194 protein-coding genes, 2 tRNA genes, 2 pseudogenes and 1 riboswitch are annotated in these 223,556 nt (G+C 70.6%); of the genes and pseudogenes, 114 read left to right on the plus strand and 84 right to left on the minus strand.

What is annotated here, in order from left to right:
- The 6 genes from ACTWQI_RS16180 to ACTWQI_RS16205 all read right to left on the minus strand — a co-directional run.
- The coding region (locus ACTWQI_RS16180) for a peroxiredoxin (RefSeq protein WP_443271051.1) at positions 1-530 on the minus strand (530 nt) is incomplete at its 3' end.
- Positions 531-587: 57 nt separating this feature from the next.
- Positions 588-1,283, minus strand: coding sequence for an aquaporin (locus tag ACTWQI_RS16185; RefSeq protein WP_443271053.1), 696 nt, complete (start codon positions 1,281-1,283; stop codon positions 588-590).
- A gap of 371 nt (positions 1,284-1,654) precedes the next feature.
- Positions 1,655-3,907 (minus strand): SpoIIE family protein phosphatase, encoded by a 2,253-nt coding sequence (locus tag ACTWQI_RS16190; protein ID WP_443271332.1) that lies wholly within the window; start codon positions 3,905-3,907, stop codon positions 1,655-1,657.
- A gap of 480 nt (positions 3,908-4,387) precedes the next feature.
- On the minus strand, positions 4,388-5,065 hold the full coding sequence (locus ACTWQI_RS16195) for a class I SAM-dependent DNA methyltransferase (protein ID WP_443271054.1): 678 nt from the start codon (positions 5,063-5,065) through the stop codon (positions 4,388-4,390).
- 215 nt (positions 5,066-5,280) lie between these two features.
- A complete protein-coding gene (gene fomD, locus ACTWQI_RS16200; RefSeq protein ID WP_443271055.1) occupies positions 5,281-5,982 on the minus strand; it encodes a cytidylyl-2-hydroxypropylphosphonate hydrolase in 702 nt (233 codons plus the stop codon).
- 44 nt (positions 5,983-6,026) lie between these two features.
- Positions 6,027-7,427, minus strand: coding sequence for a class II fumarate hydratase (locus ACTWQI_RS16205; protein WP_443271057.1), 1,401 nt, complete (start codon positions 7,425-7,427; stop codon positions 6,027-6,029).
- A gap of 277 nt (positions 7,428-7,704) precedes the next feature.
- On the opposite strand from ACTWQI_RS16205, the gene ACTWQI_RS16210 reads away from it, so the two are divergent.
- Positions 7,705-8,826, plus strand: a complete 1,122-nt coding sequence (locus ACTWQI_RS16210; RefSeq protein WP_443271059.1) for a cation diffusion facilitator family transporter — start codon at positions 7,705-7,707, stop codon at positions 8,824-8,826.
- 444 nt (positions 8,827-9,270) lie between these two features.
- Here the strand turns inward: ACTWQI_RS16210 and ACTWQI_RS16215 are convergent, their stop codons facing one another.
- Positions 9,271-10,971, minus strand: a complete 1,701-nt coding sequence (locus ACTWQI_RS16215; protein ID WP_443271060.1) for a fumarate hydratase — start codon at positions 10,969-10,971, stop codon at positions 9,271-9,273.
- A gap of 327 nt (positions 10,972-11,298) precedes the next feature.
- Between ACTWQI_RS16215 and ACTWQI_RS16220 the strand changes: the two genes are divergently transcribed.
- Positions 11,299-11,673, plus strand: a complete 375-nt coding sequence (locus ACTWQI_RS16220) for a WhiB family transcriptional regulator (RefSeq protein ID WP_443271062.1) — start codon at positions 11,299-11,301, stop codon at positions 11,671-11,673.
- A 110-nt stretch (positions 11,674-11,783) separates the two neighbouring features.
- Here ACTWQI_RS16220 and glpX read toward each other — a convergent pair whose 3' ends face one another.
- Positions 11,784-12,815, minus strand: coding sequence for a class II fructose-bisphosphatase (gene glpX / locus ACTWQI_RS16225; RefSeq protein WP_443271064.1), 1,032 nt, complete (start codon positions 12,813-12,815; stop codon positions 11,784-11,786).
- A gap of 223 nt (positions 12,816-13,038) precedes the next feature.
- On the opposite strand from glpX, the gene ACTWQI_RS16230 reads away from it, so the two are divergent.
- Positions 13,039-13,554, plus strand: a complete 516-nt coding sequence (locus tag ACTWQI_RS16230) for a DUF4245 domain-containing protein (protein WP_443271333.1) — start codon at positions 13,039-13,041, stop codon at positions 13,552-13,554.
- Between the two features lie 52 nt (positions 13,555-13,606).
- Here the strand turns inward: ACTWQI_RS16230 and ACTWQI_RS16235 are convergent, their stop codons facing one another.
- From ACTWQI_RS16235 to xseA, 3 genes are all read right to left on the minus strand, one after another.
- Positions 13,607-14,200 (minus strand): malonic semialdehyde reductase, encoded by a 594-nt coding sequence (locus ACTWQI_RS16235; RefSeq protein WP_443271065.1) that lies wholly within the window; start codon positions 14,198-14,200, stop codon positions 13,607-13,609.
- Positions 14,201-14,408: 208 nt separating this feature from the next.
- On the minus strand, positions 14,409-14,705 hold the full coding sequence (locus tag ACTWQI_RS16240) for an exodeoxyribonuclease VII small subunit (protein WP_443271066.1): 297 nt from the start codon (positions 14,703-14,705) through the stop codon (positions 14,409-14,411).
- 54 nt (positions 14,706-14,759) lie between these two features.
- Entirely contained in the window at positions 14,760-15,968 is a 1,209-nt protein-coding gene (gene xseA, locus ACTWQI_RS16245) for an exodeoxyribonuclease VII large subunit (RefSeq protein ID WP_443271068.1), read from the minus strand.
- A gap of 124 nt (positions 15,969-16,092) precedes the next feature.
- Here xseA and ACTWQI_RS16250 point away from each other — a divergent pair, with 124 nt between their 5' ends.
- Positions 16,093-17,094 carry a 4-hydroxy-3-methylbut-2-enyl diphosphate reductase gene (locus tag ACTWQI_RS16250; protein ID WP_443271069.1) on the plus strand — a complete coding sequence of 334 codons (1,002 nt, stop codon included), beginning with the start codon at positions 16,093-16,095 and terminating at the stop codon, positions 17,092-17,094.
- A gap of 80 nt (positions 17,095-17,174) precedes the next feature.
- Positions 17,175-17,924 carry a polyphosphate--glucose phosphotransferase gene (gene ppgK, locus ACTWQI_RS16255; protein ID WP_443271070.1) on the plus strand — a complete coding sequence of 250 codons (750 nt, stop codon included), beginning with the start codon at positions 17,175-17,177 and terminating at the stop codon, positions 17,922-17,924.
- A gap of 67 nt (positions 17,925-17,991) precedes the next feature.
- Here ppgK and ACTWQI_RS16260 read toward each other — a convergent pair whose 3' ends face one another.
- Positions 17,992-18,546, minus strand: a complete 555-nt coding sequence (locus ACTWQI_RS16260) for a DUF6542 domain-containing protein (RefSeq protein ID WP_443271071.1) — start codon at positions 18,544-18,546, stop codon at positions 17,992-17,994.
- A 236-nt stretch (positions 18,547-18,782) separates the two neighbouring features.
- On the opposite strand from ACTWQI_RS16260, the gene ychF reads away from it, so the two are divergent.
- The 3 genes from ychF (at position 18,783) to ACTWQI_RS16275 (ending at position 20,617) form a co-directional block, all read left to right on the plus strand.
- The gene (gene ychF, locus ACTWQI_RS16265; RefSeq protein ID WP_443271073.1) at positions 18,783-19,871 is read left to right on the plus strand and encodes a redox-regulated ATPase YchF; all 1,089 of its coding nucleotides are present in this window, start codon (positions 18,783-18,785) and stop codon (positions 19,869-19,871) included.
- 210 nt (positions 19,872-20,081) lie between these two features.
- Positions 20,082-20,366: a type II toxin-antitoxin system Phd/YefM family antitoxin gene (locus tag ACTWQI_RS16270; RefSeq protein ID WP_443271075.1), complete on the plus strand. Its 285-nt coding sequence runs from the start codon at positions 20,082-20,084 to the stop codon at positions 20,364-20,366.
- Positions 20,363-20,617 carry a Txe/YoeB family addiction module toxin gene (locus tag ACTWQI_RS16275; RefSeq protein ID WP_443271077.1) on the plus strand — a complete coding sequence of 85 codons (255 nt, stop codon included), beginning with the start codon at positions 20,363-20,365 and terminating at the stop codon, positions 20,615-20,617. The genes ACTWQI_RS16270 and ACTWQI_RS16275 overlap by 4 nt, the downstream gene beginning before the upstream one ends.
- A 140-nt stretch (positions 20,618-20,757) precedes the next feature.
- On the opposite strand, the gene ACTWQI_RS16280 is transcribed toward ACTWQI_RS16275, so the two are convergent.
- From ACTWQI_RS16280 to ACTWQI_RS16300, 5 genes are all read right to left on the minus strand, one after another.
- On the minus strand, positions 20,758-21,690 hold the full coding sequence (locus tag ACTWQI_RS16280) for an alpha/beta hydrolase fold domain-containing protein (RefSeq protein WP_443271079.1): 933 nt from the start codon (positions 21,688-21,690) through the stop codon (positions 20,758-20,760).
- Between the two features lie 58 nt (positions 21,691-21,748).
- A complete protein-coding gene (locus ACTWQI_RS16285) occupies positions 21,749-23,245 on the minus strand; it encodes a flavin-containing monooxygenase (RefSeq protein ID WP_443271080.1) in 1,497 nt (498 codons plus the stop codon).
- A 28-nt stretch (positions 23,246-23,273) separates the two neighbouring features.
- Positions 23,274-25,103: a hydroxysqualene dehydroxylase gene (locus ACTWQI_RS16290; protein ID WP_443271082.1), complete on the minus strand. Its 1,830-nt coding sequence runs from the start codon at positions 25,101-25,103 to the stop codon at positions 23,274-23,276.
- A 218-nt stretch (positions 25,104-25,321) separates the two neighbouring features.
- Complete coding sequence (locus ACTWQI_RS16295; RefSeq protein WP_443271083.1) at positions 25,322-25,999, minus strand: TetR/AcrR family transcriptional regulator; 678 nt, start codon at positions 25,997-25,999, stop codon at positions 25,322-25,324.
- Between the two features lie 100 nt (positions 26,000-26,099).
- Complete coding sequence (locus ACTWQI_RS16300) at positions 26,100-26,663, minus strand: TetR/AcrR family transcriptional regulator (RefSeq protein WP_443271085.1); 564 nt, start codon at positions 26,661-26,663, stop codon at positions 26,100-26,102.
- A 320-nt stretch (positions 26,664-26,983) separates the two neighbouring features.
- Between ACTWQI_RS16300 and ACTWQI_RS16305 the strand changes: the two genes are divergently transcribed.
- Positions 26,984-28,090 carry an oxygenase MpaB family protein gene (locus tag ACTWQI_RS16305; protein ID WP_443271087.1) on the plus strand — a complete coding sequence of 369 codons (1,107 nt, stop codon included), beginning with the start codon at positions 26,984-26,986 and terminating at the stop codon, positions 28,088-28,090.
- A gap of 58 nt (positions 28,091-28,148) precedes the next feature.
- On the opposite strand, the gene ACTWQI_RS16310 is transcribed toward ACTWQI_RS16305, so the two are convergent.
- Complete coding sequence (locus ACTWQI_RS16310) at positions 28,149-29,330, minus strand: TetR/AcrR family transcriptional regulator (RefSeq protein ID WP_443271088.1); 1,182 nt, start codon at positions 29,328-29,330, stop codon at positions 28,149-28,151.
- 179 nt (positions 29,331-29,509) lie between these two features.
- Between ACTWQI_RS16310 and ACTWQI_RS16315 the strand changes: the two genes are divergently transcribed.
- From ACTWQI_RS16315 to ACTWQI_RS16370, 12 genes are all read left to right on the plus strand, one after another.
- Entirely contained in the window at positions 29,510-31,342 is a 1,833-nt protein-coding gene (locus tag ACTWQI_RS16315; RefSeq protein ID WP_443271090.1) for an AMP-dependent synthetase/ligase, read from the plus strand.
- A gap of 76 nt (positions 31,343-31,418) precedes the next feature.
- A complete protein-coding gene (locus ACTWQI_RS16320) occupies positions 31,419-32,561 on the plus strand; it encodes an acyl-CoA dehydrogenase family protein (RefSeq protein WP_443271093.1) in 1,143 nt (380 codons plus the stop codon).
- A complete protein-coding gene (locus ACTWQI_RS16325; RefSeq protein WP_443271094.1) occupies positions 32,558-34,069 on the plus strand; it encodes an aldehyde dehydrogenase family protein in 1,512 nt (503 codons plus the stop codon). The genes ACTWQI_RS16320 and ACTWQI_RS16325 overlap by 4 nt, the downstream gene beginning before the upstream one ends.
- Before the next feature lie 46 nt (positions 34,070-34,115).
- Entirely contained in the window at positions 34,116-35,135 is a 1,020-nt protein-coding gene (locus ACTWQI_RS16330; RefSeq protein ID WP_443271095.1) for an NAD(P)H-dependent flavin oxidoreductase, read from the plus strand.
- Positions 35,132-35,950, plus strand: a complete 819-nt coding sequence (locus ACTWQI_RS16335) for an enoyl-CoA hydratase-related protein (RefSeq protein WP_443271096.1) — start codon at positions 35,132-35,134, stop codon at positions 35,948-35,950. The genes ACTWQI_RS16330 and ACTWQI_RS16335 overlap by 4 nt, the downstream gene beginning before the upstream one ends.
- Positions 35,951-36,012: 62 nt before the next feature.
- Positions 36,013-36,942 carry an oxygenase MpaB family protein gene (locus ACTWQI_RS16340; RefSeq protein WP_443271097.1) on the plus strand — a complete coding sequence of 310 codons (930 nt, stop codon included), beginning with the start codon at positions 36,013-36,015 and terminating at the stop codon, positions 36,940-36,942.
- A 181-nt stretch (positions 36,943-37,123) separates the two neighbouring features.
- On the plus strand, positions 37,124-37,630 hold the full coding sequence (locus ACTWQI_RS16345; RefSeq protein ID WP_443271098.1) for a DUF6230 family protein: 507 nt from the start codon (positions 37,124-37,126) through the stop codon (positions 37,628-37,630).
- Positions 37,621-39,072, plus strand: a complete 1,452-nt coding sequence (locus ACTWQI_RS16350) for a DUF6114 domain-containing protein (protein ID WP_443271099.1) — start codon at positions 37,621-37,623, stop codon at positions 39,070-39,072. Before ACTWQI_RS16345 ends, ACTWQI_RS16350 begins: the two co-directional genes overlap by 10 nt.
- 424 nt (positions 39,073-39,496) lie before the next feature.
- Positions 39,497-40,108 (plus strand): ArsR family transcriptional regulator, encoded by a 612-nt coding sequence (locus ACTWQI_RS16355; protein ID WP_443271100.1) that lies wholly within the window; start codon positions 39,497-39,499, stop codon positions 40,106-40,108.
- Positions 40,105-40,572 (plus strand): hypothetical protein, encoded by a 468-nt coding sequence (locus ACTWQI_RS16360; RefSeq protein WP_443271102.1) that lies wholly within the window; start codon positions 40,105-40,107, stop codon positions 40,570-40,572. The genes ACTWQI_RS16355 and ACTWQI_RS16360 overlap by 4 nt, the downstream gene beginning before the upstream one ends.
- A 354-nt stretch (positions 40,573-40,926) precedes the next feature.
- On the plus strand, positions 40,927-42,507 hold the full coding sequence (locus tag ACTWQI_RS16365; RefSeq protein WP_443271104.1) for a S8 family serine peptidase: 1,581 nt from the start codon (positions 40,927-40,929) through the stop codon (positions 42,505-42,507).
- Between the two features lie 189 nt (positions 42,508-42,696).
- Positions 42,697-45,273, plus strand: coding sequence for a SpoIIE family protein phosphatase (locus tag ACTWQI_RS16370; RefSeq protein ID WP_443271106.1), 2,577 nt, complete (start codon positions 42,697-42,699; stop codon positions 45,271-45,273).
- 87 nt (positions 45,274-45,360) lie between these two features.
- On the opposite strand, the gene ACTWQI_RS16375 is transcribed toward ACTWQI_RS16370, so the two are convergent.
- Positions 45,361-45,660 carry a hypothetical protein gene (locus ACTWQI_RS16375; RefSeq protein ID WP_443271108.1) on the minus strand — a complete coding sequence of 100 codons (300 nt, stop codon included), beginning with the start codon at positions 45,658-45,660 and terminating at the stop codon, positions 45,361-45,363.
- A gap of 265 nt (positions 45,661-45,925) precedes the next feature.
- Here ACTWQI_RS16375 and ACTWQI_RS16380 point away from each other — a divergent pair, with 265 nt between their 5' ends.
- The 5 genes from ACTWQI_RS16380 to ACTWQI_RS16400 all read left to right on the plus strand — a co-directional run bounded on the left by ACTWQI_RS16380 (position 45,926) and on the right by ACTWQI_RS16400 (position 51,204).
- Positions 45,926-46,678 carry a GntR family transcriptional regulator gene (locus ACTWQI_RS16380; RefSeq protein WP_443271110.1) on the plus strand — a complete coding sequence of 251 codons (753 nt, stop codon included), beginning with the start codon at positions 45,926-45,928 and terminating at the stop codon, positions 46,676-46,678.
- Positions 46,679-46,971: 293 nt separating this feature from the next.
- A complete protein-coding gene (locus tag ACTWQI_RS16385) occupies positions 46,972-47,157 on the plus strand; it encodes an SPOR domain-containing protein (protein WP_443271111.1) in 186 nt (61 codons plus the stop codon).
- A 28-nt stretch (positions 47,158-47,185) separates the two neighbouring features.
- Positions 47,186-47,605, plus strand: a complete 420-nt coding sequence (locus ACTWQI_RS16390) for a (deoxy)nucleoside triphosphate pyrophosphohydrolase (protein WP_443271113.1) — start codon at positions 47,186-47,188, stop codon at positions 47,603-47,605.
- A 131-nt stretch (positions 47,606-47,736) separates the two neighbouring features.
- Positions 47,737-48,168, plus strand: a complete 432-nt coding sequence (locus ACTWQI_RS16395) for an ATP-binding protein (protein ID WP_443271335.1) — start codon at positions 47,737-47,739, stop codon at positions 48,166-48,168.
- A gap of 366 nt (positions 48,169-48,534) precedes the next feature.
- A complete protein-coding gene (locus tag ACTWQI_RS16400; RefSeq protein ID WP_443271337.1) occupies positions 48,535-51,204 on the plus strand; it encodes a SpoIIE family protein phosphatase in 2,670 nt (889 codons plus the stop codon).
- A gap of 192 nt (positions 51,205-51,396) precedes the next feature.
- Here the strand turns inward: ACTWQI_RS16400 and ACTWQI_RS16405 are convergent, their stop codons facing one another.
- The 4 genes from ACTWQI_RS16405 to ACTWQI_RS16420 all read right to left on the minus strand — a co-directional run bounded on the left by ACTWQI_RS16405 (position 51,397) and on the right by ACTWQI_RS16420 (position 55,409).
- On the minus strand, positions 51,397-52,179 hold the full coding sequence (locus tag ACTWQI_RS16405) for a succinate dehydrogenase/fumarate reductase iron-sulfur subunit (protein ID WP_443271115.1): 783 nt from the start codon (positions 52,177-52,179) through the stop codon (positions 51,397-51,399).
- Complete coding sequence (locus tag ACTWQI_RS16410) at positions 52,176-54,122, minus strand: fumarate reductase/succinate dehydrogenase flavoprotein subunit (RefSeq protein WP_443271116.1); 1,947 nt, start codon at positions 54,120-54,122, stop codon at positions 52,176-52,178. Before ACTWQI_RS16410 ends, ACTWQI_RS16405 begins: the two co-directional genes overlap by 4 nt.
- Positions 54,123-54,179: 57 nt before the next feature.
- Positions 54,180-55,022 (minus strand): hypothetical protein, encoded by an 843-nt coding sequence (locus tag ACTWQI_RS16415; RefSeq protein ID WP_443271117.1) that lies wholly within the window; start codon positions 55,020-55,022, stop codon positions 54,180-54,182.
- A gap of 87 nt (positions 55,023-55,109) precedes the next feature.
- Complete coding sequence (locus ACTWQI_RS16420; RefSeq protein ID WP_443271119.1) at positions 55,110-55,409, minus strand: hypothetical protein; 300 nt, start codon at positions 55,407-55,409, stop codon at positions 55,110-55,112.
- Positions 55,410-55,730: 321 nt separating this feature from the next.
- Between ACTWQI_RS16420 and ACTWQI_RS16425 the strand changes: the two genes are divergently transcribed.
- Together ACTWQI_RS16425 and typA are read left to right on the plus strand one after the other, a co-directional pair.
- Entirely contained in the window at positions 55,731-57,746 is a 2,016-nt protein-coding gene (locus ACTWQI_RS16425) for an ABC transporter substrate-binding protein (protein ID WP_443271120.1), read from the plus strand.
- A gap of 257 nt (positions 57,747-58,003) precedes the next feature.
- Entirely contained in the window at positions 58,004-59,905 is a 1,902-nt protein-coding gene (gene typA, locus ACTWQI_RS16430) for a translational GTPase TypA (protein WP_443271122.1), read from the plus strand.
- 100 nt (positions 59,906-60,005) lie between these two features.
- On the opposite strand, the gene ACTWQI_RS16435 is transcribed toward typA, so the two are convergent.
- Positions 60,006-61,166: a hypothetical protein gene (locus ACTWQI_RS16435; RefSeq protein WP_443271123.1), complete on the minus strand. Its 1,161-nt coding sequence runs from the start codon at positions 61,164-61,166 to the stop codon at positions 60,006-60,008.
- A 204-nt stretch (positions 61,167-61,370) separates the two neighbouring features.
- Here ACTWQI_RS16435 and ACTWQI_RS16440 point away from each other — a divergent pair, with 204 nt between their 5' ends.
- From ACTWQI_RS16440 to ACTWQI_RS16460, 5 genes are read left to right on the plus strand one after another with little or no spacing between them, the layout of a single operon-like run.
- Positions 61,371-62,984, plus strand: a complete 1,614-nt coding sequence (locus ACTWQI_RS16440) for a peptide ABC transporter substrate-binding protein (RefSeq protein WP_443271125.1) — start codon at positions 61,371-61,373, stop codon at positions 62,982-62,984.
- Between the two features lie 52 nt (positions 62,985-63,036).
- Positions 63,037-63,960: an ABC transporter permease gene (locus tag ACTWQI_RS16445; RefSeq protein WP_443271126.1), complete on the plus strand. Its 924-nt coding sequence runs from the start codon at positions 63,037-63,039 to the stop codon at positions 63,958-63,960.
- Entirely contained in the window at positions 63,953-65,047 is a 1,095-nt protein-coding gene (locus ACTWQI_RS16450) for an ABC transporter permease (RefSeq protein ID WP_443271127.1), read from the plus strand. The genes ACTWQI_RS16445 and ACTWQI_RS16450 overlap by 8 nt, the downstream gene beginning before the upstream one ends.
- 24 nt (positions 65,048-65,071) lie before the next feature.
- Entirely contained in the window at positions 65,072-66,088 is a 1,017-nt protein-coding gene (locus ACTWQI_RS16455; protein ID WP_443271339.1) for an ABC transporter ATP-binding protein, read from the plus strand.
- Complete coding sequence (locus ACTWQI_RS16460; protein ID WP_443271129.1) at positions 66,081-67,127, plus strand: ABC transporter ATP-binding protein; 1,047 nt, start codon at positions 66,081-66,083, stop codon at positions 67,125-67,127. The genes ACTWQI_RS16455 and ACTWQI_RS16460 overlap by 8 nt, the downstream gene beginning before the upstream one ends.
- A 127-nt stretch (positions 67,128-67,254) precedes the next feature.
- Here the strand turns inward: ACTWQI_RS16460 and ACTWQI_RS16465 are convergent, their stop codons facing one another.
- The 8 genes from ACTWQI_RS16465 to ACTWQI_RS16500 form a co-directional block, all read right to left on the minus strand.
- Complete coding sequence (locus ACTWQI_RS16465) at positions 67,255-67,773, minus strand: hypothetical protein (RefSeq protein ID WP_443271130.1); 519 nt, start codon at positions 67,771-67,773, stop codon at positions 67,255-67,257.
- A gap of 102 nt (positions 67,774-67,875) precedes the next feature.
- Positions 67,876-71,337: a S8 family serine peptidase gene (locus ACTWQI_RS16470; protein ID WP_443271132.1), complete on the minus strand. Its 3,462-nt coding sequence runs from the start codon at positions 71,335-71,337 to the stop codon at positions 67,876-67,878.
- A 292-nt stretch (positions 71,338-71,629) separates the two neighbouring features.
- On the minus strand, positions 71,630-72,751 hold the full coding sequence (locus ACTWQI_RS16475; protein WP_443271134.1) for an ABC transporter ATP-binding protein: 1,122 nt from the start codon (positions 72,749-72,751) through the stop codon (positions 71,630-71,632).
- 14 nt (positions 72,752-72,765) lie between these two features.
- Positions 72,766-73,827 (minus strand): ABC transporter ATP-binding protein, encoded by a 1,062-nt coding sequence (locus ACTWQI_RS16480; protein WP_443271136.1) that lies wholly within the window; start codon positions 73,825-73,827, stop codon positions 72,766-72,768.
- A gap of 10 nt (positions 73,828-73,837) precedes the next feature.
- Positions 73,838-74,815, minus strand: coding sequence for an ABC transporter permease (locus ACTWQI_RS16485; RefSeq protein WP_443271138.1), 978 nt, complete (start codon positions 74,813-74,815; stop codon positions 73,838-73,840).
- Positions 74,816-74,919: 104 nt separating this feature from the next.
- The gene (locus tag ACTWQI_RS16490) at positions 74,920-76,707 is read right to left on the minus strand and encodes an ABC transporter substrate-binding protein (protein ID WP_443271139.1); all 1,788 of its coding nucleotides are present in this window, start codon (positions 76,705-76,707) and stop codon (positions 74,920-74,922) included.
- Positions 76,708-76,809: 102 nt separating this feature from the next.
- On the minus strand, positions 76,810-77,874 hold the full coding sequence (locus tag ACTWQI_RS16495) for an ABC transporter permease (RefSeq protein ID WP_443271140.1): 1,065 nt from the start codon (positions 77,872-77,874) through the stop codon (positions 76,810-76,812).
- Between the two features lie 365 nt (positions 77,875-78,239).
- Positions 78,240-80,360, minus strand: a complete 2,121-nt coding sequence (locus ACTWQI_RS16500) for a prolyl oligopeptidase family serine peptidase (RefSeq protein ID WP_443271141.1) — start codon at positions 80,358-80,360, stop codon at positions 78,240-78,242.
- A 1,004-nt stretch (positions 80,361-81,364) separates the two neighbouring features.
- Here ACTWQI_RS16500 and ACTWQI_RS16505 point away from each other — a divergent pair.
- From ACTWQI_RS16505 to ACTWQI_RS16520, 4 genes are all read left to right on the plus strand, one after another.
- Positions 81,365-81,559: a hypothetical protein gene (locus ACTWQI_RS16505; RefSeq protein ID WP_443271142.1), complete on the plus strand. Its 195-nt coding sequence runs from the start codon at positions 81,365-81,367 to the stop codon at positions 81,557-81,559.
- Between the two features lie 187 nt (positions 81,560-81,746).
- Positions 81,747-82,631, plus strand: a complete 885-nt coding sequence (gene mshB / locus ACTWQI_RS16510) for an N-acetyl-1-D-myo-inositol-2-amino-2-deoxy-alpha-D-glucopyranoside deacetylase (RefSeq protein WP_443271144.1) — start codon at positions 81,747-81,749, stop codon at positions 82,629-82,631.
- Positions 82,628-82,996: a DUF6113 family protein gene (locus ACTWQI_RS16515; protein ID WP_443271146.1), complete on the plus strand. Its 369-nt coding sequence runs from the start codon at positions 82,628-82,630 to the stop codon at positions 82,994-82,996. The genes mshB and ACTWQI_RS16515 overlap by 4 nt, the downstream gene beginning before the upstream one ends.
- Positions 82,997-83,205: 209 nt before the next feature.
- Positions 83,206-85,395, plus strand: a complete 2,190-nt coding sequence (locus ACTWQI_RS16520; RefSeq protein WP_443271147.1) for a hypothetical protein — start codon at positions 83,206-83,208, stop codon at positions 85,393-85,395.
- An 80-nt stretch (positions 85,396-85,475) separates the two neighbouring features.
- Here ACTWQI_RS16520 and ACTWQI_RS16525 read toward each other — a convergent pair whose 3' ends face one another.
- Both ACTWQI_RS16525 and ACTWQI_RS16530 read right to left on the minus strand, forming a co-directional pair.
- Complete coding sequence (locus tag ACTWQI_RS16525; RefSeq protein WP_443271148.1) at positions 85,476-86,312, minus strand: transglutaminase-like domain-containing protein; 837 nt, start codon at positions 86,310-86,312, stop codon at positions 85,476-85,478.
- Between the two features lie 17 nt (positions 86,313-86,329).
- Positions 86,330-87,378 (minus strand): annotated as a pseudogene (locus ACTWQI_RS16530) (GNAT family N-acetyltransferase).
- A 114-nt stretch (positions 87,379-87,492) separates the two neighbouring features.
- On the opposite strand from ACTWQI_RS16530, the gene fdxA reads away from it, so the two are divergent.
- A complete protein-coding gene (fdxA, locus tag ACTWQI_RS16535; RefSeq protein ID WP_443271150.1) occupies positions 87,493-87,819 on the plus strand; it encodes a ferredoxin in 327 nt (108 codons plus the stop codon).
- 189 nt (positions 87,820-88,008) lie between these two features.
- Entirely contained in the window at positions 88,009-89,127 is a 1,119-nt protein-coding gene (gene dapC, locus ACTWQI_RS16540) for a succinyldiaminopimelate transaminase (protein WP_443271152.1), read from the plus strand.
- A 144-nt stretch (positions 89,128-89,271) separates the two neighbouring features.
- On the opposite strand, the gene ACTWQI_RS16545 is transcribed toward dapC, so the two are convergent.
- On the minus strand, positions 89,272-89,709 hold the full coding sequence (locus ACTWQI_RS16545; RefSeq protein ID WP_443271154.1) for an ATP-binding protein: 438 nt from the start codon (positions 89,707-89,709) through the stop codon (positions 89,272-89,274).
- Positions 89,710-90,012: 303 nt separating this feature from the next.
- Entirely contained in the window at positions 90,013-90,993 is a 981-nt protein-coding gene (locus ACTWQI_RS16550) for a hypothetical protein (RefSeq protein WP_443271156.1), read from the minus strand.
- Between the two features lie 55 nt (positions 90,994-91,048).
- Here ACTWQI_RS16550 and dapE point away from each other — a divergent pair, with 55 nt between their 5' ends.
- Entirely contained in the window at positions 91,049-92,119 is a 1,071-nt protein-coding gene (gene dapE, locus ACTWQI_RS16555) for a succinyl-diaminopimelate desuccinylase (protein ID WP_443271157.1), read from the plus strand.
- Between the two features lie 94 nt (positions 92,120-92,213).
- A complete protein-coding gene (locus tag ACTWQI_RS16560; RefSeq protein WP_443271159.1) occupies positions 92,214-93,059 on the plus strand; it encodes a TIGR00730 family Rossman fold protein in 846 nt (281 codons plus the stop codon).
- A 103-nt stretch (positions 93,060-93,162) separates the two neighbouring features.
- On the opposite strand, the gene folP is transcribed toward ACTWQI_RS16560, so the two are convergent.
- Positions 93,163-94,023, minus strand: coding sequence for a dihydropteroate synthase (gene folP / locus ACTWQI_RS16565; protein WP_443271341.1), 861 nt, complete (start codon positions 94,021-94,023; stop codon positions 93,163-93,165).
- Positions 94,024-94,542: 519 nt separating this feature from the next.
- On the opposite strand from folP, the gene ACTWQI_RS16570 reads away from it, so the two are divergent.
- Positions 94,543-94,950, plus strand: a complete 408-nt coding sequence (locus tag ACTWQI_RS16570) for a DivIVA domain-containing protein (RefSeq protein ID WP_443271343.1) — start codon at positions 94,543-94,545, stop codon at positions 94,948-94,950.
- A complete protein-coding gene (locus tag ACTWQI_RS16575; protein WP_443271344.1) occupies positions 94,947-95,567 on the plus strand; it encodes a DNA-3-methyladenine glycosylase I in 621 nt (206 codons plus the stop codon). The genes ACTWQI_RS16570 and ACTWQI_RS16575 overlap by 4 nt, the downstream gene beginning before the upstream one ends.
- Here the strand turns inward: ACTWQI_RS16575 and ACTWQI_RS16580 are convergent.
- Positions 95,554-96,354 (minus strand): enoyl-CoA hydratase-related protein, encoded by an 801-nt coding sequence (locus ACTWQI_RS16580; RefSeq protein WP_443271161.1) that lies wholly within the window; start codon positions 96,352-96,354, stop codon positions 95,554-95,556. The two genes, ACTWQI_RS16575 and ACTWQI_RS16580, sit on opposite strands and share 14 nt — an antisense overlap.
- Positions 96,355-96,684: 330 nt before the next feature.
- On the opposite strand from ACTWQI_RS16580, the gene ACTWQI_RS16585 reads away from it, so the two are divergent.
- The gene (locus ACTWQI_RS16585; RefSeq protein ID WP_003966491.1) at positions 96,685-96,852 is read left to right on the plus strand and encodes a DUF3117 domain-containing protein; all 168 of its coding nucleotides are present in this window, start codon (positions 96,685-96,687) and stop codon (positions 96,850-96,852) included.
- A gap of 117 nt (positions 96,853-96,969) precedes the next feature.
- Here ACTWQI_RS16585 and ACTWQI_RS16590 read toward each other — a convergent pair whose 3' ends face one another.
- Positions 96,970-97,635, minus strand: a complete 666-nt coding sequence (locus tag ACTWQI_RS16590) for an O-methyltransferase (protein WP_443271164.1) — start codon at positions 97,633-97,635, stop codon at positions 96,970-96,972.
- 140 nt (positions 97,636-97,775) lie between these two features.
- Here ACTWQI_RS16590 and sigE point away from each other — a divergent pair, with 140 nt between their 5' ends.
- The 5 genes from sigE to ACTWQI_RS16615 all read left to right on the plus strand — a co-directional run bounded on the left by sigE (position 97,776) and on the right by ACTWQI_RS16615 (position 103,368).
- Entirely contained in the window at positions 97,776-98,573 is a 798-nt protein-coding gene (gene sigE, locus ACTWQI_RS16595; RefSeq protein ID WP_443271165.1) for an RNA polymerase sigma factor SigE, read from the plus strand.
- Positions 98,570-99,463, plus strand: coding sequence for a zf-HC2 domain-containing protein (locus ACTWQI_RS16600; RefSeq protein WP_443271167.1), 894 nt, complete (start codon positions 98,570-98,572; stop codon positions 99,461-99,463). The genes sigE and ACTWQI_RS16600 overlap by 4 nt, the downstream gene beginning before the upstream one ends.
- A gap of 500 nt (positions 99,464-99,963) precedes the next feature.
- A complete protein-coding gene (locus tag ACTWQI_RS16605; protein ID WP_443271346.1) occupies positions 99,964-101,757 on the plus strand; it encodes a trypsin-like peptidase domain-containing protein in 1,794 nt (597 codons plus the stop codon).
- A 275-nt stretch (positions 101,758-102,032) separates the two neighbouring features.
- Entirely contained in the window at positions 102,033-102,515 is a 483-nt protein-coding gene (locus ACTWQI_RS16610; RefSeq protein WP_443271169.1) for a sec-independent translocase, read from the plus strand.
- Positions 102,516-102,633: 118 nt separating this feature from the next.
- The gene (locus tag ACTWQI_RS16615) at positions 102,634-103,368 is read left to right on the plus strand and encodes a hypothetical protein (RefSeq protein WP_443271170.1); all 735 of its coding nucleotides are present in this window, start codon (positions 102,634-102,636) and stop codon (positions 103,366-103,368) included.
- Between the two features lie 79 nt (positions 103,369-103,447).
- Here the strand turns inward: ACTWQI_RS16615 and ACTWQI_RS16620 are convergent, their stop codons facing one another.
- From ACTWQI_RS16620 to ACTWQI_RS16630, 3 genes are all read right to left on the minus strand, one after another.
- On the minus strand, positions 103,448-104,608 hold the full coding sequence (locus tag ACTWQI_RS16620; protein ID WP_443271171.1) for an Mrp/NBP35 family ATP-binding protein: 1,161 nt from the start codon (positions 104,606-104,608) through the stop codon (positions 103,448-103,450).
- Between the two features lie 89 nt (positions 104,609-104,697).
- Positions 104,698-105,222 (minus strand): DUF1003 domain-containing protein, encoded by a 525-nt coding sequence (locus ACTWQI_RS16625; protein ID WP_443271173.1) that lies wholly within the window; start codon positions 105,220-105,222, stop codon positions 104,698-104,700.
- A complete protein-coding gene (locus ACTWQI_RS16630) occupies positions 105,212-106,486 on the minus strand; it encodes a magnesium transporter MgtE N-terminal domain-containing protein (protein ID WP_443271174.1) in 1,275 nt (424 codons plus the stop codon). Before ACTWQI_RS16630 ends, ACTWQI_RS16625 begins: the two co-directional genes overlap by 11 nt.
- Positions 106,487-106,719: 233 nt before the next feature.
- On the opposite strand from ACTWQI_RS16630, the gene ACTWQI_RS16635 reads away from it, so the two are divergent.
- Positions 106,720-107,424: a hypothetical protein gene (locus ACTWQI_RS16635; protein ID WP_443271348.1), complete on the plus strand. Its 705-nt coding sequence runs from the start codon at positions 106,720-106,722 to the stop codon at positions 107,422-107,424.
- On the opposite strand, the gene ACTWQI_RS16640 is transcribed toward ACTWQI_RS16635, so the two are convergent.
- Positions 107,421-107,939, minus strand: a complete 519-nt coding sequence (locus ACTWQI_RS16640) for a hypothetical protein (protein ID WP_443271175.1) — start codon at positions 107,937-107,939, stop codon at positions 107,421-107,423. The genes ACTWQI_RS16635 and ACTWQI_RS16640 overlap by 4 nt on opposite strands.
- Positions 107,940-108,209: 270 nt before the next feature.
- Here ACTWQI_RS16640 and ACTWQI_RS16645 point away from each other — a divergent pair, with 270 nt between their 5' ends.
- The gene (locus tag ACTWQI_RS16645; protein WP_443271177.1) at positions 108,210-109,148 is read left to right on the plus strand and encodes a DMT family transporter; all 939 of its coding nucleotides are present in this window, start codon (positions 108,210-108,212) and stop codon (positions 109,146-109,148) included.
- Here the strand turns inward: ACTWQI_RS16645 and ACTWQI_RS16650 are convergent.
- On the minus strand, positions 109,145-110,254 hold the full coding sequence (locus ACTWQI_RS16650) for a magnesium and cobalt transport protein CorA (RefSeq protein ID WP_443271178.1): 1,110 nt from the start codon (positions 110,252-110,254) through the stop codon (positions 109,145-109,147). The two genes, ACTWQI_RS16645 and ACTWQI_RS16650, sit on opposite strands and share 4 nt — an antisense overlap.
- 452 nt (positions 110,255-110,706) lie before the next feature.
- On the opposite strand from ACTWQI_RS16650, the gene ACTWQI_RS16655 reads away from it, so the two are divergent.
- From ACTWQI_RS16655 to ACTWQI_RS16675, 5 genes are all read left to right on the plus strand, one after another.
- Positions 110,707-111,345, plus strand: a complete 639-nt coding sequence (locus ACTWQI_RS16655; protein ID WP_443271179.1) for a suppressor of fused domain protein — start codon at positions 110,707-110,709, stop codon at positions 111,343-111,345.
- An 82-nt stretch (positions 111,346-111,427) separates the two neighbouring features.
- The gene (locus ACTWQI_RS16660) at positions 111,428-112,066 is read left to right on the plus strand and encodes a DUF6758 family protein (protein ID WP_443271181.1); all 639 of its coding nucleotides are present in this window, start codon (positions 111,428-111,430) and stop codon (positions 112,064-112,066) included.
- A gap of 89 nt (positions 112,067-112,155) precedes the next feature.
- Entirely contained in the window at positions 112,156-113,073 is a 918-nt protein-coding gene (locus ACTWQI_RS16665) for a PHP domain-containing protein (RefSeq protein WP_443271182.1), read from the plus strand.
- A gap of 84 nt (positions 113,074-113,157) precedes the next feature.
- The gene (locus tag ACTWQI_RS16670) at positions 113,158-113,763 is read left to right on the plus strand and encodes a MarC family protein (RefSeq protein WP_443271183.1); all 606 of its coding nucleotides are present in this window, start codon (positions 113,158-113,160) and stop codon (positions 113,761-113,763) included.
- A 264-nt stretch (positions 113,764-114,027) separates the two neighbouring features.
- Positions 114,028-114,897: an alpha/beta fold hydrolase gene (locus tag ACTWQI_RS16675; RefSeq protein ID WP_443271185.1), complete on the plus strand. Its 870-nt coding sequence runs from the start codon at positions 114,028-114,030 to the stop codon at positions 114,895-114,897.
- A 348-nt stretch (positions 114,898-115,245) separates the two neighbouring features.
- Here ACTWQI_RS16675 and ACTWQI_RS16680 read toward each other — a convergent pair.
- Positions 115,246-117,027 (minus strand): annotated as a pseudogene (locus ACTWQI_RS16680) (DEAD/DEAH box helicase); the annotation flags it as partial.
- Between the two features lie 261 nt (positions 117,028-117,288).
- Between ACTWQI_RS16680 and ACTWQI_RS16685 the strand changes: the two are divergent.
- Positions 117,289-118,035, plus strand: coding sequence for a ferritin-like fold-containing protein (locus ACTWQI_RS16685; RefSeq protein ID WP_443271187.1), 747 nt, complete (start codon positions 117,289-117,291; stop codon positions 118,033-118,035).
- Positions 118,036-118,106: 71 nt separating this feature from the next.
- On the opposite strand, the gene ACTWQI_RS16690 is transcribed toward ACTWQI_RS16685, so the two are convergent.
- The 4 genes from ACTWQI_RS16690 to ACTWQI_RS16705 all read right to left on the minus strand — a co-directional run bounded on the left by ACTWQI_RS16690 (position 118,107) and on the right by ACTWQI_RS16705 (position 120,158).
- The gene (locus ACTWQI_RS16690) at positions 118,107-118,376 is read right to left on the minus strand and encodes a hypothetical protein (protein WP_443271189.1); all 270 of its coding nucleotides are present in this window, start codon (positions 118,374-118,376) and stop codon (positions 118,107-118,109) included.
- Between the two features lie 361 nt (positions 118,377-118,737).
- On the minus strand, positions 118,738-118,965 hold the full coding sequence (locus ACTWQI_RS16695) for a DUF3107 domain-containing protein (protein ID WP_443271190.1): 228 nt from the start codon (positions 118,963-118,965) through the stop codon (positions 118,738-118,740).
- Positions 118,966-119,137: 172 nt separating this feature from the next.
- Positions 119,138-119,791: a TetR/AcrR family transcriptional regulator gene (locus tag ACTWQI_RS16700; protein WP_443271192.1), complete on the minus strand. Its 654-nt coding sequence runs from the start codon at positions 119,789-119,791 to the stop codon at positions 119,138-119,140.
- Between the two features lie 154 nt (positions 119,792-119,945).
- Complete coding sequence (locus ACTWQI_RS16705; protein ID WP_443271194.1) at positions 119,946-120,158, minus strand: hypothetical protein; 213 nt, start codon at positions 120,156-120,158, stop codon at positions 119,946-119,948.
- 125 nt (positions 120,159-120,283) lie between these two features.
- Here ACTWQI_RS16705 and ACTWQI_RS16710 point away from each other — a divergent pair, with 125 nt between their 5' ends.
- The 7 genes from ACTWQI_RS16710 to moeZ all read left to right on the plus strand — a co-directional run bounded on the left by ACTWQI_RS16710 (position 120,284) and on the right by moeZ (position 129,529).
- On the plus strand, positions 120,284-121,291 hold the full coding sequence (locus ACTWQI_RS16710) for an alpha/beta fold hydrolase (protein ID WP_443271196.1): 1,008 nt from the start codon (positions 120,284-120,286) through the stop codon (positions 121,289-121,291).
- 227 nt (positions 121,292-121,518) lie between these two features.
- On the plus strand, positions 121,519-122,793 hold the full coding sequence (locus ACTWQI_RS16715) for a DUF3152 domain-containing protein (RefSeq protein WP_443271198.1): 1,275 nt from the start codon (positions 121,519-121,521) through the stop codon (positions 122,791-122,793).
- A gap of 242 nt (positions 122,794-123,035) precedes the next feature.
- Positions 123,036-124,925 carry a DUF3492 domain-containing protein gene (locus ACTWQI_RS16720; RefSeq protein ID WP_443271200.1) on the plus strand — a complete coding sequence of 630 codons (1,890 nt, stop codon included), beginning with the start codon at positions 123,036-123,038 and terminating at the stop codon, positions 124,923-124,925.
- Entirely contained in the window at positions 124,922-126,370 is a 1,449-nt protein-coding gene (locus ACTWQI_RS16725) for a hypothetical protein (RefSeq protein WP_443271202.1), read from the plus strand. The genes ACTWQI_RS16720 and ACTWQI_RS16725 overlap by 4 nt, the downstream gene beginning before the upstream one ends.
- Positions 126,371-126,577: 207 nt before the next feature.
- On the plus strand, positions 126,578-127,525 hold the full coding sequence (locus tag ACTWQI_RS16730; RefSeq protein ID WP_443271205.1) for an NAD-dependent epimerase/dehydratase family protein: 948 nt from the start codon (positions 126,578-126,580) through the stop codon (positions 127,523-127,525).
- The gene (locus ACTWQI_RS16735) at positions 127,513-128,268 is read left to right on the plus strand and encodes a spherulation-specific family 4 protein (protein ID WP_443271207.1); all 756 of its coding nucleotides are present in this window, start codon (positions 127,513-127,515) and stop codon (positions 128,266-128,268) included. The genes ACTWQI_RS16730 and ACTWQI_RS16735 overlap by 13 nt, the downstream gene beginning before the upstream one ends.
- Before the next feature lie 82 nt (positions 128,269-128,350).
- Positions 128,351-129,529: an adenylyltransferase/sulfurtransferase MoeZ gene (gene moeZ / locus ACTWQI_RS16740; protein ID WP_443271209.1), complete on the plus strand. Its 1,179-nt coding sequence runs from the start codon at positions 128,351-128,353 to the stop codon at positions 129,527-129,529.
- Between the two features lie 285 nt (positions 129,530-129,814).
- Here moeZ and ACTWQI_RS16745 read toward each other — a convergent pair whose 3' ends face one another.
- The 3 genes from ACTWQI_RS16745 to ACTWQI_RS16755 form a co-directional block, all read right to left on the minus strand.
- The gene (locus ACTWQI_RS16745) at positions 129,815-131,422 is read right to left on the minus strand and encodes an alpha/beta hydrolase (protein WP_443271211.1); all 1,608 of its coding nucleotides are present in this window, start codon (positions 131,420-131,422) and stop codon (positions 129,815-129,817) included.
- Positions 131,423-131,534: 112 nt separating this feature from the next.
- Complete coding sequence (locus ACTWQI_RS16750) at positions 131,535-133,142, minus strand: alpha/beta hydrolase (protein WP_443271212.1); 1,608 nt, start codon at positions 133,140-133,142, stop codon at positions 131,535-131,537.
- A gap of 144 nt (positions 133,143-133,286) precedes the next feature.
- A complete protein-coding gene (locus ACTWQI_RS16755; RefSeq protein ID WP_443271214.1) occupies positions 133,287-136,112 on the minus strand; it encodes a flippase-like domain-containing protein in 2,826 nt (941 codons plus the stop codon).
- A 158-nt stretch (positions 136,113-136,270) separates the two neighbouring features.
- Here ACTWQI_RS16755 and ACTWQI_RS16760 point away from each other — a divergent pair, with 158 nt between their 5' ends.
- The 4 genes from ACTWQI_RS16760 (at position 136,271) to nudC (ending at position 145,009) form a co-directional block, all read left to right on the plus strand.
- Entirely contained in the window at positions 136,271-136,708 is a 438-nt protein-coding gene (locus ACTWQI_RS16760) for an MGMT family protein (protein WP_443271215.1), read from the plus strand.
- Between the two features lie 233 nt (positions 136,709-136,941).
- Complete coding sequence (locus tag ACTWQI_RS16765) at positions 136,942-140,445, plus strand: ATP-dependent helicase (RefSeq protein ID WP_443271217.1); 3,504 nt, start codon at positions 136,942-136,944, stop codon at positions 140,443-140,445.
- A 55-nt stretch (positions 140,446-140,500) separates the two neighbouring features.
- Entirely contained in the window at positions 140,501-143,878 is a 3,378-nt protein-coding gene (locus ACTWQI_RS16770) for a UvrD-helicase domain-containing protein (protein ID WP_443271219.1), read from the plus strand.
- 189 nt (positions 143,879-144,067) lie between these two features.
- On the plus strand, positions 144,068-145,009 hold the full coding sequence (nudC, locus tag ACTWQI_RS16775) for an NAD(+) diphosphatase (protein WP_443271220.1): 942 nt from the start codon (positions 144,068-144,070) through the stop codon (positions 145,007-145,009).
- A gap of 153 nt (positions 145,010-145,162) precedes the next feature.
- On the opposite strand, the gene ACTWQI_RS16780 is transcribed toward nudC, so the two are convergent.
- Positions 145,163-145,405, minus strand: a complete 243-nt coding sequence (locus ACTWQI_RS16780) for a mycoredoxin (protein WP_443271350.1) — start codon at positions 145,403-145,405, stop codon at positions 145,163-145,165.
- Between the two features lie 264 nt (positions 145,406-145,669).
- Here ACTWQI_RS16780 and ACTWQI_RS16785 point away from each other — a divergent pair, with 264 nt between their 5' ends.
- The 5 genes from ACTWQI_RS16785 to ACTWQI_RS16805 all read left to right on the plus strand — a co-directional run bounded on the left by ACTWQI_RS16785 (position 145,670) and on the right by ACTWQI_RS16805 (position 149,637).
- Positions 145,670-147,916 carry an ATP-dependent DNA helicase UvrD2 gene (locus tag ACTWQI_RS16785; RefSeq protein WP_443271221.1) on the plus strand — a complete coding sequence of 749 codons (2,247 nt, stop codon included), beginning with the start codon at positions 145,670-145,672 and terminating at the stop codon, positions 147,914-147,916.
- Positions 147,917-148,154: 238 nt separating this feature from the next.
- The gene (locus ACTWQI_RS16790; protein WP_443271223.1) at positions 148,155-148,478 is read left to right on the plus strand and encodes a hypothetical protein; all 324 of its coding nucleotides are present in this window, start codon (positions 148,155-148,157) and stop codon (positions 148,476-148,478) included.
- Between the two features lie 168 nt (positions 148,479-148,646).
- Positions 148,647-149,000, plus strand: coding sequence for a WhiB family transcriptional regulator (locus ACTWQI_RS16795; protein WP_443271352.1), 354 nt, complete (start codon positions 148,647-148,649; stop codon positions 148,998-149,000).
- Positions 148,997-149,320, plus strand: coding sequence for a hypothetical protein (locus ACTWQI_RS16800; protein ID WP_443271224.1), 324 nt, complete (start codon positions 148,997-148,999; stop codon positions 149,318-149,320). Before ACTWQI_RS16795 ends, ACTWQI_RS16800 begins: the two co-directional genes overlap by 4 nt.
- Positions 149,321-149,427: 107 nt before the next feature.
- Positions 149,428-149,637, plus strand: coding sequence for a hypothetical protein (locus tag ACTWQI_RS16805; RefSeq protein WP_443271226.1), 210 nt, complete (start codon positions 149,428-149,430; stop codon positions 149,635-149,637).
- A gap of 19 nt (positions 149,638-149,656) precedes the next feature.
- Here ACTWQI_RS16805 and ACTWQI_RS16810 read toward each other — a convergent pair whose 3' ends face one another.
- Both ACTWQI_RS16810 and ACTWQI_RS16815 read right to left on the minus strand, forming a co-directional pair.
- The gene (locus ACTWQI_RS16810; RefSeq protein WP_443271228.1) at positions 149,657-151,042 is read right to left on the minus strand and encodes an ABC1 kinase family protein; all 1,386 of its coding nucleotides are present in this window, start codon (positions 151,040-151,042) and stop codon (positions 149,657-149,659) included.
- A 65-nt stretch (positions 151,043-151,107) separates the two neighbouring features.
- On the minus strand, positions 151,108-152,304 hold the full coding sequence (locus tag ACTWQI_RS16815; RefSeq protein ID WP_443271229.1) for a ThiF family adenylyltransferase: 1,197 nt from the start codon (positions 152,302-152,304) through the stop codon (positions 151,108-151,110).
- A gap of 189 nt (positions 152,305-152,493) precedes the next feature.
- On the opposite strand from ACTWQI_RS16815, the gene ACTWQI_RS16820 reads away from it, so the two are divergent.
- From ACTWQI_RS16820 to ACTWQI_RS16835, 4 genes are all read left to right on the plus strand, one after another.
- Positions 152,494-153,090: a M48 metallopeptidase family protein gene (locus ACTWQI_RS16820; protein ID WP_443271231.1), complete on the plus strand. Its 597-nt coding sequence runs from the start codon at positions 152,494-152,496 to the stop codon at positions 153,088-153,090.
- Positions 153,091-153,210: 120 nt separating this feature from the next.
- A complete protein-coding gene (locus tag ACTWQI_RS16825) occupies positions 153,211-154,947 on the plus strand; it encodes a TerD family protein (protein WP_443271233.1) in 1,737 nt (578 codons plus the stop codon).
- An 11-nt stretch (positions 154,948-154,958) separates the two neighbouring features.
- Positions 154,959-155,642: an AIM24 family protein gene (locus ACTWQI_RS16830; RefSeq protein ID WP_443271235.1), complete on the plus strand. Its 684-nt coding sequence runs from the start codon at positions 154,959-154,961 to the stop codon at positions 155,640-155,642.
- A 17-nt stretch (positions 155,643-155,659) separates the two neighbouring features.
- Positions 155,660-156,421: an AIM24 family protein gene (locus ACTWQI_RS16835; protein ID WP_443271236.1), complete on the plus strand. Its 762-nt coding sequence runs from the start codon at positions 155,660-155,662 to the stop codon at positions 156,419-156,421.
- A 51-nt stretch (positions 156,422-156,472) separates the two neighbouring features.
- On the opposite strand, the gene ACTWQI_RS16840 is transcribed toward ACTWQI_RS16835, so the two are convergent.
- Both ACTWQI_RS16840 and ACTWQI_RS16845 read right to left on the minus strand, forming a co-directional pair.
- Positions 156,473-157,000, minus strand: a complete 528-nt coding sequence (locus tag ACTWQI_RS16840) for an NUDIX hydrolase (RefSeq protein WP_443271238.1) — start codon at positions 156,998-157,000, stop codon at positions 156,473-156,475.
- A complete protein-coding gene (locus ACTWQI_RS16845) occupies positions 156,997-158,487 on the minus strand; it encodes a zinc-dependent metalloprotease (protein ID WP_443271240.1) in 1,491 nt (496 codons plus the stop codon). The genes ACTWQI_RS16840 and ACTWQI_RS16845 overlap by 4 nt, the downstream gene beginning before the upstream one ends.
- A gap of 191 nt (positions 158,488-158,678) precedes the next feature.
- Here ACTWQI_RS16845 and ACTWQI_RS16850 point away from each other — a divergent pair, with 191 nt between their 5' ends.
- The 4 genes from ACTWQI_RS16850 (at position 158,679) to ACTWQI_RS16865 (ending at position 161,872) form a co-directional block, all read left to right on the plus strand.
- Complete coding sequence (locus ACTWQI_RS16850; protein ID WP_443271243.1) at positions 158,679-159,788, plus strand: SDR family oxidoreductase; 1,110 nt, start codon at positions 158,679-158,681, stop codon at positions 159,786-159,788.
- A gap of 84 nt (positions 159,789-159,872) precedes the next feature.
- Entirely contained in the window at positions 159,873-160,331 is a 459-nt protein-coding gene (locus ACTWQI_RS16855) for a molybdenum cofactor biosynthesis protein MoaE (RefSeq protein ID WP_443271245.1), read from the plus strand.
- Between the two features lie 134 nt (positions 160,332-160,465).
- Positions 160,466-160,666 (plus strand): hypothetical protein, encoded by a 201-nt coding sequence (locus ACTWQI_RS16860; RefSeq protein WP_443271247.1) that lies wholly within the window; start codon positions 160,466-160,468, stop codon positions 160,664-160,666.
- Positions 160,667-160,780: 114 nt separating this feature from the next.
- Positions 160,781-161,872 carry a YlbL family protein gene (locus ACTWQI_RS16865; RefSeq protein WP_443271248.1) on the plus strand — a complete coding sequence of 364 codons (1,092 nt, stop codon included), beginning with the start codon at positions 160,781-160,783 and terminating at the stop codon, positions 161,870-161,872.
- Between the two features lie 187 nt (positions 161,873-162,059).
- Here the strand turns inward: ACTWQI_RS16865 and ACTWQI_RS16870 are convergent, their stop codons facing one another.
- The gene (locus ACTWQI_RS16870) at positions 162,060-162,614 is read right to left on the minus strand and encodes a PPA1309 family protein (protein WP_443271250.1); all 555 of its coding nucleotides are present in this window, start codon (positions 162,612-162,614) and stop codon (positions 162,060-162,062) included.
- A gap of 136 nt (positions 162,615-162,750) precedes the next feature.
- On the opposite strand from ACTWQI_RS16870, the gene ACTWQI_RS16875 reads away from it, so the two are divergent.
- From ACTWQI_RS16875 to ACTWQI_RS16890, 4 genes are all read left to right on the plus strand, one after another.
- A complete protein-coding gene (locus tag ACTWQI_RS16875; RefSeq protein ID WP_443271353.1) occupies positions 162,751-165,642 on the plus strand; it encodes a UPF0182 family membrane protein in 2,892 nt (963 codons plus the stop codon).
- Between the two features lie 44 nt (positions 165,643-165,686).
- Positions 165,687-165,760: transfer RNA gene (locus ACTWQI_RS16880), tRNA-Met, on the plus strand.
- A 165-nt stretch (positions 165,761-165,925) separates the two neighbouring features.
- Entirely contained in the window at positions 165,926-167,764 is a 1,839-nt protein-coding gene (locus ACTWQI_RS16885; protein WP_443271251.1) for a tetratricopeptide repeat protein, read from the plus strand.
- A 115-nt stretch (positions 167,765-167,879) separates the two neighbouring features.
- Positions 167,880-167,956: transfer RNA gene (locus ACTWQI_RS16890), tRNA-Met, on the plus strand.
- 49 nt (positions 167,957-168,005) lie between these two features.
- Here ACTWQI_RS16890 and ACTWQI_RS16895 read toward each other — a convergent pair.
- Positions 168,006-168,422 (minus strand): Fur family transcriptional regulator, encoded by a 417-nt coding sequence (locus ACTWQI_RS16895; protein WP_443271252.1) that lies wholly within the window; start codon positions 168,420-168,422, stop codon positions 168,006-168,008.
- Positions 168,423-168,559: 137 nt separating this feature from the next.
- Here ACTWQI_RS16895 and ACTWQI_RS16900 point away from each other — a divergent pair, with 137 nt between their 5' ends.
- Complete coding sequence (locus ACTWQI_RS16900) at positions 168,560-170,017, plus strand: catalase (RefSeq protein ID WP_443271254.1); 1,458 nt, start codon at positions 168,560-168,562, stop codon at positions 170,015-170,017.
- 59 nt (positions 170,018-170,076) lie between these two features.
- Here the strand turns inward: ACTWQI_RS16900 and ACTWQI_RS16905 are convergent, their stop codons facing one another.
- Together ACTWQI_RS16905 and hisN are read right to left on the minus strand one after the other, a co-directional pair.
- Positions 170,077-170,478, minus strand: a complete 402-nt coding sequence (locus tag ACTWQI_RS16905) for a CBS domain-containing protein (protein WP_443271255.1) — start codon at positions 170,476-170,478, stop codon at positions 170,077-170,079.
- A gap of 147 nt (positions 170,479-170,625) precedes the next feature.
- Positions 170,626-171,426, minus strand: a complete 801-nt coding sequence (gene hisN / locus ACTWQI_RS16910) for a histidinol-phosphatase (protein ID WP_443271256.1) — start codon at positions 171,424-171,426, stop codon at positions 170,626-170,628.
- 152 nt (positions 171,427-171,578) lie between these two features.
- Here hisN and ACTWQI_RS16915 point away from each other — a divergent pair, with 152 nt between their 5' ends.
- On the plus strand, positions 171,579-172,178 hold the full coding sequence (locus ACTWQI_RS16915) for a TetR/AcrR family transcriptional regulator (protein WP_443271257.1): 600 nt from the start codon (positions 171,579-171,581) through the stop codon (positions 172,176-172,178).
- A gap of 22 nt (positions 172,179-172,200) precedes the next feature.
- On the opposite strand, the gene ACTWQI_RS16920 is transcribed toward ACTWQI_RS16915, so the two are convergent.
- The 4 genes from ACTWQI_RS16920 to ACTWQI_RS16935 all read right to left on the minus strand — a co-directional run bounded on the left by ACTWQI_RS16920 (position 172,201) and on the right by ACTWQI_RS16935 (position 175,929).
- Positions 172,201-172,524, minus strand: coding sequence for a DMT family transporter (locus tag ACTWQI_RS16920; protein WP_443271258.1), 324 nt, complete (start codon positions 172,522-172,524; stop codon positions 172,201-172,203).
- A 110-nt stretch (positions 172,525-172,634) separates the two neighbouring features.
- Complete coding sequence (gene rsgA, locus ACTWQI_RS16925) at positions 172,635-173,750, minus strand: ribosome small subunit-dependent GTPase A (RefSeq protein ID WP_443271260.1); 1,116 nt, start codon at positions 173,748-173,750, stop codon at positions 172,635-172,637.
- A gap of 12 nt (positions 173,751-173,762) precedes the next feature.
- Entirely contained in the window at positions 173,763-175,130 is a 1,368-nt protein-coding gene (gene aroA / locus ACTWQI_RS16930) for a 3-phosphoshikimate 1-carboxyvinyltransferase (RefSeq protein ID WP_443271262.1), read from the minus strand.
- Between the two features lie 85 nt (positions 175,131-175,215).
- Positions 175,216-175,929: a M50 family metallopeptidase gene (locus tag ACTWQI_RS16935; protein ID WP_443271265.1), complete on the minus strand. Its 714-nt coding sequence runs from the start codon at positions 175,927-175,929 to the stop codon at positions 175,216-175,218.
- Between the two features lie 72 nt (positions 175,930-176,001).
- Between ACTWQI_RS16935 and ACTWQI_RS16940 the strand changes: the two genes are divergently transcribed.
- The 15 genes from ACTWQI_RS16940 to ACTWQI_RS17010 all read left to right on the plus strand — a co-directional run bounded on the left by ACTWQI_RS16940 (position 176,002) and on the right by ACTWQI_RS17010 (position 189,202).
- Complete coding sequence (locus ACTWQI_RS16940) at positions 176,002-176,823, plus strand: SOS response-associated peptidase (RefSeq protein WP_443271267.1); 822 nt, start codon at positions 176,002-176,004, stop codon at positions 176,821-176,823.
- Positions 176,824-176,940: 117 nt separating this feature from the next.
- Entirely contained in the window at positions 176,941-177,567 is a 627-nt protein-coding gene (locus tag ACTWQI_RS16945) for an alpha/beta hydrolase family protein (protein ID WP_443271355.1), read from the plus strand.
- A 301-nt stretch (positions 177,568-177,868) separates the two neighbouring features.
- Complete coding sequence (locus ACTWQI_RS16950) at positions 177,869-178,600, plus strand: sigma-70 family RNA polymerase sigma factor (RefSeq protein ID WP_443271268.1); 732 nt, start codon at positions 177,869-177,871, stop codon at positions 178,598-178,600.
- Positions 178,597-179,013 (plus strand): mycothiol system anti-sigma-R factor, encoded by a 417-nt coding sequence (gene rsrA, locus ACTWQI_RS16955; protein WP_443271269.1) that lies wholly within the window; start codon positions 178,597-178,599, stop codon positions 179,011-179,013. The genes ACTWQI_RS16950 and rsrA overlap by 4 nt, the downstream gene beginning before the upstream one ends.
- A 216-nt stretch (positions 179,014-179,229) precedes the next feature.
- Positions 179,230-180,762, plus strand: a complete 1,533-nt coding sequence (locus ACTWQI_RS16960; protein WP_443271271.1) for an HD-GYP domain-containing protein — start codon at positions 179,230-179,232, stop codon at positions 180,760-180,762.
- A complete protein-coding gene (locus tag ACTWQI_RS16965) occupies positions 180,759-182,207 on the plus strand; it encodes an HD-GYP domain-containing protein (protein ID WP_443271273.1) in 1,449 nt (482 codons plus the stop codon). Before ACTWQI_RS16960 ends, ACTWQI_RS16965 begins: the two co-directional genes overlap by 4 nt.
- 292 nt (positions 182,208-182,499) lie before the next feature.
- Positions 182,500-183,480, plus strand: a complete 981-nt coding sequence (locus ACTWQI_RS16970) for a tetratricopeptide repeat protein (protein ID WP_443271275.1) — start codon at positions 182,500-182,502, stop codon at positions 183,478-183,480.
- A gap of 102 nt (positions 183,481-183,582) precedes the next feature.
- The gene (gene def, locus ACTWQI_RS16975; protein ID WP_443271276.1) at positions 183,583-184,239 is read left to right on the plus strand and encodes a peptide deformylase; all 657 of its coding nucleotides are present in this window, start codon (positions 183,583-183,585) and stop codon (positions 184,237-184,239) included.
- A gap of 335 nt (positions 184,240-184,574) precedes the next feature.
- The gene (locus ACTWQI_RS16980) at positions 184,575-185,315 is read left to right on the plus strand and encodes a hypothetical protein (RefSeq protein WP_443271278.1); all 741 of its coding nucleotides are present in this window, start codon (positions 184,575-184,577) and stop codon (positions 185,313-185,315) included.
- A 217-nt stretch (positions 185,316-185,532) separates the two neighbouring features.
- Complete coding sequence (locus ACTWQI_RS16985) at positions 185,533-185,829, plus strand: hypothetical protein (RefSeq protein ID WP_443271279.1); 297 nt, start codon at positions 185,533-185,535, stop codon at positions 185,827-185,829.
- 536 nt (positions 185,830-186,365) lie between these two features.
- On the plus strand, positions 186,366-186,641 hold the full coding sequence (locus ACTWQI_RS16990) for a hypothetical protein (RefSeq protein WP_443271280.1): 276 nt from the start codon (positions 186,366-186,368) through the stop codon (positions 186,639-186,641).
- 532 nt (positions 186,642-187,173) lie between these two features.
- A complete protein-coding gene (locus ACTWQI_RS16995) occupies positions 187,174-187,446 on the plus strand; it encodes a hypothetical protein (RefSeq protein WP_443271281.1) in 273 nt (90 codons plus the stop codon).
- Between the two features lie 299 nt (positions 187,447-187,745).
- A complete protein-coding gene (locus ACTWQI_RS17000; protein ID WP_443271282.1) occupies positions 187,746-188,030 on the plus strand; it encodes a hypothetical protein in 285 nt (94 codons plus the stop codon).
- Positions 188,031-188,239: 209 nt separating this feature from the next.
- Positions 188,240-188,596 carry a hypothetical protein gene (locus tag ACTWQI_RS17005; RefSeq protein ID WP_443271283.1) on the plus strand — a complete coding sequence of 119 codons (357 nt, stop codon included), beginning with the start codon at positions 188,240-188,242 and terminating at the stop codon, positions 188,594-188,596.
- 234 nt (positions 188,597-188,830) lie between these two features.
- The gene (locus ACTWQI_RS17010; RefSeq protein ID WP_443271284.1) at positions 188,831-189,202 is read left to right on the plus strand and encodes a hypothetical protein; all 372 of its coding nucleotides are present in this window, start codon (positions 188,831-188,833) and stop codon (positions 189,200-189,202) included.
- A 90-nt stretch (positions 189,203-189,292) separates the two neighbouring features.
- Here ACTWQI_RS17010 and ACTWQI_RS17015 read toward each other — a convergent pair whose 3' ends face one another.
- The 6 genes from ACTWQI_RS17015 to ACTWQI_RS17040 form a co-directional block, all read right to left on the minus strand.
- Positions 189,293-190,267, minus strand: a complete 975-nt coding sequence (locus ACTWQI_RS17015) for an alpha/beta fold hydrolase (protein WP_443271286.1) — start codon at positions 190,265-190,267, stop codon at positions 189,293-189,295.
- A 181-nt stretch (positions 190,268-190,448) separates the two neighbouring features.
- On the minus strand, positions 190,449-191,510 hold the full coding sequence (locus ACTWQI_RS17020) for a ribonucleotide-diphosphate reductase subunit beta (RefSeq protein ID WP_443271357.1): 1,062 nt from the start codon (positions 191,508-191,510) through the stop codon (positions 190,449-190,451).
- 29 nt (positions 191,511-191,539) lie between these two features.
- The gene (locus ACTWQI_RS17025; protein ID WP_443271288.1) at positions 191,540-194,014 is read right to left on the minus strand and encodes a ribonucleoside-diphosphate reductase subunit alpha; all 2,475 of its coding nucleotides are present in this window, start codon (positions 194,012-194,014) and stop codon (positions 191,540-191,542) included.
- Between the two features lie 154 nt (positions 194,015-194,168).
- Positions 194,169-194,291: riboswitch (cobalamin riboswitch) on the minus strand.
- Positions 194,292-194,469: 178 nt separating this feature from the next.
- Positions 194,470-194,676, minus strand: a complete 207-nt coding sequence (locus ACTWQI_RS17030) for a CstA-like transporter-associated (seleno)protein (protein ID WP_443271290.1) — start codon at positions 194,674-194,676, stop codon at positions 194,470-194,472.
- Positions 194,673-196,892 (minus strand): carbon starvation CstA family protein, encoded by a 2,220-nt coding sequence (locus tag ACTWQI_RS17035; RefSeq protein ID WP_443271292.1) that lies wholly within the window; start codon positions 196,890-196,892, stop codon positions 194,673-194,675. Before ACTWQI_RS17035 ends, ACTWQI_RS17030 begins: the two co-directional genes overlap by 4 nt.
- 154 nt (positions 196,893-197,046) lie before the next feature.
- Positions 197,047-197,814: a GntR family transcriptional regulator gene (locus ACTWQI_RS17040; RefSeq protein ID WP_443271358.1), complete on the minus strand. Its 768-nt coding sequence runs from the start codon at positions 197,812-197,814 to the stop codon at positions 197,047-197,049.
- 310 nt (positions 197,815-198,124) lie between these two features.
- Here ACTWQI_RS17040 and ACTWQI_RS17045 point away from each other — a divergent pair, with 310 nt between their 5' ends.
- From ACTWQI_RS17045 to ACTWQI_RS17070, 6 genes are all read left to right on the plus strand, one after another.
- The gene (locus ACTWQI_RS17045) at positions 198,125-199,414 is read left to right on the plus strand and encodes an extracellular solute-binding protein (RefSeq protein WP_443271294.1); all 1,290 of its coding nucleotides are present in this window, start codon (positions 198,125-198,127) and stop codon (positions 199,412-199,414) included.
- Positions 199,415-199,584: 170 nt separating this feature from the next.
- On the plus strand, positions 199,585-200,568 hold the full coding sequence (locus ACTWQI_RS17050; RefSeq protein ID WP_443271295.1) for a carbohydrate ABC transporter permease: 984 nt from the start codon (positions 199,585-199,587) through the stop codon (positions 200,566-200,568).
- Positions 200,565-201,413, plus strand: coding sequence for a carbohydrate ABC transporter permease (locus ACTWQI_RS17055; RefSeq protein WP_443271297.1), 849 nt, complete (start codon positions 200,565-200,567; stop codon positions 201,411-201,413). Before ACTWQI_RS17050 ends, ACTWQI_RS17055 begins: the two co-directional genes overlap by 4 nt.
- A 60-nt stretch (positions 201,414-201,473) precedes the next feature.
- Positions 201,474-202,991 (plus strand): glycoside hydrolase family 3 protein, encoded by a 1,518-nt coding sequence (locus ACTWQI_RS17060; protein ID WP_443271359.1) that lies wholly within the window; start codon positions 201,474-201,476, stop codon positions 202,989-202,991.
- A gap of 44 nt (positions 202,992-203,035) precedes the next feature.
- A complete protein-coding gene (locus tag ACTWQI_RS17065; RefSeq protein WP_443271299.1) occupies positions 203,036-204,106 on the plus strand; it encodes an SIS domain-containing protein in 1,071 nt (356 codons plus the stop codon).
- Positions 204,107-204,638: 532 nt separating this feature from the next.
- Complete coding sequence (locus tag ACTWQI_RS17070) at positions 204,639-206,120, plus strand: sensor histidine kinase (protein WP_443271300.1); 1,482 nt, start codon at positions 204,639-204,641, stop codon at positions 206,118-206,120.
- Positions 206,121-206,355: 235 nt separating this feature from the next.
- Here ACTWQI_RS17070 and ACTWQI_RS17075 read toward each other — a convergent pair whose 3' ends face one another.
- Both ACTWQI_RS17075 and ACTWQI_RS17080 read right to left on the minus strand, forming a co-directional pair.
- Positions 206,356-206,613: a WhiB family transcriptional regulator gene (locus ACTWQI_RS17075; protein ID WP_003983230.1), complete on the minus strand. Its 258-nt coding sequence runs from the start codon at positions 206,611-206,613 to the stop codon at positions 206,356-206,358.
- Positions 206,614-206,932: 319 nt separating this feature from the next.
- Positions 206,933-207,901 carry a diacylglycerol/lipid kinase family protein gene (locus tag ACTWQI_RS17080; RefSeq protein ID WP_443271302.1) on the minus strand — a complete coding sequence of 323 codons (969 nt, stop codon included), beginning with the start codon at positions 207,899-207,901 and terminating at the stop codon, positions 206,933-206,935.
- A gap of 125 nt (positions 207,902-208,026) precedes the next feature.
- Between ACTWQI_RS17080 and ACTWQI_RS17085 the strand changes: the two genes are divergently transcribed.
- A complete protein-coding gene (locus ACTWQI_RS17085; protein ID WP_443271304.1) occupies positions 208,027-208,524 on the plus strand; it encodes a hypothetical protein in 498 nt (165 codons plus the stop codon).
- A gap of 46 nt (positions 208,525-208,570) precedes the next feature.
- Here ACTWQI_RS17085 and ACTWQI_RS17090 read toward each other — a convergent pair whose 3' ends face one another.
- The 3 genes from ACTWQI_RS17090 to ACTWQI_RS17100 all read right to left on the minus strand — a co-directional run bounded on the left by ACTWQI_RS17090 (position 208,571) and on the right by ACTWQI_RS17100 (position 210,488).
- The gene (locus ACTWQI_RS17090) at positions 208,571-209,461 is read right to left on the minus strand and encodes an RNA polymerase sigma factor SigF (protein WP_443271360.1); all 891 of its coding nucleotides are present in this window, start codon (positions 209,459-209,461) and stop codon (positions 208,571-208,573) included.
- 101 nt (positions 209,462-209,562) lie between these two features.
- A complete protein-coding gene (locus tag ACTWQI_RS17095; protein ID WP_443271306.1) occupies positions 209,563-209,976 on the minus strand; it encodes an anti-sigma regulatory factor in 414 nt (137 codons plus the stop codon).
- Positions 209,977-210,227: 251 nt separating this feature from the next.
- A complete protein-coding gene (locus ACTWQI_RS17100; RefSeq protein ID WP_443271309.1) occupies positions 210,228-210,488 on the minus strand; it encodes a UBP-type zinc finger domain-containing protein in 261 nt (86 codons plus the stop codon).
- Between the two features lie 80 nt (positions 210,489-210,568).
- On the opposite strand from ACTWQI_RS17100, the gene ACTWQI_RS17105 reads away from it, so the two are divergent.
- A complete protein-coding gene (locus tag ACTWQI_RS17105) occupies positions 210,569-212,158 on the plus strand; it encodes a Na+/H+ antiporter (RefSeq protein ID WP_443271310.1) in 1,590 nt (529 codons plus the stop codon).
- Positions 212,159-212,360: 202 nt separating this feature from the next.
- On the opposite strand, the gene ACTWQI_RS17110 is transcribed toward ACTWQI_RS17105, so the two are convergent.
- A complete protein-coding gene (locus ACTWQI_RS17110) occupies positions 212,361-212,594 on the minus strand; it encodes a hypothetical protein (protein ID WP_443271312.1) in 234 nt (77 codons plus the stop codon).
- A gap of 316 nt (positions 212,595-212,910) precedes the next feature.
- Here ACTWQI_RS17110 and ACTWQI_RS17115 point away from each other — a divergent pair, with 316 nt between their 5' ends.
- A complete protein-coding gene (locus tag ACTWQI_RS17115; RefSeq protein ID WP_443271313.1) occupies positions 212,911-213,960 on the plus strand; it encodes a family 2 encapsulin nanocompartment cargo protein polyprenyl transferase in 1,050 nt (349 codons plus the stop codon).
- A gap of 102 nt (positions 213,961-214,062) precedes the next feature.
- Here the strand turns inward: ACTWQI_RS17115 and ACTWQI_RS17120 are convergent, their stop codons facing one another.
- Both ACTWQI_RS17120 and ACTWQI_RS17125 read right to left on the minus strand, forming a co-directional pair.
- A complete protein-coding gene (locus ACTWQI_RS17120; RefSeq protein WP_443271315.1) occupies positions 214,063-215,004 on the minus strand; it encodes a beta-ketoacyl-ACP synthase III in 942 nt (313 codons plus the stop codon).
- 228 nt (positions 215,005-215,232) lie between these two features.
- Positions 215,233-216,477 (minus strand): putative glycolipid-binding domain-containing protein, encoded by a 1,245-nt coding sequence (locus ACTWQI_RS17125; RefSeq protein WP_443271317.1) that lies wholly within the window; start codon positions 216,475-216,477, stop codon positions 215,233-215,235.
- Between the two features lie 194 nt (positions 216,478-216,671).
- Here ACTWQI_RS17125 and ACTWQI_RS17130 point away from each other — a divergent pair, with 194 nt between their 5' ends.
- Positions 216,672-217,085, plus strand: a complete 414-nt coding sequence (locus tag ACTWQI_RS17130) for a YciI family protein (RefSeq protein WP_443271318.1) — start codon at positions 216,672-216,674, stop codon at positions 217,083-217,085.
- Between the two features lie 184 nt (positions 217,086-217,269).
- Here the strand turns inward: ACTWQI_RS17130 and sodN are convergent, their stop codons facing one another.
- Positions 217,270-217,665: a superoxide dismutase, Ni gene (sodN, locus tag ACTWQI_RS17135; protein ID WP_443271320.1), complete on the minus strand. Its 396-nt coding sequence runs from the start codon at positions 217,663-217,665 to the stop codon at positions 217,270-217,272.
- Between the two features lie 143 nt (positions 217,666-217,808).
- Here sodN and sodX point away from each other — a divergent pair, with 143 nt between their 5' ends.
- The gene (gene sodX, locus ACTWQI_RS17140; RefSeq protein WP_443271361.1) at positions 217,809-218,300 is read left to right on the plus strand and encodes a nickel-type superoxide dismutase maturation protease; all 492 of its coding nucleotides are present in this window, start codon (positions 217,809-217,811) and stop codon (positions 218,298-218,300) included.
- Here sodX and ACTWQI_RS17145 read toward each other — a convergent pair.
- The 4 genes from ACTWQI_RS17145 to ACTWQI_RS17160 form a co-directional block, all read right to left on the minus strand.
- Positions 218,192-218,833 carry a CGNR zinc finger domain-containing protein gene (locus ACTWQI_RS17145; protein ID WP_443271322.1) on the minus strand — a complete coding sequence of 214 codons (642 nt, stop codon included), beginning with the start codon at positions 218,831-218,833 and terminating at the stop codon, positions 218,192-218,194. The genes sodX and ACTWQI_RS17145 overlap by 109 nt on opposite strands.
- 196 nt (positions 218,834-219,029) lie before the next feature.
- Positions 219,030-219,794 (minus strand): amino acid ABC transporter ATP-binding protein, encoded by a 765-nt coding sequence (locus ACTWQI_RS17150; protein ID WP_443271324.1) that lies wholly within the window; start codon positions 219,792-219,794, stop codon positions 219,030-219,032.
- Positions 219,791-220,753, minus strand: coding sequence for an amino acid ABC transporter permease (locus ACTWQI_RS17155; RefSeq protein ID WP_443271326.1), 963 nt, complete (start codon positions 220,751-220,753; stop codon positions 219,791-219,793). Before ACTWQI_RS17155 ends, ACTWQI_RS17150 begins: the two co-directional genes overlap by 4 nt.
- Positions 220,754-220,782: 29 nt before the next feature.
- The gene (locus ACTWQI_RS17160; protein WP_443271328.1) at positions 220,783-221,739 is read right to left on the minus strand and encodes an ABC transporter substrate-binding protein; all 957 of its coding nucleotides are present in this window, start codon (positions 221,737-221,739) and stop codon (positions 220,783-220,785) included.
- 526 nt (positions 221,740-222,265) lie between these two features.
- Here ACTWQI_RS17160 and ACTWQI_RS17165 point away from each other — a divergent pair.
- On the plus strand, positions 222,266-223,474 hold the full coding sequence (locus ACTWQI_RS17165; RefSeq protein ID WP_443271330.1) for an NAD(P)-dependent malic enzyme: 1,209 nt from the start codon (positions 222,266-222,268) through the stop codon (positions 223,472-223,474).
- Positions 223,475-223,556 lie beyond the last annotated feature (82 nt).

Raw genomic sequence — 223,556 nt, forward strand, 5'->3', positions numbered from 1 at the left:
GGGTCGAGGGTGGCCTCGCCCTTCTTCCAGTTGCACGGGCACAGCTCGTCGGTCTGGAGCGCGTCGAGCACCCGCAGCACCTCATGCGGGTTGCGGCCGACCGAACCGGCGGTCACCATCACGAACTGGATCTCGTTGTCGGGGTCGACGATGAAGGTCGCGCGCTGCGCCACGCCGTCCTCGCCGAGCACGCCGCAGGCGCCGGCCAGCTCCCGACGGAGGTCCGAGAGCATGGGGAAGGACAGATCGCGCAGCTCGGAGTGTTGCTCCCGCCAGGCCAGATGGACGAACTCGGAGTCGACCGAGACGCCGAGCACCTGCGCGTCACGGTCGGCGAAGTCCTCGTTGAGGCGGCCGAACGCGGCGATCTCGGTCGGACAGACGAAGGTGAAGTCCTTCGGCCAGAAGAAGATCACACGCCATTGGCCGACGTGCGTCGCGGGAGTGATCTGGGTGAACGCCTTCTCCGGGTCGCGGGAGACGACTGCGGTGAGGTCGTACGACGGAAAGTGATCGCCGACAGTGAGCACGGAACCTCCTGGGAAGAACCCGGGCCGCGGGCCCGAGGGGGGTTGGGTTGCGCGCGCCTAGCCGGCACGCAGGGCGGATTCCCCGGCGGCCGGGTCCGCCGCTCCCTCCGGGAGCGGTTCGGTGCCACGGTCGTCGGGGTTGAGAGCGAGGAACGCGGCTGCCGCGATGGCGGCGCCGGCGAGCTCGGCGAGCAGGTGGACCCAGATGGCCGACCATGAGAACAGGCCCATCAGCGCGCCTGCGAACGCCACGGCGGGATTGAACGCCCCACCCGAGATCCCACCGACCGCCGTCGCTCCGGCCATGACGGTGAAGCCGATCGCCAGCCCGTAGAAGGAGTTGTCCGGGTGGCTCTTGCTGGTGGCCACGTTGAGCACCACATAGGCCAGGGCGAGAGTGAAGAGCAGCTCCGACAGCAGTGCCGCGCCGAGCTCCTGCCCGGAGAAGGACAGCGCTGTGATCTTGCCCGGATCAATGATCCACCGGACGCCCAGTGCGCCGAGCGCCCCGCCCAGCAGCTGTGCGCCAAGGTAGCCCGCCGCGTCCCCCGCGGTGATCCGGCCGCGGATGAACACCGCCAGCGTGACGGCCGGGTTGTAGTGGGCACCGGATATATGACCGCCCGCATAGACCATCACCATGAGGACCCCGCCGATGGCGAGAGGTGCCAGCGGCGCCTGCCCCAGCACCGTGGTGCCGATGGTCAGGACGAGGAAGAACGTACCGATGAGCTCGCACAGCCGTTGTCGCATGATGTCTCCTGGGTCGTGGGGAGCCGACGGCACGATCCGACGGCGGCAGTACAGGGACAGCTGCCAGCCGGAATGGCCATGGCCCGCGCACACCGAACCACGGGTGTCGACCAGGTCATTCCGTCATGTGCTCGTCAATAGTTGCCGGGCCTGACACCGAGCCAAAGGGCCCCAGCCCTTACGAAACCCTGACGGAGAAGACAGCGGCACAACGAGGCCCCGTTGTGCGCGACGTCCTGCGCACCAACGGGGCCATGAGTGAAGGGCGGTTCAGCCGCCGCCCACCTCCTGGGAGACTCGGTCGCCGAGCCGGTCGCCCCTTCTCCTCCCGGGGAAGTGCCGTCAGCGGGCGCCACCCGGGACGCGGGGAACTACCTCTGGGTGGAGGCCGCAGGGGGGACCAGCTCGAACCACACCACCTTGCCCGTGCTCAGCCGGGTCGCCCCCCAACGCCGCGTCAGTTTGTTGACCAGGTACAGCCCGCGCCCACCCTCGTCCGACGGCCGCGCCTGCCGCAGCCTGGGCAGCTGCGGCACATCGTCCCCCACCTCGCAGCGGAGCACGTCCGTACGGAGCAGCCGTAGCGTGATCGGGCGCTCGGCGTACCGGACCGCGTTCGTCACCACCTCGCTGATCAGCAGCTCGACCGAGTCGGTCAACTCCTCCAGATCCCAGCGGGCCAGCGCCCGCCGCGCCAGCCGGCGGGCCTTCCCCGGCGCCTGCTCATGGGGGTCGAGGAACCAGTACGCGACATCGCTCGGCGCGATCCCGTCGAAGCGGGCGGCGAGCAGCGCGATGTCGTCGTCCCGGTCGCCCGGGCCGACGATGTCGAGCACCTCGTCGCACAGCGGCTCCAGCGGCGGCGGGTGGTCCAGGCCGGTCAGCCGGGCCGTCGCCACCAGCTTCTCCCGCAGCTGCTCTATGCCGGTCCAGACGTCGCGCAGCCGGGACTCGACAAGACCGTCGGTGTAGAGGAGCAGCGTGGCCCCGGCCGGGGCGTCCAGCTCCACGGCCTCGAAGTCGACCCCGCCGACGCCGATCGGTGCGCCCGGCGGCACCCGCAGCACCTCGGCCCGCCCGCCCAGGTGCAGCAGTACGGGCGGCGGGTGGCCCGCGTTGGCCACCACGATCCGGTGCGCCACCGGGTCGTACACCGCGTACAGGCAGGTGGCCATCCGGTCGCTGCCGAGCCGCTGGGCCTGCTCGTCCAGGTGGTGCAGCACCTCCTGCGGCGGCAGGTCGAGCCCGGCGAGGGTCTGGGCCGTGGTGCGCAGCTGGCCCATGATCGCGGCAGAGGTCATCGAGTGACCCATGACGTCCCCGACCACCAGCGCGACGCGGCTTCCCGGGAGCGGGATCGCGTCGTACCAGTCGCCGCCGACCCGGGCGGTCTCGGCGGCCGGCAAGTAGCGGCTGGCCAGCCGTACGCCCGTGGGCTGCGGCAGGGTCTCCGGGAGCATGGTGCGCTGCAGCGCGTCGGCGATGTACGCCTCGCGGCCGTACAGCACCGCCTTGTCGACGCCCAGCGCGGTGTGCGTGGCGAGTTGGGCCGCGACGAGGAGGTCGTCGGTCTCGAAGGCCGGCCGGTCCACGCCGCGGAAGAAGACCGCTGCGCCGATCACCCGGCGGCGGCCGCGCAGCGGGGCGAGGACCGCCCGCTGTCCGCCCGGCACCGCATGCGTCTGACCCAGCAGCTCCGGGAGCGCCGCCCGGGCGGCCGCGGAGTCGCCGAACACCGGCCGTACGCCCCGCAGTACCTCCGCGAGCGGACCGCCCGGCCGCACCTCGGCCAGCTCGGCGGCCTGCGCGAGGTCGGGCTGCAGATGCAGCATCGGAATGCGGCCGCCGCTGCCCGTCTCGGAGTCCGGCTCTTCGGGGATCCGGTCGGTGCGGCGCAGCCGCAGGACGACCGGGCCGACGGGCCGCTCGTCACCGACGGGCAGCGGGTCGCGGAGGTAGACGAGGATGACGTCGGCGAAGGTGGGGACGGTGGCCCGGCAGAGCCCGAGCACGATCTCGTCGAGGTCGATCCCGCGCGCGATCCGCCGCGTGGCGGCCCCCACGAACCGCAGCCGGTCCCCGTCCCGGGAGGCCGCCGCGGCCTCCGCCCCGCGGGTCTCGCCGAGCGGATCGGAGCCGTCGCCGCCGGCGACGGACTCCCGCAGCGCGTCGGGTGCGGTCCGCTGATGCCCGATCGACGGCGTCCCGCCGTGCTCGGCGCCCGCGCCGGAGGAGCCGCCCGGCGAGCGTGAGCGCCTGGCCGCTCCGGTGGCGGCGTTGCGGTCCGAGGTCCGTGGTTCGTCGTGCGCCTCGCGGCGCTTCGGCCCGCTGCCGGAGCCCTCTCGCTGGCCGGGTGGAGCGCCTACGGCGCCGGCGTTCGCTCCTGGCTCGGCGTCTCCCACAGCTGCCTCTCCCTGGCGGCGACGCGGGGTGCGAGTCCTCCCGTCGCAGGCAGGGGAAGTGCGCCCCCCGCCGTCGTTGCGCCCGTCAGTACCTCCGGCACGGCCCTCGTGTCCTTCGGCTCGCGAGGGGGTGTCGGGCTCCGGCTCGTCCGGGTGCGGCGCACCCGACGCGGGGTCGGCGGGGGACGCCGAGGCGGCGGGGCGGCCGCGGTGGTCGGCCACGGCCGCACCGGTGCCGTGCTCCGGGCCCGAGCCGCGGGCGTCGCCCTTGGGCCGAGGCCGCCGGGGCGCGGCGCGGCTCTCCGGCTGAACGGGGTGTGGTGCCCCCGCCGGGGCATCGGCCGGGGCATCGGCCGGGGCCTCGGTCGCCGCGCCGGCCCGGTTGCGCCCGTCGGCCGCCGCGGTCGCGGCGGAGATGCCATCGGCCATCGACCGGGGCCGTCCGGCTGCCCCGTCGTGTTCCACGGGCCGTCGGCCCGATCGGGGCCGGCCCGTGGGGTCCTGGCCGGGCGAGGCGGGCGCGGCCTGCTGGATCGCATGGCGCGGATCCTGCGCGGCGCCGTGCGTGTCTTCGCGGGCCCGCTTGGGCTGAGCCGCTGCGGGCGCGGCAGAAGAGGCGGCCTGCCGGCCGCCGTGTGAGGTCGGGTACTCCGTCACGCGTAGGGTTCCATCCGTCCGGGGCTGCGCGCCGGGGGCGCGGGGTCAGGCGCCTCGTCGGCAGTTGAGGAAGAGCTGGATCTCGGGTGGCACATCCGTACTGGCCGGGGCGTACGCGTACGAGTCCTCCCCGGTGACCTCGAAGCCCGCATCGCTCACGACCTGGCGCAGTTCGTCCCGCAGGTAGCCCGATACCCGGATCGTGCTGCCCAGGAACGGAATCGCGAAGTCGTCGACGTCCGCTTCGACCATCGACAGCGCGAGCAGCCCGTCAGGGCGCAGCAGTCCGTGCAGCGTGCGCAAAGCGTGCGGGATCTCCGCGCGCGGCAGCATCAGCAGCGAGAAGAAGGCCACCACACCGTCGAACCGGCCCAGTCCTTCCGGCCCTTCGACGGCCAGATCCGCGAGGTCCCGCTGGATGAACTCCGCACCCGGCACCCGGTCGCGGGCCAGTTTGACCATCCCGGGCGAGAAGTCGACACCGACGACTTGGTGCCCGTCCTCGACGAGCTGTGCCGCGGTCGGCATCCCCGTACCACAGCCGACGTCGAGGATGCGCGAGCCCGCGGGGAGCGACTGCGACAGCCAGCGGCCGATGGCGAGCTGCCCTTCCTTGTGCGGGAACGCCTCGTCGTAACGCTCGCCGATCGCGTCGAACGCCTCGGCCTGCCCGGTCCGGTCGATCTGTAAGCGGTCGTACCCGTCGTAGCCTTCTCCGCTCAAGACTCCAACCCTCCAGCCCTCCAGTGACGGTGACCTGCAGTCAACCGTGCCAGTGTGAGGTAACTCTGCCTAATCGTTCGGGAGTTGTGCCTACTTTCGCAGTGTGTTGTGGTCCGGAGGACGATCCTACGTTTGGTGTACAGGTCCACATCAAGGGTCCTCTGCCCACGAATCCTGCACCCACGCCTCACCTGGCTCCGCCGCCGGGCCGGAGCTCAGGATGCCAGTGGGGCGGCCGGTGCGGTGTCCCAATCCGGGGGCAGCCCGGGAATCGGCCATGCGGGGTCGGGCCGCCAGCCCTCCCAGCCGTCGCGGAAGGGCGCGCCCCAGGCCTCGATGAGTTCCACGGCGGCCCGCCCCGCGGCCCGGACGGACTCGGCCTGAGGGGCACTCATCAGCCCGGCGCGCTGTGCCTGGCCGAACTCGTCCTCGTCCTTCCACTCCCAGCTGCGGTCCGGATGCACCGCGATGTCCAGGAAGTGGTCCTCGGAGTCCACCCCGCGCGCCCAGCGGTGCCGCGGCTCCTCCAGGTTCACGTACCAGTTCTTGAACCGCCAGCCCGGTTCCCAGAACAGCCAGACCGACCAGGGGTCGCCGGGCCTGGCCAGCTTCAGCACACCGGTGCCGAACCAGCGCGAGAGGGTGACGGAGCGCGGCTTGGTGTAGCGGGTGGCCAGCGGCTCGCGGTGCACCGGAGTCCCGTCGCTCAGCACCGGTTTGACGCACAGTGTGCCGGGCGCCATCCACACCGCGAGCAGCTCCGGCGAGTCCTGGACGACGGTGACCGGGCGGCAGATGTGGAAGCGGTCGGTCGCATTGCCCCGATAGCGCCAGAGGATGTGCTCCCCCGGAGCCCAGCCGCCTTCTGCGCGGTCGCCTTCACCGCCTGCCCGAGTGCTCGTCGTCTCCGCTGTCATGAGCAGATCTTAGGGGCGAGCACCGCGCTCCGCTGTGGCCTGGACTACGGGCGCGTCATACGGAGGACGTCCAGCGCCTCGTCCAGTTGCTCGAGCGTGAGATCGCCCCGCTCCACGTAGCCCGACTCGAGGACCACCTCGCGGATCGTCTTCCGCTCGGCCAGCGACTTCTTGGCGACCTTCGCCGCCTCCTCGTAGCCGAGGTACTTGTTGAGCGGGGTGACGACGGACGGCGAGGACTCGGCGTACTGCCGCGCCCGGTCCGCGTTGGCCGTGATGCCGTCGACCGTACGGTCTGCCAGCAGGCGGGAGGCGGCCGCGACCAGCCTGATCGACTCCAGCAGGTTCTTGCCCATCACCGGCAGCATCACATTGAGTTCGAAGTTGCCGCTCGCGCCCGCCGTGGTGACCGTCACATCGTTGCCGATGACCTGGGCGGCGACCATCAGCACCGCTTCGGGGATCACCGGGTTCACCTTGCCCGGCATGATCGAGGAACCCGGCTGGAGGTCGGGGAGATTGATCTCGGCGAGGCCGGTGCGCGGGCCCGAGGCCATCCAGCGCAGATCGTTCGAGATCTTGGTGAGGCCGACCGCGATGGTCCTGAGCTGGCCCGAGGTCTCCACCACCGCGTCCCGGGCGCCCTGCGCCTCGAAGTGGTTGCGGGCTTCGGTCAGCGGCAGCCCGGTGCTGCGGGCCAGTTCGGCGATGACCGCGGCCGGGAAGCCGGGCGGGGTGTTGATGCCGGTCCCCACGGCCGTGCCACCGAGGGGGAGTTCGGCGAGCCGGGGGAGAGCGGCCCGCAGGCGCTCGACGCCGTACCGGATCTGCGCCGCATAGCCGCCAAACTCCTGACCCAGCGTCACCGGGGTGGCGTCCATCAGATGCGTCCGGCCGGACTTGACGACCTCGGCGAACTCGGCGGATTTGCGCTCGAGAGCGGTCGCCAGATGCTCGAGTGCGGGGATCAGATCACGGATCACGGCCGACGTCGCGGCGATGTGGATCGAGGAGGGGAAGACGTCGTTCGACGACTGACTGGCGTTCACATGGTCGTTCGGATGGACGGGAGTGCCGAGCCGCTCGCTCGCCAGCGTCGCCACGACCTCGTTCGTGTTCATGTTGGACGACGTGCCGGAACCCGTCTGGAAGACATCCACCGGGAAGTGGTCGTCCCAGCGGCCTTCGGCGACCTCGGCCGCGGCCTCCTGGATCGCGGCCGCCATGGCCTCCTCGAGCACTCCCAGCCGGGCGTTGACCTTAGCCGCCGCTGCCTTGATACGGGCCAGCGCCTCGATGTGGGTCCGCTCCAGACGCTGCCCGGAGATGGGGAAGTTCTGCACCGCCCGCTGGGTCTGCGCCCGCCACTTCGCATGCGCCGGGACCCGGACCTCGCCCATCGAGTCGCGCTCGATCCGGTAGCTCTCGCTGCCTTCGTCGGTCATCGTCAGGTACCTCCTGGGGTCTACAGCATGTGCCCGGTTCGCGGTGTTCCCGTCCGCCTTACTTGGCGGTACATACCGCGAGCAACGACCGAAGAACCGGGGCGGCGCAGGCACGCGGCTTCCGTGTCCTGCCTGACCCGGCTGTCGCGTCGGGGTGGCGCGGGCATGTTGTGCGGGCCGTCCGTACGGCGCAGGCGGGTCGTAAGGCTGAGCCGCACCTGCGGCGAGTGCGCAGGTGAGAGGTGAAAGCCGGAGCGTAACCGTTCATAATCGCGCTGTGAGCGAGCCCAACAGGACCCATCCCTCCCACGGCTACGGACAGCGCGACGACCAGTACGGCCACGAGCACGGCCATTCATGCGCCCGTCACGAGCACACCCCCGGGCACGAGCAGGCCCATGACGGTCCCGGCCGGTGGTCCCGGCTGTGGCACCGAGCAGCCCATCTGATCACCCCGCACCGCCACGAGGCCGTGGACAAGATCGACTCCGCCCTGGAAACCTCAGCAGCGGGCATGCGGACGCTGTGGATCTCTCTCGGAGTGCTGGCCGTGACCGCAACGTTTCAGGCGGTGGTGGTGGTCCTGTCAGGGTCGGTCGCGCTGCTGGGCGACACCGTCCACAACGCCGCCGACGCGCTGACCGCCGTGCCACTCGGCGTCGCGTTCATCCTGGGCAGGCGCGCCGCCACCCGCCGCTTCACCTACGGATACGGCAGAGCGGAGGACCTGGCCGGGATCGCCATCGTGGCGACCATCGCGGCATCTGCGGCGCTGGCCGGGTGGGCGGCGGTCGACCGGCTGCTCGACCCGCAGCGGATCTCGCACCTGCCGGCGGTCGCCGCGGCGGCACTCGTCGGCTTCGTCGGCAACGAGTGGGTCGCCCGCTACCGGATCCGGACCGGCCGCCGGATCGGCTCTGCCGCACTCGTCGCCGACGGGCTGCACGCCCGAACGGACGGCTTCACCTCACTCGCCGTCCTGCTCGGGGCAGGCGGGGCGGCGCTCGGCTGGCGACTGGCGGACCCGATCGTCGGCCTGCTCATCACCGCCGCCATCGCCCTGGTGCTGAAGGACGCGGCGCGGGAGGTCTTCCGCCGCCTGATGGACGCGGTCGACCCCGCGCTGGTCGACGCGGCCGCGGCCGCGCTCCGCGAGGTGACCGGCGTAACGGAGGTCGGCGAGCTGCGGATGCGGTGGATCGGTCACCGGCTGCGCGCCGAGGTGGCGATCGTCGTCGACGGCGACCTGAGCATAAGGGCCGCCCACCAGGTCGCCGTGGAGGCCGAGCACGCTCTGCTGCACGCCGTGCCGCGGCTGACCGCTGCCCTGGTGCACGCGGACCCGCCCGCCGTGACCGGCGAGCCGGACCCCCACGCCCGCTTGGCGCACCACGCGTAGCGCCTCCGGGGGGTTGCCCACCAGTGGCTCGGGCTGGTGGTCACCGCCGGTCCGCGCCGTGGGGCCTCTCGCCGTTGCGGCGGAAAGATCTCCCGCCGCTGCGGCGGGAAGAGTTCTCCGCGGCAGCGGCGAGTAACCGCGGGAGTGCTGTCCGGCGGTGCCGATCAAACTGGAGCCCCCAAGCGCGCCTGGCGCACCGGCCGAAGCCTCTGGCGGGGGTTCGCCGACCAGTGGCTCGGGCTGGTGGTCACCGCCGGTCCGCGCCGTGGGGCCTCTCGCCGTTGCGGCAGGAGGAATCCCCGGCCGTCTCGGCAGGAAGAATCTGCCGCCTTGGGCGGGGAGCGTGTTCCGCACCGGGCCGTTGGGCCCAGGGGACTACCTCTGGGTGCCCCCGGGGCGCCCCAACCGCAGCCCGGTGCGAAGTCGTCGCCCGGACGTCCCGGCTCAGTTGCCCGGCCGGACCGGGATGGTCCGGACGAACGGCTGGGCGGGGGACGGATCTTGGAAGAAGTCGTTGCCCTTGTCGTCGACCACGATGAAGGCCGGGAAGTCCTCGACCTCGATCTTCCAGACCGCCTCCATGCCCAGCTCCTCGTACTCCAGCACCTCCACCTTCTTGATGCAGTCCTGGGCGAGGCGCGCGGCCGGGCCGCCGATCGAGCCGAGGTAGAAGCCGCCGTGCGCGGCACAGGCGTTGGTGACCTGCTGGGAGCGGTTGCCCTTGGCGAGCATGATCTTCGAGCCGCCCACCGCCTGGAACTGCTCGACGTACGCGTCCATCCGGCCCGCAGTCGTCGGGCCGAACGAGCCGGAGGCGTAGCCCTCGGGCGTCTTGGCCGGGCCCGCGTAGTACACCGGGTGGTTCTTCAAGTACTCCGGCATCTCCTCGCCCGCGTCCAGCCGCTCCTTGATCTTCGCGTGCGCGATGTCCCGGGCGACGACCAGCGTGCCGGTCAGCGACAGCCGGGTCTTGACCGGGTGCTTCGTCAGCTCCGCCAGGATGTCGTCCATCGGCTGGTTGAGGTCGATGCGCACCGCGTCCAGATCGGCGCCGGCGCCCTCGGTCAGCTGCTCGTCCGTGGTCTCCGGCAGGTACTTCGCCGGGTCGGTCTCCAACTGCTCCAGGAAGACGCCCTCGGCCGTGATCTTCGCGACCGCCTGGCGGTCGGCGGAGCAGGAGACGGCGATGGCGACCGGGCAGGACGCGCCGTGTCGCGGCAGCCGCACCACGCGCACGTCGTGGCAGAAGTACTTGCCGCCGAACTGCGCACCGATGCCGATCCGCTGCGTCAGCTCGAAGACCTTCTCCTCCAGCTCCTTGTCACGGAAGCCGTGGCCGGTCGGGGAGCCCTCGCCCGGCAGCGCGTCGAGGTAGTGCGCCGAGGCGTACTTCGCGGTCTTGAGCGCGTACTCGGCGGACGTGCCGCCCACGACGATCGCCAGGTGGTACGGCGGGCAGGCGGCCGTGCCCAGCGAACGGATCTTCTCCTCCAGGAACTTCATCATGGAGGCCTCGTTCAGAACGGCCTTCGTCTCCTGGTAGAGGAAGGACTTGTTGGCCGAGCCGCCGCCCTTGGCCATGAAGAGGAACTTGTACGCGCCGCCGTCGGTCGCGTACAGCTCGATCTGCGCGGGCAGGTTCGAGCCGGTGTTCTTCTCGTCCCACATGGTCAGCGGGGCCATCTGCGAGTAGCGCAGGTTCAGCTCGGTGTACGCGTCGTAGATGCCGCGCGAGAGCGCCTCCTCGTCACCGCCCGACGTCAGGACGTTCTGGCCGCGCTTGCCCATCACGATCGCGGTGCCGGTGTCCTGGCACATGGGGAGGACGCCCGCGGCCGCGATGTTCGCGTTCTTCAGCAGGTCGAGGGCGACGAAGCGGTCGTTGGGGGAGGCTTCGAGGTCGTCCAGGATGCGCCGCAACTGGGCGAGGTGGGCGGGCCGCAGGTAGTGCGAGATGTCGTGCATCGCCTCGGCTGCCAGCTTGCGCAGCGCCTCCGGCTCGACCTTGAGGAACGTGCGTCCGTCGGCCTCGAAGGTGCTCACGCCCTCGGAGGTCACCAGGCGGTACGGCGTGGTGTCCTCGCCCAGGGGCAGGAGATCCGTGTAGGCGAACTCCGGATGGTTCGGGCGGGGGGCAGGGGACATGGGGGCCATTCCTCACTCGGCAGACGACTGGCGACCGGCATCGTCGACGGCGCGGCACAAGCGTAGAACGCGGTCGGGGCACGTCGGCTGTGAGGTAAGGCTCAGTAGCCGCCCGCCGGGGCCGAGGGACGGGGGCCGCCCCGGACCGGCTCCACGGCCGTGATCGCGCGTAAGTCGCGAGCAAACTGCCACGGTATGCATAGGCGCACGCACAGCGGGTAGGGCTGCTGCATCGTCTTCTCGTACGGCATGAGGGTGGCAACGGCCGTGTGCAGGGGAGACGGGCAAGGGTGACTCTTTCGCGAATGCCGTCGTCAGGAGTAGACCGTGCTGCAACCGCCGCATCAGCCCCTGCAGGCCGCCGCCGTGCCTCCGCAGCGCACTCCCGCTCGGGATCAGGAGGGCCCCTGGCACGCGGAGGCGGTGTGCCGCCGCGACGAAGCGGGACTGTTCTTCGCACCTTCGAAGGAGCCGACAGCCGCGCGGCTGTCCCGTGAGGAGGCCGCCAAGCGGGTCTGCTCCCGGTGCCCGGTCATGGTCGAGTGCAGGGAGCACGCGCTGATGCAGCCTGAGCCGTACGGCGTATGGGGCGGGCTGACGGCGGCCGAGCGCCGGGTCGTGCTGGCCCGCCGTCGGCGCCGGGAAGTTGAGCTGCAGAAGGCGGCCCGCTCGGCCGTCACGCAGATCGCTGCGGCGGGATGAGACGCACGTCCGGGGGCGCCCCTGCTCGGGAGCGCCCCCGGACGGTTCGTATTGCCTGGCCGTAGGAATTCCGGCTGCGGGATCCGGCCCCTCGGCTCAGCGCGCGCGGCTCAGCGTGCGCGGTCGAAGTCGATGGCGCTGTAGGCGCGGAGCTTCGACAGCCGGTGTGTGGAGTCGATCTGCCGGATGGTGCCGGACTTGGAGCGCATCACCAGCGACTGGGTGGTGGCCGTCTCCGCGCGGTACCGCACCCCGCGCAGCAGCTCGCCGTCGGTGATCCCGGTGGCGACGAAGAACACGTTCTCGCCGCTGACCAGGTCGTCGGTGCTCAGGACGCGGTCGAGATCGTGACCCGCGTCGAGTGCGCGCTGCTTCTCCTCGTCGTCCTTGGGCCACAACTTGCCCTGGATCGTGCCGCCGAGGCACTTGATCGCACAGGCCGCGATGATGCCCTCGGGCGTCCCGCCGACGCCCATCAGCAGGTCGACGCCAGTGCCCTCCCGTACGGCCATGATCGCGCCCGCGACATCGCCGTCCGAGATGAACTTGATCCGGGCCCCGGTTTCGCGGATCTCCCGGACCAGCGAGTCGTGGCGCGGCCGGTCCAGGATGACGACCGTCACGTCCTCCGGCGCGCTGTGCTTGGCCTTGGCGACCCTGCGGATGTTGACCGACGGCGGGGCGGTGATGTCGACGAAGTCGGCGGCCTCGGGGCCGGTGACCAGCTTGTCCATGTAGAACACGGCGGACGGGTCGAACATGGTGCCGCGGTCGGCCACCGCGAGGACCGACACGGCGTTGCCCATGCCCTTGGCGGTGAGCGTGGTCCCGTCGACCGGGTCCACGGCGACGTCGCACTCCGCACCGGTGCCGTCGCCCACCCGCTCGCCGTTGAACAGCATCGGCGCCTCGTCCTTCTCGCCCTCGCCGATGACGACGACGCCGTTCATCGAGACGGTGTGGACGAGGGTGCGCATGGCCTTCACGGCCGCGCCGTCGGCACCGTTCTTGTCACCGCGGCCGACCCACCGGCCGGCCGCCATCGCGGCGGCCTCGGTGACCCGTACGAGCTCCAGGGCGAGGTTGCGGTCTGGTGCCTCCGGGCTCACCTCGAGCTGGGACGGCAGATGATTTTCGGTCATCGGAGCGCACCTTTCTGTACGACGACGGCCGGAACGAGGGTGACCATGCCGGGGGTGTGGGGGTGTCCCCCCACAAAGCACAGTATCGGCTCGCCGCGAATGTGAGCAGTGCGCCCCACGCATGAGCGCCGCCGCAGCGCGGCCAAGCGCCGTGGCCCCCGGGTGGTGCGGGGGTGCCCGAATCGCCGGGTCGGCGATGGGAGACCATAGGGGCGTGGCAGGTATGCGCGGTAACCAGACGGTGCGGGACATGGTGCTGTCGATGGCAGTGATCGGCGTCGTCGTGGCAGGCATCTACTTCTTCGTGCCGCACGACGACTCGCTCGACCCGGTCAAGCCGGTCGACTACACGGTGGAGCTGGATACGGCCCGCCGCGCCGCGCCGTATCCGCTGGCCGCTCCCGAGGGCCTGCCCAGCACGTGGCGGGCGACTTCGGTGTCGTACAAGGGCGACTCCCCGGACGGGGCGGCCTGGCATCTGGGCTTTCTGGACCCGCGGGACGAGTACGTGGCTGTGGAGCAGAGCGACGGCACGCCGTCGAAGTTCGTCACGAGAGTGAGCCACGGAGCGGAGAAGACGGGCGGCACGCAGCGGGTCGGCGACGAGACCTGGGACCGCTACGAGGGCCCGAAGTACGACGCGCTGGTCCGGGAGGAGCGTGGCGTGACCACGGTCGTCACGGGCACGGCTGCCTACCCGCAGCTGGCGAAGATGGCCGCCGCGCTCACCACCTCGTAGGAGGCGGAAGCGGGGCGGCCATCGGGCGGACCCCCAGGCCCGGGGCCATACGTCAGATCGTCGTGACGACCTCGTCGTACTCCAGGCGCGGGCTCCTCGGGAACCATGCGTTCTCGCCGGGCTTGCCGATGTTCACCACGGCCAGCGCCGAGTGGTCTCCGTCGGGGAAGAACTCCTTGTTGATCGCATCGGCGTTGAAACCGGTCATCGGGCCGGCGGCCAGACCGGCGGCGCGGACGCCGATGACGAAGTAGCCGACCTGCAGTGCGGCGTTGAAGGATCCGGCCTGCTCGCGGACCGGACGCTCGCTGAAGAACATGTCCTTGGCCTGCGGGAAGTGCGGGAAGAGCCGGGGCAGCTCCTCGTGGAACTCGTGGTCCGTGGCGAGGATCGCGACCAGGGGAGCGGCGGCCGTCTTCTGCTGGTTGCCTTCTGCCATGTGCTGGACCAGGCGCTCGCGTGCCTCGGGGGAGCGGACCAGGACGATGCGCAGCGGCGACTGGTTGAACGCGGTGGGCGCGTACTTCACCAGGTCGTAGATCGCCTGCAGCTGTTCGTCCGTCACCGGCTCGTCGGTGAAGGTGTTGGCGGTCCGGGCCTCGCGGAACAGCAGGTCCTGGGCGGCGGCGTCGAGGGCGAGAGTCATGCGGGGAACCCTTCCTGAGGTCACCTCCCTGGGGGCACCTCCTTGGGGGCACCTCCCAGCGGTAGCTGAGGGAGGTAGCTGGGGGAGGTAGCCGGGGGAGGACGGCTTGTGACGCCAAGGAGAACCCGCCAGATTTGGTTTCTATTTCAACCAACCTCGGGATGTGACCCACTTCACAGGAGTCGTCACTCGGTGGCGTGGGATCCCCTCAGTCCGGTGCGCCGCCCTCGTCGCCCGCTGCGTCTCCCTCGGCGCCTTCATCCACGGTCTCGGCCCGGGCATCGCCCTCTCCCGACTCCGCCAGCGCTGCGTCCAGCCGGGCCCGCGCCCCCTCCAGCCACCGACGGCAGACCTTCGCCAGCTCCTCGCCCCGCTCCCACAGCGCGAGGGATTCCTCGAGCGTCGTGCCGCCCGCCTCCAGCCGCCGCACGACCTCGATCAGCTCGTCACGCGCCTGCTCGTACCCGAGCGTCGAGTCGGTGGACGGCTCGTCCGTAGTGGTCATGAGTCCAGCCTAGAGGTGAGCGGTGACACGACCGGGCCTTCCGGAGCCGGCGCCTCAGGGGGAGACCCGTACGGTGAACTCCCCGTCCGCGACCCGGGCCCGCAGCTTCTCCTCCGCGGCGACCTCCTCCGCCGAGCGGACCACCCTTCCGTCGGACCGTTGCAGCACGGCGTACCCCCGTTCCAGGGTCGCCGCCGGGGACAGCGCGACGACCCGTGCCCGGGTGTGCGCCAGCTCGGAGTCGGCCCGGTCCAGCAGATGGCCGAGCGTCCGGCGGCCCCGGTCGAGCAGCGCACACACCTGCTCCTCGCGCTCCTCCACCATGCGCTGCGGCCGTTCCATGGACGGCCGGTGGCAGGCCGCCGCGAGCCCGCGCTCCTCCCGCTCGAGCAGACCGGTGACCGACCGCAGCGCCCGCTGGCGCAGCTGGCGGATACGGGTCAGCTCCTCGCCGACGTCCGGCACGACCTTCTTCGCCGCGTCGGTGGGGGTGGAGGCGCGCAGATCGGCGACCAGGTCGAGCAGCGGCGTATCCGGCTCGTGCCCGATGGCCGACACGACGGCGGTGCGGCACGCGGCCACGGCCCGTACGAGCCGCTCGTCGGAGAACGGCAACAGATCCTCGACGCTGCCGCCGCCCCGCGCCACGATGATCACGTCCACGTCCGGCAGCGCGTCCAGCTCCTTGACCGCCTTGACGACCTGCGGCACGGCGTGCACACCCTGCACGGGCACATTGCGGACCTCGAAGCGGACGGCGGGCCAGCGGTGCCGGGCGTTCTCCAGCACGTCTCGCTCAGCTGCCGAGGCGCGGCCGCAGACCAGCCCGATGAGCTGCGGGAGGAACGGCAGCGGCCGCTTGCGGTCGAGCGCGAAGAGGCCCTCGGCCGCGAGGGTCTTCTTCAGCTGCTCAAGCCGGGCCAGGAGCTCGCCCACGCCCACCGGCCGGATCTCGGCCGCGCGCAACGAGAGCTGACCGCGGGGGGCGTACCACTCCGGCTTAGCGTGCACGACCACCCGCGCGCCCTCGGAGACGAGGTCCGCGACCCGGTCGAACACCATGCGGTAGCAGGTGACTGAGAGCGAGATGTCGTGCGAGGGGTCGCGCAGGGTCAGGAACACGACGCCGGCCCCGGGCCGCCGGGACAGCTGCGTGATCTGCCCCTCGACCCACACCGACCCCAGCCGGTCGATCCACCCCCCGATGAGCCGGGAGACCTGGCCGACGGGGATCGGAGCGTCCGGGGACGTCTTGAGAGCCATACGGGCAGGCTAGTCGTCCCGGCTGACATCGCACCGCCTCGGCGCCCGGGCCGCAGAGGCGAGCGTGTCCTGCAGCGCTCGGGGCGCTGGACGCGATCATTCCGCCAGCGCCGCGACCCCTACGATGGTGGGCATGACTGCTACTTCCCGTCGCGTCCTGCTCGCCGCCCCCCGGGGTTACTGCGCGGGCGTCGACCGAGCCGTGATCGCCGTGGAGAAGGCCCTCGAGCAGTACGGCGCACCGATCTATGTGCGCCATGAAATCGTCCACAACAAGTACGTCGTGAAGACCCTCGAGAAGAAGGGCGCGATCTTCGTCGACGAGACGGAGGAAGTGCCGGAGGGCAACATCGTGGTCTTCTCGGCGCACGGCGTCGCGCCGGTCGTCCACGAAGAGGCCGAGCGCGGCAGGCTCGCCAGCATCGACGCGACCTGCCCGCTGGTCACCAAGGTCCACAAGGAAGCCGTCCGCTTCGCCAAGGAGGACTACGACATCCTCCTCATCGGCCACGAGGGCCACGAAGAGGTCATCGGCACGAGCGGCGAGGCCCCGGAGCACATCCAGCTGGTCGACGGCCCGGGCGATGTGGAGAATGTCGAGGTCCGTGACCCGGACAAGGTCGTCTGGCTCTCCCAGACCACCCTGTCGGTCGACGAGACGATGGAGACGGTCGACGCGCTCAAGGGCCGCTTCCCCAACCTTCTCTCCCCGCCCAGTGACGACATCTGCTACGCCACGCAGAACCGCCAGACCGCGGTGAAGCAGATGGGCGCCCAGGCCGAACTCGTCATCGTCGTCGGCTCCAAGAACTCCTCCAACTCCGTCCGGCTCGTCGAGGTCGCGCTCGGCGCGGGCGCGAAGGACGCGCACCTGGTCGACTTCGCCGATGAGATCGACGAGGCCTGGCTGGAGGGCGTGACCACGGTCGGTGTCACCTCCGGTGCCTCGGTCCCGGAGATCCTGGTGGAGGGCGTGCTGGACTGGCTCGCCGAGCGCGGCTACGAGGACGTCGAGACCGTGACGGCCGCGGAGGAGAGCATCACCTTCTCGCTGCCGAAGGAGCTGCGACGCGATCTGCGCGCGGAGGCCGCCGAGGCCGCCGAGGCCTCCTCCTCCGGTACGTGACCGAGGTCTTGCCCGGCGGTACGTGACCGAGGGGCTGCCCGGCGCTACTACGGGTGGCCACTGCCCGTAGCGTGGTCCTCATGGACGTATTCGGCGTTGACATCGGCGGATCGGGCGTCAAGGGAGCCCCGGTCGATCTGGACCGGGGTGCTCTGACCGAACAGCGGCACAAGGTCCTCACTCCGCACCCGGCGACTCCGGACGCGGTGGCGGATCGCGTCCGGGAGGTGGTGGGCCACTTCGGCTGGTCGGGTCCCGTGGGCGTGACCTTCCCCGGGGTCGTCACGCGCGGTACGACCCGTACGGCGGCGAACGTGGACTCCGGATGGGTGGGCCTGGACGCCCGCGGGCTGCTCGGCGAGCGGCTCGGCGGTCTTCCGGTGACCGTGGTGAACGACGCGGACGCCGCAGGCATGGCGGAGATGTCCTTCGGGGCCGGCCGGGGCCGCGGTGGCACGGTGATCCTGCTGACCCTCGGCACCGGCATCGGCAGCGCGGTCTTCACGGACGGACGGCTGGTCCCCAACACCGAGCTCGGTCACCTGGAGCTGGACGGCCACGACGCCGAGAAGCGCGCCTCCACCAAGGCGCGGGACGACGAGGAGCTGAGCTGGCCCCACTGGGCTCGGCGGCTGCAGAAGTACCTGGCCCATGTGGAGATGCTCTTCTCGCCCGAACTGTTCATCGTCGGGGGCGGGGTCAGCCGCAAAGCGGAGAAGTTCCTGCCGTTGATCGAGGGGATCAGGGCGGAGCTGGTACCGGCGGAGCTGCAGAACAACGCGGGGATCGTCGGAGCGGCCATGGCGGCTCGCGAGCAGGTCGTCGGCTAGACCAGGGACCGGCCGGGCGAGGGGCAGGTGCGTTCGGCGGGGTGCCGTCCTCGCCGCCAGGCCGGGGTCAGGCCCGCTCGGCCGCGGGGCCTGACGGAGTCTGCGGGCCACTGCGGATGCGCTCCGCCCGCCGGGCGGCTCGGTTCCCCAGCAGGAGCAGCTTGCGTACGACGACCACCAGCGCCGCCGTCAGCGTTCCGCTGTACAGCCAGCCCGCCTGCAGCGCCAGCTGGGTGAACGCGGCCACCACCTGACCCCCCACCCCGCTCTCCCCGCCGCTGATGGGCACCAGCCCGGCCATGAACGCGATGGGCACGCTGATCGGCGCCGTGATCAGATCCGCGGACCGTACCCAGAGTCCGCAAGCCGCGGACAGCAGCACGAACATCACCCCATAGGCGAAGGAGGAGCCGTCCAGCATCAGTTCGTCCAGCGCGCCGACCACCACCATGGCGGTCGTGGCAACCAGTCCGCAGCCGAGGCCCGTGAAGCGTGGGCCGGGCACCTGGTGCAGCCGGCGGAGCAGCCGGAGCGCGGCGAGCACACGGGGAGCGGAGCGCGGAGGTGCGGCGCGGTAGACGGTGGCCGAGTCCTGGGACGTGGGGGTGCTGGGTTGCTCCACCCGACCAAAGTAGGTCGCGGAGGCCGCGGAGTCCGGCGTTGGACACGCCGTTCGTCCAGGCGTGTTGCGGTGTTCGACGGCCGGTCCTCCTGGCGCAGGCCGCGGCGCCGGCGTCCGCGGGGCGGTTCGCTCGGACTCCGCGGGCGTGGGCCGCGGCGGAGCGCCCGTAGACTGGTTGATCGGCCCGTCCTCCCGGGCCGTCCCCCTCCAACGGTCTCGCTACGGGAAGTCGCCACGTGTCGCTCACGATCGGAATCGTCGGCCTGCCGAATGTCGGCAAGTCGACCCTGTTCAACGCCCTGACCAAGAACGACGTGCTGGCGGCCAACTACCCGTTCGCCACCATCGAGCCCCACGTGGGTGTCGTCGGCCTCCCCGACCCGCGCCTGAGCAAGCTGGCCGAGGTCTTCGGCTCGGAGCGCATCGTCCCCGCCAACGTCGACTTCGTCGACATCGCCGGCCTCGTGCGCGGTGCCTCCGAGGGCGAGGGCCTGGGCAACAAGTTCCTGGCGAACATCCGTGAGGCAGACGCGATCTGCCAGGTCATCCGGGCCTTCAGGGACCCGAACGTCGTGCATGTCGCCGGCGAGGTCTCGCCCAAGGAGGACATCGAGACCATCAACACCGAGCTGATCCTCGCCGACCTCCAGTCCATCGAGAAGGCGCTTCCCCGCCTGTCGAAGGAGGTTCGCATCCGGAAGGACAGGGCCCCGGTCCTCGCCGCTGTCGAAGCAGCCAAGGAGATCATCGAGGAGGGCCGCACGCTCTTCTCGGCCGGCATCACCAAGGACACCGAGCAGGGCCGGCTGCTGCACGAGCTCTTCCTGCTGACCACCAAGCCCTTCCTCTACGTCTTCAACGTCGACGAGGAGGAGCTGACCGACGAGACATTCAAGCGGGAGCAGCGCGCCCTCGTCGCCCCGGCCGAGGCGATCTTCCTCAATGCGAAGATCGAGTCCGAGCTGATCGAGCTGGAGGGCGACGAGGCACTGGAGCTGCTCCAGGCCATGGGTCAGGAGGAGCCCGGCCTGTCCACCCTCGCCCGGGTCGGCTTCGAGACACTCGGCCTCCAGACGTACCTCACGGCCGGTCCGAAGGAGGCCCGCGCCTGGACGATCAAGAAGGGCGCTACGGCCCCGGAGGCGGCCGGTGTCATCCACACCGACTTCCAGAAGGGCTTCATCAAGGCCGAGATCGTGCATTACGAGGACCTGATCGAGTGCGGCTCCGTCCCGGAGGCCCGCGCGAAGGGCAAGGCGCGCATGGAGGGCAAGGACTACGTGATGCAGGACGGCGACGTGGTGGAGTTCCGCTTCAACGTGTGACGAGTGAAATAACACCACGTTGGCAGCCTGGCAACCTTGCAGATCAGATGGGGTCGGCTCGTCCGGGAGTCGGCCCCTTGCTGTTTCCCGTGCTGGGTTGATGCTGGGTTGGTGCTGGGTTTTCTGATGAGTTCGTCACGTAATTGGTTCTGATGTAGGCGGCCGAGAGTGGTACGTTATTCGGTACCACTTGATGTAGGGAGTCAGCCCATGTCGATAACCGCGAGCGAGGCCCGCAAGGCTCTCTTTCCGTTGATCAAGAAGGTCAACGACGATCACGAGGCCATCGAGATCGTCTCCAAGCACGGCAATGCCGTCCTTGTCTCGGCCGAGGACTATGCGGCGCTGCGCGAAGGCTCCTACCTGCTGCGCTCTCCGGCGAACGCTCGCCGACTGCTCAAGGCGTACGAGAACGCCCTGGCCAACATCAACGTGTCGGAGCGCGAGCTGATCGACCCCGACTCGCCGGACGCGGCCGGCGAGGGTACTCCGTGAGGCTCGTCTTCGAGGATCAGGGCCGGGAGGACTACACGTCCTGGCTCAAGAACGACCGCAAGATGCTCGCGCGGATCAACAAGCTCATCGAGGACATCAAGCGTTACCCCTGCACGGGGATCGGCAAGCCCGAACCGCTCAAGTACCACTTGCCCGGGGCGTGGTCGAGGCGGATCGACGACGAGCACCGCCTCGTCTACCTGGTCACGGACAAGGAGATCGTGATCCTCGCAGCTCGTTATCACTACTGACCGCCGGGTCATCTATATCGGATTGCCGGGGCGGTGTCGGGAGGGTACCGGCCGAGGGGCTGAGGTGTCGCGGTTGCGGTTTTCTCAGGCCCGGATTGCAGTTCGCGCGTCCTGGCACCTCACCAACCGAAACTCGACCCTCAGCCTGACGCGTCGGGTTCTGGGCGCGGCGTGGTGGCCAGGAAGCGGCCGACCTCGCGCACGGCCGCGGTCGACTCGGTCATGAGCCCGGCGTGCAGGTGCGCCGCGTGCCAGAGGCCGTCGAGGCGGCGATGGCTGACAGGGGTGCCTGCCTGCTCGGCGCGCGTGACGAGGCGTTCGGTGTCGGAGCGGAGGACTTCGTCGCTGCCTACGTGGACGAGTATCGGCGGCAGACACGCCAGATCACCGAAGAGCGGGGAGAGTTCCGGTGCGGCGGGGTCGGCGTTCGCCGCGTAACCGGTGGCGCACCAGCGCAGCCAGGCCAGGCGCAACAGCGGGTCCCGGCGCGGATCGCCGGGTGCGCTCAGGGTGAGGTCCAGCCAGGGGGACAGCAAGGCCAGGGCGCCGGGTGGGGGCAGGCCCCGGGCTCGTAAGCGTAGGGCGAGGGCCAGGGCGAGGCCGCCGCCGGCGGAGTCGCCGACAAGGGACAGATTCTGTGGGCCATGGCCCTGGGCGAGCAGTGCCTGGTAGGCGTCGGTCGCGTCGTCGAGGGCTGCGGGGTAGGGGTGTTCGGGGGCCAGGCGGTAGTCGAGGACGTACACGGGGGCGCAGGTGGCGGCGGCAAGGTGGGCGGCCAGCGCCCGGTGGGTGCGCGGCGAGCCGGTGACGTACCCGCCGCCGTGCAGGCACAGGACCGCGCGCGCCGTGTCCGCCCCGGGGAGGCCGACCCGTTCGGCGGGGAGGCCGCCCAGCCGGACCCGGGACACCCGGGTGCCGGCCGGGAGCCGGGGGACGCCGCTGAGCAGGTCGAGGCCGCGCCGCTGGACGGCGACCGGTACCCGGGGGCCGAGCAGCGGGCGGACGCCGGAGCGCAGCGCGGCCCGGACCACCGGTCTGGGGACGACTCCGGGTTTGCGGGCGGCCGCAGTCACGGGTTCCTCCTTCGTATGTCGTCGGGGCGTGGTCGGGGCTACTGCTGGAGCGCGGGCCTCAGAGCGGTCCGGTGTGGTCCTCGGGCGTGAGTGCGTCCCGGTTGTCCGCCGCGGCGGGGAAGTGTGCCGGGGCGGGCCGGCGGGTGAGTTTGCGGTAACGGGCGGCGCGATGGGGCCAGTTGTTGGTGACCTTGCCGGTGTCCGTCTTGTACCAGCTGCTGCAGCCCGCCTCCCAGACCGTCGCGCGCAGGGCGTCGTCGAGATGGCGCTGGAAGGACGCGAAGGCGTGCGGGGACACCTCCATCTCCCTGCGGCCGTCGCGGTCCATCGTGTCCAGGCACGAGAGGATGTAACGCACCTGGGATTCGATCATGAGGATCACGGAGTTGTTGCCGAGGTTGGTGTTCGGCCCGTAGAGCAGGAACAGGTTGGGGAACTCGGGGACCGTCATGCCGAGGAAGGCGGCGGCGCCGTCGGCCCAGGCGTGTTCGCGCAGCTGACGGCCGTCGCGGCCGGTGATGGTCATGGGGGCGAGGAAATCGGTCGCTGTGAATCCGGTGCCGTGGATCAGGGTGTCCAGGGTGTGCTCGGTGCCGTCGGCGGTCTGGATGCCGTGCGGTGTGATCCGGGTGATCTTCTCGGTGATCACCTCGACGTTGTCCCGCGCGAGCGCCGGGTAGTAGTCGTCGGAGATGAGGATGCGCTTGCACCCGAGCGGGAAGTCGGGGGTCAGCTTGGCCCGGAGGGCCGGATCGGGTATCTGGGTGCGCAGTTGGCGGCGGCACAGGTACTCGACGAGTTTGCCGAGGCGTCCGCCGCGTACGGCCGAGTGCAGGACAGTGTCGCCGAAGGCGAACCAGCCGCCGCGGAAGGCAAGTCGGCCGGCGGCGGTGGTGAACAGGGCCCGGTGGACCGGCCCGTAGCGGTAGTCCCACTTGGGCATGACCCAGTTCGCGGAGCGTTGGAACACCCGCAGGGTGCGCACCTTGGGTGCGATCTGCGGGATGAACTGGACGGCGCTGGGGCCTGTGCCGATCACCCCGACCACCTCGTCGGTGAGGTCGTGGTGGTGGTTCCAGCGCGCCGAGTGGAAGGCGGTGCCGGCGAAGTCGTCCAAGCCGGGGTAGTCGGGGTACTTGGGCCGGTTGAGCTGGCCGACCGCGGTCACCAGGACCTGGGCGTGGTGGGTGCGGCCGTCGGCGGTGCGCAGTTCCCACCGCTGGGCTCTCTCGTCGTAGGCGGCGGAGGTGATTTCGGTGTGGAACCGGATCCGGGGGCGGATTCCATGGGTGTCGGCGCAGTCGTGCAGGTAGCGCAGCAGCTCGGGCTGCAGAGGGTAGGCGCGGCTCCAGTCCGCGCGGGGCGCGAAGGAGTACGAGTAGAGGTGCGACGGCACGTCGCAGCCCGCGCCCGGATAGGTGTTGTCCCGCCACACCCCGCCGAGGTCCTCTGCCTTCTCGTACACCGTGAACGAGGTGACACCGGCCTGTGCCAGGCGGATGGCCATGCACAGGCCGGCGAACCCTGCGCCGATGATGGCGACGCGATCAGTCATCCCGCTTCCTTCTCCCGGCCGACGCGCATCAGGGCCGGATGGGATCGATGATGTCGAACTGATTGGGCAGGCCGAGGGCGTAGTCGATGTCGTCCTTGGCCCAGAACGGTCGCATCTCGGGCGGTTCGTAGAGCTTCTTGATGGTGGCCTTCTCCGCCGAGGAGCCGGAGGCGGTCAGGATGCCGTTGGCCGCGGCCCGTCCGGCCTCGTTGGCGCCTTCCATGGTGGCCAGGTTGATGTGGGAGCGGACATAGTCCGCGGCGAGGAAGAGGTTGGGGATTGCCGTTTTCGCCTCGGGCCGGTAGCTCCAGGACTTGGGTGTGTTGACGAGCAGCGGTTCGTCGTTGGCGACGTCGGGGGTGCCTTCGCCGGTGATCGCGGGGTCGACGAACCAGGAGTGGATGATCGAATCCGGTAGTACGTTGTCGGCGTCGGGCAGGGCGGCGCGGATCTGGGCGAGGACCTCGTTGACGATCTGCTGGCGGCTGCACTCGCGTGCGGTCTTGCCGTAGAGGATGCCGGGGGCGTCCCAGTTGGACACGTCCACGGACAGGCAATCCACGGCGGTGCCGTCGCCGTAGCGGGCGGCGAAGTCGGCTTTCCAGAACTGCGCCTGGCTGATTGACGTGACTGCCCATGGCTGGCCGACGTAGGCGACATGGCCCTTGGCGATCGGCACCGGCTCGGTGGTGTAGATCATGACGCCGTTCATCCAGTCCGTCTCGAGTGACCGCAGCTTCCGCAGCTGCGGATCGGCGATCAGGATCTGGGTGTTGAGCAGCGGGACGGCCCGCTCGACCGGGACGGCGAGCACATACCAGTCCGCCTGGATGGTGGCCGACGACCCGGTCGGGCCGGTCGCACTGGCCTCGGTGATCGTGCCGCCGTTCAAGGTGAGGCCGGTGACGGTCCAGCCGACTTTGAAGGTCACGCCGAGGCCCTTGAGATACGTCACCCAGGGGTCGATGAACACCTCATTGGTGGGCCCGTTGAGCAACTGGTCCGGGTTGGTGTAGCCGCCGCGCTGGAAGGTGGCGTTGAGCCAGCCCTCTGCCATCAGGCCCATGGTGCGGGCGTTGGCCTTCTCCGGTTTGGCAGCCACCAGGGTGGACGTGAACAGGTCCACAAGGATCTCCCGCCCGGCGGGCGACATCTTGTCCATGCCGACGAAGTCGGCGTACCCGGTGTTCTCCCACTGGCCCATGCGCCGCTTCGGTCCGCTCGCCAGGAAGGCGACCACCTTGCTGGCGAACAGCGCGATGTCCTGGGCCGGGACGTTCCGCAGGCCCTGGAGGATCGTTCTGAAGTAGTCCTGCAGAGCCTGTGGCGTGAAGTTCTCCGGTGCGGTGGCCGAGGTCGGCAGATAGTAGGCTTCGCCATTCCAGCAGGCCATGATGCGCTCACCGGCCACCAGGTTGTCGGCCGTGCCCTGGCTGTTGCCCGGGTAGGGAATCCGGCTCATCGTCTCCGGGATGTTCTGGTAGAAGCCCGGGAAGAACCGGAATCCGTGCTCGCCGGGCAGATCCGACCGCCCCCCGCCACCGGTTCCGGGGACCGGGATGCTGCGTGCCTTGCCGCCCAGTTCCTTGCGTTCGTAGACGGTGACCTCGAAGCCCCGCTCGGCAAGCTCGTGGGCGGCGGTGAGACCTCCGATGCCGCCGCCGAGCACGGCCACCCGCCGTCCGCCGGCCGCCCTCCCTGCATTCTTGACCCGGCTCGCTTCCGGAACGGGCATCGCGCCGGCCACGCCCGTGGTCGCCGCGCCCGCGGCCGTGGCCGCGATGCCGGTGACCAGCGTTCGACGGTTGATGGTGCGCCGTCCGCTGTCCTTGTCGTCCGATCTCGAGTGCGTGTTCATCACGGCTCCCAACTTCCGACAGCAGTGTCGGTTATGGGGGCTCACTATGGGCGCGGACATGGCAACGGTCAAGCCCCTGGGTGCAGTTGACGGCTCGCCAGCGGTGGCCCGGGTACGTGAATGAGCCGTCGGGGCACACGAAAGAGCGGCAGCCCTCGGGGGGCTGCCGTACGGCTCGACTCGGCGCGGACGTGGAGGAGAGGGGCCGGCCGCAGGTCCTACGAGAGTTGGTCCGACGGTTCGTCGAAGCGCGCCATGCCCTTCCACAGCAGGCGTTCGGCGGTGCTCACCAGCGTGGCGCGACTGGTCCCCGGGTGCCTCAGCCACCAGCGGGCGAGACCGTTGAGCCCGTTGGTCAGCAGCTCCACCGTCAGCTCGGCCTCCACGGAACCGGGATCCACCCCGACGCGCTTCAGGTCCTCGCCCAGCATCGAGGTCACGACCTTGATCCGGGTGTCCCAGTAGCCGCGCCGGACGGCCTCGATCTCCGGGTCGCCCTCGTCGGTGTGGTCGTAGAGCACCGTGCGCGCCGCCGGATGCTGCTCGGCGAAGGTGAAGAACGCCTCGATGGTGGCCCGCATCCGCCGCCTCGGGCCACCGCTGCCCTGGATGCCGGCGCCCACCTGGGCGATCAGTGCCGCGTTCTGCTCCGCGAGCACATTCAGGTACAGCACCTGCTTGGAGGCGAAGTGGTCGTAGAGCACGGGTCGGGCCACCTCGGCGGCCTCGCCTATGTCGCCCATCGAGGCGGCGCTGTACCCCTTGGCGGCGAACACTTCCACCGCCGCGACCAGGATCTGGCCGCGGCGGGCGGGGCCGCGCATCCGCTTCTTCGGGCCGTCCGGTTTCTTCGGGTCGGTCGTCTTCTTTGGTCCTGTCGCCGCGGTCCCCGTCACCGTGTCCCCCGCCCTCGCTGTGCCTGCTGACTGAAGAACCTACCCGATCCATCCGACAGCCATGTCGGTTGGGAGGGGGATCGCTCGCGTACGGCTCGCATTATGACGCCGGCTTCAGGTAGTTGAGGGCGAGCCGGCTGAGTTCGTCAAGGAACTGCTCGCGAGTGATGGGCGGTTGCTCGAGCAGGTAGCGCACGGTGAGGTGTTCGACCGTGCGCACCAGCATCCACACCGCCGCATCGAGTGGGGTGTCCGGCCGCAGGCTCGTGCGCTGTGTCATCAGGTAGGCGAGGACCAGTTCTGCGATGCGGTGCTCGAAGGCGCGCAGGGTGCGGCCGTCGTCGAGGCGGGAGCCGTGTACGACCGCGGCGCGCAGGAATGCCGGCTCCACGTCGAGCCCGTCGAGGAGCGCGGCGAGCGTGGTCCGGGTGACCACGGGCGCGGGCTGGTCGAACTGGCCGGTCAGGTGGGCGGTGACGCGGGAGACGAGCGCGTCGCTGTAGCGCTCGAGGACGGCCGACACGATGGCGTCCTTGTGGGGAAAGTACTGGTACAGCGAGCCGGGGCTGATCCCGGCCGTCGCCGCGATCCGATTGGTCGACGCACCCTCGTATCCGTACTCGGCCAGGGCCTGCCGTCCGGCGTCGAGGATGCGTTCCACCATCGCCCGGGAGCGTTCCTGGCGCGGCAACTTCCGCGGCGAAACGCGAGCGGGCGTGGTGCGCGGAGTGCTGCGACGGGGCGGCGGCATGGCGGTCAGAACACGAATTGAACGCGAGTGCGAGCGGCTGTCAGCATCGGCTCATGGTCGCACACAAGCCACCCTCGCGTGATGCCCAGGCCCGGCCAACCGACGTGCGGACACCAGCTGTTGCGCCTCCGTCTCCGTATCCTCGGCGTTTTCGCGAGACCGAGGCTGTCAACCGCCGCCTCGGCCGACCGCTGCAGATGCTGATCGGTCAACGCACCCCTGATCAAGAGGTATTGGACACCATCGGGCAGCGCCTGATGGCGCGCGACGAGCTGGGAGCAGCGTTGGCCCGCGCTCTGCGGATCACCGACACGACGGACCCGGACCGGGTCACCATGCGGCAGTTCAAGCATGCGCTCGCCGAGGGGATCGACGCGGTGCCGGATGCCCCGCGGCCGCTGCGGGACTTCTTCGCCGTGATCGAGAAGGTGCCGGACTGGGTGGACTTCGACATGGTCAACGAGGGCGGCCGGGTGGCTCGGCGGTTCGGCCGCAATTCCGCAGATGTACTGCTGCAGTTGGCGCTGATCGGCTCCTACCGGTTCGGCGGCCCGCCGGACCTGCTGGTCGAAACCGGCGGCCTGACCGGCGGCTCCGCGCTGCGCAGGCTCGCCGAGACCCAGCGGTGGGCGATCGCCGTCGGCGGTGACGACGCGATGCGGCGCGACGGGGCGGGCTTCCGGCTCACGGTGCATGTGCGCCTCATGCACGCCCTGGTCAACCACCAGGTGGAGAACGGCGGGGGGTGGGACACCGGCCGCTGGGGACTGCCGGTCAACCAGTCCGATCTGGCCGCCACGCTCGGGCTGTTCAACGCGCTCCAGCTCCTTGGCGTCCGGCTGCTCGGCGTGCGGGTGACCCGCGCCGACTCGCGGGCGCTGATGCACCTGTGGAAGTACGTCGGCTGGCTGCTCGGCGTGGACGAGGACTGGCTGTTCGACAGTGAGCTGCACCAACACCACCTCAGCTACCACCAGTTGATCACCCAGAGTTATGGCAGTGCGGCCGGTCCTCCGTTGGCCCGGGCCGTCGTCGAGGCCCAGCGCGCCTTGCACTTCACCCGCTTCGCCGGGGTGCGCCGCGCCTATGCCCGCGCCCGTCTGCTGAGCATGCTCCGCTACTTCCTCGGCCGCCAGGGCATGCGGGACCTGGGCCTGCGGGTGGCCCTGCCCTGGGCCGTGCCACCGCTGCTGGCCGCCAACTTCCTGCGCTATCACGTCCTGGGCCGCACGGCCGCCGGCCGTGACCGTCTGCTCCGCAGCGGCGACCGGTTCACCCGGCGGCACCTGCGGCAGTACTTCGGTGACCAGGCCCAGGACGTCGGGGCACTCCACGTCTAGACGTCGGTGCACTCCCCGTATAAGCACGCCTCGCACCGGCGTCGGCCGCGTCATGAAGTCAGCCGTGATTCGCCAGGGCCAGTGCGTGCTGTACGAGGGCGGCGGTGCGCTCCGCGTTGACCGATGCCCCACCGGAGCCGGCCAGGTCGGTCACCACGTTGAACGCCGCGTGGACCCGGAAGCGCAGCACCCCGGCCGGCTGGTCGGGATCCAGCTCGGACAGCAGGCCCACCCAGGTGTCGACGTGCCGACGCTGCTCGACCCGCAGCCGGTGGCGGTCGGCCGCGGGCAGGTTCTCGCTCTCCACGGCGTACACCGCGGGCACCTCCGCATGCGCAAAGCTCAGCCGCACGTAGGTGTCGACCAGCCGCAGCATCGCCTCCGCGGGGGTCTTGGCGTCCGACAGCGCCTCGGAGGTGGCCAGTTCGAGACGGCTGCTGGCCCGGTAGTACGCGGCGGCAAGGAGATCGGCCTTGCTCGCGAAGTGGCGGTAGACGCTGGAGGCGTTGATACCCGCTGCCTCGCCGATGTCGGAGATCGACACCTCGTGATAACCGCGCTCGTGGAACAGCCGGACAGCCTCGGCGAGCAGCCGCTCGCGACGCGGCAGCAGCGCGCCCTGCTCCGGCCGGTAACCCCGCGGCGCGGCGCTGCGGGGTGCGGGCAGGTCGGCGGTGAGCACGGCCGTGGCGCAGTCCACGATGGTCCGCTCGGCCTGGGTCTTGGCGAGCGCCGCACGGTGCGTGGCCGGGCTTGCGATCACGCTCAGCGCGGCCGCCACCAGCGTGGCGGCGTCTCGTTTGGGCAGCTCGGGACGTGCCTGAAGGAGCAGGTCGCGCAGGGTGCGTACGGAGCCGTCGAACCGCTCGGCGAGCAACTCCCGCTGCTCCGGATCAAGATGGCGCCCCTGCCACTGGTAGAGCCGGGCCACCGCGCGACGGTCGAAGGTGAAGCGCACCAGTGCGGGCAGCACGGTGCGCAGCCGCTCGGCAGGGACGTCGACCGCGTCCGACGAGTGGACGCACTCGGCGAAGCTCGTGCCCAGCTCGTCGACCGCGGTGGCCAGAATGGCCTGCTTGGTGGGGAAGTGCCGGTAGATCGCCGGGCCGGTGATGCCGACCGCCCTCGCGATGTCCTCGATGCCGACGTTGTGGTACCCGCGGGCGCAGAACAGCTCAGCCGCGGCGAGCGCGATGGACGCCTTGCGGTTCTTGGGGCGTCGACGGGGAGAACTCGGCATGCGGCGAGTGTAGTCAGCCTTCTCGGTGATTGAACAGCCGCTGAGCTGTCACTTCTCGCTCTCGCAGTGACCTGTTATGACATCGAATTAAGTAAGTCACGATTCGCATCTCTTGACAGGTACTCGGGACTGGGTCTGTCATATGGGACGTGCCCGGCGCTCGACGAAGGGAGCCGCTCATGGTCACGGAATCCGACATCACCCGCGCGGTGGGAACGTGGACCCTGCCACGCCTGCTGCACCGCAACGCCACCGAGTTCGCCGATCTGCCGGCCTTGACCGGCCCGTCCGGGGCGAACCGCCTGACCTGGACGTGGCAGGAGCTCGCCGACGAAGTGCTGGCCGCCGCACACGGGCTGCACGGGCTCGGCCTTGGGCGCGGCGACCGCATGCTCATCGCGATGTCCAGCCGCCCCGAGCACTGGGCGATCGACTTCGCGGCCGTACAGCTCGGCGCCATCCCGTGCACCACCTACGCGACGCTCAGCCCGGAGCAGATCCGGCAGGTCGCCCTGCACAGCGGGGCGACGGTGGTGGTTCTGGAGGGGGCCGCGGAGGTCGAGCGCTGGCGTCCGGCGCTGGCCGCGATGCCGTCCCTGCGCGCCGTTGTGCTGCTCGACCCGGCCGCCGCGGCCCCGGGCTTCCCCTGCGTCTCGTACGCCGAACTGGTCGCCCAGGGCGGGGAACGGCACCATGGCGATCCCGAGCGCGCCCAGCAGTGGACCGATGCCATCAGGCAGGACGACCCGCTCGCGATGATCTACACCTCGGGCACCACCGGCGACCCGAAAGGCGTGGTGCTCTCGCACCGCAACGCCGTCTACCAGTGCGCCGCCCAGGATCTGATCAACGCAGGCCCTGAGCACCCCAGGCTGATCGCCTACCTGCCGCTGGCACACATCGCCGAACGGGCGCTCGGCATGTACCTGCCGGTCTACACGGCCGGCCATGTGACGATCTGCCCCGACCCGGCGCAGCTGCTGCCCACCCTGACCGCGGTGCGCCCGCAGGGCTTCTTCGGGGTGCCCCGGGTGTGGGAGAAGTTCGCCGCCGCCCTTCAAGGAGTGTTGTCCGGGCTCGACGAGCCGCGCCGGGCCGCCGTGGATGCCGCACGCGAGGCGGCCGGCCGGGCCTACCGGATCCGGGCGGACGGCACCGCCCTGCCGCCCGACCTCGCCGCCGCCCTCACCGAAGCTGACGCCACGGTGCTGCGCCTGCTGCGCGAGCAGCTCGGGCTCGCCGACGCGGTCCGGCTCGGCAGCGGCGCCGCCCCGATCCCGGCCGAAGTCCTGGAGTTCTTCGGCTCGTTGGGCCTGACCGTCATGGAGGTGTGGGGCCTGTCCGAGACCACCGGTGCGGCCACCAGCACCTACCCGGACCGCTACCGGGCCGGCACCGTCGGGCTGCCCGTGCCGGGCATGGAGGTACGCCTTGCCGCCGACGGTGAGATCGAGGTACGCGGGCCGCTGGTGTTCCTCGGCTACCTCCAGGCGGACGGCCGGATCGAACCGGCGGTGGACGACGAAGGCTGGCTGGCCACCGGCGATGTCGGCACCTTCGACCCCGACGGCATGCTGCGGATCACCGACCGCAAGAAGGAACTCATCATCACCGCCAGCGGCAAGAACATCGCGCCCAGCCGCGTGGAGTCCCTGCTGCGGGCCCACCCGCTGATCGGCTACGCCGCGGTCGTCGGCGACCGCCGCCCCTATCTGACCGCCCTGCTGGTGCTCGACGAGGAGGCCGCGCCCCTTTGGGCACGGGCCCACGGGCTGCCCGCCGAGGACATCAGGGAACTGGCCGCGGAGCCGCACGTCCACAAGGAACTGGCCGCCGCGGTCGAGCGGGCCAACGCGGTGCTCTCCCGGCCCGAACAGGTCAAGTCCTTCCACGTGCTCGACCGGTCCTGGAGCCCTCAGACCGGGGAGCTCACCCCCAAGCTCTCACTCAAGCGGCGCGTGATCGAAGCGCGGTACGCGGACGAGATCGACGCGCTGTACGCACCCCGCTGACAGCCCTGAACGCACCCCGCCCCCGCCCTGTACGCACCCCGCTGACCGCCTGGCCCTGGAAGAAGAGGTGTCTTTCGTGACCGACCTACTGACCCTTGAGCAGCGGGACTTCACCGCCGCGCTCACCGACTTCTGCCGCCGCGAGTTCGGCACCCGCGAGCAGTGGGACAAACTCACCGGCGGCGGCAGCCACCAGCACAACCCCGAGCTGTACCGGAAGATGGCGGAGCTCGGCTGGCTGGGCATCGCGGTGCCCGAGGAGTACGGCGGCGGGGGCCAGGGCATGGCCGAGCTGGCGCTGTTCCTGGAGACCACCGCGTACTGGCAGGCCCCCATCGGTGGTATCTCCACGTCGGCGATCGCGGCGGCCTCGTACCAGAAGTTCGGCACCGAGGAGCAGAAGCGGCGGGTGCTAGGCGACTTCCTCCAGGGCAAGGTCCTGGCCATCTCGATGTCCGAGCCCGGCGCGGGTTCGGATGTTGCCGCGCTGACGTGCAAGGCCGAACGGCGCGACGGCGGCTGGGTGATCAACGGCCAGAAGACGTGGTGCTCCAACGCCCACTTGGCCGAGCACATCCTGCTGGTCGCCCGCACCTCCACATCCGGCACCAAACACGAGGGCCTGACCATGTTCTCCGTGCCGCCGGAGACCGAAGGACTGGAGATCCACGGCATCGAGACCCTCGGAGGGCCCGACGTCAACGATCTCTACTTCACTGAATGCTTCGTGCCCGAGGACACTGTGGTCGGCGAAGTCGGGCAGGGCTGGAGTCAGTTGATGGCCGGGCTGAACCTGGAGCGGATGATCCTGGCCGCGCACATGCTCGGCACCGCCCGGCGCGCCTTCGACGACACCGTGGAATACGTCAAGGAGCGCCACCAGTTCGGCCGTCCCATCGGCACCTTCCAGGCGCTACGGCACCGGCTCGCCGACCATGCCACGGAACTGGAGTGCACCCGCCTCCTCGTGCACGACGTGGCGCGCCGCATCGACGCCGCCCCCGGGCGGATGCTGCCGCGCGAGGCGTCGATGGCGAAGCTCAAGGCCACCGAGCTCGCCAAGGCCGTGGCGCTGGACGGCATGCAGATGATGGGCGGCTACGGCTACGCGCTGGAGTACGGGATGGAGCGCATGCTCCGCTCCACGGTGGTGTCCACCGTGTACGGAGGAACCAGCGAGATCCAGCGCGACATCATCGGCAAGACCTTCGGGCTGTGACAGCGGTGACCGCAGTGGAGCACACGATGCCCGCGGTCTGCGAGGAGCCCCGGCTGCGCTCGCTCAACCCCGCCACTGGGGACCTCGTCGCCGAACTGCCCCTGCACACCCCCGCCCAGGTGCACGACGCAGTGGACCAGGCCCGCCGGGCGGCGGCGTACTGGAGCGCACTGAACTGGCGCGAGCGACGCCGGGCCCTGCTGCGCTGGGCCGCCCGACTGGTCCGCGACGCCGACGTGCTGTGCGAGCTGGTGCACGCCGAGAACGGCAAACCGGCCGAGGACGCCTATCTGGAACTGGCGCTCGCGCTCGGACACATCCGCTGGTCCGCCCGGCACGCAGGTCAGGCGGTCGCCGCGCGCCGGGTGTCGCCCGGGGTGCTGATGGCCAACTGCCAGGCCCGCGTCGAACGCCATCCGCTCGGCGTCATCGGGGTGATCGGCCCGTGGAACTACCCGGTGAACACGCCGATGGGATCGATCACCTACGCGCTGGCCGCCGGGAACACGGTGGTGTTCAAGCCCAGCGAACACACCCCGGCGGTCGCGAAGTTCTACGTTGACGCCTTCGCGGCGGCCAACCCCACTCTGCCCGACGGGGTGTTGACCGCGGTCTTCGGCGAAGGCGGGACGGGCGCAGCCCTGGTTGCCTCCGGGGCCGACCTGATCGCCTTCACCGGCTCGGCCGCAACCGGCAAGAAGGTCATGGCGGCCGCGGCCGAGCAGCTCACGCCGGTGCTCATGGAGCTCGGCGGCAAGGACCCGGTGATCGTCGCCGAGGACGCGGACGTGACCGCCGCCGCCGAAGCGGTCGCCTGGGGCGCGATGAGCAACGCCGGCCAGACCTGCATCGGGGTGGAACGGGTGTACGTGGAGCGGCCGGTGGCCGAGCGCTTCCTCACCGCGCTCCGCGACGAGTTGCAAGGCATCCGCGCCGGCGACGCCTACGGCCCGATGACGGTTCCGGACCAGATCGACGTGGTACGCCGCCACCTCACCGGCGCGCTCGAGGCCGGCGGCACCGCACTGGTCGGCGGCCTCGACGCCCTGCGCCCGCCGTACGTCGATCCGGTCGTCCTCGTCGACGTACCCGAGTCGCATCCGGCGGTGCGGGAGGAGACGTTCGGCCCGCTGGTCGTCGTCCGCACCGTGGACGATGCCGAGGAGGCCGTACGACTGGCCAACGGCACCCGCTTCGGCCTGGGCGCCACGGTGTTCTCCCGGCGCCACGGCCAGGCGATCGCCCGGCGGCTGCGCTGCGGAACGGTCTCCGTCAACGCGATGCTGGCGTACGCGGCGATCCCTGCCCTGCCCTTCGGCGGCGTCGGAGACTCGGGCTTCGGCCGCATTCACGGCCTGGAAGGGCTTCTCACCTTCACCCGCACCCAGGCCATTGCCCGCCGGCGATTCCCGGTGCCGGGCATGACCCTGCCGACTTTCCGGCGCAGCCCCGCTGCCATGCGCCTGCTGCGTACCGCCCTGACCCGCATACACGGCCGCGCGCGGTGACTGCTCACCGCGCCCGTGCCCGCGCCCAGAAGGGACTCTTCGCCTCATGCTGACGACTCGTTTCACCGAAACTTTCGGAATCGAGTACCCCCTTGTCCAAGGCGGCATGCAGTGGGTGGGCCGCGCGGAGCTCGTGGCTGCCGTCGCCAACGCCGGCGCCCTGGGCTTCCTCACCGCGCTGACCCAGCCCACCCCGGAAGCCCTGGTCAAGGAGATCGGGCGCTGCCGCGACCTGACCGACAAACCGTTCGGCGTGAACCTGACGATCCTGCCCGCCATCATCCCGCCCCCGTACGAGGAGTACCGGCAGGCGATCATTGAGTCAGGCATCAAGGTCGTCGAAACGGCAGGGTCCAACCCTGCCGATCACCTGCCCGCCTTCCACGCCGCCGGGATCAAAGTGGTGCACAAGTGCACCAGCGTCCGGCACGCCGTCAAGGCGCAGCACCTCGGCGTGGACGCGGTCAGCATCGACGGCTTCGAATGCGCGGGCCACCCGGGCGAGGACGACATACCCGGCCTGGTGCTCATCCCAGCGGCCGCAGACCGGCTCACCGTGCCGATCCTCGCCTCCGGCGGCATCGCGGACGCCCGCGGTCTGGTGGCGGCCCTGGCACTCGGCGCCGACGGCATCAACATGGGCACCCGATTCCTGTGCACCACCGAGGCACCGGTGCACGAGCGGGTGAAGCGGCAGATCGTCGCCAACACCGAACGCGACACCGAGCTGATCTTCCGGCCCCTGCGCAACACCGCCCGGGTGGCAAGCAACGGAGTCAGCCGGCGCGTGGTGGAAATCCTCGACGCCGGCGGGCAGTTCGACGACGTACGCGACCTGGTGGCCGGAGCGCGCGGCCGAAAGGTGTTCGAGGAGGGCGACCTCGAAGCCGGAATCTGGAGCTCGGGCGCGGTGCAGGGCATCATCCACGACATCCCCACCGTGGCCGACCTGGTCACCCGCATCGTCACCGAAGCGGCGGCACTGATCGAGAGCCGTCTCGCGGCGATCGTCGCTGCCGGGCAGGCTCCTGGTCGCACCGCCGTGACCGAGGGAGCCGGGCGGTGACCGGCCGACCGTATCTCCTCGCCGACGAAGACGACGGCGTGCTGCGGATCGTCTTCAACCGTCCGCAGCGGCTCAACGCCCTGACCGCCGCCGTACTGAGGGCCGCGGCCGACGCCGTCGAGAAGGCCGCCGCGGATCCCGCGATACGGGTGATCACACTCACCGGCACCGGCCGGGCGTTCTGCACCGGCGCGGACCTGACCGATGTGGGCCATGGCATGGCCTCGGCGGGCGTTTCCGGAGCGGTCCGGGACGCGAGCGGCGCCACCGAGGACGGCATCGACGCCGCGAACCGCCTCATCCGCGCCATCGCCGACGCGCCGAAACCCGTGGTCGCAGTCGTCAACGGCCCGGCGGCCGGGGTCGGTTGTTCGATCGCCACCGCCTGTGACCTCATCTGGGCGGCGGAGTCAGCCTACTTCCTGCTGGCCTTCGCGAACGTCGGACTCATGCCGGACGGCGGGACCACCGCGACCATCCCGGCCGCCATCGGCCGGGCCCGCGCGGCGCGCATGGCCCTGCTCGCCGAACGCGTCCCGGCACAGCGGGCGTTCGACTGGGGACTGATCTCCGCCGTGGTCCCCGACGACCAACTGGCCGCCGAGGCAGACAAGGTCATCGCCGCCCTGGCAACCGGCCCAACCGCAGCCTACGCCGAGACCAAGCGAGCCCTCCGCGCGAGCGCCCTCGCCGGTCTCGACCATGCCCTGTCACAGGAACGGGCCGGACAACTCCGGCTGTTCGAGCGCGCCGATTTCACCGAAGGCGTCCGCGCTTTCCGCGAGCACCGACCGGCACGCTTCACCGGCGCCTGACGGGCGTTCCATCCGCACGCACACACGGCGATACGCCGAAGTGTCCACCGCAAGGAGAGCACATGCGTCGCGACCACTGGCTGACCCGCATAGCCGACCTCGACCCGCTCGCCGACGCGCAGGAGATCTATCGCATCTCGTCGGGACACGAGTTCCCGTGGGATTACCTGCGCGCCCTGGAGTTGGCCCTGTTGCGCACTTTCTGCGTGCCCAGCATCTCCGGACTGCTCGCGGCGACAGGGGAGTTCGAGCACCGGCCGCAGAAACGCTACGACGACACCGCCCTGCTGATGGCCGAGCTTGCGGAGCACGGATACGACTCCACGCGCGGCAAGGAAGCGCTCCGCGTGATCAACGGCATGCACCGCCAGTACTCGATCAGCAACGACGACATGCTGTACGTCCTGTCCACCTTCGTCTACGAACCCATCTACTGGATCGACGAGTTCGGCTGGCGCCCCCTCCATCCCCACGAGCGGCAAGCCGCGTTCCACTACTACGGCGAAATCGGCCGCCGCATGGGCATCCGGGACATCCCACCGGACTACGCCGGATTCCGCGACTTCAAACAGCGTTTTGAGCACGAGCGGTTCGACTACTGCCTCGCCAACCAAGCGATCGGCCGGTACACCATCAACCTCTTCCGCTCCCGGTACCCGAGGCCGCTGCGGAGCACGGCCGAGGCGGCGGTGCGCAGCCTGCTCGAACAGCCCACGCTCAGCGCCTTGGGGCTGTCCGCGGCCCCGGCCTGGGCAGGCAGAGCGGTACGGGCCGCCCTGCGCGGCCGGGCCAGCGTGGTGCGCCTGCTCCCGCCCCGCCGTGACGCCGCCCTCACCCGCTCCGTCCACCCGCGCGGCTACCCCGGATACCCCGCCGGCTACTGCCCCGCCGACCTCGGCGCCGGACCGCCGCCGGCCGACATGGACCCGCACCTGCTCCACCGACCGGCGCGCCGTCCAATCCGGCCCGGCACTGATGACCACAACCGATAGGAGGCACCGTGTACCGCTCGACGAAGAGACACGACCTGCATGACACCGAGAGACCGGGACCACCCTTGGGAGGCGTGCCCCCCGGCTGCCCGGCGAGGCGGGACCCGCTGGAGGCAGGCGAGCCTGCTGATGGTGCCGTCCGTGCTCGCGGTCGCGGCGATGACGGTCGCCATGGCGCAAGGTGCCCTGGCTGCGAGTTTTCGGCGTCTCGGGAAAGCAGTTCAAGGTCACCGCCGACGGCGTCGACGGCCGTCAGATGGTCGGCTTCCCCTCCACTGTCACCTCGGCCGACAGCAAGGACCTGGAGACCATCCGGCTCGCGTTCGGCTCGGCCTCCCTGCGCAGCCGGTGCCTGTCCCAGGTCACGCACCTCCCCGTCATCGGGGATGTGACGTTGAGTCTGAAGTCCGGCGGCGCCGACCCGGTGACCGTGGAAGACTTCACCGCTGACGCCACCGACCTCGTGGGTGCGAAAGGCAACCTCTCGCAGGTCGAAGTCGGCGTGGATGCCTCCCGGCTGACCAGGACAGGGGAGGGCGGACGAGAGCCGAAGGGACGCTTCGGGCTGCAGGCGTCCGGGATGTCCCTGGAGGATTTCAGCACCACCGCGCACACCCTCACCAGCGGCAGCTTCAAGCTTTCCGGTCTCGGCCTCAGCATCAAGCGAGGGGCAAGGGCATGCGGCTGACAAGGCTGCGGGCGGACTTCCGTCACTGGCGGCGCACCAGACCGTTCTGGGCCGGACTCTGGGTGCTGGCGGGCGGCTGCTTCATCGTCGCGCCGCCGCTCGCCCCTGTGGAGGTCATGCTCACCGCCGGCCCGGCGGCGACGACAGCGCTCGGGGTCGGAGTGGTTCTGTTCGCCGCAGGGGCGGTCTTCTGGCTTCTTCCGCATCATCGTGTGTTCACCGCGGTCGTATCCGCCGCCTTCTCCGTCATCTCCTTCGCCACCACCAACTTCGGCGGCCTGGGCATCGGCATGATCCTCGGCGTCCTCGGATCGAGCATGGCCTTCGGCTGGCGCCCCGCGTCGGCAGCCGAACACTCCGGTGGGGGCGGCGGACACGGCACCGAATGCCCCGGCCCACCGACGACGGAAGGCCCGAGGGAGGACGGGTCGGACGGCGAGCGGCCCGGCGGCGGCTCGCGCAGGTATGGGCCCACCGGAACCGCCCACTCTTGGAAGAGGAACACGACGGAAGTGGGTGGGAAGGAGGACCCGCGCGGCGTGGACGGGGAGCAGATCCCGGCCGGTGAGTATGCGGCTGACGTCGTACGCACCAATGCCACCGCCAACCGGGCCGAGGCCCCGCACGGACGGAGTGCGGGCGGTGCGCGGCACCAAGTCGTGACTCGGCGTACCCCGCCCCGACTGCTACGCGCAGGCACCCTCGCCTGCGCGGCCTTCCTGCTGAGCCTCGTGACCGCCGCCCCGGCCCAGGCGCAGCCATGCCTGCCCGACGGACTGCCCTGGCTTCTGCCGTGGCCGCCTGCCCCACCCCCGTGCACCGACCCGCCCTCGGGGCCGGATCCCTCCCCGGAGCCTTCCCCAGCGCCCCCGGGTCCGCGGCCGGACCCGGGGACCGACCCCTCGGAAGGGTCTCCCGACCCCTCTCGCACAAGCCTCGGGCGCCTTCCCGAAACGTCCGGCGAGATCAAGCACACGGCGGTGCCCCCAGCGCCGGGGCAGAACAAGGACCTGCCTCTCCCCACCTTGCTCCCGCCGAACATCAGGGCCGCGAAACTCGACGCCCGCGCACTGGAGATCAAGGGAAGCCGGATACTGCCCACCACCGAGGGCGGGATCAAGGTCCTCGTCATGCACGCGGCGTCGGTCTCCCTGCAGGGCTATCGGCTCGACACGGTGCAGACGGGCCCTGGGCTCGGGCTCGGCTTCGACATCACCATCGAAGACGTGGACCTGTACCTCCCCTCCCTCAGCGGCACGCTGCGGGTGGCCGGGGTGCCTGTTCGTCTCTCGCTCTCCGCCGATCTCCTGCCGGACTTCTTGCCGCTGAACGTGCCACTGCCTCGGCTCGCACTCGAGACGGTCGAGGCGCAGCAGTCGCTTATCGTCAGCCCACGGGCCGAGTTCACGGGATTGCAGATCGAGTCCCGGTCCGGCGGCTGACGGTCGACAAAAGAGAAGACCCGGCAGCCGAACGGTTCACCGTCCCGGCCGGTAGGTGCGAGGCACCAGGCCGACGCCCGGAGTCACATGTCGTGTCGGGTCTATGGACACCTTGTGCCCCGTGCCTGGCATCGCTGCCGGGAGGTCCTGCAGAACCCTCCATGCAGCCCGCGCCCCTCGATATGGCGGCCAGCTCTCGGCGGAGGCACGCGCGGGTGACTGCACGCAAGCCGTGTAGGGATGCCTAGGGGCTTCTGAGCCGCAGGGTGCCGGGATGGCGCCCCCGTGCTGATTCTGCGCTGACTTGGATCTCTCGGAAGCCTGTTTCCGCAAGTGAGAGCGTTGTGGTGGACGTTCCGGTTCAACGTGTGACGCTGCGTCGACCCGACAGTGGCGATCGGTTGCCCACTGTTACTTTCATTGGATGCAGGATATGCTGCGTCCAATGAAAGTTTCGCCGAGTCTCCTGCCCATCCTGCGGTCTCGACTGCAAGGCGAGCTCCTGGCTCTCGTGCTTCTGCACCCGGAGCGCGAATACAGCATCACCGAGCTTGCCGCCGACTTCGGGGTGACGCCCACGACTGTCCTCCGCGAGGTTGACCGGCTGGTCGGCGGCGGCATCCTGACCGACCGGCGAGTGGGGCGCAGTCGTCTGGTCACGGCACGTACGGACACCCCGCTGTATCGCCCGCTGAGCGACCTCATGTCCGTATCATTCGGCCCCCTGCCCTTGCTCGCCGAGGCGTTGGCGGGCCTCGAAGGCGTGCGGCACGCGTACATTTACGGCTCGTGGGCCGCGCGGTACAACGGCGAGCCGGGGCCGCCGCCCGCTGACGTCGATGTCCTCGTCGTGGGTGATCCCGATCCTGACGCCCTCTTCGACATCGCCGAGGACGTGTCTCGGCGGTTGCGCCGTGAGGTCAACATGCATCGGGTCACTGCCGAGGCGTGGCGTGGCCGCACGGATGATCCGTTCCTCACCAGCGTTCGCGAGCGTCCGCTGGTCCAGTTGAACCTCGGCCAGGAGGGGCAATGACCCGCTGGAATCAAGGTCGGACGACGATCGACGCGCTCATCGGCGGCGGCGAGCTGGAGCGCGTCCCCGCTTCACGGCCGGCCGCTGAGGCCGAGCTGACCCGGGCGCGTACCCATGTCGGCTCTGCGCAGCGGCTGTTGGCCATGGACCCGGAAGGGGCGTACACGCTGGCGTACGACGCCGCGCGCAGGGCGTTGGCGGCGGTACTGCAGAACCAGGGCCTGCGGACCACCAGTCGCGGCGGGCACACCGCCGTCTACAAGGCTGTGCAGGCACAGCTCGATCCCCCGCTCGGGTCCATCCTGCGGCCCTTCAACCGCATGCGTTCCCGCCGCAACGAAGTGGAGTACCGGTCGTCGGAGGCTCCCGCGGTGACCGCGGAAGAGGTCGAGGCCGACCTGCCGAAGGTGGAGGCGCTCATTGAACTCGCGGAGAAGGCGATCCCGAACATGCCGCGCTACTGAGTGCCGGTCATCTCACGCCATGTCGTGGTGCCGGCCGCTCCAGCCGAGGCCGGGGATCCGTGGTGACATCCCGTCCATTTATGTCGCTCATGTGACGGCCCGTGACGAAGTCTTGCTTGTTTTCTACTGATGCGTCAATCTTTCGCTAACGACAGCCGCTGAGTCATCGCGGGTGTCGTGGCAGCACTGATCTGTCATGCTCATGATCTGCATGCAATGCCTGTGTGCCGCGGTAACCGAACCACCCGTTCCCCCTCCCTGGCACCACTGTGCCCGGCCCCGGACGCCTTTCGCTGACGGCTGGTCCCGGGCACGTCCCCCACTTGCGCACCACCGATGAGAAGGACCCCTCACATGGCAGTGATGCGTCATTCCCGGCGAAGACTCGTTGGCGCGGCTGCGGCCGCAGCAGTGACAGCACTTGCGCTCGGCGTCGGTCCGGCGCTCCCGGCAGTCGCATCGCCGGCAGCCGGTACGGAAGGCCGGATCCTGAACGCCGGAGCACCCGGAGCCATCAAGGACAGCTATATCGTCATCCTCGACGAAGCCGCGGCGGAAGCCGATTCGGCCAAGGGCCGAGCGCTGGCGAAGAGATTCTCCGCGAAGATCGAGAGGACCTACCGCGCGGCGCTGAACGGCTACGCCGTCGAACTGTCCGAGGCACAGGCCAAGAAGCTCGCGGGAGATCCCGCTGTGGAATCGGTGGTGCAGAACCGCACCTTCTCCATATCGGGCACTCAGCCGAACCCGCCGTCCTGGGGCCTGGACCGCATCGATCAGAAGTCCCTTCCCCTGAACAACAGTTACACCTACCCGGACTCCGCCGGCAGCGGTGTCACCGCGTACATCATCGACACCGGCGTGCGGATCAGCCACTCCGACTTCGGCGGTCGTGCCGGCTACGGCTACGACGCGGTCGACAACGACAACACCGCCCAGGACGGTCACGGCCACGGCACCCACGTCGCCGGCACGGTGGCCGGGAGCTCGTACGGCGTTGCCAAGAAGGCCAAGGTCGTCGGCGTACGGGTGCTCAACAACCAGGGCTCCGGCACAACCGCCCAGGTCGTCGACGGCATCGACTGGGTGACAGACAACGCCGTCAAGCCGGCCGTCGCCAACATGAGCCTCGGCGGCGGAGTCGACACCGCCCTGGACACGGCGGTACGCAACTCCATCGCCTCCGGTATCACCTACGCCGTCGCTGCAGGCAACTCCAACGCCAACGCCTCCAACTACTCACCGGCTCGGGTGAGTGAGGCCATCACGGTCGGTTCCACGACCAACACCGACGCCAGATCCAGCTTCTCCAACTACGGCAGCGCGCTGGACCTGTTCGCGCCCGGCTCCTCCATCACCTCGGCGTGGAACACCAACGACACCGCCACGAACACCATCTCCGGCACGTCGATGGCCGCCCCGCACGTGGCCGGGGCCGCGGCGCTCTACCTGGCCGACAACCCCTCTTCCACCCCGGCGCAGGTCTCCAGCGCCCTCACTGCGGCCGCCAGCACGGGCGTCGTGACCAGCCCCGGGACCGGCTCGCCGAACCGGCTGCTGAACGTCGCCGGCGGCAGCTCCCAGCCCCCGGGCCCGAAGTTCGAGAACACCGCCGACTACGCGATCAACGACCACGCCACCACCGAGTCCCCGATCACGGTCAGCGGTGTCAGCGGCAACGCGCCGTCGGGCCTCTCCGTCTCGGTCGACATCAAGCACACCTACATCGGTGACCTGCAGGTCGATGTGATCGCGCCGGACGGCACGGCCTACCGCATGAAGAGCTACGGCACGGGCGGCAGCAGTGACAACCTGATCACCGCGTACACGGTGGACGCCACATCCGAGATCGCGAACGGCACGTGGAAGCTCCGGGTCCACGACAACGCGTCGATCGACACCGGCAAGATCGACGCCTGGTCTCTCCAGTTCTGATCAGGCCTTTCGTTGCGGCGGCTGTCGACCGCGAATGGTTCGACAGCGAGTCGATGATCAGCGTATGAGGGGCAGCCGCAACGGCGGCTGCCCCTTCGCCCCGCAACCTCCCCCGCCCCCGGCGCGCCGATCGCCCGGGCTTGGCACATCCTGGTGGTACGACATGCGTCCGTACCGGGAGGGCGCGAGATGGGTGAGGTGGCCGCGGGGCCGGAGGGCGCGCGGCGGTCCGACACGAGCGTCGTTGCCGGCTGCCGCGCGGAGATCGAAGCCGCGCTCGCCCCCTCGCTCGTCGACGCCGTGCAGGCCGGCGGCGGCTACGGCGGCAGCGTCTACCTCCGCTCGCGGGACCGGCGCTCGCTGGTGCTCACGATGGTCGCCGGGGTCCCCCGCTCGCTGCTGAAGTCCTGGTGGCGCATCCCCGTCAGCGGCGCCCTCCCGATATCCGAGGCCTACCGGACCGAGTGCGGCATCGTGCTGTCCGACGCCGGCGAGACCATGCGCCGCTACCCGCAGATGTCGGCCGGCCTCCCGTACCCGTTCGCCTCCGCATACCAGCCCGTGCGGGCGAGTGGGGAGGTGGTGGGCGTCCTCGTGGTGATGCGGTCCATCGAACGCGACGACCGCCCCGTCCAGTTCGAGGAGCTCCGGCTGCGTGCCGTCGCGGACGCGATGGGCGGTTCCCTCGCACGTCTCGCCGCGATCGACTGCCGGGTCGAGTACGACGACGATCCGGTGAGCGTACGACTGCCCGCCGAGGCGGTCAGCGGGGTCCGCGTCGGCCTGATCGACTGGAACCTCGGCACCGGCACGTTCGCCGCCGACGACGAGGCCTGCGAGGTCCTCGGCACCGACCCGGCCCACTTCGGTGGCACGATCGAGGACCTCGAGCGCCGGGTGACCCCCGACGACCGCCATGAGCTGCGGTCGAGCCGGCAGGACGCGGCCGAGCTCGGCTGGGTCCACGCCCGGAGGTTCCGGGTCCTCGACGAGACCGGCGGCGAGCCCCGGTACCGGCCCATCGAGCTGTGGGGCCGGGTCGTCGACCGCGGTGACGACCCGCAGAGCACGCCGCGCCTGGTCGGCGTGGTCGTCGACGCGTCCGCCGGCAGCACCGCGGCCGAGGCCGCCGAGCGGCTGCCCGACGGCATCTTCTCGCTCGACCAGGACGGCCGCGTCACGTACACCAACCACCGTTGCGAGCAGCTGCTGCGCCGCACCCGGGACGAACTCCTCGGCCGCTACCCGTGGCACGTGATGACCTGGCTCTCCGACCCCGCCTACGAGGACCGCTACCGGTCGGCGATGCTGTCGCAGGAGCCGACGTCGTTCCTGGTACGTCACCCGGTCGGCGAATGGCTCGGCTTCGTCCTCTACCCCGATGTGCACGGACTCACCGGGCGGGTCTTCCCCACCAGCGCACCCGCCCACGCCGAGGCGGAGCCAGAGACGGTGGGGGTACCTCCCTGGGGGCACCTCCCAGAGGTAGCTGGGGGAGGTAGCTGGGGGAGGGCCCCCGAGCCGCTGGGCACGGCCGCGCTCGCCGCGCCCGTGGCCATCGCGCGTCCGGGCGCGCTGTACCGCGTGGTGCAGATGGCCAGTGTGCTCACCGAGGCCGTGTCCGTACGAGAGGTCTGCCGGGCGGTCGCCGAACAGCTGCTGCCCGCGTTCGGGGGCCAGGAGCTGGCGCTCTACCTGGTCCGGGACCGCCGTATGCACCTTGCCTGGGAGTCCGGCTACCCGGACGGCTTCCTCGACAGCTTCGAAGGGGTCACCCTCGACGCCCACCTGCCCGGTGTCGAGGCGCTGACCTCCGGCGTCCCCATCTTCTTCGAGTCGCGCCAGCATCTGTCGACCGCCTACCCGGGCATCCTGATGGACCGGATGAACGCCTGGGCGTTTCTGCCCCTCATCGCCTCCGGCCACCCGATCGGCTCCTGCATCCTCGGCTACGACAGCACGCACGCCTTCACCGGCGACGAGCGCGCCGCCCTCACGGCGCTGGGCGGCCTGGTCGCCCAGGCCCTGGAGCGGGCGCGGCTCTACGACGCGGAGTTCGCCCTCGCCCGGGGACTCCAGAACGCTCTGCTGCCGCACCGGCTGCCTCCGGTCGAGGGGCTCCGGACCACCGGTCGCTATCTCCCCGGCACCCAGGGCATGGAGATCGGCGGCGACTGGTACGACGTGATCGGCACCGGCCGCGGCGTGGCCCTCGTCATCGGCGACGTCGAGGGGCACAGCGTCGCCGCCGCCGCGGTGATGGGCCAGCTCCGCAGCGCGGTCAACGCCATCGCCGCGAGTGAGCGTCCACCCGACGAGGTCGTCTGCCGGACCAACCGGCTGCTCGCCGACCTCGACGCCGGAGTCTTTGCGACCTGCTGTTACATCGAACTCGACCCGCGGACCGGCCGGGCCCTGGCGGTACGGGCCGGACACCCGCCGCCGCTGCTGCGCCGGCCCGACGGGCGGACCGAGGTCCTCCCGCTGGACGGCGGCACACTGCTCGGCGTGGACCGCGAGTCGCTCTACCCGGTGACCGAGCTACAGCTCGTGCGCGGCTCGGTGCTGGCGCTGTACACCGACGGGATGGTCGAGCAGCCGGGCCGTGACATCGATGTGGGCGTCGAGGCGCTGCGCGCCTCCCTCGCCGGTTCCTCGCCGGATTCGCTGGAGCACATGGCGGACACGCTGGTCCAGCAGGCCCGCCGTGCTCCCGACCGGCCGGACGACGTGGCGCTGCTCCTCACCGCGTACGACGGTGTGTGAGCTCCTCCAGCTACCTCCCCCAAGACTCCGTCCGGGCGGGGGTCCCCCCGGCGTAGCCAGGGGAGGTGCCCCCAGGGGTGCCCCCAGTCACTGGCGGCCCATGACCTCCCCGAGGCCGGTCTTCAGGTCGTCGAGGTTCATCACCGGCTCGACGTAGACCTCGGCGCCGAACTCCATGAAGAAGGTCTCGGCGATGCTCGGCAGCTGCGACGACCGTTCCATGTCGAACACGACGAAACAGGTCCGCTCGCCTTCCTCGGGGTAGAAGTAGCACGCTTCCGGCTCGAGTCGGTCGAGCACCCCCATGAGCGTCTTCTCCATGGTCCCGTTCTTGATCGCCTTGTTCCCGGCCTCCGTGGGTATCCGGGCCTTCAGAAGCGTTCGCATGGGACCCACCTCTCCCGGCGGACCGGGGCGGGCGCGCCGTTCGCGCTCGGGAAGCCCCGATCACGCGTCTGTTCTTCCAGGGTCTCTCCGGGAGTTGGGGGCCGCAACGGCGTTCGTGCCCACCCTCCTGATCCGGTGGCTCTACCCATGTTCGGGCAGGTCAACGCAGAAGATCACCACTTCGAGTGAAACCCTGGCCTATGCTTGCGAGCGACAACCCAGGGTTGCCAGTCTGTTGCAGTCCGTCAACCTGTTGGGAGGGCACGTGCCTTTCGGTGAGCAGCCTGCGTACCTTCGGGTCGCCGGCGACCTGCGGCAGAAGATCGTCGACGGCTCTCTGCCGCCGCACACCAGGCTCCCCTCCCAGGCCCGCATCCGGCGGGAGTACGGCGTCTCCGACACCGTGGCGCTGGAGGCCCGCAAGGTGCTGATGGCCGAAGGGCTCGTCGAGGGACGCTCCGGCTCGGGGACGTACGTCCGGGCGCAGCCGGTGCCCCGCCGCATCGCCCGTACCGGCTACCGCACGGTCGGCGAGTCCACCCCCTTCCGGCAGGAGCAGGCCGACGAACGGATGCGGGGCACCTGGGAGTCGAGCAGCGAGCAGGAGGATGCGGCCCCGGACATCGCCGCGCGTCTGGAGATCCAGCCGGGAGACCAGGTGATGCGCACCCGCTATCTCTACCGGTCGGAGGGAGAGCCGGCGATGCTGGCCACGTCCTGGGAGCCGCTCGCGGTCACCGGCCGCACGCCGGTAATGCTGCCCGAGGAGGGTCCGCTCGCCGGGCGCGGGGTCGTGGAGCGGATGGCGGCGATCGACGTGATCGTGGACAACGTGGCGGAGGAGGTCGGCGCCCGCCCGGGGCTCGCGGAGGAGACCCTGGCGCTGGGCGGGGTGCCGGGGCATGCGGTGCTCGTAGTGGCCCGCACGTTCTATGCCTCCGGCCGGCCGGTGGAGACGGCGGACGTGGTGGTCCCTGCGGACCGGTTCCGCGTCGCCTACCACCTGCCGGTGAAGTAACCGCGGGGCCTGGCCACGGCAACCGCAGGGCCGGTGTGCATCATCCGACGCCGGCGGAACCGGCGGCGACGTCGTCGGGGGCGCGGGCCGTTTCCGCGGGGCCGCAGGGGCCCCTGACGGCGGGGTCGAGGTCGTCCAAGCTCGAACATGTGGCCGGATGCGTACCTCTTTGTGAAAACTCGTATGCGCTGAGTTAAGGTCGGGCGTACGCTCGGGCATATGCGGATTGCGCTTTCCTCGAAGGACGGGACGCTGTGCGCGCGCGTGCGCACGACGGCGCGAGGGGTGGGCCGATGAGTGACAACGGCGTCGTCCTCCCCTGGCTGGTCATACGCCAGGACGACAACGGCAACCGCTACCGCGTCGGCCGCTATGCCACCCGGGCGGAGGCCGAGCGGGTCGCCGACCGGCTCGACCGCCGCGGCCAGCAGAAGCTCTACACGGTCGAGCGGGTGAGTCGCAGGGCGGCATCGTCGTAGCTCACCGCCGCGCCCTAGGGTTTGGCGCATGACGGGAGATCGGGCGCGCGTCGTGGTCGGCGGAGCGGTGCTGGACGCCGGGCGGCTGCTGGCCGCTCGGCGCAGCGCTCCGCCCGCTCTGGCGGGCCGCTGGGAGCTGCCGGGCGGCAAGCTCGAGCCCGGTGAGGCCCCAGAGGAGGGGCTGGTCCGCGAGTTGCGTGAGGAGCTGGGCGTGGAGGTGGAGCCGCTCATGCGGATCCCGGGGGAATGGCCTCTGACGCCGGGTTATGTGCTGCAGGTGTGGACCGCGCGGCTGGTCGGCGGCGAGCCGCGTCCGCTGCAGGACCACGACGAGGTGCGCTGGCTCACCCCGGACCGGGTGGGTGAGGTCGAGTGGCTCGACCAGGACAGGCCCGCTGTGGCGGAGGCCGCCCGGCTGCTTGCGGACGAAAGGATGAGGGGTCTTTGACCCCACTCTGCGGTCTATATGGCGATAGTTCGGATCTGATACCGGGTATGACCTCTGTAGTCATTCCGGGAATCCTCTGAAACCGGACAGTCGGACCTGTCATCGGTCTGGAAGTGGTCGGCGTGAGCGACATCGCGGGCGCCTTCGAGCCACCGGGACGCTCTGCCTCCCGCACCGCGTCAGGCGCTCCCTGCGTCGAGTGGTCGTTCCCCGCCGAACCCGGCTCCGTACGCGCCGCCCGGGTCCATGTTCGTACAGCTCTCAACGAGTGGCAGCTGAACGCCGTCGGGGATACGGCCGTATTGCTGGTCAGTGAACTCGTCACCAACGCGCTGCGCCATGCGAGAGGCCCCATCGGGCTCCGCATGCAGCGCACCCGTAACGACGCACTGCTGGTCGAGGTGTCCGACCCGCTGCCCGATCCGCCGCTGGCCCGGGAGGCGAGTCCGGAGGACGAAGGGGGGCGTGGCCTGCAGTTGGTGGCCGATACGTCCCGGCGCTGGGGGACCCGGCACGGGAGCGGCGGCAAGACCGTGTGGTTCGAGCTGGCCTTGCCCGGTTAGGAGATAGGCGTGATGCCGAACTCCCCCCGCCAGCGCTGGGAGGTGCCCCCGAGAGCACCTCCCAGCGCTGGCGAGGGCAGCCGGTCCCCCTGGCCCTGACGGCCCGGGTGGAACCCCGAAAGAGAGTGCCCTCAGACGCGGGTCGGGCCCGGAGATCTCCGCCGTGATGCATGGCAGTGACGATCTCGGGTCAAGCCACAGACCCTCGAATGAGACAGTGCTGTGATCGTGAAGGCCGTGTTCCGGACGGCTGACGTGCTGGATACTCAGCGAAGGCCGGTCCGGGCAAGGTGAGCTGGAGGGGACGGGCGCGTGAGCGACAAACCAGCGGGGGCGGAGACGCCCGACGAGTCGGTGACTGCCCCCATGTGGCAGAGCAGCCCGCCCGGATCGATCTACGACTACATTCAGGTCGCCTCATTCTCGCTGGGGCCGGACGGCCGGATCGATCAGTGGAGCGAGCGGGCCACCGAGCTGCTGGGCATCCCGGCGGCCGCGGCCGTCGGCAAGGACCCCATCGAAGCCTTCGTCCCCGATGAGCTGCGCGACCTCGGACACCGCAAGATCGCGGAGATCATGGACGGCCGCGAGTGGATAGGCCTCGTCCCGTTCCGCGCCATAGAGGGCAGCGAAGCCCAAGGGCTCGCCGAGGTCTACGTCATGCCCACGCACACCGAAGACGGCGGGCGCGGCGCTCTCTGCATCGTCGTGGACGTACGGGCCCTGCGCCGCATCGAGACCGACCTCGCCGCCTCACAGGCGGTTTTCGGCCAATCTCCGATGGGTTTCCTGCTCTTCGGCACGGACCTCAAGATCCTGCGCGCCAATGAGCGCTTCGCCGCCGTGTTCGGCGGCACCGCCGAGTCCCATCGTGGCCGCGGGCCCTTCGACTACCTTTCGCGCGGCGAGGCCGAGCGACTGACGGCCGCTCTGCAGCAGGTGCTGGAAACCGGCAGCCCGGTGACGGAGCTTCAGCTCATGGGATCGGCCCCCGGAGACGCGGAGCGGCGGCGCTGGTCGATCCACCTCTTCCGGCTGCACAGCGCCAGCGGGAAGCCGATCGGCGTCGCCGCGCTCGGCGCCGACGTCACCCGTCGGCGCAACGCCGAGCGCGAGGCCGCCAGCGCCCGACGCAACCTCGCGCTCCTCAACGCCGCCGGCTCCCGGATAGGCAATTCGCTCGACCTGGAGACCACCGCCCGCGAACTCCTCGCCGTGGCCGTTCCGCAGTTCTGCGACCTGGCCTCCGTGGACCTCTACCAAGGACTGCTCTCCGGCGACGAGACCCCGCCCGGACTGGCCGACGGCAGCGCCGAGCTGCGCCGGGTCGCCTTCGCCAGCGCCGTCGCCGACGCCCCGGCCTCGCTCTCCGCCCGCAGTGCCCCCGAGGACGGCGACCCGCGCCCCATCGATGTCGGCGCGGTGCACCGCTACCCCTTCAACTCCGCCTGCGCGGACGCGCTGCGCACCGGCCAGGCCAAGGTCGTACCCGGCCAGGACGGCGACGAAGGCCCGGGACTCGGAGCGGTCGTGCAGTCCACCCTCGCGGTGCCGATGGTCGCCCACGACACGGTGGTCGGGCTCGTCCAGTTCTCCCGTACGAAGGGCAGTGAGCCGTTCGGCGAGCGGGACACCGCCCTCGCCGTCGAGCTCGCGGCCCGCGCCGCCGTCTGCATCGACAACGCCCGCCTCTACCGCAGGGAGCACGAGCGCGCGCTGATACTGCAGCGCAGTCTGCTGCCCCCGGGCGACCCCGAGGCCGCCGGGCTCGACATCGCCTGCCGCTATCTGCCCGGCAACACCGCGACCGAGGTCGGGGGTGACTGGTTCGACGTCATCCAGCTCCCCGGGCACCGTACGGCCCTGGTCGTCGGCGACGTGATGGGCCGCGGTCTACGGGCCGCCGTCGCCATGGGAGAGCTGCGCACGGCGGTCAGAACGCTGGCGCTGCTCGACCTGGAACCGGCAGAAGTGCTGTCCGCGCTCGACGAGATCGCCCGCGGCCTGGCGGCGCCGGCCGGCTCGCACGGCGGAGTTCAGGCCTCTTCCGCCCCTCGGCAGATGGGCGTCCCGCGGGCGAGAACCGGGGGAGAACCCCAGCGCCGCTCCCCGGCCGGCGGCCCCGACCACTCCTCCGACCTCTCCGAGGTCTACCTCGCCACCTGTGTGTACACCGTCTACGACCCCGTCACCCGACGCTGTACGTTCGCCAACGCAGGGCACCTGCCGCCCGTGCTCGTCGAGCGAGGCGAGTCCCCTCTGATGCTCGAAGTCCCCACCGGTATGCCGCTCGGTGTCGGCGGTGAGCCGTTCGAGGAGATCGAGGTCGAACTCCCCGAGGGCGCCCTGCTCGCCCTCTACACCGACGGCCTCGTCGAGTCCCGTCACCACGCGCTGGACGAGGGCCTAGAGGCCTTCCGTACGGCCCTCACGGACCCCGCGCTGCCGCTCGAGGACGTCTGCGACCACGTCCTGAACACCCTCGACACCCACCACGGCGAGGACGACATCGCCCTGCTGATGGCCCGCGTGCGGGGACTGCCAATGGACTCGGTGGGCGACTGGAAGCTCCCCGCGGAGCCGCAGTGCGTGGCGCGCGCCCGCGAGCTGGCGCGCGCACAACTGATCGCCTGGGGCCTCGACGGACTGGTGGACACCACGGAATTGCTGGTCAGCGAGCTGGTCACGAACGCCCTGCGGTACGGGGTGGGGGCGCTCCCCCAGCTGCCCCTGGGAGCGTCTTCACCCGGCCGAGGGCTGGGGGAGGAGCCGGCGGGCGGCGAGATCCGGCTCCGGCTGCTGCGCGACCGTACGTTGGTGTGCGAGGTCTGGGACGGCGGCCTGGTCCAGCCGCGCCGCCGCCGCGCCCGCGACACGGACGAGGGCGGCCGCGGCCTGCAGTTGGTCGGCCTCCTCAGTACGGGGTGGGGTAGTCGCCGCACCCCCCATGGGAAGACGGTCTGGTTCGAACTCGCCCTCCCGAACGGCGAGTCGACGGCCGCCGACCCCGTGGAGGCCCTGCTCAGCCTCTACTGAGCCCGGCGCCCCGGCCCCGGCGCCCTGCGTCTGCGCCCCGGACCCGCCGCCGCGCCCGCACCCCGTGTCCGCGCTCCCGCCCTGCCGGCCTCGCGTCCCCGCCCCGGCGCTTCGCGCCGGAATGCACCCGCCCGCCCGCCCCAAATTCGGGGCGGGCGGGCGGGAAAGAATGCGCGCCGCAGGCGCGAAGGGCTACCGCCCCCGTCGGCGGATCTTGCTGCCCAGCCACACCAGTGGATCGTACTTACGATCCACGGCCCGCTCCTTGAGCGGGATCAGCGCATTGTCGGTGATCTTGATGCCCTCGGGACAGACCTCGGTGCAGCACTTGGTGATGTTGCAGTAGCCGAGCCCGTGCTCGTCCTGGGCGGTGCGCTTGCGGTCCAGCCCCGACTCGGCCGCCGCGTCCAGCGGGTGCATGTCCAGTTCGGCGATCCGCATCAGGAACCGCGGACCGGCGAAGGCCGTCTTGTTCTCCTCGTGGTCACGCACCACGTGGCAGGTGTCCTGGCACAGGAAGCACTCGATGCATTTGCGGAACTCCTGCGAGCGTCCCACGTCCTCCTGATGCATGCGGTACTCGCCCGGCCCCACCCCCTGCGGCGGGACGAAGGAGGGCACCTCGCGCGCCTTCGTGTAGTTGAAGGACACGTCCGTCACCAGATCCCGTACGACCGGGAAGGTCCGCATCGGTGTGACGGTAATCGTCTCGTCCCGGTCGAAGACCGACATCCGCGTCATGCACAGCAGCCGCGGACGGCCGTTGATCTCCGCGCTGCAGGAACCGCACTTGCCCGCCTTGCAGTTCCAGCGCACGGCCAGGTCCGGTGCCTGAGTGGCCTGGAGCCGGTGGATGATGTCGAGGACGACCTCGCCCTCGTTGACCTCGACCTTGAAGTCCTCCAGGCCGCCGCCGTCCGGGTCGCCCCGCCAGACCTTGAAGTGGGCCTGGTACGCGCTCGTGCTCGTGGTCACTGGCTCAGCTCCTCGTCCGTCAGGTACTTCACCAGCTCTTCCTTCTCGAACAGTCCGAGCAGGTCCGCGCGGATCGGCGGCACCTCACGCCGCTCGAGCCGGATCTGGCCGCGCTCGGGGTCCGTCGCCGCCAGGCCGCCCGTGGGGTCCGAGAGCGAGCACACCAGATTGATCCGGCGCCACTCCCGGTCCATCTGCGGGTGGTCGTCGCGGGTGTGCCCGCCGCGGCTCTCGTTGCGCTCCAGGGCCGCGCGGGCCACGCACTCGCTGACCAGCAGCATGTTCCGCAGGTCGATGGCGAGGTGCCAGCCCGGATTGAACTGGCGATGGCCTTCGACCCCGGCGCGCCGCGCCTTCACGCGCAGCGCCGCCAGCCGGTGCAGCGCCTCCGTCATCTCGCTCTCCCGCCGGATGATGCCGACGAGGTCGTTCATGGTCTGCTGGAGCTGCTGGTGGAGGGTGTACGGGTTCTCGGCCGGGCGGCCGTCCGGATGGGCCTCGTCCGGGCCCTCCGCGCTGAACGGGCGGAGCGCCTCGGCCTCCGCCATGTCGAGGTCCGGCTCGCCCGGCACCGGACGCTCGTCGGCGGTGAGCGCGGCCGCGTACTGCGCCGCGTACAGGCCCGCCCGTCGGCCGAAGACCAGCAGGTCGGAGAGCGAGTTGCCGCCGAGCCGGTTCGATCCGTGCATGCCGCCGGCGACCTCGCCGGCGGCGAAGAGCCCCGGCACACCGCTCGCGGCGGCCGTGTCGGGGTCGACGTCGACCCCGCCCATCACGTAGTGACAGGTCGGTCCGACCTCCATCGGCTCGGCGGTGATGTCGACGTCCGCGAGCTCCTTGAACTGGTGGTGCATGGACGGCAGTCGGCGCTTGATCACCTCGGCCGGCATCCGCGTCGACACATCGAGGAAGACTCCGCCGTGTGGCGAGCCGCGGCCGGCCTTCACCTCGGCGTTGATGGCCCGGGCGACCTCGTCGCGCGGGAGCAGCTCGGGTGGGCGCCGGTTGTTGTCCGGGTCCTCGTACCAGCGGTCGCCCTCGTCCTCGGTCTGGGCGTACTTCTCCTTGAAGACGTCCGGAATGTAGTCGAACATGAAGCGGTTGCCCTCGCTGTTGCGGAGCACCCCGCCGTCACCGCGCACGGACTCGGTGACGAGGATGCCCTTCACCGAGGGCGGCCAGACCATCCCGGTGGGATGGAACTGCACGAACTCCATGTTGATCAGCGGGGCTCCGGCGAGCAGCGCGAGGGCGTGTCCGTCGCCGGTGTACTCCCAGGAGTTCGAGGTGACCTTGAAGGACTTGCCGATGCCGCCGGTCGCGAGTACCACCGCCGGGGCCTCGATGACGAAGAACCGCCCGGACTCGCGCTCGTAGCCGAAGACCCCGGCCACCTTGCCATCTGCCTTGAGGACCCGGGTGACCGTGCACTCCTGGAAGACCTTCAGCCGGGCTTCGTAGTCGCCGTGCTCCCGCTGGTCCTCCTGCTGCAGGGAGACGATCTTCTGCTGCAGGGTGCGAATCAGCTCCAGGCCGGTGCGGTCACCGACGTGGGCCAGCCGCGGGTACTCATGGCCGCCGAAGTTGCGCTGCGAGATCTTCCCGTCGGCGGTGCGGTCGAAGAGCGCGCCCCAGGTCTCCAGCTCCCAGACCCGGTCGGGCGCCTCGCGCGCGTGCAGCTCGGCCATCCGCCACTGGTTGAGGAACTTTCCGCCGCGCATGGTGTCGCGGAAGTGGACCTGCCAGTTGTCGCCCTCGTTGACATTGCCCATGCTCGCCGCGATGCCGCCCTCGGCCATGACGGTATGGGCCTTGCCGAACAGTGACTTGCAGATGACGGCGGTGCGCATGCCCTGTTCGCGGGCCTCGATGGCGGCGCGCAGGCCGGCGCCGCCCGCCCCGACCACGACCACGTCCCACGCCTGCCGTTCGACTTGCGTCATCGTTGTTGCATCCCTCTCAGAAGCTGTGCGTGCTTAAGCCGTGCCTGATCTGCCGGATCAGAAGATGCGTGGGTCGTCGAAGGCGCCGGTGGCGAGCAGGTACACATAGAAGTCGGCGAACGCCACGCTGACCAGCGAGGTCCAGGCGAGCAGCATGTGCCGCTCGTTGAGCTTCCCCACCCAGCCCCACATCCGGTAGCGCACCGGGTGCTTCGAGAAGTTCTTCAGACGGCCGCCGACGATGTGCCGGCAGGAGTGGCAGGACAGCGTGTACGCCCAGATCAGCACGATGTTGACGAGGAAGACCAGGGTGCCGAGCCCCATGTGTCCCCACTCGTAGTCGGAGTTCCGGAACGCGAGCACGGTGTCGTAGGTGAGGATCACGGCCACCGGAATCGCCGCGTAGAAGAAGTACCGGTGGATGTTCTGCAGGATCAGCGGGAAGCGGGTCTCGCCGGTGTACTTCCCGTGGGGCTCGGCCACCGCGCAGGCCGGCGGCGACGCCCAGAAGCCGCGGTAGTACGCCTTGCGGTAGTAGTAGCAGGTCAATCGGAAGCCGAGCGGGAAGATCAGGATCAGCAGGGCGGGGGACAGGCCCCACCAGCTGCCGAAGATCTCCCAGTTCGGACCGCCCTTCATGGGCTCGCAGTTCTCGGCGAGACAGGGCGAGTAGAAGGGCGAGACGTAGGGCGCCGCGTAGTAGTCGGCGTTCGCGAAGGCACGCCAGGTCGAGTAGACGACGAAGGCGAGCAGACCGGCGGCGGTGGCGGCGGGCGCGAGCCACCAGCGGTCGGTGCGCAGATGCCCGGCGGAAATGGCGGCGCGCGTGGGGAAGCGGACTCCGCCACGCGCGTCACTGGATACGTCGGTGCCCGGTCGGGGTTCGGTGCCAGTGGCCAAGAGGGTGCTCCGTGCTGGAGAGAGCGGTTGGGGACGCGGTGCGGCGGCGGTGCACGGCTCGTACCGGCGTACGAGCCTGATGTGCGGCTAGGGCGCGTGCCGGTCGCGAACGCCGAGCCCCTCGTCGTCGCAGCCCGCCCACAGGGCGGTGTTGTACGGCGTGTCCGGGATGGTGACCATCTCGGACCGGCGGGGCGGCGTCTGGTCGGGCCGCGCCTGCGAGGCGGTCTCCCGCAGCAGGGCGAGGCTCTCGCGCAGGTGATCCGTATCGGCGCGCACCCGCCGGATCTCCAGGCCGGCGCCGACCTGCTGCTCCAGGCGGCCTACGGAGCGACTGAGCTCATCGAGGGATCGCTGTGCGGCTGTCAGATCGTCCTGAAGGGACATGGAGGTGGCCTCACTTCCACGCTTGCGGTGGCAACGCTGATGCGGATGCGAGTGTTACGCGTCACATCCCGGCTTGGCTAGGGATCTACCACGATTGGACCCTCGTGTCGGGGGTGAATTCGGCCGCGCCGGGCGATCCATGAGGGGCGCGCATCGGCCCTCAACCTCTCCTGGCGAGGAGTTTGCTCCCTACGGGTGGGAAACCCCGCACCCCAGCCGTGTCGGCGTGCCCCCGCAGAGCCGGTCCACTTCAGTGGTTTCAGGCGTAGATGTGATGAGCGGCATAAGCGGAAAAATGTGTGCAGCCCGGAGGTTTCGGTCATGTCCATCGAGGGCGTCAGAGGTGGGACGGCTTCCGGCAGGCGTCGATACGCCGCGCTCCTGGTGGCAGGGGTGCTCCTCCCGCTGCCCGTGCTGACCGGGTGCGAGACGTCCGGGAGCGAGACCAGGGCCAGCGCCGTACCGCAGGACATCGCCCCGGCCGCGCGCACCCGGGTGCGCGACGGCGGCACCGTGCGCTGGGCGATCGACTCGATGCCGCTGACGCTGAACACCTTCCAGGCCGATGCCGACACCACCGGCGACCGGATCGCCGAGGCGGTGCTGCCCGCGCTGTTCACCCTCGACGAGCGCGGTCGGCCGCAGCGCAACGAGGACTACCTCGACGCCGCGGACGTCATCGAGCGCGAGCCGAGGCAGGTGGTGCGCTACACGATCGACCGGGCCGCCAGATGGAGTGACGGGCGGGCCGTCGGCGTACGGGACTTCATCGCGCAGTGGAAGGCGCTGAGCGGTAAGGACCGCGCCTACTGGACGGCGCGCAACGCCGGGTACGACCGGATCCAGAAGGTCGAGGAGGGCGAGAGTCCACGGGAGGTGCTGGTCACCTTCGCCAGGCCGTACACCGACTGGCGGTCGCTCTTCACGCCGCTGTACCCCAGGGGCGTGATGGGCAGCCCGGACGCCTTCAACGACGGCGCGCGTACGACCCTCAAGGCGACGGCGGGGCCGTATCTCCTGAAGAAGGTCCATGGCTCCAAGGGCAATCAGCGCAAGGGCACGGTCACGCTCGAGCGGAATCCGAAGTGGTGGGGTGACCGGCCCAAACTGGACCGGCTGGTGTTCACGGTCGTTCCGCGCGCCCGCCGGGCCGCCGCACTCGCGGCCGGCCGACTGGACATCGCGGAGATCGACGCGGCGACCGCGGAGAGGATCAGCGAGGCCGGGGGGAAGCCGAAGGACGTCCAGAAGATCACGCAGGCGGAGAAGGCGCACCAGGCGAAACGGGCAGAGCAGACGGAGAAGAGGAGCACGGCGGAGCCGGGGAAGAAGGCGGAGAAGGGGCGGGATACGGAGCGGGAGGAGCGGCGGGAGATGGGTGCGCCGGCGGCCTCCCCGCTGCGCGGATACACCGTCCGCACGTCGCTGGAGCCCGCCTACACCCAGCTCGCGCTCAACGGTGCATCCGGACCGCTCGCCGACGAGCGGGTACGGCGTGCCGTGGCGCGGACGATCGACCGACAGGCCATCGCGGACGCCGTACTGAAGCCGATGGCGCTGCCCGCACAGCCGCTCGGCAGCCATCTGATGATGGCGGGACAGCAGGGATACGAGGACAACAGCGCGGCGCTCGGCCGTCAGGATGCCGAGGCCGCTCAGGCGCTGCTCTCCTCCGCCGGCTGGCGGAGATCCGGCGGCGGTCTGGCGGGGGAGAAGGGCAGCGAGAAGGGCGAGAAGGGAAGTGAGAAGGGAGAAAAGGGCATCGCGAGGGGCGGCAGCAAGGCCAGCGCCGCCGACGTCCGCGTCCTGCACAAGAACGGCAAGCCCCTGACGCTCCGCTTCGTCCTCCCCACCGGCCACGGCACCGAGCCGATCCGCATGGTCGGCGACCGCATCTCCCGGATGCTGGCGAAGATCGGCATTCGCACGCGGATCACCACCGTCGCCGACGCCAGCTACTTCAAGGACCACATCGCCAGCGGCGACTACGACCTCGCGCTCTGGTCCTGGCCCGTCAGCGCCTACCCGGCCACTGACGCCCGCCCGATCTTCGCCAAGCCCCGCCCCGCGCCGGACGGCTCCCTGCTCGTCGAGCAGAACTACACCCGGGTCGGCACGGACCACATCGACCAGCTCTTCGACCAGGCCGTCACGGAGCTGGACGCGGCTGCGTCCCGCGCTCTCGTACGGCGTGCCGACGCACGGATCTGGGCCGCAGCCGGATCGATCCCGCTGTACCAGCGCCCGCAGCTGGTGGCGACGAAGTCGAACCTGGCCAATGTGGGCGCCTTCGGCTTCGCGACACCGCGCTACGAGAACATCGGCTTCCGCAGGTAGCCGCGCGGGCCGCGGGCGCGGCCCGTCCGGCGGGCCCGGGCAGCTCTCGCTGCTGTCGCCGTCGTACGTGATGTGAACCACGGCAGCAGGCGGCGCCGCTGCTCAGCGGCCTCTCCAGGGTCTGTGGTCCGGCGGCCGGGGCGGCCCTTGCCGGCCCGGCCCCGTACCATGGGGCAAGGCCGCGGTATCTCATGCCCGGCGGGCGCGTGTACCGGACCGGACGCGTCGCCATCCACGATTCCGGGAGAAGCGCCGTAGTGCCCACGCGCCACGACATCCGTAACGTCGCCATCGTCGCCCACGTCGATCACGGCAAGACGACCCTCGTCGACGCCATGCTCAAGCAGGCCGGTGCGTTCGCCGCCCACCAGCACGTGGACGACCGCGTGATGGACTCCAGCGACCTGGAGCGCGAGAAGGGCATCACCATTCTCGCGAAGAACACCGCGGTGAAGTACCACCCCAAGGACGGTGGCGAGCCGGTCACCATCAACATCATCGACACCCCGGGCCACGCCGACTTCGGCGGCGAGGTCGAGCGCGGCCTGTCGATGGTCGACGCGGTGGTGCTGCTGGTCGACGCCTCGGAGGGCCCCCTTCCGCAGACCCGCTTCGTGCTGCGCAAAGCCCTCCAGGCCCGGCTGCCGGTCATCCTGTGCATCAACAAGACGGACCGCCCGGACGCCCGGATCGACGAGGTCGTCGACGAGGCCTACGACCTGTTCCTCGATCTGGACGCGGACGAGGACCAGATCGAGTTCCCGATCGTCTACGCCTGCGCACGCGACGGCGTCGCCTCGCTGACCAAGCCCGAGAACGGCACCGTCCCCGCCGACAGTGACAGCCTCCAGCCCTTCTTCACCGCTCTCCTCGACACCGTCCCCGCCCCGCGGTACGAGGAGGAGGCCCCGCTCCAGGCCCATGTCACCAACCTGGACGCCGACAACTTCCTCGGCCGTATCGCGCTGCTCCGGGTCGAGCAGGGCGAGCTCAAGAAGGGGCAGACCGTCGCCTGGATCAAGCGTGACGGCTCCATCTCGAGCGTCCGCATCACCGAACTGCTGATGACCGAGGCGCTCACCCGCAGGCCCGCCGAGAAGGCCGGGCCGGGTGACATCTGCGCGGTCGCCGGAATCCCGGACATCATGATCGGTGAAACGCTCGCCGACCCGGAGAACCCGATCGCGCTGCCGCTGATCACCGTCGACGAGCCGGCGATCTCGATGACGATCGGCACCAACACCTCGCCGCTGGTCGGCCGGGGCGGCGGCGGCAAGGGCGCGGACAACAAGTCCGCCGTCAAGGACCGCAAGGTCACCGCGCGCCTCGTCAAGGACCGCCTCGACCGCGAGCTGATCGGCAATGTCTCGCTGCGCGTCCTGCCGACCGAGCGTCCCGACACCTGGGAGGTGCAGGGCCGCGGCGAGCTGGCACTCGCCATCCTCGTCGAGACGATGCGCCGGGAGGGCTTCGAGCTGACCGTCGGCAAGCCCCAGGTGGTCGTCAAGGAGGTCGAGGGCAGGACGTACGAGCCGGTCGAGCGGCTCACCGTGGACGTGCCCGAGGAGCACATGGGCGCGGTCACCCAGCTCATGGGCACCCGCAAGGGCCGGATGGACAACATGTCGAACCACGGCTCCGGCTGGGTCCGCATGGAGTTCGTCGTCCCGTCCCGCGGTCTGATCGGCTTCCGCACCGAGTTCCTCACCCAGACCCGTGGCACCGGCATCGCCCACTCCATCCACGAGGGCCACGAGCCCTGGTTCGGCGAGCTGCGCACGCGCGCCTCCGGCTCCCTCGTCGCCGACCGCTCCGGTGCGGTCACCGCCTTCGCGATGATCAACCTGCAGGAGCGCGGCACGCTGTTCGTGGAGCCCGGGACCGAGGTGTACGAGGGCATGGTCGTCGGCGAGAACTCCCGCTCCGACGACATGGACGTGAACATCACCAAGGAGAAGAAGCTCACCAACATGCGGTCGTCGACCGCTGATGTCACCGAGTCGATCATTCCGCCGCGCAAGCTCTCCCTGGAGCAGTCGCTGGAGTTCTGCCGGGACGACGAGTGCGTCGAGGTGACGCCGGAGTCGGTGCGGATCCGCAAGGTCACCCTGGACCAGAAGGAGCGGGCCCGCACGGCCTCCCGCGCCAAGCACGCCTGACGCGCCGCCCGTACAGTGGGCGTGCGGCAAGGTCGTACCCCCGCGTGACCCGGCCCGTCGGCAATCCGTCGACGGGCCGTCGACCCGGCTGCGGTCGGCGTCAGTCGCCGATGGCGCCCGCAGGGGTGCGCAGCCGCAGGATCTCCGCGGTGCGGAGCACCTCGTCCGCCGTGAGTCCCTGGTGGGCGTCGAGGAAGTCGAGCGTGCGGTCGTCGAAGCCGGCAGTCGGGGGCGGGGCCGCGCCGGCGCGGGCGATCAGGGCGAGGGTTTCGCGCAGCACCGAGTTGCCGGGGGTGTCGTCACCCAGGGGTTCGAAGACCGCGGCGAAGGGCCGTGGAGCGCCTCCCGGGTAGTCGGGGTCGGCCCGGTTCATCGTGAACAGACCCAGCCGCGTGCCGGAGCCGCTGTTGATCCGTGCCAGCAGTTGCGCGTTCACCCAGCGGGTCAACTCCGTTCCGGACGTGGCAGGCCGAGGGTCGCTCAGGTACTGCTGGGCCTGGACCAGGGCGTCCAGCGCGCTGTTGATCAGCTCCTCCTTGTTCGTCACCTCCTCGTCCTGGTGCAGCGTCTCGTGGAAGACGACGGCGGCCAGCGTGCGGAAGTCCTCGTACCGATAGCGCTTGTTGACGGTGATGTACGGGGCGTCCTCCGGCTCGCCGGACGAGCCGACCTCCGCGGAGGTGTCGGCGGGCAGCTTCCCGTACCCGACCCTGCTGAACGTGCCGTCGCGCAGGGCGGTGACGGCCGGTTCCCCGTACGTGCACAGCAGGGACGAGGCGGCGGCACGGAGATTCGGGTCGGGGACCGTCTTCCGCAGGGCGGGGTCCGCGAGGAAGAGCGTCAGGCCGCGTGCCACCCGGTTCGGACAGCGGCGGGCGAGCGTGGAGCCGAGCCGCCTGGCGAGGTGGGCTTCCGTCGGCGCGGGGCCCACAGCCGGAACCATGGGGCCCGAGCCGGGGAATGCCGTACGGCTGAACAGCGAGGTGTCGGACGGTGCGAACGGACGCAGCTTCATGAGGTCCTGACCGCCCGTCCGTACGGCTGAGGGTGAGGGCTCTGCCGGGTCCCGGTCGGGTGGCTCGGCACCGGCGCCGGTGGGGCCGGCACCGTGCGGGGAGGTGCCGGTGGTCGAGGTGCCGGGCAGGTCGGCCACCACCGGCACGGCGATCGCCAGTACGGCGGCGACCAGCGCGGCTGCTGTCACCAGCGCCTGGGCCGGCCGCCGTCTCCTGACGAATGATCCGCTTCTGCCGTCTGTCACGGGACGTCCTCGCTGGGGGGTGTACCGGGCCCCTCTACAGGTCGCCAGGTCAGGGAGGCCGGGCAACCGAACCTGGTCCATTCGGATCATCGGATTCATTCGGGCGGTGCGGCTCGCGCCGAACCCACCGTGGCACCGGCCCGTTCTGCCCCACTGTGCGGTGTTATGTGGTTCTGCACGCCGGGCACCTCAAGGAGGCACACCATGCGCCGAACCGCGTACGCCACGTGGGTCGCAGGTGCGGTCGCCGTCGCTCTCGCCGCGACCGCGTGCGGCGGAGCCGGCGCCGACACCTCGGCCGTCCTCAGCTCCTCCTGGGGTGACCCGCAGAGCCCGCTGGAACCGGCCAACACCAACGAGGTTCAGGGCGGCAAGGTCCTCGACATGATCTTCCGCGGTCTGAAGTACTACGACCCGAAGACCGCCGAGGCCGAGAACATGATGGCCGAGAAGATCGAGACCACCGACTCGCAGACCTTCACGATCACGATCAAGGACGGCTGGACCTTCAGCAACGGCGAGAAGGTCACCGCCCAGTCCTATGTGGACGCCTGGAACTACGCCGCCCACATCGGCAACCGGCAGAAGAACGCCCCGTTCTTCCGCATGATCGAGGGATACGGCGACGTGCACCCGGAGTCCGGCAGCCCGTCGGCGAAGACCCTCAACGGGCTCCGGGTGAAGGACGAGCTGACCTTCACGGTCACGCTCGACCAGCCGTTCTCCAGCTGGCCCGACACCCTCGGATATCCGGCGTTCGCCCCGCTGCCCCGGGCCTTCTTCGACGACCACGACGCCTGGCTGCGCAAGCCGATCGGCAACGGTCCGTACGCCATCGAGTCGTACGCCAAGGGCTCGGAGATGCGGCTGCGGAGGTGGGACGGCTACGCCGGTCAGGACAGGGCGCGGAACGGCGGGGTGGACCTGAAGGTCTACACCGACAACAACGCCGCGTACAACGACCTGCTGGCCGGCAACCTCGACATCGCGGACGACATCCCGGCCGCCCAGCTCAAGAACGTCCGGCGCGACCTCGGCAACCGGTACATCAACCAGCCTGCGGGCATCATCCAGACCCTGGCCTTCCCCTTCTACGACGACAAGTGGGGCGCGGGGAAGGAGAAGCTGCGCATCGGCCTGTCCAAGGCGATCGACCGCCGGCAGATCACCGAGCAGATCTTCCAGAAGACCCGTACACCGGCCAGCGACTGGACCTCCCCCGTCCTCGGGGACCGGGGCGGCTACAAGCCAGGGCTCTGCGGCACCGCGTGCGACTACGACCCGGCGGCGGCGAAGAAGTTGATCCAGGAGGCGGGTGGCCTCCCGGGCGGCAAGGTGACGATCACCTCGAACGTCGACGCCGGCTCGCACCGGATGTGGATGGACGCCGTCTGCAACAGCATCAACAACGCCCTGGGTCGGGACCGGGCCTGCACGGTCAATCCGGTCGGCACCTTCGCCGACTACCGCAACCGGATCCACGGCGGCAAGATGTCCGGGCCGTTCCGCGCCGGCTGGCAGATGGACTACCCGCTCATCCAGAACTTCCTCCAGCCGCTCTACTACTCGAACGCCTCCTCCAACGACGGCAAGTGGAGCAACGAGCGGTTCGACCGGCTGATGAACGACGCCAATGCGAAGGACGAGCAGAGCCGGGCCGTGCGGCTCTTCCAGGACGCGGAGAAGATCCTCGCCGAGCAGATGCCCGCCATCCCGCTCTGGTACCAGAACGGCAGCGCCGGGTACTCGGAGCGGCTCTCGGGCGTGTCCCTCAACCCCTTCAGCGTCCCCGTCTACCACGAGATCGAACTCAACTGACCGTGCTGATGTACGTGGTGACGCCGCCGCCCGACCGACACCCGGAGCCCGCATGGGACGCTATGTGATCCGGAGACTGCTGCAGATGATCCCGGTGTTCATCGGCAGCACGTTCCTGATCTTCTTCATGGTGTACGCCCTCGGCGACCCGGTCGCGGCCCTCTTCGGGGACCGTGCCCCCGATCCCACCACCGCTGCGCAGATCCGCCGGGAGCTCCGCCTCGACCAGCCGCTGTGGCAGCAGTACCTGCACTACATGGGGCAGATCTTCCAGGGCGACTTCGGCACGGCCTTCAACGGGCGGCCGGTCACGGAACTGATGGCGGAGTCCTTTCCCGTCACCCTCCGGCTGACGCTCGTCGCCATCGCCATCGAGGTGACGGTGGGAGTCGTCCTGGGCGTGGTCAGTGGGCTCCGTCGCGGTAGGGCCGTCGACACCGGGGTCCTCTTCCTCACCCTCGTCGTCATCTCGGTCCCGACCTTCGTCACCGGCTACCTGCTGCAGTTCCTCTTCGGGGTCCGATGGGGCGTCATCAGACCGACGGTCTCCACCGAGGCGGCGCTCGGCGAACTCGTCATGCCCGGAGTGGTCCTGGCCTTGGTGTCACTGGCGTACGTCACCCGGCTCACCCGTACCTCGATCGTCGAGAACGTCCGGGCCGACTACGTGCGGACGGCGGTCGCGAAGGGGCTGCCGCGACGGCACGTCATCACCCGGCATCTGCTGCGCAATTCGCTCATCCCGGTGGTCACCTTCATCGGCACCGACATCGGCGTCCTCATGGGCGGCGCCATCGTCACCGAGCGGATCTTCAATATCCACGGTGTCGGCTTCCAGCTCTACCAGGGCATTCTGCGGAACAACTCCCCGACCATCGTGGGTTTCGTGACCATCCTGGTGATCGTCTTCCTGCTGGCGAATCTGGTCGTCGACCTTCTCTACGCCGTGCTCGATCCGAGGATTCGCTATGCGTGAGCAGCCGCAGCAGCCGCAGCAGCCGCAGCAGCCGCACCGGTCCGTGGAGGCCACCGGGCCGGCGCCCAGGAGGGAGCTCGCCGCCCGCGAGGCGGAGGCGCTGGAGCGGGCCGCCCCGACGCGGGGAGCCGCGGGGCAGAGGGCGGCGGGACCGGCCGCGTCCGATCCGGCAGCGGCGGCCGGCGACGCGTACAACGGCGGACCACCGGTCGGCCACGGTCCCGCGGCCGGCCCCGGCGGGCAGGTACGCAGCCTCTGGTCGGACGCGTGGCGCGAGCTGCGCCGCAACCCCGTCTTCATCGTCTCGGCGCTGCTGATCGTCTTTCTCGTCCTGATCTCCCTCTGGCCGCAGCTGATCGCGAGCGGCAACCCGCTCCAGTGCGATCTGTCCAAGTCGCAGCAGGGCGCCGCGCCCGGCCACCCCTTCGGCTTCGACACCCAGGGCTGTGACGTCTACACGCGGACCGTCCACGGCGCCCGGGCCTCCGTCACCGTGGGCGTCTGCGCGACCCTGGGGGCCGCGCTCCTCGGTGGCCTGCTGGGCGGTCTGGCCGGCTTCTTCGGCCGCTGGCCTGACGCACTGCTGTCGCGGGCGGCCGACATCTTCTTCGGCATCCCCGTCGTCCTCGGCGGTCTGGTCTTCCTGTCCGTGATCACCAGCGCCACCGTGTGGCCGGTGGTCGGCTTCATCGTGTTGCTCGGCTGGCCGCAGGTGGCCCGTATCGCCCGGGGATCGGTCATCGCGGCGCAGCAGAACGACTATGTCCAGGCGGCCCGTGCGCTGGGCGCCGGCAACAGCCGGATCCTGCTGCGGCACATCGCTCCCAACGCGGTCGCCCCGGTCATCGTCGTCGCCACCATCGCCCTCGGGACGTACATCTCCCTGGAGGCCACGCTGTCCTACCTCGGCGTCGGCCTGCGTCCGCCGACCGTCTCCTGGGGGATCGACATCTCCAACGCCGCGCCCCAGATCCGGAACGCACCGCACATGCTGCTGTGGCCAGCGGGGGCGCTCAGCATCACCGTGCTGGCGTTCATCATGCTCGGCGACGCGGTGCGCGACGCTCTCGACCCCAAGCTGCGCTGAGGAGGGCGTACGGTGACGGACTCGATGGACTCGACGGACCCGACGAGGCTGCTGGCGGTACGCGATCTGCAGGTGGAATTCCGGACGAGGGACGGCGTCGTCAAAGCCGTGAACGGCGTCTCGTACCACGTGGACGCCGGGGAGACCCTTGCCGTGCTGGGGGAGTCGGGGTCCGGCAAGTCGGTGACCGCGCACGCGGTCATGGGCATCCTCGAGAGCCCGCCCGGCCGGGTGACGGGGGGCGAGGTCCTCTTCCGGGGCCGGGACATGCTGACGATGCCGGCGGAGGAGCGCCGCAGAATCCGCGGCAGAAAGATCGCGATGATCTTCCAGGACGCGCTCTCGGCGTTGAACCCGGTGCTGAGCGTGGGCTATCAGCTGGGCGAGATGTTCCGGGTGCATCAGGGCCTGTCCCGCAGGGCGGCCAGGGCCAAGGCCGTGGAGCTGATGGACCGGGTGGGAATCCCCGCCGCCGCGGCCCGGGCGTTGGACTATCCGCACCAGTTCTCCGGGGGGATGCGGCAGCGCATCATGATCGCGATGGCGCTGTCGCTGGAGCCGGATCTGATCATCGCGGACGAGCCGACGACGGCGCTGGACGTCACGGTGCAGGCGCAAGTGATGGACCTGCTCGCGGAGCTGCAGCGGGAGTACACCATGGGTCTGGTCCTGATCACCCACGACCTGGGGGTCGTGGCGGACGTGGCCGACCGGATCGCGGTGATGTACGCCGGGCGGATCGTGGAGACCGCGCCGGTGCACGAGTTGTACAAGCGTCCGGCCCACCCGTACACCCGGGGCCTGTTGGACTCCATCCCACGGCTGGACCGCAGGGGCCGGGAGCTGTCCGCCATCAGGGGTCTCCCGCCGAATCTGCTCGACATCCCGTCGGGCTGCGCCTTCCACCCCCGCTGCCCCCGCGCGCAGGACGTGTGCATCACCGACCGGCCGCCCTTGTACGCGGTCGCCGAGCGGGACGGCACCGAGATGCCCGGCCGCGCCGCCGCCTGCCACTTCTGGAAGGACGAGCTGCATGCCTGAACCGACCGCGCGGGCGGAGTCCGTACTCGAAGTACGCGACCTGGCCAAGCTCTATCCGCTCACCCGTGGCGTCCTTCTCAGGAAGCAGGTGGGGGCGGTGAGAGCGGTCGACACGGTCTCCTTCGATCTGTACCGGGGTGAGACGCTCGGCGTCGTCGGGGAGTCGGGATGCGGGAAGTCGACCCTGGCGAGGCTGCTGGTCCATCTGGAGCGGCCGACGTCCGGCCGGATCTTCTACCGGGGCGAGGACATCACCAGGCTGTCCGGACGGGCGTTGAAGGCGGTGCGGCGCAACATCCAGATGGTGTTCCAGGACCCGTACACCGCGCTCAACCCGCGGATGACGGTGGGTGACATCGTCGGGGAGCCGTATCAGATCCACCCGGAGGTGGTCCGCAAGGGCGACCGGCGGCGGAAGGTGCAGGAACTGCTGGAGGTCGTCGGCCTCAACCCCGAGCACATCAACCGCTATCCGCACCAGTTCTCCGGCGGCCAGCGCCAGCGCATCGGCATCGCCCGCGGCCTGGCGCTCAACCCGGAGGTCATCATCTGCGACGAGCCGGTGTCCGCGCTGGACGTCTCCGTCCAGGCGCAGGTCGTCAATCTGATGGAGCGGCTCCAGGACGAGTTCGACCTCTCCTGCGTCTTCATCGCCCACGACCTCTCGGTCGTCCGCCATATCTCCGACCGGGTGGCGGTGATGTACCTCGGCCGCTTCGCCGAGATCGGCACCGAAGAGCAGATCTACGAGCACCCCACCCACCCGTACACCCAGGCGCTGTTGTCGGCGGTTCCGGTCCCCGACCCGGAGGGCCGCGAGCGGCGCGAGCGCATCCTGCTGCAGGGCGACGTCCCGTCACCGGCCGATCCGCCGTCCGGCTGCCGGTTCCGTACGCGCTGCTGGAAGGCGGAGGACCGGTGCGCGCGTGAGGCGCCGCTGCTCGCGGTCCCGGAGTGGTTCGCGGGTACGGACTCGCCCGCCGCGCACGCGTCGGCGTGCCACTTCGCGGAGGAGAGGGACGTCGTCCACGCGGTGTAGTCGTCGCGCCCCGCCTGCCGCGATGCACCACCGACTGGCGGGGCTCCGGGAACGTGCCCTGATGTGGTGCAGCGCCGGCGGTCTGCCGCTGTGGTGGCTGGCGGCGGCAGACCGCCCTGGGCGTGGGTCAGTTGAGCTCGGCCCTCGGAGTACCGACCTCCGACCGGCTCCACCCCCCGCTATCGAGGGTCACGTGGACGCTGATGAATCCGGTGAACCGGTCCCAGAATTCGTTCTTCTCGGAAAGGTGGGCGCTTTCCTCGTAGAGGACATCCTTGTTGTACGTGTGGGTGAGGACGGCCGTGCCGCCGGGATGCCGAGCGCATTCGTCGCGCACGATGGCGTTGTCCGTAGGCTTCTTGTAGCCGTGGAGGTAGAAGCAGAAATTCCCGTTCCCGGACGTCTCACGCTCGCTGACGGTGGCCCGGACCTCTTCGACCCGCCACACCCCGCCACCGAGACTGGTCGCGTCGACCATCACACAGACCTTGGCCTTGTAGTGCCCCGTGTCCTTGACACATGCGGTGTGAGTCTCGCTCGGTGTGTCAGGCGTCGCGCCCGCTGAAGCCACCCCGAGGGAGCCTGCGAGCAGGGCACAGACCGCCGCACCGGTCAGGGTCAGGCGACGGGGCCAGTGTTTCTGCACGAGGATTCTCCTTTGGTCTAGACAACTTACGGTCGTCACGCTACGAGCGCCTTGTGGTCGGGACAACAAACAAGCCCTTACGGAACTCGAACGTCCGGCAGCTCAACCTGCCGCTGCCTTCAGGCCGTACGCCCGGATGACCGTCGTCTCGACCGTGTTGCCCGCGGTGTTGGTGGCCCTGGCGCGCAGCGAGACGTACCCGGTGGTGTCGGCCTTGCGCGGGTTGAACACCGCGGCGCGCCACGTCCCGTCCTCGTTCTTGCCCTGCACCCACGCCTGCTTCCATGTCGCGCCGTCGTCGGTGGAGACGTCCAGCGACACCTGGGTGATGTCGGAGGGCGCGGCGTCGGCCTGGGTGGCAGCGGTGAGTTCGAGCGCCAGCCAGGAGGACTCCACGGCCCGGTTGGAGTCGTCGAATTCGCCCTGGATCCGGACGACGGGGAGCGCTTCGTACGTCCATTGGTTCACCGTCTTCGAGGAGAACTTCCAGACGGTGCGCACCTGGGGCGCAAGCGCCGTCCACCCTCTGTCCCGCCGGGCGTCGACGTCCAGGACGAAGCGGTGCTCGCCCGCGGGCACCGTGAACCCGGCGGACACCCCGGACGGCGCCGTGCCGCTGCCCGACCCGTCCTCGAGGGACAGGGTGATGGAGCCCCGTACGTAGGAGTTGTCCATTCCGGGCATGCCGCTGTGCTGGGTCTCGCCCGGGGCGAACGAGGGGAGATTGACGGAGATGTTGTCACCGTCGTGGCGCGCCACCTGCGCCGACCAGCTGTGCTCGGAGAGGTCGGGGCCGAAGACGGCCTTGTTCCAGTCCTGCCGGTGCACACTGCCGGCGGCATAGGCCGTCCAGGGCCTGATGATCGCGCCCTCGGGCGGTCCCTGCTGCGGCTGGTCCGCGGTGCGCTGCACCAGGAGCCCGTGCCACTTCACCCCGCTGGGACTGTAGAACTCGGTCCGTCGGTCCGGAAGCCGCACATCGGTGAAACCGCCGGAGAAGGACTGTTGGCCCGGCAGGAAGAGGGGCGCTTCGGCCCGGGTGCCCAGAGCCGCGTCCACGCCTTGCGCCCGGTACCGGGTGCGGAGAGCGGCCAGCTCGGTGTTGCGCGCCCGGAAGGAGAGGTCCTCGGGGATCCGGCCGAGGAAGGGGAACGCCAGGTTGTAGGCGTAGGGAACGGCGCTGTTCGCGGGCGAGGTCAGCACCGTGCTGTAGCCGAAGGCGAACGTGGCGGGGTCGTCGGCCGTCACGGGTATCGCGGAGATCTCGTTGCTGAAGTAGGTGGCGAAGCCCGCGAGCCAGGTGTCCGTCGGCGTTCTGCTGAACTGGAAGTCCACCTCCACGAAGCTGCGCACCGGGTCGGGTGCGTCCACGGTGGTCGTCACCCGATGGCCCTTCCGGGCGTCGAAGGTGAGCGTGAGATCGCGTTCGAGGGACAGCTTCGGGGCCGCCGCGAGGGTCATGGCGGAGGTCTTGAACTCCGGGGTCGCTCCGCGCGGTGTGAGGATGGCCCCGGCCAGCCCGTACTTCCCCTTGGCCAGGCGCACCGTCGCGGTGCCGCCCTTGAACTCCAGCTCCGGCAGCTCGCTCTGCTCCGGATTGAGGTCGGCTATGGACCACAGGTGCGGGAGTTCGTCGGTGGCCGGTTTGCCGTCGCGGTCGATGAGCTTGACGGTGAGGTCGTACGCCTCGGGCTCGGTGATGAGGCCGACCCCGGTCCGTACGACGGTCTTCCGGTCGGCGTCGGTGGCGGTGACGCGACCGGCGAGCTGTCCCCCCGCCGTGGCTGTGGCGAGGACCTTGGGGTGGATGGTGACGTCTACGGTGCTGCTGCCGTGGGCCGGAATCGTCACCTGCTGCTTGTCGAGCGTGACCGCCTTGGGGTCCACGGGCTTGCCGCCCTGGCGGAGCGCGAGCTCGGGGGTGAGCGTGACGGGGACGTCGCCGTCGTTGTGGTAGGTGACGGTTCTGGTCTTCGCCGGCTGGTCGGCGTACGGCCAGGCCAGGTGTCCGAAGCTGAGGCTGGACGGGGTGGCGCGCACCGTCTGCCCGACCGCGCGGGCGACGTCGAGCCTGCCGGTGCCGTGCTCGAAGACCCACAGGCCGCCGACCGGGTCGGAGCTGCTCGTCAGCGCCGTCTTCAGCTCCTCGGCCTTCCAGTCGGGGTGCTGCTGGGCGAGGATCGCGGCTGCGCCCGCGACGTGCGGGGCGGCCATCGACGTACCACTGAGGCTGGTGTAGTGGTCGTTCACCGGGGTGCCCAGTGAGGTCCCGGCGGCCCGGGCCGCGACGATGTCCTCGCCGGGGGCGGAGAGGTCCGGCTTGACCGCGGAGTCACCGCGGCGCGGGCCCTTGCTGCTGAACCAGCTCTCCTCGTCCTTCTTGTTCACGCTGCCCACGGCCAGAACGGCGTCGGCGGCAGCGGGGCCACCGATCGAGCTCGGGGCCGCCCGGTTGCCCGCGGCGGCGACGAACAGCGCCCCGGTGGAGGCGGTCAGGTTGGTGGCCGCTACGGACAGCGGGTCGGTGCCGTCGCTCGGGTCGGAGCCCAGGCTCATGTTGACGATCCTGGCCTGCCCCGCGGCCCACTCCATGCCCGCGATGACCGCCGACTCGGGACACTCCTCGGTGCCGCACACCCGGCCGACCAGCAGCTCCGCGTCGGGGGCCACGCCCTTGTACGCGCCGCCGGCGGCCTTGCCGGTGCCGGCGACAGTGCCCGCCACATGTGTGCCGTGGCCGTGTTCGTCCTTGGGGCCGTCGGCGTCGCCGGTGAAGTCCTTGGCGGCGGTAACGCGGCCTTCGAGGTCCGGGTGGGTCCGGTCGTAACCGCCGTCCAGCACCGCGACCTTCACGCCCTTGCCCGTGAACCCGGCCTGCCAGGCGGTGGGTGCACCGATCTGTGCGTTGCTCTCGTCGTCCATCAGCCGGGCGCGGCCGTCCAGCCAGATCCTCGTCAGCCCTGGGGCGAGTTCATGCGCGGCCTGACCGCGCTTGCCAAGGGTGACGGACGCCCAGAACGTGCCCGCGTGGCTCTTGTGTTCCCGCACCGCCGAGCCGTTGATGCTCGGCAGAAGTCGGTGCTCCTTGGCGCCCTTGGTGACCGCTGCCCTGGCGTCGGCCCGTAACCGCCCGTTCCGGTACCGCGTGATCAAGGGCAGGTCCGGGCTCTTGGCGTCCGCGAGGCCCTGGCGGACCAGCCCGGTGATGTCGAACAGCCGTGGATCGAGCCGGCCGGAAGCGACCAGGGGGGCGGCGTCGAGGGGTGTCACCCGTACCCCGGTACGGCCCTTGGCGCCGGGCTCGGCCTCCCTGGCGAAGGTCATGCCCTCTCGGCCGGGGCCGGGGTCGATGGCAATGCTGTGCTTGCCCTGCGGCAGCTCCGTGAGGACGACGCGGTCCCCCGTGATCAGGGTGACGCTGTGGACCGCTCCCTTGGCTTTGGTCTGTGCTGTGCCCGGGGCGACGGAGATGGGCGCGTCGGGCCGGGCGACCGCATCCGACGACGGCACGGCCGTCACGAGAAGGACGGCGGAACTCAAGGTCGCGACTGCTCGTGCTCTCACGGGTTGCCACTCCTTCGTCAGCGGGTGCTGCGATGCGGCGTGCATGACAACCCTAGAGGTCTGGACCAATATCGTCTGTGTCGGATCCCCGCCAGCGTCGGCATTCCGACGCGCCGGCGGGTGACGTGCCGGCCGATGACGTGCCGTCGGGAGACGCGCCGCCCCGGATGCGCCGCCCGGACGGTGCCCGGGCCCGCGGTCGGTCCCCGGACGCACCGGGACCCGCGTTCGCATGGTGCTTGAGGTGTGCGAACGCGGGTCCGGGCCGGTTCCGAGGCAGTCGGCCTCGATGTCAGCGGCTGTCGGTCGACTCCTCGAGCGCGGCCAGCGCGGGGTCGAGGATCACGTCCTCGTCGCGTGCCGCGATCGTCGGCTCCTCGGGGAAGTGGCACGCCGTCAGGTGCCCTTCCTTGTTCCCGCCGATCTGCACGAGCGGCGGTTCCTCCGTCGCGCACTTGTCCTTGGCCTTCCAGCAGCGCGTGCGGAAGCGGCAGCCGGACGGCGGGTTGATGGGCGAGGGGACGTCCCCTGCGAGACGGATGCGCTCGCGGCTCTCGCCCTCGCCGTCGTCCAGGGTGGCCTCCGGCACGGCGGACAGCAGCGCATGGGTGTACGGGTGCCGCGGTCGGCTATAGATCGAGTCGCGGTCACCCACCTCCACCACCTTGCCGAGGTACATCACGGCGACGCGCTTCGAGAAGTGCCGCACGATGGCGAGGTCGTGGGCGATGAAGAGGAACGCGATCCCCAGCTCGCGCTGCACCTTCTGCAGCAGGTTGACGACCTGTGCCTGGATGGAGACGTCCAGCGCGGAAACCGGCTCGTCCGCGACGATCAACTTCGGTTCGAGGGCGAGCGCGCGGGCCACGCCGATGCGCTGCCGCTGTCCGCCGGAGAACTCATGTGGGAAGCGGTTGTAGTGCTCCGGGTTGAGGCCGACGGTCTCCAGCAGCTCGCGCACCCGCTGCTCGCGCCCGCCGGGCGGGTCGATCCCGTTGACCTCCATCGGGCTCTTGATGATCGTGCCGATGGTCTGCCGTGGGTTCAACGACGAGTAGGGGTCCTGGAAGATCATCTGGATCTCGGACCTGACCGGAGCCAGCTGCCTGCGGTTGGCGTGGGTGATGTCCCGCCCGGCGTATGTGATCTTTCCCCCGGTCGGCGCGAGCAGTCGCGTGATCAGCCGCCCGGTGGTCGACTTACCGCAGCCGGACTCGCCGACCAGGCCGACGCTCTCGCCCGCGTGGACAGTCAGGTCGATCCCGTCCACTGCCTGTACGGCACCGACCTTGCGCTTGATCGGGAAGCCGCCGTAGATGGGGAAGTGCTTGGTCAGGCCCTCGACGGTGAGCAGCGCTTCGCTCGTCTCGTCGACCTGACTCTGCGGCTTCGACAGGGTGAGGTTCTCGCTCATGTCTCGAAATCTTCCTAACCCAGCCGGGGCTTGATCCGGTCGATGAAGATGGTCTGCTTCTGCTCTGCCGTCAGATGGCAAGCGGAGGCGCGGCCCTTGGGCAGCAGTGGCCGCTCGTTGGTGCAGCGGGTGCCGCCGACCTCGGGCGGGAAGTCGCAGCGGGGGTGGAAGGGGCAGCCGCTCGGCGGGTTCAGCAGGCTCGGCGGGGTGCCGGGGATCGGGGTGAGCGCCGCTCCGACGTCGCCCCCCAGGCGTGGCATGGAGCTCAGCAGGCCCCAGGTGTAAGGGTGCTGGGGAGACCGGAGCACGTCACGGACGCTGCCGCGCTCCACGGCCCGGCCCGCGTACATCACCAGCAGGTCGTCGGCCATCTGGGAGATGACTCCCAGGTCGTGAGTGATGAAGATGATCGCCGAGCCGAACTCCTGCTGGAGGTCCTTGAGGAGGTCGAGGATCTGGGCCTGCACGGTCACGTCGAGCGCGGTGGTCGGCTCGTCCGCGATCAGCAGGTCGGGGTTGCAGACCAGCGCCATCGCGATCATCGCGCGCTGCCGCATGCCACCGGAGAACTGGTGCGGGTAGTCGTCCACCCGGAGTTTGGGCTGCGGGATGCCGACCTTCTCCAGCATCGCGATGGCCCGGTCCTTGGCCTCCTTCTTGGAGGCGCCGGTGTGCTTCATGAACGGCTCGGCGATCTGCCGGCCCACCGTGTAGTAGGGCGAGAGCGCCGTGAGCGGGTCCTGGAAGATCATCGCGACCTTGTTGCCGCGGAGCTTCTCCATCTCCTTTTCGGTCGCCTCGATCAGCTCGTGGCCGTCCAGGATGATCTCGCCCTCGACACTGGAGGTCTTCGGGTTGTGCAATCCGAGGATGGTCAGGTTGGTCACGGACTTGCCGGAGCCGGACTCGCCGACGATGCCCAGGGTCTGGCCGCGCTCGACATCGAAGGAGAGGCCGTCGACCGCCTTCACGATGCCGTCCTCGGTGGAGAACCGCACCCGCAGGTCGCGGACCGAGAGGAAGGCCTCCGGCCCGGTCGGGGCCGGGGTGTCTTCGGTCTGGGTCTGTGTGGTCACGGTCGTTCTCCTAGGCGAGGCGCACACGCGGGTCGATGTAGGCGTAGGCCACGTCGACGATGATGTTGAGGAGCAGGATGAAGAAGGCGCCGAACAACATCACGCCCATCGTCAGCGGAAGGTCCTTGGTGAGCGAGGACTGCACTGCGAGGCGGCCGATGCCCGCCAGTTGGAAGGTGTACTCCGTGACCACGGCGCCGCTGAGCAGGGAGCTGAGGTCCATGCCGATGATGGTGACGATGGGGATGAGCGAGCCGCGCCAGGCGTAGCGGAAGAAGACGAAGCTCCGCGACATGCCCTTGGCGCGGGCCGTACGTACGTGCTCCTCCTGCAGCTGCTCGATCATGGTCGAACGGGCCATACGGGTGTAGTTCGCGGTGAAGATCGTCGCCATCACGGCCCAGGGGATCAGCAGGCCGATGAACCAGCCGCTCGGGCTCTCCGTGAACGGCACGTACTTGGGATTCTCCATCCATCCGGTGCTGTAGACGAAGATGCCGAGCACGATCGGGCCGAGGAAGTAGATCTGGAACGAGCTGAGCACCATCGAGGCGCCGCTGACGGCCTTGTCGACGCTGGTGCCGCGCTTCCAGGCGGCCAGCATGCCGGAGGCGAGGCCGCCGACCAGGAAGATGATCAGGCCGCCGATGGTCAGCGACAGCGTCAGCGGGAAGCGGTCCATGATGGTGTCCCAGACGAACTCCTTCGACGTGAACGAGACACCCAGGCATGGGGCGTTGCAGTGTCCGATGGGGAAGTCGCGGCCGATGACGATGCCGGACATGAACTCCCAGAACTGCGTGACCAGCGGCTTGTTGAGCCCTAGGGCCTCCCGGATCACCTTGAGGTTCTCCGGGCTGCAGTTCTTACCGCAGGAGAGTGCGGCGAAGTCCTGAGGGATGGCGAAGAACAGGAAGAACGTGGTGGCGCCGATCAGGAAAATGATGACGACGGCGCCGACAAGCCTGCGGGCGAGGAACTGGAGCATGGCGGGCGGCTGCTCTCTTCTGAAATCGGCAGTGATGAGGGGGGTTGGTCCGTGGGGGTGCGCTCCGCCTGGCGCGCACCCCCACGGTCAGCCGTGACGGAGTGTTACGGCTTCTTGAGGTACAGGTCGTTGATGTCGATGTAGCTGGACTCCGTGCTGTACCGGGCACCGCCGATGTTCGACCCGTACAGCTGCATCTGCTTGGAGTAGTAGACCGGAGCGGCCGGGTTGACCTTCTCCACGATGTAGTGGTGAATCTCTTCCCACTTCTTGGCCGCGGCCTCGGGCTTCAGCGTCAGGGCCTCGTCGATGCCGTCGGTGACGAAGTCGTCCTTGATGTGGGAGTAGTTTGATGCACCATCGGAGACCAGGTCACCGTCGTAGACCGGGGTGACGACGGTGGACGGGGACGGCCAGTCCTGACCCCACCCAGTCATGTACATGTCGAAACCGTTCTTGAGCTTGCCGACCTGCTCGTAGAACGTCGCCCGGTCGATCTCCTTGGCCTGGACGTTCAGGCCGATCTTGGCCAGGGTGTCCTTGAGGATGACCATCTGCTTCTGGCCGCGCGGGGTGTTGGCGTACGCGTAGGCCAGCTTCTTGCCCTCGGCGCCCGCCTCCTTGACCAGTTCCTTGGCCTTGGCGAGGTCGCCGTTGGGCTTCTTGAGTTTGCCGAACGGGTCGTACTTCGGGTCGAAGCCCGGCAGGGTCGGGGCGAACAGGCCACCCGCGATTTCACCGCCGTACTTTCCACCGTCGGCCTGGACCATGGACTGGTTCGGAATGGCGTAGGTGATCGCGTCGCGGAGCTTCTTGTCCTTCATACGGTCAAGGTTGAAGGTCAGCTGCCAGACGTACGGCTGGTAGCCCTTGATGGTGCGCTTGTTCGCCGGGCCGGTGATGATCTTCTGGGTCTGCGTCGGGTCCACCGACTCCGTGAACTGGATGGCGTTCTTGGACTCGCCCTGGTCGGCGATCAGACGCTTGGTCTGGTCGACCTGGTCGTGGTTGAAGCTGAAGTTGTAGCCGTCGACGTACTGGTGGCGCACGGCGTCGGTCTTCGGGTCCCAGTTGGTGTTCTTCACCAGCTTCATGGACTTGCCGGCCTTGTACTCGGCGATCTTGTACGGGCCGAGCGCGACCGGAGCCTTGTCGTACTTCTCCTTCTTGTCCTTCTTCTCGGGCACGATGGAGTAGCCGGCCATGGACAGCGCCTGCGGCACGTCGGGCTGCGCGTTCTTGAAGTGGAAGACGACCGTCTTGTCGTCCGGGGTCTCCAGGACGGAGTCCGGCAGGTGCTTGCCCTTGTACGGACCGTCCGGCAGCGCCTTGCGGTAGTCATCGCCGGACAGCCAGCTCTGCACGAAGGACGGGCCGTCGAAGATGACCTTCGAGTACAACCGCTCGATGCTGTGACGGACGTCGGCGGACGTGATGGGGTCGCCGTCCTGATCCTTGATGCCGTCCTTCAGCGTGTAGGTCCAGGTCTTTCCGCCGTCGGAGGACTTGCCGGAGTCGGTGGCGATGTCACCGACGACCGACAGGTTGCCCTTGTCGTCCTCCTGGAAGTTGGTCAGACCGCGGTGGATCAGGTTGGAGAACTGACCCGCGTCACTGACGTAGATCTGACCCGGGTCCATGTGAGTGAGGTCCGCCTGTGTGTAGACCTCGATGGCGCCGCCGGACTTTGCGCCGGGCACCTCCTCGGCCGGGCCGGAGGAGGCGGCGGCGTCGGAGTAGGTGACGGGCTTCGACTGTGCTGCGGCGTCTTCCTGGGACTTGGACTGGTCCTTGGCCTTGTTGCCGCCACTGCCGCAACCGGTCAGTGCCAGGGAGCCGGCCGCGATGGCGACGACTACGGCACTCGCGGTGCGTGATCGGATGGGTTTCATGATGCTCGGTCCACCTACCTGTCGGTTGTTATCCATTTGTGCTGCCAGACGCATCCGGTTGCCCGGCGCGGGGGTGGCAGCCACCCCCCCACCAATGGACGATCACCGTCCGGTTTTGGGGTCGAACGCGTCCCGTACCGAGTCGCCGAGAAGGTTGAAGGCCAGGACGAAGATCACCAGGGCTACGCCCGGAAAGAACATGAACGCCGGGTCCTGTTCGTAGATCTGGGCGCCACGCGCGAACATCCGGCCCCAGTCCGGTGTCGGCTCGACGAAGCCGACACCTACGAAGGAGAGGAACGCGATGGAGAGGATGGTGCTGGGGAGGGTGTAGGTGCCCTGCACCAGGATCGGGGTGACGATGTTCGGCAGGATCTCCTTGCGGACGATCCGCCACGGTGACGCCCCGGAGACCTTGGCCGCCTCCACGAACTCGCGCTCACGGAGTGAGAGCACCGAGCTGCGCACCAGGCGGGCCATGCCCATCCAGCCCAGGACCCACATCACCAGGATGATCGCGACCGCACGCAGATAGGTCGGGGTCTCGTCGGCCGGCGGGACGAACAGCGCCACCACGATCGGCATGAAGGCGATGAAAAACAGCTGCTGAGGGAAGGCCAGGAAGAAGTCCGTGATCCGGCCCAGCCAGTAGTCGGTCTTCCCACCGAAGTAGCCGCCGACCATGCCGATGAGGACACCGGTGATCACCATGAGGAGGGTGACGACGACGGCCATGTAGAGCGAGGTGCGCATGCCGTAGAGCAGCATGGTGAACACATCCCGGCCGAGCTCGGGTTCGACGCCGAACCAGAAATCCCCCGACATGCCGCCGAACTGGCCGACCGGCATGCTGAACTCGTCCAGCAGGTACGGATACTCGGGCTCCGTGTAGTAGAGCGTGTAGGGGTCCTTGCCGTACAGCTTCGCGATGACCGGTGCGAGCGCGGCGATCACGAAGAAGAAGAGCACGACGAAGGCTGAGATCACGCCCGTGCGGTCGCGCTTGAAGCGCAGCCACATCAGCTGGCCGGGTGAGCGGCCGGCCAGTTCGCCCGTCTGAACCGACGCCTCCTTGGTGGTGAGGCCGACGGAGCCGTCGTCGCTGCCGTGGTCGTCGGGCGAGGGGGTGCCTGCCCCGGCAGCGGCGGCCTGGGATGGACTCGTCATGCTTGTGGGTCCCCGCCTTGAAGTTTTTGTGGAAGTTCAGCTGGAACGGTCATGCGACGCGGGTAGCGCCACTGGTTGAGCGGACTTTGGCAACTGATTTATCGCCCAGTCAAGGGGGTGTGGTGTCCAGATGTGACGCTCGTTCGCTTCTTGAGCGAAGATTTCGCAGATTGAGGTCGGGGCGTGCTTGACAAGGGCTCCTGGTGCCGGACATCTCACGAAAGATAGCCCCTACGATCGTTAACATGTCGGCAACTCGACTGTCGCAACGCCGATATGCGGACGGACCATCCTGGACACCGTACGGCCGTGCGGGTGCCGTAGACCGGCCGAGACGGTTTCGTCTCGGCCGGTCGCCTGAGGGCTCAGGCCAGACCCAGTGAGCGCTTCAGGAAGTCCACTTGGAGCAGCAGAAGGTTTTCGGCCACTTGCTCCTGCGGCGTCATATGGGTCACTCCCGACAGCGGCAGCACCTCGTGCGGGCGGCCCGCGGCGAGCAGAGCCGAGGACAGGCGCAGGGTGTGCGCCGCGACGACGTTGTCGTCCGCGAGGCCGTGGATCACCATCAGCGGCCTGACCTGCTCGGCCGCGCCCGACAAGCCCTCGTCCGTGACCAGGGAGTTGGCCGCGTAGATCGCTGCCTGCTCGTCCGGGTGGCCGAGGTAGCGCTCCGTGTAGTGGGTGTCGTAGAGCCGCCACTCGGTGACCGGGGCGCCCGCCACGCCCGCGTGGAAGACGTCCGGGCGGCGCAGCACGGCGAGCGCGGCCAGATAGCCGCCGTACGACCAGCCGCGGATGCCGACCCGGCCGAGGTCCAGCGGGTGCTTCTCGGCCAGCGCGTGCAGGGCCTGCACCTGGTCGTCGAGGGTCGCGCCCGCGAAGTCGTACGCGATGGCCTTCTCCCAGGCGGGCGAGCGGCCGGGGGTGCCGCGCCCGTCGGCCACCACGACCGCAAAGCCCTGGTCGGCGAACCACTGCGAGGTGAGGTGCGCGTTCTGCGCCGCCACGACGCACTGGCCGTGCGGGCCGCCGTAGGGGTCCAGGAGGACCGGCAGCGGGCCGTCCTCCTCGCGGTACCCCGTCGGGAGCAGAACGGCACATGGAATACGGTCCGTGCCGCACTCGGTGAGTCGTGCGCGGGCCGTCAGCACTGGCTGCTCCGCGACGCTGCCGATGGCGGCCACGGCCTTGCCGTCGGTGAGGACCCGGACCCTCGCGCCGCTGGTCTCGAGCGACGTCGAGCTCAGAACGGCGACGGTGCCGCAGCGGACCGCCGAGTGCACGCCCCGGCCCTCGGAGACACGCTCGACGCCGAGTTCATTGACCCGGAATACGTGGACTTCGCCGGTTTCGGGGTCCGCCGCCTCGGGGCCCGAGGACGCCGAGACGAGGATGTCCTCCTCCGACACGTCCAGTACGGCCCGCACATGCAACTGGGGTCCGGTCAGCGGCCGGTCCCCGACGACCAGGACGCGCGCCCCGGCCTCGTCCGCGATGCGCACCAGGCGGCCGTCCGGCGTCCAGGCGGGCACGCCGTGGAACAGCTCCAGCCACACCGGATCCTCGTCCGCGTGCAGCATCCTCGTCTCGCCGGACGCCGTGTCCACCGTGAGGTACAGCTGGCTGCGCTGGTCGCGGGCCTGTACCAGGAGCAGCGGCGGACCGGCCGCGGACCAGTGCACCTGCGCGAGATAGGGGTAGCGTTCCCGGTCCCACTCGACGTCGGTGCGGGTGCCGTCGAGGCCGAGGAGTACGAGCCGTACGTCGGCGTTCGGCGTTCCGGCGGCGGGGTACGCCACTTCCTGCGGCTCCCGCTCCGGAGCGGCGGGGTCGGAGATCCACCAGCGCCGGACGGGCGATTCGTCGACGCGGGCGACGAGTAGCCGGTCGCTGCCGGATGACCACCAGAAACCACGGGAGCGGTGCATCTCCTCGGCGGCGATGAACTCTGCGAGGCCGTACGTGATGCCGTCGCCCTCGGGCGCGGCGAGCGCTCGGTCGTCGCCGCCGTCCGTGGCCACCACGCGCAGGGCGCCGGCGGCGACGTAGGCCACGCGCCGGCCATCGGGTGAGGGGCGGGGATCCACGACCGGGCCCGGCACGGCCAGCTCCCGCGCGGTGCCTGCGCGGAGCTCCGCGGTGAAGAGGCGGCCGGAGAGGGCGAACGCGGCCAACTCGACGGCGTCGTCGACCGCGTAGCCGACGACCCCGACTGCCGCTTCCCGGCTCCGCTCCCGCCGTGCCCGCTCCTCGGCGGAGAGCTCCTCGGACGCGCCTGAGAGCAGCGCGTCGGGATCTGCGGCGACGCGCTCCTCGTCCGACCCGAGATCGTGCACCCAGAGCAGGTTCGCCCGGTCGGTGCCACTGCGGGAGCGGAGGAAGGCGACGCGAGCGGCATCCGGCGACACGGTGAAGGCGCGAGGCGCACCCAGCGTGAAGCGCTGGGTGCGCGCGAACTGGCGCGGAAACGAGATCTGTCCGGTCATGCACCGACCCTATTCCTCACCGCCTGACCCCCTCCGCCAATCGCCTCGCCGGAGGGGCCGCTCCGCGCATCGCCTCGCCGACGGGGGCCGCCTCGAGCCCCCTGCCGGAGCGGGCGCTTCGGGTACGCCTCGTCTGGCGGGGGTGGCCCGCGGACGCCTTGCCGGAGCGGGCGCTTCGCGTACGCCTCGTCGGAGAGGCCGCTCCACGAATCGGCTTCCGGCCGCGGGGCCGCCTCGGGACGCCTTGCTGGACGGGTCGCTTCGCGGATCGACCCGTCGGGGGCGGTCGGCCCGCGATCGCCCTGCCGGACGGGGCCGCACCGTGAGTCAGCTTCGGGCCGCGGGCGGCCGGACGTCTCTCGCCGCTACGGAGCCGACACCGACCGGCGCGCCGAGGTCGGGGTTCCTGCTCCCGGGCCGGCCGCCCCGGCCCCCAGCGGGCTGGTCTGGGCGCGACCGACGACGTGGGTACCGCATCACTCGGCGGCGACGGGCAAGCGAGGGCGTGGATCAGACGTGGGCCCGGAAGCCGCGGGGCGGGATCCGGCGGGCGCCGCTGCCGGATACGGGCACGCGAGTCGGGGTTGTGCCGCGTCGTGGTGACGCTTGCGTGCCGGTCGTGGGCTCGGTGTACAGGCGGCCGGTCGAGGCAGACGAAGCGCGCTGCCCACAGCTCCGCGCTCTTGTGGCGGCCCGTTGACGTGGTCCGTGAGGTGCGGCGACGCGGGTGGCGGGTGATTGGTGGTGCGACGCGGCGAGGCGGGTGGTGACGGTGGTTGCGGTCGATTGTCAGGGACCGGGGCAGGGTTGCTGGTCGGCGTGGTCTGTCGTGGGGAGTGCCACGCCGGTGAGGCGACCCGTGCGCCCCTCGTCTGCTCCTGTGCACCGATTCATGCACGCGCACCGAAAGTTATGATCAGTTGCCCACCGTGGGTATCAACTCCACGGCATCGGTATCTTGTCTGTTCGTCGGCCCGACTGCGCATCTTTGGAGGTGAACCGCCGTGGCACTCTCGATTTCGGCGGTGGTGCTGCTGGCGATCATCGTCTTCCTGCTCATCCGGAAATCCGGGCTGAAGGCCGGACATGCGGTGGTCTGCATGCTGTTGGGCTTCTATCTGGCGAGTTCGTCCATCGCCCCGACGATCAATGAGCTCACCACCAACGTCGCGGGCATGATCGGGGACATCAAGTTCTGATGATCGGGGACGTGATGATCGAGGACGTCACGTTCTGAGGGGATCACGTTCTGTCTGAGGACGTCACGTTCTGAGGGTGGGCTCGTCGGACTGCTTCTGCCCCCGGGCCGCAACGGTCGGCTCGTCCCCCGCCGCACCCTCCGGTTCGTACCCCCCGGCCGCGCCCGTCGGCTCGTACGCTGGAGCCATGACCGATCTTCCCGCCCGCCGGCTGCTCCTGGTGCACGCGCACCCGGACGACGAGACGATCAACAACGGCGCGACCATGGCCAAGTACGCGTCCGAGGGCGCCCTCGTCACTCTGGTTACGTGCACCCTCGGTGAGGAGGGGGAGGTCATTCCGCCCGAGCTCGCCCATCTCGCCCCCGACCGCGAAGACGCCCTCGGTCCGCACCGCATGGGCGAGCTCGCCGCGGCCATGGCCGAACTCGGCGTCACCGACCATCGTTTCCTGGGTGGGCCGGGCCGTTACCGCGACTCGGGAATGATGGGTGTCGAGCAGAACGACCGCCCGGAATGCTTCTGGAGAGCGGACGTCGACGAGGCGGCCGCGTGTCTCGTCGAGGTGATGCGGCAGGTCAGGCCACAGGTCCTGGTGACCTACGACGAGAACGGCGGCTACGGACATCCCGACCACATTCAGGCCCACCGCGTCGCCATGCGCGCCGCTGAACTCGCCGCGGAGCGCGCCTTCCGCCGCGATCTCGGCGAGCCGCACACCATCGACAAGATCTACTGGAACTGCCTCCCGCGCTCGGTGGTCGCGGCGGGTTTCGCAAGGCTGCGGGAGACGGGGGTGACCTTCGGGGGCGTGGCGGAGCCGGAGGACCTGCCGGGCGTGGTGGAGGATGCCGAGGTGACGGCTCGTATCGACGGTCGGCCGTACGCCGCGGCGAAGACGGCGGCGATGCGCGCTCACGCCACCCAGATCGCCGTGGACGGAGCCTTCTTCGCGCTGTCGAACGACCTGGGCCAGCCGCTCCTCGTCGAGGAGCACTACCGCCTGGTCATCGGGAAGCCGGGCGCCGACCTACCGGAGACCGATCTCTTCGCGGGGCTGGTGGCGTCGTGACGGCCGGACGACTTGGGGCATTTGCCGTTCTTGCCGTGACAGGTGTCGTGGTCGGAGCCGCCGGCTCGCTGCTGCAAGCCGCCTGGTTCCCCGCAGGTTTGCTGCTCGCACTGCTGGGCGTCGCCGGAGTCTGCTACGGCGGCCTCCAGGCGGTCGGCAGCAGAGCCGGAGCGGTCGCGCCCGCGGGCGGCTGGCTGTTGGCCGTCCTTTTTCTGACCGCCAGCCGTCCGGAAGGTGACTTCCTGTTCGGCGCGGGCGTCGGCGCGTACCTCTTCCTGCTGGGTGGGGTGATGGTCGCTGTGATGTCTGCCACTCTGCCGTACCTGCCACCACCCGGTGTGCCACCCGCCCGACTTGGCAAGTGACGTGACCATACGCCCCGTCCTGTCGGGCCGGGGCGGCGGGCGGGCGATGCGTCAGTCCCAGGGTGTCCTTCGACGCTGCCCAGTATGGTGGTGCGCGCCGCCGAACGCCCCTGGCCCATGGAATGGGGGTCCCCACCCCTGGCCCACGGTTCGGGGGACCCCAGCGCGAGGTCATGACGGGCGGCGGAGCTAAACCGGGAGAACTTGCTTTGAGCCGTGAAACCGACAGTTCGTCCTCCGGACCCCGGGGGGGTGGCGGAGCCGCGTACCCCTCGGGGACCCCGCCGTACGGCACCGGGCAGTACCCGGCGCCGCACTCGACGCAGAACGGTGCGTACGACGGCCCGCCGCCTTCGGAGGCTGACGAGGCCGCAAAGCCGGACGAGCCGAAGACCGAGACCACGCTGACGACCCGGGTCCGGATCAACATCCCGGGCTCCCGGCCCATCCCGCCGGTCGTCGTACGCACGCCGGTCGACGGTGCGAGTAGTGATGCGGCGACGGGAGGCACCGCGCGCCCCGCCTCCGAGGCTCGTGGCGATGCGACCGCGGAGCCCGCGTCCGTGGGTGAGTCCGGGAGGGCCGCGTCGTCCGGTGCCGAGGGCGGGGACGATCCGAAGACCAGCGACTGGTTCGCGCCGCGCAAGGCGTCCGCTGCGCCCGCGCCTTCGGGACCGGGCGTTTCGGACAGTGGCACGCCGCCGTACGGGACGGGCCCAGGTGCCGGTACGGCCTTCGGTGTCGGCGCGGACACCGATTCGGGCACCGGCTCCAATCCCCTCTACAGCACGGGTCCCAACCCCGTCTTCGACACCGGCTCCAACCCCCCCTACAGCACCGGTTCCAACCCCGCCTTCGACACGGGTTCCAACCCTGTCTTCGACACCGGGGCCAACCCCGCCTTCGGTGCCGGCCCCGGCGGCTCCGGTTCCCGGTCCGCCGACCCCTCCGGGGCGACCAGCGGACCGGCAGGCGGCGATGTGGTCCTCCCGCCGGGCTTCCAGCAAGGCTCCGGCCCTGCCGGGGCGCCCGCCGTGGACGACGACACCCATCAGTTCGGCCCTCAGCCCCCCGCGCCTTCCACGGGCGGCGACCACCGTCGTCCGCCCGCGCCCGGCATCGGCGCGGTCGGCGGGCGCCCCGGGACCCTGGGTGGGCCCGGCCCCTTCGCTCCCGGCCCGGGCACAGCTTCCGGCCGCCATGCGGCTCCGGACGCGCCGTCCGAAGGCGCAGGCCACGGATACGTGTCCGGCGACACCCTGGTCAGCGGCAATCCCCTCGGCCCACCATCCAGGGACACCCGGTTCCCGGGAGGCTCCCCCTCCGTCGGCTCGCCGTTCCCCGGCTCGCCGTCGCCCGGCGCGGACGACTCCGCCTCGCACGCGGCGGGCTCCAGTGCTGGGGGCACCTTCCGGCCGAAGGCTGGGGGAGGGTCCGCCCAGGCGAAGCAGAAGGGCCGGTCCAAGCTCGTCGTCGCCGGAGCCGGACTGTTCGGGCTGGTCGGCGTGGCCTACGCCGCAGGGTTGATGCTCGACCACGCCGACGTGCCGAACGGCACCACCGTTCTCGGAGTGGAGATCGGCGGCACGTCCACGGAAGCCGCGGTGAAGAAGCTCGAGGCCCACCTCGCGACCCGGAGCCGCGGACCGCTGGCGGTCACGGTCGACGGCAAGGAGCAGCAGCTCAAACCCAATGTCGCGGGACTGACCATCGACGCCGAGACGACGGTCCGCAACGCGGCGGGCCGCGACTACAACCCCGTCTCCGTCATCGGATCGCTCTTCGGCGGCGCCCGTGAAGCCGAGCCGGAGATCGTGGTCGACGAGGAGAAACTGGCGGCCGAGCTGAAGGGCATCGCCGGGGATGCCGCCGGAAACCAGGACGGCACGATCGTCTTCAAGGCGGGCAAGGCCATCGCGGTGCCCGGGAAGCCGCACCGGGCGCTGCACGTCACACAGTCCGTCCAGGTCGTGGGCAACGCGTACCGCGAGCGGGCCGAGACGGGCCGGAACGTGGCCGTCGAGCTGCCGGTGGGCATGCAGCGGCCGACGGTCGACAAGGCGGAGCTGGACCGGGCGATGAAGGAGTTCGCCAAGCCCGCGATGTCCGGCCTGGTGACGGTGCAGACGGACGCCTCGCACCAGATCTCGTTCAGCCCGGAGAACTCGCTGCCGAAGTTCCTGACGATGAAGGCCGTCGGCGGCAAGCTCGTGGACACCTACGACCTCGAGGCCCTCAAGGAGCTGTACGGCAGCACCTTCGACGGCGTCCTGATCCAGCGCGGCAACGGGAAGAAGACGCCTGTGACTCCGCAGGACGTGGCCGGAGCTCTGCGCCAGGCGCTGCGGGGCACGACCCCTGACGAACGCATCCAAGTGATCGAGACCAACGCCCAGTAGGCGGCACGCACGACGGCCCCGTCCCGGCACAGGGGCGGGGCCGTCGTCGGGTGCGCGCCCGCACCGCGAGCAGCCGCCGGTCAGTTGAGCATGGCCCGCGCGGCGAGTGCCTGCCGCTGGACGCTCTCCGCCGTTTCCGGGTCCACCGCAGCGATCACCTCGGCGTACGCCTCCAGCTCCGCCGCGCCGCCGCGGAAGTCTCCGCGCTGTACGAGCAGCTCGGCGTGCTCGTAGCGCAACCGTGCCGGGTGGCTCGGCAGCAGCAGGGACAGTTCCACCGCCCACACCTGGACGTCCGAGCGCTCGGGCCGGGCCGCCGCCCACGCCCGGATGTTGTTGAGGATCCGCAGGACGATCTCCCGCGGCTCGGCGGGGGCCAGCATGGAGGGGGTGAGCGGCGTCCCCGTCGAGCCCGCCACCAGCAGCTCCGCGTCCGCACTGGTCAGCACCCGCCCGCCGTCGAAGGGATCGGCAAGCACCTGGCCCTCCGGTGCGGCCGGATCGCCGAAGCCGACGACGAAGTGACCCGGCAGCGCCACCCCGTACACCGGCGCCCCCGCGCGCCGCGCGACCTCCATCCAGACCACCGACAGCAGGATCGGCAGACCGCGCCGCCGCCGCAGCACATGGGTCAGCAGGGACGACTCCAGCCGCCGGTAGTCGGCTGGGGTGCCGTGGAAGCCGCAGCGCCGGCCGAGCAGATCGGCGAGGGCGCGGGCCCACCCCGCGGCGCCCTCGGCGGGGCGGAACGGCAGCAGACCGGCCAGCCGGTCCAGTTCGATCTGCGCCGTGTCGATATCGGCCTCGCCCGTCTTCGGCTCGGCCTCGGCGGCCACCAGCAGACAGAGCAGGGCCAGGTCCGGGCGCTCGTCGCGCGCCGCCTCCGCGAACCGCTGCCGCCTGCCGGTGTCCCGCATATGTGCCTCGTACCCGCTCAGCGCGAATCACCCTTCGGGGCACGGAAGTGGTGATAGAGGTGATGCGTGGTGAAGCCCATGCCGTCGTAGAGCGCGCCCGCGCCGTCGTTGTCCTCCTCCACCTGCAGGTACGCGGCGGAGGCGCCCTCGTCCAGGGCCTTGCGGGCGAGCGCGGCCATGACGGCGGTGGCCAGGCCCTGCCGCCGCCGCCCGGGGTCCACCTCGATGGCCGTGAAACCGGCCCACCGGCCGTCCACGACGCACCGGCCGACGGCCGCCGGCGGAGCGCCCTCCGTGCCTCCCGGCATGGTGGCGAACCACACCGACGGCCCGCCGCCGAGCACCGTCAGCAGCTCTGGCGCGGGCTCGTGGCCGGCGGACCGCTGGTAGCGGGCGAGCCACAGATCGTCGAGGGAGCGTGAGAGCACCACGGAGGGGACGAACGGCTCACCCGGCGTCGGCCGCACCTCGGCCGCGGTGGCGAGGGGCGCGAGCGGGGCGGTGCGGACCAGCGCCGTGACCTCCCGGGTCCAGCCGCGCGCCGCCAGCTCCGCGGCCAGCTGCTCCTGCGCTCCCTCGCCTCCGGTGCTGACCTGCAGGTATGCGGGCAGGCCCGGTCGGCGTACCAGGCGATCACCCGTTCCAGGGCCTCGTCCAGGGGGAGGCCGGGATCTCCGAGCGGCAGTACGGAGTTGGCGCGCCGGGTGAACCCCGCCGCACAGCGCAGCAGCCAGCCGCCCAGCTGCTCGCTCTCGACGGGCAGCCAGGCACGGGCCGCCACCCGGTCGAGCTCCGCCACGCTCGCGGACGGACCTCTGCGGCGGGCCGGCGTGCTCGCGGGAACCACCTTGCCGGCGACCAGCGAGGATTCCGCGATACGGACGGTTTCGCCGTCCCGCCGTGTGATGCTGAGCACACCGCTGTCCCACGATGTGAGCACACCCACGGTGTCGGTGAACCGCTCGCCCGGAGTCCCAGACTCCGTCAACCGCCGTACCGATACCCTTCTGCCCACGTCAGCGGGGGTGATTCGGACCTCGAATCGTCCGCCGGTGGTGAAATCCACAGCTGGGTCAGCCCCTCTTGTTCGTCTCGTGCCCCGGAACGGCGATACTAGGTGCGGGCATCGACGACGCCGCGCTCCCGCGCGAGATGAGCCCTACCGAGGAGGAACGACAGCGTGACCTACGTCATCGCGCAGCCTTGTGTCGATCTGAAGGACAAGGCGTGCATCGAGGAGTGCCCCGTCGACTGCATCTACGAGGGCGAGCGGATGTTGTACATCCACCCGGACGAATGCGTCGACTGCGGGGCGTGCGAGCCGGTCTGCCCGGTCGAGGCGATCTTCTACGAGGATGACACTCCGGAGGAGTGGAAGGACTACTACAAGGCGAACGTCGAGTTCTTCGACGAGCTCGGCTCGCCCGGCGGGGCGTCGAAGCTCGGCCTGATCGAGCGCGACCACCCCTTCATCTCAGCGTTGCCGCCGCAGAACCAGGAGCAGTGACCTTCGGGCCGGCACCGCCTCGGTCCCGTACGGCTCTCCCGCCACGGCCTCGCGTCGGGGGCGAGTGCCCGTACGGGACCGAGGCGTTTCCCCAGCCTCCCCCGGCCGCCTCCCCCAGCTAACGCCGGGTGGTGCCCCCGGGGAGGTAGCCGCGCAGCACCTTCGACTGTTCGAGAGAAGTGAGCAACCGTGCCCCCCGTCTCCTCCCGCCTCCCCGTCTTCCCCTGGGACCGGCTCGAGCCGTACAAGGCGGCTGCAGCGGCCCACCCCGACGGCATCGTCGACCTCTCGGTGGGCACCCCCGTGGACCCGGTGCCCGCGCTGATCCAGCGCGCACTGGCGGAGGCGTCCGACAGCCCCGGCTACCCGACCGTGTGGGGAACCACGACGCTGCGGGACGCGATCATCGGCTGGGTGGAGCGGCGGCTGGGGGCCACGGGCCTGGGCCACCGGAACGTACTCCCGGTGGTCGGCTCCAAGGAGTTGGTGGCCTCGCTGCCGTCCCAGCTGGGCCTGGGCCCCGGCGACCGGGTCGCCTTCCCGCGGCTGGCCTACCCGACGTACGAGGTGGGCGCCCGGCTGGCCGGTGCCGAGCCGGTCGTCTACGACGCCGGGACGTTCGCGGCCGGCGCGGTGGCGGCCGACCTGGACCCCGAGGGTCTGAAGCTGCTGTGGCTGAACTCCCCGTCCAACCCCACCGGCCAGGTGCTGAGCAGGGACGAGCTCCGGGCGGCCGTCTCCTGGGCGCGGGAGCACGGCGTGCTGGTCTTCAGCGACGAGTGCTATCTGGAGCTGGGCTGGGAGGCCGAGCCGGTGTCCGTCCTGCACCCGGACGTCTGCGGCGGTTCGTACGAGGGCATCGTCGCGGTGCACTCGCTGTCCAAGCGGTCCAACTTGGCGGGCTACCGCGCCGCGTTCCTGGCCGGTGACCCGAATGTCGTCGGCGAGCTGCTCCAGCTCCGGAAGCACGGCGGCATGATGGTGCCCGCGCCGGTGCAGGCGGCCACGGCCGTGGCTCTCGGCGACGACGCGCATGTGGCGGAGCAGCGCGCCCGGTATGCGGCCCGCCGCTCGGCACTGCGCGACGCCCTGGAGGGATGTGGCTTCCGCATCGAGCACAGCGAGGCCAGCCTGTACCTGTGGGTTACGCGGGACGAGCCGTGCTGGGACACGGTCGGCGATCTGTCCAAGCGGGGCATCCTGGTCGCGCCGGGCGACTTCTACGGTGCGGCGGGAGAGCGCTTCGTACGGGTGGCGTTCACCGCGACCGACGAGCGCGTGGCAGAGGCCGTACGGCGCCTCGGCTGATCGCGGGGGCTCGGCTCAGGAGGCAGCTCGGCGCGGAGGGCGCGGCGCCAGCTCCCGGCTCCACGTGGAGACGAGCGAATACGTGGGGGCCCCTGACCCCCCGGGACACCTGGGGGGACCAGGGCCCTTTCACAGATGCGGGTATCAGCCGATCGGGAGTCCGCTGTTCTGGAGCGGAAGCCCGGTCGTGGGCAGCGACGGCGCGGCTCCGCCGGCCTTCTGCGTCGACTGGGTGGTCTCGCCGAGCAGGCCGCCCGTGGTGCCCGCAGTGTTGCCGGCGGCCTCCCGGCCGCTCCTCGTGGCGGTCTTGCTGAGCCTGCCCAGGGTCTTGCCGGCCTTCGGGAGCGTGGACGCCACGGCCTTGCCGCCAGCCTTGCCCGCCTGGTTGCCCACCTTCTGCGCGGCTCCGTCGACGGTGGTCCCCAGGTTGGCGCTGTCGAGGTGGGTGAGCCCGCCGCCAAGGTTGGGGGTGCTCGCAAGGTCGACGGCGTTCGCCGTGCCGGCTGCGCCGGCGAGGGGAGCGGCGCCCGCTGCGACCAGCAGCGCGGCTCGGGCGATCCGACGCGTGAGGGGGAGGGACATTGTGCTCCTTTGGCGGAGAGTGACTTGAGCTTCTGATGGTTGCGACATGTCCGCCGTGCGGACGCAGTGACTACCGCGTGAGAGGCGGGAAGGTTGCGGCGGCGCAGGGTAAAGAGTTGGTAATGCGTCGCATTATCGGTTCTGGATGAAAAGCGGGCAAACATGGATCCGCGGGCAGGTCTGCGGAATCGTCACTTCTATTGATTCCCAGGGGAATTGAGAGGCAGCGCACAGGGCCGCGTCAGGAGGGTTAACGCACTCTCGGGAATTGACGTAGGTGCCGCTATCGGGCGATCGGTCGCACTACTGCGCGGTGGTGATGAGCACGGTGCCGGTTCCCCGACCGGGGTCCTCGCTCCCTTTCGCGCCCGAGTTCTCGTCCGCCGCACCCCAGCCCTGCTCGGAATTCCCGGCGCGCCACACCCGCCCCGCGTAGGAGACCTGTGCGATGCGCAACTCGGAAGCGTGAGCGACCGCCCAGTGCGCCACTTCCCAGCCGCGCCGGTCCGCGTCGCCCCGGCCCGCCGACATGGCCACCGGGACCTCGACGATCGAACGAGAACCGCTGCTTTCGCTCCCGCTGCTGCCCGAGACTCCCTGCCCCCGCCCCGGGGCCTCGATGCGCGGCAACACCTTCGGCCCGAAATCGCGCTGCAGTCTGGCCCGCACCTGCGCGGGATCGCCCGGCGTACGGTCGCCGGACCCCGTGGTGCAGCTGAGCGTGGCGGGGGCGCGGCCGGTGAGCGCGGACGAGAGCAGCGAGGCGTTCGGCTCGTGCTTGGCGTACGCCTGCGGGTAGCCGCTGCGCTGCACCTTCTGTGCGGCAACGGTCAGCGGGAGCTCTGAATAGCCGGGCACCTCCACCAGATGCTCGTAGAACCTCCCGGCCGCGTAGGCCGGGTTCATGATCTGCTTCGCGCCGCCCCAGCCCTGTGAGGGGCGTTGCTGGAAGAGCCCGAGCGAGTCCCGGTCCCCGTAACGGATGTTGCGCAGATCGGACTCCTGCATGGCGGTGGCGAGCGCGATGGTGACCGCACGCTCAGGCAGCCGACGCGAGGACCCGACAGCGCCGATCGTCGCGGCGTTTGCGGCCTGCTCCGGCCGCAGCTCGTACGTGGTGCCGTGCTTGCCCCCGGCTCTCACGGTGCAGCGCGGTGCGCTGGGGCCGGTGGTGCTGCGGAGCTGCACGATCAGATAGCCGGCTAGCGCCAGCAGCACGGTGCAGGCCGCGCCGATGCGCAGGAGCCGGCCACGACGACGGGGGGGTGAGGTCGGCTTGGACACGGCCCCCACCGTACCGGCCGGGAACTTACGCCTCCCGACGGGCTAGGGTCGCCTCATGGATCACTCCACGCTCGATCTGTCCCTGGACGCCGCGGCGCTGACCGCACAGCTCGTCGACTTCCGGTCCGAGAGCGGCGAGGAGAAGGCGCTGGCGGATGCCGTCGAGGCGGCGCTGCGCGAGTTGCCCCATCTGACCGTCGACCGGGACGGGGACGCGGTCGTGGCCCGTACGAACCTGGGGCGCCCGGAGCGGGTTGTCCTCGCCGGACACATCGACACCGTGCCGATCGCCGACAACGTCCCCTCCCGGCTCGATGCGGATGGGGTGCTCTGGGGCTGCGGCACCTCCGACATGAAGTCCGGTGTCGCCGTCCAGCTGGCCGTCGCCGCTCAGCTGCCCGAGCCCAACCGCGACCTCACCTTCGTGTTCTACGACCACGAGGAGGTCGCGGCCGAACTCAACGGCCTGAAGCGGCTGGCCGAGCACCACCCCGAGTGGCTGGCATGCGACTTCGCCGTGCTGCTGGAGCCGTCCGAGGGCAAGGTCGAAGGCGGCTGCCAGGGAACCCTGCGGGTGCGGGTCGAGACCACGGGCAGGCGCGCCCACTCCGCGCGCAGCTGGCTCGGCGAGAACGCCATCCACAAGGCCACACCGATCCTCGCCCGCCTCGCCGCGTACGACCCCCGGCGCGTGGACATCGACGGCCTCACCTACCGCGAAGGCCTCAACGCCGTGATGATCGAAGGCGGACACGCGGGCAATGTCATCCCGGACTCGTGCGCTGTGAACGTCAACTTCCGCTTCGCGCCGGACCGTACGGAGGCGGAAGCGCTCGCGCATGTGCGGGAGGTCTTCGACGGGTTCACCGTGGTGCTGACCGACTCCGCCCCCGGCGCGCTGCCCGGTTTGTCCCATCCGGCCGCTGCGGCGTTCGTCGAGGCCATTGGCACCGAGCCCGCGCCGAAGTACGGCTGGACCGATGTGGCCCGGTTCTCGGCCCTCGGGGTGCCCGCGGTCAACTACGGGCCCGGTGACCCCAAGCTCGCGCACACCCGCGAGGAGCATGTGTCCGTCGCCGCGGTCCTGGAAGCGGAGCAGAATCTGCGCGCCTGGCTGACCAGCTGAGTTCCCTCGCTCGTCATGTCCGGATGCGTACCCTGCACTGAACGACCCTTCCCCTGCCTTCGGCGGGGAGGCCCCGATGCGGAGGGAGCACGCCATGAACAACGCGGAGGGAGACCGCACGTCCCAGGAGTCCCATGAGTCCCAGCAGCCTCAACCGTCGGAGCGGCTCCGGGAGGAGCTCGAGGGGCGGCTCGCGGAGCCGCAAGCCGCTAAGTGGCAGGAGCGGCGGCTGGGCCCCGTCGTACGCCGCCGTGGGCAGGTGCTGCCGACTACGACCGACCAGCGGCTGCTGGACACCCAGGGACCTTCGGACTGGGTCCACCAGGACCCGTGGCGGGTGATGCGGATCCAGTCGGAGTTCGTCGAGGGATTCGGTGCCCTCGCCGAACTCGGTCCGGCGATCAGCGTGTTCGGCTCGGCCCGTACGGGGGAGGGCACGCCCGAGTACGAGGCCGGGGTGCGGCTGGGCAAGGCGCTGGTGGGGGCGGGCTTCGGAGTGATCACCGGCGGTGGTCCCGGCGCGATGGAGGCCGCCAACCGGGGCGCCTTCGAGGCGGGCGGTGTTTCCGTCGGTCTCGGCATCGAGCTGCCCTACGAGCAGGGCTTCAACGGATTCGTCGACATCGGGGTGAACTTCCGCTACTTCTTCGTGCGCAAGACGATGTTCGTGAAGTACGCGCAGGGTTTTGTGGTGTTGCCGGGCGGATTCGGCACGCTGGACGAGCTGTTCGAGGCCCTGACCCTCGTCCAGACCCAGAAGGTGACCCGTTTCCCGATCGTTCTTTTCGGGACGGACTACTGGAAGGGCCTGGTCGACTGGATGCGCCACACCCTGATCGCGGACGGCAAGGCGGCCGAGAAGGACCTCGAGCTGTTCCATCTGACCGATGACGTGGACGAGGCGGTCTCGCTTGTGACGATGGAGGCGGGCGGGCTCTGAGCGCCGCGCGTTCTGAGGGGCCGGACCGCGGGCGACCCGTCGGACCGAGGGGCGCTTCCAGCCGCGAGGGTCGCAGACTCCGTGGCGATCGGCCGCGGGACCTTCAGGCGAGTCCCCGGCGGGCCACCGCCGGGGGCCGGCGACCCTGGATCGAGGCGACCATGTCGAGCACCTGCTTGGTCTCGGCCACTTCGTGCACCCGGTAGACCTGGGCGCCCAGCCAGGCCGAGACAGCAGTCGTCGCGAGCGTTCCCGTCAGCCGTTCCTTCAGGGGGCGGTCGAGGGTCTCGCCGACGAAGTCCTTGTTCGACAGCGACACCAGCACCGGCCAGCCGGTGGCCGTCATCTCGCCGAGCCGCCGCGTCGCCTCGAGCGAGTGCCGGGTGTTCTTCCCGAAGTCGTGCCCCGGGTCGATCAGGATGGCGTCACGCCGTACGCCCAGTTCGACGGCGCGCTCGGCGAGTCCGACGGTGACGCGCAGGATGTCGGCCATCACGTCGTCGTAGGCGATGCGGTGCGGGCGGGTGCGGGGCTCGACGCCGCCGGCGTGCGTGCAGACCAGTCCGACGCCGTGCCGGGCCGCGACCTCGGCGAGCTGCGGATCGACGCCGCCCCAGGCGTCGTTGAGCAGATCGGCCCCCGCCTGGCAGACGGCCTCACCGACCTCGTGCCGCCAGGTGTCGACGCTGATGACCACGTCGGGGTGGCGGCTGCGGACCTCGGCCACGAAGCCGACGGTGCGGCGTACCTCCTCCTCGGCGGTCACCTCGTCGCCGGGGCCCGCCTTAACCCCGCCGATGTCGATGATCGCGGCGCCTTCGGAGACCGCCTGCTCGACGCGGGCGAGCGCGGGCTCGTCGCGGAACGTCGAGCCCTGGTCGTAGAACGAGTCCGGGGTGCGGTTCACGATGGCCATGATCACCGGCTCGTGCTCGCCGAACTCGCGCGTCCCCAGCCGCAGCACCACGCGTAACCTCCTCGGGCCGCCCGAAGGACGGCAGGGCTGCGCCCCGCACCCGCGAGGCGGCGGTCGATCACGACCCGCCGACACCTCGGTGGCGGGTCGTGATCGACCCTAACTCTGCCGGTGGGCGCCCCGGGCGCCAGCCCAGCGCGTCGCCGGCCCCAGCTCCTCGAGCTTCCCGACTACTGCAACCTCTCTCGGGACGCCCTCCTGCGCTGGGCGCGCGGTCTTTCCCTGCGGAGCGCGCGTCGCGGGCCGGCGGGCTCGTTCACGGGTCCGGGCCCGGCCGAGGCGGTGAGACTGCCGACGGTGAGTTTGGCCGCGGGGTGCGGGGTGCGGTTTGTTCCTGCGTCCGTGCCCGGGCGGTGGTGTGGGCTGATGGCGGTGCGCCGTCGGGCGGGCCGCGCTGGTGCGGGCCGGAGGCCGGTGGTGGGTGCGGGGTTCTTCCCCGGGGTCCGCGCCGGAGGCCATCCGTGGCACGATCGGGACGGACAGTCCGTACGGCCCGGGGAGATCGTCGTGTTCTGGTTCCTGCTCGTCACGCTGATCGCGGTAGTGGCCGCGGTCACGCTCGTCGTGGTCGGCGGTGACGACGGCGTCGCCCTGCCGGACGCGCAGCCGGACCGGCTCCAGGATTCGCTGCCCGCCGACCGGCCCGTCGGCCGCGCCGACGTCGAGGCGCTGCGGCTGCCCATGGCCGCGCGTGGCTATCGCATGGCGGACGTCGACGACGTACTGGACCGGCTCGGTGCGGAGCTCGCCGAGCGCGACGCGCGGATCGCCGAGCTGGAGGCGGCCCTCGCGGGCGCCCAGGCCTCGGCGTTCGGCCGGCGGCCGCACCTCAGGAAGCCTGATGAGGGCGGTCCGCGGGACACTCAGGGCCCGGACGAACCGTGGACGCCCGGGACTCGCGGGCCCCGCTCATGACCGTGGGCCCGGGGGCCGTACCTGGGCCGGACGGCCGGCTCCGCTGCCCGTGGGGCCTGTCCGCCGAGGAGTACCTGGCGTACCACGACACCGAGTGGGGCCGCCCGGTCCACGGTGACGACGCGCTGTTCGAGCGGCTGTGCCTGGAGGCGTTCCAGTCGGGGCTGTCCTGGCTGACGATCCTGCGCCGCCGCGAGGGGTTCCGCGCCGCCTTCAAGGGCTTCTCGATCCCGGCCGTCGCCGCCTTCACTGACGTCGACGTGGACCGGCTGCTGGCCGACGCCGCCATCATCCGCAACCGCGCCAAGATCGAGGCGTCCATCGCCAACGCACGGGTCGCCGCGGAGCTGGCGGACGGCGAACTGGACGCACTGATCTGGTCGTACGCCCCCGATCCGGCCGGCCGCTCCGCGCCGCGCACGATCGCCGACGTCCCTGCGATCACGCCGGAGTCCACCGCCCTGTCCAAGGACCTCAAGAAGCGAGGCTTTCGCTTCGTCGGACCGACCACGGCCTACGCGCTGATGCAGGCCTGCGGGCTGGTCGACGACCACCTGGCCGATTGCGTCGCACGCCGCGCGGAGGGGGCCGGCGGCCGACCGCTCAGCGTCCGGTGAAGTCCGGCTTCTCTTTCTTCACGAAGGTCTGCACCGCGATCCAGTGGTCCTCCGAGGCGCCGGCGCGGGCCTGGAGTTCCTCCTCCTTCGCCAGGGTGTCGGCCAGCCCGTGCCCGGACCCGTAGGCGAGCGACTCCTTGAGCGCGGCGTATGCGGCGGTGGGCCCCGCCGCGAGCCGCCGTGCGACGGCCTCCGCCTCGGCGGCGAGGTCGGCCGCGGGGACCACCTTGTTGGCGATGCCCAGTTCCAGCGCTTCCTGAGCGGGCACATTGCGCGGGAAGAGCAGCAGATCCGCCGCACGGCCGTGGCCGACCAGCCGTGGCAGGGTCCAGGAGACGCCCGAGTCGGCAGTGAGCGCGACTGCGGCGAACGAGGTGTTGAAGGCCGCGGTGTCTGCGACGACGCGGTAGTCCGCGGCGAAGGCGAAGCCCGCTCCGGCCCCCGCTGCCACCCCGTTGACCCCGGCCACCACCGGCTTCGGCATCTCGGCGATCGCCGTGACGATGGGGTTGTAGTGCTCCGGCACCGTGTTCATCGTGACGCGGCTCCCCGTCTCACGGTCGGCCGACAGGGCACCGATGTGCTCCTTGAGGTCCTGACCCACGCAGAAGGCGCGTCCGCTGCCGATGAGCAGCACGGCCCGTACGGCGGGGTCGTCCGCGGCCCGGTGCAGGCTGTCGCGGAGCGCGATCTTGGTCTCGGTGTTGAGGGCGTTCATGGCGTCGGGACGATTCAGCGTGATCGTCGCGAGTCCGTCGGTCACCTCGTGGAGCACGGTGTCGGCCATCGCGGGGTCCCCTCCGTAGCGCTCGGGCAGTGATCAGTCACGGGACAGCATGGCGGAGATCACGGACCGTGGCATCGGCGGCGGGTGTGTGACCTGCGTCAAACAGACGCTCCCCACCTGCGGTCGAGCAGCGGCGCAGTATCGCAGGCGGATCGCCGAATTGGGTGGTTTTGCGAGAGCGCGTTGCAGAAGGGATGCCGACCGATGTTGGTCATCGGGTCCCGCCATGCGGGATAATGGCCTGGAAGCAATGTGTTCGATGCCGATGACGCGGTGCCTGTCATGGGGCCGTCGGCTGACGATGAGCTGGTTTCAGGAAGGGGAACGAGCATGGCGGCCATGAAGCCGCGTACGGGCGATGGCCCGCTCGAGGTGACCAAGGAGGGGCGGGGCATCGTCATGCGCGTTCCGCTCGAAGGTGGCGGTCGGCTCGTTGTCGAGCTCACGCCGGACGAGGCCGACGCGCTCGGCGACGCCCTGAAGAAGGTCGTCGGCTAGGCACCGGGCCAACATCACGTTTCACTGCCCCGGTGGATGGGGCCCGCCCCAGGGGGAGGGCCATCCACCGGGGCAGCGGCGTGTCCGGCCCGGGTCCGGTGCCCCCGGCCTTGGCGATCAGCCGCGCTTGACCGCGCAGAGCAGGCCGTCGCCGACCGGCAGCAGCGAGGGCAGCAGCGCCGTGCTCTCCCGTACGGTGCGCAGCAGTTCGCGCAGCCGCAGCACCTCGGCGGGCTGGGCGCCGGAGTCCACGGTGCGGCCGTCCGCGAAGACGCCCTCGAACACGACCAGGCCCCCCGGTCGCAGCAGCCGCAACGATTCAGCGAGGTAGTCCAGGCACTCCATCCGGTCGCCGTCGCAGAACACCAGGTCGTAGCCGCCGTCGGCGAGGCGGGGCAGGACGTCGAGCGCCCGGCCCGGGATGATTCGGGCGCGATTCCCGGCGAAGCCGGAGGCGCGGAAGGCCTGGCGCGCGAACTGCTGGCGTTCCGGATCGGGGTCCACGGTGGTCAGCACGCCGTCCGGGCGCATGCCGTGCAGCAGATGAATTCCGGACACCCCGGTCCCGGTGCCGATCTCGGCGACGGCTTTCGCGTCCACGGCGGCGGCGAGCAGGCGCAGTGCGGCGCCGGTGCCGGTCGACACCGAGCGCAGGCCCGCCTCTCGGGCCCGGTCACGGGCCCAGCGCAGCGCCTCGTCCTCGGCGACGAACGCATCGGCGAACGCCCAGCTCGTCTGCCGGTTGCCGGTAATGGCCCTCTCCTGTCCCCGTAGTCGACGCAAACGTGACTGTATCCGTTGGCCCGGGAACCCGCTGATGGGACCGGGCGTTACCAGGGAGGGGACGGGTAGGAGAGAACGGGGGAGTGGTGGCCAAAAACAGGGTCAAAGATCCTTATCCGGAGCTAACGGGCGAGGTGGATATGGTAGGGGCTCTACTGGACACCACCAGAGCCGACAGGGGAGGTGCGGCTACGGCCGGTGACCGCCGAGTGCTGAGGCGCTTTCGCAGGTCGGCCGGCGAGCCGAGATCCGTGACCGACACTGCTGACCGTTTCCGCGTTCGAACCACCGACTCCGCGCCGACGACCGCAAGTTTCTCCGGCACCGCGTCCTTCGGTGGCCAGCAGGACGCGCAGACGTGGGCGCCTCCCACCTGGGAGGAGATCGTCAGCACGCACAGTGCGCGGGTGTACCGCCTGGCCTATCGCCTGACGGGGAACCAGCACGACGCGGAGGATCTCACCCAGGAGGTCTTCGTCCGGGTCTTCCGATCGCTGTCCACCTACACCCCCGGCACGTTCGAGGGGTGGCTGCACCGGATCACCACCAACCTCTTCCTGGACATGGTCCGGCGGCGCCAGCGCATCCGGTTCGACGCGCTCGGTGACGACGCCGCCGAGCGGCTGCCGAGCCGTGAGCCCTCGCCGCAGCAGCACTTCCACGACAGTCACTTCGACGCCGATGTGCAGCAGGCGCTGGACACCCTGGCGCCGGAGTTCCGTGCGGCCGTGGTCCTGTGCGACATCGAGGGGCTGTCGTACGAGGAGATCGCCGCGACCCTCGGTGTGAAGCTCGGCACCGTCCGCAGTCGCATCCACCGCGGCCGCTCCCATCTGCGCAAGGCACTCAAGCACCGGTCGCCCGAGGCCCGCGCCGAGCAGCAGCGCTCTCTCGCCACCGTCTTCCCGGCCATCGCAGGAGAGGGCGGGGGAGCGTGACCGGATCAGGCGGCGCGAGCCCCGTGGAACAGCACCTGGGCGACCATCTGGCCGCCCTGGTCGACGGTGAGCTCGAGCACGAGACCCGCGAGCGGGTGCTGGCGCATCTGGCGACCTGTTGGGGCTGCAAGGCGGAGGCCGAGGCCCAACGGCAGCTGAAGAATGTCTTCGCCGAGGCGGCACCACCGCCGCCGTCGGAGAGGCTGCTCGCCCGGCTGCAGGGGCTGTCGGACGAGAACGACGGCCCGGTCGGCCCGTTCGGTCAGGGCGCCGGCGGGGTCTTCGGTGTGCGCACGGGAGGCTTCGCCTACGTCCCGGCCGACAGCCATGGCGGCCGGCGCGCGTCCCGGGACAGCGGATTCCGCATCCACGACATGGAGCGGTCGGCCTCCCGAGGCCGGCGGCTCGCGTTCGCCGCGGCCGGAGCGGTGTCGCTGGCGGCGTTCGCGCTCGGTGGAGCGCTGCCGCTCGAGGCGGCCGTCGATGCGCAGTCCGGACGCGGTGAGGGCACGGGCGCTACGGCGAGACCCGCGCGTACGCCCCAGCCGGGTGGCGCGGTATCGGTGAGCGGTGGTGACGCGCTGCTGGCCGCATCGGACACTCATCCCTTCCTGCTCCGAGCACCGGAGGGCGTTGGACCGTCGTTCCTCGCGCCGACCACGCACGCGTCGGCTCAGCTGCCGGCATCGATGGTGCTGTCACCGCTGATACGCCCCCCAGTGGCCCCCGGTGCACAGGATGCTGCCCCCTTCGGCGGCATCCTGGCCGGTCTCACCTCCTCTCCGGCGGCGAGCCACCACGCCTCGCCCCCCTCCCCGCAGCCGAACCGGGCGGCACCGCTTGTCGGTTCGGCGACCGCGTCTGAGCGATCCCACGCCCCTGCCCACTGACAGATCGCTGCGCGGAGCTGCGGGGACCTGGTTGAATCCCCGAAGGACCGCTGGTGCGGGCCGGTTGGTGGCACGGCCCGTGGCGGCCGTGGGCGAACTTTGGGGAGAGCATGAACGAGGGGAAGGCCGCCGGGCCGAAGCCGAAGTGGTGGAGCCGACCCCGGCGTGGCCTCGGCGGCCACCCGGGAAACACCGCACCCCTGGAGACCACCGAGGCCACTCCCGTCGTCGACGGGAGTGGCCTGCCGTCCGGCGCCGACTCGACGAGCGGCCCATCGAGCGCCCCATCAGGGGCCCCGCAGCGCCATGATGTCGCCTCGAGCGCACCCGCCGGCGCCGGGGCTCTGCCCGGCGCCGACGTCCCTTCCGGCGAGTCGTCGGCCCGGCCCGAGTCGGGTGCGGAGGACGGTGCGGCGGGGGACGGTTCTGCGTCGGCCTCTCGGGGTGAGCTGGCCGACGGCCCGTCGGATGGACGGAAAGGCGAGGGGGTTCGGCCCGCCATGGCGGAGGCAGTCAGCCCCGCGGCGCCCGAGGCGTTGCAGAGCGATGCCGATGCACCTGCCGCGGCGGGCGACAGGGAGGGCGACGCGGCCCCGCCGGGCGGGCAAACCGTCAGGGGCGGCCCCGGTGGCGCACCGTCAGGCGGGCACACCGAAGGCGACAGCCCCGGTGGCGCACCGTCTCGCGGCGGGGGTCCGGCGGAAGCGGGTGCGGTATCTGCCCGGCCGCCTGCGGCCGGGCAGATACCCGGTCAAGGCCGCGCTGCGGGGCAGCTCGGCAGCGGCTTGGCCGGGGGACAGGAGGCGGTACAGCCGCGGCACGCACCGGATCCGTACGGGACGCCGCCGTACGGGGAGCCGGGGCCGTGGGCGCCCGCGCCGCCGGTGCAGCGACCCGTGGCAACTCCCGCGCACGGCACGCACATACCTCCGGCGGTAACAGCCGCAGCGGCGCCCCATCCCGTACCCGCGCCGGCAGCCACTCCCCCGGGAGGCACGCCGCTGCCCCCGGTCGCCACACCACTGCCCGCAGGTGCCGTCCCCCGGCAGGCGACAGGCCAGTGGCAGCACTACGACCCTCCCCCTGCCTTCGGCGGTGGAGGGTCCGGCAGCGTCCCGGGCCCCGCGGCCATCGCCGCTGTCGGCAGCGGGCTCGAACCGCCCGCGAGCCGGACGCCGCGGCGCGCCGGGAGTCTCCTCGTCGGGGCACTGCTGCTCGCCCTCGTCTCCGGTGGCATCGGCGGCGGCATCGGCGCGTACATCGAGCGCACCGGCGGCATCACGGAGGTCAGGCTGCCGCAGGCCGACGCCGAGCCACGCGACCGCGACCCCGAGAGCGTCGCCGGGATCGCCGCCACCGCCCTGCCCGGCGTCGTCACGCTCCACGTCCAGGGCGGCGACAAGCAGGCAGGCACCGGCACCGGCTTCGTCCTCGACCGGCGGGGCCACATTCTGACCAACAATCACGTCGTGCAGCCCGCCGGCTCGGACGGCGAGATATCCGTGACCTTCAGCGGTGGCGAGGTGGCCGGCGGCGAGGTCGTCGGACGCGACACCGGCTACGATCTCGCGGTCGTCAGGGTCAAGGGGGTCTCCGGGCTCAAGCCGCTGACCCTCGGCAACTCCGATTCGGTACGGGTCGGCGACCCGGTCGTCGCGATCGGTGCGCCCTACGACCTGGCCGGCACCGTCACCGCCGGAATCATCAGCGCCAAGGAACGGCCGATCACCGCCGGTGGCCAGAAGGGCGACGGCAGCGATGTGAGCTACGTCGACGCACTGCAGACCGACGCTCCCATCAACCCGGGCAACTCCGGTGGCCCGCTCGTGGACTCCCAAGCGCGCGTCATCGGCATCAACAGCGCCATCAAGGCGGCCGACAGCGGCTTGGGCGATGGCCTGGACGGCGCTCAGGGCGGCAGCATCGGCCTCGGCTTCGCCATACCGATCAACCAGGGCAAGCGGGTCGCCGAGGAGCTGATCAACACCGGCGAGGCCACCCACCCGGTGATCGGCGTCACCCTCGACATGGAGTACACGGGGGACGGCGCCCGGGTTGGCACCAAGAGCACCCCCGGCAGTTCCCCGGTAACCCCGGGAGGCCCCAGCGACAAGGCCGGAATCGAGCCCGGCGATGTGATCACCGAGGTGGACGGCGCCCGCGTCCACAGCGGCGAGGAGCTGATCGTCAAGATCCGCAGCCACCGCCCCGGCGACCGGCTGGAACTGACGCTGGAGCGGGACGGCAAGAAGCGCGCGCTGCGGCTGGTCCTGGGGACAGCGAACGGCGGTTGAATCGCCGGAGGCCGGACCGCGGTTCACGCCGGGCACGCCGGGCCGGAGCTGCCCACCCCCTCGCGGGTGACCATCAGGCGGCCAGCGAGCGAACGTCCCCGGCGCCCGCCGACGGGGACGAGGGCTTCGGTACCACCGACCCCGCGCCGCCGGGTACCGTGGTGGAGTTCGCCGCGCCGCCACCAGGGGAGGGGCCGGGAGCCCGGACCGTCCCCTACCTCCGGCGGAAGACCCCATCCGACCTGCGGGCCGTGGACATCTCAAGGAGCTGCAAGGTGTTCAATGACATAGGCGCACTCGAGCTGGTCGCGCTCCTGATCCTTGCGGTGCTCATCTTCGGTCCGGACAAGCTTCCCAAGCTGATCCAGGACATCTCCCGGTTCATCCGCAAGATCCGCGACTTCTCCGAGAACGCCAAGGCGGACATCCGCTCCGAGCTGGGACCGGAGTTCAAGGACTTCGAGTTCGAGGACCTCAACCCCAAGACGTTCGTCCGCAAGCAGCTCATGGACAACGACGACCTGGGGCTCAAGGAGATCCGCAACGGCTTCGACTTCCGCAAGGAGATGTCCGAGATCACGGACGCGGTGAACGGTCGGGCGAGTGACACCGCCACGGTCGGCGGCAGCAGCTCCAAAGAGTCCTCCGGCACGTCCTCGGGCACCGCTGCCAGCGGCTCCGGGGGCTCCGACCTGCTGCGCAAGCGCGATTCACTCGACCAGGGCGAGCGTCCGCCCTTTGACTCCGACGCCACCTGATCCCCCGTATGTCCGACAGAACCGACCAGTGTGGCTATCCTCCCTGTGTCCGGGGTGAGATCGTCGAGGTGGGTGAATCACCCTCAGACTGACGGGGCTACGAGGAGGCGCCACGCAGATGGAGACGACGAGTCGGGCAGGGGCGAACGTATCGCCCGGCGCGCCCAGCACGCCCGACGACGTGGAGGCCGGACGAGAGGCACGGGACATGCCGGGCACACGCGGCAGCCTCGACGGCTATCTCCTGGCCGACTTTCCCTGGTACGGGCTGGACGAGGCGTTCACCGGCCCGCGCTGGCCGATGCAGGTGGGCACGGCCGCCGACGGCACGGTCGAGTACGGTTCGACGGGTCACGGCGAGGAGCCCACCGTCCGAGTCGAGGCCGAGCATCACAAGCAGCGGTTCGCAGTCGTCGTGACGGTCGCCGGCCGACCGGTGCGGCGCAGCGCGGACGGCACGGGCGTCCTGGAGGCCACCTCGGTCTCCTCGGTGGCCTGGCTGGCCGGATCCGGCCTGCTCTCCTGCACCTGGCCGTCCCAGATGGAGCGCGCGCTGCGCGACGACTGGCTGGAGCAGCAGACCGCGATCGCCTGGGAGCTGGCCGACGACCTGGAAGGGCCGGCCTGGACGACCCTGACGCTGCCGGTGGACGGGGTGCCGACGCCGTTCCACTACCGCGAGTCCGAGTACGGCTGGGTGCTCGCCGGATCGGCCACCTATGGGCGCGGCGACAGCCGCTTCGGTGGAGCCGGTGCGGGCACCGGGGTGCACATCGGGGCGTACGGGCGCGGAATGAGCGCCTACGGCCTCGGCTTCTCGGTCATCAAGGACATCGCCGAGTACGCGGAGTGAGGCGGCGGGGCCCGCCCCCGGTCCGTACGGTTCCGGGTGCGGGCCCCGCCGGCGTCATCTGCCGAATCCGCCGAAGTCCTCAGAACTTGTTGCGCGGCGTGATCCCCAGCGACATGCCGGCCAGGCCGCGCTGCCGCGCGCCCAGCTTGCCCGCGATGTCCCGCAGTGCGCTGCCCGCCGGCGAGTCCGGGTCGGTGATGACGACGGGCTTCCCCTCGTCGCTGCCTTCCCGCAGCCGCACGTCGATCGGGATGGTGCCCAGAACCGGCACCTCGGCGCCCGTGATCCGGGTCAGCCCGTCGGCGACCCGGGCACCGCCGCCGCTGCCGAAGACGTCCACGATCTCGTCGCAGTGCGGGCAGGGCATCCCGGACATGTTCTCGACCACGCCGACGATCTTCTGGTGGGTCTGCACGGCGATCGCTCCGGCTCGCTCCGCGACCTCGGCCGCGGCTTGCTGAGGCGTCGTCACCACGAGGATTTCGGCGTTCGGCACCAGCTGGGCCACCGAGATGGCGATGTCACCCGTCCCCGGCGGCAGGTCGAGCAGCAGGACGTCCAGATCGCCCCACCAGACGTCGGCGAGGAACTGCTGGAGCGCCCGGTGCAGCATCGGCCCGCGCCACACCACGGGGGAGTTGCCCGGCGTGAACATGCCGATGGAGATGACGCTCACGCCGTTCGCCGAGGGCGGCATGATCATGTTCTCGACCTGGGTGGGACGGCCCTCCACACCGAGCATGCGCGGTACGGAGTGACCGTAGATGTCCGCGTCGACGACGCCGACCTTCAGGCCGTCCCGGGCCAGCGCCGCGGCCAGGTTGACCGTCACCGAGGACTTGCCGACTCCGCCCTTGCCGGAGGCCACCGCGTAGACCCGGGTCAGCGAGCCGGGCTTGGCGAAGGGCACCTCGCGCTCGGCCTGCCCGCCGCGCAGCGAGGCGGCCAGCTCCCGCCGCTGCTCGTCGCTCATGACGTCCAGCGCGACGTTGACGCCCGTCACGCCCTCGACCCGGGAGACCGCCGCGGTGACCTCGCGGGTGATCGTCTCGCGCAGGGGGCAGCCGGACACGGTCAGATAGATGCCGACGGCGACCGCTCCGTCCGCCGCGATCTCCACCGATTTGACCATCCCGAGGTCCGTGATGGGGCGGTGGATCTCGGGGTCGTTCACCGTCGCGAGCGCGGCGCGGACCGCGTCCTCACGCGGGGTGGAGCCTGGGGCAGTGTCGGTAGCCATACCGTCGATGGTACGGCGCCGGCGCGGGCTTCAGGACCGCCGGTGTGCGGCGTCACAGCCCCATCGACCTGCCCGGTGGCCGCGCCGCCTCAGCGCTCCTGGGAAAGATCGCTTTCCCGCATCTCGTCCAGCTCCCGCATCAGGTCCTGCAGCTCCGAGCGGATCCAGTCACGTGTGGCGACCTCCCCGAGGCCCATCCGCAGCGCCGCCACCTCCCGGGTGAGGTACTCGGTGTCGGCGATGCTGCGCTCGTGCCGCCCGCGGTCCTGCTCGAGGTCGACCCGGGCGCGGTCGTCCTGCCGGTTCTGGGCGAGCAGGATCAGCGGGGCGGCGTACGAGGCCTGCAGTGACAGGGCCAGCGTCAGAAGGATGAAGGGGTACTCGTCGAAGCGCAGGCTCGCCGGCGCGGCCACGTTCCACAGCACCCAGACGGCGACGGCGCCGGTCATCCAGACGATGAAGCGCCCGGTGCCCAGAAGGCGCGCGATCCGCTCGGAGAGGCGGCCGAACGCGTCGGGGTCGTACTCCGGGAGCAGCGGTCTACGGCGCGGCCGCGGCTGGTCGAGCCGGATCCGGGGGCGCTCGGGGCGCTGCTCTGTGCGGTCAGCCGGCATGGGCGCCTCCCCAGGGCTCGTGCACGGCCGTCTCCCGCCAGTCGTCGGGCAGCAGATGGTCCAGCACGTCGTCGACCGTGACGGCCCCCAGCAGGTGCCCGGCCTCGTCGACGACCGGCGCCGCGACCATGTTGTACGTGGCGAGATAGCTGGTCAGCGCGGACAGCGGGGCGTTCGGCGGCAGTGGGCTGAGCCCGGTGTCGGCGATCGCGCCGACGAGGGTGTACGGCGGTTCGCGCAGCAGCCGCTGGAAGTGCACCACCCCGAGGTATTTCCCCGTCGGTGTCTCGTCCGGCGGGCGGCACACGTACACCTGGGCGGCGAGCGCGGGGGAGAGGTCCGGGTCGCGCACCTGGGCGAGGGCGACGGCGACCGTGGCGTCCGGGCGGAGCACGATCGGCTCGGTGGTCATGAGCCCGCCGGCGGTGCTCTCCTCGTACGTCAGCAGGCGCCGCAGTGGGGCCGCGTCCTGCGGCTGCATCAGCTTGAGCAGCCGCTCCTTGTCCTCGTCGGGCAGTTCGGAGAGCAGGTCTGCCGCGTCGTCCGGGTCCATCGCCTCCAGGACGTCCGCGGCGCGCTCCTCCTTGAGCTTGTTGATGATCTCCACCTGGTCGTCGTCCGGCAGCTCCTCCAGGACGTCGGCGAGCCGGTCGTCGTCGAGCGCCGCCGCGACCTCCAGCCGGCGCTTGGGCGACAGGTGGTGCAGGACGTTCGCCAGGTCGGCGGGGCGCAGCTGCTCGAACGTGGCCAGCAGATTGGCGGCTCCCTGGCCCTCCTCCTCAAGTGAGAAGCCGGTCACCGCGGACCATTCGACCGTCAGCGCCTCCCCGCGCCGCCGCAGGCGGCCGCCTTTGCCACGCCGTACGAAGACCTTGTCGATCTCCCAGTCGCGGCGTGCCGGCAGCTGGACCACCGAGACGTCGAGGACGGTGACCTCCTCGCCCGTGTCCACCAGGCGCACCCGGCGGTCGAGCAGCTCGCCGAGGACCAGCGTCTCGGTGGGCCGCTGCTCGAAGTGGCGCATGTTCACCACGCCGGTCGTGATGACCTGGCCGGACTCGACGCCGGTGACACGGGTCATAGGAATGAAGACCCGGTGGCGGCTGACGACCTCGACGACCAGCCCGAGCAGGCGCGGGGGCCGGCCGCCGACGCGCAGCATGACCACGAGGTCGCGGACCCGGCCGACCTGGTCGCCCCGCGGGTCGAACACCGCGACGTCGGCGAGGTGCGAGACGAAGATCCGAGGGGCGCCCGCCGCCATCGCGCTCGCCTCCTCATGGACGTATGGGTGAACAAATAAGGCGATATCGGGTTCAGGCTAGCGTGCCCCGGTCCACGACAGCGTGCTGCGGGCGTCCGGAAGGCTGCCCTCCGGACACCGGGAACGGCCCCGGTACGCTGCCGCCGTACTGCTGTCGAGGTCAACCGCATCCAGGAGGCAGAGCGGACGTGACTGCATTCCCCCGTCCTTGGAACGCGGTGATCGTGGCGACGATGTGCGCGGGGCTCACGGCGGCTCTCGCAGGGTGTGCCGAGGAGGACCCCGACGCCGGTACGAACGGCCTCGGCAAGCTCTCGGCGGCCAAGATCGAGAGCAGGGCTCTGCAGGCCGTCGGCGGTGCCGAGGCGGTACGGCTGTCGGGCAGCGTGGTCACCCGCGGGCGCACGTACAAGCTCGACATGCGGTTGAAGGACGGCGAGGAGGGCGGCGGGATCGGCCAGGTCGCCACCAAGGGCAGCACGTTCGAGCTGCTGCGGGTGGGAGACGACCTCTTCCTGAAGGCCGACGCGAACTTCTGGGTCCGTCAGGAGGGCGGCGGGGGATCCAAGGCCGTCACTGAGGCGGCCAACAAGCTCGAGGACAAGTACGTCAAGGTGCCCAGCGCCGACCCCGCGTACAAGCAGCTCAGCGGCTTCACCGACATGGATCTGATGCTCGACGGGCTGCTCCGCCTGCACGGTGAACTGGCCGTGGGCGAGCGTGGTGACGTCGGTGGGGTCCGTACGATCCGGGTCACGGCTGGCGGTGACGGCGGTGCGCTGGACGTGTCCCTGGAAGGGACGCCCTACCCGTTGCGCCTGGAGCGCGCGGGCGGCGCGGGCGTCCTTCAACTCGCCGACTGGAACAGCGACTTCACCCTGCGGGCCCCGGGCAAGGGCCAGGTCGTCGACTACGGGCGGCAGATCACCGCGGACTAGCGGCGTTTGCGCCTGCCCCGGAGCAGCAGCTTCGGCAGCGCGGCGGGGATCGGCCGACGGGTGGTGGCCGGGGTCGGCAACGGCGCGGCGGACAGCCGGCCGTCGGGGAGCTCGGCGAGGGCGCCCGCCGGTTCGAGGCGCAGCACGCGGCACTCGCGCGCCCAGCGCTCGGTGACCCGTTCGGCGTCCGGGGCGTTCAGACGCTTCGCCTTCAGTTCGGCGACGGCGGCTTCCCAGGCCTCGCTGCCGGGGGCGAGTTCGGTGACGTGCGCCGGCCAGGTCACCAGGCGGCCGCCCTTGTCCTTGCTGCGCACGGTCACGGCGACGGACGCGCCGTCGGCGAGGCCGAGCCCGGTGAGCGGCTGCTCTCCTGGGCCATCACCGACGAGGCAGGCGGCGCCTTCGTGCCACACGTGCCACAGGGCACGGGCGGGGCCATCGGCCTGGACCCAGATGAGGCCGGACTTCTTGGTGGCCTCCTCGACGAGGGCACGGTCCATGAGGCTCTGCGTCATGCCCAACACCCTACGCCTCGCCGGCGAGGCCGCTCCGCGCCGCGGTGCCCCGGCCTCCGGCCGGGGTGTGGTCTCTCCCACCCGCCCACCCGTTGCTGTCCGTACTCGCGGCGTTTGTGCGGTCGGGTGCACGTTGCGATGGGGGGTGTTGGGTGGCTTCGCAGCGCCCCTGGCCGCTTTCGCGGGCCTCAGGAAGGCGATGCGCGGGCGTGCATCCGTGCGCCCCGGGGCGGCCCGCTCGCCGCGGCGAGCGGGCCGTACGCTGTGCGGGTGCCCGCAGCCTCAGCACGTACCGCGAAGCGCGTCCGCCCCGCGCCTGGGGTCACGGCCGCCGCCCGGTTCGATTTCCTTCTGCTCGCGGTGGCGGTCTCCGGCATCTCCCTGTCCGCGCCGCTCGTCGCGGCCACCGCGGCGCCCGCGTTCGCCGTCGCGTTCTGGCGCAATGCGATGGCGGTCGGCGCGCTGACCCCCCTCGCACTGCTCCGCCACCGCGCGGAGCTGCTGGGGATGGACCGCAGGGCCCTGGGGCTCTCGGCTGCCGCGGGGCTCGTCCTCGCGCTGCACTTCGCGCTCTGGCTGCCGAGTCTGCACATGACGTCGGTCGCGTCCTCCACGGCCCTCGTCACCACCACGCCCATCTGGACCACCCTCCTGCTGCGGCTGCGCGGTCACCGGCCGCCGGCCCTGGTCTGGGTGGGTACCGCGGTCGCGTTCCTCGGCGTGGTGCTGCTCACCGGTGTCGACCTGTCGCTGTCGCCCCGCGCGCTCGCGGGCGACGCGCTCGCGCTGGCGGGCGGCATGGCGGCAGCGGGGTACGTGCTGATCGGGGCCGAGGTCCGGCGGCAGGTGAGCACCACCGCGTACACGTACGTCTGTTACGCCACGACGGCCGTGCTGCTCCTCCTCACCTGCCTGGTCTCGGGGTCCGCCGTTTCCGGGTACAGCGGCGACACCTGGCTGAAGCTGGCGCTGCTGACCGTCGCCGCGCAGCTGCTCGGGCACTCCCTCATCAACCGCGTCGTACACAGCCTCGGTCCGTCGGTCACCTCGACCGCGATCCTGCTGGAGACCCCGAGTGCCGCCCTGATCGCGGCCCTCTGGCTCGGCCAGACCCCGCCGTCCGCCGCGTATCCGGCGCTCGCCGTGATCCTCACCGGCCTCGCCCTGGTGATCAGGGGAGACCGGCGAAGCGGACCCGTCGAGGCCTAGAGCCACCCGTTGCGCTTGAAGCCCCGGTGGATGGAGAAGCAGATGGCCACGATGACCGTCATCACCAGCGGGTAGCCGTACTTCCACTCGAGCTCGGGCATGTACCGGAAATTCATGCCGTAGACCCCGCAGATCATGGTCGGTACGGCGATAATGGCCGCCCAGGCCGTGATCTTGCGCATGTCCTCGTTCTGGGCCACCGTCGCCTGCGCGAGGTTCGCCTGGAGGATGGAGTTGAGCAGCTCGTCGAAGGACACCACCTGCTCGTTCACCCGCGCCAAGTGGTCGGCGACATCCCGGAAGTACTTCTGGATGTCGGGGTCGACCAGCCGCATCGGCCGCTCGCTGAGCAGCTGCATCGGCCGCAGCAGCGGCGAGACGGCCCGCTTGAACTCCAGGACCTCCCGCTTGAGCTGGTAGATGCGGCCCGCGTCGCCGCCCCGCGAGCTGCCGCCTCCGGGCTCCGAGCTGAAGACGTCGATCTCCACCTCGTCGATGTCGTCCTGGACCGCGTCCGCCACCGCGATGTATCCGTCGACGACCTGGTCGGCGATGGCGTGCAGCACCGCCGACGGGCCCTTGGTGAGGAGCTCCGGCTCGTCCTCCAGCCGGTGCCGCAGTGCGCGGAGCGAGCCCTGGCCGCCGTGCCGGACGGTGATGACGAAGTCCTGGCCGGTGAAGCACATCACCTCGCCGGTCTCGACGACCTCGCTGGTGGCGGTGAGCTCGGCGTGCTCGACGTAGTGGATGGTCTTGAAGACCGTGAAGAGCGTGTCGTCGTAGCGCTCGAGCTTGGGCCGCTGGTGCGCGTGGACCGCGTCCTCGACCGCGAGCGGGTGGAGGCCGAACTCTTGGGCGATACCGGCGAATTCCTGCTCCGTCGGCTCGTGCAGCCCGATCCAGGCGAAGCCGCCCTCGGAGCGCACGCGCCGCATGGCCTCGGTCGGGGTCAAGTGGTCGCGGACCCGGCTCCCGTTCCGGTACACCGCGCAGTCCACCACGGAGCTGGGCGCGCCGGACCGGTCGGCGGCGCGCGGGTCGTAGCCGGTGGTCCCGCGCCGCAGGGCGGGGCGTACGGCGGCGCGCAGTTCACGGATCATCGACAAGGCAGGCTCCTTCACGGGCCGGCCGTCGGCGGCGGTTCCCGGCACTGCCCGGCAATGCGGACGTGTCCTCGGCACGTCGGCAAAGCGGGTGGTACCGCTGCGCCACGGTGACGGCATTCGCTCACAACACGGTCGAGTGGAACGAGTTCGCTCTTCCGAAAGAGCCCTGAGCCTCGAGGGTTTCGCCGCCTGGCTACGGGGTACGGAGGCCGTCAGATCATGATGAACGGGCGGCGTGCGGAAGAGCTGTTGGTACTGCACGGTCGACTCGGATCCATCGCAGCCCCACCTCCTCCAGTCGGCCCCCGTGGGGGAACATCTCATCGCGGCACGCGCCGCAGCCGGGGCTGACGATGCGCTGCGCGCTGCCCCGACCGGCCGCCAAGACTATCAGCCGACCGGCGTGTCAAGCCGCCCCCGTGGTTCCTGCATACGCGTTCTATGCTCACGGCATGTCAGACGTTCATGAGCTGGTCGAGGCCCGGTTGCGTACGGCACTGGGCGAGCCGGTCGCCCGCGCCGCGGTGACCTTCCTGGGCGCCGACCGCATCGAGGTCCTCCGCTTCCTCGACGGCGACATCGTGCGCTACGCCACGCTCGGGATGTCCGCACATCCGATGACCGACCAGGCCGGCTCCTCGTCCGACCACCGCCCCCCGACGAGCCCCATGGCGGCGCCCCCATCGGTCGTCTTCGCCGACCCGGTGCGCGGCCCGCGCGCCGAGCTGCTGCTCTCCCTGCGGGCCGGGCGGGCCGATACCGACAAGGTGCTCCGGCCGCTCGCCGTCCTCGCCGCGTCGCCTCAGGTGGAAGGGGTCGTGGTGGCGCCCGGCGCATCGCTGGACACCGGCGAGCCGCTGTGGCCCGGCGCCCCCTTCCAGTCGGTGCTCGTGGCCGAATCCGGGGGTCTGGTCGAGGACCTGGAGCTGGACCCGCCGATGGATCCGGTCCGCTTCCTCCCGCTGCTGCCGATGACCCCGAACGAGGCCGCCTGGAAGCGCGTGCACGGCGCGGGCGCACTGGAGAAGCGGTGGCTGACCCACGGTACGGATCTGCGTGATCCGCTCCGGGCGTCCGTACCGCTGCACTGATTCCGAGCCGATTCGCAGTTGTCCCGTCCGGACGGGTGATCGTCCTTGACGCGGCGACGGCCCTGGAGGACCGTGGGGGCCTATGAGGGGCGAACCCAGTTGCCCGAAGTGCGGTGGCCGGGTGCGGGCGCCCGGCCTCTTCGCCGACTCCTGGCAGTGCGGTGTGCACGGCACCGTGCACCCCCTGCAGCCGGTCATCCCGCCGAGTGTCGAAGCGCTCGGCGTCGTTGTGAACCGCGCCAAGGTGCCGGTCTGGATGCCCTGGCCGCTGCCTCTCGGCTGGTTGTTCACGGGCGTCGCGTGCGCGGGGGATGACCGCAGCGGCGGCCGCGCGACCGCCGTCGCCTGCTCGGGGCCGGGCCCGCTGGGAGGCATGGGCGAGATGGTGCTCGTCGCCGAGGAGCTGGGCGTCGGACTCGGCGCGCGCTACGCCGGGATCCCTGGGCCCGATCCTGGCCCGCAGATGGACGTGGACGGGCCGCCGCAGGTGAAGGTGCTCGCGGCCGGCCGCCCCACTCCGCTGTGGCACGTCGGCGGCGTCCCCGAGGATCGGGCGGTCTTCGCGGGCGAGGCGCGCGGCCTCTGGCTGTGGGCGGTCGTCTGGCCGGAGCAGACCGGGCTCATGATGTACGACGAGCTGGTGCTCACGGATCTGCGGGACGCGGGAGCCGAGGTGGAGTTGGTGCCCTGCGGGGCGCTCTCCCCGCGCATCCTGTCCTGATCCCCGCTGCCTGCGGGGTGGAAGACCGCGGTGGCCCGGTTATCCTGAAGCGTCCCTACGTTCGAACGATCGCAGCCTGGAGCCGTGCCGTGCGCATCGATCTGCACACCCACTCCACGGCTTCGGACGGCACGGACACCCCCGCGGCACTGGTCCGGCACGCGCGGGCCGCCGGGCTCGATGTCGTCGCGCTCACCGACCACGACACGGTGGGCGGACACGCGGAGGCCGTCGCGGCGCTGCCCGAAGGGCTCACCCTCGTCACGGGAGCCGAGCTGTCCTGCCGGCTCGACGGCGTGGGCGTGCACATGCTGGCGTACCTCTTCGACCCCGACGAGCCGGAGCTGGAACGCGAACGCGAGCTGGTACGGGACGACCGGGTGCCCCGCGCGCAGGGCATGGTCGCCAGGTTGCGCGACTTGGGCGTGCCGATCACCTGGGAGCAGGTGGCGCGGATCGCCGGTGTCCCCGTCGACGCGGGTGGTGCTCCTGCGTCGCCGAGCGGACTGCTGACCAGGAAGGTCCCGGGGGTGGCGGTCGGCCGGCCGCATGTGGCCACGGCACTCGTCGAGCTGGGGGTCGTCGACAGCGTCTCGGACGCCTTCACACCGGAGTGGATCGGCAACGGCGGCCGCGCTTACGTCGAGAAGCACGAGCTCGACCCGTTCGACGCCATCCGGCTGGTCAAGGGGGCGGGCGGAGTCACCGTCTTCGCCCATCCCATGGCTGCCAGGCGAGGGGAGTGCGTTCCGGAGAGCGCCATCGCCGAGCTGGCCGCCGCCGGGCTCGACGGCGTCGAGGTCGACCACATGGACCACGACCCGGCCACGCGCGCGAGGCTGCGCGGCCTTGCCGCGGACCTCGGTCTGCTGACCACCGGCGCCAGCGACTACCACGGCGGCCGCAAGGCCTGCCGCCTCGGCGAGTACACGACCGACCCCGAGATCTACGGCGAGATCGTGCGCCGTGCCACCGGCGCGTTCCCCGTGCCCGGCACGGGCGGCTGAGGCCGCAGCGACTCCCTCTTCGGGACCGCCGCCTCGGCGCCCCCCGACCGTCCCGCCCGTTCCCTCTCCCGCAAGGGCACCACCGTGTTCGACTTCGCCGTCTTCGGGTCCCTGTTCCTCACTCTGTTCGTGATCATGGATCCGCCGGGCATCACACCGATCTTCCTCGCCCTGACCTCGGGACGCCCCGCCAAGATCCAGCGCAAGATGGCCTGGCAGGCGGCGGCCGTCGCCTTCGGGGTCATCACCGTCTTCGGCATCTGCGGCCAGCAGATCCTCGACTACCTGCATGTCTCGGTGCCGGCTCTGATGATCGCGGGCGGGCTGCTGCTCCTGCTCATCGCGCTGGACCTGCTGACCGGCAAGACGGAGGAGCCGACGCAGAGCAAGGAGGTCAACGCGGCCCTGGTGCCCCTCGGTATGCCGCTGCTCGCCGGTCCTGGCGCGATCGTCTCGGTGATTCTCGCGGTGCAGCACGCGGACGGTCTCGGCGGTCAGGTGTCCGTCTGGTCGGCCATCCTCGCGATGCATGCCGTGCTCTGGCTCACCATGCGCTACTCGTTGCTGATCATCCGCGTGATCAAGGACGGCGGAGTGGTGCTGGTGACCCGGCTGGCCGGAATGATGCTCTCGGCCCTCGCCGTGCAGCAGATCATCAATGGCGTTACGCAAGTGATCCAGGGCGCCTGAACGGCCGGGGGTAGCGGGACGCGACTCCGGCCGGGCGAAGGGGGGCTACGCGGCCCACGATCCGGCCGGCGGCGAGGGCGCTGCCGAGCCCCGGGCGGTGACGCCGGGGCGTACCGCCCGCCACGTCCGGCAACCGCAGGTAGGTCGGCTGTCGTGGCCTCACAGCACATCCGGCACACAGAGCACGGGAGTTACTCCCACCCGTCAGAACAAGGGCGTGCACGTGACGCCGAGCCGTCACGTCGGGCGGTTAGCCTCATGCTCATGAGCAGGCCGCCCTTTCTCGCGCTCCCTCCCTGCGCCCGCGCCCACCGGCTCCGCACCGCGCGGGGTGACTTCGCCGTGCACGAGGCCGTGCCGCCCTCAGGCGTGGAGCGGCGCGGCAGTGCGCTGTTCGTGCCCGGGTTCACCGGCAGCAAGGAGGACTTCATCGCGCTGCTGGAGCCCCTCGCGCGGCGCGGTTTCCGCGTGGTGGCGGTCGACGGGCGCGGGCAGCACGAGTCGGACGGGCCGCGCGAGGAGAGCGCGTACGCGCAGGAGGAGCTGGCCCAGGACGTGCTGGCTCAGGCCGCCGCGCTGGAGGACGGGGACATCCATCTGCTCGGTCACTCGCTCGGCGGGCTGATCAGCCGCGCCGCTGTGCTGAAGGACGCCTCCCCCTTCAGGTCCTTCACCATCATGAGCTCCGGTCCTGCCGCCATCGCCGAGCCCCAGCAAGCCCGTACGAAGCTGCTGATCGACGCGTTGTCCGTGATGGACATGGAGGCGGTCTGGCGCGCGATGCGCGATCTGGATCCGCCGGAGGCGGCGGAGGAGACGACACCGGCGCCAGTGGCTGCGTTCCTGCACCGCCGTTGGCTCAACACGGTCCCCGAGCAGTTGATCGCCACCGGCCGGCAGCTGCTCGACGAGCCGGACAGGGTGGCGACGCTGGCGGAGGTCCCGCTGCCGAAGCACGTACTGTCCGGCACGGTCGACTACGCCTGGCCGGTGCCCCTCATGGACGCCATGGCCCAGCGGCTGACGGCGCACCGCTCGGTGATCGACGGCGCCGAGCATTCGCCGGGCGCGGAGCGGCCCGAGCCGACCGCCCTGGCTCTCGCCGCATTCTGGGAGCAGACGGCCGCCGGCTGACCCGTCACCTCCCTGGCAGACGAAGGTGAGCGCGCCTGGACCGTCCGGCGATCACCGTGGCCCAGGACCTCGCCAACGGGAGACCGAATCCACTGCCCCGTTCCGCGACAGGGAGGGCGAGCCCATGGGACTCCTAAGCGGGGCCGTTGCCGGCGTGATCATCGTGAGGTGATCGACGCGATGGGCCGGTGGCGGTTGTCGGTCCAGTCCGGCGCGGTGGTCTCGGCGCGCGTCTTTCACCTTATGCGCGGGAGGTGGCGCAGGGCCGCGGGCCTCACGGACGCGACGGCCGACCCGCTGGGGGTCGGCCGTGCTCGTACCGCAGGGTGCGGACAGTCAGTTCTCCGGTGCGGCCTCGGACTGCGCCGCCGCGGAGCGGGTACGGCGGCGACGGCGGGGCCGCTGGGCCTCGCCCTCGGACGCCTCGGACTGCTGCGGCGCAGCCGAGTCCGCCTGCTGTGCCGCCTGCTGTGCCGCCGGCTTCGCCGCACGCGTCCGGCGACGGCGCCGCGGTTGCTTCGCCTCGGCACCCGTCTCCGTAGCACCCTCCGCCGTGTCGGCGGCCTGCTTCGCCTGCTCCGCGGGCTGGGCGGCGTCCGTGGCGTCCAGGGCCGCGCCGCCGCGGGTACGGCGGCGGGCCCGCGGAGTCCGCTTCGGCTGCTCCTCACGGACCGCGGCGGTACGGCCGCCCCGGCGCCCCCGGCCGCCCGTCTCGCCGAGGTCCTCGATCTCCTCGGCGGCCAGTCCGGCCCGGGTCCGCTCGGTGCGCGGCAGTATGCCGGTGATGCCCTCCGGGATGCCCAGCAGCTCGTAGAGGTGCTCTGAGGTGGAGTACGTCTCCTCCGGCTCGTCGAACGACAGGTCCAGCGCCTTGTTGATCAGCTTCCAGCGCGGGATGTCGTCCCAGTCGACGAGCGTGACGGCGATACCCGACTTGCCCGCGCGGCCGGTGCGGCCGATGCGGTGCAGATAGGTCTTCTCGTCCTCAGGGGACTGGTAGTTGATGACGTGCGTCACGCCGTCGACGTCGATACCGCGCGCCGCGACGTCCGTGCACACCAGCACGTCCACCTTGCCGTTGCGGAAGGCGCGCAGCGCCTGCTCGCGCGCCCCTTGGCCGAGGTCGCCGTGCACCGCGCCCGATGCGAAGCCGCGCCGCGCGAGCTGCTCCGCGATGTCGGCCGCGGTCCGCTTCGTACGGCAGAAGATCATCGCGAGGCCCCGGCCGTCGGCCTGGAGGATCCGGGAGACCAGCTCCGGCTTGTCGAGCGAGTGCGCGCGGAAGACGTGCTGGGTGGTGTTGGCGACGGTCTGGCCCTCGTCGTCCGGGGCGGTGGCCCGGATGTGCGTGGGCTGCGACATGTAGCGCCGCGCGAGCGAGATGACCTGGCCGGGCATCGTCGCCGAGAAGAGCATCGTCTGGCGCCTGGCCGGAAGCAGCTGGATGATCTTCTCGACGTCGGGCAGGAAGCCCAGGTCGAGCATCTCGTCGGCCTCGTCGAGGACGAGGACCTTGACGGCGGAAAGCCGCAGCTTCTTCTGCCCGGCCAGGTCCAGCAGCCGCCCGGGGGTGCCGACGACCACGTCGACGCCCTTCTTCAGGGCCTCGACCTGCGGCTCGTAGGCCCGGCCGCCGTAGATCGACAGCACCCGGACGTTACGGACCTTGCCGGCCGTCAGCAGGTCATTGGTGACCTGGGTGCACAGTTCGCGGGTGGGGACGACCACGAGCGCCTGCGGGGAGTCGCTCAGCTGCTCGGGCTGGGCCCGGCCCGCCTCGACGTCCGCGGGGACAGTGACGCGCTCCAGCAGCGGAAGGCCGAAACCGAGCGTCTTGCCGGTTCCGGTCTTGGCCTGGCCGATGACGTCGCTGCCGGAGAGGGCAACGGGGAGCGTCATCTCCTGGATGGGAAAGGGGGTGGTGATGCCGACGGCCTCGAGGGCCTCGGCGGTTTCGGGAAGGATCCCGAGTTCTCGGAACGTAGTCAGGGTTTCGCCTCTTCTGTGAGCGCGGCGGGCGGGGCGGGAGGGGTCGTAACCGCGCCGGGATTCGATCGGCCGTGGGTGGCCGTAATGGCGCAGGACCACTGGCTCTCGCGTGAGCACGCGCGCCGCGAGCGGGCCCCTCATGCAGCGGCGCGTACATCTCCGTACGCGCCACGGGAGGGCTGTCGGTCGGAGCCGATCGGGCCACCGACCGGGCATCCGCTGCGGGGTCCGGGGAGTATCCCCGGAAAACGCAGTATGCGTTCACCCGCCCATACTCGGCGGGTGCATTACCACCATACCCTGGATTCGCGCATCTGTGTTGGACCATTCGTGTCGTCCGGTGCGTCGCGCTTGTCTGACCAGGGACTTCCCTACGGCTCGGAGCGGGCTATTGTGCGCTCCATGGAGACGCCTGACGAGACCACGGCCCCTGCCGACAACGCCGAGAAGCTCACCGGGATCGCCGCCCTGGACTGGGCCGGGGCATCCGCCGACCCGCAGTACCGGGCCGCCGTAGTGGATCTGCTCGGCGCGCTCGCCTACGGCGAGCTGGCGGCCTTCGAGCGGCTCGCCGAGGACGCCAAGCTGGCGCCGACGCTGGATGACAAGGCGGAGCTGGCGAAGATGGCCTCGGCCGAGTTCCATCACTTCGAGCAGCTGCGGGACCGGCTCGCGGCCATCGACGAGTCGCCGACCGAGGCCATGGCGCCGTTCGCGGCCGCGCTGGACGAGTTCCACCGTCAGACCGCCCCGTCCGACTGGCTCGAAGGACTGGTCAAGGCGTACGTCGGCGACTCGATTGCGAGCGACTTCTACCGGGAGGTCGCCGTTCGTCTGGACTCCGACACCCGGGGGCTGGTGCTGCGGGTGCTCGACGACACCGGTCACGCCTCCTTCGCCGTGGAGAAGGTACGGGCGGCCATCGAAGCCGAGCCGCGCGTCGGCGGACGGCTGGCCCTGTGGGCACGACGGCTGATGGGAGAGGCCCTCAGCCAGGCCCAGCGGGTCGTCGCGGACCGGGACGCGCTCTCCACCATGCTCGTCGGCGGAGTCGCGGCCGGCTTCGACCTCGCGGAGGTCGGCAAGATGTTCTCGCGGATCACCGAGGCGCACACCAAGCGCATGGCGGCGCTCGGCCTCGCGGCCTGAGTCGGGCGCCGCATCGGCGCCCTACGAGATGAGTCCGGCCCGACGGCCCGCTGCCGGTGTGGCGCGGTCCGTCAGGCCGCGGCTGATCGGCGGACCCGCCGCCCCGAGGGCCGGATCAGCAGGGAGAGCAGGGCCACGCCGACCACCAGGGCCCCGAGCAGCGTCGCGAGCGGATGGCCGTCGCCCATCACCGTGTACGTGAGCAGCCCGCCGAACAGCGCGGCGAGCGCGCCGGTCACCAGCACCAGCGGGCGTGCCGGGAGCCGCTCGGGCAGCCAGCGGGTCCCCGCGTAGGCGACCGCGAGGCCGATGAGTGCCGAGCCGAGCGATTCCCAGAGCATGTGTTGTCCCTCCCGTACAGCCGGGGCACCCCCGCCGGAGGCGGGAGGACCGTCAGGCAGGTGCGAACCGGGTCCCTGTCATGGTCGCTCGCCTGCGGGCGCGCAGTTGATGTCCCCCTGCCCGGTGCCTCGCTCCCTCCGACTCGGCCCGTTCGGCAGGGGTGCCCGCCCTGTGGCTCGCTTCCGTGGGCGGTCGTACCCCTGGTCTCCGGAATGTAATCCTCCGGAACCCCCGGGATGGGACAGATGTACGGCGGCCCGGCGGTCGAGTGACCGCCGGGCCGCCGGATAGCTGTCCGCCTCGTGGCCCTTCTCCGGTGGCCGTCCGCGGGCCACGGCCGCCACCTCGGCCGCTGGAGCACTACATCGCGCCGAAGCCGACCTTGCGGGCGGTCGGCTCGCCGATCTCCACATAGGCCAGTCGGTCGGCCGGAACCAGGACCTTACGGCCGTGGTCGTCCACGAGAGTCAGCAGCTGTGCCTTGCCGACGAGCGCGTCGGCCACCGCGCGCTCCACCTCCTCGGCGGTCTGCCCGCTCTCCAAGGTGATCTCGCGGGGCGCATGCTGCACGCCGATCTTGACCTCCACGGCTTCGTCCCTCCGACGGTTGGGGATTCCCCCTGGGCCCGGCCCAGGATGCGCGGTCCACCGCGCGGTACGCAGCAAGATTAGCCCGGCACGGGGATCTCCAAGCCGCCATCCGTGCAGCCGGGAGCGAACATGGCGAACGAGGGGCCGCGACCCGGCTCTGCGCCCCGGGTCAGCGCTGCGGCCCCTGCGGCCCGCTCGCCCCGTGCATCGGGAACCCGCGGATACCGCGCCAGGACAGCGACGAGACCAGCTTCGCCGCAGCATCACGTGGGAGCTGCTGGCCGGACCCCAGCCAGTAGCGCGCCGTGATCTGGGCCATGCCGCACATGCCGACCGCGAGCAGCATGGACTCGTCGGGGGGCAGGTCGGTGTCCTCCGAGATGACCTTGCTGACGGCCTTGGCGCAGTCCAGGGCCACCTTGTCGACCCGCTCGCGGACCGCGGGCTCGTTGGTGAGGTCGGATTCGAAGACGAGACGGAACGCTCCGCCCTCGTCCCCGACGTAGGCGAAGTACGCGTCCATCGTGGCCGCGACCCGCTGCTTGTTGTCCGTCGTGGACCCGATCGCCGAGCGCACCGCCTCCACCAGCGCCTCGCAGTGCTGGTCGAGGAGTGCCAGATACAGGTCGAGCTTGCCGGGGAAGTGCTGGTAGAGCACCGGCTTGCTCACTCCGGCCCGATCCGCGATGTCGTCCATCGCCGCGGAGTGGTAGCCCTGCGCGACGAAGACCTCCTGGGCAGCGCCCAGCAGCTGATTGCGGCGGGCTCGGCGCGGCAGGCGCGTGCCCCGCGGGCGCGCCTCGGTCTGCTCAATGGCTGTCACGCCGCCTCCCATGAATCGTTCAGTGCGCGGCGACGCCGTGTGCACCGCGCCCGCCATCGTACTTTTGAGTAACCCGGGTGTGCGCGGTGCGGACCGAGAAATTCATGGACCGAACACTGTGCGGGGTCGACAGCGGGCCGACAAAAGGGGCAGGTCACCGATAGTCGTCCTCATCGGACTCGACGACGCGGGCCTGTTCCGCGGCATCCGCGGGATTGGCCTCCACGTCGGACGGGGGCGGCGCCTCCCGGTGCTCCTCCATCTCGAAGCGCTGCTCGGCGGCGTCGGCCTCGGGGGCTTCGAGGTCGACGTGGACCGGGTCGAGCTCGGTCTCGAAGGTGTCGGGGTCGGATGGGTCGACAGACATCGTGGCTCCCCTTTCCAGGGCGAGCGCCCTCTACACGAGCGTAGAAGGGCCCGTGAATGGACGCTACGCATTCGTGTGACAGCGAACACACGATCCGCAGCGTGATCGTCTCGTAACATTGCCGCATGTCTTCGACCGACCTGCCGGGTACCCGGGCCTCCCACGCCGTAACCGAGGCGCGTGATGTGCGGGTTGGCGCGGGGGAGGAGGTCCGGTCGGTCGCACTGCCCGGACTGAACCTGACGGTGCGTTCCCGGCCCCCGGCCCGGCAGGGGCTGCCGCACGCGCTCTACGTCCACGGGCTTGGCGGATCGTCGCTGAACTGGTCCGCGCTGATGGCGGAGCTCGACGACCGGGTGGACGGCGAGGCCGTCGATCTGCCCGGCTTCGGCCGCTCGGCTCCGCCGGACGACGGCGACTACTCCATCTCGGGGCATGCGCGGGCGGTCATCCGCTATCTCGACGCCGCCCGGCGCGGTCCGGTCCATCTTTTCGGCAACTCGCTGGGCGGGGCGGTCGTGACCAGGGTCGCCGCCCTCCGTCCCGACTTGGTCCGCACGCTGACCCTGGTGTCGCCCGCGCTGCCCGAACTGTGCCCGCCGCTCAGCGCGCTGCCGACCGCGTTGCTTGCGCTGCCCGGCGGGACGGCGCTCTTCGCGCGTTTGACCAGAGGCTGGACCGCGGAACGGCGGATCCGCGAGGTGCTGGCCCTCTGCTACGGCGACCCGGCGCGGGTCGACCCGGAGGGCTTCTCGGCGGCCGTCAAGGAGTACGAGCGGCGGCTCGGACTGCCGTACTTCTGGGACGTGATGGCGCGTACCACCCGCGGTGTCGTTGACGCGTACACGCTGGGGGGCCAGCATTCGCTGTGGCGGCTGGCAGAGCGGGTGCTCGCTCCGACGCTGCTCGTGTACGGGGGCCGGGACAAGCTCGTCTCGTTCCGGATGGCGCATCGGGCGGCGGTGGCCTTCCGCGACTCGCGGCTGCTGACGCTCCCGGACGCCGGGCACGTCGCCATGATGGAGTACCCGGAGGCGGTGGCGCGGGCTGTCCGCGAGCTGCTGGACGACAACACCGCCGAGAGGGCGGGCGAGGACACAGGCCAGGGAACCGCCGATGCGGGCAGGAGCTGAGTCGACGCGTGGGACGTCATAAGCGTCGCGGCCAGAGCGATGAGGCCGCCACAGAGATAGTCGCCGGAGCGGACGACGATCCCCCCGGCGGAGGCCCTGCGGCCGTGCCGCCCGCGGGGCGCCGCCCGGGGCCCGGTGAGCGGTCCTGGCCTCCAGCAGGTGGCACTCCACCCCTGGGCCACGGCAGGGGGAGCCCCGCTGCGACGCCGCCGAACGGGGTGCCGCGGGTGCAGCCGCCCGTCCGCGGCGGCCATCCCGAACACCGTGAGCGGGGCGGCGCCTGGGGTCGTGTGCCGCCTCCCGCGCAGCCGGCCCCCCCGCGCGGGACGCCGGCGTACGGGGCGCGCCCTCGCGCGGCGGGGCAGCCGGGCGGGCGAGGTCCGGGTCCGAACACGTCGCCCCGGGGGGCGACGGCCGGGGCCTTCGGCCGCGCGGGCGGGCAGGGGACGCCACCGCGGGGCTTCCCCGCGCACGGCGCGGAGGGGACCGGCACCGGGCCGGTCACCGCGGCAGGCGCCTTCATACCGAGGCCGCGGCAGGAGTTCATCGACGCCTTCGACGACGAGGTCTATGGGTCCAACCCGCCCGGCAGGCGCGGTGAGCGGACGACGGACGCCGATTCTCCCGGCGAGGGGTACGAGACCGGCTGGGACGAAGGCGACGAGACCACCGACTCCGAGGACGAGGCCGGGCGCGCGGGCGGCAAGGGCCGCACGTTCACCGGCGTCGCGGCCGCCGCCGTCACCACCGTTCTCGCCGTCGTCGTGGCCGGGCAGGTCACGGGCGTCGGGACGGACCGCTGGGCGTTGCCGTCCACGAGCGAGGTTCCGCGCGAGGTCCCCGACGACACCTCCCGGTCCGACCGCAGGCCGGCGCCCAGCAAGCCTCCGGCCGAACCCGCCACGTACGCACAGAAGATGGCGGCCGTCTTCCCGCTGGACCCCCGTCTCGCCGGATCCGGTGACTTCAAGACCATCGGCGGGCGCGACAAGGCGCCGGGCGAGGGCCAGGTCGTGAGCTACCGCGTCGACATGGAGAAGGGCCTTAGGCTCGACGGCGAGCTGTTCGCCGAGGCCGTGCACAAGACCCTCAATGACGCGCGCAGTTGGGGCCACGGCGGGATTCGTACCTTCGAGCGGGTCTCCAAGGGGGACGCGGACTGGGTGATCACGCTCGCCAGTCCGGGCACCACTGCCGACTGGTGTGCCAAGTCCGGCCTCGACACGACCGTCGACAACGTCTCCTGCGACTCGGCCTCCACCGAGCGCGTCATGATCAACGCATATCGCTGGGCGCAGGGAGCGGAGACCTTCGGGGACGACAAGATGTACTCCTATCGCGAGATGCTGATCAACCACGAGGTGGGCCACCGGCTCGGGCGGAATCACGTGGGATGCTCCGAGCAGGGCGCTCTCGCCCCGGTCATGATGCAGCAGACGAAGTACCTCGCGACCGACGGCGTCATCTGCAAGCCGAACCCCTGGCCGTTCCCGAAGGGCTGACGGCCGCGCGAGGCCACATCGCGGTGCGGAGCGCCCGGCCGCGGGATCGCGCCCGGCGCTGCCCGGGCGCTGGCCGATAGCGGCTCGCAACGCCCTTCTGCTGGGAAAGTCACGACCGTTCACCCCTTCCGGTGGCGCGATGGACAACCGTCCATCGCGCCACCCGCCTGCCCGCATACGGTCTATCCGCCGCCGACCGGTGGCGGCCGCATGGAGACCGGATGGAGATCGGGGGTGCACACGTGCGCGTAGGACTGCTTACGGAGGGTGGATACCCGTATGCGGGCGGTGAGGGGTGGCTCTGGTGCGACCGGCTCGTGCGCGGGCTCACGAGCCACGAGTTCGAGGTGTACGCCCTGAGTCGCAGCGAGTGGCAGGAGGCCGACGGCTGGCTCGAACTGCCACCGCAGGTGCACCGCGTGCGCACCGCGCCGCTGTGGGGCGGGGTGGACGACTGGAGATCCGGAGCCGCGGCCGGCTGGGAGCACGGGCATTGCCATGGGGGACGCTACGGGCGGCGCGAGCGGCGGCGGTTCGCCGGGCACTTCGGCGAGCTGGCGGCGGGACTCTGTGGAGCGGCACAGCCAGGCGCCGTGGCCGCCGGGTCCGATGGGACGGCCGGGGCGGTGGGGGCTTCCGGCAGTCAGGCGGACCGTTTCAGCGCAGGTCTGTACGGGCTCGCCGAACTGGCCCGGGAGCGCGGCGGACTCCCCGCCGCCCTCCGCTCCGAGACGGCCGTACGCGTGCTGGAGAGGGCCTGCCGCGCCCCCGGCGCACTGCGCGGCGCGCACGCCGTCCAACTCCCCGGCCTCCTCACCGTCCTGGAGGCTCTGGAGCGCGCGCTGCGGCCGCTGTCCCTCGATTGGTACCGGGAAGGTGAGCAGGGGCTCGGCGGTGTCGAGCTCTGCCACGCCACGTCGGGCGGGTCGGCCGCGCTGCCCGGGCTGCTGGCCAAACGCTTCTTCGGCGTCCCGCTGCTGGTCACCGAGTACGGTGTGCGGCTGCGCGAGCACTACCTCGAGCACTCCGCCGCGCCCCTCTCCGCTCCCGTACGCGCCTTGCTCGCCTCCTTCCAGGGGCGATTGGCCGCGGAGGTGTACCGCCAGGCCTCCCTGATCACGCCGGGCAATACGCACGCCCGCCGCTGGCAGGAGCGGTGCGGCGCGGACCGGTCGAAGCTGCGTACCGTTTATCCGGGCATGGACGCGGGGCGCTTCACCGAGGTGGGCGACGCGGAGCCGTCGGACGAACCGGACGACCGCACGTTGGTCTGGGTCGGCCGGATCGAGCCCGCCAAGGACCTCGTCGCGCTGCTGCACGCCTTCGCGCGGGTGCGGGTCGCGGAGCCCGAGGCCCGGTTACGCATCGTGGGCGCGCCCGGCCGCCATCCCGACGCGGTCGCGTACGCCGCCCACTGCCGGGTGCTCGCCGCGCAGCTGTTCCCCGACGAGGCGGCGGACGCCGTCTCCGTCGGCCGGAACCCCGTCTCCTTCGAGGAGGTCGGCAGCCCGGAGGTCCCGGACCTCGTGGACGCCTACGCGGGGGCGGACGTCGTGCTGCTGTCGAGCGTCGTCGAGGGCTTCCCGCTCAGCCTGGTCCAGGCGATGTTCTGCGCGCGGGCTACCGTCTCGACGGACGTGGGCGCGGTGTGTGAAGTCATCGGCGGCACAGGGCTGGTGGTGCCCCCGCGGAACCCTCGTGCGCTGGCGGACGCGTGCGTCGCCCTGCTGCGCGACCCGGAGCGACGGGCTCGGCTCGGCGCGGCGGCCCGGGCACGGGCACTCGAACTCTTCACCGTCGAGCAGAACGTCGCGGCATTTCGTGGCATCTACCTGGAACTGATGTCGCGCTGCCCCGTCCCGCGGGAGAGCGTGGGCGCGGAAGGCGAGCCGCTGCCCTTCGCCCGGCCGCCGGAAGCCCATGTGCCAGGCCGCTGGGCCGCAGGCACCGCCGCTCAGCCGCCTGCTTCCGTGCCGCGCGCTCCGAGCTGGGCGGCGGCGCCCGGGAGCCCGCCCGGTGACACTACGGGCCGAGGGGTCGAGGAACCGTCTCCTGCGCGCGATGGCCGGCCCCGGGCCGAGCCGGTGGGAGCGGGAGCCGGACGCCTCATCCGCGCGGAGGCCGACGCATGACCAGACCTCGTAGCCCTCGTACGACCGACGACCGCGCGGCGGGGAGCGGGTCATCCGGTGCGGCGGGGACGTCCCGCGGCGGAGCCGGGCAGCCCGGACCGGCCGACCGGGAGTCGACACCGCCTCTGGGTCCGGGCCGGCAGCACCCGGAGTACGGCCCCGCCGCCCCTGCCAGCCCCGGCCCCTGGGATCCGCACTCCCAGGCGCTCCTCGCCGACGGGGCGATGGGCGCCGCTAAGGAGCCCCGCCTCCGGTCCGCGCGGTTCGGCGGACGCGTCGGCGCACGCCGAGGGTCCGCGGATCCGGTGAAGGCGCTGTTGCACCGGCATCGGGAGCTGTGCGAGCGGGCCGTGGATCCACTGGAGATCGCCGCTGGGCTGGAGGCGCACGGCGTTACCGACCGAACCGCTGCGCGCCTCCGTCACCGGGACGTGTTTTCGCTGGCGGAGGAGCTGTACGCGCGCGTGCCCCGGGCCGAGGTGCACCCGCGCGTGGCGCAGGACGACCCGGTCCGGGGCGCTGCGGGAAGTGTCCGGCGTGCCGCGCTGTATCTGCTGCCGGGCGCCTTCTGCCTGGCGGCCGTCGCCACAGCCCAGCCCGCTGTTGTGGACGACGCCGCCCTGCGATTGGGCGGCGGAGCGCTGGGCACCGCAGCTGCGGCTCTCGCGCTGAGATTCTGTCTGCGCAGCGGGTCCTTGAGCGTGTGCCGCGGTGCCATGGGCGCCGCGCCGCTGTGGACCTGCTGGCTGCTCGCGCAGCTGCTCTTCGGCGACGCGCTGCTCGAGCATCTTCTGCCCGCGGGCCCTGACGGCCATGTGCCCGGCTCGCACCTGCCGGCGGCACCGGCCGCCATCGCCCTCGCCTTCGCGGTCGGGCCCGCCGCCTGGTGTGCGCGATGGTTCGCCACCCGCGCCCGGCGCAGGCTGGCGGCGAGCCGCGGCCCGGGGGACTTCTCGGCCGGCGCCCGCCCCTTGCCGCTGACCGCCACAGCGCTGTTCCTGACCATGCTGGTGGCCCTGCTGCTCGCGGTCCGGACCGGTGACGCGTACCTCGGCGACGGTCCGTACGGCGACTGGTACGAGCGCTGGTACGGGGGCTGGTACGGGGGCTGGTACGGCACCGGGTCGCTCGCCGCGGCCGCGGCGCTCGGCACGCTGCTCTTCGTCGCCCGCCTGCTGGCCGTCCACGACCGGGGCTCCGCCGCAGCGAAGGGGCTGGCCACCGCCTGTGCGGTGGAGGTGGCGTTGCTCGGCACGGCCATGGCGGCCCGGCTGCCGGGATGCGCCGCCCTGGACGGCCCGATCGAGGCGGCGGTCGCGGCGTACGGCCCGGGCGTCGTGTCGCTGGCCGCTTGCGCAGCTGTCGTACCTGTCCTCTTGGCCCACGCGATGGTCGTCCTCTCCCGCGCCTCCGCCCACCCCTTCCCCCCGGCGGAGCCGCGATGACCGGCGACCTGGAGGCCGCGTCTGGCGCCGCGCCCGCTGGTGCGCCGGGTGCGCGCACGCCGTGAGGCCGCGCGGCGCTCCCCACAGTCCTCCACCCCCCACGCAATTCCCTCTAGGAGAACGCGAGATGACAGCACAACCCCGCACCACCGCAGCCCCTCCGCACAGCCCGGTGGAGCCGTCCCCGCGGCAGGGGGAGGGTGCGCGATGAGAGTGCTGCTGCTCGGTGCCAACGGATTCCTCGGACGGCATGTGGCGGACCGGCTGCTCGCCGACCCCGCCGTCCAGCTCACCGCGCTCGGGCGGGGCGACGACGCCGACGTCCGGTTCGACCTCGCCGCCGGCAGCCCCGGCGCGCTCACCCGGTTCCTCAACGCCGTGCACCCCGGCGTCGTGATCAACTGCGCCGGTGCGACTCGCGGCGGCGCCCGCGAACTGGCGCGGCACAACACCGTCGCTGTCGCCACCGTCTGCGAATCGCTGCGCCGCAGCAGTTGCGGAGCCCGTCTGGTGCAGATCGGCTGTGCGTCCGAGTACGGGCCCTCGCAGCCCGGTTCGTCCACCGCCGAGGAGGCGGTGCCACGCCCGGGCGGTCCGTACGGCGTGAGCAAGCTCGCAGCGACCGAGCTGGTGCTCGGTTCCGACCTCGACGCCGTCGTGCTGCGCATCTTCTCGCCGGCCGGCCCCGGCACCCCGGCCGGGTCCCCGCTCGGGCGGCTCGCCGAGGCCATGCGCCGCGCCATGCAGGCCGGCGACACGGAGCTCAAGCTGAGCGGGCTCGGCGTGCAGCGTGACTTCGTCGACGTACGGGACGTGTCGCGGGCCGTGCACGCGGCCTCCCTGTCCGCCGCGCAGGGCGTGGTGAACATCGGGACCGGCCGCGCCGTACGGCTGCGTGACGCCGCCGCCGTACTGGCGCGGGTGGCGGGCTACGGGGGCTCGATCCACGAACTGGACGCGGCCGCTGCCCGGGGCGGTCTCGGCGGGGCGGCCGAGCACCTGGGCATCCAGCCCGGCTACCCCTACCCGGACGGCTGCGGCAGTTGGCAGCAGGCGGACGTCCGTACGGCCCGTGACCGGCTCGGCTGGCGGCCGCGGATCAACCTCGAGGAGTCCCTCGCGGACATCTGGATGGAGGCGGCATGTCGCATCTGATCTTCACGGGTCCCCGGCCGGCCACGGTGGCCGGAGCGAGTCGGCTCGGCTTCGGTGTGCCGGGCTATGCGCATCCGCTGGTCGCCCCGGCCGAGTGGGCCGAGCTGACCCGCCCCGAGACGCCGTTGCACTGGGCGGTGCTCAACGTCTCCCGGGGACCTGGGGTCCAGCCCGACCCGCATTGCCTCGAGGCGGCGGGACGGCTGACGAACGCGGAGGTGCGGGTCCTCGGCCATCTCGACCTGCGGCACGGCACCCGCCCCTTCGGCGAACTGATCTCCGACGCCCACCACTTCCTCGACTGGTACAAGGTCGACGGCTTCTATCTGGACCGCTGCCCGGGGGAGCGCCCCGGGCTCGCCGAGGTCCGCCGCACGACCACCACGCTTCGGGCACTGCTGGAGGAGGCGTACGTCGTCTTCGGGCACGGTGCGCACCCGTGCCCGGAGTACGCGGAGATCGCGGACCAGTTGGTGACCTTCTCGGGACCGTGGTCGGAGTACCGCTGGTCGCAGGTTGCGGAGTGGACGGCGGAGTACTCGCCGCAGCGTTTCTGCCATCTGGTGCACGGCGTTCCGCGCACCCACCTGGAAGAGGCGATCCGGATCGCACGCTGGCAGGGCGCAGGGACGATCTACTTCACCGACCGCACGGACCAGGGGGGCGCTTGTGACCCCTGGGAGGCCCTTCCCGGCTACTGGGACGAAATCGTCTCGCGGGTCGGACCGGGTGTCTCGGAATGAGGTGAGGCGTGGCAGTGTTACGGAAGAGTGCCCCGCGCCCGCGGGGAAGATCCACATACTCTCACCGATCACCGGAGTCCCCGTGTCGCTGCCACCCCTGGTCGAGCCGGCTGCCGAGCTCACCGTCGACGAGGTTCGCAGGTACTCCCGCCACCTGATCATCCCGGACGTCGGGATGGACGGGCAGAAGCGGCTGAAGAACGCCAAGGTGCTGTGCGTCGGCGCAGGCGGCCTCGGCTCGCCTGCGCTGATGTACCTGGCCGCAGCCGGTGTGGGCACCCTCGGCATCGTGGAGTTCGACGAGGTCGACGAGTCGAACCTGCAGCGCCAGATCATCCACAGCCAGGCGGACATCGGCCGCTCGAAGGCGGCGTCCGCGCGTGACTCGGTGCTCGGGATCAACCCGTACGTGAACGTCGTACTGCACGAGGGCCGCCTCGAGGCGGACAACGTGATGGAGATCTTCTCCCAGTACGACCTGATCGTGGACGGCACCGACAACTTCGCCACCCGCTATCTGGTCAACGACGCGTGCGTACTGCTGAACAAGCCGTACGTCTGGGGTTCGATCTACCGCTTCGACGGTCAGGCGTCGGTCTTCTGGAGCGAGCACGGTCCGTGCTACCGCTGCCTCTACCCGGAGCCGCCGCCGCCCGGCATGGTCCCCTCCTGCGCGGAGGGCGGCGTGCTCGGCGTGCTCTGCGCGTCGATCGGCTCGATCCAGGTGACCGAGGCCATCAAGGTGCTCACCGGCAGCGGCGACCCGCTGGTCGGGCGTCTGATGATCTACGACGCCCTGGAGATGAACTACCGGCAGGTCAAGGTCCGCAAGGACCCGGAGTGCGCGGTCTGCGGCAAGAACCCGACCGTCACCGAGCTGATCGACTACGAGGCCTTCTGCGGGGTCGTCTCGGACGAGGCACAGGAGGCGGCCCAGGGCGCGACCATCACGCCGAGCCAGCTCAAGGAGTGGATCGACGCCGGCGAGAGCATCGACATCATCGATGTCCGCGAGCCGAACGAGTACGAGATCGTCTCGATCCCCGGCGCCCGGCTGATCCCGAAGAACGAGTTCCTCATGGGCAACGCGCTGGAGGGCCTGCCGCAGGACAAGAAGATCGTCTTGCATTGCAAGACGGGTGTCCGCTCCGCGGAAATCCTCGCCGTCCTGAAGAACGCGGGCTTCGCGGACGCGGTGCACGTGGGAGGCGGCGTGATCGGCTGGGTCAACCAGATCGAGCCTTCCAAGCCGGTCTACTGACGTAGGGTCAGTCCCCAGCTACTCCCCCAGCTACCGCCGGGGGCGCCCCCACCCCCAGACTCCGTCCGGGAGGTGCCCCCCAGGGGGTGCCCGCACCGCTCAGGAGACGCTCGAAGGGTCTGCTCACCATCCGGTGAGCAGACCCTTCGCGTTGGGCCAGGGCCGCGGCGGCCCGCGCGGCCTCCGGCCCCGCGCCGGGCTCGACGGCCCACCGCAGCGGACCGCCCCGCCCGCCGGGCCTTCGAGGGAAACGGCCCCCAGGCCGGCGAACGCCGCCGCCGGCGGCTAGGCGCAGACCGTGCCGTCTTGTGGGATCTTCCCTTCGAGGAGGTAGGCGTTCACGGTCTGCGCCACGCATTTGCTGCCGCTGGTGTACGCGCCGTGGCCCTCGCCCTCGTACGTGATCCGGACGCCGACACCCTTCCCGAGCTCGTCGGCCATCCGCGCCGCGCCCTCGTACGGCGTCGCCGGATCGCCGGTGGTGCCGACGACGAGGATCGGGCCGGCGCCGTCCGCGTTCACCTCCGGGTCGTCCCATGCGCCCGCCACCGGCCACCCGGCGCACCATCCGGCCAGATCCCAGGCCAGGAAGTCGCCGAAAACGGGGGAGGCCTTCCGGAACGTCGGCAGTTGCTTCTTGATCTCCGCAACGGTCGGCCGCTGTTTGCTGTCGGCACAGGAGATGGCCCGCTGGGAGTGGTTCTGGGTGGCGTAGTGGCCCCGCTCGTCACGGCCGTTGTAGGAGTCGGCCATGGTGAGGAGAAGATCGCCCTTGCGCTCGTTGATCGCCTGCTGAAGCCCCTGCGTCAGATACGACCAGGTGCTCCGGCTGTACAACGGCGCGACGATGCCGATGAGCGCCTGGCTCTGGGTGAGTTGGCGGCCGCTGTCGGTCGGCAGCGGATTCTTGTCGAGCCTCTCCAGCAGCTCGCCGATCCGTCGGCCGCCCTGCTGCGGATCGGCGCCGGCCGGGCAGGCCGCGCCCTTCTTCGCGCAGTCCTTGAGGTAGCTGTGCAGCGCTCGCTGGAATCCCGTGGCCTGATGGAGCGCCTGCTGCCGGGCGTCCGCTGACGGGTCGACCACCGCGTCCAGGACCGTCCGTCCCACCCGCTCCGGGAACTGGTGGGCGTAGACCGCTCCGAGTTCGGTGCCGTACGAGAAGCCGAAGTAGTGGAGCTTCCGGTCGCCGAGGACGTGGCGCATGAGATCCATGTCACGGGCGGCATCGGCGGTACCCACATGCGGCAGCATGTCGCCGGAGCGGCGCTGGCACCCTGCGGCGAAGTCCCGGCCGTCCGCCATGAACGCTTCTTCCTCCGCCGCGTCGTCAGGTGTGGCGTCGACCCGGGAGGCGGCTTCGAGCTGCTTGTCGTCCCGGCACACCACGCCCGAACTCATCCCGACCCCGCGCGGGTCGAAGCTCAGCAGGTCGTAACGGGCGCTCAGCGCTTCAAAGTCCTTGGCCGAGCGGGGGAGGGACGCCACGCCCGAGCCGCCGGGGCCGCCGAAGTTGAACAGGAGTGAGCCGATCCGCCTCCTGCTGTCCTCGGCCTTGTTGCGGATCATGGCGATCCCGATCGTCCTGCCCCCCGGTTCGCTGTAGTCGAGCGGCGCCTTGAGGGTCGCGCACTCCCAGCCGTGGCCGGGGGCCTTCGCGTCACGTCCCACTGCTCGGATGGGGGCGGCGCAGGTCTTCCAGCGGAGCTTCTGCCCGGTGAGCGAGGAGGGCAGCGGGGCGGGTGGCCGGGTGCCCGAGGGGGCAGCGCGTCCGGAGGGAGCGGGGCTCGCGGACGGCTTTCCCTGGGAGCCGGTGCCGTCGCCACAGCCGGCCACGGCCCCGGCCAACAGCAGGGCGACGGCGACCAGGGCGCCCTCCCGGAGGGATCTGGACATACGTGCTCCACTTTCGACTCGGCCGTCGGCTGTGGGGTGCACGACGCGGTACGGGTGCTGGCCCGCGCCATGGTAATGACCGCCCTGGCGAATACCGCCGCGACCTGCGGAGTTATCGGCAGACCTGACCGTCCGCGGGCAGTTTCCCGTCGAGGAGGTAGGCGTCGACCACGCCCGTCACGCAGTTCCTGCTGCCGTAGGCACCATGGCCTTCACCGCGGTTGGTGACCTCGATGCCCACGCCCTCGCCGAGCCCGTCGGCCATCCGCCGCGCGCCTTCGTACGGGGTGGCCGGGTCACCGGTGGTGCCGACGACGACGATCGGAGCCGATCCCTTCGCGGTGACGTCCAGGCGCTCCGCCTCGCCTGCGACCGGCCAGTCCGTGCACTGCAGCATGCCCCACGCCAGGGATTCCCCGAAGACGGGCGATGCCTTGCGGAACTCCGGCAGCCGTGCCTCGACATCCTCCGTTGTGTAGCGCGGCTTTTCGTCGGCGCAGACGATCGCGGTGTTGGCGGCCTGGATGTTGCTGTACCGGCCCTTCTCGTCGCGGCCCGCCAGCACGTCGGAGAGGGCGAGGAGAAGATTCCCTGTCTTGAGCTCCTGTGCTTCCTGGAGCCCTTCCTTCAGATACGTCCAGCTCTCCTGGGAGTAGAGCGCCGAGATGATGCCGCTCAGGGCCAGGGAGGAGGTGAGCTCGCGGCCGTCCGTCGTCGGCAGCGGCTCGTCGTCGAGCCGGTCCAGCAGCTCGGTGATCCGCGTGACGCCCTGCTGCGGGTCGGCGCCGACGGGGCAGGGCGCCCCGTCCTCGGCACAGTCCTCCAGGAAGTTGTCCAGCGCGCGTTGGAAACCATCGGCCTGGCCGAGCGTGGCCTGCACCGGGTCCTCCGTGGGGTCGACCACGGCGTCGAAGACGACGCGGCCCACGTTCTTCGGGAACTGGTGGGCGTAGACGGCGCCGAGTTCGGTGCCGTACGAGAAGCCGAGGTAGTTCAGCTTCCGGTCGCCGAGGACATGGCGCAGAAGGTCCATGTCGCGTGCGGCGTCGGCGGTGTGCACGTGCGGCAGGACCGTGCCGGAGTTCTTCTCGCAGGCCTCGGTGGTCTTCCGGGCGGCGGTGAGGGCCGCCTTCTTCTCCGCGGCGTCGTCCGGGCTGGTGTCGATGGCGCGCAAGTCGTCGAGGGTTTTGTCGTCCACGCAGCGCACGGGGCTGCTGGCCCCGACTCCTCGCGGGTCGAAGCTGACCAGGTCGTAGCGCGTTCGCAGCTTCTCGTACTTCTCCTGCGCGGCAAGCGGGAGAGTGCGGACGCCGGAGGCGCCGGGGCCGCCGAAGTTGAAGACCAGCGAGCCGATCCGGCGGTCCTGGTCCTTGGCCTCGGCGCGGATGACAGCGATGCCGATGCGCTCGCCGTCGGGTTTGGCCCAGTCCAGGGGGGCCGTCAGCTGGGCGCACTCCCAGTCGGTGCCGTCGGGCAGCGGCTCAGGCCTGCCGGAATCCGCGCCCTGGAGAGGGGACGGGGCCAGGCAGCTCTTCCAGTCGAGCTTCTGGGCGGTGAGGGGGCCGGAGTCAGGGCGCTCGTCGTCACCGCTGCAGGCGGTGGTCGCCGTGGCGGCGAGCAGGGCCGCCGCGGCGACGGCGCCGACGCGCCGGGCTGGGGGTACCACCCAGCGGTAGCTGGGGGAGTGCCCCCAGGGGGAGGAACCTGCTGTTGTCGCCATGTCGCTCCCCTCCCCCAGCTACCGCTGGGAGGTACCCCCACTGCGTCACCCTCTTCAGCACAGTAGATCAGGGGTACGGGCGACGGTCATGTGTGCCGGAGCGGGGTGAACGACGTCCCCTCCGGGGCGTGGGCGACCGATGGCTCAGATCGCTTCCTTGCGGGTGAGATGGGTGAAGGACAGCCAGCCGGGCAGCACGGGCAGCCAGAACGTCATCAGCCGGAAGAGCAGGACCGACGGCGCGGCGATCTCGTACGGCAGCCCCGCCAGCGTCAGCGCCGTGATGAGGGCCGCCTCCACTGCGCCCACGCCGCCGGGGGTCGGAGCGGCCGACCCCAGTGCGTTGCCGGTCAGGAAGACCACGGCGATGGTGGCGTAGCTCAACTCCCCGCCGAACGCCCGGATCGACGCGTCCAGACACATCACGAAGGCGGCCGTCAGCAGCAGCATGCCGCCGATGCCGGTGAGCAGCTTCTTCGGCCGTTGCAGGACGTCCAGCATGCGCGGGACGACACCGGCGAACAGCGACCGGACGCGGGTGACCACGAACTTCCGCAGCGCCGGGATCGCGGTTGCCACGAGGACCAGCACCGCGGCCGTGAGGAGCCCGGCGATCACGGCGCGCGACGGGGACAGCGTCGACGAGGTGCGTTCGGTCCCGGTCATGTAGCCGAAGATCAGCAGCAGAATGATATGGCTGCCCAGGCCGAAGAGCTGGGACGCTCCGACGCTGGCGACCGCCAGACCGGGGCGCACCCCTGCGCGCTGCAGGAAGCGGGCGTTGAGCGCCACACCGCCGACGGCGGCCGGGGCGACCAGCTTCACGAAGGACCCGGCGATCTGCGCCACGATCGTACGGGGGAAGGGCACCTTCTCCGGTACGAAGCCCAACAGGGCCATGGCCGCGGCCACATAGGACAGCGCGGAGAAGCACGCCGCGGCCCCGACCCAGGCCCAGTTGGCCCCGCCGATGGTCTCGCCGAGCTTGATGTGCGTGAACTGGGACAGCAGGAGGTAGGCGGCGAAGGCGCCGGCGATCCAGATGACGAGGGTGCGCGGCTTGATCCGCTCCAGACGGGCCGGTTCGACCGGTGCCTGCGGCCGGATCAGCAGCACCTGCTGCCGGATCTGGGAGAGCAGGTCCTCCTCGCGGGCCTCTTCCACAGCCTCGTCGATGGCCTTCTTCTCCGCCTGCTTCTCGGCGCGCAGCGTCTTGCGGGCGGCGGCCGTCGCCGTGTCCCTCCCCTCGGGACCCCACTCGCCCTTCGCCTCCCGGGCGGCGTGCGCCGCCTCCAGCACCGCCTCGCGCTCCCGCTGCGCGCGCTCCCGCGCCAGCTGCCGCAACGTGGCGCGGGTGCTGCGGCTCAACGCGATGGGCTGGAGCAGCGGCAGGCTGTCGGCGACGGCGTCCGGGCCGAGGACGTCGACGGCCGCGGCCACCGACCGTTCGGCGCCGACCCGCAGGGCGAGCGTGGTGAGCAGCTGGGCGATGTCCATGCGCAGGACCAGGTCGCCTGCCGCGATCTCACCGCCGCGCAGCTCGGTGAGGGCCACGGCGCCGGAACGATCCACCACGATCGCGTCCGCCACCAGCCGACGGTGCGCAATGCGCCGCGACTGGAGCGCCTTCACCTGCCGCCACGTGCTGCGCAGCAGTTCGTCGGTGATCGCTTCGTCCGGCAGGCTGTCCAGGCTGCGGCCGCCGGTGTGCTCGTAGACGAGCATGACGGCGTCGGGCCCGAGTTCGGAGGTGGCGATCAGCTTGGGGGCGTTGGCGCCGGCGGCGATCGCCGCGTACGCCAGCAGCGCCTCCTGTTCCAGGGCCTGGCGCAGGGACTGGAGGCTGCGGCGCTGGGTGATCCCGCGCAGTGCCAGGCGCCGCCAAACGCGGTAGTAGAAGCCCTGGGCCTGCTGCTCGCGGTCGACGACGGTGACGTCGAGCGGTGGCCCGTCCTCCAAGGTGACGCGGTAGCGGCGGCCGCGCTCCAGGCTGTCGGCGTCCGGGTGCTCGTCGGCACGCAGCGCGGTGACCGGGTTGAAGCCGACCCGGCGCAGTCCGGCGAGGAGGTTCTGGCCGGTGGGCCGGACGTTCGGGGAGCCGACGGCGTAGAGCGTGCCGTAGGCGACCGTCCAGCCGATCAGGACGGTGACGATGATCGAGAACGGCGTGGTGAAGCCGCCGATGAGCGCCGCGGAGACCTGGAGCAGCAGCACGGCCCACAGCGCCACCCGCCAGTGCGGGCGCCGGGCCATGCCGACCGCCGTCATATAGGCGATGACGGGGGCCAGATAGCCGTGCACGGGGTCGGTGATCTCACCGCTGGGGGCCTGCTTGGTCAGCGCGTCCTGAATCGAGTCGGGGGCCGTGCTGGCCACCCACAGGTCGGTGGCCAGGGAGACGCCGTGCGCCAGGACGGCGGCGAGCACCCCGTCGGCGATGCGCAGTCCGTCGCGCTTGATCAGCCGCTCGATGGCGAACGCGACCGGGACGATGAGGACGAGGACGCTGGAGGCGAAGCCGGTGAAGCTGGTCAGCAGGTCGGGTGCCTGGCCGGTGCCCTTGCCGATGTCCTGTTCCAGACCCTCGGTCGTGCCATGGGCGAAGGCGGCGATGGCGAGTACGACGATGATGCCGAGGATGCCCATCAGCAGCCGGACGAGGTCGGAGGGCCGGTGCACGCGCGCAGGGAGCAGGGGCTCATCGCCGGAGACGCGGTCGACGGGGGCCTCGTCGCCGTTGCCGTCTCCGCTGCTGCCGCCGGGGCTGGGGCTGGGGGCGCGGTCGCCGTGGCCCACGGACGTGCTGCCGTGGGGGCCATCCCCGGCCCCTCGCGGGTGTGCACGGCCGTTCTCGAGGCCGGTGCGATCGGGGCGACCGCTTTCCGGGCGCAGCAGGCCGTCAGAGGTGCGCGTCTCCTCCGAGGGCTGCGCACTCTGCTGTTCGGCTGTCTCTCGTCGATCTCGTATCACCAGTCACCGCCCGGAAGATGGTGGCATGGCCCGGCGGCGGAGGAGGGCATCAGGGTGCATTTCGGGGGCGCGGCCCCGGGAAGGCACGCCCTCGGGTGGTGCTGCGGGCACCGCGACCGGCCGCCCCGGCTGTCGGTGCCGTGGGGCAGGATGGCCGGATGAGTGCGGAGAGCGGACCGGTTGCAGAACTGCCGGACTACGCGGAGCGGGTCCTTGACGTCGCCGAGCTGATTCCGCCCGGCAGGGTGATGACGTACGGGGACGTCGCCGAGTGGCTCGCCGAAGAAGGGGGGCCCGAAGGGCCTTCGAATGAGGGTGGTGGTGGGCGACGGGTGGGGGGACCCCGGCAGGTGGGCCGGGTGATGGCGCTCTACGGCGGAGCGGTGCCGTGGTGGCGTGTCGTCCGCGCGGACGGCGTGCTGCTGCCCGGCCACGAGCAGCAAGCGCTCGAGCACTACCGCGCCGAGGGCACACCGCTGCGCACCGCGAGGCGAGCGGCCACCGGCCGTATGCCGAAGATCGACATGGCTCGGGCCCGCTGGGACGGCGGTGCGGCCGCCGGCAGTGCCGGCATGGACGAAACGGTTCATATCTGACAGCTTCCGCCATTCGGCGTCGAAGAGTGATCGGAAGCCCGCCCGGGGCGGGCGGAAGGGAGCGAGAGGTAACCATGTGACCGGCGAGACGCCCTGCGCCACCCGGCGCAGGAGGCGTACCGTCGCCACCACTCTCTCAGCCCAGTCTTCCGCACCGACCGGGCCGTCACCCGCCCCTTGCGGCCGCACGACATGCCACGCGACCCAGCACGACCACCAGGACCGGCGACCACGTGAGCTCCTCCTCCCCGCCTCCCTCGCCGCACCGGCAGGTACGACACCCGGCCCCCGGCGCGTACCGGCTGGTGCGCACACCGCCGGAGCCGGTGGACCCTGTTGTTCCGGACGCACGCCAGCGGGCTGTGGTTGAGCATCCCGGGGGTCCGCTGCTGGTCCTCGCCGGACCTGGGACGGGCAAGACGACCACACTCGTCGAAGCGGTCGCGGCGCGGGTGGCCAAGGGGACCGACCCGGACCGGATCCTCGTGCTCACCTTCAGCCGCAAGGCGGCGGTCGAACTGCGCGACCGGATGGCCGCCCGGCTCGGTGGGGTCTCCTCCGCCGGCGGCCAGGGGCGGGACCCCCGGGCGGTGGGCGCAGGACGCTCGTACAGCCCGCACGCGACGACGTTCCACTCGTACTGCTACGCGCTGGTCCGCGCCCATCAGGACGCCGACCTGTTCGTCGACCCGCTGCGGCTGCTCTCCGGACCGGAGCAGGACGTCATGGTGCGCGAACTGCTCGAGGGCCAGATCGAGCTGGAGGCGGCCGGGCGCGGAAGGATTCCCTGGCCCGACGAGCTGCGGGCCTGCCTGACCACGCGGGGCTTCGCCGACGAGGTGCGCGCGGTACTGGCGCGCAGCCGGGAGCTCGGCCTCGGGCCGGAGTCCCTGGCGGCCTTCGCGGCGCGGACGGGACGGCCCGACTGGGGCGCGGCCGCCTCCTTCCTCGCCGAGTATCTGGACGTCCTCGACGCGCGGGGAGTGATCGACTACGCGGAGCTGGTGCACCGGGCGGTGCTCCTGGCCGAGCGGCCGGAGGTCGCGGCGGACCTCGCCGCCCGCTACGACGCGGTCTTCGTCGACGAGTACCAGGACACCGACCCGTCCCAGGTGCGGCTGCTGCGGGCCCTGGCCGGGAATCCGGAGATGCCACTCGGTAGGCACGCTCACGAGGGCGGTGGCGGGCGAGGGGCCGGCCGCACGCTGGTCGCATTCGGCGATCCGGACCAGTCGATCTACGCCTTCCGGGGCGCCGACGTGGGCGGCATCCTCGAGTTCCCGTACACCTTCCGGAAGGCCGACGGCACCCCGGCGGACGTCGAGGTGCTCGGCACCTGCCGCCGCTCCGGCGCGGCACTGCTGGCCGCCACCCGGCTCATCACCCGTCGTCTGGCGCTGACCCGGCTCCCGGCGGACGCGGTGCGCGCCCACCGGGACCTGACCGCCGTACGGGACGGGGGACGCGTCGAGGTCTTCACCTACCCGACGGCGGGCGCCGAGCTCGACAACATCGCCGACATCCTGCGCCGCGCGCATCTGGAGGACGGCGTGCCGTGGAGCGAGATGGCGGTGCTGGTACGCGCCGGGGGGCGCTCGATCCCTTCCGTGCGCCGTGCCCTCACCTCTGCCGGCGTCCCCGTCGAGGTCGACGGCGACGACCTGCCACTCCGCCACGAGTCGGCGGTGGCGCCGCTGCTGACGGCCCTTCGGGTGGCGGCCAAGGCCGCCCTCGGTGCGCCCCGGACAGCGGGGTCCGCCGGGGCCGGGGCGGCGGAGTCAGGCGCCGAGGCAGCGGAGGAGATGGGATCCGCGCCCGCTGCGCCGCCCACGGACTCCGCGGAGTCAGGCGCCGACGTCGAGACCGCCATCGCCCTGCTGACCTCGCCACTCGGCGGCATGGACACAGCCGACCTCCGTCGGCTCGGGCGGGCTCTGAGGGATGAGGAGCGGGCCGCCGGCCGCCCGCTGCCCCGCCCGTCCGACGTCCTCATCGCTGAGGCGCTCGCTCAGCCCGAGCGTCTCACCGCTCACGACCCGGCGTACGCGCACGGGGCCCAGCGCCTGGGACAGCTGCTGCGCCGGGCCCGCGAGTTGCTGGCGGGCGGCGGAACCGCCGAGCAGGTCCTGTGGGAGCTCTGGGACGGCACGCCGTGGCCGCAGCGGCTGGAGCGCGCCGCGCTGCGCGGAGGCGCGGCCGGGCGGAATGCCGACCGCGATCTCGACGCGGTCTGCGCCCTGTTCGAGACCGCCACCCGCGCCGAAGAGCGCACCGGCGGGCACGGCGCCCTCAATCTCCTCGACGAGCTCGAGGCCCAGGACATCGCCGCCGACACCCTGTCCGGCCGCGCCGTCCGCCCCGACGCCGTACGCCTGATGACGGCACACCGCTCCAAGGGCCTTCAGTGGCGGCTCGTCGTCCTGGCGGGCGTTCAGGAGGGCCTGTGGCCCGACCTGCGGCGGCGTGGATCGCTTCTCGAGGCGGACCGGATCGGCCGCGACGGCATCGCCGAGCCGCTCACGCCCGGTGCCCTGCTCGCCGAGGAGCGCCGGCTGTTCTACGTCGCCGCCACCCGCGCCGGGGAGCGGCTCGTCGTCACCGCCGTCAAAGCACCGGCCGAGGACGGCGACCAGCCCTCCCGCTTCCTCACCGAACTCGGCGTCGAACCGGTCGACATCGCCCACCGCCCCCGCCGCCCGCTCTCCGTCGCGGCACTCGTCGCGGAGCTGCGCGCCACCACCGTCGACCCGTCCGCCTCCGCGGCGCTGCGCGACGCCGCGGCACGTCGGCTGGCCCGGCTGGCCGCCCTGCGGGACGACGGCGGCCAGCCGCTTGTGCCGTCCGCGCATCCCTACCGCTGGTGGGGTCTGTTCGAGCCGACGCACAGCGACGTGCCGCTGCGGGACCCGGCCCGCCCCGTCGCCCTCTCCGGCAGCGCCCTGGACCAACTCGTGGGAAGGTGCTCCCTCCAGTGGTTCCTGGGGCGTGAAGTGAAGGCGGACACGCCCTCGACCGCCGCCCAGGGCTTCGGCAACGTCGTGCACGTCCTCGCCGACGAGGTCGCCTCCGGCCGAACCCCCGCCGACCTGGCCGTTCTCATGGAGCGCCTGGACTCCGTCTGGGATGCCCTCGCCTTCGACGCCCCCTGGAAGTCCCAGCAGGAGAAGGAGAACGCCCGCGCCGCCCTGGAGCGCCTCCTGCGCTGGCATGTCATGGACCGCTCCGGGCGCACGCCGGTGGCGACCGAGCACGACTTCGACGTGACCCTGGAGGCGGACTCCTACTCCGTGCGCATCCGGGGCAGCATGGACCGCATCGAGAAGGACGCCCAGGGCCGTGCCTACGTCGTCGACTTCAAGACCGGCAGGACGAAGCCGACGAGTCGGGAAGTGGCCCGCCATCCGCAGCTCGCGGTCTACCAGCTGGCGGTACGAGAAGGGGCGGTGGACGGCGCGTTCGACGGGCGCACGCCCGAGCCCGGGGGCGCGGAGCTGGTCCATCTGCGCCTGGGCGCCCCCAGGAAGGACGGTGGCGATCCGGTTCCCGCGGTCCAGGCCCAACAGCCCCTGGAACAGGGGTCGCCCGAGGACCCGGGATGGGTCGGTGAACTGCTGGCCACCGCGGCCGGCCGGGTTCTCGACGAGCGCTTCTCACCCAGCACCGGGCAGCACTGCCGGCACTGTGCTTTCCGCGGCTCCTGCGGCGCGCAGCCCGAGGGCCGTCACATCGTGGAATGAACCGCAATGCACCCACCGGCCAGCACTGTCAGCGGCGGCCACTAGGCTCGCTCGGGTGCCGGCACGTATCACCAACCCCGAGGAGCTCAAAGAGATCCTCGGCATCCCCTTCACCCGGGAGCAGACGGCCTGCATCACCGCGCCGCTCGCTCCCCAGGTGATCGTGGCCGGGGCAGGTTCGGGGAAGACCACGGTGATGGCCGCCCGCGTCGTCTGGCTGGTCGGCACCAGTCAGGTCGCCCCCGAGCAGGTGCTCGGCCTGACCTTCACCAACAAGGCGGCGGGTGAGCTGTCCGAACGGGTCCGGAAGGCGTTGGTCACGGCGGGCGTCGTCGACCCCGATCTCCCCGCCGTGGACCCGGGGGAGTTGGTACGGGAGTCCGCACCGTCCGGCAGTCCGACGCCCGACCCGTCGGATGGCACGGTCGGCGAGCCCCGGATCTCCACGTATCACGCCTTCGCCGGCCGGCTCCTCACGGACCACGGCCTGCGCATGGGGCTCGAGCCCACCGCGCGGCTGCTCGCCGACGCCACCCGCTTCCAGCTCGCCGCGCGCGTGCTGCGCACCGCTCCGGGGCCCTATCCAGCACTCACCAAGTCGCTGCCCGGCCTCGTCGAGGACCTCCTCGCCCTCGACGCCGAGCTCTGCGAACACCTCGTCCCCGCCGAGCGGCTCAGGGCGTACGACACCGCGCTGCTGAGCCGTCTGGAGGGCGTGCAGCTCGGCAACGCCGACCTGCGCAAGGCCCCTGATGCGGCCCGCGCCCGGCTGGAACTGCTGGAGCTCGTCGGCGCTTACCGCGGCGAGAAGCAGCGCCGCGACCTGCTGGACTTCGGCGACCAGGTCGCGCTGTCGGCGACCCTGGCCCGTACGCACCCCGAGGTCGGGCGCAGCCTGCGCGAGCAGTACGCGGTGGTGCTCCTCGACGAGTACCAGGACACCTCGGTCGCCCAGCGACTGTTGCTGGCCGAGCTCTTCGGCGCCGGCACGGGCCACGCCGTCACCGCCGTCGGCGACCCCTGCCAGGCCATCTACGGCTGGCGCGGCGCCTCCGTCGCCAACCTGGACGACTTCCCCGAGCACTTCCCGCACTCTCCTGGCCGCCCCGCTCGGCGCTTCGCGCTCGGCGAGAACCGCCGCAGCGGCGGCCGCCTGCTCGAGCTCGCCAACCGGCTCGCGGCCCCGCTGCGGACCCGCCACGCGGGCGTGGAGCCGCTGCGTCCGGCCCCTGGTGCCGAGCACGACGGCATCGTGCGCTGTGCGCTGCTGCCCACCCACGCCGAGGAGTTGGCCTGGCTCGCCGATTCGATCGCGCACCTGGTCCGTACGGGCACCCCGCCCGGCGAGATCGCCGTGCTCTGCCGTACGGCCACGGACTTCGCGCGGATCCAGGGGGCGTTGGTGGAGCGGGACGTCCCGGTGGAGGTGGTCGGGCTGTCCGGACTGCTGCATCTGCCCGAGGTGGCCGACCTCGTCGCCGTGTGCGAGGTGCTGCAGGACCCGACGGCCAACGCCGCGCTCGTCCGGCTGCTGATCGGGCCGCGGTGGCGCATCGGGCCGCGCGACCTCGCCCTGCTCGGGCGCCGCGCCCGCACGCTGGTACGGCACGACGACCCCGTCGCGGACGATGGGGACCAGCGGCTCGCAGCGGCCGTCGCCGGTGTGGATCCGGCCGAAGTCGTCTCGCTGGCCGACGCGCTGGACACGTTCCTGATGGCGGACGGGCCGGACGAGGGGCTGCCGTTCTCGGCCGAGGCCCGGGTCCGCTTCGCCCGGCTGGCCGCCGAGCTGCGCGATCTGCGCCGCTCGCTCGCCGACCCCCTGATGGACGTGCTCCACCGGGTTCTGGCGACGACAGGCCTGGAGGTCGAACTCTCCGCCTCCCCGCACGCGCTGGCCGCCCGGCGCCGTGAGACGCTCGGCAACTTCCTGGACGTGGCGGCCGGTTTCGCCGCGCTCGACGGGGAGGCCACGCTGCTGGCCTTCCTCGGCTTCCTGCGTACGGCCGCACAGCACGAGAAGGGCCTGGACAACGCCCTGCCCGGGGGTGACAACACGGTCAAGGTGCTGACGGCGCACAAGTCCAAGGGGCTGGAGTGGGACGTCGTCGCCGTTCCCGGCCTGGTCGCCAAGCACTTCCCCAGTGAGCAGCCGCGCGAGTCCTGGACCTCCAGCGCCAAGGTGTTGCCGCACGCTCTGCGCGGTGACGCGGCGACCCTGCCGGACGTGGGGGAGTGGGACGGCGAGGGCATGACGGCCTTCAAGTCGGCGATGAAGGACCATCAGGCCACGGAGGAACTCCGCCTCGGCTATGTGACCTTCACCCGTCCCCGCTCGCTGCTGCTCGGCTCCGGGCACTGGTGGGGGCCCACCCAGAAGAAGCCGCGCGGACCGTCCGCCTTCCTGGAAGCGCTGCGTGAGCACTGCGAGCGCGGACATGGCGAGATCGAGGCCTGGGCGGAGGCGCCGCAGGAGGGTGAGGAGAACCCCTGCCTGCAGGAGGCCGCCGCCGATCAGGCCTGGCCGCTGCCTCTCGACCCCGGAGCCCTGGCCCTGCGTCGCCGGGCCGCGGAGACGGTGCTGTCCCACCTTGAGCGGGAGACGGCCGGGGACGGCCTGGCGGCTTCGGCGGACGCACCGGCGGCCGGGCTCCGCGCGGGTCCGGCGTCGGCCCCGGCTCCGGCTCCGGCTTCGGCAGAGTTCCCCGCCGACCCGCTCACGCCGGAGGAGGCACGGGCCGTCGCGTCCTGGGACAGAGACCTGGAGGCGCTGACCGCGGAGTTGCGGCGTGGCCGCGCCGGCGTCCGGGACGTGCCACTGCCGCCGTCCCTCAGCGCCTCCCAGCTGCTCCGGCTCGCCGCGGTCCCCGACGACTTCGCACGGGAGCTCGCCCGGCCCATGCCGCGCCCCCCACAGCCGGCCGCACGCCGGGGCACTCGCTTCCATGCGTGGGTCGAGTCCCGCTTCGAGGAGCTGCCGCTGCCGCTGCTCGAGCCGGACGAGTTGCCCGGCGGACTCGACGACGATGCCGCGCACGAGACGGCGGACATCACGGACGAGCGCGACCTGGCCGCGCTGAAGGAGGCGTTCGAGCGCACCCCCTACGCCCGCCGCACCCCGTACCGTGTCGAGGCGCCCTTCCAGCTGGCGCTGGCGGGGCGGGTGATCCGGGGCCGGATCGACGCGGTGTACCGCGAACCCGGGCCGGACGGCACAGACACCTTCGAGATCGTCGACTGGAAGACCGGCCGAGGCCGTTCCGCCGACCCGCTCCAGCTCGCGATCTACCGCCTGGCCTGGGCCGAGCAGTACGACCTCCCGCTGTCAGCCGTGGCGGCTGCCTTTCTGTACGTCCGCAGTGGCGAGATCGTGCGTCCACCGGACCTCCCGGACCGCGCGGCGCTGGAGCGCATCCTGCTCGGCGAGTCCTGACCACCTACGGCTGAGCACGTCCGGCCCCAGGGCTCTCATCGGCCGGTGGCTTCCGTGGCACGGACGCCGCCTCTGGGGCCTCGGCAGGGACAGCCCGTGCCCGGGTACTGAGGGCCCGTGCCCAGGCCCTCAGCGGCCCGGCCTGAAGGATCGGGAGACCCCCTTCGCCCGGCCGGTAGGCTCCCCCGCATGAGCACCACCCCGGACAGCGTCGTCACCTCGATCCCACTCACCGGCGCCAGCGGCATCGACCGCGCGGCACACCGCCGTCTCGACGAGGCCTGGCTCGCAGCCGCCTGGAGCCACCCTTCGACGCGCGTCTTCGTGGTCTCCGGTGGGCAGGTGTTGATCGACGACACCCCCGACGGCCGCACCGAGCTCGTCATGACACCCGCCTTCGAGGCGCCGCCGACCGAGACCCACCGCTACTTCCTGGGCACGGACGAGAACGGGGTGAGCTACTTCGCGCTGCAGAAGGGTGCCCTGCCGGGCCGGATCGACCAGTCGGCCCGGCCGGCCGGGCTGCGCGAGGCCGGGGCGCTGCTCCCGCAGCGCGACGCGGCCCTGATGGCGCACGCCGTCGCGCTGGAGAACTGGCAGCGGCTGCATCGCTTCTGCTCGCGCTGCGGCGAGCGCACGGTCGTCGCCGCCGCGGGTCACATCCGCCGCTGCCCGGCCTGTGGCGCCGAGCACTACCCCCGTACCGACCCTGCGGTGATCATGCTGGTGACGGACGAGGAGGACCGCGCCCTGCTCGGCCGCCAGGTCCACTGGCCCGTGGGGCGCTTCTCGACGCTGGCGGGCTTCGTCGAGCCCGGCGAGTCCATCGAGGAGGCGGTGGTGCGCGAGGTCTACGAGGAGGTGGGGGTGACGGTCGGTGACGTCGAGTACCTCGCCAGCCAGCCGTGGCCCTTCCCGTCGAGTCTGATGCTCGGCTTCACCGCGCGTGCCACGTCCTCGGAGATCCGCGTGGACGGCGAGGAGATCCACGAGGCGCGGTGGTTCTCGCGGGACGAGCTGAGCGCGGCCTTCGCATCGGGCGAGGTGCTGCCGCCGTCCGGCATCTCGATCGCGGCCCGGCTCGTCGAGTTCTGGTTCGGAAAGCCGCTGCCCGCGGGCGTTCCGCGCTGAGGCGGGCAGCGCGCGGCCAGCGGATCAGCAGGCGGAGCAGGTGCGGGCCCGGTCACCAGGCCGGTCAAGCCGGGCCCGGTCATCGGCCCGACCAGGCCGGGCCGATGATTCCGCGGTCGGCGGTTTCCGGAGCCTCGGTCCAGATCCGGCCGCTCAGACGCCCATCTTCTGCTTGACCTGAGCCAGGGACGGGTTGGGCAGCGCGGACCCATCCGGGAAGAGCACGGTCGGCACCAGCTGGTTGCCGTTGTTGACCTTCTCCACGAAGGCTGCCGACTCGGGGTCCTGCTCGATGTTGATCTCGGTGTACGCGATGCCCTCGCGGTCGAGCTGGCTCTTCAGCCGACGGCAGTAGCCGCACCAGGTGGTGCTGTACATCGTCACAGTTCCCTGTATCGGTCCCTGCATCGTCCTCGTGCTCCTCGGGGTGTGGTGCCGTCCTGTCGACGGAATCGATGGTGGAACGCGCAACCATGTCCCGCGCATTCCCGTACGCGTTCCCGTCCGGCACCATCCGGGCCTGGGCGGGTACGGGGCAGGGCCGCGGTCCGGGCTGACGGTGACAAGAGCCCGGCACGAAGCGCGAGATGAGTATGACCGGAAGACCACAGCTGTGGACAACCATCCCGGCAGTCTCGGCGGACCTGGCAGCATGGCGGGGTGACAGCAGCAGCCAACACCCCTCTCTTCCCGGCCGTTCCCGACTCGGCGGACGCGGTGCTCGACGGGCTCGACCCGGAGCAGCGCGAGGTCGCCACGGCCCTGCACGGTCCGGTGTGCGTGCTGGCGGGCGCGGGCACGGGCAAGACGCGCGCGATCACCCACCGGATCGCTTACGGCGTGCGGGCCGGAATGCTCCAGCCGGCCGCTGTGCTCGCCGTCACTTTCACCAGTCGCGCGGCGGGAGAGATGCGCGGCCGGCTGCGCCAGCTCGGCGCCGGCGGTGTCCAGGCACGCACGTTCCACTCGGCCGCCCTGCGGCAGCTCCAGTACTTCTGGCCGCGCGTGGTCGGCGGTGAGCTGCCGCGGCTCGTGGAACGCAAGGTCCAGCTGGTGGCCGAGGCCGCCGCCCGCTGCCGTATCCGCCTGGACCGCAACGAGTTGCGGGACGTCACCGGAGAGCTCGAATGGTCGAAGGTCACCCAGACCGTTCCCGAGGACTATCCGGCCCAGGTCGCCAAGGCCGGGCGTGAGGCCCCCCGGGATCCCGCGGAGATCGTCGGCATCTACCGCACGTACGAGCAGCTGAAGCGGGACCGCGGCGTCATCGACTTCGAGGACGTGCTGCTGCTGACGGTCGGCGTGCTCGAGGACCGGCCGGACATCGCCGATCAAGTACGCCGCCAGTACCAGCACTTCGTGGTGGACGAATACCAGGACGTCAGCCCACTGCAGCAGCGGCTGCTGGACCTGTGGTTGGGCGACCGGGACAGCCTGTGCGTGGTCGGCGACGCCAGCCAGACGATCTACTCCTTCACCGGCGCGACCCCCGACCATCTGCTGAACTTCCGTGCCCGGCATCCGAATGCCACGGTCGTCAAGCTCGTCCGCGACTACCGCTCCACCCCGCAGGTCGTCCATCTCGCCAACGGACTGCTGGGCCAGGCCCGGGGCCGGGCTGCCGAGCACCGTCTGGAGCTGGTCTCGCAGCGTGACCCCGGGCCCGAGCCCGGCTACACCGAGTTCGCCGATGAACCGGCGGAGGCCGAGGGCACCGCTCAGCGCATCCGAGAGCTGCTCGACGCGGGCGTCCCGGCCAGCGAGATCGCTGTGCTCTTCCGCGTCAACGCCCAGTCGGAGGTCTACGAACAGGCCCTCGCCGACCATGGCATCCCGTATCAGCTGCGCGGAGCGGAGCGGTTCTTCGAGCGCCCGGAGGTGCGCGAGGCGGGGGTCGCCCTGCGCGGTGCGGCCCGCGCGGGAGACAACGACGCCCTGCTCGAGGACGCGGTGGATCTGCCCGCCCAGGTGCGGGCCGTGCTCGCCGGGCTGGGCTGGACGACGGAACCTCCGGCCGGCTCCGGCGCCGTGCGGGACCGCTGGGAGTCCCTCGCCGCCCTGGTCCGGCTCGCCGAGCAGTACGCCGCGAGCCGCGCGGTGGCGGGCGCACCGGCTCCCACGCTGGCCGAACTCGTGGCGGAGCTCGACGAGCGGGCCCATGCCCAGCACGCGCCCACGGTGGAAGGGGTCACGCTCGCCTCACTGCACTCGGCGAAGGGCCTGGAATGGGACGCGGTGTTCCTGGTCGGTCTGACCGAGGGCACGGTGCCCATCACGTACGCCAAGACCGATGAGCAGGTCGAGGAGGAGCGTCGGCTGCTCTATGTCGGCGTCACCCGCGCGAGAGTGCACCTCGCGCTCTCCTGGGCCCTGTCCCGGACGCCCGGCGGCCGGGCCTCCCGCCGCCCCAGCCGGTTTCTGAGCGGGCTGCGGCCGGGTTCCGCCGCTCCCGGCGCCGGGGCAGCCGGTCCGGGGGGCAGGGGCGGCGTCGAGCGCGGCAACAGGAGGAAGCGCCGAGGGCCGGTCCAGTGCCGGGTGTGCGGGCGCACGCTGACCGACGCGGGCGAGATGAAACTGATGCGCTGTGAGGGCTGCCCCTCGGACCTCGACGAGGCCCTCTACGAGCGGCTGCGGGACTGGCGCATGGAGCAGGCCAAGGCGTTGGGCCAGCCGGCGTACTGCGTGTTCACCGACAAGACTCTGCTGGCGATCGCCGAGGCCGTACCGGCGAACGAGTACGAGCTCGCCGCGATTTCCGGAGTGGGTGGGCGCAAACTCGAGCGGTTCGGGGCTGATGTGCTCGCCCTCTGCGTAGGCGAGGAGCCCGTTCGGGAGGGCGCCGGCGACGACGGCGAAGGCGGTGAGGACGGTGGCGAAGACCGTGCTGACGGGGCCTTCGGCGACTGATACAAACTCGTCGAGAAAATAGTTTGCGCACGCCGTCGGATTCCCCATAGGTTCTCTTCCACGGGCAGGGCCTGTCCGTCGTTGGGCCGTAAAGGCCTGGCGAGAAGCCCCTTCGGGGGACGAGCCCACAGCCTTCCGGGAGGGAGGCAGGGCCTGACGGCCCGCAGGTTTTCATGCTGTACTGAACGAAGTTGGACTGGTCCACCAGTCCCCGAGACGCCGAGAGGAGGCGAGCCCAATGATCAGCATCAACAAACTGGCCGATCGCGAGGTCATCGCCTCCTGCCTGTCCGGCGTCTCCGTGCTGCGCTCCACCGGTCTGTCCGGTGCGGGCGAAGCCCGTCTCGTTGAGCGCGGCACCGTCGTGGTCAATGAGCGACCGACCCAGGCACCGGCGGCGGTAGCAGCGGCAGCGGCCTCGGCCTATGCCCTTGCGGCCAATGGTGCCGACCTCCAGCAGAAGTGGGCCGTTGGCGGCTTTGCCACCGGTACGACCTCTGCGGCCGAGCACCAGACGATGCGGGCCTTCCGCGGGCTCGAACCCTGGAGAGATCCAGCCTGATCGCGAGATCAGGTCGGCACCTTCCAGGGCCGCGGAACCCGAACCGGGATCCGCGGCCCTTTCCGTTGCTGACGACGCAGCGCCGGAAGGCCACCCGGTCCGACCGAAACCCCCGGCTCACCAGGCCGGGCCGAACAGACGAGGAAGACACCGATCGTGCCCAGCTCAGTGCACGCCCCGTCCGTAACGCACGACCCTGCGATCCCCCCGCCCGGCTCCTCGGAGGTCCCCTTGACTCAGCTGACCCAGCTCACCGTGCTCGATGACGAGATCGAGCGCCTCGGCGAGCTCGTCCCCTGCCGTAGTTACGACCCGGAGGTCTTCTTCGCCGAGTCGCCGGCGGATGTCGAGTACGCCAAGTCGCTCTGCCAGACCTGTCCGCTGCGTGAGGCCTGTCTCGCAGGTGCCAAGGACCGGCGCGAGCCGTGGGGTGTCTGGGGTGGCGAGCTCTTCGTCCAGGGTGTCGTCGTGCCGCGGAAGCGGCCGCGCGGCCGCCCGCGCAAGAACCCGGTCGTGGCATGACGACCACCGGAACGATCGACCGCCCAGATACGCACATCCCGCAGAAGCAGGTCCCGACGATGAAGCCATCCGCCTACGAGCCGTCCACCGGCGACGCACGCGCCCGCCACACCGCCGCGTACACCTCACCTCAGAACAGGAACCGAGAGATGCAACTCATCCCAGAAGCCTTGGCTCGAGCTCAAGTCGAAGCTCGACTGCAAGAGGCCGAATCCGAACGCAGGGCCATGCGCCTGACCGCGGCCCGGCGTATGCAGCGCCGCGCCGAGCGCGCCTCGCTGCGCGCCCGCCGCGCCCTGGCCATGGCCGTGATGCAGTAACCGCGCGACAGCGTGATGCGTTCCACAGTGCGGGGCCGGTTCACTGAACCGGCCCCGCTGTGTGTGGCTCGGCGGTGTGCGGCCGGACACGGAGTTATCGTCGACAGGTGGAACAGCCGACTCATCACCGCGCTCAGCAGGGTGCCGAGAACCAGACCGTGGTGTGCGCCCGCTGCGGAGCAACAACGGCAGGACCGATGCCGCCGGTGACCTGGACCTGCTCCGTGGAGAACGGCAGCCGGGTGCACATCTGCGACAACTGTGCCCGTGACAACATTCGCGCCATCGAAGGACGGCTCGACTCGTCCTGGTGGTGAGCCCGGACGGCGATCCGGTTCACGCGCCTGCCGCGGTGCCGCCCTCCTCGAGCCCGCCCTTCCCCTCATCCGGGTGGAAACCGGGCACCCAGGAGGTGAGCTCGTCGCGCAGCCGGACCGTCGCACCCAGCTGGCACAGCACCCCGATGGTGCTCAGCGTCACCCGGTGTATGAGGAGATAGGCCGGCGGGAGGTTGAGCTGCTTGCCCAACTGATACGCGGGTGACCGAGGATCGGCGATCCGTGCCGCCTGAGTGCGCATCCAGCCGCGGGTGAAGGTGAATCTCTCTGCCCTCGCGGGCTCGATGATCGGCAACAGATAGTCGAGCACCGCGTCCGGGTCCAGATCGACCGTCGGCTTGACGAAGCCCTCGGCGCACAGCATCTCGTACACCCCTTCGGCATCGCCGTCGAGCGTCATCCGCAGCGAGGTGCCGATGGTGGGCGGCAGGCCGTCCGGCAACCGGTCCACCGTGCCGAAGTCCAGCACGCCCAGCCGCCACGCGTCGGGCGGACCGTCCGGTGCGTCTCCGACCAGCAGCCGGAAGTTGCCAGGATGCGGGTCGGCGTGCAGCAGCCCCGTGCGGGCCGTGCCCGAGAACAGGAATCGTGCCAGCAACTGGCCCGCCCGGTCACGCTCCTCCTGGCCGCCGTGCGCTATCACCTCGGAGAGCGGCACCCCCTCCATCCACTCCGTGATCAGCACCTGGTCGCCCTGATGCACCACATCGGGCACGACCACATCCGGATCGTCCGCGAACTCCTCTGCGTGCGCCCGCTGGGCCTGGGCCTCCAGTGCGTAATCCAGCTCCTCCGACACCCGGTCGCGCAGCTCGGCTATCAGCGGTTTGATGTCCATTCCCGGGATCAAGGGCCCGAGGAGCCGGGCGAACCTCCCCAACTGAGCGAGGTCCGACAGCAGCGCCTCGCCCGCTCCGGGGTACTGGACCTTGACGGCCACCTCACGCCCGTCATGCCATACCGCGCGGTGGACCTGGCCGATCGAGGCTGCCGCCGCCGGCTTGTCCTCGAACTCGTCGAAGAGCTCTCGCCAGTTGCCGCCGATCCGCTCCCCGAGAACCGCGTGGACGGTCCGCGTGGGCATCGGCGGAGCCGCTTCCTGGAGCTTGGTCAGGGCGGCGCGATAGGGGCCGGCCACCTCCTCCGGCAGCGCGGACTCGAAGACGGACAGCGCCTGGCCGAACTTCATGGCACCGCCTTTGAGCTCTCCCAGCACTTTGAACAGCTGTTCGGCGGTGCGCTGTTGGAGCTCACGGCCGACGATCTCCGCCGACCGTCCGCCGATCCGCTTGCCGAGCCCCCAGGTGGCTCGACCGGCGAAGCTCAACGGCAGCGCGGCCAACTTGGCGGTACGCGTGACCGCCTTGCGGGGAAGATCCGACATTCGCCCCTCCAACTCCCTGCACTATCCCGGAGGCCTGCCCCCCGGGGCCACGCCGCAGACGGCGGTTATCGCGTCATTGTCCCGTGCGGCTCCTCGGCATTGCAGGGGGATTCCCCTCCAGAGGTCCGAGTGGCCCGGGACGCGCCGCATGCGCAGTTCGTATGCGGTGCGATATGTCGCTCCGACCAGGCCAGGTCCGGCAGCGCGAACTCGACCCGCGCCCCGGCGCTCGCAGGAAGCCGCCCATCGAGGAAGCTCAGCGCGTGGGCCGCGGCGAGTCCCGCCACCACCGTGGCCAGAGCGGTATCACACGCCATCACCCCGGAGCCGGCGCGCCCGGACCGCCACTGCGCGAGCATCCGGGGCCACGCCGGATCCCGTTCGGTCCTCTCCAGTGCGAGACAGCCGGCACAGGCCGAGCCGCCCGGGAGCACCAGCGGCCCCACCGCACCCGTGCCCTCGATCACCCCCGCAAAGAGATGCGGCGTCCCGGAGGCCATCAGTTCCTCCGCCGTGGAGGGATCGGGGGCGTAGGCGGCGAGGCCGTCGCGCGGCGCGAGCACCACGAGTGCGACCCCCGGCTCGCCCGACGCCTCTTGCTCCCTATGCCGCATCCGTCCGCCGGGCGCGGCAGCCCGTACCACTCGTCGGGCGGCCACGCTCCGCCGCTCGCCGATGGACTCGGGTGGCAAACCGGACGGTGCGATGTCCCATGGCTCGACGGATCCGCCGTCCATCACGTCGATCCGCCCGACTCCGGACGCGGACAGGGCGGCGGCGATGGCGGCACCGACCCGGCCCGTCCCCCGCACCTGCACCCGTATGGCCTTCCGCGCGGACATGCGCCGCGTCGCGCCGCCCGGCTCCGGATGCACCACGGACAGCGACGCCAGGTCCGGCCGCAACCGGTCCCACACCGCATCCCGGTCCGTCGTGGCAGGTGCGGCAGCGGAGTCAGGCGCGACGGCGGCCCTGCCACGACGGACCGGCGGTGCGCCGCCGACCGCCGTCGCGTCGTCCAGCAGACCGGCCGCGCCGAGCCGGTCGACCAGCTCGTCCGCCCGTCCGGCAGCCAGGCCCATCGCCTCGGCTTCCTTCCTCAGCAACGGCAGGCTGCGCGTGCCGTCGAGCAGGGTCATGAAAGTCGCCGTCGCCGTGTCCACCGGGCCCAGCGTCAGCGCATGCGCCCCCGCGACGCCGAACTGTACGGTCTGCCGGTCTCGCCAGGCGCGCCGCAGCGCAGGTTTGATCATCGGATGCATGTCTGCCCCCCGTCGATCCGTCGATCGATCCGACCGGGGTCCAGCATGCCCGGGCCGACGGATCGACGCCGGAGGTTGTGCACAGGCCGTGGACATTAATCATTCAAATGGTGGACACCGTGGAGCGCATCCACGGCGAACCGTACGAGGGACGGGACTTCCCTTGCCTCCAGCAGGTAACGTCGGGGCGTGTCAGCCGACCCACTGCAGCGCACAGGACGCGCGCCACGCAGCACCACGAGTCAGCCGAACCACGGTTCGGGGACGGGCGCGGTCGAGGTCCGCAGAAGCGCTCGTCGGCGCAGGACGGTGTCCGCGTACCGCGAGGGCGACCGCACCGTCGTCCTGATCCCGGCCCGCATGTCCGAATCCGAGGAGCAGCGCTGGGTGACCGTCATGCTCGACAAGCTCGCCGCGCAGGAGAGCAGGCGGATGCTGGGCGACCGCGAACTCGCCGAACGGGCCGAGCGGCTGTCCGCCCAGTACCTCGACGGCCGGGCGTGCCCCGCCACGGTCCGCTGGGTCACCAATCAGAACACCCGCTGGGGCTCTTGCACCCCCGCCGAGGGCAGTATTCGCCTGTCGCACCGCCTCCAGGGCATGCCGGAGTACGTCATCGACTACGTCCTCGTCCATGAGCTGGCGCATCTGCTGGTGCCCGGTCACGGTCCGCGCTTCTGGGAGCTGTTGAAGGCATATCCGCGCACGGAACGGGCTCGCGGCTATCTCGAAGGCGTCGTCGCCGCGGACCGGCTGCCCCATGTGCCCGCCACCCGGGACGCGTAGCCCGTACTGCGCCTGTATCAGCCGCGTACCAGCCCGGCACCGGGATCGTGCGCCGTCAGTCCGAGCGGTTAGCCTGACGCAACGCAATCATCGCTCGGGACGGGGGGACGGTCGTTACGCATGGCCAGGGAATTCCAACGCGGCCACAAGGCCAGGATCAGTGACCTGACAGCGGGGACGGATCTGTACGTGGGTGTGCAGATCTCCGGTCCGGGACTGTCCTTCGACATCAGCTGTTTCGGCCTCGATGCCGACGAACGGCTGTCCGACGACCGGTACTTCGTCTTCTTCAATCAGTCGAAGTCGCCGGAGGAGGCGATTCAGCAGCTCGGTGCCCAGGCCGGTGACACCGAGTCCTTCCGCGTCACGCTCGACCGCATCCCGGCGGGCATCCACCGGCTCTCCTTCACCGCCAGCATCGACGGTGCCGGCCAGATGTCACAGGTCGGCCCCGGATACATCCGGATCGTGGCGGGTGGCGAGGAGGTCGTCCGGTATTCCTTCACCGGCTCGGAGTTCACCACCGAGCGCGCGGTCATGCTCGGCGACTTCTACCGGAAGGACGTATGGCGGTTCGCCGCCGTCGGTCAGGGCTTCGACGGTGGGCTCGAGGCGCTGCTGAAGCACTTCGGTGGAGAGGTGCTGGAAGAGGAGCCCGCCGCACAGCCGCAGGGCGCGCCGGGATTCGCCCCGCCGCAGTCGGCGGGGGGCGCGCCGGGCTTCGCCGTCCCGACGACGTCTGCGCCCGCCTCGCCGCAGCAGCCCGCGCCCGCCGTCGGTCCGCCGCAAGGCACTCCAGCGGCATCCGCCCCACAGGCCCCTCAGGCACCGGTGCACGCTGCTGAGACCATCGCTGCGCCGATGGCACCGCCCGGTCAGCAGACGCCGCCCGGCGGCACGGTCCCACCGCCCGGACAGCCCGGCCCGCCCGGGCAGCTCCCTGGCCTGCAGCAGCCGCAGTACGGTCAGGTGCCGGGCCCGCCCGCGCCCGATCCGTACGGACAGCCGGGGGGCCCGTCGGCCCACTATCCCGGCGCTGTGCCGCCGCAGACAGCGCCGGGCCAGCCGGGCCAGCCGGGCCAGTTCCCTGGTCAGTCCGGCCAGGTGCCGGGACATCCGGTTCAGACTGGCCCATACGGTCAGCCCGGCCAGGCGCCGGGGCAACTGGGCCAGGCCGCCTCCCAGGGCGCGGCCGCCTCCGGCCTCGGCGCCGCGCTGCAGAAGTACCGCGAGGCGCCCACCGGTCAGCGCTGGACCCTCCAGAACCAGCAGCTCATCAGGGTCGATCTCGGCGCCGACGGCCGGCCCGTTCTCGCCCGCCAGGGCAGCATGGTGCTGTATCAGGGCAAGGTCGACTTCAGCTACAAGGGCGCGGGCTTCCGCGGCCGGATCGTCGGCAACGCCACCGGCCAGGAGATGGAGCTGATGCGCTGTGCCGGCCGCGGCCAGGTCTTCCTCGCCGAGAACAGCGCACACGTGCATCCGATCGAACTCCAAGGCGACGCCGTCTGCGTCTCCGCGGAGAGCGTGCTTGCCTTCGACGAGTCGCTGCAGCCCGAGGTGCGCCGCATCGAGGGCCATGGCATTCCCGGCGGAGCCCTGTTCACGATGCAGTTCCAAGGCACCGGGACCGTCGTGGTGAAGACCCAGGGCGTCCCGGTCGTCCTCCCGGTCACCCCGACCACGTTCGCCGACAGCAACGCCATCGTCGCCTGGTCCGCCGCCGCACAGGTGATCGTCTCCAGCCAGGTGCGGCTGAGCCGCCGTGCCTACCCCGGCCACAGCGGAGAGAGCGTGAATCTCCAATTCCGCGGTGCACCTGGCAACTTCATCGTCGTCCAGCCCTACGAGGTCTGAAGGAGCCCGTCATGGACCAGACTCTGATCGCGGGCTTCGCCCCGACCCCGATGGCCGCCCGGATGGAGAACCACGGGCGCAGCATGCTCAAGGTCGCCATGCAGAGCGGCCAGGACCTCTTCGCGCGCACCGGCTCGATGGTCGCCTACGAGGGCTTCGTGCAGTACGAGCCGAACCCGCCCGCCGTCCGTCAGATGGCGTCCCAGTGGTTCACCGGAGAGGGCGCGCCGCTGATGAAGTGCAGCGGCGACGGCCTGCTCTACCTCGCCGACTACGGCGCCGACGTCGTCTGCATCAACCTCACGGGCGACTCCCTCTCCGTCAACGGCACCAATCTGCTGGCCTTCGACGCTCATCTCCAGTGGGGCGTCCAGCGGGTCAAGGGCATGGCCAAGTTCGCCGGCCAGGGCCTGTTCAACGTCGGGATCTCCGGCACCGGATGGGTCGCCCTGACCTCCCGTGGCACCCCGATCGTGGTCGACTGCGGGCGGGGGGACGACGAGACGTATGTGGATCCGGACGCACTCGTCGCCTGGTCCACGGGCCTGAAGATGAAGGGAAAGCGCAGCTTCAAGGCGTCCTCCATGATCGGGCGGGGCAGCGGCGAGGCGTACCAACTCGGCTTCTCAGGCGAGGGTTTCGTCGTCGTCCAGCCCAGTGAGGACAGCACCGACCGGCTCCGGGCCCGGGGCTGAGGGGGAGCGAACACATCATGCAGAGCCCGCTTTTCGGCTTTACCGAGAACGAGACCCAGGACCGGTACGCGCTGCAGAACCCGCAGATGCTGCGGGTCGCTCTCACCGGCCAGGACGACATCCTCGCCCGCAAGGGCACGATGGTCGCGTACCAGGGGATGATCGACTTCGACGGGGAGTACCAGACGCAGACCCAGCGCCGCGCTCGGGCACACACAGGCGAGGGCCTGGACCTGATGCGCTGCTCGGGGCAGGGCACCGTGTATCTCGCCAATCTCGCGCAGTACGTCCACGTCGTGGAGGTGGACCACCACGGTCTGACGGTCGACAGCGCCTACGTCCTCGCCCTCGACTCCACGCTCCACTGGGAAGTGATCGCGGTGGACAGCCAGTTCGGCATCTCCGGTTCCGGGACGTACAACCTGCAGATCTCCGGCCAGGGCAAGGTCGCCCTGATGACCTCCGGGCAGCCGCTGATGCTGCAGGTCACGCCGGACAAGTACGTCAACGCGGACGCCGACGCGGTGATCGCGTGGTCCACCGCGCTCCGGGTGCAGATGCAGGCGCAGACCTCGTCCTCAGGCGTCTGGCGGCGGCGCGGGAACACGGGAGAGGGTTGGGAGCTCAGCTTCCTCGGTCAGGGCTACGCCCTCGTCCAGCCCAGTGAGCTGCTCCCGCCGCAGAACGCGGTGATCGGCCAGGGCCTGGCCGCCCAGTACGGGATGGGTCAGCAGGGCGCGCACGGCCAGAACCAGGGCAACATCTGGTCCAACCGCTGAAGTCCTTCCGCCGCCCGGCGGTCCGCCGGGCGGCCGCCGTACCCGCGCGTCTCAGAGCAGCGCGCGGGTACGGGCCACCAGCCGTACGACCGACTCGTCCGCGACCGCGGCCACGTCGTCGTAGTCGAACCAGCGCAGATCGAGCGACTCTTCGCTGATCGCCTCGACCGCGCCGTCCGGGGCGAGCGCCGCGTACTGCACGTCCAGGTGCCAGGCACACGGCGTCCGATGGCGGTCGAGGAGCACCGGTCCGCCCGGCAGCAGGGTCAATCCCGGAATGCCCGACTCCTCCATCGCCTCACGGAGTGCGGCGCCGGGCAGCGTCGTGTCCTGCGGCTCGCAGTGCCCGCCCATCTGCAGCCACATCCGCAGCTTCCTGTGCAGGGTGAGCAGCACCCGCCCGCCCGCCGGGTCGATCACCAGGGCGCTCGCCGTGATGTGCCCGTTCCGGCAGGCCTTCCACATCCCGTCGGGATGCGCGGCCAGATGCTCGCCATAGGCGAGACGCAGCCGCTCCTGCTCGCCGTCCGGCGCGGGCCACCTCTGGAGGACCTGCTCCGCGTTCTCGTAGAGGCTCACGAGCCGCTGTCGCTCTGGCCGCCCCGGTCCTCGTCGTCCCGGTCGTCGCCGTTCCCGCGGCCCTCGTCGCCCTTCTCGAGCCTCGGCTTCGGCGTTTCCCCGCCGTCCGCGGCCTCGCCGAGCATCTTGTCCAGCTCCGAGAAGTCCAGCTGCTCGCGGTACACGAACCCGTCCGGGTCGTCCAGGTCGTCGGCCGTCGGCAGCATGTCGGGATGCGCCCACAGGGCGTCCCGGCCCTCAGGCCCTCGGGCATCGGTCAGGGAGGCCCACAGCCTCGCGGCGTCCCGAAGCCGCCGCGGGCGCAGCTCGAGACCGATGAGCGTGGCGAAGGTCTGCTCGGCCGGTCCGCCGCTCGCCCGCCGCCTGCGCAGGGTCTCCCGCAGCCGGTCCGCGGACGGCAGGTGGGGCTGTGCCGCGGCGTGCACCACCGCGTCGACCCAGCCCTCGACAAGCGCCAGAGCCGTCTCCAGCCGAGCCAGGGCGGCCTTCTGCTCCGCGGTGTCCTCGGGCTGGAACATGCCCTGCTGGAGGGCCTCCTGGAGCTGTTCGGGGTGCGTCGGGTCGAGCTGGCCGACCACGTCCTCCAGCTTCGCGGTGTCGACCTTGATCCCGCGGGCATAGCCCTCGACCGCGCCGAAGAGGTGCGAGCGCAGCCACGGCACGTGGGCGAAGAGACGCTGGTGCGCGGCCTCGCGCAGGGCGAGATACAGCCGTACCTCGTCCGGCGGGACACCGAGGTCCTTGCCGAACGCCTCGATGTTCACGGGGAGCAGCGCGGCCTTGCCCATCGGCCCCAGGGGCAGCCCGATGTCGGTCGAGCCGACCACCTCACCGGCGAGCGTGCCCAGGGCCTGTCCGATCTGGGTGCCGAACATGGCGCCGCCCATGGAGCGCATCATCCCCAGCAGCGGCCCCGCCATGGCCTGCATCTCCTCGGGAAGCACACTGCCCATGGCCGCGCCCACCCGCTCGGCGACCGGGTCCACCAGGTCCTTCCAGACCGGGAGGGTCGCCTCGACCCACTCGGCCCGGCTCCATGCCACGGCGGATCCCGAGCCCGACGGCAGGGAGGTGACGCCGTCCAGCCACAAGTCGGCCAGCCGGACCGCCTCCTCGACGGCGGTCCGTTCGCTCCGCGAGACGCTGGCGTCCTTGGTACCTCCCCCAGGGCCTTCGGCCTGGGTGGGGGTGCCGCCTGCGGTGCCCTGCGCGACGGTCTGCCGTGCGATGTCCTTGGCCATGTCCCAGTTCACGGGGCCGCCCTCGTAGGAGAGCATCTGCCCGAGCCGCTGGAAGGCCGCACCCAGATCGTCCGGGTTCAGGGAACCGAACATCGCGGCGAACGGGTTCTCCGCGCCGCCCTCGCCGCCGAACCCGAACGGATGCACGGGGCCCTGATCGCCGCCCTGGCCGCCCTTCTTCTTTCCGTCGTCGCCGTCGTCCGGCTCCTCCGGCGGAAGGCCGAATCCGAATGGGGTGTCACTCACGGGTTTCCTCGGCTCTCAAGGCCGTCGGCGCACGGCCGACGGCGACTGCCCGACTTCACAACCCAGCGTAGACACCCCGCCCACCTCTAGGCTCGATGCTCGGCTGTCCGATGCCTGCGGCAGGATGGACGTCACCTGGTACGTACGCGTCACTGTCGGTACGTACTGAAGACAACCGCTGGAGACGCCCGGTGAGTTCCCCAGATCGAGAAGTTCGCGGAGCGCGAAACGATGCTGCGGCGCCCGCGCGGCGCCCCGTGGTCGCGGTGACCGGCGCCGCTTCCGGAGTCGGTGCGCGGCTGGCGCGGCGGCTCGCGGCGTCGGAGGAGATCAAGCAGGTCGTGGCCATCGACGAGCGCCGCGGGGACGTCTCCGAGGTGCAGTGGCACCTGCTCGACGTCCGGGATCCGGCCATCGCGGAGAAGCTGCGCGGGGTCGATGTGGTCGTGCACCTCGCGCTCGACCTCGACCTCGAGACCGACCCCGCCGCGCGGACGGCGTACAACGTGCGCGGCGCCCAGACGGTGCTGACGGCCGCCGCGGCCGCCGGCGTCCACCGCGTCGTCCTCTGTACCTCGGCCATGGTCTACGGCGCGCAGCCCGACAACGACGTGCCCCTCGCGGAGGATGCGGAACTGCGCGCCACCGCCGAGGCCACCGGCGTCGGGGATCTACTGGAGATCGAGCGGCTCGGCCGCCGTGCGCCGCGCGCGCACCCCGGCCTCAATGTCACGGTGGTAAGGCCCGCCATCCTGGTGGGCGGTACTGACACGGCCCTCACCCGCTATTTCGAGTCGCCTCGCCTCCTGGTCGTCGCCGGATCGCGCCCCACCTGGCAGTTCTGCCACGTCGAGGACCTGGTGAGCGCCCTGGAGTACGCGGCGCTGGAGAAGGTCGACGGTGAGCTCGCGGTCGGCTGCGACGGATGGCTGGAACAGGAGGAGGTCGAGGAGCTGACCGGCATCCGGCGCATGGAACTGCCGTCCGCCGTCGCGCTCGGGGCCGCCTCGCGGCTGCACCGCCTCGGTCTCACCCCGTCCCCGGCGGGCGACCTCGCGTACACCATGCACCCCTGGGTGGTCAGCGGCAGCCGGCTCCACGACGCGGGGTGGCGGCCGGAGTGGACGAACGAGGAAGTTCTGGCCGAGCTGCTCGAGGAGGTCGCGGGTCGTCACACGGTCGTGGGCCGTCGCCTGGGGCGCAAGGACGCGACAACGCTCGGTGCGGCGGGCGCGACGGTTGCTTTGGTGGGTACGGCCGCCCTGGTCAGGAGGGCACGCAAGGCGCGGCGCAGGGGTTAGGCACCGGGACCTTGCTGCATGGTGGAAGTCATATTCCGCGATGCGGTATTCCGATTTCAGGGCGGGTGCGGCACGATGGTCGCCATGGCAGGTACGCACGATCATCCCGGTGAGGCAGCCGCAGCGGACCCGATCCGACTGCTGGCGATCCGCGAAACCCCGCTCTCCGTCGACGAGGTGTTCGCGGCCGTCGGGGACGACTCCGCGGGCGGTACCGCCCTCTTCGTCGGCACCGTCCGCGATCACGACAGCGGGGCTGGTGTCAGTGCGCTCGGATACTCCTCGCACCCGAGTGCCGAGGCCGAGCTGCGGCGCGTGGCGGAGAAAATCGCGGCGGACTTTCCGGTACGGGCCATGGCCGCGGTGCACCGGGTTGGCGACCTGTCGGTGGGCGACCTGGCGGTCGTCGTCGCCGTCTCCTGCCCTCACCGCGCCGAGGCGTTCGCCGCCTGCCGCCGCCTGATCGACGACCTCAAGCGGGAGGTCCCGATCTGGAAGCACCAGACCTTCACCGACGGCACAGAAGAATGGGTCGGCGCGTAGCGACGTCGTTGTGGGGTACCCCCTGTCGGCCCTCCCCGGTTGCGTAACTGCCCCCCTGCGGTGAGCGTTGATCGGGCGGATGGTTAATCTGCTGATCAGTCAGTTGCGCTCGGTTATGGGGTCGGGAGGCCGGTATGGCGGCGCTCGCTTGGTTGCTGATTCCGGTGGTCGCGACGGTCGTCGCCACCGTCTGGGCCCGCTGGGCCGGGCGCCATCACAAGATCGGCGATGTGGCCGAGCTGGCCGGGTACGCGCGCTTCCGCGAGGCAATGGAACGTTCCCGCGAGACCTCGGAGGCACCGGCGCGCGCGGCGTCCGAGACCGACGCGGCCTGACGCTCGACGACGCCCGGCCCAGCCGCCCGTGCCCCTGGCGCCCGCGCGCCGGGGGCGGCCCGTACGGACCGGCCCCGGGAGTGCACTGTCGGCCGCGTCCCGTACTGTCGTTCCATGCCACGCCGCACTGCGACGATGCTCGCCTCCACACTGATGCTGATCGCTCTGCTGTGTGCCGGGGTGCTGATTCCGGTGCCGTACTCGGAGATGTCTCCGGGACCGACTGTGAACACCCTCGGCGAGCACGGCGGTGAGCCGGTGCTGCAGATCTCCGGCCGCGAGTCGTATCCGGCGACTGGGCATCTCAACATGACGACGGTGCGGGTGACCGGTGCGGATTACCGCATGAACCTCTTCGAGGCGGTCTACGGCTGGCTCTCCCACGACGACGCGGTCGTGCCGCACAGCACGCTCTACCCCGACGGCCAGACGGCCGAGCAGGCCACGCAGGAGAACGCCGAGGAGTTCAGCCAGTCCCAGGAGAGCGCGAAGGTCGCCGCCCTCAGGGTCCTGGACGTCCCGGTCTCCGAGCGCGTGGTCGTGGCCTCCGTCGTGAAGGGCAGCCCGGCCCAGGGCACGCTGCACGCCGGTGATGTGATCAAGGAGGTGGACGGTGAGCCCGTCGAGGAGCCGAGCGAGGTCGCCGAGATCGTGACGCGGCACCAGCCCGGCGAGCGGGTGCTGTTCACGGTCCTGCCCGCCAAGGCGGCCCAGGCGGCGGAGAAGGCGCGCCGGCCGGAGCCCGCCACGCGCGAGACCCTCTCCATCACGACGAAGAAGGCCCCGGACGACGACCGCGCCATAGTCGGCATCCAGGCCGGCACGGATCACACATTCCCGTTCAAGATCGATATCAAGCTGGCCGACGTCGGTGGTCCGAGCGCCGGGCTGATGTTCGCCCTCGGCATCGTCGACAAACTGACTCCGGGCGCCATGACCGGCGGCAGCTTCGTCGCGGGCACCGGCACGATCGATGAGAAGGGGAAGGTCGGTCCCATCGGCGGCATTCAGATGAAGACCGTCGGGGCTCGCGAGAAGGGCGCCGAATACTTCCTCACGCCCGAGGACAACTGCGCCACGGCTGCCCGGGACATCCCGCGTGGTCTCACTCTGGTGAAGGTCCGCACCATCGACGACGCGGTGAAGTCCCTGGAGGACATCCGCAAGGGGGACACGGCCGCTGTGCCGAAGTGCACGACGGACTGACTCTGCCCTTGCGGCTAAACCGCCGCCTCCCCCAGCTACCTCCCCCAGCTACCGCTGGGAGGTGCCCCCAGGGAGGTGCCCCCAGGGAGGTGCCCCCAGGGAGGTACCCCCGCTCGCGGAGGTGGTCGCTCGCCGTGGGGGTGACTCAATTGATGGTTGTTGTGCCCCTGCGCATGGATGGTTGCTGTCAGTCCTCGAAGGTGGCCGCGAGGGCCTCGGTGAGGCCCGGCACCAGCTCTGAGCCGGTGAGGACCTCGGTCGGCGAGTCCTTCTCACGCAGCCGCAGCGCCGCCTCGCGCGTGCCGTCCCGCAGGATGGCGACGGTCATCCGCACCTCCTGCCGGTCCGGATGGTCCGCCACCCAGCTCGCCAGCGCCTGCTCATCCAGGTCCTTGGGTACGGACGCCTCGGCGGACGGCGGCAGCATCAACCGCTCCACGGTCAGGGCGCAACCGGCCACCGCTTCGGGCCAGGCGATGGTGGCAAGGAATTCGTCGATCGGGGTTCCGGCGGGCAGCTCGTCCTGCTCCACAGGGGTCAGGGAGCCGGCCTCCGTGCCTTCGTCGAGGCCGAGCTGAGCGGCGAGGCCGGGTTCGTCGGAGCGGAGCCGGTCGGTGTCGACGAGAGCGAAGAGCCGGGCCGGCTGATCCCAGCCGAGCCCGGCGGCGTACTCGTCGATCTCGAGCACGGCTCGGGTCAGCGGGCCGGCGGCCATGGGCGGGCCGGGGGTGAGGTTGGACATGGTCAGTATCTTGCCCTCTTCGTGACCGGAATCGGGAACTGGGTAAAGCTTGAGTAAGTTGCATGGGTGGGCCCTACTATCGCGGGGCCTGCTCATACGACAGCGAAACATCGAGGTGCGCACCTTGGCTTTCCAGATGCCGGACCGCGGCGGAGGCCCGACCGGGCCACGGATCAGAGTCGGCCGTCCGTCCCGGCGGGTCCGGACCCTGCTGATGACCTTGGGCGTGCTGGCCGTGCTGGCCATGCTCTTCGTCATGTTCGCCGGGTTCTGGGCGGACTGGCTCTGGTATCGCTCGGTCGACTACTCGTCCGTCTTCACCACCACCCTGTGGACCAAGATCGGTCTCTTCTTCGTCTTCGGCCTGCTGATGTCGGCAGCCGTCGGGGTCAACATCTGGCTGGCGCACCGGCTCCGGCCGCCGCTGAGCGCGATGTCGGCGGAGCAGCAGAACCTCGACCGCTACCGGATGAGCATCGCGCCGTACAAGAAATGGGTGCTGGTGGGTGTCACCGCTGTGGTGGGGCTGATCACCGGCGCCTCCGCTTCCGGCCAGTGGCGCACCTGGCTGCTGTGGGTCAACGGCGTCCCCTTCGGTACCAAGGACCCCCAGTTCGACAAGGACGTGTCGTTCTACGCCTTCGAACTGCCCTGGTACCGCTTCCTGCTGGGCTTCGGCTTCGCGGCGACAGTGCTGAGCCTGATCGCGGCCGCGCTGGTGCACTACCTCTACGGCGGGCTGCGGATCACCAGCCCCGGCGCGCGGGCGACCGCCGCGGCCACCGGCCATCTGTCCGTGCTGCTGGGCGTTTTCGTCTCGCTCAAGGCGGTCGCCTACTGGCTGGACAGATACGGCCTCGCGGTGAAGTCGAGCGACCTGAAGTCGACCGACAACTGGACCGGCCTGAAGTACGTCGACGCCAACGCCTACCTCCCGGCGAAGACGATCCTGTTCTGCATCGCCGCCATCTGCGCGATCCTGTTCTTCGCGACGCTGTGGCGGCGCACCTGGCAGCTGCCCGTGATCGGCTTCGGTCTGATGGTGCTGTCGGCCATCCTGATCGGCGGGCTGTACCCGGCGATCGTGCAGAAGTTCCAGGTCGAGCCGAACGAGCAGGCCAAGGAAGCTCCCTACATCGAGAAGAACATCAAGGCCACGCGCGAGGCGTACGGCATCGACGACGCCCAGGTGACGGATTACTCGGGCAGGAGCAACACCGGGGACGGCGTCAAACTGCGCAACGACGCGGATACGACGGCCAGTTACCGGCTGATCGATCCGAACGTCGTGCCCCCGACTTTTCAGCAGCTACAGCAGGAGCGGAGCTACTACCAGTTCCCCGCCAACCTGGACGTCGACCGCTACCAGGGCGCCGACGGCAAGGAGCAGGACACCGTCATCGGCCTGCGCGAGCTGAACATCAACGGCATCCCGCAGCGCAACTGGATCAACGACCACTTCAAGTACACGCACGGGTACGGCGCGATCGCGGCCAAGGGCACGACGCCGGACCCGGACGCGGACCCTGCCGGCTCGCCGGACTTCACCGAGTCCAGCCTGCCGTCGAAGGGCCAGTTCGGCACGTACGAGCAGCGGATCTACTACGGCGAGAAGACCCAGCAGTACTCGATCGTGGGCGGCCCGCAGAAGGAGCTCGACTACGAGGAGAACGGCGAGAAGACCACCAGCTACCAGGGCAACAGCGGGGTCAACCTCGGCAACACGATAAACCGCGCCGCATACGCCGTGGCCTTCAGCGAGCCGCAGATCCTCTACTCCGGGGCCATCGGCGACGGTTCGCGGATCCTCTACAACCGCACCCCCAAGGAGCGCGTCGAGTCGGTCGCCCCCTGGCTGACCATCGATGGCGACGCCTATCCGGCGGTGGTCGACGGACGCATCCAGTGGATCGTCGACGCGTACACCACGACCAACGGCTACCCCTACGCATCGCGTACGACGCTGGGGGACACCACGGCCGACTCGCTGACCGACAATCAGCGTGCGGTGGTCGCCCAGCAGAACCAGGTCAACTACATCCGCAACTCGGTGAAGGCCACCGTCGACGCGTACGACGGCACGGTCAAGCTCTACCAGTGGGACACCAAGGACCCGGTCCTGAAGACCTGGATGAACGCATTCCCCGGGACCGTGACGGCCAGGGACGAGATCGCCCCGGACCTGATGTCCCATCTGCGGTATCCGCAGGACCTGTTCAAGGTTCAGCGCGAGCTGCTCACCCGCTACCACGTCACCGACGCTGCGCAGTTCTACAGCGGCAGTGACGCCTGGCAGGTGCCGGACGACCCGACCAACAAGGACTCCAGGGCCGTCCCGCCCTACTACCTCAGCATGATGATGCCGGGTCAGGCGGAGCGGCAGTTCTCGCTGACGACGACGTTCACCCCCATCGAACGCCCGAACCTGGGAGCGTTCATGGCGGTCGACGCTGATGCCGCGAGCAATGGCTACGGCACCATAAGGCTGCTGAGAGTGACGTCCAACGTGCCGGGCCCGCAGCAGGTGCAGAGCGAGCTCAACGGTGATCCGGACGTCGCCGAGTTCGTGCGCAACCTCAGGGGCACCGACTCCGACATCGAGTACGGCAATCTGCTCACGGTGCCGCTCAGCGAAGGCTTCCTCTACATCGAGCCGGTGTACGTCCGCGGTGGCAATGCGAACTATCCGCTGCTCAAGAAGGTGGGCGTCTCGCACGGCAAGGAGACCGCCTTCGAGAACACCCTCGGCGAGGCACTGAACAAGGTGTTCGGCGTGGAGGGCGACGGTGCCGCAGAGCCGCCACCCGACACCACCGAGCCCCCGGCCGAGCCTCCTGCGTCCGGGGACGCTGCGGTGAAGCAGGCGCTCGAGGACGCGCAAGAGGCGTTCGAAGCGGGCCAGAAGGCGCTCAGCGAGCAGAACTGGGAGGAGTACGGCAAGGCCCAGGCCGATCTGGAGGCCGCGCTGAAGCGGGCCGCCGACGCGGAAGCCGAGGCGGACCAGAAGGGCCGGAGGGAAGGCAGCTGAGCACGGGCTTCACCCCGCGTCGTGTTAGAGTGGGCGCACAACGACGCGGGGTGGAGCAGCTCGGTAGCTCGCTGGGCTCATAACCCAGAGGTCGCAGGTTCAAATCCTGTCCCCGCTACTACAGGAAGACCCGGAGTCAACTGACTCCGGGTCTTTCGCTTGTGTGGGCGACACCGCGACTCGAGCGTTTGGCATGTAGCTCTGTCGGGAAGTCGACAAAACGCCGAAGTGACTTCACTGGCTGCGGTATACCAGGTGTACGCGGGTTGCAGGTGGTGCGACGATGGCCCTTATGGGGGACAAGGTAAGTCTGGTGGAAACAGGTCGGTTTGTGGATCCGCCCGACGGCGGCGAGGGTCCTGAGCCGACGGTCGCTTCGCGCTGCCCGGACACCACCACACTCACCGCCGAAGCCGAGGAGGAGGCCCGCCACCGACTCGCGGCGGAGGCCGGAAACACCGAGTCGATGAGCGTGCTGGGGGCCATGCTGCTGCGCCGCGGCGACCTCGACGGCGCCGAGCCGTACCTGCGCGCCGCCACGGGTGGGGGCGACCGCGCCGCGGCCAACAACCTCGGTGTCCTGCTGCACCAACGCGGCTACGCGGACGAGGCGTCCGGCTGGTGGCGCATCGCCGCCGTGGCCGGTTCCGCCGCCGCCGCGCACGCCCTGGGCCGCCACTACCGCGAGCGCGGCGACGAGCCCGCCGCCGAGTACTGGCTGCGCCAGTCGGCCGAATCCGGCCACGCTCTCGGCGCCTACGCACTCGCCGACCTGCTGGAGCACCGCAGCGACGTCGGCGCCGAGCGCTGGTTCCGCGCCGCCGCCGAGCACGGGCACCGCGAGGCCGCGTACCGCCTCGCGCGCATCCTCGACCAGCGCGGGGGCGACGAGAGCGCGTCGGCCGACCGGGGCCCGGAGAGGCGGGAGGCCGAGCAGTGGTACCGGCAGGCGGCCGCGCGCGGGCACCGGCGCGCCGCTCTGCACCTCGGCACGCTCCTTGAGGAGCGCGGCGAGACGCAGGAGGCCGGCCGCTGGTACCTGACCGCCGCCAAGCGAGGCGAGCCGCGGGCGGCATGCGCACTCGGCTTCCTGCTACGTGATGCCGGCGACACCGACAGCGCTGCGATCTGGTGGCGCCGAGCTGCCCAGGAGGGTGACGGCAATGCGGCCAACGCCCTGGGTGCGCTGCACGCCGATCGCGGCGAGCCGCAGACCGCCGAACGCTGGTACCGCGCGGCGCTCGACGCCGGGGACGTCAACGGCGCGTACAACCTCGGTCTCCTCTGCGCCGAGGACGGTCGCACGGCTCAGGCCGAGCAGTGGTACCGCCGAGCCGCCTACGCCGGGCACCGCGAGGCGGCCAACGCCCTCGCCGTACTGCTGCTGCAGCGCGGCGACGCGGCCGGAGCGGAACCGTGGTTCTCCAAGGCCGCCGAGGCGGGCAGCGTCGATGCGGCGTTCAACCTCGGCATCCTCTACGCGGGGCGGGACGACAGCCGTACGGCGCGCCAGTGGTACGAGCGCGCGGCCGGGGCCGGCCACACGGAGGCCGCGCTGCAGGTCGCCATCGCCCTGTTGCGGGATGGCGACGAGCGCACGGCCGAGCGCCATCTGCGGTGCGCGGCGGGCGGGGGCAGCGCGGAGGGAGCCTTCCGGCTCGGCGTCCTGCTCGAGAGCCGCCGTGGTACGGGGGAGAACGGCGGGGCTGCGGACCACATGGAGCGTGCGGAGCACGAGGAGTGGTACCTGCGCGCTGCCGAGCAGGGCCACCGGCGTGCCCAGGTCCGCTGCGGAATGATCGCATCGGGGCGTGGTGACACGGTCGAGGCGGCGCGGTGGTACCGCACCGCGGCAGAGGCGGGCAGCCGCAACGGCGCATTCAACCTCGGCCTGCTGCTGGTGCGCGAGGGCGGCGAGCCCGAGGCCGCGCTCTGGTGGACCCGCGCGGCGTCCGCCGGGCACGGGCGGGCGGCGCTGCGACTTGCGCTGCTCGCGGCGCGGCGCGGCGATCTGGCGGAGGGCCAGCAGTGGTGCTCACGCGCCGTCGAACTGGGTCCGGCGGAGGTCACGGAGCGGGCGGCCCGACTGCGGGATGCGCTTCAGCAGGAGCTCACGGCGTAACGCCTCCGGCGTAACGCCGGCGCTGGGGCGCCGCGCCTTGGCCCGGACTGACCGGAGGTGGCCTCCGGATGATTTGCGCTGGTCGTTGGCGGGAGGGTAGCCTTGACGTTACCGACGCGGGGTGGAGCAGCTCGGTAGCTCGCTGGGCTCATAACCCAGAGGTCGCAGGTTCAAATCCTGTCCCCGCTACCAAGAAAACGAAGGCCCGGATCCTCAAGGATCCGGGCCTTCGTTCGTGTGGTCAGTCGGCGGCGCAGGAGGGGCAGATGCCGCGGTAGGTGACGTCGACATCCGAGACCTTGAAGCCGAAGCGCTCGTCGTCCGGAAGGTCGGCGAGCGGGTTGCCGCCGGGATGGACGTCGCGGACCGTTCCGCACTTCGCGCACACCAGGTGATGGTGCGGATGGTGCGCGTTCGGGTCGTACCGCATCGCGCGGCGGTCGGTGCTCACCTCGATCACCTCGCCGAGCGACACGAGCTCGCCCAGCGTGTTGTAGACCGTGGCGCGGGAGATCTCGGGCAGCCGCTCGGCGGCGCGTGCGTGGACCTCGTCCGCGGTCAGGTGGACATGGTCCCCGTCGAGAACCTCGGCCACGACCCGCCGCTGGGCGGTCAGCCGCCAGCCGCGTCCTCGGAGTCGTTCCAGCAGGTCACTCATGCCTTTCAGCCTAACAGCGACGGGACACAGGTCCCGAACGGGTACGGTCTTCGGCTATGTCTTGACTTAGATCCTGTCCAAGGTAGGATTGGTTTTCGGCAAACGCCAAGGGACAGGACGATACGGAGGAGGCGCACGTGACGGTGGAGGCCCAGTCGCTGACCACGGAGTCCGGAGCTCCGGTCGCGGACAACCAGAACAGCGAGACCGCCGGTATCGGTGGCCCGGTCCTCGTCCAGGACCAGCACCTGCTGGAGAAGCTCGCGCACTTCAACCGTGAGCGGATCCCGGAGCGGATCGTGCACGCGCGCGGCGCCGGGGCCTACGGCACCTTCACGGTGACCGCCGATGTGACGAAGTACACCCGCGCGAAGTTCCTCTCCGAGGTCGGCAGGCAGACCGAGGTCTTCCTGCGCTTCTCCACGGTCGCGGGCAACCTGGGCTCGGCGGACGCGGTGCGCGACCCGCGCGGTTTCGCGCTGAAGTTCTACACCGAGGAGGGCAACTACGACCTCGTCGGCAACAACACCCCGGTGTTCTTCATCAAGGACGCCATCAAGTTCCCCGACTTCATCCACACCCAGAAGCGCGACCCGTACACGGGCTCGCAGGAGGCGGACAACGTCTGGGACTTCTGGGGCCTCTCGCCCGAGTCGACCCACCAGGTGACCTGGCTGTTCGGCGACCGCGGCATCCCGGCCTCGTACCGCCACATGAACGGCTACGGTTCGCACACGTTCCAGTGGAACAACGAGGCGGGCGAGGTCTTCTGGGTCAAGTACCACTTCAAGACCGACCAGGGCATCAAGAACCTGACGTCCGCGCAGGCGGCCAAGCTCGCGGGTGAGGACCCGGACAGCCACCAGCGCGATCTGCGCGAGGCGATCGAGCGTGGCGAGTTCCCGACCTGGACCGTACAGGTGCAGATCATGCCGGCGGCGGAGGCGGCGAACTACCGCTTCAATCCGTTCGACCTGACCAAGGTCTGGCCGCACGAGGACTACCCGCCGATCGAGATCGGCAAGCTGGAGCTCAACCGCAACCCGGAGAACATCTTCGCCGAGGTCGAGCAGTCGATCTTCTCGCCGGCGCATTTCGTTCCCGGCATCGGCCCGTCCCCGGACAAGATGCTCCAGGGCCGGCTGTTCGCGTACGGCGACGCCCACCGCTACCGCGTCGGCATCAACGGCGACCACCTCCCGGTGAACCGTCCACACGCCACCGAGGCGCGCACCTACGGCCGGGACGGCGTGCTCTACGAAGGTCGTCACGGCCGCGCGAAGAACTACGAGCCCAACAGCTTCGGGGGCCCGGCCCAGACGGACCGGCCGCTGTGGCAGCCGTCCGCGGTTACCGGCTACACGGGCAACGACGCCGCCCCGTCGCACGCCGAGGACAACGACTTCGTCCAGGCGGGCAACCTCTACCGGCTGATGTCCGAGGACGAGAAGCAGCGTCTGATCGACAACCTCGCCGGCTTCATCGCCAAGGTCTCGCATGACGACATCGCCGAGCGGGCGATCGCCAACTTCCGCCAGGCGGACGAGGACTACGGCAAGCGGCTGGAGGCCGCGGTCCAGGCCCTGCGTGGCTGATGGCGGCTTGTCGTAACCAGGGGGCCGGATCCCGCACGGGACCGGCCCCCTTCGCATTCCTAGCCCGCGAGTGCGGACGCCCGTTGCCGGGCCGGGGCCCAGCAGCGAATGATGTCCCGCACCGATACCACCCCGATCGGCTCCTGGCCCTCGAGGACGATCAGATGGCGGAAGCCACCGTGCGCCATGGCGGCAGCGGCCTCTTCCAGGGTCCACCTGGGGGCGGCGAAGACGACGTCGGTCGTGGTGTGTGCCTGGGCGATCTCCCGGTTGGGATCCTGCCCGGCGCCAATGGAGTTGAGGATGTCGCGCTCGGTCAGAATGCCGAGGCCGCAGGTGTCGGGGTCGAGGACGACGGCCGCGCCGACCCGGCGGGCGGACATCAGCCGCGCTGCGTGGCGCAGCGTATGGGTGGGACCGATGGTGAGGACCACCGTGCTCATGGCGTCACGAACGAGCATGTATGGAGCCACCTCCTGGGTGAATCCGTATGAAGACGCGGCCCTGGAACGCCTCGTGAACGGATGCACAAGTTCACAAGCGAGGGGACTCTCATGTTCACATGGGGATCCGGGCCCAACAAGAGGGCGTGCGGGGTCAGGCGAAGCTCAGTAGCGCTGGTTCAGATACCCGAGCAGATCGTTGTGGAGCAGGCCGTTCGAGGCCGCGGCGTTCGCGCCGCTGGGCCCCCGCACGCCGTCCAGATCGGTGAATTCGCCGCCCGCCTCTTGCACGATGACAGCGTTGGCCGCCATGTCCCAGAGCGAGAGCTCCGGTTCCGCGCAGATGTCCACCGAGCCCTCGGCCACCATCATGTACGGCCAGAAGTCCCCGTAGCCGCGGGTCCGCCAGCAGTCGCGGGTCAGGTCGAGGAACCCGTCGAGCCGCCCCTGCTCCTCCCACCCGCTCAGTGACGAGTACGCGAAGGAGGCGTCCTCGATCTTGGCGACCTGTGAGACGCGCAGCCGGGTGGCCGAGGTCAGGCTGCGGCCGGTGTACGCGCCCGCCCCCTGCGCCGCCCACCAGCGCCGTCCCAGCGCCGGCGCCGACACCACGCCGACGACCGGCTGGTAGCCGCCCTCGCCCTGCACCATCAGCGCGATGAGCGTGGCCCACACCGGGACCCCGCGCACATAGTTCTTCGTGCCGTCGATCGGATCGATGATCCAGCGGCGCGGCCCGTGGCCCTCGCTGCCGTACTCCTCACCGAGCACGGCGTCCCGCGGCCGGGCCCGCGACAGCGAGGAGCGGATCAGTTCCTCGGCCGCCTTGTCGGCCTCGCTCACCGGAGTCATGTCCGGTTTCGTCTCGACCTTGAGGTCGAGTGCCTTGAACCGCTCCATGGTCGCGGCGTCGGCGGCATCTGCCAGCACATGGGCGAGGCGCAGATCATCGTGATAGTCGGGCATGTGCGAACAGTATCCACCTGGGGTGTGACCGGCTACATGACCATCTCGGTATCGGCGTGGTGGCTGCGCCGTCAGGGCTATTGACACATTGTTGCGGCGCGTCAATTCTGTGCGGACGTCAGCCATGTGACCGCATGGCCGGGGAGGCGAAGGTGCCCACTGCGCGCGAATCCTTGCTGAACGCCGCTTATGCAGCACTCGCGGGCCAGCCGTGGTCCGGAGTGCGGATGGTCGACGTCGCGGCGGCCGCCGGTGTGTCCAGACAGACCCTCTACAACGAGTTCGGCAGCAAGGACGGCCTGGCGAGAGCCCTGGTGCGGCGCGAGGCCGACGCGTATCTCGCGGGGGTGGACGGCGCTCTGGCCGGTACGGACGCCGGCGCCGACCCCGGCCGGCGGCTCGCCGCCGTGGCGGACTGGACGGTGCGCAGCGCCCGGACGAATCCGCTGGTACGGGCCGTACTGACCGGCTTCTGGGGCGAGCGGCTGCCGACCCCGGTCCGCGTGGCGTCCTCCACCTCGTACATACCGGCGCAGCGGCGCGCGGACTCCTCGCTGCCCACGCCTGCCGAGCTGCTCGCCCAGGTCCGGGACCGGGCGCTGGGCGCGCTGGGGCCAGGGCGGCCCAAGGAGGAGGCGGAGCGGCTGGCACGGTCCTGTGAGGTCGCCGTCCGGCTGGCGCTGTCGTACGTGGTGGCTCCGGCCGGAGTGGAGGACCCGGCGCGTCTCGTCAGGGTCGCGCTGCCGACGTGACGGGCCAGGGGCCGCGGCGCGGTCAGCGAACGCCGCCCGACAGCTGCAGCCCGATCACGCCCACGATCACCATCGTGATCGAGATGATCTTCAAGGTGGAGACGACGTCGCCGAGGAAGATCATGCCGTAGAGAGCGGTGCCCGCCGCGCCGATGCCGGTCCACACCGCGTAGGCCGGACCCACGTCCAGCTTCTTCAGAGCGAGGGTGAGCAGCCCGAAGCTGCCCAGGGCGAATGCGCAGAAGGCGACCGTCGGCCACAGGCGCGTGAAGCCGTGCGAGAGCTTGAGTCCCACCGCGAAACCAACTTCCAGCACCCCGGCGACGATCACCAGCAGCCACGCCATCTGATTGCCTCCCCGCGTCCGTGACCGCTTCGCCTGCTTTGGTCGAGCTTGGTTGGCTTGGTGCGATTATGCACTTGCCGCAGGCGGCGCTCGCCAAACGTCAGGGAGGGTCAGTCCCCCTCGCGCCGTTCCCGCGTCGCGAGCAGCCGGCGCAGCGAGAACAGCCGCGCGGGCTCCGCGTGTCCATCCGCGACCCACTGGTCCAGCGCACAGTCCTGCTCATCGTGGCTGCACGCCCGCGGGCAGCCCTCCGTCCCCGGTATGAGGTCGGGGAAGGCGTGGATGACCCGCGAGGGATCGATGTGGTTCAGTCCGAAGGAGCGCAGCCCGGGGGTGTCGATGACCCAGCCTCCCCCAGCGCCTCCGGCCTCGGGGGTGCCCTCAGCGGTAGACCCTCCCCCAGCTACCGCTGGTGGTACCCCCAGCCCTGTGCCAGCGGGAACCCCGAGGGGAGTGCCCACCGTTCCGGGCAGCGGCAGCGCCAGCGCGGACGTCGTGGTGTGGCGACCACGGCCGGTCACCGCGTTGACCACACCCGTGGCCCGCTGCCGGTCCGGCACCAGGGCGTTGACCAGCGTCGTCTTTCCGACACCGGAGTGCCCGACGAAGGCGGTGATCCGGCCGAGCAGCCGCTCCCGCACCCGTTCCGCCGCCTCGCCGTCCACGAGTTCCTCACGGCTGGTCACCAGATACGGCACGCCCAGCGGCCGGTAGGTCTCCAACAGCGTCTCCGCCGGAGCGAGATCCGACTTGGTGAGCACCAGCAGCGGCTCGAGTCCGGCGTCGTAGGCGGCCACCAGGCAGCGGTCGATCAGACGGGGCCGGGGTGGCGGGTCGGCCAGCGCGGTGACGATGGCGAGCTGGTCGGCGTTGGCGACGACCACCCGCTCGTACGGGTCGTCGTCGTCCGCCGTGCGTCGCAGCACGGACGAGCGCTCTTCGACCCGGACGATCCGGGCCAGGGTGTCCCGGGCGCCCGACAGATCACCGACGATGCCGACCCGGTCGCCGACCACCACGCCCTTGCGGCCCAGCTCGCGGGCCTTCATGGCGACGACCGTACGGTCCTCCACGAGGCAGGTCAGCCTGCCCCGGTCCACGGTGAGCACGAAGCCCTCGGTCGCGCCCTCGTGCTTGGGACGGATGTTGGTGCGCGGCCGGTTGCCCTTGCGGTTCGGGCGGACCCGGACGTCGTCCTCGTCGGTGTGCTTGCCGTAGCGGCGCATGGTCCGGCGCCTTCAGGCTCTCCCGGCCGGGGCGGAGTTCCCCGACGCGAGCATGCCCGTCCACAGCTCGGTGAAGTCGGGCAGCGTCTTGGCGGTGGTCGCCACGTTCTCCACCTCCACGCCGTCGACCGCGAGGCCGATGACCGCCGCTGCGGTGGCCAGCCGGTGGTCGTCGTACGTGTGGAACACCCCGCCGTGCAGCGGTCGCGGGCGGATGCGCAGTCCGTCGGCGGTCTCGGTGACGTCCCCGCCCAGTTCGTTGATCTCCTTGGTGAGCGCGGCGAGCCGGTCGGTCTCGTGCAGCCGCAGATGGGCCACTCCGCGCAGCACGGACTCGGAGTCGGCCAGCGCAGCGACCGCGGCGATGCCGGGGGTCAGCTCGCCGACATCGCCCAGATCCACATCGATGCCGTGGATCCGGCCGCTGCCCGTGAAGGTCAGCCCCGTGTCGGTCAGCTCGTAGGAACCGCCCATCCCGGTGAAGATCTCGCGCAGCGCGTCCCCCGGCTGGGTGGTCCGCTCCGGCCAGTCCGGGATCGTGACCCGGCCGCCGGTCACCAGGGCGGCCGCCAGGAACGGCTGGGCGTTCGACAGATCCGGCTCGACGACCAGGTCCCGGCCGAGCAGGGCGCTGGGGGACACCCGCCAGACGTTCGGCTCACCGCCCGACTCGGGGGTGTCGACCTGGGCGCCCGCGGTCCGCAGCATGTCCACGGTCATGCGGATGTGGGGGAGGGAGGGCAGGGCCTCACCCACATGCCGTACCTCCACCCCCTGGTTGAACCGGGGGGCGGACAGCAGCAGCGCGCTGATGAACTGCGAGGACGAGGAGGCGTCGATCTCGACCAGTCCGCCGTCCAGTGCGCCGCCGCCGTATACGGTCATCGGCAGCGCGCCGCGCCCTTCGTCGTCGATCCGGGCGCCGAGCGTGCGCAGGGCACCGATCACACCATGCAGGGGCCGCTCGTACGAACGGGGGTCGCCGTCGAAGCGGACGGGCCCGTCGGCGAGCGCCGCGACCGGCGGCAGAAAGCGCATCACCGTCCCGGCGTTGCCGACGTCGACCGATGCGGGGCCGTGCAGCCCGGCCGGGATGACCCGCCAGGCCTCGCCGCCGTCCGGGCTGTCGCCGATGGCTGCGGTGGTGCTGGAGACCGTCTCCTCGATGCCGACGCCCATCGCGCGCAGCGCCTCCGCCATCAGGAGCGTGTCGCGGGAGCGCAGCGGTCGCCGGAGCCAGCCCGGTTCCGAGGTGAGGGAGGCCAGCACCAGGCCGCGGTTGGTGACCGACTTCGATCCGGGCACGGTGACGGTCGCATCGACGGGGCCGGACGCGAGCGGGGCGGGCCAGAGGGCGGTGTGCACGGGGTTACCGGTCATGACCCTCACTTTAGTGGTTCAGGACGAGCGCAGATCTTGATCAAAAGCGGAGAAACCCAGCCGAAATGCAGCAGTGGTAAGGGGGTCACAGACCGAGCAGCCAGCGGCCGCCGCCGATCAGTGAGCTGAGCGTGACGGCGTGGAAGAGGAAGAGCCAGAGCGCCGCTGGGACATTGGTGAGCCGGGCGAGCTGGTCGGCATCGGAGTCCGGTGCCCCTCCGTGACGGCGCTTGCGCTGCAGCTCGAAGACCGGGCGGACGCCTCCCAGCAGCAGGAACCACACCACGGCGTAGGCGAAGGCCGCCTGGACCGAGGGCTGCGTCAGCCAGGAGACGAGGAAGAAAGCCGCACCCGTGGCGACGACGGTCAGCACGCCGTACGCGTTGCGGATCATCACGAGCATGGCGCCGAGCAGCGCGATCGCACCCCAGAGCAGAAGCGTGATGTGGCCGGCGGCCAGCAGCCAGGCGCCGCCGAGCCCGAGGAAGGAGGGCGCGGTGTAGCCGGCCGCCGCGGTGAGGATCATGCCGATTCCGGTGGGCTTGCCGCGCGAGACGGTCAGCCCGGAGGTGTCCGAGTGAAGGCGTATCCCGTCCAGGCGCCGCCCGCTGAGCAGGGCGACGAGGCCGTGGCCGCCCTCGTGCGCGATCGTCACGGCATTGCGGGACAGCAGCCAGGCGCTCCGCGGCACGACGGCCGCGAGTGCGACGGCCACGGTGACGGTCACCAGCCACAGGGAGGGGTCCGGCTGGGTGCCTGTGACGCGATCCCACAGATCGCCGAGCGCAGTGTCGTTCATGGAGGGCTTCCTTGTGGCGGTTACGGGCATCGGGGCGTCGCCGGGTGCGGGCGTCGTGGCAGTGTGGCACTTATGTGCGGTCGATACTCAGCGAGCCGGCGACCCGAGGATCTCGTCGGACTGTTCGACGTGGAGAAATGGAAGCCCGAAGAGACTCTGGCCCCCGACTGGAACGTGGCCCCGACGAAGGACGTCTACGCGGTGCTGGAACGCCCGGACAAGGACGCGGACAGCCCGGATCCGGTGCGTCAGCTGAGGATGCTGCGCTGGGGACTCGTGCCGTCGTGGGCCAAGTCGCCGGACGTCGGCGTGAAGATGATCAATGCCCGCGCGGAGACTCTGCACGAGAGGTCGTCCTACCGGAAGGCCTTCGCAGCCCGCCGCTGCCTGCTCCCGGCGGACGGCTACTACGAGTGGGCCACCGGGAGATCCGAGCGCGCACTGGAGGAGCAGGGGAAGAAGAAGAGGGCGCGCAAGCAGCCCTACTTCGTGACCCCGACCGACGGTTCGGTGATGGCGATGGCCGGGCTCTACGAGTTCTGGCGGGACCGGACGCTGCCGTCGGAGCACCCACGGGCGTGGTGGGTGACCTGCACCGTCGTCACGACGGAGGCGGAGAATACACCGCTGGCCGGGAGGACCGGCGGGGGTGACGGACCGCGCTCGCTCGCGGAGATCCATCCACGGATGCCGCTCGTCCTGCCGGCGGAGCGCTGGGCGGCGTGGCTCGACCCGTCGCGAACGGACATCGACGACTTGCGTCCCCTGCTGGCTCCGCCGCCCGCCGGAATGATGCGGGCCTACCCGGTCTCGACGGAGGTCAGCAATGTGCGGAACAACGGCCCGGAGCTGCTGAAGGAGCTGGAGGCGCCCGAGGAGGGCACGCTCTTCTGATCGATCGGCCGCAGGCGGCCCGGCCGGTGCCGTCCGGTGTCCTCCGTACGGCAGGCGACGCGCGGTCGCTCCCGGGCGGATCGGGTCACATCGCGGCAGGATGGAGGCGTGATCGAGATGCAGACCGTTCCCACGCCCGCGGGCGACGCCCGCGTCACCTGGCACCGCGCGGCCAGGAAGGACCGCCTCGTGCTGGCCCTGAGCCACGGCGCAGGCGGCGGCATCGAGGCGCGTGACCTCCAGGCGCTGGCCGGCGCGCTGCCGGACCGCGGTGTGAGCGTCGCGCTCGTCGAGCAGCCCTGGCGCGTCGCCGGCAAGAAGCTCGCCCCCGCACCGAAGGCCCTCGACGCCGCCTGGACCGCGCTGTGGCCCGCCCTGGAGAAGCCGGGACTCCCGGTGGTCGCGGGCGGGCGGAGCGCCGGGGCGCGCGTGGTCTGCCGTACGGCGTGCGGGCTCGGCGCGCGCGCCGTGCTGGCGCTGTCCTTCCCGCTCCACCCGCCGGGCAGGCCGGAGAATTCCCGCGCGGGGGAGCTGACCGGCACCGGGCTGCCCACCCTCGTCGTCCAGGGAGGACGCGACCCGTTCGGCCGCCCCGAGGAGTTCCCGGCCGGCACCGAGATCGTGGAGGTGCCGTACGCCGACCACGGTTTCGCCGTCCCCAAGAAGATCGGGCCGACGGAGAACGAGGCGCTCGGCATCATCACCGATGCCGTGGCGGACTGGCTGGACGGGCTCCCGGGCTGATCCCGGCTGGGCACCACCGAAGGCGCCCGGCCGAGTCTCTCCTGAGCGGCGGGAATGCGCCGCGGGCCGCTCGCGTTGTGCCGGATGTTCACAGTCGAGATCTCTGGCTCACGCACCAGGAGAGGGAGTCCGCCGCATGGGTTCGATCCAATGCCCGCCCCGCCCGCAGGCCGCCGACGGCGAGTGGTCACGGCTGGTAGTGCCCCAGGCTGCGCTCGCAGGAGCGGCGGGCGGAGCGGATCGTCGTCTATCCTCCGATTCGAGCGGATCCGCAATCGGCTCCGCACCGGCGTTGGAGGAGGTGGGTCCGGTCACTGGGACCGAGGCAGGGACCGAGGACGGCGGTGAGGCGCTGGGCACATCGCCCGGCTCCACCCAGGGGGATCCCAGCGCCCAGGAAAGGGGCGGGGGACAGGAGACCGCCGAGGAGCGCAATGCCCGCTTCGAGCGCGACGCCCTGGGCTTCCTCGATCAGATGTACTCCGCCGCGCTGCGCATGACGCGCAACCCGGCCGACGCCGAGGACCTCGTGCAGGAGACGTATGCCAAGGCCTACGGCTCCTTCCACCAGTTCCGTGAGGGCACCAACCTCAAGGCGTGGCTCTACCGGATCCTCACCAACACCTTCATCAACTCGTACCGCAAGAAGCAGCGCGAGCCCCAGCGCAGCGCTGCCGAGGAGATCGAGGACTGGCAGCTTGCGCGCGCCGAGTCGCACATGTCGACGGGGCTGCGCTCCGCCGAGTCGCAGGCGCTCGATCACCTGCCCGACTCGGACGTGAAGGCCGCCCTCCAGGCGATCCCCGAGGAGTTCCGGATCGCGGTCTACCTCGCGGACGTCGAAGGCTTTGCGTACAAGGAGATCGCCGACATCATGGGTACGCCCATCGGCACGGTGATGTCGCGGCTGCACCGCGGTCGCCGCCAACTGCGCGGTCTGCTCGAGGACTACGCCCAGGAGCGCGGACTGGTCCCCGCTGGAGCGGGCGCTGGGACGACCGAGTCGCACGATCGGAAAGGCTCGGGAACATGAGCTGCGGACAGCCGCATGAGACGGACTGCTCTGAGGTCCTCGACCACCTCTACGAGTTCCTGGACCGGGAGATGCCCGAGGGGGACTGCGCCAAGTTCGAGGTGCACTTCGACGAGTGCTCGCCATGTCTCGAGAAGTACGGCCTGGAGCAGGCCGTGAAGAAGCTGGTGAAGCGTTGCTGCGGCCATGACGACGTACCCGCCGATCTGCGATCCAAGGTCATGGGGCGGATCGAACTCATCCGCGCGGGCGAGGCCGTACCCGAGCAGTCCGTGATGGAGCAGGCGGTGGCCGACCAGCGGGCCGCTGAGGCCCGGAAGGCACAGCAGGACGCCGACGCGTCCTCCCCGGCCCCCGCGCGGGCGGGCGACTCCGCCTCGCGGCGCGGGCTGAGCGAGCCCGGCCAGGCGTGACCACCGGCCAGGCGTGAACAGCCGCGACCGGCATGCCGGTCGCGGCCTCAGCGGCACCATCGTCACTCGAAGGTGCGAATCCGGTCCTCCCCGGACGGCGTAATAGCCCGATGAGCCTGTCTCCGGACGGAAGTGGGCCTATTCTCGCCACCTTGATGCGCTCTTGACGCCGTGCGTGGACAACGCCCGGCCGAGCCCTGACGGGGAGGACGAGCGATGCGAGCTGTACCGCCCGGGGCGCGCGCATACGTCCTGTGCGCCGTGCTCGTCGCCACGGTGTGCGCCGTGCCTGCGTTACGTCCCGGCGCGCAGACGCCCTGGGGCGCCGTCGCCCTTCTCGCTCTCCTCTACGCCGCGTGCGAGCAGGTGACCCTTCCCGGGACAGAGGACCGCGCGCCCACAGGGATGGGCCCCTTCGTGCCGGTGCTGCTCGCCGGAGCGTTTCTGCTGCCGCCGCCCGCCGCCGCACTCGTGGCCGTACCCGGGGCGCTCACGGGCCGTGTCGTGCAGCACCCGGTCCGGCTGCGACGGGTCTGGCACGCGGCCCAGTTCGCGCTCGCGACCTGCGCCGCCGCGTACGCCTTCGGCGGCGTCGGAGCCGCCGGGAGCGGCCGGAACGTCGTATCCGCCGGCGACTTCCCGTACGCCCTGCTCCCCGCCGCCGTGGGGGCCGTCACCTTCTGCCTGGTTCTCGTTGCCCTCGACGGCAGCATCCTGGTCATCGCCGAACGCTGCCCGCCGCCCAGGGCCTGGCGCGGCCTGCTGCTGCGCTCTCTCGCCCCGCACCTCGTGCACGGGCTGGCCGGGCTGATGATGGCGGTGCTCTGGCGCAGTCCGTACGGTCCTGTGGCCGCCCTGCTCGTTCTGCTGCCGATGTACGTCTCCTGCTGGGTCTTCGCTCAGTACCACCGCGAGAGCGTCGCGCATCAGGCCACCATCCGCGCCCTCGTCCAGGCCGTCGACCTCAAGGACCGGTACACCCGCGGCCACAGCGAGCGCGTCGGCCGTGCCTCCGTGATGATCGCCCGCGAGCTGGGCATGCCCGACGACCGCCTCGAGGTGCTGCGCTTCGCGGGGATCCTGCACGACGTCGGCAAGCTCGGGGTGCCGACCCGGCTGCTGCGCAAGGAAGGCCCGCTCACCCCGGACGAGCGCCGGGTCATCGAGCTCCACCCCGAGTACGGGCACGAGATGGTGCGCGGCATCAGCTTCCTGGGAGAGGCGCGAGCGGCCATCCTGCATCACCATGAGCGGCTGGACGGACGCGGCTATCCGTACGGGCTGTCCGGGGTGCAGATCCCCGAGTTGGCGCGGGTCGTGGCGGTCGCCGACGCCTTCGACGCGATGACGTCCACGCGGTCGTACCGGCGCGCGCGGCCGGTGACGACGGCCGTGGAGGAGCTGCGTCGGTGTGCGGGGGCGCAGTTCGATCCGCGCATGGTCCGCGCGCTGGCGCGCGCCCTCGACCGCCACGGCTGGCATCCCGCCGTCACAGCGGATCCGCCGGATGCCGTGGACCCGTGCGGAAACGTCCCGCCCGGCCCCCGGGCGGCCTCCCACCGGCCCTCGCAGGGCGGCACCCGGTCGGGGACGGGACACTCCCACGGATCCGAGTCCGATGCCGGTGGCGACGGTTCCGCCGGCACCGGACCGGCCGCTGTGCCGGGAGCCGGTCCCGTATCGGTGCCGGGAACCGCCCCCGTCCCGAGTCCTCGCACCGCGCCCACGGATCGGGGAGGCCACGCATGAGCAGTGCCCCCGATCCCGAGCGCCGCACACCACGGACCCCGAGCGCCGGGAGGCCGGACGCGGACGCCGCCTCTTCCCGGTCGCAGGAGCAGAGCCTGACCGCCCGTCTGTCCAGAACGTCGTCCGGTCTCCCGCGCACGTCGACGCCCTCGCCCGCGCACGGCCGGCACCGGGCGCCCGGGGCGCGCGCCTTCCGCGCAAGGCGCGAGCGCGCGCCGTGGACCGTGGTGGGCGTGCGCGTCGCCGCCGGAGCCGTCGGCGGCGCCGGCTTCGCGTGGACGCTGTGGTCCGGTGTCGAGCAGCCCGGGACGGCCCTCGCGTTCGGGTTCTTCATCGTCGTCGGCGAGCTCGTCCGTCGAGGGCCGGAAGGCCGGGAGCCCGCTCCCCTCGGGGCGGCCGGCGCCCTGGCCTATGCACTGCTGGGCGCTGTCGGCGGAGAGCCCGCAGCCCACGGCGTGCTCCAGGTCGCCACCGTCGTCGGTGCCGCCGCCCTCGCCGGCACGGCCCCGCACGTGGCGTACAGCCGTACTCCGGTTCTCGACCACATCGCGCGCCGCGTTCTCACCGCCGCGTTCGCCGCCACCTGCTGCCAACCCCTTCGTGTTTCGGGCGTGTTGGACACCTGGGCCGGCCAAGGCCCCCAGTACGCCGTCTTCCTGCTCCTCCTGCTCGTCCTCACGGCCCTCTGCGACGCAGTCCTGTGCGCGGCCCTCGCCCGCGCGCGTACCGGCTGGCCGTACGGGCCCCTGCTGCGCGACGAACTGCGGTCCCTGCTGGGCATCGGCACCGCGGTCTGCGCGACCGGCGTGGTCATCGCGCTCGCCGTGGAGGTGGCCGGCTTCTGGGCCATGCCGGTGTTCTGCGTGCCGCTGCTGCTCACCCAGTTCTCCCTGCGGCGGTACGCCGAGGTGCGGAACACCTACCGGCAGACCATCGCCTCCCTCGCCCGCGCCACCGAGGTGGCGGGCTACACACCTCCGGGGCACGCCCGCCGGGTCGCCGCTCTCAGCCGGGCGGTCGGCCGTGAGCTGGGGCTCTCCGAGCCCGATTTGACCGTTCTGGAGTACGCGGCGCTGATGCACGACATCGGCCAGCTCTCCCTCGTCGATCCCGTCCCGGCAGGGGCGACCGAGCCGCTGCCGCCCGAGGAGCAGCGGCGGATCGCCCTGCTCGGCGGGGCGGTGGTACGGCAGACCGGCGTCCGTCCCGAGGTCGCCGTGGTCGTCGAGCGGCAGGCGGACCCCTACCGTGAGCAGCCGCTCACCGCGCGGATCATCCGTACCGCCAATGCCTATGTCGACCTCGCGGGCGGTGGAGGCCGTCTCGGCGGCCCGCTGAGCGCGCTCGAAAGGCTCCGGCTGGGCACCGCCAAGGACTACGAACCTCGGGTCGTGGAGGCGCTCGCGCGGGTACTCGCCACCGGTGGCGCTCCACCTGGCGCGTAACAGCCGATCCCGTGGCAGCGCAGAACCCATAGGTAATGAGCGCTCGTCGAGATGGGCATGGTTGGATGCGGAGGGAGAGGGGGTTCGGGCGTCGCCCGGGCGGCAAGGAGCAGTGGTGAGGCGGCGTATCCGGGCTGAGATGGCGGTCGATGTGTGGCAGGTTGTCCTCAAGGGGGACGGTACGGGGGACGTCGTGCGGGAGGGGCACGTCCCAGCCGTCATCGGCTGACCCACAGGGCACATAGGGCACCACAGGGCAAGGGACACGGAGCGCAACGGGCAGGCGGGAATCGTGAGGATCTTCGGCAAGGTACGGCATCGGCCCTCCGCCTCGTGGCGGCAGGCGACCGACCGCGCTTTCACGCTGATCGGAGACGGTCGGTACGAGGACGCGGGAGCGCTGCTCACCCGCGCCGCCGACCTCGAGCCCTGGCTCTCGGAGTCCTGGTTCAACCTCGCCCTGCTGCACAAGTTCCGGCACGACTGGGAGCAGGCGCGCGCCGCGGGGCTGCGCGCCGTGGCGCTCCTCGACCGGGGGGCGGGCGCCCCGGACTGGTGGAACGTGGGGATCGCCGCGACCGCCCTCCAGGACTGGCCGCTCGCTCGCCAGGCGTGGCAGGCGTACGGCCTGAAGGTGCCCGGTGAGGGTGCCCCGTCCGACGAGCCGGTCGGCATGGAACTGGGCAGCGCTGCCGTGCGACTCTCCCCGGAGGGCGAGGCGGAAGTGGTCTGGGGCCGCAGGCTGGACCCGGCCCGCACCGAGGTGCTGAGCATCCCGCTGCCGTCCTCCGGCCGGCGCTGGGGCGAGGTCGTGCTGCACGACGGTGTCCCGCACGGCGAGCGGATCACCGCGGCCGGCCCCTCGTATCCCGTCTTCGACGAGATCGAGCTGTGGGCGCCGTCCCCGGTGCCGACCTGGGTGGTGTTGCTGGAAGCCACCACGGAGGCCGACCGGGATGCGCTCGAGCGGCTCGCGGGCGACGCGGGCTTCGCCGCCGAGGACTGGTCGTCGTCGGTGCGGCTGCTGTGCCGTACGTGCTCGGAGAGCCGGATGCCCAGCGGCGAAGGCGAGGGCGAGCACCTCGACCCGCACGACCACAGCGAGCCGGGGCACCCCGGCCCGCTCGGGCACCGGACCCCGGGGGACCTGTGGGTTCCGGAGCGGGAGTGCGGCATCGCGGCGCCCTCCGGGCTCGTACGGGGTCTGCTCGACAGCTGGGTCGCCGACAGCCCGGACACGCGCGCGTGGCGGGACCTGGAAGAGGTCTGCTGACCGCGCCCGGCGTCCGCGCCGCTGCCCGTACTCTGTACCAGGCCCCCTGTCGATGACATGGCGGGGCATCGCATGACGGTTCGAGGAAGGCGTACGGCTCAGATGGCGCAGCAGGAGAGCGGGCAGCAGGTGGCGGAGGACGTGGCGAAGTCGCCGGGAGCTCCGGAGTTCCTGGACGACACAGTGGACGCCGAGGCGCGGGAGCAGACGCACCGCGAGCGTGGCACCGTCCGCCCGATCACCGTCGTCGGCAACCCGGTGCTGCACCGGCGCTGCAAGGACGTGACCGAGTTCGACGAGACGCTCGTCCAGCTCGTCGACGACATGTTCGCCAGCCAGCGGGCCGCCGAGGGCGTGGGCCTCGCCGCCAATCAGATCGGTATCGATCTGCGGGTCTTCGTGTACGACTGCCCTGACGACAACGGCGTGCGGCACGTCGGCGCGATCTGCAATCCGGTGATCGACGAGCTGCCCGCCGAGCTCCGGGTGCTGGACGACTCCAACGAGGGCTGCCTGTCCGTCCCCACCGCGTACGTCCCGCTGGCCCGGCCCGACTACGCGATCTGCCGCGGCCAGGATCTGCAGGGCAATCCGATCGTGGTCGAGGGCACGGGCTACTTCGCGCGCTGCCTGCAGCACGAGACCGACCATCTCAACGGCTACCTCTACATCGACCGGCTGTCGAAGCGCGAGCGCAAAGACGCCCTTCGTCAGATGGCCGAGGGCACCCCGCGCTACGAGACGGTCTCCAACGACTGAGTCACGGCCGCCCCCTCGAGGGCCGGCCAACTCGGGCTGCGTTGTCATGGGCACGTCTCAAGTTTCCGCGTCAATCACGCGCCACGTCAGTGCGTAATTGGCGTGAAATCCGTAGATGTCCACCGGTGACCTCCGCGGGGCGGACTGAGGGCCGTTGATTCGGCAATGTCCCTGCACTGCACCGTGGACAGTGCCTTCTGGCCCAAGATCACCGCTCGCTCGAGTGATACGACACGGCTCCTGGCATAAAACGCCGCCTTTCCCACTACTGCTAGTGTCTTCGCACTCACAAAGAGTGATCAAGACGGTGCAGACGCACGAAGGGCAAGGGTTCAATGCGCAAGCTTCATCAGGTCGCGGTCGTCGCTGCGACGGTCGGCAGTCTCGCAACCGTGGGCGCCGGTACCGCCGCTGCGGACACCCAACCCAACGGCGGCTTCAACGGTCAGCAGGGGTACCCGGGCCAGCCCCAGCCCATGCCCCAGCAGGGGTACGGTCAGGGCTATGCCCCGCACCAGCAGCCCGTGTACGGCCAGGGCTACGCCCCGCACCAGCAGTGGGGCGCCCCCCAGCAGGGGTACAACCAGGGCTACCCGCAGCAGCCGGTGTACGGGCAGGGCTACGCCCCGCACCAGCAGTGGGGCGCCCCCCAGCAGCACAACTTTGGCGCGCCGCAGTGGAACAACCAGCCGCAGCAGCAGCCGATCCCGCAGCAGCAGCCCGCGCCCCCGCAGAATCCGTTGATCCAGGGCGGCTCCCAGCAGCCCCAGCACCAGCAGGGTTACAGCGAGAGCTACGCGCCGCACCAGAACTACAACCCGCAGCAGGGGGCCAGCCAGGGCGGCCCGCAGCAGCCACAGCAGCCGCACCAGCACCCCTACGGCCCGCAGGCGCAGCCGAAGGAGGACAAGCCGGGTTCCCGGTACAACATCCTCCGTCCGGACCAGGAGTGTGACCTGCACTCGGTCGCCGAGGTCAACGTCCCGATCGGCATCCTCAGCCCCTCCGAGACCAAGAAGGGCTTCAGCTGCCAGCAGATCAACACCCCCCTGTTCGACAACAGGGGCAGCAGCTGACAGTCTCCCCGTACGGCGTACGGGGAGAGGCCCCCGAAGGGTGCACCTTCGGGGGCCTCCCGGCGTTCTATCAGCGTTCCCGCGGTTCATCGGCGCCCTCGAATTCGCCCATACGTGTTTCTTAATGGGCGAATCAGTAATTAGTCATATAATCTCCATTACTGTACGGACACGGGCTGCTACACACCGTGTCGAGTCACGGAAGTAGGAGATGGTTATGCGCAAGCTTCAGAGGGCCGCCGTTGTTGCCGCGATATCCAGCAGCCTCGGCCTCATCGGTGCGGGGACCGCTGTGGCCGACGGCTGGGGTCACCACCATGGGCACCATGGACATCACCACGGGCACATCCACCAGGACGTGAACTGCAAGACGCATTCCACCGCTGTCTCCATCCTCAACATCTCCATCGCGAATGGCCTCCTTCTCAATGGCCTGATCGGCAACGAGGGTGGCGTGGGCAACACGTCCCAGGGCAACATCGCTGTGACGTGTGCTGCCTCGGTGGGGGACTGATCTGATGAGGTGACTGGGGGGATCGGTCCCGGGTCGGAGTTCATCTCCTGGCCCGGGGCCTGTTCTCGTTTCCGGTTGATGGCCGGGTCCGACTGTCGGGCCCGGCCGCTCGTGTGCAGCGGCAGCCTTGCGGGTGCCAGGTGGTGCAAGCCGAGTCGGCTGTCACGTACAACGTCTTCCGTCCCTGCTGAGGTGTGACCATGACTCAGCCGTCGAGGTTCGTTGTCCCGGTCGGCGTTCTCGGTCCGGTCGAGGTGACGCACACGTGTTCAGCTCATCCGGGGCATCCGTCTTCGGTGTGATCGTGACTGACTGCCCGTCATGCCCCGCGTCGACGCTCAGGCAAAGGCCTCCGAAGGGTGCACCTTCGGAGGCCTTCTGGCGTTCCGTCAGTATCCGGCCATCAGCGGGCTCGACCAAATGACTGCATATGTCGTTCTTGGTGGGCGAGGTGTGCGTTAGTCATATAATCTCCATCACTGTACGGACACGGACTGTCACGCGCCGTGTCGAACTCACGGAACAGTGGAGATGCAATGCGCAAGCTTACGAAGGCAGCCCTGGTGGCCGCCACGGCCGGCAGCGTCGGCTTCATCGGTGCAGGGACCGCCGTGGCTGACGGTCCGCACGGTCACGGCGTCAAGGTCAGGCAGGCCGTGTCCTGCCGGTCGCATGACACCAATGTCTCTGTCCTCGACATCAGCCTCGCGAACGCCCTGCTCGCCAGCGGCCTGATCGGCAACGAGGGTGGCGCGGGCAACACGGACCAGAGCGAGGGCTCGGTCCAGACCTGCACCGCCCAGGCGCTCTGACCCTCTATGAGCTGACTGGGTATCGGCCCCGGGTCGGAGTTCACCTCCCACCCGGGAGTCTGTTCCTACTTCCGGTTGATGGCCGGGCCCGCCCGTCGGGCCCGGCCATTCGTGTTCAGCGGCAGCCTTAGAGGCGTCAGGTGGCGGAGCGGGGGCGGGTTTCGCCTACAGCGCCTTTTCGTCTCGCGCTGACGCGAGCCTCAGCGGTTGTCGGGTCAACGGTCGGATCCACATTCGCGGCCCGGCCGGGACGCACACGCGTTCAGTTTTGTACGGGTGCCCCGTCTTCGGGGTGAAGGCGGTTGACTTCCCGTCACCCCCACGTGGGCGGCCGGGTGAAGAGCTGCGAAGTGGGCTTCTTCAGGGGTCTTCTGGCGTTCTGTCAGCTGCCGCCCACGACCATGACGATCCACCAAATGTGTGTAAATGCGGATCTTGGCAGGCGAAGGTCATATTAGTCAGATAATCTTCATGACTGTACGGACACGGACTGTTACGCGCCGTGTCGAACTCACGGAACAGTGGAGATGTGATGCGGAAGCTTCAGAAGGTAGCCATCGTGGCTGCCATGGCCGGCACCGCCGGCTTCATCGGTGCGGGAACCGCCGCGGCTGACGGTAAGCCGGGCGTCGACATCAAGCAGTCTGTGTCGTGCCGTTCACACGACACGAACGTCAGCGTCCTCGACATCAGCGCCCTGAACGGCGCGATTCTCTCCGGCGCGATCGGCAACGAGGGTGGCGTGGGCAACACGGACCAGAGCGAGGGCTCGGTCCAGACCTGCACCGCCTCGGCGCTCGGCTGACCGCCATGAGGTGACTCGGGGTCCCCCCGGGGTGAGTCATCCGCCCCACCCCGGGGGCATGCTCCTACTTCCGGTTGATGGCCGGGCCCGCCGTTCGGGCCCGGCCATTCGCTTTCCCGTACGAAGTTGGCGCTGCTCGCGCCCACGCCGTCAGCCGAACGGGCCCCGAAGGAGGGTTGACGGGAAAGCAGATAATTCGGCGCGTCTACGGACAAAAGCCGCAAAATTATCTAATCTTCCTGACTGTCAAGGTGCGGTCCATGACGGGCCGTGTTGACCTACCGGAAGTGGGAGATGTGATGCGCAAGCTTCAGAAGGTTGCCGTCGTGGCCGCGATGGTTGGCAGCGCCGGCTTCGTCGGTGCAGGACCCGCCGCGGCTGACGACGTCAACAACGGGCCGGAGTTCGATGTCAAGCAGACCGTGAGCTGCCAAGGCCATGACACGAACACCGGCATCATCAGCAACATCGGCGTCCTGAACGGCAACATCAGCGGCCTGTTCGGCAACGAGGGCGACACGGGTAACACGACCAACAAGCAGGGTTCGACCCAGGCCTGCTGGGCGAAGGCCCTCTCCTCGTAAGGATGTGACAGGGTGTGGGTCCCGGTGCCCGAACCCAGGCGGTCGGGCCCGGGACCCTCTCCGGCCGGCGGTAGACCTCTCTGATCGGCGTATCAAAAATGGACATATCGGCGCGTCCTCGGGTAATAGCCGCGTAGGCCACTTATTTTGTGACTGTCAGGGCGCGGTCCATCGCGGGCCGTGTTGACCACACGTAAGTGGGAGATGTGATGCGCAAGCTTCAGAAGGCCGCCGTGGTGACCGCCATGGTCGGCAGTGTTGGCTTGTTCGGCTCGGGGACGGCCGTGGCCACCATGGGCGGGGGGCCGAGCGTGGCGCCGAGCATGGGGCCGGCGCCGGCGCCGGCGCCGATGTCGGCGCCCGCGCCGGCGGCGGCGGGCATCGGGACGGACATCGGCGTCGAGCAGAAGGTGAAGTGCAAGTCTCACGACACGAACGTCACCATCCTCGGCAACATCGGTGTGCTGAACGCCATTCTAGGCGGCCTCATCGGCAACGAGGGCGACACCGGCAACACGACCTCGAAGCAGGGTTCGACCCAGGCCTGCCACGCGAAGGCGCTCTGATCACAGATCAGGCGTGACCGAGAATGCGCCCCGGGCCCGGGTCCATACGGCCGGGCCCGGGGCCATTTCCTGCTACATCCTGCCGGGCTCGTGCGGGGGGACTCTCCCGCGCCGCCCGGTCGGAGGGGACGTAGGGGCAGGGTCATGAGCATCGGGACCTGATGCCTCTGCCCTCCCGCCCGGCAATCGGCCAGGGCGGTGCAACACCTGGTATCGATCCAGAGGGACAGGAATATGCTCAATCCGAAGAAGATCGCGGCAGCGGCGGGAATCCTGGTGAGTTTCACCGTGGTGAGCACCGGTGCGGCCGAGGCGCACGGCGCTATCTCGGGGCCCTGCTCGAAGAACGCCGCGGGGATCCGCTGCACGTATCAGGGGCAGGGTCAGTACACCGTGAAGGCCGGTGAGCACGTCAAGATCCGGCAGACGGCGGACTGCGGTAATGGCCATGGAAACAACGGGGGAGAGGAAGGCGACTACCAGAGCGAGATCGTCGCCCGGGGCCTCGGCGGGGCCATCATGCCGAACATCCAGCACGGGCAGGGCAACGCGGAAGAAGGCGTCATGAGCTGCTCCGTCATTGCGTTCGGCCGTTCGGCGGGCTGACTCCTTGCCGGCGCGGTGAGCTGAAACCGCCAGACGGATGGCCGGACCCCTTCGGGCCCGGCCATCCGTCGTTCTGTCAGCCGCCGTACGTCAGCGGCAGCCGGGGACCGTGGCAGGCGCGGTGCCCAGGAACTCGGCAGGGGTGCAGTACGGCAGGTCGTCGGTGGGACGGCCGGTGCAGAACCTCCCCATCATGTCCGCGAACTCCGCCATCCGCTCGACATGGACCAGGTGGTCCGACTCCTTGATGGTCAGGAACTGCGCCGCGGGCAGTGACGCCGCGACCTCGCGCCCCATCTCCGGAGTCGTCAGGACGTCGTGCTCCCCGGTGAACACCAGCGTCGGGACGGCGGGAACGGGCTCGGCCCGGTACCACTCGTGCCGCAGCAGCCGGGTGTTGTGCTCCGCCATCATCCTGAGCTCTTCCGGGGTCTGGCTCATGAACTGCCGGTAGAGCAGGCGTGCGACGGCTGCCTGCTTTCGGACGTGGCCCGCGCCCGGCGGAGCCATGAACTTGGCGACCAGCGCCTCGGCGCTCTGCGCCATCTCGCCGCGCTCGAGCATGCGCAGCCAGCGCGGCACGGACTCGGCGTAGTCGTCCGGGATCGTCATCGTCACGCCGCCCAGAGCGAGCCGTTTGACGTACTGCGGATAGTGCTGTGCGAAGCGAAGCGCGATGGCTCCCCCGAAGCAGGCGCCGAGGAGATTGACCTCCGGCACCCTGATCTCCGTCAGCATGTGGCGGACCGTGGCGGCGAGGAAATCGATGCCGTACCGCTCGGGCAGGAAATCCGACTCGCCGTATCCGGGGAGGTCCACGGTGATCAGCGAGCAGAGCGGCGCCAGCCACTTCTCGTGCCGCACCCAGGCGTACCTGTTCTGGGACGAGCCGCCGAGCAGGAGCAGCGGAACGGTCTCAGGAACGCTCTGATGGACGATCCGACAGGTGTACCTGAAGCCGCCGAACGTGAGGCTTCGCTCTTCCACCTGATCCGGTCTCAGCGGAAGCGACCCGGAACGGCCCGCGCCGGGCGATTCCTGTGCGGCGATGATGTCGGTGCGCATAAGCGGCTCCGGGGCGTGGAAGGTGACGTATCATCCCATAATTAACAAATTCTCCGATACGTTGTCCGGCATTCAGGCGTTGGTGGGCGATTCGTGGGATGACGGGGGCGGAGGCGAAGCGGCCCGCACCTCCCCCCGGGCAGGTACGGGCCGCCTCCGTGCGGCGTGCGGTGAAGCCGGATCAGAAGTCGTCGTCGAAGCCGACCGAGCCCTCGACCGCGACCTGATAGGCGGACGCCCGGCGCTCGAAGAAGTTGGTCAGTTCCTGGACGTTCTGCAACTCCATGAAGGAGAAGGGGTTCTCCGAGCCGTAGCGGGTCGGCAACCCCAGGCGGTGCAGCCTCTGGTCGGCGACGCACTGCAGGTACTCCCGCATCGATTCGGTGTTCATGCCCCGCAGACCGTCGCCGCACAGATCGCGGGCGAACTGCAACTCGGCCTCGACCGCCTCCTCCAGCATCGCCGTGACCTCCTTTCCCAGGTCCTCATCGAAGAGGTCCGGCTCCTCTTCGCGGACGGTGTCCACGACGGAGAAGGCGAAGTCCATGTGCATGGACTCATCCCGGAAGACCCAGTTCGTGCCGGTCGCCAGGCCGTGCAGCAGACCGCGCGAGCGGAACCAGTAGACGTAGGCGAAGGCGCCGTAGAAGAACAGGCCCTCGATGCACGCCGCGAAGCAGATCAGGTTGAGCAGGAAGCGTCGGCGGTCCTGCTTGGTGCGCAGCCGGTCGATCTCCTCCACCGAGTCCATCCACCGGAAGCAGAACTGGGCCTTCTCCCTGATCGAGGGGATGTTCTCGACCGCGGCGAAGGCGGCCGCGCGGTCGTCCGGGTCGGGGAGGTAGGTGTCCAGCAGCGTCAAGTAGAACTGGACGTGGACGGCCTCCTCGAAGAGCTGCCGGGAGAGATAGAGCCGGGCCTCGGGGGAGTTGATGTGCTTGTACAGGGTGAGCACCAGATTGTTGGCCACGATCGAGTCACCGGTCGCGAAGAAGGCGACCAGGCGGCCGATCAGATGCTGCTCGCCCGGGGAGAGCTTGGCGAGGTCGGCCACGTCCGAGTGGAGGTCGACCTCCTCCACGGACCAGGTGTTCTTGATCGCGTCGCGGTAGCGCTCGTAGAAGTCCGGATAGCGCATCGGACGCAGGGTCAGCTCGAATCCCGGGTCGAGAAGGTTTTTGAAGCCAGAGTTGTCGGCGCGGAGCGCCGTCGTTGAGGGGCGGTGGTCGGCGGGGTCCCCCATGCCGAAGGCCAGGGGAGGGTGGGCGCTCATTACTGGCATGCCTCGCAGGACTCGGGGTTCTCAAGGGAGCAGGCGACGGCGTCCGCAGCTTCGCTCACCTGCTGTACTGGGGGTCCCCCCGCCGCAGGCAGGGGGCGAATCGTGGGAGCGCCCGCGGCTCGGGCGATCCTCGTCGCCGGGCGGGAACGCAGGTAGTACGTCGTCTTCAGGCCCTTCTTCCAGGCATAGGCGTACATCGAGCTGAGCTTGCCGATGGTCGGCGCGGCCATGAAGAGATTCAGCGACTGGCTCTGGTCGAGGTACGGCGTACGGGCCGCCGCCATGTCGATCAGTGTCCGCTGCGGGATCTCCCAGGCCGTCCGGTACAGCCGCCGTACGTCCTCGGGGATCCAGGTCAGCTCCTGGACCGAGCCATTGGACTCCCGCAGGGCTTCCCGAGTCTGCGCATCCCAGCCGCCGAGCCGCTTCAGCTCCTCCACCAGATAGGAGTTGACTTGGAGGAACTCGCCGGACAGCGTCTCGCGCTTGAAGAGGTTGGAGACCTGCGGCTCGATGCACTCGTACACGCCCGCGATCGAGGCGATCGTCGCCGTCGGCGCGATGGCCAGCAGCAGCGAGTTGCGCATGCCGGTGGCGGCGATACGGGCGCGCAGCGCGTCCCACCGCTCCGGCCAGTACGACTCGGCGGCGGCGCCGTCGAAGTGGTCCGGGTGCAGCACGCCGCGCGAGGCCCGGGTCGAGGACCAGGCCGGGTGCGGGCCGTGCCGCTCGGCGAGGTCGCAGGAGGCTTCGTACGCCGCCAGCATGATGCGCTCGGCGATCCGCGTGGAGAGCTCTGCCGCCTCGGGGGAGTCGAAGGGCAGCTTCAGCTGGAAGAAGACGTCCTGGAGGCCCATCACGCCGAGCCCCACCGGCCGCCAGCGCTCATTCGACGCCGCGGCCTGCTCGGTGGGGTAGAAGTTGATGTCCACGACCCGGTCGAGGAAGGTCACGGCCGTACGGACCGTGACGTCCAGCCGCTCCCAGTCCATCGCGTCCGCCCCGTCGCGGACGTCCTTACGCACGTGGGCGGCGAGGTTGACGGAGCCGAGGTTGCACACGGCGGTCTCGCCGTCGTTGGTGACCTCGAGGATCTCGGTGCAGAGATTGGAGGAGTGGATGACCTTGCCGGGCTCGGCGGTCTGGTTGGCGGTGCGGTTCGCCGCGTCCTTGAACGTCATCCAGCCGTTGCCGGTCTGGGCGAGGGTGCGCATCATGCGTGCGTAGAGCTGGCGGGCCGGGAGCCGCTTCCGCGCCAGGCCCGCGGCCTCCGCCGCTCGGTAGGCGGCATCGAACTCCTCGCCCCATAGGTCGACGAGGTGCGGGACGTCCGCCGGAGAGAACAGGGACCATTCGGCGTCCGCGTCGACGCGGCGCATGAACTCGTCGGGGATCCAGTGCGCGAGGTTCAGGTTGTGGGTGCGGCGCGCATCCTCACCGGTGTTGTCGCGCAGCTCCAGGAACTCCTCCACATCCGCGTGCCAGGTCTCCAGATAGACGCAGGCCGCGCCCTTGCGCCGGCCGCCCTGGTTGACCGCGGCGACCGAGGCGTCGAGGGTGCGCAGGAACGGCACGATGCCGTTGGAGTGCCCGTTCGTGCCGCGGATGAGCGAACCGCGGGCCCGGACGCGGCTGTACGGCAGGCCGATGCCGCCCGCGTGCTTCGACAGCCGAGCGACCTGGTGGTAGCGGTCGTAGATCGAGTCGAGCTCGTCCAGGGGGGAGTCCAGCAGATAGCAGGAGGACATCTGCGGGTGCCGGGTACCGGAGTTGAAGAGGGTGGGGGAGCTGGGCAGGTAGTCGAGGCGGCTCATCAGCCGGTAGAGCGCGGCCACCTCGTCGACCGCACGGTCACTGTGGTCCTCCGCGAGCCCGCAGGCCACGCGCAGCATGAAGTGCTGTGGCGTCTCGATGACGTGACGGGTGGTGGGGTGGCGCAGCAGATAGCGGCTGTGGAGCGTGCGCAGCCCGAAGTAGCCGAAGCGGTCGTCGGCCCCGTCGGCGAGCGCGATCTCGACGAGGGTGTCGAGCCGAGTGGCGTGGGTGCGGACGAACTGCGCGGTGCCATCGGCGATCAGGCCTTCGCGGTGGCCGACCTCGACCGAGGCGGAGCAGGAGACTCCGCCCTGACCTGCGGCCTCGTCCGCGATGGTACGGGTGAGCAGGCGCGCCGCGAGCCGCGAGTACTCGGGGTCCTCGGAGATCAGACCGGCCGCCGCCTCGGTTGCCAGCTCCCGCAACCCGGCCTCGTCGGAACCAGCGTGGCGGCCGCGGAGGGCCGCGGCGGCGACCCGGCCCGGCTCGGCATGGGGCAGGTCGGCGGTGAGTTCGGTCAGGGTGCGCAGCAAGGCGGCGCCGGGTCCGTCGGTGGTGGCTGGGTTCTCGGTGACCACGGCGGGCTCAGTGACTGCGGCGGGCTGGGCGACGGACTCGCGTGACGCAGGGTCTGCGGGCGCGATGGTCACGTGGTGCTCTCCCTCGATCGGCTGGGGGCCGCACGAGGGGGGTGCGCGACGGGCGCATACGGGCGTGGATCACCCGGGCAGGGCGAGCGGCACACCGCGCAGCGTCCACCGGCCCAACCCGCGAGGCCCGGACGACTCGTCACCCGGCTCGGTCGAGCCGGGCACACCGTCGGCAGGTCCTCGGACTTGGGAATGCGCATACGCGCATGACTACACCGTTGCGGGACAGTTCCGGATTCGCACCGGATTCCCCTGCGACGACAGCGAGCACGAGCATACATCTTGTGCTGCGTGCCGTGCCCACCCCTATATCTTGTGTCGTAGGTCAAATGCGCTGGGGCGCCGGGGGCGTTGGGTCACGCGCCGGTGCCCGCTCCACGAAACCATCGGGCCGCCGCCCAAGGACTCGGGGCGGCGGCCCGTATGCCGCACGGACGCGGCGTCGCCGAGCGCGTTCAGCAGCAGCGGAAGCCCTCGCGCGGATCGGCCTCCCGGGCGTCGGTGCGCTGTCGCTCGAAGTCGCGCCGGCTCAGCACCTCTGCCTCGGGGTCGTGGGCCCGGGCGTGGGCGACGTACCGGCCGTACGTCGCCTCGCCGGACGCCTCGCGCCAGAACCAGCGGATGCGGCCGGCGATCTTCCGGACGCCCTGCAGGGTCCTCACGGCTGGGGCTCCCGCTCCCGGCCCGCGTCCCCTTCGCCGGCCACGGCACCGGTTCCCGCGCCGACTCCCGCGCCCACCAGCTCCGCCTTCTCCTCCTTGGTCGGGAAGAGCCCGGCGGGGGCCACGATCTTCGACTCCTCGTACGGGGCTTCGTGGAGCGTGACGCTCTGCGGGTTGCGGATCGCCCGGTAGCAGACCCGGCCGGCGTCGGCGATCACCACGACGATAAGGATCGCGAAGAGCGCGGCGAGCACCCCGTCCACGGTGGCGTTGGTGACGACGGTGTGCATGTCGTCCATGCTCTTGGCAGGGGGCAGCACCTTTCCCGCCTCGATGCCCTCTTCGAAGATGGACCGCTGCTGGAAGAAGCCGACCCGGGGGTCGTCGGAGAAGATCTTCTGCCAGCTGGCGGTGAGCGTGACCGCGGCGTCCCAGGCCAGCGGAACCGCCGTGACCCAGGCCCACTTGATCCGCCCGGACTTCACGAGCAGTGTCGTGCAGACCGCCAGTGCGACCGCGGCCAGCAGCTGGTTGGCGATGCCGAAGAGCGGGAAGAGCTGGTTGATGCCGCCCAGCGGGTCGTGCACACCGACCCACAGGAAGTAGCCCCAGCCGCCGACCACGACGGCGCTGGCGAACCATACTCCCGGCTTCCAGCTGACCTGGCGGAACGGCTTGTAGACGTTGCCGAGCATGTCCTGGAGCATGAAGCGCCCGACCCGGGTGCCCGCGTCCAGCGTGGTGAGAATGAACAGCGCCTCGAACATGATCGCGAAGTGGTACCAGAACGCCTTGAGCGAAGCGCCGCCGACCACCGCGGAGAAGATCTCCGACATGCCGAGCGCGAAGGTCGGCGCACCGCCGGTCCTGGAGAGCAGACTCTGCTCCTCGACCGACTTCGCCGCTGCCGCCAACTCCTCGGGGGAGATGGTGAATCCGAGGTTCGCGACCGCCTGTGAGGCCGACTCGACCGTGCCACCGATCACGCCCGCGGGGGAGTTGACCGCGAAGAACAGGCCGGGGTCGATGATGCAAGCCGTGATCATCGCCATGACGGCGACGAACGACTCGGTCAGCATGGCGCCGTAACCGACCATCCGGATCTGCGTCTCCTTCTGGATCATCTTCGGGGTGGTGCCCGAGGAGACCAGGGAGTGGAAGCCGGAGAGGGCGCCACAGGCGATGGTGATGAAGACGAACGGAAAGAGGGACCCGGCGAAGACCGGTCCGTCACCGCGCGTGGCGAACTCGGTCACCGCGTCCATCTTCAGCGTCGGCGCGGCGAGGAGCACGCCCAGGGCCAGCAGGGCAATCGTCCCCACCTTCATGAAGGTGGACAGATAGTCGCGCGGCGCCAGCAGCATCCAGACCGGGAGGACGGAGGCCAGGAAACCGTACGCGGCCATCCAGATGACCAGGGTGCCCGGCTCCAACGTGAAGGTGTCGGCGAGCGAGGACTCGGCGACCCAGCCGCCCGCGACGATGGCGAGCAGGAGCAGCGCCACGCCGATGGCGGAGACCTCGGTGACCCGGCCGGGCCGCAATACGCGCAGATAGAAGCCCATGAAGAAGGCGATCGGGATGGTCATGCCGATGGAGAAGACACCCCACGGCGAATGCGCCAGCGCGTTGACGATGACCAGCGCCAGCACGGCCAGCAGGATGATCATGATCGCGAAGACCGCGATCAGGGCGGCGGCACCCCCGAACGGCCCGATCTCGTCGCGGGCCATCTGACCGAGCGAACGGCCGTTGCGGCGCATGGAGAAGAACAGCGTCACCATGTCCTGCACGGCACCGGCGAAGATCACCCCCACGATGATCCAGATGGTGCCGGGCAGATACCCCATCTGCGCGGCGAGGACCGGACCGACCAGGGGACCCGCCCCCGCGACCGCCGCGAAGTGATGCCCGAACAGCACCCGTCGGTCCGTCGGATGGAAGTCGACGCCGTTGTTGAGCCGTTCAGCGGGCGTGGCTCGGGTCTTGTCGACCTTGAGGACGCGGTGCGCGATGAAGCGCGCGTAGAACCGGTACGCGATGGCGTACGAGCCGAGGGCGGCGGCGACCATCCAGGCGGCCGACACCTCCTCGCCCCGGGAGAGGGCCAGTACGCTCCAGCCGGCCGCGCCGATCAGGGCGACGAGGGCCCAGATCGCGACCGTTTTCGGGGAGAGGCTGCGCTGGGCGTCTCTGGCTGGCGCTGGCTCTGACATGGCGAAGTCTCCCGTCCCTGGCGCTGATCCGTGCATAACGCGCTGGAAATCTAGGTCAACGCTTCGCCAGTCGTCACTACCCGTCCGCATACCGGTACGGACACGGTTGTGAAACCCCCAGGTCAGCCAGGGGGGATCAGGCCCGCGGGGACGGTCACTCCTGGGGTCGCTGGAGCCGTGCGACGAACTTGTAGCGATCTCCGCGGTAGACGGAGCGCACCCATTCCACCGGATTGCCGTCCGCGTCGAGCGAGTGCCGGGACAGCATCAGCATCGGCAGCCCGACGTCGGTGCCCAGCAGCCCGGCCTCGCGCGGTGTGGCCAGGGAGGTCTCGATGGTCTCCTCGGCTTCTGCCAGGTGGACGTCGTAAACCTCGGCGAGGGCTGTGTAGAGGGAGGTGTACTTGACCAGGCTGCGGCGAAGGGCGGGAAAGCGCTTTGCCGACAAATGTGTTGTCTCGATCGCCATCGGCTCACCGCTCGCCAGCCGCAGCCGCTCGATGCGCAGCACCCGCCCGCCGGTCGCGATGTCGAGCAGACCCGCCAGCCGGTCGTCGGCCGTGATGTAGCCGATGTCCAGGAGCTGGGAGGTCGGTTCGAGGCCCTGCGCCAGCATGTCCTCGGTGTACGAGGTGAGTTGCAGCGCTTGGGAGACCTTGGGCTTCGCCACGAACGTGCCCTTGCCCTGGATCCGCTCCAGCCGACCCTCGACCACCAGCTCCTGAAGGGCCTGGCGCACGGTCGTACGGGATGTGTCGAACTCGGCGGCGAGGGTGCGCTCCGGCGGGACCGGAGTCCCCGGTGGCATGGTCTCGGTCATTTCCAGCAAGTGTCTCTTGAGCCGGTAGTACTTGGGCACGCGTGCGGTCCGCGCCCCCAGAGCGCCGTTGCCGTTCTCCGCGGCGTCCTCGTCGGTCTCCATGGCCAGCCTTCCCGACTGCTGTCGTGCTGCCGTCACCGGCTCCTCCGTCTGTAGCAGCTCACATCGTGGCACGGTCCGGCCTCGCTCAGTGCGCGCCTCCCACCCAGGTGTCGGTCCGATAACGGACTCGACAGCGATTCTTATACACCCTTGACACCTATATAGGTCTAGGCCAAGCTGCGGGTCACTGGTCTAAACCACTAGATGACCACGTCCCAGAGCCACAGACGGTGCGCGCCCGTGAACGAGTCCCCTGTGACTCAGCGGACTCCGGGGTGGGGGTTTCTGGCATCCCTTTAAGGAGGGTGACGTGAAGCGCAAGCTGATTGCGGCGGTCGGCGTCGCGGCTATGGTCGCAGGCGTCGCGGCATGCGGTTCCGGCGGTGGGGGCAATGCGAACAAGGACCCCAAGGAGCGTACCGGCGACCTGAAGGTCTGGCTCATGGTCGACGCTCAGACGGCGTGGCCCGAGCTGGTCAAGGAGGTCAACGCCGAGTTCAAGAAGAAGTACCCGAAGGTCAACGTCAAGGTCGACTACCAGCAGTGGCCGAACAAGGTCCAGAAGCTGGACGCCGCACTCAGCGGCAAGGGCGCCCCCGATGTCGTGGAGCTCGGCAACACCGAGACCATGCAGTACATCCTCAACGGCGCGCTCGCCGAGATCGACCCGAAGCAATACGACAACTCCGACAGCTGGATCAAGGGTCTGGTCGACACCTGCTCCAGTGAGGGCAAGATGTACTGCGTCCCGTACTACGCGGGTGCGCGCGTCGGCATCTACAACGAGGACATGTTCAAGGCGGCCGGCGTGAAGGCGGCCCCGACGACCGAGGACGAGCTCACCGCGGCCCTCGACAAGCTCGAGCAGAAGTACGGCTCCGACAAGAGCTTCTCGTCCTTCTTCATGCCGGGCCGCTACTGGTACGCGGCGATGTCCTACGTCACGGCGTACGGCGGATCCATCGCCACCGAGGACGGCGGCAAGTGGAAGGCGAACCTCTCCTCGCCCGAGTCCGTCAAGGGCATCGAGCACTGGGCGAACCTCGTCGAGAAGTACTACGGCGGTGACAAGACCAAGGACGAGGCCGACCAGTCCGCGGTGATGGCCCAGAAGAAGTCCGCGGTGATGTACGGCAACGGCTGGGAGGCCGGCGTCGTCTTCGACAAGAAGGCCGGCGACCCCAAGCTCGAAGGCAAGATCAAGACCTTCGCCTTCCCCGGTCCTCAGGGCAAGACGCTGCCGTCCTTCATCGGAGGCTCCGACCTGGCCATCACGCAGCGCTCCGAGAACCAGGACCTCGCTGCCGACTGGATCAAGATGTTCACCAGCGAGAAGTCCCAGGACGTGCTCGTCGGCAAGAACACCCTGCCGAACAACACCAAGCAGCTCGAGACGTTGAAGAGCAAGCCGGAGACGGCCGCGTCCGCCAACGCCGTCGAGGGCGCCTGGTTCACTCCGATCGCACCCGGCTGGGCGTCCATCGAGAAGAAGCAGATCCTCCAGCAGATGCTCGTCGATGTGGCGACCGGCAAGAAGTCGGCCAAGGAAGCGGCCAAGGCCGCGGACGCCGAGGTCGACGCCATCATCAACAACGGCTGATCGTCCCGTACGCCGAGTGAGCCGAAGGGCGCGCGCACCCGCGCGCGCCCGGAGGCGAGCGACGGCCAACACCGCGCACACGCAACCTGCCACGCACCGCGGGAGGGGCCGACCGGCGCCCAGGCTCCGGGCTCCGTGCCGGCCCCTCCCACCCAGCGAGGAGAACCCTCATGACCACCGCCGAGGCGCAGGCAGCCGCGCCCAAGACGGACGCCGCCAGGTCATCTGCAGACCGGCCGCGGGAGCCCCGGAAGGCAGGCCGCCGCCCCCGGCGCACCCCCCTGCCGTACGCCCTGATCGCCCCCGCCGTCGTCGGGCTCGGCGCGGTCCTCGGCTGGCCGATGATCCACATGATCATCCTCTCCTTCCAGGACATGCGCAGGAACAACCTCTGGGGGAACCTGCCGGCGGCCTGGGTGGGCCTCGAGCAGTACACGCGCATCCTGGGTGACTCCCACTTCTGGGTGGTGGCCGCCCGTTCCGCGCTCTTCGTCGTCGTCTGCGTGCTGCTCAGCATCGGGCTCGGGCTGTTGATGGCGATGCTGATGCAGCGGATCTCCACCTGGGTCCGGCTGCTGATCATCGCGGCGCTGGTCGCCGCCTGGTCGATCCCCCGGCTGGTGGCGACCTCCATCTTCCGCTGGCTGTTCGACTCCGACTACGGCTTCGCCAACTCCCTGCTGAGCGCTGCCGGTCTGGACTACCGCGGCCACAACTGGTTCGTGAACCCCTGGTCCGGCTTCGGCGTGATCGTCCTCGTCGTCGTCTGGGGTGCCCTGCCCTTCATCGCCATCACCCTCTACGCGGCCCTCACCCAGGTCCCTCAGGAGCTGGAGGAGGCGGCGAGGATGGACGGCGCCCAGGGCTTCGGCATCTTCCGGCACGTCACCCTGCCCGTCATCAAGCCGGTGCTGACCATGGTCACCACCCTCTCCGTCATCTGGGACTTCGCCGTCTTCGAGCAGGTGTGGCTGATGCGCGGCGCCCATGTGGAAGCGGAGTACGAACTGTTGGGCCTGTACGCCTTCAACGCGGCCTTCACCGGAAACTCCTTCAGCCAAGGCGCGGCCATCGCGCTGATCACCATGCTCCTGCTGCTCGGGATCTCGCTGTTCTACCTGCGTCAGATGCTGAAGATCGGAGAGGACGAGTGAGTATTTCCGCCGTCCGCACCCGCCGCCGGGTGACGAAGTCCGGATACAACCTTCTCGGGCTGCTCACCTTCGCAGTCATGGCCTTCCCGGTGTACTGGCTGGTCAAGGGGGCATTCAGTCCGCAGAAGGACCTGTACTCCTACGATCTGAGGCTGTGGCCCAGCGAGGCTACGCTGCGGGGCTTCCGCACCGCGGTGAACTCGCCCACCTTCTGGGACAACCTCCAGGCCAGCGTCATCGTCGGCATCTGCACGGTCACCATTGCGATCGCCATCGGCCTGCTCGCCGCGTACGCCATCGCCCGCTTCGGCTTCTACGGGCGCAAGGGCCTGATGGTCGCGCTGCTCGCGGTCCAGATGGTCCCGCAGACCGCGCTGATCATCCCGCTCTACATCCAGCTCAACGCCTTCGACGGAGTCGACCAGCTCTGGGGCGTCGTGCTCGTCTACATGAGTTTCATCCTGCCCTACACCGTGTGGATGCTCCGCGGCTTCATCGTCAACATCCCCAAGGAGCTGGAGGAGTCGGCGATGGTGGACGGCTGCAGCAGGATGGGCGCCTTCCGCAAGGTGATCTTCCCGCTGGTCGCCCCGGGACTCGTGGCGACCTCCATCTACGCCCTGATCCAGGCGTGGAACGAGTACGTCCTCGCCTACGTGCTCCTCTCCAGCAACGACAAGCAGACCTTGCCCATCTGGCTGGTGAGTTTCGCAACCTCGCGCGGCGTCGACTACGGCGCCCAGATGGCCGGCGCGACGCTCATCGCGCTGCCTGTGGTGATCTTCTTCCTGATCGTGCAGCGCAAGGTCGCTGCCGGCCTCACCTCCGGTGCAGTGAAGGGGTAGCACGCCCTCATGACGTCCCTCGCAGACGGCGGCACGGCCTCCTCGGGGAAGCCTGGATCCATGGCCACCGGCAGCCTCGCCCGCGATGCCCTCGCCGTCCTTCAACCCGGATTCACTGGCACCAGCGCTCCCGATTGGCTCCTTCGCCGTCTCGGTGAAGGTCTGTCCGCGGTCGGGTTGTTCGGCCGGAACATCTCCTCGCCGGAGCAGCTCGCCGAGCTCACCAGGCAGTTGAGGGCCGAGCGCGGTGATGTGCTCGTCGCGATCGACGAGGAGGGCGGGGACGTCACCCGGCTTGAGGTCCGGACCGGCTCGTCCTTCCCCGGCAGCCTGGCCCTCGGGGCCGTCGACGACCCGAAGCTGACCCGGGATGTCGCCCGCGAGCTGGGCCGCCGGCTCACCGAGTGCGGGGTGAACCTCAACTGGGCTCCCTCCGCGGACGTCAACTCCAACCCCGACAACCCGGTCATCGGAGTTCGTTCCTTCGGCGCCGAACCGGACCTCGTGGCCCGGCACACCGCCGCGTACATCGAGGGTCTCCAGGACGCCGGAGTGGCCGCCTGCACCAAGCACTTCCCGGGGCACGGCGACACGAACGTCGACTCGCACCACGACCTGCCGCACATCGACGCCGATCTCGACACCCTTTGTTCGCGGGAACTCGTGCCCTTCCGGGCCGCCGTCGAGGCGGGCACCAAGGCCGTAATGAGCGCGCACATCCTGCTGCCTTCCCTCGACCCCTCCTCTCCCGTGACGCTCAGCCGGTCCGCCCTGGGGGGCCTGCTGAGAGCCTCGGTCACCGAAGGAGGCCTCGGCTTCGAGGGGCTGATCGTCACCGACGGCATGGAGATGCGGGCGATCTCGGCGATCTATGGCATCGAGCGCGGCAGTGTGCTGGCCATCGCCGCTGGAGCCGACGCGATCTGTGTCGGCGGGGGACTGGCCGACGAGGACACGGTGTTGCGGCTGCGCGACGCCCTCGTACGAGCCGTGCACCAGGGCGAGCTTGACGAGGAACGGCTCGCCGACGCAGCCGCCCGCGTCCGGGCGCTGGCCGCATGGACGGTCGAGGCGGGAGCCGGGGAGACCGCACCGGCGCCCGAGGTGGGCCTGACAGCCGCCCGCCGGGCCTTGAGGGTGACGGCCCCCGGCGCGTACCAGCCGATCGACGCGCCCCCCTACGTCGTCGCCTTCACCCCGGTCGCCAACATCGCCGTGGGCCACGAGACTCCCTGGGGCGTGGCGGCCGAGCTGGCCCGGCTGCTGCCCGGCACCGAGACCGGTGCGTACGGCAGCGCGGATGCGGCGGAGAACGGGCCGGCCGCGGTGATCGCGAGTGTGCTCCGCGACGCGGCTGACCGTAGGATCGTCGCAGTGGTACGCGACGTCCACCGGCACTCCTGGATGGCCGACGCACTGGAATCCCTGACCTCTGCCCGGCCGGACACGGTCGTCGTCGAGATGGGGGTGCCCCATGCGCCGCCGACCGGAGCGCTGCACATCGCGACTCATGGCGCCGCCCGCGTCTGCGGACGGGCCGCCGCGGAGGTCATCACCGGCAAAGGCGCCGGTCGTTGACGGCCGTGGACAGCACAGCACACAGCACACTGGAGGCACCCAGCATGTCCGCCACGACTCCGGCCCAGCATGACGAGCGGCCGGGCCGGATCATGTCCGGCGAGATGGCCGAGCAGCCCGCGGTCTTGAGCAGGCTGCTCGACGAGGGGGCGCCGAGGATCCGGGAGGTGGCGGAGCAGATCGCGGCCCGGATGCCCCGCTTCGTCCTGCTCACCGCCCGCGGGACCTCCGACAACGCGGCGCTGTACGCGAAGTACCTGCTGGAGATCCTGCTGGGCAAGCCGTGCGGTCTGACCTCCATGTCCACCACGACGGCGTACGACGCCAAGCCCGACCTCACCGACGTCCTGGTCATCACGGTCAGCCAGTCCGGCGGTTCCCCGGACCTGGTGGCCTCCACCCAGGCGGCCCGTGACGCCGGGGCGATCACGCTCGCGGTCACCAACAACGCGAACTCCCCGCTCGCCGCGGTCTCCGAGTTCCACATCGACGTCCTCGCCGGCCCCGAGAAGGCGCTCCCGGCGACCAAGACCTACACCGCCGAGCTGCTGGCCCTCTACCTCTTCGTCGAGGGCCTGCGTGGTGGCGACGGCTCCGCCGCCAAGGCCCTGCCGGAGCTCGCACAGCGGATCCTCGACCGCCAGGACGAGGTCAGGGCGCTGGCCGGCCGCTACCGCTTCGCCGAGCGCATGGTCCTCACCTCCCGCGGCTACGGCTACCCGACGGCCAAAGAGGCCGCGCTGAAGCTGATGGAGACCAGTTACATCCCCGCGCTCTCCTACTCCGGTGCGGACCTCCTGCACGGCCCGCTCGCGATGGTCGACAACGTCTCGCCGGTCATCGCGATCGTGACCGAGGGCAAGGGCGGCCAGGCGCTGCAGCCGGTCCTCGACCGGCTGCGGGCCCGCGGCGCGGACCTGGTCGTCATCGGCAGCAGGGTCGAGGTGGACAAGGCCTCCGCGGGCTTCGCACTGCCGACCGAAGGCGTGGCCGAGGAGGTCCAGCCGATCCTGGAGATCATCCCGCTGCAGATGTTGGCGTACGAGGTCACCATCGCGCGCGGCCAGGATCCGGACGCCCCGCGCGCTCTGGCGAAGGTCACTGAGACGCACTGACCCCCGGACCACGATCGCCCCCGTGAGACTACGCGGCCGCATTCGACCCGGTCGCGGGCCCCGGACCTTCCGATGGCCCCTGCCCCCGTCGAGCGGGGGTCATCGGTCGTACGGTCACCCCATCGCTGATGTCTCCGGGCTCGCCCACTCCACCGAGCAGTGATGCCGCCGAGGGCCCCGGTCCTCGCCTCCGCAGCGCCGCGCGACGTCGTCCGGCCGTAGAAACACCCGCGGGCCGCGGCGCCGGGACAGGACCCTCAACCTGTCCGGCACCGCAGCCCGGAGCTGATGTCGGCCGCCCGAGGCCGCGAGGTGTGCGGTGCCCCGCGGACGGTCCGGCCGACCACACGGGGGCGCGGCGCAGTCAGGGCAGAGAGCGCCACACGCCCCCTTCCACCCTCCTGTGCGGGGAGGACGGAGGCTTCACGATTCGATTGTGGACTAGACCATTATGGTCTGTCTACGTCTTCGGCGAGCATTCAACAGGCATTCAACCAGTCCCGCCACCGGTAGGCTCGCACATGTGCCCTCCATGAACGACCTTGTACGCCAGCACACCGCTCTCACCGAATCGGACCTCGAGTGGCTGCACCTGCTGGTTTCGGAGTGGCAACTGCTCTCTGATCTCTCCTTCGCCGACCTCGTGCTGTGGGTGCCCACCCGAGACGGCACCCGCTATGTCTCCGTCGCACAGATGCGGCCGAACACCGGCCCGACGTCCTACCAGGACGACATGGTCGGCCACCTCGTTCCCCGCGGCCGCCGCCCGATGCTCGACACCGCCCTCGACGAGGGCCGGATCGTACGAGAGGGAGACCCGGAGTGGCGTGAGGAGGTCCCGGTCCGGGTTGAGTCGATCCCCGTACGCCGCGAGGGCCGCGTCCTCGGCGTCATCGCGCGCAACACCAATCTTCTGACCGTACGGACCCCCAGCAGGCTCGAGCTCACCTACCTCCAGAGCGCCTCCGACCTCGCCCAGATGATCGCCGCGGGCGCCTTTCCCTTCCCCGGCCAGCAGGTCGACATGGACGCCTCGCCGCGCGTCGGCGACGGGCTGATCCGGCTCGACGCGGACGGGATAGTCCAGTACGCCAGCCCCAATGCCCTCTCCGCCTACCACCGCCTCGGTCTCGCCGTCGACCTCGTCGGCCACCACCTCGGCCAGACCACCGCCGAACTCGCCCCGTCCCGCGGCCCCGTCGACGAGGCGCTGGTCAAGCTCGCCAGCGGTTGGGCGCCGCGGGAGACCGAGGTGGAGGGCAACGGGGGGGTCATTCAGCTGCGTGCCATCCCTCTCAAGCCCAAGGGCACCCGGATCGGCTCCCTGATCCTGCTGCGCGACGTCACCGAGCTGCGCCGCCGCGAACGCGAGCTGATCACCAAGGACGCCACCATCCGGGAGATCCACCACCGGGTGAAGAACAACCTGCAGACCGTCGCGGCCCTGCTGCGCCTCCAGGCCCGCCGGATGGACAGCGCCGCCGCGGGAGGCAGCGCCCGTGAGGCGCTCGAGGAGGCGGTGCGCAGAGTCGGATCGATCGCGATCGTGCACGAGACGCTGTCCCAGAACCTGGACGAGCGCGTCGAGTTCGACGACATCGCCGACCGGGTGCTGGCCATGGTCGCGGAGATCTCACCGGGCCGGGTCACCGGGCGCCGTACGGGCCGCTTCGGGGTCCTGGACGCCGAGGTGGCGACTCCGCTGTCGATGGTGCTCACCGAAGTGCTGCAGAACGCGCTGGAGCACGGCTTCGGCCCGGGCGAGCAGGGCACCGTGGAGGTGTCGGCCGTCCGCAGCGGGTCGCGTGGCGAGGGCCGGCTGCTGGTGACGGTGCAGGACGACGGGCGCGGCCTGCCGGAGGGGTTCGACCCGCAGCGCACCGGCAACCTCGGCCTGCAGATCGTCCGGACCTTGGTGGAGGGCGAGTTGGGCGGGACGTTCGACATGCTTGCCGCGCCGGAGCGGGGTACGCGCGTGGTCCTGGACATCCCGGTGCGCGCGGAGAAGCGCTGAACTGAGTTGACACCGAGTCAGACCGCAATGAGAACTGCCCAGTCGGGGCTCGACATACGACGGGGCGAGCACAGCAGTGAGCCCCGGACCATCCGGTTCGGGGCTCACTGCTCATGTGCTGCGGAACCCCCAGGCGAAGCTCTGGGGGAGCATCAGGGTACTGCGCGCTGCGGCTCGGGGGCGGGAGGTGCGCACACGCCGTACGCGCCGCCCTGGCACAGGGGCTGGGGCTGGGTCAGGCGCTGGCGTTCCGCGCCCGGTTGCGAGCGGCGCGGCGCTTCATCGCGCGGCGCTCGTCCTCGCTGAGGCCACCCCACACACCGGAGTCCTGGCCGGACTCCAGCGCCCACTGCAGACACTGCTCCATCACGGGGCAGCGCCGGCAGACGGCCTTGGCTTCCTCGATCTGCAGCAGCGCAGGACCGGTGTTGCCGATGGGGAAGAAGAGCTCGGGGTCTTCCTCGCGGCAAACGGCGCGGTGACGCCAGTCCATGGCTGCTCCATCTCCTTGTATTACCAGCTGGTTGCTTGTGAATGTGAACGCTTTCACGAGTCCCCTCACAAGGGAAGGGGCCGTCGTCCAGTTGCCTGGTGCGGTCCCACTGGGAATGAGGAGGGGGCTCCGGCTCTCAAGGGGGCCGTGTTGCGGGCCGTCCCGATCGCCATGAAGAGACTCGCAAACCTCGGCGGCGGATACAACCCCTTCTGGAAAGTTTTTTTTGATTCCTTGGTGTCGTCTCGGTCACAGCCGTACTTCCAGTGGGTGGAGGCTGGCCTAAACGTTCGAGTGAAAGGAGTTTCGCCCGTTCCGCTCACACAATCACACGCAGTGCTCGGCGTACGCCTGTGAACCTGACGCTCTTACGCAGCCCCAGGTGGTCACCGTCCATCTGAAAAGGCAGCGGCACCTGGGAATGCAAGGTGAAGTCCGTCAGGTCGTGCAGCGACACGGCGTGCTTGCCCCGGGGTCCGCGGTCGGGGGAAGAGGTCAGCAACTGGGTCGCGTAGCGGGCCACGGCAGGGGCCGAGAGCCGGGTGAGGCCGAGCACGTCCAAGGCCGTATCGAAGGAGGCCGCGGGGGAGGCGTAGACCGGGCGATTGCCCAGGTAGGTCCAGGGAGCGGTGTTGCAGACTATCGACAGCACCAGGTCCCGGACGGGGTCCTCGCCGGGGCGCTCCAGGGTGATCGTGCCGTGCCTGCGGTGCGCCTCGTTCACGAACTGCCGCACCGCCTGTCGTACGTACAAGGCGTGGGTCGATCGCTTGCCGCGCTCCCTGTGCTGTTCGACGCGGCCCACCACGCCCGCGTCGAAGCCGAAGCCGGCGCAGAAGGTGAACCAGCGGGCGGGCACCTCTTCGTCCTCCGTGCCCGGTGTGCCGGACGCCAGGCCAAGCCCGACCGTCCGCTCGGTGCGCGCGTGCAGGGCATCGAGCAGCGCGCCGGTCGCCTCGACGGCGTCGTTGGGCAGCCCGAGAGCCCGGGCGAAGACGTTCGTCGAACCGCCGGGGACCACGGCCAGCCGCGGCAGTGCCTCGGGCGCCGGGCCTTGGTGCAGCAGCCCGTTGACGACCTCGTTGACTGTCCCGTCCCCGCCGAGCGCGACGACCAGCTCGGTCTCACCGCCCGCGGCCGCCTGGCGGGCGAGGTCGCGGGCGTGCCCGCGGTACTCGGTCGTCGCGACCTCCAGCTTCAAGTCGCTCGCGAGCGCGTGGATGAGCACGTCCCGGGTGCGGGCACTAGTGGTGGTGGCTGCCGGATTGACCACGAGGAGCGCGCGCATGCGCAGCAGCCTACCTACCCCCTGGTACGCGGCCCACCCCCACCGGTTGTGAGGCTGCCTTTCCGACGGGAGCCCGGGGGACGAGGCACGCCGGGCACCCGCTCCGCGCGGACTAGTCTGCTGGCGTGAGCAGCAAGCAGCACGCCGAGAACCCCGAGAACGCCGAGCGCGCCGGGAAGGCCGGGAACGCCGAGACCACGGCCGCCGACAGCACCGCCCCTGCCGGACCACGCCCCGCCCGGCTGACCGCCGCCGCCGCGCTGGCCGCGGTGGAGGGCGCGGCTCTTGCCGCCTTCGGGGCCTACGTGCTCGTCATGGGCCTGACCGGTGATCCGGACAGCCCGCGGCAGGCCGAAACGGGCGGGCTGACGCTGCTCGTGCTCGCCGCGCTGCCGCTCGCCGCCGCCCGTGGGCTGCTGCTCCGGCGCCGCTGGAGCCGGGGCCCCGCGCTGATCGTCCAGATCATGGCCGTGCCCGTCGCCTGGACGCTGATCAGCACGGGGGGAGGGATGATCGCCGCAGGGGTGGCGCTCGCCGTCACGGCGGCGGCCGTGCTGGCGCTGCTGGTGAATCCGACCGCCACCGAGGCTCTCGGCATCGGCCCCCGCGACACATCCTCCTGAGCCCGACCGCGGCGGAGGGGCTCAGGCGCGCTTCGTCCGCTTCCGACTACTCCTCGACGAGCAACCTGTCCCGGAGCTGCGCGAGGGTGCGGGCCAGCAGCCGTGAGACGTGCATCTGCGAGATGCCGACCTCCTGGGCGATCTGCGACTGGGTCATGTTCCCGAAGAAGCGCAGCAGCAGGATCTTCTTCTCCCGCGGCGGCAGCTCCTCCAGAAGCGGTTTGAGCGATTCCCGGTACTCGACGCCCTCCAGGGCGTCGTCCTCCGCGCCGAGGGTGTCGGCGACCGCCGGGGACTCGTCGTCGGTGTCTGGCACGTCCAGCGAGAGGGTGCTGTACGCGTTCGCGGACTCCAGCCCCTCCAGCACCTCCTCCTCCGAGATGCCGAGGTGCTCGGCCAGCTCATGGACCGTCGGCGACCGGCCGTGCCGCTGGGACAGCTCGGCGGTCGCGGTGGTCAGCGAGAGCCTCAGCTCCTGGAGCCTGCGGGGCACCCGTACCGCCCAGCCCTTGTCGCGGAAGTGCCGCTTGATCTCACCGACGACCGTCGGCGTCGCGTACGTGGAGAACTCCACACCGCGGTCCGGATCGAAGCGGTCCACGGACTTGATCAGACCGATGGTGGCGACCTGGGTGAGATCGTCCAGCGGCTCACCGCGGTTGCGGAAGCGGCGGGCCAGGTGCTCCACCAGGGGCAGATGCATCCGCACCAGGTGATTGCGCAGCTCGGCGCGCTCGGTAGAGCCGTCGGGCAACTTCCGGAGCTGGATGAACAGGGCCCGGGCGCCGCTGCGGTCGTGCGGATCGGGCAGCTGTCCGTGCTCGTGCTCGTACGCGTGCTCCGGCTCGTGCTCGGGCCGGTCCCGCTCGCTCCCGCGCGGCCCCTTCTGGAGCTGCTCATGCCCGCGCTGGTTCTGCGGACGCTGGTCCTGGTCCATGTGGTCTGCCCGCTCTGCCTGGTGCTGCGCGGGAATGGTCGCACCGGGCACCACCCGCGAGCCGCGCCTCTCGTCCTGCACCGGCTTCCCCGTCCCGTCCGTCACGGCTGTCCGGGGCCCGCGCCGCGCTTTTTGTGCAGACTGATGCTGACCGTACGGTCCTCCCCGACCGTCGAGTCGACCTCGCCGGCGAGCGCGGAGAGCACGGTCCAGGCGAAGGTGTCGCGCTCCGGCGCACGACCGTCGGTGGTCGGGGCGGACACAGTCACCCCCAGAGCGTCGCCGACCAGGCGGAAGACGCAGCTGAGCACGCTTCCGGGCACGGCTTGCTGGAGCAGGATCGCGCAGGCCTCGTCGACCGCGATGCGCAGATCCTCGATCTCGTCGAGGGTGAAGTCCAAGCGCGCTGCGAGTCCGGCCGTGGCCGTACGCAACACCGACAGGTAGGCACCCGCAGCGGGCAGCCGGACTTCCACGAAGTCCTGGGTCCCGGGCTCGCCTGCGATCTGGGACACCCTCACCTCCAAGGTGGCACAAGCTGTTTGAGCTGGTTGGAGCGCCGGCCCCGGGCCCCGCTGGAGGGCGAGGACAGGACCACGTGGCACATGCTTCGGCTGCGACGCTACCGTGATCCGCGGGATGGGGTCCCACGAACCTGGGGGAGCGTTACTCATTGTAAGGCTGCGGGTACGGACAGTGGCTAGGGGTTTGCCGTGCCCAATTCGAAGGGATGCCCGCCCGGTTGGCCGCCCTGGGCGGGCCGCGCTCAGACGATCTGCTGGTCGATGAAGCACCAGCGCCAGCTTTCGCCCGGCTCGAAGGAGCGCATGACCGGGTGTCCAGTGTCCTCGAAGTGCCGCGACGCGTGCCGATGCGGCGACGAGTCACAGCATCCCACGTGCCCGCATCCCAGGCACAGCCGCAGATGCACGTAGTCACTGCCGATGGCCTGGCACTCCAGGCAGGTGTCGCTGAGCGGGTCGAGCTCGAGGCGTGGGAGTTCCGGGACGTGTGGGCACTCGCTCATGATGGCCAGGTTAAAACGCGCCAGTGACATCCGGGGCCGCGCGGCGGCGCACCGCGGTGGACGGGGACGAAAAGGGAGCCATGGACGCACTACCTCTGCTGTCGCTGGTCGCGGGCAGTGCGGTCGTCGCGGGCGCCGCCCGGCGCACTCCGGTGCCCGCGCCGCTGTTGCTGGTCGCCGTCGGCCTCGCCGTCAGTTACGTACCGGGCGTGCCCGACTACACACTGGACCCGGACATCGTGCTTCCGCTGGTGCTGCCGCCCTTGCTGCACCTGGCCGCCCTGGACAGCTCCTATCTCGGGCTGCGGGCCAATGTGCGTCCGGTGGCGTTGCTGTCCATCGGATACGTGCTGTTCGCGACGGCGGCCGTCGGCGGGATCTGCTACCTCGTCGTGCCGGATCTGCCGCTGACGGCCGCCCTCGTGCTCGGTGCCGTGATCGCACCGCCGGACGCGGTGGCCGCCACCGCCGTCGCCCGGAGAATCGGCTTGCCGACCCGGATCACGACGATCCTGAAGGGCGAGTCGCTGTTCAATGACGCGACCGCGATCACCGCGTACAAGGTCGCTCTCGCGGCGGCGGTGGGGGAGGGGGCGACGTGGGCCGGAGGGGTCGCGGAGTTCGCCGTCGCCGCGGTGGGCGGCGTGGGCGTCGGAGTACTGCTGATGGGTCCGCTGCACTGGCTGCGCACCCGGCTCAGGGAGCCGCTCCTGCAGAACACCCTGTCCCTGCTCATTCCCTTCGTGGCGTACGCGGCCGCGGAACAGGTCCATGCGTCCGGTGTGCTCGCCGTCGTGGTCGTCGGCCTCTACCTCGGGCATCGCTCCTGGCAGGTCGATTTCGCGACCAGGCTTCAGGAGGAGGCGGTCTGGAAGATGGTCGCATTCATCCTGGAGTCGTCGGTCTTCGCGCTCATCGGACTGCAGCTGAGGTTCGTGGTGAGCGGCCTCGGTGCCTATGCGCCGGAACAGGCCGCCTGGTACGCGACCGCGGTGTTCGCCGCGGTCGTCGTCGCCCGCTTCGTCTGGGTCTACGGCGCGACCTACCTGCCCGTACTGCGGCAGCCCGGAGGCCTGCCGCCATGGACGCACCCGTTCGTCGTGTCCTGGGCGGGAATGCGTGGGGTGGTCTCGCTCGCGATCGCGTTCGCGATCCCGATGAACGTCCACGGCGGTGCGGAGTTCCCGGACCGGAATCTGGTGCTGTTCCTGACCTTCACCACCGTGATCGGGACGCTGGTCCTTCAGGGGCTCACCCTGCCGCCCGTGATCCGACTGCTGCGCCTCCCCGGGCGTGACGAGCGCCAGGAGACTCTGGCTGAGGCGCAGGCGCAGAACGAGGCCTCGGGTGCGGCCCGACGACGGCTCGACGAGCTGGTCGCCGACCCGCGTAACGCCTTGCCGAAGCCGCTCGAGGACCGGCTGCACGCCGTGCTGGCGCGGCGGCGCGACGCGGTGTGGGAGCGGCTGGGGACGGTCAACGCGTTGACGGGGGAGTCGGCGGACGACACCTACCGGCGGCTGGCGCGGGAGGTGATCAATGCCGAGCGGGAGGTGTTCGTACGACTGCGTGACGAGCGGCGGATCGACGACGAGATGCTGAGGACGCTGTTGCGGCGATTGGACCTGGAGGAGGCGGCCGCGTACCGGGAAGGGGCGGCGGGGCGTTAGCCGGCCCGTCGGGGACCGCCCGTCCATGCGCCGAGGCGTGGCGCGTCCCGCTGCGGTTTCTCGTCGAGGCCGGAGTCCGGGGCCGGCGTGCGGGGCCTGAGCCCGAGGCCGGAGCGCGCGGCACTGCCGCCGCGGAGTGGGACCCGGGGCGCGCCCGGGCGGGTCCGCGGGCGGGCGTCAGGAGCTGCCCGTATGGGGGCGGTCAGCTGCGCAGAAAGGCGTCCCCGTGGGCCGCGACGTGGTCCTGTACGGCGGACAGCGCCTGCTGCGTCGCCTCGGAGCCGCCGCTGCCCTGCTGCTCGGCGTAATACGCCGCGCCCAGTCTCCTCAGCAGGTCGTGCCCGGCCCGCTGCGCCTGCACCTCGTCCAGCTTCTGCTTGCCCTGCGCGATCCCGCGCTGCGCCTGCTCCTTGGCGCGGTCCAGGAACCCGGCCATGTGGTGCCTCCTGCTCTCCAGTGCGGATCGATGGGTGGCGGCCCGTCACCTCTCACTCGACAACGGCCTCGCCGGGAAACGCGGTCGGCCGCCGAAGTCTGAAAATGACGGCACTATCCGTTTACGACGTGAGTCTCAGCGTAGCCGCGACCTGGTGAACGCGCGTCCTCGGCCGCGGCTCCCTGTCGCTCGCGCACGGTGGGCCCTCACCCTGCACCGCATGATCTATTCCCACTCATTTGTGTAATGGCCCGTGGCGGAAAGCGGCTGTCACGATGAACGAGCAGGTGGGAGACCTGCGAAGGCAAGCCGAGGGGTGGGGATCATCAACACCTTCACATACAGCCGCCAGGGCCGCGAAGCCGCCGATCTTCTCGAGCGGGCACACACGGCCGTGAACCCGGCGCTGCGCGCCGCCGTCGATTCACTGCCCGCCTCGCTGCACCGGGTCGTCGCTTACCACTTCGGTTGGCAGGACGCCGACGGCATACCGACCGCCGGTGCGGCCGGCAAGGCCATCCGTCCCGCGCTGGTGCTGGCCGCGGTACAGGCCTTCGACGGGCGGCCCGAGCGGGCGGTGCGTGCGGCCGCCGCCGTGGAGCTGGTGCACAACTTCACCCTGCTGCACGACGACGTCATGGACCACGACCCGATGCGCCGCCACCGCCCCACCGCCTGGACCGTTTTCGGGAAGTCCGAAGCGATCCTCGCCGGGGACGCGCTGCACGCCCTGGCCCTGCAAACCCTTGCCCAGGACCTGCACCCGGCCGCCGCGGTGGCCGCGGAGCGGCTTGCGGCATGCGTCATCGAGCTGTGCGACGGCCAGCATGCGGACTGCGCCTTCGAGCGGCGGTCGGACGTCTCGCTTCAGGAGAGCCTGGCCATGGCGGAGGCCAAGACGGGGGCCTTACTCGGCTGCGCCTGCGCGCTGGGGGCGCTCTATGCCGGTGCCCACGAGCGGACCGTCGACGTCATGGACGCCTTCGGTCGGGAGGCAGGGCTCGCGTTCCAGCTCATCGACGATCTCATCGGCATCTGGGGGGATCCCGCGCACACCGGCAAACCGGCCGGCGCCGATCTCTCGGCCCGCAAGAAATCGCTGCCGGTGGTTGCCGCGCTGACCTCCGGCAAGCCCGCCGCGGCCGAACTCGCGGCCATCTACCGAGTGGAGGGACCGCTAGAGGGCGATGCGCTGCGGCGCGCGGCGGAGGCGATCGAGCGCGCGGGCGGCCGGGACTGGGCACAGGGCGAGGCCTGCATCCGGATGGCCGGGGCGATGGACCACCTGGCGCGCGCGGTCCCCGACCTCGCGCAGGCCGGGGACCTCCTGGCACTGGCGGAGTTCGTCACCCGCCGCAGCCGCTGAGCGGGTCGCCTCGGGCGGCGGGCGCCGGCCCCTGCGGGGCCGACCCACCGAGACCGCAAGAGACCGCAGGTGGTTCGGTCTGCCGCCCGGGGCATACCCACGCTAGGGGCAGCGGATGACCTGGCCGGCGTACGACAGGTTGCCGCCGAAACCGAAGAGCAGAACCGGGGCACCGGAGGGCACTTCTCCGCGCTCCACGAGCTTGGAGAGGGCGAGCGGAATGCTGGCAGCCGAGGTGTTGCCGGAATCGACGACATCCCGGGCGATCACCGCGTTGACCGCCCCGAGCTTCTGGGCGACGGGGTCGATGATGCGCAGATTGGCCTGGTGGAGGACGACCGCCCCGAGATCCTCGGGGCGGATGCCCGCGCGCTCGCACACCCGCCGCGCGATGGGCGGCAGTTGTGTGGTCGCCCACCGGTAGACGACCTGGCCCTCCTGGGAGAAGCGCCCGGGCGTGCCTTCGATGCGTACGGCGTGCCCCATCTGCGGGACCGAGCCCCACACCACCGGGCCGATCCCCGGCTCGTCCGCCGCGGTAACGACCGCCGCACCGGCGCCGTCACCGACCAGCACACACGTCGAGCGGTCCGTCCAGTCGGTGACGTCCGTGAACTTCTCGACGCCGATCACCAGCGCCTTCCTCGCCGAGCCCGCCCGAATGGCGTGGTCGGCGGTCGCCAGCGCATGCGTGAAACCGGCACAGACGACGTTGAGGTCCATCACGGCCGGGGAGGACAGGCCCAGCCGGACTGCGACCCGGGCAGCGGTGTTGGGACTGCGGTCGACGGCCGTACACGTGGCGACCAGGACGAGATCGATCTCCTCGGCCGTGACCCCGCTGCCGGCCAGCGCCTTGGCAGCCGCCGTGGAGGCCATGGCGTCGACGGTCTCGTCCGCCGCGGCGACATGGCGAGTGCGGATGCCGACCCGGGTGCGGATCCACTCGTCGGTGGTCTCGACCATGGCCGCCAGGTCGTCGTTCGTCAGCACCCGTGCGGGCTGGTAGTGGCCGAGCGCCAGCACCCGTGATCCGGCCGCCATCAGCGGTCCCCCTGTTCGGTTCGGTGACGGTTCGTGACCAGTCTTGAGGCGACCGCCGGGTAAGGAGGGCAGGTGATCCGCCAACGTTCGGTCACGAGATCTGGCGTGATCCGCATATCACCAAGGCCGTCGGGGGCATCACCGCCGACGGCTCGGGAGGTTCACCGGGTCAGCCCGCAGCGCTGCTGCCGACACCCCGCCCGCCGCCCCGGCGTCCGCGCCGTGCGTTCACGTCGACATGTCCGGCTCCGGGCGTCTGGTCTGCGTCACCCGCCACAGTCGCCGTGGCAGCGTGCCCTCCTCGAACGCGTGCACTTCGCGCAGATCCCAGCCCTCCGCGAGCGAATCCACGAGTTTGCGGTCGAAGAAGTGCACCGCGAACCCGCCGTGCTCGTAGATGTCGTCACCCTGCGACGTCCCCGTCCCGTAGTGTGCGTCGCCGGTGTGCCGGACCGTGTAGACGAACACGCCCCCCGGGCGTAGGACCCGCGCCACCTCGCCGACCAGGGCACGGATCTCCTCCGTGGACAGGGCCATGCAGAGCAGCATGTGGGCGAAGACCGCGTCCACGCTTCCGTCGGGCAGCGGCAGCGGCTCCCGTACGTCCTCGACCATGGTCTCCACCCGCTCGGCCAGGCCCTCGGCCTCCGCGCGGTCGCGTAGCCGGGCGAGTGCGGTGGAGCTGAAGTCGGCGGCCGTGACCTCGAATCCGGCGCGCGCCAGGTACAGGGCGTCCCGGCCGTGCCCGGCCCCCAGTTCGAGCACCGTATGGGCCCCCGCCTTGCGGAACACCAGCGCGGCGTGCACGGCTGGATCGGACGGCTGCGGCCCGTAGATCTCCGGATCCGCCTCATACGTCCGTTGCCAGTGCCGGCGCTGCTCCTCGGCCAGGCCGGTGCCCCGCGGAGCGAGCCGGAAGGCCAGCCCGGGATACGTGACGATCAGCCCGTCGAGGTCGAACTCCAGGTTGCTGCTGAAGTCGTCCGAGGTGAACCGGACCCGCCCTCCGACCTCCGTCCGGCCGAGGTGGGTGTAGGTCTGCCGCGACGGCCGCACCGCCAGGTCGGGCACCGAGACCCAGGCCATCAGGAATTCCTGCTCCCCGGGCGCCGTGTGCAGCCGGTGCCGCAGCACGGGCATGGCGTTGGTCAGCGGGGACAGGCCGAGATCGCAGTCGAGAGCTCCCCGCACCTCCGGCAGCGGCCGCCCGTCGGCCGTCCACTCCCCGTCGTCCTGCCGCCGCAGATCGAGCCGGCGGGACCCGCCGGAGGCGAGGTCGGCGGTGACGAGCAGACGGCGCGTCACATAGTCCTCACCGGTCTCCAGTTCGTAGCTGAGCCAGTACGGCCCGGGCACCGTGCCGACGGCGCGGCCGTGCGCTCGGAGGGCGGTGCCGGAGAGCTCGGGCCACGCGGTCTCGAATCCCCCGCTTTCCGTGACCCGCCAGGTCACCCCCTGGGGCTGATCAGCCATCGTGTCCTCCGTGGTGGTGGCTGCGGCTGCGGAATGTGGCGACTCGGGGGTTTCTGCGCGGTGCGGGTCGTCTCACACCCGAAAATATCCGCGCGAGCATCCGCGCGCCGGAATGCTCAAGCACGCGCCCCGGGCTCCGACGTCTCATGCGAGAGGTACCCGATGCGGGTGCCGGCATGGTGAGGAGAGACGACATGAAGTACATGCTGATGGTCCTCGGGAAGCAGTCCGACTACGACGCCATGAGCGGCGCCACCACGGCGGGCCCGGCGTGGTCCAAGGCAGACCTCCAGGCGATGTTCCGGTTCATGGAGGCGGTGAACAAGGATCTCGCCGCGTCGGGCGAGCTGGTCGAGGCGCGGGGCCTGTCCGAGCCGACCCAGGCCCGGCTGGTCACCGCGGCCAAAGACGGCAGGCCGGTGATCTCCGAGGAACCGTACGGGGAGACCACGGCGGTGCTGGCCGGGTACTGGGTGCTGGACTGCGACAGCATCGAGCGCGCCACCGAGATCGCCGCCCGGGTCCATCAGTGCCCGATCCCCGAGGGGACACCGAACTACCCGGTGGTCGTGCACCCGATCCCGGAGACGGCCGGAATCGAGGTCTGACCGCCGGAGCCCGCGCCGCCCGTCGACCGGAGGGCCCTGGCGCCACGCAGCCGGCGAAGACGACCGCACCCGGTCCGTCTTGGGCGCCGTGCCGGACGCCCCGGACCGGGTGCGGCAGATGGATCGATGGCTGATGACCGATGAAGAACGGCGGTGCCGCGCGGCCATGCAGATCGGGCCGGGCTCAGGCCTTCTTCGTCTCCCAGAAGATCTTGTCGATCTCGGCGATCAGGTCGAGAAGCTTCTGGCCGGTCGACGGGTCCGTCGAACCCTTGGCGGCGCTGGCGGCCTTGAGAGCGTCGTTGACCAGCTGGTGCAGCTGCGGGTACTTCTCGAAGTGCGGGGGCTTGAAATAGTCGCTCCAGAGCACGGAGATGTGGTGCTTGGCGAGCTCCGCCCGCTGCTCCTTGATGACGATGGCCCGCGCGCGGAAGTGCGGGTCCTCGTTGGCCTGGTACTTCTCCTGGATGGCCTTCACGGAATCGGCCTCGATACGGGCCTGGGCCGGGTCGTAGACGCCGCACGGCAGGTCACAGTGGGCACTGACCTGCACCTTCGGGGCGAACAGGCGGGCAAGCATAAAGCTGTCCTTCCTCGTGATCGTCTTCTCAGGTGGGAGATTACTCCGTGGGGGAGGCGATTTCGCGAGTGCCCCAGGGGGCTTAGGACAAAAGTCCAGTGCCAGGCTGGTAACTGGTGGAGGAACTGACCGGGAGGTGCCGGATGCCGGACGGGGACCGGTGGCAGGGATACGACCGGGGTCGCGACCGCGAGCCCGGGAACGGCCGGCGACGGCGCGCGGCACCGCCGTTCGGGCTCGCCGACGTGGTCGGACCGTCCATGGTGCCGACCCTGCAGCCGGGGGATCAGCTCGTCGTCCACTACGGAGCGCCGGTGCGGCCGGGTGACGTGATCGTGCTGCGCCACCCGATGCAGCAGGACCTGCTCATCGTGAAGCGGGCAGTGGAGTGGCGCGACGGCGGCTGGTGGGTGCTCGGTGACAACCCGTTTACCGAGAACGACAGCCGGGAGTTCGGCACCGTCCCCGATGACTTCGTCCTCGCCCGCGCCCGCGTCCGGCTGCGTCCGTTCGGCTTCCTGAAGGGTCAGCGCTCGCCGGCGGCGCTGGTCTCCTGGGCGGTCTCGGCCGTACGGCCCGTCCGGTCCTCGGTGCGCTCCGAGCGCTCGGTCTCCAGGCGTTTGCGGGCCCGGTAGGCGGCCACGTTGGCGCGGGTCGCGCAGCGGTCCGAGCAGTACCGCCGGGAGCGGTTCGTCGATGTGTCGAGGTAGGCATTGCGACAGGGCGTCGCCTGGCAGATGCCGAGGCGGTCGACGCCGAGCTCGGAGAGGTGCACGGCCAGGCCCATCGAGGCCGTCGCCGCGTACCCGGCGGTGGCGTTCGCCGGGTGTTCCGCGATGTGCAGATGCCACTTGGGGCGGCCGTCCTCGTCCCGGTACTCGTGTCCGGCGACCTGCGGGCTGACCGGGAACTCCATCAGCAGCGCGTTCAGCAGATCGACCGCGCGCACCTCGTCACGCTCGTCCGCCGCCTCGAAGACCGCCCGGAGGCGGGTCCGTACGGCACGCAGCCGAGTCACGTCCGCGTCCGTCGCTCGACGTGCCACCTGCGACGCGTTGCTGAAGAGGGCCCGTACCGCTTCGACCGAGGTGAGCTCGTCCTTGCCCCGGGCCGGGTCCTCGGTGTTCACCAGGCGCACGGCATAGTCCGAGTAATGGGCCAGTTCCACTTGTGCTCCTTACGGAGGCGGCTGGGATGGGTCTCGATCGGGGTAACAGATGCCCTTGCTTAGAGCCTATTACGAGCTCGATCGATCGGCAGGGCTCGGGACCAGGTGAGCCCTGCCCGAGCCCGGGAGCAATGGAACGCGAAGTCCCCGGACCCCGCACTGCGGGCTCCGGGGACCTTCACAATCTGGGCAGCTGCTACAGCACTTTGGAGAGGAACGACTTCGTGCGGTCGTGCTGGGGGTTCGTCAGGACGTCCCGCGGGTGACCGGACTCGACCACCACGCCGTCGTCCATGAAGACCAGCGCGTCGCCGACCTCACGGGCGAAGCCCATCTCATGCGTGACCACGATCATCGTCATCCCGTCCTCGGCGAGCCCGCGCATGACGTCGAGGACCTCACCGACCAGCTCCGGGTCGAGCGCCGAGGTGGGCTCGTCGAAGAGCATGAGCTTCGGTTCCATGGCCAACGCGCGGGCGATGGCCACACGCTGCTGCTGGCCGCCGGAGAGCTGGGAGGGGTAGTGACCGGCCTTGTCGGCCAGGCCGACCCGGTCCAGCAGTCGCTCGGCCCGTTCCCGTGCGACGGCCTTGGACTCGCGCCTGACCTGAACCGGGGCCTCCATGACGTTCTCGAGCGCCGTCATGTGGGGGAAGAGGTTGAAGCGCTGGAACACCATGCCGATGTCGCGGCGCTTACGGGCCACCTCGCTGTCCTTGAGCTCGTAGAGCTTGTCGCCGTGCTGCCGGTAGCCGACCAGCTCGCCGTCCACGTACAGCCGCCCGGCACTGATCTTCTCCAGGTGATTGATGCAGCGGAGAAAGGTGGACTTGCCGGAGCCGGACGGGCCGATCAGGCAGAACACCTCACGCGGAGCGACCTCCAGCTCGATGCCCTTGAGGATGTGCGCCGCTCCGAAGGACTTGTGGACGCCCTCGGCCTTCACCATGGCGGTCATCACACGCCTCCCCGGTTGCCGGTGAACTTCAGCAGATTGACCTTGACCCGCTGCAGCGGAGTGGGTGGCAGACTGCGCAGCGATCCCTTCGCGTAGTACCTCTCAAGGTAGTACTGCCCCACGCTGAAGATGCTGGTCAGGGCGAGGTACCAGACGGAGGCGACGAGCAGCAGCTCGAAGACGGCGAACGAGGCCGAGCCGATGTTCTGCGCCGCGCGCAGCAGGTCGACGTAGCTCACGACGGTCACCAGCGACGAGGTCTTCAGCAGGTTGATGAACTCATTGCCGGTCGGCGGAATGATCACCCGCATCGCCTGCGGCAGAACGATCCGCCGCGTGGTCTGCGTGCTGGTCATGCCGAGCGCGTGCGACGCCTCGGTCTGCCCCTCCTCCACCGACTGGATGCCGGCGCGCACGATCTCCGCCATGTACGCGCCCTCGTTCAGACCGAGGCCGAGCAGCGCGACCATGAACGGGGTCATGACGTCCGTCATCTCGTCCTTGTAGAAACCGAGATTCAGGACCGGAAAGATCAGTGCGAGGTTGAACCAGATCAGCAGCTGAACCAGGACCGGGGTGCCGCGGAAGAACCAGATGTACAGCCACGCCACACTGCTGGTCACCGGGTTCTTCGCCAGCCGCATCACGGCGAACAGCACGCCCAGCACCAGGCCGATGAGCATGGAGAGCACGCTGATCAGCAAGGTGCGGCCGGCGCCCTTGACGATGCGGTCGTCGAACATGAAGTCGCCGACCGTGGCCCAGCGGATGTCGCCCTCGGAGAACGAGTAGACCAGCAGGCCCAGCAAGGCCAGCACGATCACACCGCTGACCCAGCGGCCGTAGTGTCGCACCGGGATGGCCCGGATCTCCTCTGGTGGAACGGGGGTGGCGGTCTCCGGAGAGACCGGGGGCTCGCCGGGCGGGTCGCCGGCGGCCCCCTTGTCGAACTTGTCAGTCACTGCGACTGCCCTTCAGGTGGTACGTGAAGTCAGGAGCCGGCGTTGATGGACGCCTTGTCGACGGCGCTGTCGGTCACGTCCCACTTCTCAAGGGCCTTCTTGTAGGAGCCGTCCGCGATGATCGCGTCCAGGGCCTCCTTGATCGCGTCACGCAGCTGGGTGTTGTCCTTGTCGACCGCGATACCGAAGGGGCCTGCCTCGGTCTGGTCACCCGTGACCTCGAAGTCGTTTCCGCCACCCGCGGTCTTCGCGATGTACGCGGCAACCGGGTAGTCGTTCAGGTCGGCGACCGCGCCGCCCGCCTTCACGCGGGTCTGGGCCTCGGCGTCGGTGTCGAAGGACTCGATGGTGAGCTTGCCCTTCTTGTCCTTGTCGCACTTCTTGGCCTGGTCCTTGAAGGTCGTCTCGTAGATGGTGCCGCGCTGCACGGCGACCTTCTTGCCGCACAGGTCGTCCAGCGACTTGATGTTCTCCGGGTTGCCCTTCTTGACGAGGAGCGAGACGCCCGAGTTGAAGTAGTCGACGAAGTCGACACCCTCGCCGGCCTTCTTGCCCTTGTCGTCCAGGCCCTCCTGGCGATTCTTCGTGTCGCTCATCGCAGACATGATCACGTCCGACCGGCCGGAGTTGAGACCGGTGATCAGGCCGTCGAAAGTGCCGCTGGTGAACTGGAACTTCACGCCGAGCTGCTTTCCGAGAGCCATGGCGATCTCGGGGTCGACGCCGACGATCTTGCCGCCCTCCTCGAACTCCATCGGCGCGTACGTGGCGTCGGTGCCGACCTTGATGACCCCGGCGTCCTGGATCTTCTTGGGCAGCTTGTCGAAGAGCGGCGCCGCGGAGCCATTGACCTCGCCGCCCTCCTTCCCGCCCTCGGTCTGGTCGCCGCAGGCGCTGAGCAGCAGGACGCCGGAGACCGCGATCGCGCCGACAGCGGCCATCCGGGTTCTGGCAGCGGCCGAGCGACAAGTGAGGCGTGCGGTCATGGTGGTTCCTCCTGCGGGTGAGGGCCGATGGGCGGTGCGTGCACTTTCGAGTGTGATGACCTCGTGCGATTCCGGCATCTTGCCATCCGGACAGCACCGATCAAGGTGTCGGCCATGTCAAAATCGGATAACGGGCGATCCCCGTGGAGCACCGGGCCGGTACGGATGACCGGACCGCGGTGGGGAGCGTGGAACGAGACCATCATCACGCGCTCGAAGTCTCTGTAAATGGACTTCTGACAGCAGTTCCGCCGACCGACTTGGACGTTTCGGTGAAGTTGTGGTCCGGTGCTGCAACAGAAGTCACTCGTCTATGGATCCGTACGTCCGGTAGAAAAGACGTTTACACCCCTCACCCGGGGCTCAGGGCGCGCGTGCGGCGCGCCCGGCGTTCGTGCCATCCCCCCGCGCGGCTCCCATCGTGCGGCCGGCCATCTGCTGGACGGGACTACGGACGCGGTGCCCGCCCGCTCCTCAACCTGGCGCGGTAACCCTCGACAGAATTCAGACAAAGGGGTCAAGAAAAGTGGCAGCGGAGATCGTGAATCCTCGCAGCGATAGCGATACGACGGACGACGGCGAGCCCTTCGATCCGGCCTTCGCGCTGCACCGGGGCGGCAAGATGGCCGTCCAGTCGACCGTGCCGATCCAGGACAAGGACGATCTGTCCCTCGCCTACACGCCGGGCGTCGCCAAAGTGTGCAGCGCGATCGCCGAGCAGCCGGAGCTCGTCCATGACTACACCTGGAAGTCTCAGGTCGTGGCCGTGGTGACGGATGGCAGCGCGGTGCTCGGGCTCGGCGACATCGGGCCGGAGGCGTCGCTTCCGGTGATGGAGGGCAAGGCGATCCTGTTCAAGCAGTTCGGTGGGGTGGACGCGGTTCCGATCGCCCTGGACTGCCGGGACACGGACGAGATCGTGGAGACCGTCGCCCGGCTCGCGCCGTCCTTCGGTGGAGTGAACCTGGAGGACATCTCCGCGCCCCGCTGCTTCGAGATCGAGCGGAAGCTCCAGGAGCGCCTGGACATCCCGATCTTCCACGACGACCAGCACGGCACCGCCGTCGTCACGCTCGCCGCGCTCCGCAACGCCGCACAGCTCACCGGCCGTACGCTCGGCCAGTTGCGGGCCGTGATCTCGGGTGCCGGCGCCGCGGGGGTCGCCATCGCCAAGATCCTGGTCGAGGCGGGCATCGGCGATGTCGCGGTGAGCGACCGCAAGGGCATCGTCAGCCGGGACCGCGAGGACCTGACGGAGGTGAAGCAGGCCCTGGCCGGCTTCACGAACAAGTCCGGGCTGTCCGGTTCGCTGGAGTCCGCCCTGGACGGGGCGGACGTCTTCATCGGGGTGTCGGGCGGGACGGTGCCGGAGTCGGCGGTCGCGACGATGGCGAAGGACTGCCTGATCTTCGCCATGGCCAACCCCAACCCGGAGATCCACCCGGATGTCGCGCACAAGTACGCCGCGGTGGTCGCCACCGGGCGCAGCGACTTCCCCAACCAGATCAACAACGTGCTGGCGTTCCCCGGGATCTTCGCGGGCGCGCTGCAGGTGCGGGCCTCGCGGATCACCGAGGGCATGAAGCTGGCGGCCGCGGAGGCGCTGGCGGCGGTCGTCGCGGGCGAGCTGAGCGCGGACAAGGTGATCCCGTCGCCGTTCGACGAGCGGGTCGCTCCCGCGGTCACCGCGGCGGTGGCGGTAGCGGCGCGGGCGGAGGGCGTCGCCCGGCGGTAGCCGCCATCGGGCGCGGTTCGCTGAATACGGGCTGTGGATCGCCCCCAAGGAGAGACACAACCCCTCCCCTCCCCGCCCACCA

It is taken from the genome of Streptomyces sp. KR80 (assembly GCF_052245555.1).
GTDB lineage: Bacteria > Actinomycetota > Actinomycetes > Streptomycetales > Streptomycetaceae > Streptomyces.

What these genes read in the sequence shown, in the direction of transcription:
- ACTWQI_RS16450 (WP_443271127.1), top strand. Translation starts at nt 63,953, where the DNA reads ATGCGTGAGCAGCCGCAGCAGCCGCAGCAGCCGCAGCAGCCGCACCGG.
- ACTWQI_RS16315 (WP_443271090.1), top strand. Translation starts at nt 29,510, where the DNA reads ATGGTCACGGAATCCGACATCACCCGCGCGGTGGGAACGTGGACCCTG.
- ACTWQI_RS16935 (WP_443271265.1), bottom strand. Translation starts at nt 175,929, where the DNA reads ATGAACGACACTGCGCTCGGCGATCTGTGGGATCGCGTCACAGGCACC.
- ACTWQI_RS17005 (WP_443271283.1), top strand. Translation starts at nt 188,240, where the DNA reads ATGCGCAAGCTTCAGAAGGCCGCCGTGGTGACCGCCATGGTCGGCAGT.
- ACTWQI_RS16730 (WP_443271205.1), top strand. Translation starts at nt 126,578, where the DNA reads ATGAGAGTGCTGCTGCTCGGTGCCAACGGATTCCTCGGACGGCATGTG.
- ACTWQI_RS16250 (WP_443271069.1), top strand. Translation starts at nt 16,093, where the DNA reads ATGGTGGGCATGACTGCTACTTCCCGTCGCGTCCTGCTCGCCGCCCCC.
- ACTWQI_RS16745 (WP_443271211.1), bottom strand. Translation starts at nt 131,422, where the DNA reads ATGTCCAGATCCCTCCGGGAGGGCGCCCTGGTCGCCGTCGCCCTGCTG.
- ACTWQI_RS16440 (WP_443271125.1), top strand. Translation starts at nt 61,371, where the DNA reads ATGCGCCGAACCGCGTACGCCACGTGGGTCGCAGGTGCGGTCGCCGTC.
- sodN (WP_443271320.1), bottom strand. Translation starts at nt 217,665, where the DNA reads ATGCTTGCCCGCCTGTTCGCCCCGAAGGTGCAGGTCAGTGCCCACTGT.
- ACTWQI_RS16460 (WP_443271129.1), top strand. Translation starts at nt 66,081, where the DNA reads ATGCCTGAACCGACCGCGCGGGCGGAGTCCGTACTCGAAGTACGCGAC.
- ACTWQI_RS16360 (WP_443271102.1), top strand. Translation starts at nt 40,105, where the DNA reads ATGACCCGCTGGAATCAAGGTCGGACGACGATCGACGCGCTCATCGGC.
- ACTWQI_RS16475 (WP_443271134.1), bottom strand. Translation starts at nt 72,751, where the DNA reads ATGAGCGAGAACCTCACCCTGTCGAAGCCGCAGAGTCAGGTCGACGAG.
- ACTWQI_RS16905 (WP_443271255.1), bottom strand. Translation starts at nt 170,478, where the DNA reads ATGCTCGTTCGTGACGCCATGAGCACGGTGGTCCTCACCATCGGTCCC.
- ACTWQI_RS17080 (WP_443271302.1), bottom strand. Translation starts at nt 207,901, where the DNA reads ATGCGCGCGCTCCTCGTGGTCAATCCGGCAGCCACCACCACTAGTGCC.
- ACTWQI_RS17040 (WP_443271358.1), bottom strand. Translation starts at nt 197,814, where the DNA reads ATGGAGACCGACGAGGACGCCGCGGAGAACGGCAACGGCGCTCTGGGG.
- ACTWQI_RS17070 (WP_443271300.1), top strand. Translation starts at nt 204,639, where the DNA reads ATGAACGACCTTGTACGCCAGCACACCGCTCTCACCGAATCGGACCTC.
- rsgA (WP_443271260.1), bottom strand. Translation starts at nt 173,750, where the DNA reads ATGCGCCGCTACGGCAAGCACACCGACGAGGACGACGTCCGGGTCCGC.
- ACTWQI_RS16995 (WP_443271281.1), top strand. Translation starts at nt 187,174, where the DNA reads ATGCGGAAGCTTCAGAAGGTAGCCATCGTGGCTGCCATGGCCGGCACC.
- ACTWQI_RS16825 (WP_443271233.1), top strand. Translation starts at nt 153,211, where the DNA reads ATGGCCAGGGAATTCCAACGCGGCCACAAGGCCAGGATCAGTGACCTG.
- ACTWQI_RS16235 (WP_443271065.1), bottom strand. Translation starts at nt 14,200, where the DNA reads ATGACTCTCGCCCTCGACGCCGCCGCCCAGGACCTGCTGTTCCGCGAG.
- ACTWQI_RS16290 (WP_443271082.1), bottom strand. Translation starts at nt 25,103, where the DNA reads ATGAACACGCACTCGAGATCGGACGACAAGGACAGCGGACGGCGCACC.
- ACTWQI_RS16365 (WP_443271104.1), top strand. Translation starts at nt 40,927, where the DNA reads ATGGCAGTGATGCGTCATTCCCGGCGAAGACTCGTTGGCGCGGCTGCG.
- ACTWQI_RS16385 (WP_443271111.1), top strand. Translation starts at nt 46,972, where the DNA reads ATGAGTGACAACGGCGTCGTCCTCCCCTGGCTGGTCATACGCCAGGAC.
- ACTWQI_RS17125 (WP_443271317.1), bottom strand. Translation starts at nt 216,477, where the DNA reads ATGGCTGATCAGCCCCAGGGGGTGACCTGGCGGGTCACGGAAAGCGGG.
- ACTWQI_RS17120 (WP_443271315.1), bottom strand. Translation starts at nt 215,004, where the DNA reads ATGGCGGCCGGATCACGGGTGCTGGCGCTCGGCCACTACCAGCCCGCA.
- ACTWQI_RS16875 (WP_443271353.1), top strand. Translation starts at nt 162,751, where the DNA reads ATGCCGGACCGCGGCGGAGGCCCGACCGGGCCACGGATCAGAGTCGGC.
- ACTWQI_RS16990 (WP_443271280.1), top strand. Translation starts at nt 186,366, where the DNA reads ATGCGCAAGCTTACGAAGGCAGCCCTGGTGGCCGCCACGGCCGGCAGC.
- ACTWQI_RS16760 (WP_443271215.1), top strand. Translation starts at nt 136,271, where the DNA reads ATGAGTGCGGAGAGCGGACCGGTTGCAGAACTGCCGGACTACGCGGAG.
- ACTWQI_RS16575 (WP_443271344.1), top strand. Translation starts at nt 94,947, where the DNA reads ATGACCGTGGGCCCGGGGGCCGTACCTGGGCCGGACGGCCGGCTCCGC.
- ACTWQI_RS16810 (WP_443271228.1), bottom strand. Translation starts at nt 151,042, where the DNA reads ATGTCGGATCTTCCCCGCAAGGCGGTCACGCGTACCGCCAAGTTGGCC.
- ACTWQI_RS16945 (WP_443271355.1), top strand. Translation starts at nt 176,941, where the DNA reads ATGCAGACCGTTCCCACGCCCGCGGGCGACGCCCGCGTCACCTGGCAC.
- ACTWQI_RS17105 (WP_443271310.1), top strand. Translation starts at nt 210,569, where the DNA reads ATGGACGCACTACCTCTGCTGTCGCTGGTCGCGGGCAGTGCGGTCGTC.
- ACTWQI_RS16960 (WP_443271271.1), top strand. Translation starts at nt 179,230, where the DNA reads ATGCGAGCTGTACCGCCCGGGGCGCGCGCATACGTCCTGTGCGCCGTG.
- ACTWQI_RS16865 (WP_443271248.1), top strand. Translation starts at nt 160,781, where the DNA reads ATGCCACGCCGCACTGCGACGATGCTCGCCTCCACACTGATGCTGATC.
- ACTWQI_RS16350 (WP_443271099.1), top strand. Translation starts at nt 37,621, where the DNA reads ATGCGGCTGACAAGGCTGCGGGCGGACTTCCGTCACTGGCGGCGCACC.
- ACTWQI_RS17010 (WP_443271284.1), top strand. Translation starts at nt 188,831, where the DNA reads ATGCTCAATCCGAAGAAGATCGCGGCAGCGGCGGGAATCCTGGTGAGT.
- sigE (WP_443271165.1), top strand. Translation starts at nt 97,776, where the DNA reads ATGGTAGGGGCTCTACTGGACACCACCAGAGCCGACAGGGGAGGTGCG.
- ACTWQI_RS16605 (WP_443271346.1), top strand. Translation starts at nt 99,964, where the DNA reads ATGGCGGAGGCAGTCAGCCCCGCGGCGCCCGAGGCGTTGCAGAGCGAT.
- ACTWQI_RS16660 (WP_443271181.1), top strand. Translation starts at nt 111,428, where the DNA reads ATGAGGGGCGAACCCAGTTGCCCGAAGTGCGGTGGCCGGGTGCGGGCG.
- ACTWQI_RS16560 (WP_443271159.1), top strand. Translation starts at nt 92,214, where the DNA reads ATGAACAACGCGGAGGGAGACCGCACGTCCCAGGAGTCCCATGAGTCC.
- ACTWQI_RS16980 (WP_443271278.1), top strand. Translation starts at nt 184,575, where the DNA reads ATGCGCAAGCTTCATCAGGTCGCGGTCGTCGCTGCGACGGTCGGCAGT.
- dapE (WP_443271157.1), top strand. Translation starts at nt 91,049, where the DNA reads ATGGATCACTCCACGCTCGATCTGTCCCTGGACGCCGCGGCGCTGACC.
- ACTWQI_RS16270 (WP_443271075.1), top strand. Translation starts at nt 20,082, where the DNA reads ATGTCGATAACCGCGAGCGAGGCCCGCAAGGCTCTCTTTCCGTTGATC.
- ACTWQI_RS16525 (WP_443271148.1), bottom strand. Translation starts at nt 86,312, where the DNA reads ATGCGGGACACCGGCAGGCGGCAGCGGTTCGCGGAGGCGGCGCGCGAC.
- glpX (WP_443271064.1), bottom strand. Translation starts at nt 12,815, where the DNA reads ATGACCGAAAATCATCTGCCGTCCCAGCTCGAGGTGAGCCCGGAGGCA.
- ACTWQI_RS17015 (WP_443271286.1), bottom strand. Translation starts at nt 190,267, where the DNA reads ATGCGCACCGACATCATCGCCGCACAGGAATCGCCCGGCGCGGGCCGT.
- ACTWQI_RS16340 (WP_443271097.1), top strand. Translation starts at nt 36,013, where the DNA reads ATGCGTCGCGACCACTGGCTGACCCGCATAGCCGACCTCGACCCGCTC.
- ACTWQI_RS17000 (WP_443271282.1), top strand. Translation starts at nt 187,746, where the DNA reads ATGCGCAAGCTTCAGAAGGTTGCCGTCGTGGCCGCGATGGTTGGCAGC.
- ACTWQI_RS17100 (WP_443271309.1), bottom strand. Translation starts at nt 210,488, where the DNA reads ATGAGCGAGTGCCCACACGTCCCGGAACTCCCACGCCTCGAGCTCGAC.
- ACTWQI_RS16455 (WP_443271339.1), top strand. Translation starts at nt 65,072, where the DNA reads ATGGACTCGACGGACCCGACGAGGCTGCTGGCGGTACGCGATCTGCAG.
- ACTWQI_RS16370 (WP_443271106.1), top strand. Translation starts at nt 42,697, where the DNA reads ATGGGTGAGGTGGCCGCGGGGCCGGAGGGCGCGCGGCGGTCCGACACG.
- ACTWQI_RS16495 (WP_443271140.1), bottom strand. Translation starts at nt 77,874, where the DNA reads ATGACGAGTCCATCCCAGGCCGCCGCTGCCGGGGCAGGCACCCCCTCG.
- nudC (WP_443271220.1), top strand. Translation starts at nt 144,068, where the DNA reads ATGAGCACCACCCCGGACAGCGTCGTCACCTCGATCCCACTCACCGGC.
- ppgK (WP_443271070.1), top strand. Translation starts at nt 17,175, where the DNA reads ATGGACGTATTCGGCGTTGACATCGGCGGATCGGGCGTCAAGGGAGCC.
- ACTWQI_RS17075 (WP_003983230.1), bottom strand. Translation starts at nt 206,613, where the DNA reads ATGGACTGGCGTCACCGCGCCGTTTGCCGCGAGGAAGACCCCGAGCTC.
- ACTWQI_RS16635 (WP_443271348.1), top strand. Translation starts at nt 106,720, where the DNA reads ATGTGCGCGGGGCTCACGGCGGCTCTCGCAGGGTGTGCCGAGGAGGAC.
- ACTWQI_RS16215 (WP_443271060.1), bottom strand. Translation starts at nt 10,971, where the DNA reads ATGTCCCCTGCCCCCCGCCCGAACCATCCGGAGTTCGCCTACACGGAT.
- ACTWQI_RS16835 (WP_443271236.1), top strand. Translation starts at nt 155,660, where the DNA reads ATGCAGAGCCCGCTTTTCGGCTTTACCGAGAACGAGACCCAGGACCGG.
- ACTWQI_RS16240 (WP_443271066.1), bottom strand. Translation starts at nt 14,705, where the DNA reads ATGACCACTACGGACGAGCCGTCCACCGACTCGACGCTCGGGTACGAG.
- ACTWQI_RS16355 (WP_443271100.1), top strand. Translation starts at nt 39,497, where the DNA reads ATGCAGGATATGCTGCGTCCAATGAAAGTTTCGCCGAGTCTCCTGCCC.
- ACTWQI_RS16615 (WP_443271170.1), top strand. Translation starts at nt 102,634, where the DNA reads ATGGAGACGACGAGTCGGGCAGGGGCGAACGTATCGCCCGGCGCGCCC.
- ACTWQI_RS16685 (WP_443271187.1), top strand. Translation starts at nt 117,289, where the DNA reads ATGGAGACGCCTGACGAGACCACGGCCCCTGCCGACAACGCCGAGAAG.
- ACTWQI_RS16750 (WP_443271212.1), bottom strand. Translation starts at nt 133,142, where the DNA reads ATGGCGACAACAGCAGGTTCCTCCCCCTGGGGGCACTCCCCCAGCTAC.
- ACTWQI_RS16425 (WP_443271120.1), top strand. Translation starts at nt 55,731, where the DNA reads ATGTCCATCGAGGGCGTCAGAGGTGGGACGGCTTCCGGCAGGCGTCGA.
- ACTWQI_RS16860 (WP_443271247.1), top strand. Translation starts at nt 160,466, where the DNA reads ATGGCGGCGCTCGCTTGGTTGCTGATTCCGGTGGTCGCGACGGTCGTC.
- ACTWQI_RS16675 (WP_443271185.1), top strand. Translation starts at nt 114,028, where the DNA reads ATGAGCAGGCCGCCCTTTCTCGCGCTCCCTCCCTGCGCCCGCGCCCAC.
- ACTWQI_RS16885 (WP_443271251.1), top strand. Translation starts at nt 165,926, where the DNA reads ATGGCCCTTATGGGGGACAAGGTAAGTCTGGTGGAAACAGGTCGGTTT.
- ACTWQI_RS16485 (WP_443271138.1), bottom strand. Translation starts at nt 74,815, where the DNA reads ATGCTCCAGTTCCTCGCCCGCAGGCTTGTCGGCGCCGTCGTCATCATT.
- ACTWQI_RS17160 (WP_443271328.1), bottom strand. Translation starts at nt 221,739, where the DNA reads ATGACCGCACGCCTCACTTGTCGCTCGGCCGCTGCCAGAACCCGGATG.
- def (WP_443271276.1), top strand. Translation starts at nt 183,583, where the DNA reads ATGGCGCAGCAGGAGAGCGGGCAGCAGGTGGCGGAGGACGTGGCGAAG.
- ACTWQI_RS16920 (WP_443271258.1), bottom strand. Translation starts at nt 172,524, where the DNA reads ATGGCGTGGCTGCTGGTGATCGTCGCCGGGGTGCTGGAAGTTGGTTTC.
- ACTWQI_RS16965 (WP_443271273.1), top strand. Translation starts at nt 180,759, where the DNA reads ATGAGCAGTGCCCCCGATCCCGAGCGCCGCACACCACGGACCCCGAGC.
- ACTWQI_RS16410 (WP_443271116.1), bottom strand. Translation starts at nt 54,122, where the DNA reads ATGACGCAAGTCGAACGGCAGGCGTGGGACGTGGTCGTGGTCGGGGCG.
- ACTWQI_RS16390 (WP_443271113.1), top strand. Translation starts at nt 47,186, where the DNA reads ATGACGGGAGATCGGGCGCGCGTCGTGGTCGGCGGAGCGGTGCTGGAC.
- ACTWQI_RS17090 (WP_443271360.1), bottom strand. Translation starts at nt 209,461, where the DNA reads ATGGACCAGGACCAGCGTCCGCAGAACCAGCGCGGGCATGAGCAGCTC.
- ACTWQI_RS17130 (WP_443271318.1), top strand. Translation starts at nt 216,672, where the DNA reads ATGAAGTACATGCTGATGGTCCTCGGGAAGCAGTCCGACTACGACGCC.
- ACTWQI_RS16815 (WP_443271229.1), bottom strand. Translation starts at nt 152,304, where the DNA reads ATGCATCCGATGATCAAACCTGCGCTGCGGCGCGCCTGGCGAGACCGG.
- mshB (WP_443271144.1), top strand. Translation starts at nt 81,747, where the DNA reads ATGACCGATCTTCCCGCCCGCCGGCTGCTCCTGGTGCACGCGCACCCG.
- ACTWQI_RS16420 (WP_443271119.1), bottom strand. Translation starts at nt 55,409, where the DNA reads ATGTCCCTTCAGGACGATCTGACAGCCGCACAGCGATCCCTCGATGAG.
- ACTWQI_RS16640 (WP_443271175.1), bottom strand. Translation starts at nt 107,939, where the DNA reads ATGACGCAGAGCCTCATGGACCGTGCCCTCGTCGAGGAGGCCACCAAG.
- ACTWQI_RS16300 (WP_443271085.1), bottom strand. Translation starts at nt 26,663, where the DNA reads ATGGTGGAACGCATCCTCGACGCCGGACGGCAGGCCCTGGCCGAGTAC.
- ACTWQI_RS16310 (WP_443271088.1), bottom strand. Translation starts at nt 29,330, where the DNA reads ATGCCGAGTTCTCCCCGTCGACGCCCCAAGAACCGCAAGGCGTCCATC.
- ACTWQI_RS17065 (WP_443271299.1), top strand. Translation starts at nt 203,036, where the DNA reads ATGTCCGCCACGACTCCGGCCCAGCATGACGAGCGGCCGGGCCGGATC.
- ACTWQI_RS16940 (WP_443271267.1), top strand. Translation starts at nt 176,002, where the DNA reads ATGTGCGGTCGATACTCAGCGAGCCGGCGACCCGAGGATCTCGTCGGA.
- ACTWQI_RS16705 (WP_443271194.1), bottom strand. Translation starts at nt 120,158, where the DNA reads ATGTCTGTCGACCCATCCGACCCCGACACCTTCGAGACCGAGCTCGAC.
- ACTWQI_RS17060 (WP_443271359.1), top strand. Translation starts at nt 201,474, where the DNA reads ATGGCCACCGGCAGCCTCGCCCGCGATGCCCTCGCCGTCCTTCAACCC.
- ACTWQI_RS16800 (WP_443271224.1), top strand. Translation starts at nt 148,997, where the DNA reads ATGACGACCACCGGAACGATCGACCGCCCAGATACGCACATCCCGCAG.
- ACTWQI_RS16285 (WP_443271080.1), bottom strand. Translation starts at nt 23,245, where the DNA reads ATGACTGATCGCGTCGCCATCATCGGCGCAGGGTTCGCCGGCCTGTGC.
- ACTWQI_RS17035 (WP_443271292.1), bottom strand. Translation starts at nt 196,892, where the DNA reads ATGTCAGAGCCAGCGCCAGCCAGAGACGCCCAGCGCAGCCTCTCCCCG.
- ACTWQI_RS16790 (WP_443271223.1), top strand. Translation starts at nt 148,155, where the DNA reads ATGATCAGCATCAACAAACTGGCCGATCGCGAGGTCATCGCCTCCTGC.
- aroA (WP_443271262.1), bottom strand. Translation starts at nt 175,130, where the DNA reads ATGACCGGTAACCCCGTGCACACCGCCCTCTGGCCCGCCCCGCTCGCG.
- ACTWQI_RS16580 (WP_443271161.1), bottom strand. Translation starts at nt 96,354, where the DNA reads ATGGCCGACACCGTGCTCCACGAGGTGACCGACGGACTCGCGACGATC.
- ACTWQI_RS16710 (WP_443271196.1), top strand. Translation starts at nt 120,284, where the DNA reads ATGTCTTCGACCGACCTGCCGGGTACCCGGGCCTCCCACGCCGTAACC.
- ACTWQI_RS16895 (WP_443271252.1), bottom strand. Translation starts at nt 168,422, where the DNA reads ATGAGTGACCTGCTGGAACGACTCCGAGGACGCGGCTGGCGGCTGACC.
- rsrA (WP_443271269.1), top strand. Translation starts at nt 178,597, where the DNA reads ATGAGCTGCGGACAGCCGCATGAGACGGACTGCTCTGAGGTCCTCGAC.
- ACTWQI_RS16630 (WP_443271174.1), bottom strand. Translation starts at nt 106,486, where the DNA reads ATGGCGGCGGGCGCCCCTCGGATCTTCGTCTCGCACCTCGCCGACGTC.
- ACTWQI_RS17050 (WP_443271295.1), top strand. Translation starts at nt 199,585, where the DNA reads ATGACCACCGCCGAGGCGCAGGCAGCCGCGCCCAAGACGGACGCCGCC.
- ACTWQI_RS16490 (WP_443271139.1), bottom strand. Translation starts at nt 76,707, where the DNA reads ATGAAACCCATCCGATCACGCACCGCGAGTGCCGTAGTCGTCGCCATC.
- ACTWQI_RS16985 (WP_443271279.1), top strand. Translation starts at nt 185,533, where the DNA reads ATGCGCAAGCTTCAGAGGGCCGCCGTTGTTGCCGCGATATCCAGCAGC.
- ACTWQI_RS16230 (WP_443271333.1), top strand. Translation starts at nt 13,039, where the DNA reads ATGCGCGGTAACCAGACGGTGCGGGACATGGTGCTGTCGATGGCAGTG.
- ACTWQI_RS16375 (WP_443271108.1), bottom strand. Translation starts at nt 45,660, where the DNA reads ATGCGAACGCTTCTGAAGGCCCGGATACCCACGGAGGCCGGGAACAAG.
- ACTWQI_RS16330 (WP_443271095.1), top strand. Translation starts at nt 34,116, where the DNA reads ATGCTGACGACTCGTTTCACCGAAACTTTCGGAATCGAGTACCCCCTT.
- ACTWQI_RS16585 (WP_003966491.1), top strand. Translation starts at nt 96,685, where the DNA reads ATGGCGGCCATGAAGCCGCGTACGGGCGATGGCCCGCTCGAGGTGACC.
- ACTWQI_RS17110 (WP_443271312.1), bottom strand. Translation starts at nt 212,594, where the DNA reads ATGGCCGGGTTCCTGGACCGCGCCAAGGAGCAGGCGCAGCGCGGGATC.
- ACTWQI_RS16620 (WP_443271171.1), bottom strand. Translation starts at nt 104,608, where the DNA reads ATGGCTACCGACACTGCCCCAGGCTCCACCCCGCGTGAGGACGCGGTC.
- ACTWQI_RS16830 (WP_443271235.1), top strand. Translation starts at nt 154,959, where the DNA reads ATGGACCAGACTCTGATCGCGGGCTTCGCCCCGACCCCGATGGCCGCC.
- hisN (WP_443271256.1), bottom strand. Translation starts at nt 171,426, where the DNA reads ATGCCCGACTATCACGATGATCTGCGCCTCGCCCATGTGCTGGCAGAT.
- ACTWQI_RS16655 (WP_443271179.1), top strand. Translation starts at nt 110,707, where the DNA reads ATGTCAGACGTTCATGAGCTGGTCGAGGCCCGGTTGCGTACGGCACTG.
- ACTWQI_RS16870 (WP_443271250.1), bottom strand. Translation starts at nt 162,614, where the DNA reads ATGTCCAACCTCACCCCCGGCCCGCCCATGGCCGCCGGCCCGCTGACC.
- ACTWQI_RS16205 (WP_443271057.1), bottom strand. Translation starts at nt 7,427, where the DNA reads ATGACCGACGAAGGCAGCGAGAGCTACCGGATCGAGCGCGACTCGATG.
- ACTWQI_RS16185 (WP_443271053.1), bottom strand. Translation starts at nt 1,283, where the DNA reads ATGCGACAACGGCTGTGCGAGCTCATCGGTACGTTCTTCCTCGTCCTG.
- sodX (WP_443271361.1), top strand. Translation starts at nt 217,809, where the DNA reads ATGCCGGACGGGGACCGGTGGCAGGGATACGACCGGGGTCGCGACCGC.
- xseA (WP_443271068.1), bottom strand. Translation starts at nt 15,968, where the DNA reads ATGGCTCTCAAGACGTCCCCGGACGCTCCGATCCCCGTCGGCCAGGTC.
- ACTWQI_RS16545 (WP_443271154.1), bottom strand. Translation starts at nt 89,709, where the DNA reads ATGTCCCTCCCCCTCACGCGTCGGATCGCCCGAGCCGCGCTGCTGGTC.
- ACTWQI_RS16690 (WP_443271189.1), bottom strand. Translation starts at nt 118,376, where the DNA reads ATGCTCTGGGAATCGCTCGGCTCGGCACTCATCGGCCTCGCGGTCGCC.
- ACTWQI_RS16445 (WP_443271126.1), top strand. Translation starts at nt 63,037, where the DNA reads ATGGGACGCTATGTGATCCGGAGACTGCTGCAGATGATCCCGGTGTTC.
- ACTWQI_RS16725 (WP_443271202.1), top strand. Translation starts at nt 124,922, where the DNA reads ATGACCAGACCTCGTAGCCCTCGTACGACCGACGACCGCGCGGCGGGG.
- ACTWQI_RS16625 (WP_443271173.1), bottom strand. Translation starts at nt 105,222, where the DNA reads ATGCCGGCTGACCGCACAGAGCAGCGCCCCGAGCGCCCCCGGATCCGG.
- ACTWQI_RS16735 (WP_443271207.1), top strand. Translation starts at nt 127,513, where the DNA reads ATGTCGCATCTGATCTTCACGGGTCCCCGGCCGGCCACGGTGGCCGGA.
- fomD (WP_443271055.1), bottom strand. Translation starts at nt 5,982, where the DNA reads ATGACAGCGGAGACGACGAGCACTCGGGCAGGCGGTGAAGGCGACCGC.
- ACTWQI_RS17020 (WP_443271357.1), bottom strand. Translation starts at nt 191,510, where the DNA reads ATGGGGGACCCCGCCGACCACCGCCCCTCAACGACGGCGCTCCGCGCC.
- ACTWQI_RS16855 (WP_443271245.1), top strand. Translation starts at nt 159,873, where the DNA reads ATGGCAGGTACGCACGATCATCCCGGTGAGGCAGCCGCAGCGGACCCG.
- ACTWQI_RS16400 (WP_443271337.1), top strand. Translation starts at nt 48,535, where the DNA reads ATGTGGCAGAGCAGCCCGCCCGGATCGATCTACGACTACATTCAGGTC.
- ACTWQI_RS16500 (WP_443271141.1), bottom strand. Translation starts at nt 80,360, where the DNA reads ATGACCGGACAGATCTCGTTTCCGCGCCAGTTCGCGCGCACCCAGCGC.